Source organism: Aminobacter ciceronei, assembly GCF_014138625.1.
Lineage (GTDB): Bacteria > Pseudomonadota > Alphaproteobacteria > Rhizobiales > Rhizobiaceae > Aminobacter > Aminobacter ciceronei.
This window is the reverse complement of sequence record NZ_JACJHY010000001.1, coordinates 227117-421537: the sequence shown is the minus strand read 5'-3', so window position 1 is coordinate 421537 and position 194421 is coordinate 227117. Positions and strand designations below refer to the sequence as shown.

At 63.8% G+C, this 194421-nt stretch carries 205 protein-coding genes and 3 pseudogenes (1 of these 208 running past the window's edge); 102 read left to right on the top strand and 106 right to left on the bottom strand.

All coding sequences use genetic code 11. The features are described from left to right. The 8 genes and pseudogenes from HNQ95_RS02025 to HNQ95_RS01990 all read right to left on the bottom strand — a co-directional run. Positions 1–422 (bottom strand): formate--tetrahydrofolate ligase (locus tag HNQ95_RS02025; protein ID WP_182573340.1); only part of this gene is annotated, 422 nt, incomplete at its 3' end. Positions 423–647: 225 nt separating this feature from the next. Beyond that, positions 648–1772: a DUF2333 family protein gene (locus HNQ95_RS02020; protein WP_067959273.1), complete on the bottom strand. Its 1125-nt coding sequence runs from the start codon at positions 1770–1772 to the stop codon at positions 648–650. 11 nt (positions 1773–1783) lie between these two features. Beyond that, positions 1784–3070 (bottom strand): DUF6638 family protein, encoded by a 1287-nt coding sequence (locus HNQ95_RS02015; protein WP_067959276.1) that lies wholly within the window; start codon positions 3068–3070, stop codon positions 1784–1786. Between the two features lie 65 nt (positions 3071–3135). Further along, a pseudogene (locus tag HNQ95_RS02010) lies at positions 3136–3545 on the bottom strand (endonuclease domain-containing protein). Positions 3546–3604: 59 nt separating this feature from the next. Next, positions 3605–5515 carry an AAA family ATPase gene (locus tag HNQ95_RS02005; protein WP_067959278.1) on the bottom strand — a complete coding sequence of 637 codons (1911 nt, stop codon included), beginning with the start codon at positions 5513–5515 and terminating at the stop codon, positions 3605–3607. A gap of 195 nt (positions 5516–5710) precedes the next feature. Beyond that, positions 5711–6859, bottom strand: coding sequence for a hypothetical protein (locus HNQ95_RS02000; RefSeq protein ID WP_182573339.1), 1149 nt, complete (start codon positions 6857–6859; stop codon positions 5711–5713). 223 nt (positions 6860–7082) lie between these two features. After that, positions 7083–8171: a hypothetical protein gene (locus tag HNQ95_RS01995; protein ID WP_067959283.1), complete on the bottom strand. Its 1089-nt coding sequence runs from the start codon at positions 8169–8171 to the stop codon at positions 7083–7085. 106 nt (positions 8172–8277) lie between these two features. Next, on the bottom strand, positions 8278–8892 hold the full coding sequence (locus tag HNQ95_RS01990) for a thymidine kinase (RefSeq protein ID WP_182573338.1): 615 nt from the start codon (positions 8890–8892) through the stop codon (positions 8278–8280). Between the two features lie 212 nt (positions 8893–9104). Here HNQ95_RS01990 and choX point away from each other — a divergent pair, with 212 nt between their 5' ends. The 3 genes from choX to choV all read left to right on the top strand — a co-directional run bounded on the left by choX (position 9105) and on the right by choV (position 12201). Further along, the gene (choX, locus tag HNQ95_RS01985; protein WP_154384741.1) at positions 9105–10040 is read left to right on the top strand and encodes a choline ABC transporter substrate-binding protein; all 936 of its coding nucleotides are present in this window, start codon (positions 9105–9107) and stop codon (positions 10038–10040) included. A gap of 128 nt (positions 10041–10168) precedes the next feature. Continuing rightward, complete coding sequence (gene choW / locus HNQ95_RS01980; protein WP_067959292.1) at positions 10169–11023, top strand: choline ABC transporter permease subunit; 855 nt, start codon at positions 10169–10171, stop codon at positions 11021–11023. Next, positions 11020–12201: a choline ABC transporter ATP-binding protein gene (gene choV / locus HNQ95_RS01975; protein ID WP_182573337.1), complete on the top strand. Its 1182-nt coding sequence runs from the start codon at positions 11020–11022 to the stop codon at positions 12199–12201. Before choW ends, choV begins: the two co-directional genes overlap by 4 nt. A 46-nt stretch (positions 12202–12247) precedes the next feature. Here choV and HNQ95_RS01970 read toward each other — a convergent pair whose 3' ends face one another. The 4 genes from HNQ95_RS01970 to HNQ95_RS01955 all read right to left on the bottom strand — a co-directional run bounded on the left by HNQ95_RS01970 (position 12248) and on the right by HNQ95_RS01955 (position 14804). Further along, positions 12248–12754, bottom strand: a complete 507-nt coding sequence (locus HNQ95_RS01970; protein WP_067959297.1) for a hypothetical protein — start codon at positions 12752–12754, stop codon at positions 12248–12250. Further along, positions 12751–13104 (bottom strand): hypothetical protein, encoded by a 354-nt coding sequence (locus tag HNQ95_RS01965; RefSeq protein WP_154384742.1) that lies wholly within the window; start codon positions 13102–13104, stop codon positions 12751–12753. The genes HNQ95_RS01970 and HNQ95_RS01965 overlap by 4 nt, the downstream gene beginning before the upstream one ends. A gap of 158 nt (positions 13105–13262) precedes the next feature. Then, the gene (locus tag HNQ95_RS01960; protein WP_182573336.1) at positions 13263–14288 is read right to left on the bottom strand and encodes a helix-turn-helix transcriptional regulator; all 1026 of its coding nucleotides are present in this window, start codon (positions 14286–14288) and stop codon (positions 13263–13265) included. Between the two features lie 162 nt (positions 14289–14450). After that, positions 14451–14804: a DUF1428 domain-containing protein gene (locus HNQ95_RS01955; RefSeq protein ID WP_067959305.1), complete on the bottom strand. Its 354-nt coding sequence runs from the start codon at positions 14802–14804 to the stop codon at positions 14451–14453. 189 nt (positions 14805–14993) lie between these two features. Here HNQ95_RS01955 and clpS point away from each other — a divergent pair, with 189 nt between their 5' ends. Next, entirely contained in the window at positions 14994–15299 is a 306-nt protein-coding gene (gene clpS, locus HNQ95_RS01950; protein WP_067959308.1) for an ATP-dependent Clp protease adapter ClpS, read from the top strand. Positions 15300–15354: 55 nt separating this feature from the next. On the opposite strand, the gene HNQ95_RS01945 is transcribed toward clpS, so the two are convergent. From HNQ95_RS01945 to HNQ95_RS01925, 5 genes are all read right to left on the bottom strand, one after another. Beyond that, complete coding sequence (locus HNQ95_RS01945) at positions 15355–15585, bottom strand: hypothetical protein (protein WP_067959310.1); 231 nt, start codon at positions 15583–15585, stop codon at positions 15355–15357. 29 nt (positions 15586–15614) lie between these two features. After that, positions 15615–15755, bottom strand: a complete 141-nt coding sequence (locus HNQ95_RS01940) for a hypothetical protein (RefSeq protein ID WP_165915833.1) — start codon at positions 15753–15755, stop codon at positions 15615–15617. A gap of 29 nt (positions 15756–15784) precedes the next feature. Next, the gene (locus tag HNQ95_RS01935; protein WP_182573335.1) at positions 15785–16039 is read right to left on the bottom strand and encodes a hypothetical protein; all 255 of its coding nucleotides are present in this window, start codon (positions 16037–16039) and stop codon (positions 15785–15787) included. Further along, positions 16036–16302, bottom strand: a complete 267-nt coding sequence (locus HNQ95_RS01930; protein WP_067959317.1) for a hypothetical protein — start codon at positions 16300–16302, stop codon at positions 16036–16038. The genes HNQ95_RS01935 and HNQ95_RS01930 overlap by 4 nt, the downstream gene beginning before the upstream one ends. A 131-nt stretch (positions 16303–16433) precedes the next feature. After that, entirely contained in the window at positions 16434–16640 is a 207-nt protein-coding gene (locus HNQ95_RS01925; RefSeq protein ID WP_067959320.1) for a cold-shock protein, read from the bottom strand. 345 nt (positions 16641–16985) lie between these two features. On the opposite strand from HNQ95_RS01925, the gene HNQ95_RS01920 reads away from it, so the two are divergent. Further along, a complete protein-coding gene (locus tag HNQ95_RS01920; protein WP_182573334.1) occupies positions 16986–17156 on the top strand; it encodes a hypothetical protein in 171 nt (56 codons plus the stop codon). Between the two features lie 14 nt (positions 17157–17170). Here HNQ95_RS01920 and HNQ95_RS01915 read toward each other — a convergent pair whose 3' ends face one another. Genes HNQ95_RS01915 through HNQ95_RS01900 form a run of 4 tightly spaced genes read right to left on the bottom strand, consistent with a single transcriptional unit; the run spans position 17171 to position 23994 of the window. Then, positions 17171–19252 carry a hypothetical protein gene (locus tag HNQ95_RS01915; protein ID WP_182573333.1) on the bottom strand — a complete coding sequence of 694 codons (2082 nt, stop codon included), beginning with the start codon at positions 19250–19252 and terminating at the stop codon, positions 17171–17173. 1 nt (position 19253) lies between these two features. Beyond that, entirely contained in the window at positions 19254–22079 is a 2826-nt protein-coding gene (locus HNQ95_RS01910; RefSeq protein ID WP_182573332.1) for a DUF4159 domain-containing protein, read from the bottom strand. Beyond that, positions 22076–22990, bottom strand: a complete 915-nt coding sequence (locus HNQ95_RS01905) for a DUF58 domain-containing protein (RefSeq protein ID WP_182573331.1) — start codon at positions 22988–22990, stop codon at positions 22076–22078. The genes HNQ95_RS01910 and HNQ95_RS01905 overlap by 4 nt, the downstream gene beginning before the upstream one ends. Beyond that, positions 22990–23994: an AAA family ATPase gene (locus HNQ95_RS01900; RefSeq protein ID WP_182573330.1), complete on the bottom strand. Its 1005-nt coding sequence runs from the start codon at positions 23992–23994 to the stop codon at positions 22990–22992. The genes HNQ95_RS01905 and HNQ95_RS01900 overlap by 1 nt, the downstream gene beginning before the upstream one ends. Positions 23995–24311: 317 nt before the next feature. Between HNQ95_RS01900 and HNQ95_RS01895 the strand changes: the two genes are divergently transcribed. Genes HNQ95_RS01895 through HNQ95_RS01885 form a run of 3 tightly spaced genes read left to right on the top strand, consistent with a single transcriptional unit; the run spans position 24312 to position 26841 of the window. After that, a complete protein-coding gene (locus tag HNQ95_RS01895) occupies positions 24312–24956 on the top strand; it encodes a DUF1285 domain-containing protein (protein WP_182573329.1) in 645 nt (214 codons plus the stop codon). Next, complete coding sequence (locus tag HNQ95_RS01890) at positions 24956–25588, top strand: CoA pyrophosphatase (protein WP_067959332.1); 633 nt, start codon at positions 24956–24958, stop codon at positions 25586–25588. The genes HNQ95_RS01895 and HNQ95_RS01890 overlap by 1 nt, the downstream gene beginning before the upstream one ends. Continuing rightward, positions 25585–26841 (top strand): CCA tRNA nucleotidyltransferase, encoded by a 1257-nt coding sequence (locus tag HNQ95_RS01885; RefSeq protein WP_182573328.1) that lies wholly within the window; start codon positions 25585–25587, stop codon positions 26839–26841. The genes HNQ95_RS01890 and HNQ95_RS01885 overlap by 4 nt, the downstream gene beginning before the upstream one ends. Before the next feature lie 59 nt (positions 26842–26900). Here HNQ95_RS01885 and HNQ95_RS01880 read toward each other — a convergent pair whose 3' ends face one another. From HNQ95_RS01880 to hemF, 4 genes are all read right to left on the bottom strand, one after another. Continuing rightward, positions 26901–27086 (bottom strand): DUF1059 domain-containing protein, encoded by a 186-nt coding sequence (locus tag HNQ95_RS01880; RefSeq protein WP_067959336.1) that lies wholly within the window; start codon positions 27084–27086, stop codon positions 26901–26903. Between the two features lie 245 nt (positions 27087–27331). Then, positions 27332–27592, bottom strand: a complete 261-nt coding sequence (locus HNQ95_RS01875) for a DUF1344 domain-containing protein (protein ID WP_182573327.1) — start codon at positions 27590–27592, stop codon at positions 27332–27334. Positions 27593–27867: 275 nt separating this feature from the next. After that, entirely contained in the window at positions 27868–29685 is a 1818-nt protein-coding gene (locus HNQ95_RS01870) for a DEAD/DEAH box helicase (protein ID WP_182573326.1), read from the bottom strand. Positions 29686–29807: 122 nt separating this feature from the next. Next, complete coding sequence (gene hemF / locus HNQ95_RS01865) at positions 29808–30722, bottom strand: oxygen-dependent coproporphyrinogen oxidase (RefSeq protein ID WP_182573325.1); 915 nt, start codon at positions 30720–30722, stop codon at positions 29808–29810. Positions 30723–30800: 78 nt separating this feature from the next. On the opposite strand from hemF, the gene HNQ95_RS01860 reads away from it, so the two are divergent. After that, on the top strand, positions 30801–31058 hold the full coding sequence (locus HNQ95_RS01860) for a hypothetical protein (RefSeq protein ID WP_067959348.1): 258 nt from the start codon (positions 30801–30803) through the stop codon (positions 31056–31058). Positions 31059–31156: 98 nt separating this feature from the next. Here the strand turns inward: HNQ95_RS01860 and HNQ95_RS01855 are convergent, their stop codons facing one another. Together HNQ95_RS01855 and HNQ95_RS01850 are read right to left on the bottom strand one after the other, a co-directional pair. Next, positions 31157–31879, bottom strand: coding sequence for an anti-sigma factor (locus tag HNQ95_RS01855; RefSeq protein ID WP_182573324.1), 723 nt, complete (start codon positions 31877–31879; stop codon positions 31157–31159). Then, positions 31876–32385 (bottom strand): sigma-70 family RNA polymerase sigma factor, encoded by a 510-nt coding sequence (locus HNQ95_RS01850; protein ID WP_067966253.1) that lies wholly within the window; start codon positions 32383–32385, stop codon positions 31876–31878. Before HNQ95_RS01850 ends, HNQ95_RS01855 begins: the two co-directional genes overlap by 4 nt. Before the next feature lie 209 nt (positions 32386–32594). On the opposite strand from HNQ95_RS01850, the gene HNQ95_RS01845 reads away from it, so the two are divergent. Further along, positions 32595–33368 carry a DUF4394 domain-containing protein gene (locus HNQ95_RS01845; protein ID WP_246340517.1) on the top strand — a complete coding sequence of 258 codons (774 nt, stop codon included), beginning with the start codon at positions 32595–32597 and terminating at the stop codon, positions 33366–33368. 50 nt (positions 33369–33418) lie between these two features. Here the strand turns inward: HNQ95_RS01845 and soxR are convergent, their stop codons facing one another. Both soxR and HNQ95_RS01835 read right to left on the bottom strand, forming a co-directional pair. Further along, entirely contained in the window at positions 33419–33856 is a 438-nt protein-coding gene (soxR, locus tag HNQ95_RS01840; protein ID WP_154384750.1) for a redox-sensitive transcriptional activator SoxR, read from the bottom strand. Positions 33857–34020: 164 nt separating this feature from the next. Further along, positions 34021–34479, bottom strand: coding sequence for a tRNA (cytidine(34)-2'-O)-methyltransferase (locus tag HNQ95_RS01835; protein ID WP_067959356.1), 459 nt, complete (start codon positions 34477–34479; stop codon positions 34021–34023). Positions 34480–34759: 280 nt separating this feature from the next. Here HNQ95_RS01835 and HNQ95_RS01830 point away from each other — a divergent pair, with 280 nt between their 5' ends. From HNQ95_RS01830 to HNQ95_RS01785, 10 genes are all read left to right on the top strand, one after another. Then, a complete protein-coding gene (locus HNQ95_RS01830; protein ID WP_067959359.1) occupies positions 34760–35077 on the top strand; it encodes a hypothetical protein in 318 nt (105 codons plus the stop codon). Between the two features lie 155 nt (positions 35078–35232). Continuing rightward, positions 35233–37113 (top strand): ABC transporter ATP-binding protein, encoded by a 1881-nt coding sequence (locus tag HNQ95_RS01825; protein WP_067959362.1) that lies wholly within the window; start codon positions 35233–35235, stop codon positions 37111–37113. A gap of 204 nt (positions 37114–37317) precedes the next feature. After that, positions 37318–39195 carry an ABC transporter ATP-binding protein gene (locus tag HNQ95_RS01820; protein WP_182573323.1) on the top strand — a complete coding sequence of 626 codons (1878 nt, stop codon included), beginning with the start codon at positions 37318–37320 and terminating at the stop codon, positions 39193–39195. Positions 39196–39454: 259 nt separating this feature from the next. Next, positions 39455–41323 (top strand): ABC transporter ATP-binding protein, encoded by a 1869-nt coding sequence (locus HNQ95_RS01815; protein WP_154384753.1) that lies wholly within the window; start codon positions 39455–39457, stop codon positions 41321–41323. 9 nt (positions 41324–41332) lie between these two features. Continuing rightward, positions 41333–41644, top strand: coding sequence for a DUF6665 family protein (locus HNQ95_RS01810; protein WP_067959373.1), 312 nt, complete (start codon positions 41333–41335; stop codon positions 41642–41644). Between the two features lie 321 nt (positions 41645–41965). After that, positions 41966–42529, top strand: a complete 564-nt coding sequence (gene petA, locus HNQ95_RS01805) for a ubiquinol-cytochrome c reductase iron-sulfur subunit (protein ID WP_182573322.1) — start codon at positions 41966–41968, stop codon at positions 42527–42529. 19 nt (positions 42530–42548) lie between these two features. Next, positions 42549–43850 (top strand): cytochrome b, encoded by a 1302-nt coding sequence (locus HNQ95_RS01800; protein WP_182573321.1) that lies wholly within the window; start codon positions 42549–42551, stop codon positions 43848–43850. 29 nt (positions 43851–43879) lie between these two features. Beyond that, positions 43880–44743: a cytochrome c1 gene (locus tag HNQ95_RS01795; RefSeq protein WP_067959383.1), complete on the top strand. Its 864-nt coding sequence runs from the start codon at positions 43880–43882 to the stop codon at positions 44741–44743. Positions 44744–44922: 179 nt separating this feature from the next. Beyond that, entirely contained in the window at positions 44923–45468 is a 546-nt protein-coding gene (locus HNQ95_RS01790; RefSeq protein ID WP_067959386.1) for an adenine phosphoribosyltransferase, read from the top strand. Between the two features lie 366 nt (positions 45469–45834). Beyond that, the gene (locus tag HNQ95_RS01785) at positions 45835–47217 is read left to right on the top strand and encodes an FAD-binding oxidoreductase (RefSeq protein WP_182573320.1); all 1383 of its coding nucleotides are present in this window, start codon (positions 45835–45837) and stop codon (positions 47215–47217) included. Between the two features lie 444 nt (positions 47218–47661). Here the strand turns inward: HNQ95_RS01785 and HNQ95_RS01780 are convergent, their stop codons facing one another. From HNQ95_RS01780 to HNQ95_RS01745, 8 genes are all read right to left on the bottom strand, one after another. Further along, positions 47662–48120: a MaoC family dehydratase gene (locus HNQ95_RS01780; protein WP_067959392.1), complete on the bottom strand. Its 459-nt coding sequence runs from the start codon at positions 48118–48120 to the stop codon at positions 47662–47664. Further along, positions 48117–48581: a MaoC family dehydratase gene (locus HNQ95_RS01775; RefSeq protein ID WP_067959395.1), complete on the bottom strand. Its 465-nt coding sequence runs from the start codon at positions 48579–48581 to the stop codon at positions 48117–48119. Before HNQ95_RS01775 ends, HNQ95_RS01780 begins: the two co-directional genes overlap by 4 nt. 82 nt (positions 48582–48663) lie before the next feature. Beyond that, a complete protein-coding gene (corA, locus tag HNQ95_RS01770; RefSeq protein ID WP_067959398.1) occupies positions 48664–49638 on the bottom strand; it encodes a magnesium/cobalt transporter CorA in 975 nt (324 codons plus the stop codon). Positions 49639–49872: 234 nt separating this feature from the next. Continuing rightward, positions 49873–50670: an APH(3')-II family aminoglycoside O-phosphotransferase gene (locus HNQ95_RS01765; RefSeq protein ID WP_157097044.1), complete on the bottom strand. Its 798-nt coding sequence runs from the start codon at positions 50668–50670 to the stop codon at positions 49873–49875. A 470-nt stretch (positions 50671–51140) separates the two neighbouring features. Continuing rightward, positions 51141–52244 (bottom strand): redox-regulated ATPase YchF, encoded by a 1104-nt coding sequence (ychF, locus tag HNQ95_RS01760; RefSeq protein ID WP_067959400.1) that lies wholly within the window; start codon positions 52242–52244, stop codon positions 51141–51143. A gap of 74 nt (positions 52245–52318) precedes the next feature. Then, positions 52319–52897: a dihydrofolate reductase family protein gene (locus tag HNQ95_RS01755; RefSeq protein ID WP_246719219.1), complete on the bottom strand. Its 579-nt coding sequence runs from the start codon at positions 52895–52897 to the stop codon at positions 52319–52321. 211 nt (positions 52898–53108) lie between these two features. Next, the gene (pth, locus tag HNQ95_RS01750) at positions 53109–53846 is read right to left on the bottom strand and encodes an aminoacyl-tRNA hydrolase (protein WP_067959404.1); all 738 of its coding nucleotides are present in this window, start codon (positions 53844–53846) and stop codon (positions 53109–53111) included. A gap of 27 nt (positions 53847–53873) precedes the next feature. Continuing rightward, positions 53874–54485, bottom strand: a complete 612-nt coding sequence (locus HNQ95_RS01745) for a 50S ribosomal protein L25/general stress protein Ctc (RefSeq protein WP_067959407.1) — start codon at positions 54483–54485, stop codon at positions 53874–53876. A gap of 269 nt (positions 54486–54754) precedes the next feature. On the opposite strand from HNQ95_RS01745, the gene HNQ95_RS01740 reads away from it, so the two are divergent. From HNQ95_RS01740 to chrA, 3 genes are all read left to right on the top strand, one after another. Then, entirely contained in the window at positions 54755–55519 is a 765-nt protein-coding gene (locus HNQ95_RS01740) for a sulfite exporter TauE/SafE family protein (protein ID WP_067959410.1), read from the top strand. A 121-nt stretch (positions 55520–55640) separates the two neighbouring features. Further along, complete coding sequence (locus HNQ95_RS01735; protein WP_157097205.1) at positions 55641–56444, top strand: chromate resistance protein ChrB domain-containing protein; 804 nt, start codon at positions 55641–55643, stop codon at positions 56442–56444. Position 56445: 1 nt separating this feature from the next. After that, positions 56446–57777 (top strand): chromate efflux transporter, encoded by a 1332-nt coding sequence (chrA, locus tag HNQ95_RS01730; protein WP_182573319.1) that lies wholly within the window; start codon positions 56446–56448, stop codon positions 57775–57777. A gap of 77 nt (positions 57778–57854) precedes the next feature. Here the strand turns inward: chrA and HNQ95_RS01725 are convergent, their stop codons facing one another. The 6 genes from HNQ95_RS01725 to lgt all read right to left on the bottom strand — a co-directional run bounded on the left by HNQ95_RS01725 (position 57855) and on the right by lgt (position 63557). After that, positions 57855–58790 carry a ribose-phosphate pyrophosphokinase gene (locus HNQ95_RS01725; protein ID WP_067959419.1) on the bottom strand — a complete coding sequence of 312 codons (936 nt, stop codon included), beginning with the start codon at positions 58788–58790 and terminating at the stop codon, positions 57855–57857. Positions 58791–58903: 113 nt separating this feature from the next. Further along, complete coding sequence (locus HNQ95_RS01720) at positions 58904–59524, bottom strand: hypothetical protein (protein WP_067959422.1); 621 nt, start codon at positions 59522–59524, stop codon at positions 58904–58906. Between the two features lie 43 nt (positions 59525–59567). Continuing rightward, the gene (locus tag HNQ95_RS01715) at positions 59568–60719 is read right to left on the bottom strand and encodes a M24 family metallopeptidase (protein WP_067959425.1); all 1152 of its coding nucleotides are present in this window, start codon (positions 60717–60719) and stop codon (positions 59568–59570) included. A 4-nt stretch (positions 60720–60723) separates the two neighbouring features. Further along, entirely contained in the window at positions 60724–61515 is a 792-nt protein-coding gene (gene pgeF, locus HNQ95_RS01710) for a peptidoglycan editing factor PgeF (protein WP_067959427.1), read from the bottom strand. A gap of 105 nt (positions 61516–61620) precedes the next feature. After that, entirely contained in the window at positions 61621–62706 is a 1086-nt protein-coding gene (locus HNQ95_RS01705) for a class I SAM-dependent methyltransferase (protein WP_067966259.1), read from the bottom strand. Then, positions 62703–63557 carry a prolipoprotein diacylglyceryl transferase gene (gene lgt, locus HNQ95_RS01700; RefSeq protein ID WP_067959430.1) on the bottom strand — a complete coding sequence of 285 codons (855 nt, stop codon included), beginning with the start codon at positions 63555–63557 and terminating at the stop codon, positions 62703–62705. The genes HNQ95_RS01705 and lgt overlap by 4 nt, the downstream gene beginning before the upstream one ends. 203 nt (positions 63558–63760) lie before the next feature. Here lgt and HNQ95_RS01695 point away from each other — a divergent pair, with 203 nt between their 5' ends. The 3 genes from HNQ95_RS01695 to HNQ95_RS01685 all read left to right on the top strand — a co-directional run bounded on the left by HNQ95_RS01695 (position 63761) and on the right by HNQ95_RS01685 (position 65261). Then, complete coding sequence (locus HNQ95_RS01695) at positions 63761–64075, top strand: accessory factor UbiK family protein (protein ID WP_067959433.1); 315 nt, start codon at positions 63761–63763, stop codon at positions 64073–64075. 316 nt (positions 64076–64391) lie between these two features. Next, positions 64392–64892 carry a type III secretion system chaperone family protein gene (locus tag HNQ95_RS01690; RefSeq protein ID WP_067959436.1) on the top strand — a complete coding sequence of 167 codons (501 nt, stop codon included), beginning with the start codon at positions 64392–64394 and terminating at the stop codon, positions 64890–64892. Between the two features lie 9 nt (positions 64893–64901). Continuing rightward, complete coding sequence (locus tag HNQ95_RS01685; RefSeq protein ID WP_067959441.1) at positions 64902–65261, top strand: tRNA-binding protein; 360 nt, start codon at positions 64902–64904, stop codon at positions 65259–65261. A 137-nt stretch (positions 65262–65398) separates the two neighbouring features. Here HNQ95_RS01685 and HNQ95_RS01680 read toward each other — a convergent pair whose 3' ends face one another. Next, entirely contained in the window at positions 65399–66403 is a 1005-nt protein-coding gene (locus tag HNQ95_RS01680; protein WP_067959444.1) for a glycosyltransferase family 4 protein, read from the bottom strand. 394 nt (positions 66404–66797) lie between these two features. Here HNQ95_RS01680 and HNQ95_RS01675 point away from each other — a divergent pair, with 394 nt between their 5' ends. From HNQ95_RS01675 to HNQ95_RS01665, 3 genes are all read left to right on the top strand, one after another. Next, a complete protein-coding gene (locus HNQ95_RS01675) occupies positions 66798–67646 on the top strand; it encodes a MetQ/NlpA family ABC transporter substrate-binding protein (protein ID WP_067959447.1) in 849 nt (282 codons plus the stop codon). A 74-nt stretch (positions 67647–67720) separates the two neighbouring features. Further along, on the top strand, positions 67721–68803 hold the full coding sequence (locus HNQ95_RS01670; protein ID WP_182573318.1) for a methionine ABC transporter ATP-binding protein: 1083 nt from the start codon (positions 67721–67723) through the stop codon (positions 68801–68803). Further along, positions 68784–69440, top strand: a complete 657-nt coding sequence (locus HNQ95_RS01665; protein WP_067959453.1) for a methionine ABC transporter permease — start codon at positions 68784–68786, stop codon at positions 69438–69440. Before HNQ95_RS01670 ends, HNQ95_RS01665 begins: the two co-directional genes overlap by 20 nt. Here the strand turns inward: HNQ95_RS01665 and HNQ95_RS01660 are convergent, their stop codons facing one another. The 4 genes from HNQ95_RS01660 to HNQ95_RS01645 form a co-directional block, all read right to left on the bottom strand. Further along, complete coding sequence (locus HNQ95_RS01660; protein WP_154384767.1) at positions 69441–70853, bottom strand: ATP-binding protein; 1413 nt, start codon at positions 70851–70853, stop codon at positions 69441–69443. Positions 70854–71226: 373 nt separating this feature from the next. Beyond that, positions 71227–71466, bottom strand: coding sequence for a PA2433 domain-containing protein (locus HNQ95_RS01655; RefSeq protein ID WP_182573347.1), 240 nt, complete (start codon positions 71464–71466; stop codon positions 71227–71229). A gap of 108 nt (positions 71467–71574) precedes the next feature. Beyond that, a complete protein-coding gene (locus tag HNQ95_RS01650; protein ID WP_067959456.1) occupies positions 71575–72294 on the bottom strand; it encodes a response regulator in 720 nt (239 codons plus the stop codon). Then, entirely contained in the window at positions 72284–72814 is a 531-nt protein-coding gene (locus HNQ95_RS01645) for a MarR family winged helix-turn-helix transcriptional regulator (protein ID WP_067959459.1), read from the bottom strand. Before HNQ95_RS01645 ends, HNQ95_RS01650 begins: the two co-directional genes overlap by 11 nt. A 238-nt stretch (positions 72815–73052) precedes the next feature. Between HNQ95_RS01645 and HNQ95_RS01640 the strand changes: the two genes are divergently transcribed. The 3 genes from HNQ95_RS01640 to HNQ95_RS01630 all read left to right on the top strand — a co-directional run bounded on the left by HNQ95_RS01640 (position 73053) and on the right by HNQ95_RS01630 (position 75283). After that, positions 73053–73946 (top strand): branched-chain amino acid aminotransferase, encoded by an 894-nt coding sequence (locus tag HNQ95_RS01640; protein WP_067959464.1) that lies wholly within the window; start codon positions 73053–73055, stop codon positions 73944–73946. Positions 73947–74097: 151 nt separating this feature from the next. Further along, the gene (locus tag HNQ95_RS01635) at positions 74098–74388 is read left to right on the top strand and encodes a hypothetical protein (protein WP_154384769.1); all 291 of its coding nucleotides are present in this window, start codon (positions 74098–74100) and stop codon (positions 74386–74388) included. Positions 74389–74641: 253 nt separating this feature from the next. Continuing rightward, positions 74642–75283 carry an MBL fold metallo-hydrolase gene (locus tag HNQ95_RS01630; protein ID WP_067959467.1) on the top strand — a complete coding sequence of 214 codons (642 nt, stop codon included), beginning with the start codon at positions 74642–74644 and terminating at the stop codon, positions 75281–75283. A gap of 185 nt (positions 75284–75468) precedes the next feature. Here the strand turns inward: HNQ95_RS01630 and HNQ95_RS01625 are convergent, their stop codons facing one another. The 4 genes from HNQ95_RS01625 to HNQ95_RS01610 form a co-directional block, all read right to left on the bottom strand. Then, on the bottom strand, positions 75469–75909 hold the full coding sequence (locus tag HNQ95_RS01625) for a BA14K family protein (protein WP_067959472.1): 441 nt from the start codon (positions 75907–75909) through the stop codon (positions 75469–75471). A gap of 205 nt (positions 75910–76114) precedes the next feature. Further along, a complete protein-coding gene (locus tag HNQ95_RS01620) occupies positions 76115–76327 on the bottom strand; it encodes a cold-shock protein (protein ID WP_018428999.1) in 213 nt (70 codons plus the stop codon). A 181-nt stretch (positions 76328–76508) separates the two neighbouring features. Beyond that, positions 76509–76919, bottom strand: a complete 411-nt coding sequence (locus HNQ95_RS01615; RefSeq protein WP_067959474.1) for a hypothetical protein — start codon at positions 76917–76919, stop codon at positions 76509–76511. Positions 76920–77126: 207 nt separating this feature from the next. After that, positions 77127–77339: a cold-shock protein gene (locus HNQ95_RS01610; RefSeq protein WP_067959476.1), complete on the bottom strand. Its 213-nt coding sequence runs from the start codon at positions 77337–77339 to the stop codon at positions 77127–77129. Positions 77340–77772: 433 nt separating this feature from the next. Between HNQ95_RS01610 and HNQ95_RS01605 the strand changes: the two genes are divergently transcribed. Continuing rightward, entirely contained in the window at positions 77773–78207 is a 435-nt protein-coding gene (locus HNQ95_RS01605) for a Kazal-type serine protease inhibitor domain-containing protein (RefSeq protein WP_067959479.1), read from the top strand. A 231-nt stretch (positions 78208–78438) separates the two neighbouring features. Here the strand turns inward: HNQ95_RS01605 and HNQ95_RS01600 are convergent, their stop codons facing one another. The 3 genes from HNQ95_RS01600 to HNQ95_RS01590 all read right to left on the bottom strand — a co-directional run bounded on the left by HNQ95_RS01600 (position 78439) and on the right by HNQ95_RS01590 (position 81256). Continuing rightward, complete coding sequence (locus HNQ95_RS01600) at positions 78439–79350, bottom strand: agmatinase (protein WP_154384772.1); 912 nt, start codon at positions 79348–79350, stop codon at positions 78439–78441. A gap of 93 nt (positions 79351–79443) precedes the next feature. After that, a complete protein-coding gene (locus HNQ95_RS01595) occupies positions 79444–81000 on the bottom strand; it encodes a serine hydrolase (RefSeq protein ID WP_154384773.1) in 1557 nt (518 codons plus the stop codon). 76 nt (positions 81001–81076) lie between these two features. After that, entirely contained in the window at positions 81077–81256 is a 180-nt protein-coding gene (locus tag HNQ95_RS01590; RefSeq protein ID WP_182573317.1) for a hypothetical protein, read from the bottom strand. Between the two features lie 107 nt (positions 81257–81363). Between HNQ95_RS01590 and HNQ95_RS01585 the strand changes: the two genes are divergently transcribed. Then, on the top strand, positions 81364–82278 hold the full coding sequence (locus HNQ95_RS01585; RefSeq protein WP_154384774.1) for a LysR substrate-binding domain-containing protein: 915 nt from the start codon (positions 81364–81366) through the stop codon (positions 82276–82278). A gap of 96 nt (positions 82279–82374) precedes the next feature. Further along, positions 82375–82950, top strand: coding sequence for a hypothetical protein (locus HNQ95_RS01580; protein ID WP_182573316.1), 576 nt, complete (start codon positions 82375–82377; stop codon positions 82948–82950). A 355-nt stretch (positions 82951–83305) separates the two neighbouring features. On the opposite strand, the gene HNQ95_RS01575 is transcribed toward HNQ95_RS01580, so the two are convergent. Next, positions 83306–84544, bottom strand: coding sequence for a glycosyltransferase (locus HNQ95_RS01575; RefSeq protein ID WP_154384777.1), 1239 nt, complete (start codon positions 84542–84544; stop codon positions 83306–83308). A gap of 108 nt (positions 84545–84652) precedes the next feature. Here HNQ95_RS01575 and HNQ95_RS01570 point away from each other — a divergent pair, with 108 nt between their 5' ends. The 4 genes from HNQ95_RS01570 to gfa all read left to right on the top strand — a co-directional run bounded on the left by HNQ95_RS01570 (position 84653) and on the right by gfa (position 87689). Beyond that, the gene (locus HNQ95_RS01570; RefSeq protein WP_182573315.1) at positions 84653–85375 is read left to right on the top strand and encodes a TetR/AcrR family transcriptional regulator; all 723 of its coding nucleotides are present in this window, start codon (positions 84653–84655) and stop codon (positions 85373–85375) included. A 38-nt stretch (positions 85376–85413) separates the two neighbouring features. Beyond that, on the top strand, positions 85414–86112 hold the full coding sequence (locus HNQ95_RS01565) for an aspartate/glutamate racemase family protein (RefSeq protein ID WP_154384779.1): 699 nt from the start codon (positions 85414–85416) through the stop codon (positions 86110–86112). A 197-nt stretch (positions 86113–86309) separates the two neighbouring features. After that, positions 86310–86954, top strand: a complete 645-nt coding sequence (locus HNQ95_RS01560; protein ID WP_154384780.1) for a VOC family protein — start codon at positions 86310–86312, stop codon at positions 86952–86954. Between the two features lie 162 nt (positions 86955–87116). Continuing rightward, on the top strand, positions 87117–87689 hold the full coding sequence (gene gfa, locus HNQ95_RS01555) for an S-(hydroxymethyl)glutathione synthase (RefSeq protein ID WP_154384781.1): 573 nt from the start codon (positions 87117–87119) through the stop codon (positions 87687–87689). A gap of 523 nt (positions 87690–88212) precedes the next feature. Here gfa and HNQ95_RS01550 read toward each other — a convergent pair. Then, positions 88213–88956 (bottom strand): polysaccharide deacetylase family protein, encoded by a 744-nt coding sequence (locus HNQ95_RS01550; protein ID WP_154384782.1) that lies wholly within the window; start codon positions 88954–88956, stop codon positions 88213–88215. A gap of 204 nt (positions 88957–89160) precedes the next feature. Between HNQ95_RS01550 and HNQ95_RS01545 the strand changes: the two genes are divergently transcribed. Further along, entirely contained in the window at positions 89161–89811 is a 651-nt protein-coding gene (locus HNQ95_RS01545; RefSeq protein WP_246719218.1) for a class I SAM-dependent methyltransferase, read from the top strand. Positions 89812–89844: 33 nt separating this feature from the next. On the opposite strand, the gene HNQ95_RS01540 is transcribed toward HNQ95_RS01545, so the two are convergent. After that, the gene (locus tag HNQ95_RS01540; protein WP_154384783.1) at positions 89845–90330 is read right to left on the bottom strand and encodes a hypothetical protein; all 486 of its coding nucleotides are present in this window, start codon (positions 90328–90330) and stop codon (positions 89845–89847) included. A gap of 138 nt (positions 90331–90468) precedes the next feature. Here HNQ95_RS01540 and HNQ95_RS01535 point away from each other — a divergent pair, with 138 nt between their 5' ends. The 7 genes from HNQ95_RS01535 to HNQ95_RS01505 all read left to right on the top strand — a co-directional run bounded on the left by HNQ95_RS01535 (position 90469) and on the right by HNQ95_RS01505 (position 99439). Further along, positions 90469–91077 (top strand): TetR/AcrR family transcriptional regulator, encoded by a 609-nt coding sequence (locus HNQ95_RS01535; protein WP_154384784.1) that lies wholly within the window; start codon positions 90469–90471, stop codon positions 91075–91077. 32 nt (positions 91078–91109) lie between these two features. After that, positions 91110–91682 (top strand): helix-turn-helix domain-containing protein, encoded by a 573-nt coding sequence (locus HNQ95_RS01530; protein ID WP_154384785.1) that lies wholly within the window; start codon positions 91110–91112, stop codon positions 91680–91682. 6 nt (positions 91683–91688) lie between these two features. Then, entirely contained in the window at positions 91689–92216 is a 528-nt protein-coding gene (locus HNQ95_RS01525) for a GNAT family N-acetyltransferase (RefSeq protein ID WP_154384786.1), read from the top strand. 222 nt (positions 92217–92438) lie between these two features. After that, positions 92439–94172, top strand: a complete 1734-nt coding sequence (locus tag HNQ95_RS01520; RefSeq protein WP_154384787.1) for a cation:proton antiporter domain-containing protein — start codon at positions 92439–92441, stop codon at positions 94170–94172. Positions 94173–94386: 214 nt separating this feature from the next. Then, entirely contained in the window at positions 94387–94995 is a 609-nt protein-coding gene (locus HNQ95_RS01515) for a TetR/AcrR family transcriptional regulator (protein ID WP_067959534.1), read from the top strand. Positions 94996–95047: 52 nt separating this feature from the next. After that, positions 95048–96187, top strand: coding sequence for an efflux RND transporter periplasmic adaptor subunit (locus tag HNQ95_RS01510; RefSeq protein ID WP_067959538.1), 1140 nt, complete (start codon positions 95048–95050; stop codon positions 96185–96187). Between the two features lie 108 nt (positions 96188–96295). Then, positions 96296–99439 carry an efflux RND transporter permease subunit gene (locus tag HNQ95_RS01505; protein WP_182573314.1) on the top strand — a complete coding sequence of 1048 codons (3144 nt, stop codon included), beginning with the start codon at positions 96296–96298 and terminating at the stop codon, positions 99437–99439. A 78-nt stretch (positions 99440–99517) separates the two neighbouring features. Here the strand turns inward: HNQ95_RS01505 and HNQ95_RS01500 are convergent, their stop codons facing one another. Together HNQ95_RS01500 and HNQ95_RS01495 are read right to left on the bottom strand one after the other, a co-directional pair. Next, positions 99518–100873, bottom strand: a complete 1356-nt coding sequence (locus HNQ95_RS01500) for a serine hydrolase (RefSeq protein WP_182573313.1) — start codon at positions 100871–100873, stop codon at positions 99518–99520. An 87-nt stretch (positions 100874–100960) separates the two neighbouring features. Next, a complete protein-coding gene (locus HNQ95_RS01495; protein ID WP_182573312.1) occupies positions 100961–102157 on the bottom strand; it encodes a diaminopropionate ammonia-lyase in 1197 nt (398 codons plus the stop codon). A gap of 102 nt (positions 102158–102259) precedes the next feature. Between HNQ95_RS01495 and HNQ95_RS01490 the strand changes: the two genes are divergently transcribed. Then, entirely contained in the window at positions 102260–102745 is a 486-nt protein-coding gene (locus tag HNQ95_RS01490; RefSeq protein ID WP_246340515.1) for an Lrp/AsnC family transcriptional regulator, read from the top strand. Positions 102746–102878: 133 nt separating this feature from the next. Beyond that, on the top strand, positions 102879–103247 hold the full coding sequence (locus HNQ95_RS01485) for a hypothetical protein (protein ID WP_182573310.1): 369 nt from the start codon (positions 102879–102881) through the stop codon (positions 103245–103247). Between the two features lie 52 nt (positions 103248–103299). Here HNQ95_RS01485 and HNQ95_RS01480 read toward each other — a convergent pair whose 3' ends face one another. The 3 genes from HNQ95_RS01480 to HNQ95_RS01470 form a co-directional block, all read right to left on the bottom strand. Beyond that, on the bottom strand, positions 103300–103563 hold the full coding sequence (locus tag HNQ95_RS01480) for a hypothetical protein (protein ID WP_182573309.1): 264 nt from the start codon (positions 103561–103563) through the stop codon (positions 103300–103302). A gap of 128 nt (positions 103564–103691) precedes the next feature. Beyond that, complete coding sequence (gene dapA / locus HNQ95_RS01475) at positions 103692–104669, bottom strand: 4-hydroxy-tetrahydrodipicolinate synthase (protein ID WP_182573308.1); 978 nt, start codon at positions 104667–104669, stop codon at positions 103692–103694. Beyond that, positions 104644–105075 (bottom strand): hypothetical protein, encoded by a 432-nt coding sequence (locus HNQ95_RS01470; RefSeq protein WP_182573307.1) that lies wholly within the window; start codon positions 105073–105075, stop codon positions 104644–104646. The genes dapA and HNQ95_RS01470 overlap by 26 nt, the downstream gene beginning before the upstream one ends. A gap of 228 nt (positions 105076–105303) precedes the next feature. Here HNQ95_RS01470 and HNQ95_RS01465 point away from each other — a divergent pair, with 228 nt between their 5' ends. Further along, positions 105304–105921: a glutathione S-transferase family protein gene (locus tag HNQ95_RS01465; protein ID WP_182573306.1), complete on the top strand. Its 618-nt coding sequence runs from the start codon at positions 105304–105306 to the stop codon at positions 105919–105921. A 42-nt stretch (positions 105922–105963) separates the two neighbouring features. Here the strand turns inward: HNQ95_RS01465 and HNQ95_RS01460 are convergent, their stop codons facing one another. From HNQ95_RS01460 to HNQ95_RS34145, 3 genes are all read right to left on the bottom strand, one after another. Beyond that, complete coding sequence (locus HNQ95_RS01460) at positions 105964–106386, bottom strand: VOC family protein (protein WP_067959564.1); 423 nt, start codon at positions 106384–106386, stop codon at positions 105964–105966. Positions 106387–106583: 197 nt separating this feature from the next. Further along, positions 106584–107093 (bottom strand): type 2 periplasmic-binding domain-containing protein, encoded by a 510-nt coding sequence (locus HNQ95_RS01455; RefSeq protein WP_182573305.1) that lies wholly within the window; start codon positions 107091–107093, stop codon positions 106584–106586. After that, positions 107021–107392: a LysR family transcriptional regulator gene (locus tag HNQ95_RS34145; protein ID WP_376769241.1), complete on the bottom strand. Its 372-nt coding sequence runs from the start codon at positions 107390–107392 to the stop codon at positions 107021–107023. The genes HNQ95_RS01455 and HNQ95_RS34145 overlap by 73 nt, the downstream gene beginning before the upstream one ends. Before the next feature lie 151 nt (positions 107393–107543). Between HNQ95_RS34145 and HNQ95_RS01445 the strand changes: the two genes are divergently transcribed. Then, positions 107544–107774: a DUF1127 domain-containing protein gene (locus HNQ95_RS01445; RefSeq protein WP_182573303.1), complete on the top strand. Its 231-nt coding sequence runs from the start codon at positions 107544–107546 to the stop codon at positions 107772–107774. Between the two features lie 38 nt (positions 107775–107812). Here the strand turns inward: HNQ95_RS01445 and uvrB are convergent, their stop codons facing one another. Together uvrB and HNQ95_RS01435 are read right to left on the bottom strand one after the other, a co-directional pair. Further along, positions 107813–110866, bottom strand: a complete 3054-nt coding sequence (gene uvrB / locus HNQ95_RS01440; RefSeq protein WP_182573302.1) for an excinuclease ABC subunit UvrB — start codon at positions 110864–110866, stop codon at positions 107813–107815. Between the two features lie 110 nt (positions 110867–110976). Beyond that, positions 110977–111396 carry an SH3 domain-containing protein gene (locus HNQ95_RS01435; RefSeq protein WP_182573301.1) on the bottom strand — a complete coding sequence of 140 codons (420 nt, stop codon included), beginning with the start codon at positions 111394–111396 and terminating at the stop codon, positions 110977–110979. Positions 111397–111648: 252 nt separating this feature from the next. Between HNQ95_RS01435 and HNQ95_RS01430 the strand changes: the two genes are divergently transcribed. From HNQ95_RS01430 to HNQ95_RS01420, 3 genes are all read left to right on the top strand, one after another. Beyond that, positions 111649–112740 carry a glycosyltransferase family 4 protein gene (locus HNQ95_RS01430; protein ID WP_182573300.1) on the top strand — a complete coding sequence of 364 codons (1092 nt, stop codon included), beginning with the start codon at positions 111649–111651 and terminating at the stop codon, positions 112738–112740. Positions 112741–112812: 72 nt separating this feature from the next. Beyond that, on the top strand, positions 112813–113874 hold the full coding sequence (locus HNQ95_RS01425) for a CapA family protein (RefSeq protein ID WP_182573299.1): 1062 nt from the start codon (positions 112813–112815) through the stop codon (positions 113872–113874). Positions 113875–113997: 123 nt separating this feature from the next. Continuing rightward, positions 113998–114933 (top strand): DUF3137 domain-containing protein, encoded by a 936-nt coding sequence (locus tag HNQ95_RS01420; RefSeq protein WP_246719217.1) that lies wholly within the window; start codon positions 113998–114000, stop codon positions 114931–114933. Between the two features lie 111 nt (positions 114934–115044). On the opposite strand, the gene HNQ95_RS01415 is transcribed toward HNQ95_RS01420, so the two are convergent. Further along, positions 115045–115302, bottom strand: coding sequence for an SWEET family sugar transporter (locus HNQ95_RS01415; protein ID WP_154384799.1), 258 nt, complete (start codon positions 115300–115302; stop codon positions 115045–115047). A 463-nt stretch (positions 115303–115765) separates the two neighbouring features. Between HNQ95_RS01415 and HNQ95_RS01410 the strand changes: the two genes are divergently transcribed. Next, entirely contained in the window at positions 115766–116008 is a 243-nt protein-coding gene (locus HNQ95_RS01410; RefSeq protein WP_067959585.1) for a DUF1344 domain-containing protein, read from the top strand. 144 nt (positions 116009–116152) lie between these two features. Here HNQ95_RS01410 and HNQ95_RS01405 read toward each other — a convergent pair whose 3' ends face one another. Further along, complete coding sequence (locus tag HNQ95_RS01405) at positions 116153–116566, bottom strand: hypothetical protein (protein ID WP_182573297.1); 414 nt, start codon at positions 116564–116566, stop codon at positions 116153–116155. 248 nt (positions 116567–116814) lie between these two features. Between HNQ95_RS01405 and HNQ95_RS01400 the strand changes: the two genes are divergently transcribed. After that, on the top strand, positions 116815–117753 hold the full coding sequence (locus HNQ95_RS01400) for a diacylglycerol/lipid kinase family protein (protein ID WP_182573296.1): 939 nt from the start codon (positions 116815–116817) through the stop codon (positions 117751–117753). A gap of 64 nt (positions 117754–117817) precedes the next feature. Here HNQ95_RS01400 and HNQ95_RS01395 read toward each other — a convergent pair whose 3' ends face one another. From HNQ95_RS01395 to HNQ95_RS01380, 4 genes are all read right to left on the bottom strand, one after another. After that, complete coding sequence (locus tag HNQ95_RS01395) at positions 117818–118039, bottom strand: DUF6500 family protein (protein ID WP_067959595.1); 222 nt, start codon at positions 118037–118039, stop codon at positions 117818–117820. 223 nt (positions 118040–118262) lie between these two features. Beyond that, positions 118263–119180, bottom strand: coding sequence for an NAD(P)-dependent oxidoreductase (locus HNQ95_RS01390; RefSeq protein WP_182573295.1), 918 nt, complete (start codon positions 119178–119180; stop codon positions 118263–118265). Between the two features lie 7 nt (positions 119181–119187). Further along, complete coding sequence (locus tag HNQ95_RS01385; RefSeq protein ID WP_154384801.1) at positions 119188–120399, bottom strand: mandelate racemase/muconate lactonizing enzyme family protein; 1212 nt, start codon at positions 120397–120399, stop codon at positions 119188–119190. Positions 120400–120487: 88 nt separating this feature from the next. Beyond that, positions 120488–122104, bottom strand: a complete 1617-nt coding sequence (locus HNQ95_RS01380; RefSeq protein WP_182573294.1) for a GMC family oxidoreductase — start codon at positions 122102–122104, stop codon at positions 120488–120490. A gap of 181 nt (positions 122105–122285) precedes the next feature. Between HNQ95_RS01380 and HNQ95_RS01375 the strand changes: the two genes are divergently transcribed. Continuing rightward, positions 122286–122678 (top strand): acyl-CoA thioesterase, encoded by a 393-nt coding sequence (locus HNQ95_RS01375; RefSeq protein ID WP_154384803.1) that lies wholly within the window; start codon positions 122286–122288, stop codon positions 122676–122678. Between the two features lie 194 nt (positions 122679–122872). Here the strand turns inward: HNQ95_RS01375 and HNQ95_RS01370 are convergent, their stop codons facing one another. Continuing rightward, on the bottom strand, positions 122873–123241 hold the full coding sequence (locus HNQ95_RS01370; RefSeq protein ID WP_067959608.1) for a winged helix-turn-helix transcriptional regulator: 369 nt from the start codon (positions 123239–123241) through the stop codon (positions 122873–122875). Between the two features lie 102 nt (positions 123242–123343). Here HNQ95_RS01370 and HNQ95_RS01365 point away from each other — a divergent pair, with 102 nt between their 5' ends. After that, entirely contained in the window at positions 123344–123949 is a 606-nt protein-coding gene (locus tag HNQ95_RS01365) for an NADPH-dependent FMN reductase (protein WP_154384804.1), read from the top strand. A gap of 225 nt (positions 123950–124174) precedes the next feature. On the opposite strand, the gene HNQ95_RS01360 is transcribed toward HNQ95_RS01365, so the two are convergent. From HNQ95_RS01360 to HNQ95_RS01340, 5 genes are all read right to left on the bottom strand, one after another. Next, complete coding sequence (locus HNQ95_RS01360; RefSeq protein ID WP_154384805.1) at positions 124175–125464, bottom strand: hemolysin family protein; 1290 nt, start codon at positions 125462–125464, stop codon at positions 124175–124177. Between the two features lie 93 nt (positions 125465–125557). Further along, positions 125558–126265, bottom strand: a complete 708-nt coding sequence (locus HNQ95_RS01355; RefSeq protein WP_154384806.1) for an LssY C-terminal domain-containing protein — start codon at positions 126263–126265, stop codon at positions 125558–125560. 147 nt (positions 126266–126412) lie between these two features. Beyond that, positions 126413–127423 (bottom strand): extensin-like domain-containing protein, encoded by a 1011-nt coding sequence (locus HNQ95_RS01350; RefSeq protein ID WP_246340513.1) that lies wholly within the window; start codon positions 127421–127423, stop codon positions 126413–126415. A 112-nt stretch (positions 127424–127535) separates the two neighbouring features. After that, entirely contained in the window at positions 127536–128120 is a 585-nt protein-coding gene (locus HNQ95_RS33520) for an extensin-like domain-containing protein (RefSeq protein ID WP_246340512.1), read from the bottom strand. Positions 128121–128622: 502 nt separating this feature from the next. Beyond that, the gene (locus tag HNQ95_RS01340) at positions 128623–129048 is read right to left on the bottom strand and encodes a DUF3775 domain-containing protein (protein WP_067959620.1); all 426 of its coding nucleotides are present in this window, start codon (positions 129046–129048) and stop codon (positions 128623–128625) included. Positions 129049–129202: 154 nt separating this feature from the next. Between HNQ95_RS01340 and HNQ95_RS01335 the strand changes: the two genes are divergently transcribed. Then, the gene (locus HNQ95_RS01335) at positions 129203–129553 is read left to right on the top strand and encodes a DMT family protein (protein WP_067959623.1); all 351 of its coding nucleotides are present in this window, start codon (positions 129203–129205) and stop codon (positions 129551–129553) included. A 60-nt stretch (positions 129554–129613) separates the two neighbouring features. Then, positions 129614–130198: a tetratricopeptide repeat protein gene (locus HNQ95_RS01330; RefSeq protein ID WP_182573292.1), complete on the top strand. Its 585-nt coding sequence runs from the start codon at positions 129614–129616 to the stop codon at positions 130196–130198. An 84-nt stretch (positions 130199–130282) separates the two neighbouring features. On the opposite strand, the gene HNQ95_RS01325 is transcribed toward HNQ95_RS01330, so the two are convergent. After that, the gene (locus HNQ95_RS01325; protein WP_182573291.1) at positions 130283–130717 is read right to left on the bottom strand and encodes a hypothetical protein; all 435 of its coding nucleotides are present in this window, start codon (positions 130715–130717) and stop codon (positions 130283–130285) included. A 126-nt stretch (positions 130718–130843) separates the two neighbouring features. Here HNQ95_RS01325 and HNQ95_RS01320 point away from each other — a divergent pair, with 126 nt between their 5' ends. From HNQ95_RS01320 to HNQ95_RS33360, 5 genes are all read left to right on the top strand, one after another. Then, the gene (locus HNQ95_RS01320) at positions 130844–131383 is read left to right on the top strand and encodes a tetratricopeptide repeat protein (protein ID WP_154384810.1); all 540 of its coding nucleotides are present in this window, start codon (positions 130844–130846) and stop codon (positions 131381–131383) included. 158 nt (positions 131384–131541) lie between these two features. Continuing rightward, positions 131542–132441, top strand: coding sequence for a LysR family transcriptional regulator (locus HNQ95_RS01315; RefSeq protein WP_154384811.1), 900 nt, complete (start codon positions 131542–131544; stop codon positions 132439–132441). 70 nt (positions 132442–132511) lie between these two features. Further along, the gene (gene msrB / locus HNQ95_RS01310; RefSeq protein ID WP_210252518.1) at positions 132512–132970 is read left to right on the top strand and encodes a peptide-methionine (R)-S-oxide reductase MsrB; all 459 of its coding nucleotides are present in this window, start codon (positions 132512–132514) and stop codon (positions 132968–132970) included. Then, on the top strand, positions 132967–133476 hold the full coding sequence (gene msrA, locus HNQ95_RS01305) for a peptide-methionine (S)-S-oxide reductase MsrA (RefSeq protein WP_067959640.1): 510 nt from the start codon (positions 132967–132969) through the stop codon (positions 133474–133476). Before msrB ends, msrA begins: the two co-directional genes overlap by 4 nt. 268 nt (positions 133477–133744) lie before the next feature. Continuing rightward, complete coding sequence (locus tag HNQ95_RS33360) at positions 133745–134035, top strand: peroxiredoxin family protein (RefSeq protein ID WP_210252515.1); 291 nt, start codon at positions 133745–133747, stop codon at positions 134033–134035. A gap of 122 nt (positions 134036–134157) precedes the next feature. Here the strand turns inward: HNQ95_RS33360 and HNQ95_RS01295 are convergent, their stop codons facing one another. Beyond that, the gene (locus HNQ95_RS01295) at positions 134158–135291 is read right to left on the bottom strand and encodes a PQQ-dependent sugar dehydrogenase (RefSeq protein WP_154384813.1); all 1134 of its coding nucleotides are present in this window, start codon (positions 135289–135291) and stop codon (positions 134158–134160) included. 281 nt (positions 135292–135572) lie between these two features. On the opposite strand from HNQ95_RS01295, the gene greA reads away from it, so the two are divergent. The 6 genes from greA (at position 135573) to HNQ95_RS01265 (ending at position 140922) form a co-directional block, all read left to right on the top strand. Next, positions 135573–136046 carry a transcription elongation factor GreA gene (gene greA, locus HNQ95_RS01290; protein WP_115731214.1) on the top strand — a complete coding sequence of 158 codons (474 nt, stop codon included), beginning with the start codon at positions 135573–135575 and terminating at the stop codon, positions 136044–136046. Between the two features lie 43 nt (positions 136047–136089). Beyond that, complete coding sequence (locus tag HNQ95_RS01285) at positions 136090–137175, top strand: glycosyltransferase family 4 protein (RefSeq protein ID WP_371746483.1); 1086 nt, start codon at positions 136090–136092, stop codon at positions 137173–137175. Between the two features lie 295 nt (positions 137176–137470). Next, the gene (locus HNQ95_RS01280; RefSeq protein ID WP_182573290.1) at positions 137471–138325 is read left to right on the top strand and encodes a glycosyltransferase family 25 protein; all 855 of its coding nucleotides are present in this window, start codon (positions 137471–137473) and stop codon (positions 138323–138325) included. 12 nt (positions 138326–138337) lie between these two features. Continuing rightward, positions 138338–139111, top strand: coding sequence for a glycosyltransferase family 25 protein (locus HNQ95_RS01275; RefSeq protein ID WP_182573289.1), 774 nt, complete (start codon positions 138338–138340; stop codon positions 139109–139111). A gap of 44 nt (positions 139112–139155) precedes the next feature. After that, positions 139156–139947, top strand: a complete 792-nt coding sequence (locus HNQ95_RS01270; protein ID WP_182573288.1) for a glycosyltransferase family 25 protein — start codon at positions 139156–139158, stop codon at positions 139945–139947. 102 nt (positions 139948–140049) lie between these two features. After that, positions 140050–140922: an FkbM family methyltransferase gene (locus tag HNQ95_RS01265; RefSeq protein WP_154384816.1), complete on the top strand. Its 873-nt coding sequence runs from the start codon at positions 140050–140052 to the stop codon at positions 140920–140922. 28 nt (positions 140923–140950) lie between these two features. Here the strand turns inward: HNQ95_RS01265 and HNQ95_RS01260 are convergent, their stop codons facing one another. Continuing rightward, complete coding sequence (locus HNQ95_RS01260) at positions 140951–141421, bottom strand: Lrp/AsnC family transcriptional regulator (RefSeq protein ID WP_067959664.1); 471 nt, start codon at positions 141419–141421, stop codon at positions 140951–140953. Between the two features lie 241 nt (positions 141422–141662). Between HNQ95_RS01260 and trxB the strand changes: the two genes are divergently transcribed. The 5 genes from trxB to HNQ95_RS01235 all read left to right on the top strand — a co-directional run bounded on the left by trxB (position 141663) and on the right by HNQ95_RS01235 (position 145091). Then, positions 141663–142637 carry a thioredoxin-disulfide reductase gene (gene trxB / locus HNQ95_RS01255; RefSeq protein ID WP_154384817.1) on the top strand — a complete coding sequence of 325 codons (975 nt, stop codon included), beginning with the start codon at positions 141663–141665 and terminating at the stop codon, positions 142635–142637. A gap of 32 nt (positions 142638–142669) precedes the next feature. Further along, positions 142670–143566: a LysR family transcriptional regulator gene (locus HNQ95_RS01250; RefSeq protein WP_067959672.1), complete on the top strand. Its 897-nt coding sequence runs from the start codon at positions 142670–142672 to the stop codon at positions 143564–143566. A 292-nt stretch (positions 143567–143858) separates the two neighbouring features. Then, positions 143859–144173, top strand: a complete 315-nt coding sequence (locus HNQ95_RS01245) for an ArsR/SmtB family transcription factor (RefSeq protein WP_067959677.1) — start codon at positions 143859–143861, stop codon at positions 144171–144173. Between the two features lie 2 nt (positions 144174–144175). Beyond that, positions 144176–144643: an SRPBCC family protein gene (locus HNQ95_RS01240; protein ID WP_182573287.1), complete on the top strand. Its 468-nt coding sequence runs from the start codon at positions 144176–144178 to the stop codon at positions 144641–144643. Between the two features lie 28 nt (positions 144644–144671). After that, positions 144672–145091, top strand: coding sequence for a GFA family protein (locus HNQ95_RS01235; RefSeq protein WP_067959682.1), 420 nt, complete (start codon positions 144672–144674; stop codon positions 145089–145091). A 47-nt stretch (positions 145092–145138) separates the two neighbouring features. Here HNQ95_RS01235 and HNQ95_RS01230 read toward each other — a convergent pair whose 3' ends face one another. Then, positions 145139–145678 carry a methyltransferase family protein gene (locus tag HNQ95_RS01230; RefSeq protein ID WP_182573286.1) on the bottom strand — a complete coding sequence of 180 codons (540 nt, stop codon included), beginning with the start codon at positions 145676–145678 and terminating at the stop codon, positions 145139–145141. A 755-nt stretch (positions 145679–146433) separates the two neighbouring features. On the opposite strand from HNQ95_RS01230, the gene HNQ95_RS01225 reads away from it, so the two are divergent. Next, positions 146434–146868: a GFA family protein gene (locus HNQ95_RS01225; RefSeq protein ID WP_246340511.1), complete on the top strand. Its 435-nt coding sequence runs from the start codon at positions 146434–146436 to the stop codon at positions 146866–146868. A gap of 106 nt (positions 146869–146974) precedes the next feature. Here the strand turns inward: HNQ95_RS01225 and msrP are convergent, their stop codons facing one another. Then, on the bottom strand, positions 146975–147934 hold the full coding sequence (gene msrP, locus HNQ95_RS01220) for a protein-methionine-sulfoxide reductase catalytic subunit MsrP (RefSeq protein WP_067959687.1): 960 nt from the start codon (positions 147932–147934) through the stop codon (positions 146975–146977). 175 nt (positions 147935–148109) lie between these two features. Continuing rightward, entirely contained in the window at positions 148110–150161 is a 2052-nt protein-coding gene (locus tag HNQ95_RS01215) for an elongation factor G (RefSeq protein ID WP_154384821.1), read from the bottom strand. A gap of 298 nt (positions 150162–150459) precedes the next feature. Here HNQ95_RS01215 and HNQ95_RS01210 point away from each other — a divergent pair, with 298 nt between their 5' ends. Together HNQ95_RS01210 and arsK are read left to right on the top strand one after the other, a co-directional pair. Beyond that, on the top strand, positions 150460–152049 hold the full coding sequence (locus HNQ95_RS01210; RefSeq protein WP_182573285.1) for an ABC transporter substrate-binding protein: 1590 nt from the start codon (positions 150460–150462) through the stop codon (positions 152047–152049). A gap of 255 nt (positions 152050–152304) precedes the next feature. Then, positions 152305–153498: an arsenite efflux MFS transporter ArsK gene (gene arsK, locus HNQ95_RS01205; RefSeq protein WP_182573284.1), complete on the top strand. Its 1194-nt coding sequence runs from the start codon at positions 152305–152307 to the stop codon at positions 153496–153498. A gap of 31 nt (positions 153499–153529) precedes the next feature. Here the strand turns inward: arsK and HNQ95_RS01200 are convergent, their stop codons facing one another. After that, complete coding sequence (locus HNQ95_RS01200; protein ID WP_154384823.1) at positions 153530–154444, bottom strand: pyridoxal-phosphate dependent enzyme; 915 nt, start codon at positions 154442–154444, stop codon at positions 153530–153532. A gap of 115 nt (positions 154445–154559) precedes the next feature. Further along, a complete protein-coding gene (locus tag HNQ95_RS01195) occupies positions 154560–155237 on the bottom strand; it encodes a winged helix-turn-helix transcriptional regulator (RefSeq protein WP_182573283.1) in 678 nt (225 codons plus the stop codon). A gap of 97 nt (positions 155238–155334) precedes the next feature. Between HNQ95_RS01195 and HNQ95_RS01190 the strand changes: the two genes are divergently transcribed. Continuing rightward, positions 155335–156828 (top strand): MFS transporter, encoded by a 1494-nt coding sequence (locus HNQ95_RS01190; RefSeq protein WP_067959704.1) that lies wholly within the window; start codon positions 155335–155337, stop codon positions 156826–156828. A gap of 103 nt (positions 156829–156931) precedes the next feature. Here HNQ95_RS01190 and HNQ95_RS34140 read toward each other — a convergent pair. Continuing rightward, positions 156932–157288, bottom strand: a pseudogene (locus HNQ95_RS34140) (DUF3291 domain-containing protein). A gap of 160 nt (positions 157289–157448) precedes the next feature. Next, positions 157449–157895: an RrF2 family transcriptional regulator gene (locus tag HNQ95_RS01175; RefSeq protein WP_067959707.1), complete on the bottom strand. Its 447-nt coding sequence runs from the start codon at positions 157893–157895 to the stop codon at positions 157449–157451. Between the two features lie 211 nt (positions 157896–158106). Here HNQ95_RS01175 and HNQ95_RS01170 point away from each other — a divergent pair, with 211 nt between their 5' ends. Next, complete coding sequence (locus HNQ95_RS01170) at positions 158107–159000, top strand: NAD(P)/FAD-dependent oxidoreductase (RefSeq protein WP_067959709.1); 894 nt, start codon at positions 158107–158109, stop codon at positions 158998–159000. Positions 159001–159071: 71 nt separating this feature from the next. Here the strand turns inward: HNQ95_RS01170 and HNQ95_RS01165 are convergent, their stop codons facing one another. The 4 genes from HNQ95_RS01165 to HNQ95_RS01150 all read right to left on the bottom strand — a co-directional run bounded on the left by HNQ95_RS01165 (position 159072) and on the right by HNQ95_RS01150 (position 163399). Continuing rightward, a complete protein-coding gene (locus tag HNQ95_RS01165; protein ID WP_182573281.1) occupies positions 159072–160958 on the bottom strand; it encodes an MFS transporter in 1887 nt (628 codons plus the stop codon). A 329-nt stretch (positions 160959–161287) separates the two neighbouring features. Then, positions 161288–161458: a type II toxin-antitoxin system antitoxin gene (locus HNQ95_RS01160; RefSeq protein ID WP_018428911.1), complete on the bottom strand. Its 171-nt coding sequence runs from the start codon at positions 161456–161458 to the stop codon at positions 161288–161290. Between the two features lie 125 nt (positions 161459–161583). After that, on the bottom strand, positions 161584–161976 hold the full coding sequence (locus HNQ95_RS01155; RefSeq protein WP_154384827.1) for a hypothetical protein: 393 nt from the start codon (positions 161974–161976) through the stop codon (positions 161584–161586). A gap of 220 nt (positions 161977–162196) precedes the next feature. Beyond that, positions 162197–163399, bottom strand: coding sequence for a pyridoxal phosphate-dependent aminotransferase (locus HNQ95_RS01150; protein ID WP_182573280.1), 1203 nt, complete (start codon positions 163397–163399; stop codon positions 162197–162199). Positions 163400–163679: 280 nt separating this feature from the next. On the opposite strand from HNQ95_RS01150, the gene HNQ95_RS01145 reads away from it, so the two are divergent. The 3 genes from HNQ95_RS01145 (at position 163680) to HNQ95_RS01135 (ending at position 166134) form a co-directional block, all read left to right on the top strand. Continuing rightward, positions 163680–164591, top strand: a complete 912-nt coding sequence (locus tag HNQ95_RS01145) for an EAL domain-containing protein (RefSeq protein ID WP_182573279.1) — start codon at positions 163680–163682, stop codon at positions 164589–164591. Next, on the top strand, positions 164584–165420 hold the full coding sequence (locus HNQ95_RS01140) for an EAL domain-containing protein (RefSeq protein ID WP_182573278.1): 837 nt from the start codon (positions 164584–164586) through the stop codon (positions 165418–165420). The genes HNQ95_RS01145 and HNQ95_RS01140 overlap by 8 nt, the downstream gene beginning before the upstream one ends. 102 nt (positions 165421–165522) lie before the next feature. Then, complete coding sequence (locus HNQ95_RS01135) at positions 165523–166134, top strand: glutathione S-transferase family protein (protein WP_067959727.1); 612 nt, start codon at positions 165523–165525, stop codon at positions 166132–166134. A 286-nt stretch (positions 166135–166420) separates the two neighbouring features. Here the strand turns inward: HNQ95_RS01135 and HNQ95_RS01130 are convergent, their stop codons facing one another. Next, complete coding sequence (locus HNQ95_RS01130; RefSeq protein ID WP_067959730.1) at positions 166421–166630, bottom strand: cold-shock protein; 210 nt, start codon at positions 166628–166630, stop codon at positions 166421–166423. Positions 166631–166963: 333 nt separating this feature from the next. Here HNQ95_RS01130 and HNQ95_RS01125 point away from each other — a divergent pair, with 333 nt between their 5' ends. Next, a complete protein-coding gene (locus tag HNQ95_RS01125; RefSeq protein WP_154384829.1) occupies positions 166964–167290 on the top strand; it encodes a hypothetical protein in 327 nt (108 codons plus the stop codon). 102 nt (positions 167291–167392) lie between these two features. On the opposite strand, the gene HNQ95_RS01120 is transcribed toward HNQ95_RS01125, so the two are convergent. After that, positions 167393–167911 carry a methylated-DNA--[protein]-cysteine S-methyltransferase gene (locus tag HNQ95_RS01120; RefSeq protein WP_067966283.1) on the bottom strand — a complete coding sequence of 173 codons (519 nt, stop codon included), beginning with the start codon at positions 167909–167911 and terminating at the stop codon, positions 167393–167395. A gap of 235 nt (positions 167912–168146) precedes the next feature. Between HNQ95_RS01120 and HNQ95_RS33515 the strand changes: the two genes are divergently transcribed. Further along, entirely contained in the window at positions 168147–169241 is a 1095-nt protein-coding gene (locus HNQ95_RS33515) for a lytic transglycosylase domain-containing protein (RefSeq protein ID WP_246340510.1), read from the top strand. 2 nt (positions 169242–169243) lie between these two features. Beyond that, positions 169244–169732, top strand: a complete 489-nt coding sequence (locus HNQ95_RS01110; RefSeq protein ID WP_371818636.1) for a GNAT family N-acetyltransferase — start codon at positions 169244–169246, stop codon at positions 169730–169732. Between the two features lie 70 nt (positions 169733–169802). On the opposite strand, the gene HNQ95_RS01105 is transcribed toward HNQ95_RS01110, so the two are convergent. From HNQ95_RS01105 to HNQ95_RS01085, 5 genes are all read right to left on the bottom strand, one after another. Next, complete coding sequence (locus HNQ95_RS01105) at positions 169803–170168, bottom strand: hypothetical protein (RefSeq protein ID WP_067959738.1); 366 nt, start codon at positions 170166–170168, stop codon at positions 169803–169805. A 226-nt stretch (positions 170169–170394) separates the two neighbouring features. Further along, a complete protein-coding gene (locus HNQ95_RS01100; protein ID WP_246719216.1) occupies positions 170395–170754 on the bottom strand; it encodes a hypothetical protein in 360 nt (119 codons plus the stop codon). 322 nt (positions 170755–171076) lie between these two features. After that, positions 171077–174571, bottom strand: coding sequence for a carbamoyl-phosphate synthase large subunit (gene carB, locus HNQ95_RS01095; RefSeq protein WP_067959741.1), 3495 nt, complete (start codon positions 174569–174571; stop codon positions 171077–171079). 250 nt (positions 174572–174821) lie between these two features. Further along, positions 174822–175823 carry a saccharopine dehydrogenase gene (locus HNQ95_RS01090; RefSeq protein WP_067959743.1) on the bottom strand — a complete coding sequence of 334 codons (1002 nt, stop codon included), beginning with the start codon at positions 175821–175823 and terminating at the stop codon, positions 174822–174824. Between the two features lie 93 nt (positions 175824–175916). Continuing rightward, entirely contained in the window at positions 175917–176921 is a 1005-nt protein-coding gene (locus HNQ95_RS01085; RefSeq protein ID WP_083948523.1) for an NADP-dependent oxidoreductase, read from the bottom strand. A 148-nt stretch (positions 176922–177069) separates the two neighbouring features. Here HNQ95_RS01085 and HNQ95_RS01080 point away from each other — a divergent pair, with 148 nt between their 5' ends. Both HNQ95_RS01080 and HNQ95_RS01075 read left to right on the top strand, forming a co-directional pair. Further along, on the top strand, positions 177070–177648 hold the full coding sequence (locus tag HNQ95_RS01080; RefSeq protein ID WP_246719215.1) for a TetR/AcrR family transcriptional regulator: 579 nt from the start codon (positions 177070–177072) through the stop codon (positions 177646–177648). Between the two features lie 97 nt (positions 177649–177745). Further along, the gene (locus HNQ95_RS01075) at positions 177746–180151 is read left to right on the top strand and encodes a DNA/RNA non-specific endonuclease (RefSeq protein ID WP_182573277.1); all 2406 of its coding nucleotides are present in this window, start codon (positions 177746–177748) and stop codon (positions 180149–180151) included. A 38-nt stretch (positions 180152–180189) separates the two neighbouring features. Here the strand turns inward: HNQ95_RS01075 and HNQ95_RS01070 are convergent, their stop codons facing one another. Further along, complete coding sequence (locus HNQ95_RS01070) at positions 180190–180945, bottom strand: metallophosphoesterase family protein (protein ID WP_182573276.1); 756 nt, start codon at positions 180943–180945, stop codon at positions 180190–180192. Positions 180946–180947: 2 nt separating this feature from the next. Then, on the bottom strand, positions 180948–181289 hold the full coding sequence (locus HNQ95_RS01065; RefSeq protein WP_067959756.1) for an ArsR/SmtB family transcription factor: 342 nt from the start codon (positions 181287–181289) through the stop codon (positions 180948–180950). Positions 181290–181436: 147 nt separating this feature from the next. On the opposite strand from HNQ95_RS01065, the gene HNQ95_RS01060 reads away from it, so the two are divergent. The 9 genes from HNQ95_RS01060 (at position 181437) to HNQ95_RS01025 (ending at position 190382) form a co-directional block, all read left to right on the top strand. Then, positions 181437–182609 carry an MFS transporter gene (locus tag HNQ95_RS01060; protein WP_182573275.1) on the top strand — a complete coding sequence of 391 codons (1173 nt, stop codon included), beginning with the start codon at positions 181437–181439 and terminating at the stop codon, positions 182607–182609. 79 nt (positions 182610–182688) lie between these two features. Then, on the top strand, positions 182689–182889 hold the full coding sequence (locus HNQ95_RS33355) for a class I SAM-dependent methyltransferase (RefSeq protein ID WP_210252516.1): 201 nt from the start codon (positions 182689–182691) through the stop codon (positions 182887–182889). Between the two features lies 1 nt (position 182890). Continuing rightward, entirely contained in the window at positions 182891–183457 is a 567-nt protein-coding gene (locus HNQ95_RS01055; RefSeq protein WP_210283693.1) for a class I SAM-dependent methyltransferase, read from the top strand. A 75-nt stretch (positions 183458–183532) separates the two neighbouring features. Continuing rightward, positions 183533–186070, top strand: coding sequence for an AMP-binding protein (locus HNQ95_RS01050; RefSeq protein ID WP_182573274.1), 2538 nt, complete (start codon positions 183533–183535; stop codon positions 186068–186070). 108 nt (positions 186071–186178) lie between these two features. Further along, positions 186179–186367, top strand: coding sequence for a hypothetical protein (locus tag HNQ95_RS01045; RefSeq protein WP_154384836.1), 189 nt, complete (start codon positions 186179–186181; stop codon positions 186365–186367). Positions 186368–186484: 117 nt separating this feature from the next. Beyond that, positions 186485–187396 carry a KPN_02809 family neutral zinc metallopeptidase gene (gene ypfJ / locus HNQ95_RS01040; protein ID WP_182573273.1) on the top strand — a complete coding sequence of 304 codons (912 nt, stop codon included), beginning with the start codon at positions 186485–186487 and terminating at the stop codon, positions 187394–187396. A 14-nt stretch (positions 187397–187410) separates the two neighbouring features. Further along, positions 187411–188328, top strand: a complete 918-nt coding sequence (locus tag HNQ95_RS01035) for an aldo/keto reductase (RefSeq protein WP_182573272.1) — start codon at positions 187411–187413, stop codon at positions 188326–188328. Between the two features lie 198 nt (positions 188329–188526). Then, on the top strand, positions 188527–189783 hold the full coding sequence (locus tag HNQ95_RS01030) for a TCR/Tet family MFS transporter (RefSeq protein ID WP_182573271.1): 1257 nt from the start codon (positions 188527–188529) through the stop codon (positions 189781–189783). After that, positions 189783–190382, top strand: a complete 600-nt coding sequence (locus tag HNQ95_RS01025) for a YdeI/OmpD-associated family protein (RefSeq protein WP_067959774.1) — start codon at positions 189783–189785, stop codon at positions 190380–190382. The genes HNQ95_RS01030 and HNQ95_RS01025 overlap by 1 nt, the downstream gene beginning before the upstream one ends. Before the next feature lie 28 nt (positions 190383–190410). Here HNQ95_RS01025 and HNQ95_RS01020 read toward each other — a convergent pair whose 3' ends face one another. Both HNQ95_RS01020 and HNQ95_RS34040 read right to left on the bottom strand, forming a co-directional pair. Then, the gene (locus HNQ95_RS01020; protein ID WP_067959777.1) at positions 190411–191181 is read right to left on the bottom strand and encodes an ABC transporter ATP-binding protein; all 771 of its coding nucleotides are present in this window, start codon (positions 191179–191181) and stop codon (positions 190411–190413) included. Positions 191182–191242: 61 nt separating this feature from the next. Then, positions 191243–191497 (bottom strand): annotated as a pseudogene (locus HNQ95_RS34040) (ABC transporter substrate-binding protein); the annotation flags it as partial. Positions 191498–191795: 298 nt separating this feature from the next. Here HNQ95_RS34040 and HNQ95_RS01010 point away from each other — a divergent pair. The 4 genes from HNQ95_RS01010 to HNQ95_RS00995 all read left to right on the top strand — a co-directional run bounded on the left by HNQ95_RS01010 (position 191796) and on the right by HNQ95_RS00995 (position 193604). After that, a complete protein-coding gene (locus tag HNQ95_RS01010; RefSeq protein ID WP_067959783.1) occupies positions 191796–192137 on the top strand; it encodes an ArsR/SmtB family transcription factor in 342 nt (113 codons plus the stop codon). A gap of 26 nt (positions 192138–192163) precedes the next feature. Then, positions 192164–192649: an SRPBCC family protein gene (locus HNQ95_RS01005; protein ID WP_067959787.1), complete on the top strand. Its 486-nt coding sequence runs from the start codon at positions 192164–192166 to the stop codon at positions 192647–192649. A gap of 102 nt (positions 192650–192751) precedes the next feature. Continuing rightward, a complete protein-coding gene (locus HNQ95_RS01000) occupies positions 192752–193399 on the top strand; it encodes an alpha/beta fold hydrolase (protein WP_067959790.1) in 648 nt (215 codons plus the stop codon). Next, the gene (locus tag HNQ95_RS00995) at positions 193380–193604 is read left to right on the top strand and encodes a hypothetical protein (RefSeq protein WP_067959794.1); all 225 of its coding nucleotides are present in this window, start codon (positions 193380–193382) and stop codon (positions 193602–193604) included. The genes HNQ95_RS01000 and HNQ95_RS00995 overlap by 20 nt, the downstream gene beginning before the upstream one ends. Positions 193605–193693: 89 nt before the next feature. Here the strand turns inward: HNQ95_RS00995 and carA are convergent, their stop codons facing one another. Next, positions 193694–194421, bottom strand: partial view of a glutamine-hydrolyzing carbamoyl-phosphate synthase small subunit gene (gene carA / locus HNQ95_RS00990; RefSeq protein WP_067959797.1) — the 3' portion only. It continues 475 nt past the right edge of the window; only the last 728 of its 1203 coding nucleotides appear in the window; the start codon falls outside the window, past its right edge — the gene reads right to left on this strand; it ends in the stop codon at positions 193694–193696.

The window sequence follows — 194421 nt, the reverse complement described above, 5'->3', positions numbered from 1 at the left end:
TTGTGGGCGGTGGTGATGGCGTGGAAGTCGCCGGTGAAGTGGAGGTTCATGTCCTCCATCGGCACGACCTGGGCATAACCGCCGCCGGCAGCACCGCCCTTGACGCCGAAGTTCGGCCCGAGCGAGGCTTCACGGATGCAGACGATGGCCTTCTTGCCGATGCGGTTCAAACCGTCGCCGAGGCCGACCGTCGTCGTCGTCTTGCCTTCGCCGGCCGGCGTCGGGTTGATCGCGGTGACCAGGATCAGCTTGCCGTCCTTGTTCTTGCGCGCATTGGCGATGAACTCGGCCGAGATCTTCGCCTTGTCGTGGCCATAAGGCAGCAGATGCTCGGTCGGAATGCCGATCTTGGCACCGACCTCCTGGATCTGCTTCTTCTTCGCCGCACGCGCGATCTCGATGTCGGTCTTGAATTCGGCCATGACGGCTCCTCCACAATGTTTGTTCCAATGGCGCGACGGCCATCGCAGTCGCCGCCATAGAAGCGCGACATCGCCATCGCCTGCCGTCTCAAAACAGCCGCCCAATGCACGGATTGCGACAGGGCAGGTGAGTGAATAGGGAGCAGCGAATAGCGAGTGGAGAGGAGCCGCGACGCTAGGAGCGCGCCTCTCACCACCACTCCCTATTCGCTATTCGCCATCCCCTTACCTGCTCAGCACGTTGCTGATCTCGACCAGATTCGAACGGACGCGCAGGATGTAGAAGCCCATGGTGATCAGGTGCGAGGGCATGAACCAGCCGTTTTCAGCACCATTGGAGATGATGAAGGGCTGGATGTTGAGGGCGGCACGAGTCTGCTGCTCCATCGTATCCCAAAGATTGTCGAGGTTGCGTGTCTTAAGCACGTCCTCAAAATCGGCATGGGTCGCCTTGAGCAGGCCGTAATAGCCGTAGAGCTGGCCATAGGCGAACCAGAAGCGGTCGTCGGCGCGCGGGTCGAACCAGCCATTGTTGTAGTTCTCGGCGCGGTCCTTGAGGATCGCCGACGTCGCGCCGATGTCGTTGGAAATGCGGTCGATGAACTGGATCAGATTGTCGGCGCGGGCGTCGAACACCGCCTGGCACTTCTCGAGGCGGCCGTTGAAATTGTTCAGGCTCTTGATCGCCGAGCGGTAGTAGCTTGGGGTCGGCGTCTTGGGGCCGAACGGGGTCAGGCCGAAATACCAGGTGTATTCGTCGAACTGCATGTTGCCACGGGCGTCCTGCAGATCGGAATCGACCTGGCTGGTGCCACGCACGCGGCCGAGATTGTCGGCCAGTTCGGTGGTCGTGCGGCGGATCGCCTGGTTGATGCCGCGCTGGAACGAAGCCTTGTTGTCGAGGAAAGGCGTGTGATCCCAGGACAGGCCGAACAGGCCGGTCTTGTACAGGACCATAGACGAGATCCAGGCATTCTGGTTGACGTTGAGGTCGATCAGTTCAGCGGAGATGTCGGCGATCGCCGAACGGCCGCAGGTCTTGGCAGTGTCGGTGCCGCCGCCGGCGACAACCTGCTCGCCGGCCGAGACATTGCGGTTCTCGAAATTATGCGTCGCTACATAGTCGGGGTTGAAGTTGGTCCACACCTGGGTGTTCCAGCCAAAGTAGCCATACAGCGCCACAAGCCCGACGACAGCGCCGCCAACCAGCGTCTTCAGCACCCATCCGCGCTGGACGAACCAGCGCCAGGCCCAGATGAACGGCAGCAACAATATGCCGATGACGAAGCCAAGGCCCCTACCGATCAGCTGAAACATCCGGGTGAAGAAACTCACGATCGGATCAAGCATTTGGAATCCCCTCAGTCGGTCAGGCCGTAGAGCTGTGCGCGGAACGCCGCCTTGTCTTTCAGATATGTGGTTTTCAATGTGTCGACAACATTGGATCGCCAGGTCTCGTTGAGCTCTTCATAATCCTTGTAGAAGCCTTGCTTGTTGAAGACATAACGCGAGACGAAATCCGACGGCACAAATTCGGAGATCAGACGGTTGGTCAGCCAGGCGTCGGGATGGTCGGTCTTGGCGCGCACCACCAGGAAGCGGTGCAGCGGAAATACCTCTTCCAGCCGCAACTGGCCGAGCTGGGCGATCTCGCGCTTGGCGGCATTGAGAAAGGGGAAGGTGCCGTCACGGTTGATCGCGTCGGCATGGCTGTGGATCCAGGTCTGCAGCCAGACCTTGTCGACCTTGCCGATGTCGCGCTTCGGCTCGGCCTCGCGGATCAGGGCGCGCACAGCCATTTCAGCGCGGTGCTCGAGATAGCCCGAGCTTTCGATCCACGAGGCGCGGGGCAGGTCGAGCCGGCCGGTCGACGCCAGGAACTTGAACACCTTGTCGGCGTCCTTGATCGAGAGATAGCTCACCTGCCATGGCCGCGAGCGGCGGAAACCAGGCGCCGACGGATCTGATATGACCGTTGTCACATCAGGGTCGACGAAGACGTAGAGCCCGCCGAAATGGCTGGTCCAGAAGGCGTTGTGGCGGAAGATCACCTGGTCGGGCACCAGCGCGTTCTCACGGATATCGCCGCAGACCTTGGCAAGTTCGACCATGCGCTGGAGCATGGCATCGTCGCGCCAGGCCTCGGGCTCCTGCTTGAGCTTGTCGACAAGCTTGCCGAGCTCGGCCGCCTTGCCGAGCACATCCTCGGCCGACAGCACGCGGAACTCGACCTGGTTGATCGACAACAGGTCTTCGATGTCCTCGACCTTGGACACCGAATCCTCGATCTCGCCGTAGATCACGTCCTTGATCGTCAGCGCATCGATGGCGCGCTGGTTCTTCGACATGAATTCGAAAAGCAACTGCGAGGTGTTGGAGAATGCCGTGTGCACGACCGGCAAGTCGATCTGCGACGGCGTCAGGATGATGAAGCGGCGGTTGACCTCGTTGGGGTCAAGATACTGGTAGTCGCCGAGCTCCTCGGCAATCTCTGGCGAGAAGCCGGTGCGGTCGATCTCGAAACTCTTGAGCTTCGTCGCGGGCAGGCCGAAAGCGGTCAGCGCCTTGTTATAGCGCCCGATCAAATGCGGTTCGTCGACCGGAAGGAGACGACCGTAGATGAGTTCATTGTCGCGGAGGAGGTCCATCTATTCCTTCTCCCCGCTTACGGGGAGAAGGTGCCCGAAGGGCGGATGAGGGGCAGCACCAAGCTTCACAGGTGATCCTCGTTCGAATGCGCAGGAAGAAACATCAGATCCAGGGCAATTGTCTTGTTGTCGAGCCGACCGTCAAGCACGGCAACAATCGTGCCCAGCAGCTGCTTGCGTCGCTGGAGCACATCGATGTGCCAAACTCTGATCACTGACCGTCCGTTTCGATTCATAGTCTCGTCACGATGCACATCCCGTATGTCGTGCGCGTGTTGGCTGCCATCAACTTCGACCACGAGATTGGCTTCTCGGCAGGCGAAGTCAGCGAAATAGGGGCCGGCATCTGGCGAATGAACTTATAGCCGTTCAAGCGTCTTGACCGAAGTTCGAACCAGAGCTTGTCCTCGGCATCATTATCCACTTGCCTAAGCTGCCGTGCCCGTGAAGTCTTGAGTTCATTTCCGCCACGCACTGCGCTGCCCCTCATCCGCCCTTTGGGCACCTTCTCCCCGTGAACGGGGAGAAGGAAACTCAAGCATTCCACAGCCCCTTCGCTTTCAGCTCCTCCATCTCCTTCGCCGCGCGCTCGCGCAGCCTTGCGTCGCGCAACAGCTTGGACACGGCGGCATCGTCTGATTTGTCGGAGTAGCGGAATTCGCTGTCGGCGTAGCGGTTGATCTCCTGCATCACCATGTCCATCGAGAACGGTCCGCGCAGCTCCTCGATCATCGCCTTCTTCTCGTCGTAGCCCTTGTGCATGAAAGCCTCGGGTTTTTCGAACCATTCGTCAGGCAGCTCGATGTCCATGGCGCGCATCTTGATCGCGTCGGTGACGTTCTTGATGGCGCGACCGGTGAAGCGTGGCTCGGCTTCTTTGATCATGTGCAAATAGGTGCCGACGTCGGCCAGCGTCTTGGGCGCGCCATTGTCCTTCATGAAGCGGTCGTAGACCTTTTCCAGGCCGTCTTCCTGCGGCTTGGCGTGCTCCTCATAGGCCTCGGTCACGGCGCGCTGGATCTCCTGCGCGGCATAAAGCTCATGCTCGCCGAGCGGGATCTTATGGTTCTTGCCGGCAAGCAGGACAAAGATGTCGATGTAGTCGTCGCGGGTCTGCGGGCCGTCGACCAGCCAGCGGGCGCCGGCGCGCTGGCGCAGCGCATCGTCGACATTCTCGGGATAGTTGGAGAACATGCCGAAGGAGCAGTTGCCGCGCACGACCGTGCCGGCACCGGCGAATGCATCCATCAGTACGCCGGTGATTTCCTGCTGGCCGGCCGACGCCCGGTCGTCGGAGCGCTTGGCGGCCACCTGGTCGATGTCGTCGATGGTGCCAAAGCCGATGGCGCGCGGGTTGAGCACGTTGTTGATGAACTGGCGGCAGTTCTGGCCAGACTTGCCCTGGTAGGACGAGATCTGGTCGACGCCGAAATTCTCGTAGGCGAAGGGATAGCCGGCGACCTGGCAGTAATTGTTGACCAGGCCTGCGATCATCTGGATCAGCGTGGTCTTGCCGGTGCCCGGTGCGCCGTCGCCGATGAAGGTGAACAGGAAGCCGCCGAGCTCGACAAACGGGTTCAGCTCGCGGTCGAAATCATAGGCCATCAGCATCTTGGCTAGCCGGACCGACTGGAATTTTGCGATGTGGTTGCCGACGACCTCCTGCGGCTTCTTGAAGGTCATCACCAGCGGCTTCGACTTCTTGCCCGGCGCGACGTCGAAGCCGTCGAGGGTGAAGTCGTCGGCGTCGATGCGGATATGGGCGTTCTCGAAGGCGCCGATGCCGTCGAAGCGGCTCTTGCGCTGCAACAGGCCCTCGATGGCTGTGCGGGCAAAGGCGCGACCGCGCGTCAGAAGGTCGGCATCGTCCTTGGCGCCCGACAGCGCTCGGTCGAGGCCGGAGACGATCGACTTCACCGCGTCCTGGGGCGTGTCGAACAGGAAGTCTGGTTCGCTGACGTCATTGGGCGCTTCGCCGTCGCTGTCGATCAGCTGGGCAAGGTAGGAGGCGAGCGTGAAGCCGGCGACATAGGCCGACGCCGACAGCAGCTTCTTGAAATGGCTGGCCTCGTCGCCCTCGAGCGGGCTGCGCGCATTCTTGGCCTGCAGCGCCTCCAAATCGGTCGAACGCGAGAACACGTCCGAAACGGCAAGCGCCACCGCAATGCCGCGGCGGGCGCGAAACAGCAGCGTGTGCTGTGGGATCGACATCAGTTGGTCGTCGGGGCGGATCGCCGTGACGGTCTTCTGCAACTCGACCTCGCGCGTCTTGCGGATCGAGCCGGTCGAAACCGTCGAGACGAAACGCCTGTTGGTGCCGGCAAGCGCCGTACCAGATTGGCCGGAGGAATCCTCCAGCACGACGATGCGGGTGATGAAGCTCTGCGCCGTGGCGCGGTGCTTCTCGATGTCGGCTTCGGAAATCGTGGTCAGGCCGGTGTCCATCAGATTTCTCCCGCTATCAGTGTTTTAGTCCTGCCAGGGTTTCCCCCACTCCGCCTCGCTGCGCTCGGCACCTCTCCCCTCTCCGGAGGGAGAGGAACGGCGCGAGGCCCGATGGCGGTCTTTCCTCTCCCCCGTCGAACGGGGGAGAGGTGTCGAGGCGAAGCCGAGACGGAGTGGGGGGCGACCGCCTTGCTCTCAGACATCCGAGATCACCTGTCCCTTCGACAGGATGTGCACCTTGTAGCCGCCGAAGATCTTCTCGGCTTCGCCCGCGGCGTAGAGCGCCTGGTAAGCCTCGTGCGGGATCAGTGCGTGTTTCTCGTAGCTCGAGACGCCCTGGCGCGCGGCCTCGAGGTCGTCGGTGTTGATGAAGAACTCCTCGCTCGACGGCTCGCTCGACCACAGGCCCTTGCGGCCGGGTTTCTCGGCCTTGGAGTAGACCTCCTGGATAGTCCAGGTCAAAAGCCAGGCGTTTTCGGCCTTGCGCACTTTCGCCAGCACTTCGCTGACCGTCGAATTGTGCTCCGTGATGCCGGCCGAATAGAACGGGCCCAGCACCATCCGCCTGAGCTGCTTGGGGTGCAGGACGGGAAAATCCTTGTCGAGATTGGTGGCGACTGTCAGCGGTGACAGCGAATAGGCCGAGTTCTTCTCGGTGAAGTCGTCGAAGCGGTGGGCGAGATCGGGGTTGAGCAAGCCGTCGACCGGCAACGGGATATCGATCCTCTCGTTGAGCCTGCCGCTGTCGGTGTCGACGAGCTGCTCGACCATCGCCTCCGACGAATCCTCGACGGTCGCCATATAGATCAGCGGCAGGTTGGCAGTGCCGTCGAAGCTGCCCCAGTGGACGAGATAATAGGGCCGCATCGACTTTGGATTGACCGACACCTTGGCCGTTTGCGCCAGGATGAAGGGCGAGAAGGTCGAGCCGTCCTTGACGTCCTCGAGATAGAGCCGCTCGGCCATCGAGCGCTGCAGCGCCTCGGGAAATTCCTTGTGGCGCAGGATGAAGTCGGCCATCTCCTCACGCAGCTCGCCCGGTGGTGGGATGCTGGCCAACCGCTGCGCCGCCGTCTTGCGGTCGTTTTCCAGTTCGAGCACGTTCTGGAACACCGGGAAGCCGCTCTCGGCGCGCGAAATCTTGAAGGTCTCCATGAAGCCGAGCCGGTTGCGCCAACAGGCGAAGGACCGTTCCAGTCGCGAGATATAGGCCGCCGCCACCTTCGCCACGATGCCGTGCCGGTAGAGCGGCGAGCGGTCGTCGCGCATGAAGATTTCAAGCCCGCTGAGCGCCGCCGCAATCGCGTCGAAGTAGCGGACGGCTGGGTCGTCTGTGGGGGTCATGGGCAAATTCTCGAATGCATGGGCTCGACGTTGCCCCCCTCTGGCCTGCCGGCCATCTCCCCCACAAGGGGGTAGATCGGCTGTCGCGTTTCCTGTCGCCCGAACTTCATCGCCGAATACTGGCGAAGCGCCAACCACCGCCTAATCTTCCCCCTTGGGGGGGAGATGGCCGGCAGGCCAGAGGGGAGCGCGACAGGGCGCGACATTGCGGATGCTTGCTAGGTTACGGCTGCACGTAGTCCGAAGCGTTGTGCTTCTTCAGCACCTCGTCGAAGCGGCGGGCAAACGCGTCGTCGGCCAGCTTCTTGCGGCGCTGGATGTCGGCCGTCGCCACCATGTTTTTCTCGTGCAGTTCGAGCAGGTCGCCGATGTGCTTCTGGGCGGCGGCGCCGATGCCGGCCATGGTCTCTTCGGCGGTGTTGTCGACCTTCGAGCCCAGCGTATTGATCTTGTGGGCAACGTCCTGCTGCGCTGCCGTCTTCAGCGAGTCTTCCAGCGCCTTGTACAAGACGATGCGCTGCTCGGTGTCGATGGTCAGCTTGTTGATCAGCGTCGCCTGCGCTGCGATCTGGTTGTTCAGCGAATCGACGAAGGTCTGGAACATCGAGGTGTAGCGTTCGAGCGTCTGGCTCTCGGCCAGGATTTCCTGCTCCTTGGCCTGCTTCTCGTTGTATTCGGTGGCGAGCTTGGAACGCTCGGATTCGAGCTCGGTGCGCTCCTTCTGGCTGGTCGAGGCCGCGATCTTGTTTTCGATGTCGAGCAGAAGCGGGTTCAGCTCCTCGATGCGCTTCTGGGTCGCTTCGAGGTTTGACATCGTCACCTTGCGGCGCTCGATCACCTGGGAAAGGCTGGCCTCCGAGGTCTTGTAGCGCTCGTCGAGGACCTGCTTCTGCGCCTTCAGGATGCCGACGATGGTGTCGGACTTGACCAGCAGTTCCTGCAGATTGCCGGCCAGCGACATGTTGCGCACGCGGTCGGTGCGCATGCGCTGCTTGCTGGAATCGGAGAAGATGCCGACAAAGGTTTCCCAGCCGGTGAAGCTCTTCATGCTCTCGAATTCCGAACCGAAGACGTTGGTGGCGTCCTCAAGTCCGATGATCAGGTCGGCGATGTTGCCTTCCATCACCTTCTGCTGCTTCAGCACGTCCTGGATACGCGCGTTCTCGATGTCGAAGTCGGAGGCGCCGATCTTGGCGTCCGTCGTGGCAATCTTGTCGAGCACTGTGCCCGACTGCTCGATCTTGCTCCGCATGTCCTCCACGACCTGCTTGGTCTTGGCGATTTCGGCATCGAAATTCTGCAGCGTTGCCATACGTTCCTCCGGTGTCGAATGCGGGACAGTGGCGCCGAATATATGTGGCGCATCTTGCGATTGAAAGACACACAGCCGCGGGCGAAAGCAATTATGCCGGGGCTACTTAGCTTGGTGTGGCAAATCCGATGAAGTCGTCGGGCTGGGCGCGGCCCATTTCCTCTTCCCAGTGGCGCCGACACAAGGAGACGTAGACGTCCTTGCCGATCGCCACCTGCTCGCCCTGGCGGGCGACCTTGCCGTCCGGGCCGAGCCGCACGACCATCGTCGCCTTGCGGCCGCAGCGGCAGATCGTGCGCACCTCGCGCAGGTCGTCGGCGATGGCGAGCAGCGCCTGCGAGCCCGAGAACAGATTGCCCTGGAAGTCGGTGCGCAGCCCGTAGCACATGACGGGAATGCCCAGCCTGTCGGCGACGCGCGCAAGCTGCCAGACCTGCTCTTCCTCGAGGAACTGCGCCTCGTCGACAAAGATACAGTGGACGGTCGTGTGCTGGTGATGCTCGGCGATGCGGGCATAGAGGTCGTCGCCGCCGCGGAACATCTCGGCGCCGGCTTCAAGCCCGATGCGCGAGGAGATGTAGCCGGTGTCGCCCTTGCGGTAGTGGCCTGCGACAAACAGCATCGTCGTCATGCCGCGCTCGCGGTAGTTGTAGGACGCCTGCAGCAGCATCGTCGTCTTGCCGGCATTCATCGTGGCGTAATGGAAATAGAGCTTGGCCATGGTTCTTCTAATCAGAAGCCGTCGGGCGCGGGGAGGGGCCAGCCCTGCCATCCACCGCAAAAAACCTTTGTGATGTCGCTGATGGATAAGCCAGCGGCGTCTGTCGTTGCGTCATGTCACTTGAATCCAAAGGAAAATGGTGTTTGGCTCGCGACAAAGACGAACAACAACAATACCGCGTTGCCGTCATAAATACGAATGGGAGATTCCATATGTCGCGCTTGAAACTACTCGCCGCCGCTGTCGGCGTGTCGGCGGTCATGACTGCCGGTGCCGCCTTTGCGGGCGATGCCGAAAGCTGCAAGAAGGTGCGCCTGTCCGATGTCGGCTGGACCGACATCCAGGCCACGACAGGCGTCGCTTCGGTGCTTTTGACCGCACTCGGCTACGAGCCGGAGGTTATCCAGCTGTCGGTGCCGGTCACCTACGCCTCGCTGAAGAACAAGGATCTCGACGTCTTCCTCGGCAACTGGATGCCGTCGATGACCGCCGACATCAAGGAATATGTCGCCGACGGCTCGGTCGAGACCATCGGCGAAAACCTGTCCGGCGCCGGCTACGGCATCGTCGTGCCGTCCTACGTCGCCGAAGGCGGGGTCAAGACGCTGACCGATCTCGGCAAGTTCAAGGACAAGTTCGGCGGCAAGATCTACGGCATCGAAGCCGGCAATGACGGAAACCGCATCATCCTCGACATGATCTCCAAGCCCGAGAACAATCTCACCGGCTTCGAGCTGGTCGAATCATCGGAAGCCGGCATGCTGACCCAGGCCGAGCAGTCGATGAAGTCGAACGAGTGGATCGCCTTCCTCGGCTGGACGCCGCATCCGGTCATGGGTGCGATGAAGATCGCCTATCTCGATGGCATGGGTGACTCGGGCTTTGGCGCTGCCACCGTCAGCACAAACGTGCGCAAGGGCTATGTCGCCGAGTGCCCGAATGTCGGCAAGTTCCTCGGCAATCTGAAGTTCAACCTGGAGATGGAAGGCACCATGATGGATGCCATCCTCAAGGGTGGTAACGCCAATGACGTTGCCAAGGACTGGCTCAAGGCCAATCCGGATGCAGCAACGCCCTGGCTCAACGGCGTCACCACCTTCGACGGCGGCGATGCAACGGCTGCGGTGAAGGCTGCTCTGGCGAGCTAATTCGGCATCCTTGCCTGCAAATGACATGATGAAGGGCAGCGAAGCGAGACAGCTGCCCTTTTTCGTATCAAGTTAAGCGAGAAGCGCCGGCGCGACCGGCGCCTGCGAAAGCAATAGAGAGGGGACAGATGGATCCGGTATCGAACTTGCTGGCTGCCTACAAGATTCCGATCGGCCTGTGGGGCAAGGCGTTCTTCACCTTCCTGACCGACAATTTCAACGCCATCTTCCGCGGCTTTTCCAACGGGCTCAACTTGTTGCTCGACGGGCTCGTCGACGGGCTGCTGCTGCTGCCTCCGGTGGTGGTCGTGGCGCTGGTCGCGGCTCTCGCTTGGTACCTGCAGCGTTCGCGGGCGCTGGCTATAGGGGTTGCGCTCGGTCTGCTGTTCATCATCAATCAGGGCCTTTGGAAGCAGACCGTCGAGACGCTGGTGCTGGTCGTTGCTGCCGCTGCCGCCTCGATGGCCATCGGCGTGCCGCTTGGCATCTGGGCGGCGCACAAGCCCAAGGTCTACCGCTTCATGTTGCCGGTACTCGACCTGATGCAGACGCTGCCGACCTTCGTCTACCTGATCCCGGTGCTCACCTTGTTCGGTCTTGGCAACGCGCCCGGCCTGATCGTCACCATCATCTTCGTCATTCCGACGGCGGTGCGCCTGACCCATCTCGGCGTCACCTCGGTGCCGACCGCGATCATCGAGGCCGGCCAGGCCTTTGGTGCCACCAAGCGCCAGCTGCTGTGGAAGGTCGAGCTACCGGCGGCCCTACCCACCATCATGGCGGGACTCACCCAGTGCATCATGCTGTCGCTGTCGATGGTCGTGTTCGCCGCCCTCATCGGCGCCGGCGGCCTCGGCACCGAAATCAACCGCGCGCTCGGCTCGCGCAAGATCGACCTCGGACTTGAAGCAGGGCTGGCGATCGTCGTGCTCGCCATCGTTCTGGACCGCATGACGCGCATCGGCGTGGGAGGCAAGAAATGAACGTTGCCGTCGATTTCAAGAATGTCGACATCGTCTTCGGTGCCGACACCAACGCTTCGCTCGCCATGCTCGACAAGGGTGCCACCCGCGCCGAGATACTCGAGAAGACTGGCAACGTGCTGGGTTGCGCCGGCGCCAACCTGACGATCAACGAGGGCGAGATCTCCGTCCTGATGGGCCTGTCGGGATCGGGCAAGTCGACGCTGCTGCGCGCCGTCAACCGGCTGAACATCGTCTCGCGCGGGTCGGTCATGGTTAAGGACGGCGACAAGATGGTCGACGTCGTCTCCTGCGACGAGGCGACCTTGCGCCGCCTGCGCCAGCACCAGGTCGCCATGGTGTTCCAGCAGTTCGGCCTTTTGCCCTGGCGTACGGTCGAGGAAAATGTCGGCCTCGGCCTCGAGCTTGCCGGCATGCCCGACGCCGAGCGCAAGGCCAAGGTCGGCAAGCAACTCGACCTCGTCAACCTGACGCCCTGGGCCAAGAAATACGCTCACGAGCTGTCCGGCGGCATGCAGCAGCGTGTCGGCCTGGCCCGCGCCTTCGCCACCGAAGCGCCGATCCTGTTGATGGACGAGCCATTCTCGGCGCTCGACCCGCTGATCCGCACCAAACTGCAGGACGAGCTGCTGCAACTGCAGAAGACGCTGAAGAAGACGATCATCTTCGTCAGTCACGACCTCGAAGAAGCGCTCAAGATCGGCAACACCATCACCATCATGGAAGGGGGCCGCATCGTTCAGTCCGGGCCGCCAGAAGATATCGTGCTGCGTCCGGCCAATGACTATGTCCGCGACTTCATCGCCAACGTGAATCCGCTGTCGGTGCTCACCGCATGGAATGTCATGCGTGACCGCCGCGACCTTGAGGATGCGGGCGAAGGCTGGCTCTGGCTCGACCGGCGCAAGACCACGCGCTTCAAGATCGACGCGCAGGGCCTGGTTGCCGCTGCCGAGCGCAACGGCCAGCCCGCCGTATGGGTTTCGGTCGACGAGATCGACAAGTCGGCCGACGAGGCTTCGCACGTCTTCTGGGCGAAACCAGGCACATCGCTCAAGCTGGTGATGCTTGCCATGCATCGCTCGCAGACATCGCCCGTGGCGCTGTTCGACGACCAGTCCCGCTTCGTCGGCGCCATCGGCATCCGCGACGTGCTAAGTGCTGTGCTGAGGCGGTGACAGCTTTTCTTCTCCCGGTAAACGGGGAGAAGAAAAGCCGCTCGGATCACTCTTCCTCATCACCCAAAAGCTCGTCCAGCCTGGCCGCATAAGGCTGCACGGCGTCGATATATTGCGCGCCTTCGGCGCGCAGGGCCCGCGTCTCGGCGATCTTTTCCTCGACGAAGCTGCGCATTTCGGTTTTCTGCTCGGCATTCAGGTCGCTGGCATCGACCTTTTCCGTAAGGCCAGAGAACGTCGCTTCGAAGCGTTCGGCGGCGATCGTCGCGAGATAGCCGCGGAAGGTGGCGCCGAGCGCTTCCTTCCAGCTTTCCCTGTCGAAGCCGGCCTTGGCGATGCGGCCGTCGAGCCCGGCATCGTTGTCGAACCAACGGTCGGCCTCCTCCTCGTCATAGGCGAGGCGACCAAGCTCTGGCTCAAGTTCGCCCAATAGCTGCACCACCTTGCCGGCCTCTTCGAGCGTCAACGCGCGGGCCGGCAGCACCAGCGCTCCGAGCGCCAGGCTCGCCGCCAGCAAGCCGCCAGCGACGCGGCGTCTGAAGACGGCGCTCATCCCATGCACTCCGCCTCGAGAGCCTTGTCGGCGTCGTTCTGCGCCTTGGCCTGAACCAGCGAACCGCCGACCGAGGCGACCGAGCCGGCGATCGCGCCGCCGCGGCCAAGTCCGCCGAAGCCGCCGACCATCGACAGTGCGCCGCCGAGCATGGCGGCATTCGTCTGCGCCTGGGTCGCCTTGCGCATCGCTTCCTCGCAGCGCTGGGCTGCCGTCTGCTTCTTGCCCTTGGGAGCCAACTGTGCTGCCGCCTTGGGTGCGCCTGCCGACGTCGTGGTGCTGGTCGTCGACGTCGTCTGGCTGCAGGCGGCGAGCATGCCGCACATCATCAATGCAATTGCTCTTTTCATGGATCTCTCGATTTCGCTGGAGAAGGCGCGAACTCTCTGGATGCGGGCCATGCGCGGACCGTCGACTCTGCCCAGTCGACGGTCCGGCGATGGCCGGCCTCGCATGCGTCGATGAGCGCCCCCGCCCTTCGGATGCATCGGTCCGCCACGGCGCCGATTTACGACGACATCACGGCCTCAGTCTTGGCGTGGGGCGAACAGGTGCGGTCTGGGACGAACCGGGCGGTGTGCTCCTGACAGCGGCGCAGGGCTGCGGCCTTTACTTCCGACGGTGTCGCGCCGAAGCGCTGCCTGAAGGCGCGGTTGAAATGCGAGAGGTCGTTGAAGCCGGCATCGAAGGCGATCGCCGACACCGTGCTGGCGCCGGCAAGGCCGAGCGCGTTGTAGGCGAGGTCGAGCCGCGCATCGCGCAGGAACTCGGAGAAGGTCAATCCCTCCTGCTCGAACAGCCGCTGGATGTAGCGCGGCGTCACGCCCTGGCGGCCGGCAATCGCGGTGACTGTGAGCTCCGGGTCGGTCAGTTGGCGCAACATCTCGGCCTTGACCAACTCCAGTCGCGCCGCACCCAGGCTGGCGCGCACCGGTTCGGCGTTGGCTGAGGTCGCGCCTTGCACGACGAGGGCCGCGAGGTCGTAGATGTGGTTGCCGGCAAGCCGGCGGCCGGCCTCGCCCTCGGGTGCCTGCGACCGCAACAGGTCGGCATAACCCGTCAGCAGCCCGGCGCCGGCAGCGTCGACACGGATATGATGAAACGCCTTTTGGCGGATGCGCGGCGCAAGCGCTGCCAGCCTCGCCTCGTTCAAGGACACGACCTTCAGCAGTGTGTTGGGCAAGGCGAAGGCCATGGACGTGGCCTCGTTGAGCAGCGTGATGTCGCCGGCCTTGATCGACAAGGGCGGCTTGCCTGCGACCGCCACCTCGTAGTCGGTGGTGTGGATGGTCATCAAATAGTCCTGGCGGCCGTCGGCCGCCATCAGGTCTTTTGGGCGCTCGCCGAGCACGGCCGAATAGCAGGCAGTACCGACCGTCGTGCCGGCGTCGAGAAAGTAGGCGGAAACGTCGAAGGCAAAGTTGTCGGCATCTTGCGGCCGAAAGCGCAGGCCGGCGACATGGCGGGCGACAAAGTCGTGCAGGTAGGCGAGGCGGTCGCGCGCGGGAACATCAAAGGTCGAAAGGCGCTGCATCGAACGGTTCCGTTTCAGAATGCACCCGACAGCTACCTAGGCGGGAAGGTTTTTCTGTTTCAATCTATGCGGGGTTGCATCCTTATTCACGGAACGGCTGTTGCGGTCAAGATGGCGGTTTGCCGGTAGCTGCCAGTAACCGCCATCAATTGGCCAGAGGGATCAGGCTTCTACAAACGGCTTGAAGCCGCCATAGATCATGCGCTTGCCGTCGAACGGCCATGACGCCGGATCGCCCTCCAAGCGTGGGTCGGCCATCACCTTCTTCATGATCTCGTCGCGGTCCTCGCGCGAGCGGTAGACGATCCAAGAGAAGACGACGATCTCGTCGTCCGTGGCCTGCACCGCGCGGGGAAAGGAGGTGACTTCGCCATAAGGCACGTCGTCGGCCAGGCACTCGACATAGGCGATTGCGCCGTGGTCCTTCCAGACCTCGCTCCCGAGGCGCGCCATCTCCTTGTAGGCATCGATCTTGCCCTTCGGCACGGCGAGCAAGAACCCATCGACATAAGACATGCGTTTTCTCCTCGTGTTGTGACGTTGCAAGGACGAATGGCTGCCGGCCGATCCTACAATGCCGGCCAAAATTTCTTGCAGGCGTCCTCCAACGCATAAAGGTCGGATAGAGGGCCGGGTTCCGAAACCGTTGCGGCGCGCTGCGATCAACCCCATACTATGGCGAGGTGAGCACGAGGCGCGATTGCCATGCCCGAAACCACCACGGCTCCACGCACCAAACTCCGTCCCAAGACCGAGCGGCCGAAGCTGCACAAGGTCATTCTCGTCAATGACGACTTCACGCCGCGCGACTTCGTCGTCACGGTGCTGAAGGGCGAATTTCACATGTCGGAAGACCAGGCCTACCGGGTGATGATCACCGCACACCAGCGTGGTGTCTGCGTCGTTGCGGTGTTTACCCGGGATGTCGCCGAGACCAAGGCGACGCGGGCGACGGAAGCCGGCAAGGCCAAGGGCTATCCGCTGCAGTTCACGACAGAACCGGAGGAGTGAGGAGCGTCCGCGCAGCAGAGGGCAAGATGCCCGCAGGCAGGCTGCCGCCAATCCGCTACAATGCTGCCGGTCCCGTACCCGAGGCCGGGCCGACATAGAGTTCGCGTCCGCCCCAGTCGCAGATGCGGACATGGTCAGGCACCTGCGGCATTGTGAGCGTATGGAAAAGCGAGCTGGCGACATCGACGGCCGCGTCGATATCCGGCGCCTCGAGGGAAATGCGGTCGAGCGTCGCGTGCGCGCCGTCTTCCTTGCGCAGGCGATAGAATTCGATGACGAAATTCACATCTGCCTCCAGCCGCGTTCGCGAACAGGTCAGCCTTTCGGCTTGCCTTTGTAGGATGTTGTCTCTGCCTGCTTGACCTGCGAACCGAAGGTGGACGCGGCTTTGACTTCGACCTTCTCCTTCTTGGGCTTTCTGGTTTCGCGGTTGCTGCGTTGTTGGCCCTTGGCCATGGTCGTGCCCTTCCTGTTGCGAAGCGAACCTATTCGGCTACCGCTTCGACGTCCTCGAGATTGTCTTCCGTGGTGACCCGCTCGTGGTTTTCGCCGTCACTGCGGATGCGGTATTGCGGCGAGCCGTCCTTGGCCGGCAGCGTCGCCTTGACGTGGAAGGTCTCTGCGTCCTTCACCGCGATGCCGATCCGACTCTTGATCCGCACCATCTGGCCGACGGTGAAGCGATGCGACGGCTTTTCCACACGCGGGGCTGAAGCCGGTCCTTTTGTGAACCTGATCATGCGGCCTTTTCCTGATCCTGCCGCAGCGCGGCTTCGAGTTCGGCATAGTCGATGGCGAGAACCTGGCTGGTCAGCAGATTGGATGATCGCGCGGGCAGGTGAATGTAGGTGGCGACGCGGCGGTAAGCGATCCACGAGATGCCGTCGATCAGCTCTTCGTCCTGGTCGATGTCGTAGTCGCCTGCCGGCTGGATCTCCTCGATCCCGCGCAAGGCGAACGGCCTGTCGAAATGGACGGTTGAACGTTTGGTGCGCCCGGTCATCGATGTCTCCCGAAATGAACGAAAAGCGGAGCAATGCCCCGCTTTCGCCGCCTCAAGCGTGCCTGGGTCGGACCGGATGGGTGCTGCCAGTACATCCGTGGTCAGCGTCCATCGATCCGGGCCAAATGAAATCAGAGCAGCTGAAGATTGGTGGCCGACTCGCGGCCCTTGTTGTCGCGCTCCAGCTCGAAATTCAGCTTCTGGCCTTCGGCCAGGCCGGAAAAGCCGGCGCGCTCGAGCGCGCTGACATGGACAAAAACGTCCTTGCCGCCGCCGGCCTGCTCGATGAAGCCAAAGCCCTTCTGGCCATTGTAGAACTTCACGGTCCCAGTGTTCATGTGAGTATCTTTCGAATGAGAAAAGTCGTCGCGCGTCAAGTATTGCCGCACATCAATAGATCGACGATTTGGAAAGAGTTTGGCGGGTCGAGAACCTCTGACGCCGCGATAGCCAAGCTGGCCCAAAAAACGATTGGTTACTTCTAAACCTTAATTGCGGTTTATGTAAGGTGTTTTTTGCATTCTGGGTTCTATTTCAAAATTTATTTCGGATCGTGTCCGTCTAGCCGCGGTCGTGGAATGCTGATACCGTCTCAGCACTAGCAGACAATTGGCAGTTGCTTTCCCGCAGGACCGTAAGGTCCTTCGCGGCGGACTGCATTTCCCCCATGCGAGGACAAAGCCATGATGTTCACGAGAAGGCCGAAGACCTCAGTCGTCAAAGTTTCCGCGCCGCCGGCCAAGCTGGTCAAGCTGACCGCGCGCAAGGACGAAATCGCCCGTCTGCGGCTCGCCGACAGCGACGGCGCGCGACGTCGCGAGCTGCAAATGATGGAAGACAACCGGCTGCGCTGATTGATTTCGAGGGGCTACCGGCCCTCACGGTACCACATTCCGCCGAGCGCCAGCAGCAGCAAACCAAGGCCGAGGAAACCGCCGAACAGCGGCACCCGCGACACCGATTTCAACACGCTGTCGTCGGTGGTGCGGAAGCCGAGCCAGTCGCGGCCGGAGGCTTCGGCATTGCCGCGCACCGGCACGATGCTTGGCAGCGATATGCCGTTGGACAGCGCCGATATGCCGGTCGCGGCGAGGCGGCGCACGTCGCCGCCCGTTGCCTCGGCGGCCGGCCGCAGCACGTTTTCCGTCGACACTACATCCGCGAATTCGGGCGCGTTGACCGGCCCGACATGGGCAAGCGCGGTCAGGTCGCCATTGCCGACCTGGTAGAGGCCGATCTCGCCGACCTCGACGCTGCCGGTGAAGATGCCAGGGTCGCTCTTGGCGAGCTGGACGTCGAGCGTCTTGCCGGACGGCGTGATGACGCGGGCAGGACCAGCTTCGTCGCGCATCGTCTGGCGGCGGATATCGAGCACCATGCCACGACCGTCTGCGGTCAGGCGCTCTTCCTCGAGCTCGGGCTCCTTCATCAGCCAGTGCGCGATGCGGCGGTAGAGCGAGACATGCGGGCCGCCACCCTCGAAGCCGCGTGCCCACAGCCAGCCCTGGTCGGACAGGAACATGCCGACCCGGCCTTCGCCCTTGCGGTCGAGCAGGAGCAGGGGCCTGTCATCGGCACCCTTCATCACCACTTCGCCCTCCGGCTGTTCGATGCCGATCTGGCGGAACCAGCGGCTCCAGCGCGGCGGCTCCTGCGCCGAACCCTCGAGGCCGCGCGTCACCGGGTGGCGCTGACCGAGTTCGGTCAAGCGTGGATAGAAGGCTTTCTCGACAACGTCGCCATTGGGCATGGCGGGCAGGGCAGAGATCAGCGGTGTGTTGGCGATCGACTGTTCGCCGGCATATTCGGGGCCGGCGGCGATCAGCAGCGCGCCGCCCTTTTCGACATATTCGGCAATGTAGTCGTAATAGAGGATCGGCAGCACGTCGCGGTGCTGGTAGCGGTCGAAGATGATCAGGTCGAAGTCGTTGATGCGCTCGACGAACAGCTCGCGCGTCGGAAAGGCGATCAGCGACAGTTCGTTTATCGGCGTGCCGTCCTGCTTTTCAGGCGGCCGCAGAATGGTGAAATGCACGAGGTCGACCGAGGCGTCGGACTTCAAGAGGTTGCGCCAGGTACGCTCGCCGGCATGCGGTTCGCCCGAGACCAGAAGTACGCGCAGGTTCTCGCGGATGCCGTCGACGAGGGCTATGGCGCGGTTGTTGGTGTCGGTCAGCTCGCCCGGAACCCGGTCGATCGACAGTTCGACGATGTTGCGCCCGGCCGACGGCACGGTGATCTGCAGCGGCATTTCCTGGCCGACAAAGGCGCGCTGCACCGAAACCTGGTTACCGTTGATCGACACGCGCACGTCGACCGACCCGGCCTCGCCTCCGGTGTCGATCACGCGATAGGTCATGTCGAGCGGCTTGCCGACGATGCCAAAGCGGGGAGCGTTCTCGAAGCGGATGCGGCGGTCGCGCTCATTCTCCTGGCCGGTGATGAGCGCGTGCAGCGGTGCGCTGATCGCTGGGGCGCCGGGCACGTCATGCACCTGGCCGTCGGTGACCATCACGGCGCCGCCGATACGCGACGGCGGAACATCGCGGAACGCACCTTCGAGTGCCGCAAACAGCCGCGTTTCGGTGCGGTCGTCGGCGGCCTCGGAACGGCCGGCCTCGACGACACGCACCTCGAACTGCCTGAAGCGCGCCAGCCGTTCCTTGAGCCCTTCGACCGCTGCATTGGTCTGGGCGGTACGGTCGCCGATGTCTTGGCTCTGGCTGCGGTCGACGATGATCGCGACCACGCTCTTCAGCGGCTCGCGCTCTTCGTCGAGGATCACAGGGTTTGCCAGTGCCAACCCGAGCGCGCCGAGCGCAACCAGTCGCAGCCAGGCGCCGCGCTGGCGGAACCAAAGGCCGACAAAAGCGAGCAGGGCGAGCGGCACGAGCAGCGCCGCCAGAAGAGGCCACGACAGCAGGGGCTCGAAGGCGACGGACCAGTTCATGCTATTGCCCCAGCCGTTCGAGCAGGACAGGTACGTGCACCTGGTCGGATTTGTAGTTGCCGGTCAGCATGTACATCATGATGTTGACCCCGGCGCGTAGCGCATAGACCCGCTGCATCGGGTCCGAAGGCACCGTCGGCAGCATCGGGTCGTCGTTTTCGTCGATGGCCCAGGCCCCGGCGAAATCGTTGGCGGTGATCATGATCGGGGTCACGCCGTCACCGGTGCGCACCGGCCGGCCCTCCGCGTTCGATGCCTCAAGCGACGCCTCGACCCACAGCGGGCTGCCGTTGAAGCGGCCGGGGAACTCCGGAAGGATGAAAAACGCCTTGGTCAGCACATGATCGGCCGGCACCGGCTCCAGTGGGGGCACGTTGAGGCTGGAAAGGATATCGCGCAGCCGCTCGGTCGCCGGGCTCGCTGCATCGGCGCCAATGCCATTGGCGAACTGGTCGCGGGTATCGAAAAGCACGGTGCCGCCCTGCTTCATGTAGGCGTCAACGCGGGCGATCGCCGCTTCGCTCGGCATCGCGGCGGCCGGGTCGATCGGCCAGTAGATCAACGGGTAGAAGGCAAGTTCGTCCTTGGCGATGTCGACGCCGGCCGGCTCGCCCGGTTCGAGCGCGGTCTTCTCGATCAGGAATTTTGTCAGCCCGGCGATGCCGGCACGGCTTATGGCATCGACCGCGGATTCGCCGGTCAGAACATAGGCGACGCGGGTCTTCGAGATGGCCTCGACCGCCTCGACGTCGCCTGGCTTGGCGTCGTCGGCATGCGCCAGATCCGGCTGCGCCATCAGTGCGCCGAGGCAAAGCAATACTGCCGCGGCCGTGCCGGCCGTTCGCCCGCGTCTCGCGCCACGGCGCGAGAACGTGCCGCCCATCCAAAGCACGGCGAGCGTGTCGAGCGCCATCAATGCCAGAGCTGCTGCCACAAGCGAACCTTTCAGGTCGCGCGATTCGTCGAAAGCGTAACGTATTTCTGTCACCGGCGCAGAAAGCTGCGGTCGCACAAGCGGCGAAAGCGTGCTGTCGGTTTTCAGCAGATTGTGGGCGAGCACACCTTCTTCGCTGCCATAGAGGCCGGGTGGGTTTTCGAGCGTGACGGGCAGGGCGCCGGCACCTGCCAGCAGCGGCCGGGCATCCGGCGTCGGCGGCACAATGCGGCCGTCCGCCGAAATCATCCGGTACGGTGCCAGCGATGCCGGCTTGCCCTCGATGCCTGTGGTTGCCGTGCCCTGGTTACGCGACAGCTGCACGATCCGGCGCAGCATCTCGACGAAGCTGCCCGAGATCGGCAGGTTCGACCATGTCGCCTGCGGCGCGATGTGGAACAGCACCAGCGTGCCCTTGCCGCGCCGGGCGCCCGTCACCAGCGGCGTGCCGTCGGCGAGATTGGCCCAGGTGCTGGCAGCAAGGTCAGGCGTCGGCTCGGCCAACACCTGCTTGCTCACAGTCACCTCGTTGGGCGGCGACAGGTCGGCAAACGGGCCGGCGTTGGGGAAGTCGCTGACCGGTTGCGGTGCCGTCCATGACAGGGCGCCGCCGAGCGAACGTTCGCCGAGCCTGAGCCGCACCGGCAGCAATTCCTCGTCATTGCCGGCCGCGGCGAGGCGGGAGCCGGCAAAACGCACCAGCGTGCCGCCCTCCTTGAGCCAGGTCAGCAATTTTTCGCGCGCCTGCGGCGGGATGGTGCCGACGTCGGCCATGACAATCATTGCCGGCTTCTGCTCCAGCATTTGCGGGATCGCCTCGGCGAGATCCGAACTCGTCGGCTCGCTCAGGTCAGCAAAGGGTTCGAGCGCGCGGCGAATGTAATAGAGCGGCGCCAGCAGCGGCTGCGAGTCGTCGGCGTCCGACTGCGACAGCAGGCCGACACGGCGGCGTTTGGAGCTGTCGTCGAGCACCCGCACGGCGCCTGCCTGGCCCTGGCCGTCGAGCGCGATCGAGGCAAAATCGTTGCGCAGTTCGAAAGGCACGGTCATCGTGCCGCTTGCCACCGTCTCGCCCGGCGCGAAGGCCAGCGTGGCGTCGGCGATGCGGCGGCCCTTGTCGTCGAAGGCACCTGTCGTCACGGCCCCCGGAGCGGGGTCGCCCGGCGCGCGGATGGCGGTCAGCGCAAAGCCGTCCATTTCGTTTTCGGCTGATGTCAGGCCCTTGGCGTCGAGCCGTTCGGGCGAGGCCCACAGCACATTGGCTGGGTTCTGGCCCAGCAGCGTCGAAAACGCTTGCTCGTCGCCTGCACCCGCCAGCCCGTCGTCGAGAATGGCTATGCTCGTGCCGGGCAAAGTTGCCAGAACGGTGGCGACGCGTGCGTAAACGGGGCCTCTGTCGGTCGGCACCGGCCGCGGTTCGGCGGCGCGCAGGCGATCGAGCGCTGCCTGCGCATCGAACGGACCGATCTCGGCATTGGGCTTTTCGGCGGTGAAGGCCAGCACGACCGGCTGTCCTGATGCACCGGCATCGGCGATAAGCCGTTCGGCCGTGGCAACGCGGCGTTTCCAGTCCGGTGCGCTCGCCCAGCCATTGTCGACCACAAGTGCCAGCGCAGCTCCGCCCGTCGGCAGTTTCTCGCGCGGATTGAACACCGGCTCGGCCAACGCCAGCACCACCAGTGCCGCCATCAGCAAGCGTAGCAGGGTGAGCCACCACGGGCTTTGATGTGGGGTCTCTTCCTTCTTGAACACCCGCGCCAAAATCTTCAGCGGCGGGAAGATTTCGGCCTGCGGCTTGGGCGGCGTCAGCCTGAGCAGCCACCAGATGACGGGCAGGGCGAGCAGCCCCCACAGCACGGCTGGAAATCCGAACGACAGCGGCAGCCAGCTCATCGGCGCCCTCCCGGTCCGTGGCCTTCCGAGGTCAACGCCATATGAACGCGCACCAGCGCCTCGGAGGCGAGGCGGTCTGTATGGTTGACCGTGTAGCTCCAGCCGAGCCGCTTGCACCAGGCGGCCAGTTCCTCGCGGCGCGCGCCGTAGAGATTGCGATAGGCGTCCGACAATTGCTCGGCGCGGCCGGCGGTCAGCTTTTCGCCCGTCTCGGGGTCGGTGAATTCGGTGCGGCCGGCATAGGGGAAACTCTCTTCCGCAGGATCGGCGACCTCGATCAGATGGGCGCGGGCGCCATGGCGGGCCAACGTATCGAGCCAGGCCATCGTCTCTTCGACCGGATCGAGGAAGTCACCGATGATGACGATGTCGGAGAAGCGACGGATGCTGGACAGATCAGGTTTCGCCGGCAGTGAAACGGCTTGCGCCAGATGCGAGGCCAGCCGCTCGGCGCCGTTGCGGGCGCTGAACGGGTCGGTCAGTCCCGGCCATGCTATGCGCTCGCCGCTGCGTGACAGAAGCTCGGCCAGCGCAAAGACCAGCACCAGTGCGCGTGATTCCTTCGACACGGTCGCCGTCTTCGACTTGTACAGCATCGACGGCGACAGGTCTGCCCACAGCCAGACCGTGTGGGCCGCTTCCCATTCGCGGTCGCGCACATAGGTGTGGTCGTCGCGGGCCGAGCGCCGCCAGTCGACGCGCGCCATCGCCTCGCCCTGCACATAGGGTCGGAACTGCCAGAAATTCTCGCCTATGCCGCGCTTCTTGCGGCCATGCCAACCGGCGATGACAGTGTTGACGATGCGGCGGGCCTCGACCAGCAGGTCAGGCACCAGCGAGGCGCGCAACCTGCCACGGGCAAGCGCATCGCTGGTCGCAACCGGTGCCGATGCCTCGCCGATGCGCGCCATCAGATGTCCTTGACCAGCCGCGCCACCACGTCGCGGACCGTCATGCCTTCGGCGCGGGCGGCGAAGGTCAGCGCCATGCGGTGCTGCAGCACCGGCTCCGCCAGCGCGCGGATGTCGTCGATCGACGGCGCAAGCCGCCCGTCATAGAGGGCACGCGCCCTGGCACACAGTGTCAGCGCCTGGCTGGCGCGCGGACCGGGCCCCCAGGAGACGTGTTTGTCAGTCTCGGCATGGCCCTGGCCTGGGCGCGCCGAACGCACCAGCTTGAGGATCGCCTCGACCACGGTTTCGGGCACCGGCATGCGCCGGATCAGCAATTGGATGTCCTTCAGGCGTTCGGGATCGAGCACATTCTGCGCCCTGGCGTCTTCGATGCCGGTGGTTTCCAGCAGGATGCGTCGCTCGGCTTCGAGCTCGGGATAAAGGATGTCGACCTGCATCAGGAACCGGTCGAGCTGGGCTTCCGGCAGCGGATAGGTGCCTTCCTGCTCGAGCGGATTCTGGGTTGCCAGCACATGGAAAGGGGCGGGTAGGTCGTGGCGCTCGCCGGCGACCGTCACGTGGTACTCCTGCATCGCCTGCAGCAGTGCTGACTGGGTGCGTGGGCTGGCGCGGTTGATCTCGTCGGCCATCAGCAATTGCGCGAAGATCGGCCCTGATATGAAGCGGAAGGAGCGTTTGCCCTGGTCGTCCTGCTCCATCACCTCGGAGCCGAGGATGTCAGATGGCATCAGGTCGGGCGTGAACTGGATGCGGCGCGAGTCGAGGCCGAGCACGATGCCGAGCGTCTCGACCAACTTGGTCTTGGCAAGGCCGGGCACGCCGACAAGCAGCGCATGGCCGCCTGCCAAAAGCGCCACCAGAGTGCGTTCAACGACGCTTTCCTGGCCGAAGATGACGCGGCCGACGCCAGCGCGGATCTTGGCGATGTCGGCAAGCGCACGTTCGGCTGCGGCGATCATCTCGCTCTCGCTCATCGCCGTTTCCTTGATCATCACGCTCATGCGGGCCGGATCCTTCTTCTGGCGCGGCGCCTGAAATCAAAACCGATTCCCGGACTGCCGATGCGCTCACTCAAAATGCTACAGCGTGCCTCTCTCGTCCATCAGAACAGGGGGCCGCTTCGTCAATCTACAAGGATTATTTGCCTCTTGGTCCGGTGCGTCGTCCGTGTGGACGTCGTGCCTGCCGCCCAATCCCCAGAGGTCAAACGATCCCGGGCGTCGCGATCTCCATGCCCGCACCTTTGCGAGGTCATGGCATTGAACTTAAATCACTTGCCTATGCTGACAAGCGCAACAACAGTGACTATTTCGTGACCATGACTGGCGACCTTGACCATAGCCGCGAGGCGGCAACTGACCTTGGCCTGACCCGCGCCGGCGACACCGCCGGCCTCGAGGCGCTGATTTCGCGTGCCGCCCGCGCCGGCAAGGGCCTGCCGCCGGTCGAGCGCTGGAATCCTGATTTTTGCGGCGATCTCGACATGGAAATCAAGCCCGACGGGACCTGGTTCTATTTGGGCACGCCGATCGGCCGCATGCCGCTGGTGCAGCTTTTCTCGACCGTCCTGCGTAAGGACGAGGACGGCAAGACCTACCTGGTCACCCCGGTGGAACGGGTCGGAATCCGCGTCGTCGACGCGCATTTCGTTGCTGTCGAGATGAATGTGACGGGCGAGGGCGCTGACCAGATCCTGACCTTTCGCACCAATGTCGGCGATGTCGTCGAAGTTGGCCCGGAGCATCCGCTGCGCTTTGTCGACGAGCCGGAGACAGGCGGCCTCAAGCCATACCTGCTGGTCCGCGGGCGCCTCGAGGCGCTGGTGGCGCGTCCGGTGATGCACGAGCTCGCCGAAGTTGGCGAGCGCATCGACATATCAGGTAAGGACATGTTTGCCGTGCGTTCGAAGGGTGAGGTCTACCCCATAATGCCCTGGGACAAGCTGGAGCGGCTGAGCGCGTGATGGTTCATGCCCTGAGAGCGCATTATTCGGCGCAGGATTTCCGCCAGCGCGCCGCACAGGAGCATCTCAACGATGCGGTTGCCGACTATGGCGACCACGTGCTGAACCCGGACATGCGCGAACTGTTCGTGCACGACCGGCTGCGCGATGCCGCTGTGCTGATCCCCGTGGTGGATCACGGCGATGCCTCGACGGTCATCCTCACGAAGCGTGCCGAAAAGCTGAAGAGCCATTCCGGCCAGATCGCCTTTCCCGGCGGACGCATCGACCCGACTGACGTCTCGCCCGAGGCGGCGGCGCTGCGGGAAACAGTCGAGGAGATCGGCATAACCTCCGACTACATCGAAATCATCGGGCGCTTGCCGGATTATGTCACCGGCAGCGGTTACCGCATCGCGCCGGTGCTTGGAATCGTGCGTCCCGGCTTCCGCCTGACAGTCAACGAGGGTGAAGTGGACGACGTCTTCGAGGTGCCGCTCGGCTTCCTGATGGATCCGGCCAATCATGGCCGCGCCAGCCGCACCTGGCAGGACCAGGAGCGCTTCTTCTATGCCATGCCCTATGAAGAGCGTTACATCTGGGGCGTCACCGCCGGCATCATCCGCGCGCTCTATGAAAGGCTCTACACATGAGCGCAACTATCGCCGGCGCCTCCTGGCTGAGCGACCCGCAGCTGCAGAAACTGCTCGCAGTGCTGAACGCCGACGGCGGCGAGGCGCGCATCGCCGGCGGTGCCGTGCGCAATACGCTGCTCGGTGAGCCCGTCGCAGATGTCGACATCGCCACGTCAAATCTGCCTGACGAGACCGTCCGCCGCGCCGAAGCGGCCGGCTTCAGGACCGCACCCACCGGCGCCGAGCATGGCACCATCACCGTTATTGCTGGCGGCAAGCCATTCGAGGTCACCACCTTGCGCGCCGACGTCGAGACCGACGGTCGCCGCGCCAAGGTCGTTTTCGGCAGCGACTGGACGGCTGACGCCGAACGACGCGATTTCACCATCAACGCGCTCTATGCCAGTGCCGACGGCAGCGTGATCGACCTCGTCGGCGGACTGACCGATCTCGACAGCCGGACGTTGCGCTTCATCGGCGACGCCGAGACCCGCATTCGCGAGGACTATCTGCGCATCCTGCGCTTTTTCCGCTTCTTCGCCTGGTACGGCAAAGGCCGTCCCGATGCCGAAGGGCTGAAGGCCTGCGCCCGGCTCAAGGACGGCATCGCGCGGCTGTCCGCCGAACGCGTCTGGTCGGAGCTCAAGCGGCTGCTCGGCGCGCCCGATCCGTCGCGTGCCATGTTGTGGATGCGCCAGGCCGGCGTGCTGACCGCCGCTCTGCCCGAGAGCGAAAAATGGGGCATCGATGCCATCCACGCGCTGGTCCGCGCAGAGAACGATCTCGGCTGGAAAGCCGACCCGCTGCTGCGGCTCGAATCGATCGTGCCACCGGATGCGGCGCGCATGAAAACCCTTGGCGACCGGCTGAGGCTTGCCAATGTCGAAACCGACAGGCTGGTCCAGTGGGCGGCAACCGCCAAGGTTGAGCCAACCGTTACCGAGGGCGAACTGGCCAAGCGGCTCTATCGCGGCAATGTCGACGCCATCGCCGATCACCTGCGCCTCGATCTCGCCTCAGCGCGCGGTCGCGCCGAGCAGGACGACAAGGCGCTGATCGAAGCCGGCGGCTATTTCCGCCTGCTGTCCTTCATCGGCACATGGCAAAAGCCCGACGTTCCCTTGCGCGGCGGCGATCTTGCTGCGCTTGGCGTCGAGGGCGCGGCACTCGGTTCGTTGCTCAAGGCATTGGAAGGAGAGTGGGTCGACAGCGGCTTTGTGCTGGACCGCGACGCGCTGCTCAAGCGCGCCGCCAAGATGCTGAAAGTCTAGCGCATAGGCCCGAAAATTGGTGTCGATTTTCGGAAGGCACTATGCGTGAGATTCAGAGGTCAGGCCGCGTTGCGGACCTTTTCGATGCGCGAGCGAATGGCTTCTATCATCGTCTCGCGGATGATGGTTTCGCCATGGGTCTCGCGCATATGCTCGGCCACGCGGCGAATGATTTCAGCTTCGTCCTCGTGGCGGGTGTGCCACTGGCAGCCGGGGACAAGCGACCCGCACTGAAATTCCTTCATCGGATGTCTCCTTCCTCGTCCGTTTCGGGGGTGCACTATAACACGCAATCGGGCGATTGGTTGCGCTTGGTGGTGGGCCAGTCGACAGTTTGAGTTGGTCCGCCCGAGCATTCGTGGAAAAATCCCGCTTTGTCAGTGCGTTGACGCTGCAGGTTGAAAAAACGATTCCGCCGGCTCGCGTTCCGGATCAATGAAAAGGGCGGAACCTCGTGTTCCGCCCTTTTTTGCAGCGCGCGGTTTGGGCGCTACTTCACGATCTTGACGGACTCAGCCACCTTGTTTGTGCCGCTCATGTCCCAGGTGATCGAAACCGTTTCGCCTGCCTTCACGCCGGGATCCTCGAACTTCTTCGACAGCAAGAAGGATGTGCCGTCGGCGAGCGTCAGGCTCATCGCCTTGGCGTCGAAGGTCTTGATCGTCCCATCCGTATGCTGGACGGCGGCGAAGGATACGGCAGAGGTTGCAAAAATGGCAGCTGCGGCTGCCGGAACAAGAAGCTTGCGCATGGCATGCTCTCCGACGAATGCGGGCGCCCGAATGGACCGACCCGCCTTATGAAGGGCCGTCCAGTCACGTCGCGTCGCGGCCCAAGAGATCGAGCCGCCGGCGTTTCCCGGCCCCGGCGATAGAAATAGCCGTGCTTTGCCAGGGGCATATTAGACGAAAAACATATTTTCAAACGGTGACTTAGCCGCATTCCGCGCCCAAATCTCTGTTTGTGGCGCCGAATGTGGCAACTGCGAACCTTACGAAAAAGTAAGACCCCGTGAGAGCTTGGCGATTACTCGCCGAACCTCTTCTTTGGCTTGTACTTCTTGGCCGCGCCAGCACCCGCCGGCTTGTCGTAGGCCGGCTTGTCACCCACACGCTTTTCGAACTGCTTCTTCTCGTAGGGCTTCTTTTCAAAAGCCTTCTTCTTGAAGGGGGGCTTGTCGGCGGGATCGTATTGGCCCTTGCGGTGCTGCTTCTTCGGCTTGGCGCCGTGGTCGGATGCAGGCGCGGCACCAGTACGGGTGATGGTCACGCCCTTTTCGCCGGTGCCCTGTTCCTCGACGGCCGCGGCAAAGGCGTCGGCACGCTCGGAGATGATCTCGAAATGCGAATCGTTCTCGAAGATGCGGATCGAGCCGATCTCGCGCTTGGTGACGCGGCCTGCCTTGCAGATCAGCGGCAACAGCCAGCGTGGTTCGGCGCGGTGCTTGCGGCCGACCGAGACGGCGAACCAGACGCCGCTTTCGAAGCGGTTGTCGGGACGTTCCGCCTTGGCGGCGTCGAACACCGGTACAGGGCGGTCCGAGAGCTCTTCGGCGGCGGGACGCGAGGCCATCTGATGTCGCAGCCAGGCCAGCGCGATCGTCTCGGGCGAGTGGGCGGCGAGGATTTCGGCGACCTGCGTTGCCTCGTCCTCGGCGGCAGCCTCGATGTCGGTGAGTTCGGCCAGCATGCGCTCGCGGTTGCGGGCGTCGATCTCTGCCGGGCCGGGTGCTGCCTGCGTCGTTGCCTCGAGCTTTGCCAGCTTGAGCAGGCGGGCAGCGCTGCCACGACGGTGGAACGGCACGATCAGCACGCACACGCCCTTGCGACCGGCACGGCCGGTACGGCCCGAGCGGTGCAACAACGTATCAGGGTTGGTCGGCAGGTCGGCGTGGATGACGAGGTCGAGGTTCGGCAGGTCGATGCCGCGGGCGGCGACGTCGGTCGCCACGCAGACGCGGGCGCGGCCGTCGCGCATTGCCTGCAGCGCGTTGTTGCGTTCGGCCTGGCTCAGCTCGCCCGACAGCGCCACAACGGCGAAGCCGCGATTGGCAAGGCGCGCCGAGAAGTGCTTGACCGCTTCGCGCGTCGCGCAGAACACCATTGTGCTCTGGGCATCGAAGTAAAGCAGCGTGTTGATGATGGCGTTCTCGCGCTCGGACGGAGCGACCAGCACGGAGCGGTATTCGATGTCGTCGTGCTGGCGGCTTTCGCCTGCTGCGGTGATGCGCAGCGCGTTGCGCTGGAAGCGCTTGGCCATCTGGGCGATCTGCGGCGGCACTGTTGCCGAGAACAGAAGCGTGCGGCGCTCCTGCGGTGCTGCCGCCAGGATGAACTCCAAGTCTTCGCGGAAGCCGAGGTCGAGCATCTCGTCGGCTTCGTCGAGAACCACGGCGCGCAGGCCGGAAATGTCCAGGGAACCGCGGGTGATGTGGTCGCGCAGGCGGCCCGGCGTGCCGACGACGATGTCGGCGCCTTCGTCGAGTGCGCGGCGTTCCTTGCGCATGTCCATGCCGCCGACGCAGGAGGCGATGCGGGCGCCGGTCGCGGCATAGAGCCATTCGAACTCGCGGCGCACCTGAATGGCGAGCTCGCGCGTCGGCGCGATGATCACTGCCGAAGGTGCTGCGCCCGGCGTGAAGCGCTCGCGGCCGTCAAGCAGGGTCGGCGCGATGGCGATGCCGAAGGCCACCGTCTTGCCCGAGCCGGTCTGGGCCGAGACCAGGAGGTCGACGCCGCTGGCCTCGGGAGCCAGCACCGAGGTTTGCACCGGGGTCAGCGTTTCGTAGCCACGCGCGGCGAGCGCTCCGGCCAGCGCCGGAACCATGTTGTCGAAAATCGTCACGAAAATCTTCCAATGAGAGCAAGGCCCGTCACCAAAGGACGAGGGCCAAGGAAAGCGCGCTCTCTAAAGCTTTGCTGCCCGCACGTCAATGCGACGGCGGGCAGGGCAGCCATGCGTCCGGCTCAGGGCCACCTGACCTCAGGTGGCATGCTCGACAGGATCGAGGCGATGTTGCCGCCGGTCTTCAGGCCGAAGATCGTGCCGCGGTCATACAGCAGGTTGAACTCGACATAGCGGCCGCGGCGCACGAGCTGTTCGTCGCGGTCGCCGTCGGTCCAGTTGGTGTTGAAGTTCTGCCGCACCAAATGCTGGTAGGTGACGAGGAAGGCACGGCCGACGTCCTGGACGAAGCGGAAGTCTGCGTCCCAGCCGCCCTTCTCCTCAGGCGAATGCTGCCAGTCGAAGAAGATTCCGCCGGTGCCGCGCGGCTCGTTGCGATGCGGCAGGAAGAAGTACTCGTCGCACCAATCCTTGTATTTCTGGTGGTCGGCCACACCGGCGTGCTTGGAGCAGGCAAACTGCATCGCCTTGTGGAAGGCGACGGTATCGGCGTCGTCCTGCGTGCGGCGGCGGTCGAGCACCGGCGTGAGATCGGCACCGCCGCCGAACCACCAGCGCGAGGTCACCACCATGCGTGTGTTCATGTGCACGGCGGGTACGTTCGGGTTCTGCGGGTGGGCAATCAGCGAGATGCCCGAGGCCCAGAAGCGCGGGTCTTCTTCGGCGCCCGGCATCTGCTTGCGGAATTCCGGCGAGAACTCGCCATGCACGGTCGAGGTGTGCACGCCGACCTTCTCGAAGACGCGGCCATGCATCATCGACATGATGCCGCCGCCGCCCTTGCCGTCGTCGCGCTGCCAGGGCGTGCGCTCGAAACGGCCCGGTGCCCATGACGCCAGCGGTCCCTCGACCTCATCCTCCAGCGCCTCGAAGGCGAGGCATATGCGGTCGCGCAGCTCCTCGAACCAGGCGCGCGCGCGCGCCTTCCTGTCTTCGATGTCGGCCGGCAGTCCCGCCGGGATTTCAGGACGCTGCAATTTAGGCTCCGCACAAATGACTCGTAATTGTCCGGCGCGATCCCTAATCTCCTTCTCGCAAGGGTCAAGGAGTTCTTTATGGGCACACCGACCAGACCGCCGCTGGAGGATCTCGCCAAGAGGCTCCAGCGCAGCCGGGCCGAACGTGAGCGCAGGCCGCGCGACGGGTTCCTGCGCGAGACCTTCGTGTTGCCGCGCCACGACGCACGGCTCAAGGCGCAGGAGTGGTTCTCGCGCTGGCCGAAGCAGGCTTACTGGACCGAGATCGAAAGCTGGTTCGAGCGCCCTGGCGACGTCATCGAGTTCACCATCCGCCGCCTGCCGACATCGGACTGATCTTCTCTGAACCGAGACTGAGTCGGGCTGCCGCGCAACCGCAGCTGGCGGCTGCAAGCCATTGGTGCGAGATTCCAAACTGCCCTTCGGTGCCCTGGCTAACCAGCCGGCCGTTTCGCAAATCCCTTGACCAGGATCGGTCCCGTCGGCTTGCCGGTCGGCGAGCCCGGGCGCGGTTCGAGCGTGATCTCGTAGAGCTGGTCGGCCGCGGGCACAGGCAGCTTCTGGCCCTTGAGCGTGGTCACCTCGGCGCTGGACAGCGTGCCCAGCGAAACCGGGCCGACCGAGGCGTCGTAGAGCGTCCACACCTGCATGATCTTGTCCTGCGGCACCTCGAAATCGGCAAGCGGGATGATCTTGACGCTGTTGTCGGCAAAGGCCTCGAACACCGCTCCCGTGGTGTTGTCGGGCGTCTGCAGCACCACGAGCACAACCGGCTCCGGCACCGTCTTCATGACGAAGCCGCCGGCATAGCCGAGGCCGAACGCGGCCGCGAGCGACGCTGCCAGGGCGAGTTTGCGCCAGGGGGTCGTATGCGTCGCGCTGTTCTGATTGGCAGCGCTTTGTGCCGGCGGTGAGGTGCCGTGGTCCTGCGGCAGGGTTGCAATCTTGCCCAGGATTTCGTCCCACATGCCGGCAGGTACCTCGGCGGGCTTCGCCGTGTGGTCGAGGCTGGACATGCGTTCGGCGAGCCGTCGCACTGTCTCGGCAAATTCCGGGTCGCGCTCCATATCGCGCTCCGCTTCGGCGCGGGCGTCATCATCCAGCAGACCGAGCACATAGTCGCCGGCGTGGGCAAAGCGTTCGTTGTCGCGGCTCATGACAGGCACTCCTGCAAGGCGATGACGCCGCGGCGAATCCAGGCTTTGACGGTGCCCAGCGGCGCGTTCAGCTTCGCTGCGATCTCGCCATGTGTGTAGCCCAGCACATAGGCCAGCAGGATCGACCTGCGCCGCGCCTCATCCAACTGGCTCAGGCAATGCTTGAGCGCGTCGGCCTCGTCGAGAGCCTCGAAGGCCGCGTCGGCGCTGCTGTCGCTTTCGCCGTGCCTGGCCATGTCGTCACCTGTCAGACGGAGGCGCTGGCCGTCACGCAGCATGTTGAGCGCGCGGTTGCGGACGATGGTGGTCAGCCAGGCGCGGGCACTGCCGCGTGCCGGGTCGAAGCGCGGCGCATGCTTCCAGGCGGCGATGAAGCCTTCCTGTACTGCTTCCTCGGCGAGATCCTTGCGGCGCAGGATGCGGCGGGCGATGGCGATCAGCCTGCCGGCCTCGCTGGCGAAAAGGTCGCCGAGCGCCTCGCGGTCGCCGCTTGCGACCCGAAGCATCAGGCCGTCACAGAATTGGTCGCTTCGTTCGACAGCCGACATGCGGTCCCTTCTCGCCCGTTTGCAATGATACACGCCGGATGCATCTGGGGATGCAAGCCCTTCTGAGAAATTTGCGGCGTCCTGCATCCAGAACCCGATCCCGTGGGTAAGGCCGGCGAGCGACGCAAAATCACCAGCGCTCACCGACCAATGAGAAGGAGATCGACATGACCCGCATCGCACTGCATATCGCCCTTGCCGGCACAATGCTCGCCGGCTTTTCCGCAGCGGCAGTGGCTGCTCCGGCGCTTGGCCTTTCCGGCGACAAGACCTTGATCTGGTTCGACACCGACAAGCCGGGCGAGGCCAGGAAGATGGAGGTGACCGGGGTCGACAAGCTCCATGGAATCGACCTGCGATCGTCCGATAACATGGTCTATGGCTTGGCCGGCGACGGCTCGCTGGTCACCATCAACCTCGACACCGGTGCGGCTGCGGCGGTGTCGAAGCTGTCCAAGCTGCCGCCCGAGGGCGCCAAGGTCAGCGTCGACTTCAACCCGGCAGCCGACAAGCTGCGCGTTATTGCGTCCGACGGCACCAATCTGCGTGTCGATCCCGCGACCGGCGCGGTAACCGAAGACGGCAAGCTCGCCTTCGAGGCTGGCGATGCGAGCGCCGAGATGCCGACTGAGATCATTGCCACCGCCTATACCAATTCCTTCGGCAAGCCCGAAAAAACGGCGATGTACGACATCCATGCCGGCGGGCTGTTCCTGCAGCAGATCAAACCGAATGACGGTACACTGAAGACGATCGGCAAGCTCGGCATCGAGCCCGGCGACGCCGTCGGCTTCGATATCCAGACGTCGGAAGATGGCGCCAACACCGCGTGGCTGGCCACAGGCGGCATGCTCTACAAGGTCAACATGGAGAGCGGTGCTGCCGAAAAGGCAGGCGAGGGCCTCGATGCCGGCTTACGCGACCTGGCTATCCTGCGCTGACGCATCGAACACCACTGATCCGGGGAGGCAACGCCCCGGGTCGGCCTGTTTCACTCCACCAGCAGCCGCCGCGGCCCTGGGCCCTGGCGCGCCAGCCGGTCCTCGCGGTTGCGCAGCGGGCACTTGTCGATCGACATGCAGCCGCAGCCGATGCAGTCGGTCAGGCCGTCGCGCAGCTTCTTCAACTGTTCGATGCGGTGGTCGAGGTCGTGGCGCCAACCCGTTGAAAGCAGACTCCAATCCTCACGCGTCGGCGTGCGCCCGTCAGGCAGGGCGGCGAAGGCGGCGGCAATGTCGGCGAGCGAGATGCCGACGTCCTGGGCGATCCGGATCACGGCCACACGGCGCAGCACGTCCCTGGAGTAACGCCGCTGGTTGCCCGCCGTGCGGTGGCTGTGGATCAGCCCGCGCGTCTCGTAGAAATGCAGCGCCGAAACCGCAACGCCGCTGCGCTTTGCCACCTCGCCGACAGTCAGTTCGCTTGCCATCGAAATTTCCCGCTTGACCTCAATATTAGTTGAGGTTGTACGAGGATATCCTTCACCGTGCAAGGAAGGATGACGACATGGCGAGATCCGCTGCAGACGACTGGAACGACGGTTTGCCAGGAGGCTGTTTCGCCGCGGCCGCACTGCGACTCGCGGCAGCCATTTCAGCCGAGCTGGCGCATCGCCTCGCCGGAAACCATCGCAGCAGCCAGCGCGACGTTGAGGCTGCGACCGCCGCCGGGCATCGGGATGAGCAGCCGCTCGAAGGCGAGATCGTGGATGTGATCCGGCACACCGGCCGATTCGCGGCCGACCATGACGACGTCGCCTGGTTCGAAGCGGAAATCCGTGTAGGGCAGGGTGGCTTTCGTCGACAGCAGCACCAGGCGTCGGCCTTCGCCTCGGCGCCAGTTCTCGAAGCGGTCGAAGTCGACGTGCCGGGTCAACGCCGCCATTTCGAGATAGTCCATGCCGGCGCGTTTCAGCGAACGGTCGGAGATGTCGAAGCCGGCGGGTTCGATCAGGTCGACGGCGACGCCAAGGCAGGCGGCCATGCGCAGGATGGTGCCGGTGTTGCCGGCGATGTCGGGCTGGTAGAGCGCGATGCGGAATGGGCCGTTCATGTTGATATCCTAATCTGTGGCAGCAAGGCCACAGCAAGTCGTGCCCAAGCAAAAAGTGAAGATGATGCTGTGGCGTTCTGCCGCGAAGGGGAGTATACGGCCTGCATTGTCAACCCGAACCGATGGAGGGGTACATGATGCTGCTTGACACACACCGCCCCGACTGTGGGCGACGTACTGCCTGAGGGCGGACCGGTTCGACGACTTTTCCTGACAATTCCAGGCATATTCGCATCGCGGTCCGCAGAAGCCCTTATCCGGTTTTCGAAGGACAATTCCGATGTTTGTCAACATCCCCACCGGGCACAACGCCCGTAACGAACACGACTCTGCATTTTTCGCCCACCGCAACGAGTTAGCTGAAGCAAGGCACCATGCCATGATGCTGGCGCTCGGCGCGCATCAGCCCAAGGCGCACCCTCCGGTACGCCGGCGGCCGCATCGCGGCATTCTGCCAGACGTCGACCTGTCGAATGTCGTCGTTGATCCCAGCTACAGGCCGCTGTTCGGCCGCATCGCTGCCCTGATCGGCCGGCTTGCCGGCCGGTCGGGTGCTACCCGGCCTGCTGCCGGAACGATGTCAGGAGGCAATAGCTGAGGATTCGCCGAATCCTCAGCGGCCCCCTACATTTCGAAAGCCCCCGCCGGCTCTTAACTCCGAGAATCCGGCGTAATATGGCCGTGCCAGTGACCTTCCAAGATACGTCCCACGCGGAATTCGCCGCGTGCAGCATACCGAACTGAGAGACTGAAATGTTCCGCTGGTTTGAAAACAGACTGAATCCGTTCCCGGTGGAGGAACCGGTCGAGCCGCCGAAGACGCTGGTCGCCTTCTGCCTGCACTACACCAAGGGTGCCTGGCTCTACATCATTATCGCCGCCGTGCTGACGTCGCTGATCGCGCTTGCGGAAGTGTGGATGTTCGGCTTTCTCGGCAACATCGTCGACTGGCTGTCGGCCCAGAACCGCGAGACCTTCCTTCAGAACGAAGGCTGGAAGCTCGCCGGCATGGCCTTCATCGTCATGGTCGTGCTGCCGGGCATGGTGGTGCTGCAGTCGCTGGTCAACCAGCAGACGCTGATGGGCAACTATCCCATGCGCATCCGCTGGCAGGTGCACCGCTACCTGCTCAAGCAATCGATGAGCTTCTACCAGGACGAATTCGCCGGCCGCATCGCCACCAAGCTGATGCAGACCGCACTCGCCGTGCGCGAATGCGTGGTCAAGCTGATCGACGTGCTCAACTACGTCATTGTCTATTTCATCGGCGTGCTGATCATCGTCGGCTCGGCCGACCTGCGCCTTGCCGCCCCCCTGATCGTGTGGCTCGTCTGCTACGTGCTGTTGCTGCGCTACTTCGTGCCGCGTCTCGGCAAGCTGGCTGAAGAGCAGGCCGACGCGCGCTCGACAATGACCGGCCGCGTCGTCGACAGCTACACCAACATCCAGACCGTCAAGCTGTTCTCGCATTCACGCCGCGAGGCGACCTTCGCCAGGGAAGGCATGTCGCTGTTCATGGATACGGTCTACCGTTCGATGCGCCTGGTGACCTCGCTCTACGGCGTGCTCTATTTGCTCAACTCGACGCTGCTTCTGTCGGTTGGCATCCTGTCGATCTCGCTGTGGCTCAACGGCGCCGTTTCCATCGGCGCGGTCGCGGTCGTACTTGGCCTGGTGCTGCGCCTTTGGGGCATGTCGCAATGGATCATGTGGGAGGTCTCCGGCCTGTTCGAGAGCATCGGCACCGTCCAGGATGGCATCACTTCGATCGCCATGCCGCGCCTGGTCGAAGACAAGTCCGAGGCAAAGGAGATCGTCGTCGACAAGGGCGGCATTGCCTTCGACAATGTGCGTTTTCACTACGGCAAGAAGAAGGGTGTCATCGAGGATCTCACGCTCAACGTTCGTCCTGGCGAGAAGGTCGGCATCGTCGGCCGCTCGGGTGCCGGCAAGTCGACGCTGGTTAACCTGCTGCTGCGCTTCTACGACATCGAAGGCGGCCGCATCCTGATCGATGGGCAGGACATTTCGGCCGTCCAGCAGGACAGCCTGCGCGCCCGCATCGGCATGGTGACGCAGGACACCTCGCTGCTGCACCGCTCGGTCGCCGACAACATACTCTACGGCCGTCCCGACGCCACCGAAGAGATGATGATCGAGGCGGCGCGGCGCGCCGAAGCACTCGACTTCGTCGCCACTCTTGCCGATCCCAAGGGCCGCAAGGGTTTCGCGGCGCATGTCGGCGAGCGCGGCGTCAAGCTGTCGGGTGGCCAGCGTCAGCGCATCGCAATCGCCCGTGTCATGCTCAAGGACGCGCCGATCCTGATCCTCGACGAGGCGACGTCGGCGCTCGACTCCGAGGTCGAGGCGGCGATCCAGGAAAACCTCTATCGACTGATGGAAGGCAAGACCGTCATCGCCATCGCCCATCGGCTGTCCACCATCGCCGCGATGGACCGCCTGGTGGTCATGGACAAAGGCCGCATCGTCGAACAGGGCAGCCATGACGAACTGGTCGCCAAGGGCGGCATCTACGCCGCCCTCTGGCAACGCCAATCCGGCGGCTTCCTGCTCGACGACGTTGTGGATGCGGCGGCTAACGACGGCGAGGCCAAGAGCCAGGCAGCAGAGTAGTGTGGATCGATATCGAGGCCTTCCGCCGGTGCGGAAGGCCTCTTTCATTTCGGATGGCGGGGCCAGCCCTCCTCATTTTGTGAACATGCCGCCCAAGATTCGCCTGGCTTGGCGGCACGTTTCTCCTGCCAAGTCACGGTTGCCTCAATGGTCGGTTTGGGCCGAAAATAGTGAGTCGTTGCAGCCGGATAGCCCAGAGAGCTGATGAACAGAATCTACAAATGGTTCGAAAGCTGGGTCTATCCCTTCCGGGAACCTAGGAATCTCAGGCCGCCGGCGACAGTCTGGGGCTTCCTCTGGCATTATGTCGGTCAGGCGAAATTTGCCTTCTTCGCCATGCTGGTCGTCGGCGGCATCGCCCCCCTTGTCGAGGCCGGGCTGTTCTATTTCGTCGGCCGCCTCGTCGATATCCTCGACGGCTTGCCCGCCGATCGTAGCTGGGCGGCACTGTGGGATGTCGCGGGGCCCGAAGTGCTGTTCATGGCGCTCGTCGTGCTGGTCATCCGCACGTTCGTCGTCGGCTTGTCTGCGCTCGTCGACGAACAGACGATCACGCCTGGCTTCTACAACCTCGTACGCTGGCAGGCGCATCGCCATGTTTCGCGCCAGTCCTATTCCTTCTTCCAGAACGACTTTGCCGGCCGCATCGCGACAAAGGTCTGGCAGGCTGGGCAGGCGACCGGCGACCTGATGGAAAGCTTCATAGAGGTTGTCTGGTTCATGCTGGTCTACACCGTCACCACGCTTGCGGTGGTCGCCGGCCTCGACTGGCGGCTCGCGGCACTTGTCGTCGTGTGGATCGTCGCCTTCGGCTTCCTCGCCAACCATTACCTGCCGTCGATCCGCAAGCATGCAGAGGCGACCGCCGAGGCCGGCTCGATGATCAACGGCCGTATCGTCGACAGCTATTCCAACGTGCAGACGCTGAAGCTGTTCGCTGCCGACGGCGACGACCGCTACATCCGCTCCGGCTTCGACATCTATCTCGATGCGCTGCGGCCGTTCACCCGCAGGCTCACCGGTGTGCGCCTGGCGCTGACGGCACTGTCGGGCGTCATGATTACGGCCATCGCCTGGTATTCGATCCATCTCTGGATCGAGGGCGCGATCACTGTCGGCGCCGTCGCCTTCACGCTCAGCCTCGTGTTGCGCCTTAACATGCTGCTTGGCCGGCTGATGATGCAGCTCAACGGAATCCTCAGGAATCTCGGTGTGCTTGAAAACTCCAAGGCGCTGATCAGCCAGCCGCTTGGCCTTGTCGACAGGCCCGATGCCGGAGAGCTGGCGGTCAAGGGCGGCGAAATCCGCGCCGACAAGGTGGTCTTCCACTATGGCAAGGGGGGCGGCGTGCTCGACGGCATCGAGCTTGTCGTCAAGCCGGGCGAGAAGGTCGGCATCGTCGGCCCGTCGGGCGCCGGCAAGACCACGCTCGCCAATCTCATCCTGCGCCTCTACGATCTTGAGGGCGGGCGCATCCTCATCGACGGCCAGGACATTTCAACCGTCACGCAGAATTCGCTGCGCGGCCAGATCGGCGTCGTCAGCCAGGACACGGCGCTGTTCCACCGTTCACTGCGCGACAACATCAAGCTCGGCAAACCCGATGCATCGGACGACGAGGTCGTTGCCGCCGCACGCAAGGCCGAGGCGCACGACTTCATCCAGACGCTCGCCGACAATCGTGGCCGCCAAGGCTACGATGCCTTCGTCGGCGAACGCGGTGTCAAGCTGTCGGGCGGCCAGCGCCAGCGCGTGGCGATCGCCCGCGTTTTCCTCAAGGATGCGCCGATCCTCATCCTCGACGAGGCGACCTCGGCGCTCGACAGCGACATCGAGGCGGCGATCCAGGAAAACCTGCATGCGCTGATGCAGAACAAGACGGTGCTCGCCATCGCTCACCGCCTGTCGACAATCGCAGCCCTCGACCGGCTGGTCGTGCTCGACAAGGGCGGCATCGCCGAGCAGGGCACCCATGACGAACTGCTCGCACTCGACGGCCTCTACGCTCGCCTGTGGAAACGCCAGTCCGGCGGCTTCCTGTTCAACGAGGATGGCGTGCTCGACGAATCGAGGCCGGCGTGATGGTTACTGTCGTGCAAGGCACCCCCCTTTGGCCTGCCGGCGATCTCCCGCGCAAGGGGGAAGATCGTGCCTTCATCCGCGCGACGGCGACGTGCCTGATCTCCACCGGTGCCTCGCGCCAATATTTGCGACAGGCCTCGCACCGACCTCGGCATAGTGCCTCATGCCAACCTCGGCTGAGCATCTGGTGCCAATCTGCGCGAAGCGTCTCGCGCCACCCCGTGCTGGGCACTTCCCGCCAGCCCGCGCGGAGCACGCCATGACCCCCGACCCCCTCCGCGAAAAACTCTGGCGCCGCCTCGAAGGCGCGATCGACCCGTTCCAGGACACCGACCGCGAAGTCCTGCCGGAGAGCGCCTGGGCCTTCATCCTCTACTTCGCCCGCCAGGCAAAGGGTCCGTTCACGCTGCTCCTGGTCAGCGGCTTTTTGGCCGGCGCCATCGACGCCGCCCTCTACTGGTCGGTCGGCTGGCTCATCGACCTGCTCGACGCCACCACCCCGCAGCGCCTGTTCGCCGACCACTGGCCCGAGCTTGCCGGATTGCTCGTTCTGATCCTTGTGGTCCGCGCCGTCATCATCATCGGCTCGGCGATCGTCGAACAGCAGGTCGTCGTCCCCGGCTTCTTCTCCATGGTGCGCTGGCAGGCGTTCCGGCGTGTCATCGAACAGCCCTATGACTTCTACCAGAACGATTTCGCCGGCCGCATCGCCACCAAGATCCTGCAGGGCGGCGAGGCCGTCGGCGACTTCATCGTCAACGTGCTGCAGACGATGTGGGCCTTCCTCACCTTCGTGTTGTTGTCCTTGACCATCCTTGTCTCGCTCGACCCGCTGATGGGGGCGGTGGTGCTTGCCTGGTTCCTCGGCTACGCCGCGATCGTCTATTTCCTTCTGCCCGAGATGCGCCGGGCCGGCCGTGCCACCGCCGACCAGCGCTCGATCTTCAATGGCCGCCTTGTCGATGCCTTCACCAACATCATGGCGGTCAAGCTGTTCGACAGCGGCCGGCGCGAGCATGTCTATGTCCGCGACGGGCTCGAAAGCTATCTCGGCGCAGTATTCAGGCTGACCCGCTCGATCACGACCGTGCGTTCGGCGGTGGCGCTGATCAACGGCGTGATGATGACGGCGGTGGCTGCCATCTGCATAGTCAGCTGGTCGCGTGGCGACATCTCCACCGGCGCCATCGCCGCAGCCCTCGGCCTCGTTTTCCGGCTCAACCAGATGTCGGGCTGGATGATGTTCAACATCAACGGGCTCGTCCGCAACTACGCCACCATCCAGGACGCCACCCGCACCATCTCAGTGCGGCCGGCGATCCGCGATGCTGAAAATGCCGCTGTCCTGCCCCGCGCTTCCGGCGACATCCTGTTCGACAACGTCTCCTTCCACTACGGCAAGGGCAGTGGCGTGATCGAAAACCTCAATCTGCACATCCGGCCGGGCGAGCGCGTGGCGCTCGTCGGTCCTTCAGGTGCCGGCAAGACCACCATCGTCAACCTCGCGCTGCGCCTGTTCGACGTCGAGCAGGGCCGCATCATGGTCGATGGTCGCGACATTCGCGACATCACCCAGGCCTCGCTGCGCGCCCAGTTCGGCGTCGTCAGCCAGGATGCGATGCTGATGCACCGCTCGATCTCTGACAACATCGGTTATGGCAGGGCAGGGGCGTCGCAGGCCGAGATCGTCGATGCCGCCCGTCGCGCCGCAGCCCACGACTTCATCGTCGACGTCGCCGATCCACGCGGCCGCCGCGGCTACGATGCCCATGTCGGCGAGCGCGGCGTCAAGCTGTCGGGCGGCCAGCGCCAGCGTGTGGCGATCGCCCGTATGATGCTCAAGGACGCGCCGATCCTTATCCTCGACGAGGCGACCTCGGCGCTCGACTCCGAGGTCGAGGCGGCGATCCAGGACAATCTTGACCGGCTGATGGAAGGCAAGACCGTCATCGCCATCGCCCACCGGCTGTCGACCATTGCCGCCCTCGACCGGCTGATCGTGCTCGACGAGGGCCGCATCGTCGAGGAGGGCAGCCACGACGCGCTGATCGCCAAGGGCGGGCTTTACGCGCAATTGTGGAAGCGCCAGTCCGGCGGTTTTCTGGCCGACCGGCTTGCCGCGGAGTAGGATCGCGCCATGTCCTCCGTCCGCCCGCCCTCCATTCTGTCCAACCGTTCCGAACAGACGCTTAACGTTCTCGAATACGAGTTCCTCGCCGAAAAGGCGGCAGCCCTTGGCCGCGCCGGAGAGCGGGTCGGCGAAGCCCTGGCCAAGCTCTATGCGCATGAGGGCGACGCCGAGCAGCGCCGTGTGCTCGTCAAGGCTGCGGCGGACGCGGTCTATGCCTATTTCATCCAGCGCGAGCTGTGCGGCCTGCGCAAGCATGACGATGCCATCCGCGACTATGCGATCCCGCGCGAGGTGCTGGTGCGACTCGGCGCGAGTTGAGCTTTGGCGATGCTTTGCAAGTGCAGGCGCAGCCAGTCGTCGCCGACCTCAAACCGCGCGCATGTCAGGGACTGCTGAACAACCCGCAAACCCGCTGCGGCGAGCGCTTTGGCAGGGGTTTTCCACTGCTTTGCATCGCCCCCGCGACAATCTGCCCATGTGCCGTATGCCGTCTGGACAAAAAGGGCCTTCACGCATAAACCGAAGTCCAAATGCCGGAGGAATTCGCTAGCCTGGTTGCCATGCGCTGTCGGGCTTGCATCGTTGAGCGGGGACAATTGCTCAGCCTCTGGTTGGAATTGAGGCAAAAGGATCAGTCCCGTGAGCGCAACCGATACGAGCGAGCCAAATCGCCGCGATTTTCTCTATGTCGCTACCGGCATGGCCGGTGCAGTCGGCGCTGCCGCCGTGGCTTGGCCCTTCATCGACCAGATGCGCCCGGACGCTTCGACGCTCGCCGCTTCGTCGGTCGAGGTTGACGTTTCGTCGCTCACGCCAGGCATGTCGCTGACCGTCAAGTGGCGCGGCAAACCTGTCTTCATCCGCAACCGCACCCCCGAAGAGATCAAGGCGGCGCAGGAAGTGCCGATGGCCGACCTCAAGGATCCGGTCGCGCGCAACGCCAACATTTCGAGCGACGCCCAGGCGACCGACATCGATCGCACCGCCGGCGAAGGCAAGGAAAACTGGCTGGTCATGGTCGGCGTCTGCACCCATCTGGGCTGCGTGCCGCTCGGCCAGCAGGGCGATTTCGGTGGCTGGTTCTGCCCGTGCCACGGCTCCCACTACGACACGGCGGGCCGCATCCGCAAAGGACCGGCGCCGGAAAACCTTCACATACCGAATTTCCAGTTTCTTTCCAACACGACGATCCGGATAGGCTGAGGCAGGGGGACATAATTCCATGAGCGGTGGACACTCGACCTATTCGCCCAAAACCGGCATCGGCCGCTGGATCGACGCACGCATGCCGCTGCCGCGGCTGGTGCACGACTCGTTCGTTTCCTACCCGGTTCCGCGCAACCTGAACTACGCCTATACCTTCGGCGGCATCCTCTCGATCATGCTGGTGGCGCAGATCCTCACCGGCGTCGTGCTGGCCATGCATTATGCCAACGACACGACGCTCGCCTTCCAGTCGGTCGAAAAGATCATGCGCGACGTCAACTCCGGTTGGCTGCTGCGCTATATGCACTCGAACGGTGCGTCGTTCTTCTTCATCGCCGTCTACATCCACATCATGCGCGGTCTCTACTACGGCTCCTACAAGGCGCCGCGTGAGCTGCTGTGGATTCTCGGCTGCATCATCTACCTCCTGATGATGGCGACGGGCTTCATGGGCTACGTTCTGCCCTGGGGTCAGATGTCCTTCTGGGGCGCCACCGTCATCACCGGCTTCTTCACCGCCATTCCTTTGGTCGGCGAATGGGTCCAGCAGCTGCTGCTCGGCGGCTTCGCCGTCGACAATCCGACGCTGAACCGCTTCTTTGCACTGCACTACCTGCTGCCGTTCATGATCGCCGGCGTTGTGGTGCTGCACGTCTGGGCCCTGCATGTTACCGGCCAGACCAATCCGACCGGCATTGAAGTGAAATCGAAGACCGACACCGTCGCCTTCACGCCCTATGCGACCATCAAGGATGGTTTCGCGATGGTCGTGTTCCTGGCCGTGTTCGCCTACTTCATCTTCTACATCCCGAACTTCCTCGGTCACCCCGACAACTACATCCAGGCCGACTCGCTGAAGACGCCTGCGCACATCGTTCCGGAATGGTACTATCTGCCGTTCTACGCGATCCTGCGCGCCGTCACCTTCAACATCGGGCCGATCGACTCCAAGCTCGGTGGCGTGCTCGCCATGTTCGGCTCGATCGCCGTGCTGTTCGTCGTGCCGTGGCTCGACACCTCGAAGGTCCGTTCGGCCGTCTACCGTCCGTGGTACAAGCTGTTCTTCTGGCTCTTCGTCATCAACGCGATCTTCCTCGGCTGGCTCGGTTCGCGCCCCGCTGAAGGTGCCTATGTGATCATGTCGCAGCTGGCCACGCTCTACTACTTCGCATTCTTCCTGGTCATCATGCCGGTTCTTGGCCTGATCGAGCCCCCGCGCCGCTTGCCCAACTCGATCACCGAAGCGGTGCTCGAGAAGAACAAGGGCGGCTCGGCTCATCCGGCCGGTGCAAACGCTGCGCCCGAAACCCGCGGCTGAACCAACGAGAATCTGAAAGGGATTTTGGAATGAAAAAGATTCTCAACGGTCTGGCGGCCATCGGCTTCCTTCTCGCCGGCACCGCAGGCGCGGCGGTCGCTGCCGAGGAAGCGAACCACGCTGCCGAGCCGACGCACTTCCCGATCCACAAGCCGAAGGAAATGGACTGGACCTTCGCCGGACCGTTCGGCACCTTCGACAAAGGCCAGCTGCAGCGCGGCCTCAAGATCTACAAGGAAGTGTGCTCGGCCTGTCACTCGATGAACCTGGTGGCGTTCCGCACGCTCGAGGACCTCGGCTACTCCGAAGCGCAGGTCAAGGCGTTCGCCGCCGAGTATGAAGTGCAGGACGGTCCGAACGGCGAAGGCGAGATGTTCACCCGCAAGGCGCTGCCCGGCGATCACTTCCCGTCGCCCTTCCCGAACACGGCCGCCGCTGCCGCCGCCAATGGTGGTGCTGCTCCGCCCGACTTCTCGCTGATCGCCAAGGCGCGCGGCGTCGAACGCGGCTTCCCGACCTTCGTCTTCGACATCTTCACGATGTACGCGTCGAACGGCCCCGACTACATCCACGCGCTGCTTACCGGCTATGACGAACAGCCGCCGGCCGGAATGGAAATCGCCGAGGGTACGCACTACAATCCGTTCTTCATCGCCGGCAAGTCGCTGGCTATGGCCAAACCGCTTTCGGACGGCCAGGTGACTTACGAGGATGGTTCGCCCGAGACCGTCGAGCAGTATTCGCGCGACGTCGCTGCCTTCCTGATGTGGGCTGCCGAGCCGCATCTCGAGGCACGCAAGCAGACCGGCTTCGCGGTCATGATCTTTCTGGTGCTGTTCGCTGGCCTGGTCTACGCCACCAAGCGCAGGGTCTGGGCCAACGTCGCCCACTAAGCCGCACCGCAGACTCATAGTGAAGGGCGCTCACAAGGCGCCCTTTTCTTTTGCCTTCCAAACCGTCACAACTTCCGCTGCATCTCCGGTGCCGAACCGGGACGATGCGCGAACCATAGCGCCAGGGCGTTGATTGCGGGGAGGCCCCCGCGGCGCCGCCGGCAACGGAGCCCCCGCCGATGAATACCTCGCTCGAACAGACGCTGCTCGGCGCCATCAGGACGATCCCCGACTATCCGCGCCCCGGTGTGATGTTCCGCGACATCACCACGCTGCTCGGCAATGCACGCGCCTTCCGCCGTACCATCGACGAGCTCGTTCATCCCCATGCCGGCGCCAAGATCGACCAGGTCGCTGGAATCGAAGCACGCGGCTTCATCCTCGGCGGCGCCATCGCCCACCAGATGTCTGCCGGCTTCGTGCCGATCCGCAAGAAGGGCAAGCTGCCGCACGAGACCGTGCGCATCGCCTACAGCCTCGAATACGGTCTCGACGAGATGGAGATGCACAAGGACGCGGTCAAGGCAGGCGAGAAGGTCATCCTCGTCGACGACCTCATTGCCACCGGCGGCACTGCCGAAGCGGCCGTCAAGCTGTTGCGCCAGATCGGCGCCGACATCGTTGCCGCCTGCTTCATCGTCGACTTGCCCGAGCTCGGCGGCCGCAAGAAGCTCGAAGCACTCGGCGTCGACGTCCGTACGCTGATTTCGTTCGACGGGCATTGAGCGCCACTGCTCCTTGAGGCGTTGTATCGACGCCTCTGCACTTTTCCAATTTAGTTGCTGCACATTTTGCCTCGCCGCGAACCCTGAGGCCGCTTGCGCCGGCTCTACCGCATATCGTCTTGACGGCATGCGGAGCCTGACGCTTTCGTTGCAGTTCATAGCGGTGCCGTCTGGGCCGCCAGCGGCTGAAACAATCGAAACACTCCCGCGCCGGTTCAGAAAAACAGCTGAAATCGACGCGGCGTAGGACTGGACGTGCCGCGAGTGCGGCAGGTTCAAACCGGCCAAGCGCGCCCTCCATTGCCCGAACCCAAGATCGCGGCAGAGGCGCGAGCGCGTCTTGTTCCCCAACACGAGTGTTCAACAATGCTGAAGTCAACTGCTTCGCACGAGTTTCCCGAGCGGCTGCGCGCGCGCCTCATCGGCCAGGATGATCCCGGCTATGAGGCGGCGCGCAGCCTCTACAACGCCATGATCGAGAAAAGGCCGCGCTGGATCGTGCCCTGCGCCAACGTCGGCGACGTGGTTGCGGCGGTCAATCATGCCCGCGACCGGCAACTGCTCGTCGCCATTCGCGGCGGCGGCCACAATGGCCCGGGCCTGGGCAGCTGCGACGGCGGCATGGTCATCGACATGTCGCCGATGAAGCGCATCGATATCGATCCGATCAGCCGCATCGTCCGTGTCGAGGCCGGCTGCACCCAAGGCGATGTCGACCGGGCGACCAGCGCGCACGGGCTGGCGGTGCCGGCCGGCATCGTCTCCAGCACCGGCATCGCCGGGCTGACGCTTGGCGGCGGCACCGGCTATCTCACTCGCAAGCATGGCCTGACCATCGACAACCTGCTCGCGGCCGAGGTCGTTCTGGCCGATGGCAGCGTCGTCACCGCAAATGCCCAAGAGCATCCAGAGCTGTTCTGGGCGCTACGCGGCGGCGGCGGCAATTTCGGTGTCGTCACCCGCTTCACCTTCCAGGCCCATCCGGCCAAGGACGTCTATGCCGGGCCGATCTTCTACGACATCGCCCATGCTGCCGAGATCATGCGATGGTACCGCGACTTCCTTCCGGGGGCGCCACGCGAGCTCGGCATGTTCTTCGGCATGAAGACCGTACCTTCTTGCGATCCGTTCCCGCGCGAGATCTGGGGGCGGCGCATCTGCGCGCTGATCAGCTGCTACAACGGAACCGAGGCGGATGGCATCAGGGCGATGCAGCCGATGCGCGAAGCCCTCCCCGAGCCGCTGATGGATGGCATGATGACGATAGGCTTCGCCGACCTGCAGGGGCTGTTCGACCCGCTGCTGCCCAAGGGGCTGCACTGGTACTGGAAGGGCGACTATGTCGACGAGCTGTCGGATGCGGCCATCGCCGCCCATGTCGCGCATGGCTCGAAGAGCCCGAGCGAGCTGTCGCTGATGCATCTCTACCCCATCGACGGCGCCGTCCACGACGTGGCCCCCGATGCCACCGCCTGGGGCGCACGGCGTGCCCGCTGGTCGATGGTCATCGCCGGCATCGACCCCGACCCGGCGAAAGGGGCCGAGCTGAAGCACTGGGCCAGCGCCTACTGGGCCGCGGTGCACAAGCACAACCCACATGGCGGCGCCTACATCAACTTCATGATGGATGACGAGGGCGAAGAACGCGTCCGCGCCGCCTTTGGCGACAACTACCAGCGCCTCGTCGCCGTCAAGCGCCGCTACGACCCGGCAAACCTGTTCCGGGTCAACCACAACATCCGGCCATAAGCTGGCGCCTGCGACGAACATGCTGCCATCCGTGGGAAACTTCTCCACGGGTGGCGGATTCTTTATGCGGCGCGCTCCCGATTCCAGTCGCCAGCGTCGTGATCCCTCGCACTCCCCTCTGGCCTGCCGGCCATCTCCCCCACAAGAAGGAAGATTAGTCGCGTCGCAGGCGGCGCCCTTTCTGAGAGGTTGCAAGGGGGGAGCAGCTGTGTCGGTGACTAGGCGAGGCGTCTATGAAGGCCTGATCTCCCTCCTTGTGGGGGAGATGGCCGGCAGGCCAGAGGGGTGCGAAGCATCGAGAGGTGGAAGGTTGGCTTCGTACGGCACCCTCCGAGGCAAGGGAGATTGGGGGCAGATCATAACTGAGAGATCCTGGCTCTGCCCTTCATCCGGCCCTTCGGGACCACCCTCTCCCCGTAGACGGGGCGAGGGGAATGTCCAGCGTTACTCCACCTTCACCAGGACGGCGCTGTCGAACTCGATGACCTTGTCGCCCGTGCTGTCGAAACCCTCCGAGTGCAACGTCATCATCCTCCAGCCGGGGCGGGTGGCGAGCGGACGGTGGTCGATGCCGCGGCGGGTGAAAGTCACCGTTTCGCCGGCGAAGACCGGCTTCAGCCATTTCAGGTTCTTGAAGCCGGGCGAGGGGCCGAATTCGGGCTTTGGTCCGGGCCCGTCCCAGGCGCGGCCGCGATGGGCGAGGTTGAGCTTCATCCACGCCGCCGTGGTGTGCCAGCCTGAGGCGCAGAGGCTGCCGAAGACGCTTGCCTTTGCTGCCTCCTCGTCGGTGTGAAACGGCTGGGGATCGTATTTGCGGGCAAAGTCCTTGATCGCCTCGGCGCTGAAATGATGGCTGCCAAGCGTGATGGTGACACCGATACCGAGATACTCGTCGAGGGTCATTGTGCTGTCTCGCGGGTCAGGAACATGCAGGTGTTGACCAGCTCGAAGACCGGCTCACCCTTCTGGTTGGCCAGTTCGGCGCGCCAGCTGACGAAGCCGAGCCCAGGCTTCGACTTCGACAGGCGGCTCGACAGGATGGTCAGTTTGCCGGAAAGCAAGTCGCCTGCAAGCACCGGCTTCTTCCACTTCGCGTAGTCGATGCCGGGCGCGCCCTGCGAGGTCGAGTTCAGCAGCAGCGCGTCGCACAGCATGCGCATGAACATCGAGCAGGTGTGCCAGCCCGAGGCCGCCAGCCCGCCGAGAATGCTCGCCTTGCCGGCTTCCTCGTCGAGGTGGAAGAGCTGGGCGTCGAACTCCGAGGCAAACTCGATGATCTCCTCGGCGACGACGGTCTTGCTGCCGAGGTCGATGATCACGCCCTCCGCGAGGTCCTCATAGGCCCATGTCTTGCTGCTGCGCATCGGCAATCCTGTTCAAGCTTGTACGATAACCTTGGACCGGCCTCGCGGGGCGCGCAAGGCCGGCTGCAGGGCAATCATTGGCTCAGAGCCAGCCGCGGCGGCGGAACCACCAGAACGGCAGCACGGCCGAAATGACCATCAGGCCGATTGCCATGGGATAGCCGAGCATCCAGCGCAGCTCCGGCATCAGGTCGAAGTTCATGCCGTAGATCGAGGCGACAAGCGTCGGAGGCAGGAACACCACGGCCGCCACCGAGACGATCTTGATGATGCCGTTCTGCTCGATGTTGATCATGCCGAGCGTGGCATCAAGCAGGAAGGTGATCTTTTGCGACAGGAACGAGGCGTGGTCGGTCAGCGACAGCACGTCGCGCGACAGCGTCTTGACCCGTGCCTTGGCGTCCTTGCCGTTCTTGCCCTGGGCCAGCGCGTTGGCGAGGAAGCCGGACAGGCGTTGCAGCGAGGTCAGGCTGTCGCGGATGTTCGACGTAAGAGACTCTTTGCGGCCGAGGGTCTTGAGGACCTGCTGAAAGTCGCGGTCCCGCTTCGAGGCCTTGGTCGCCGTCGGGTTGAAGATGTCTTTCGACAGCAGCTCGATGTCGCGCGACACCCGTTCCAGCACGTCGGCGAGGCGATCGACGATCGCCTCCAGCAGCCCGACGAGGATGGTCTCGCCCGACGTGCAGCCGATTGCCGCCTTCTCGGCGCGCACAGGGAATGACAGGAACGCCTTCGGCTCGTGATAGCGGATGGTGACCAGCAGGTTGCGGCGCAGGACGAAGGTGACCGGCGACATCACCGGGTCGTCGCTGTCGGCCTGCGACGGCAGCGTCGCCGTCATGAAGTAGGCGCCGTCCTCGACATAGAGCCGGGACGAGATCTCGATCTCCTCCATCTCCTCGCGCGTCGGAACGCCGACGCCAAGCCACTGCTCGACTTCGGCCTCTTCTTCTCGGGTCGGGTTGAGCAGGTCGGCCCAGACAATGCTGTCTTTCGCGGCCGCAATGGAGTCTGCAAGGCGCAGACGATCGTTTTCCACGACGAATGCCTTGATCATCGCCGGTCTCCCACATTTGGAGCTGATATCATGCCCGGTCGCGGGCGGGGTTAAAGGATTGTGCCGGCGGGGGCACGAAAGGGCCGGGCCAGCGCCTAGGCGCGATAGACCCGCGCGGCTGCGACGTCAAGTTGCAAATCGGTAAGGTGCGGCGGGCATGCGGGCGCCGCGACCGAGGTGGCTGGGGCGCAGTCCTCCATGGTAATCAAGGAGATCGTCGCCGTCCCGCCAAGCTCAGAAGAACTCGTCGAGCAGTTGGTAGTATGCGAGCCGCGCCGGTTCGGCGTCCGGCAGGCCGTAGCGTTCCAGAAACGGCGCCACCCATTGCTGGCCGAGATTGAAGTGGATGCTCCAGCAGAGAATGCCGAGATCCTGGCAGCGGTCGGCGACGCCGAGCCGACTGCAGTCGATGAAGCCGGAGAAGCGGCCGCCATCGGCGATGAAATTGGGCATCGACGCGTCGCCATGGGTGACGACAAGGTCTTCCTTGCCGGCGGGCCGGCGCGCCAGCAGTTGCTCGAACACGACTTCGGCGGGCTGGCCCAGCCATTCGTCGTCGAAGTCCTCGACGTCGACCACGCCCGCTACCATGCGCGTCCGGGCAACCTCGATGCGTGCCGAAAGCCTGTGATCGAAGGGGCAGGAGGCGATGTCGAGTGCATGCAGCCGGCGCAGGGCGTTGGCCATGATGGCGACAGCCTGCTCTGGGGGAACCTCGTGCGAAACGAGGTCTTGTCCGGCGACGGCTGTCATCAGCAGCCAGTGCGTTCCGGCGTGAGTCTCGAAAGCCAAGACCTCAGGGCAGGGGATGTCCTGGCCACCCAGCCAGCGCAGGCGCGCCACCTCGTCGGGCAGTTCGGCGAAGTCGCCTGTCGCCTCGGCCTTGAGGAACAGTGTCGGCTTGCCGGCAGCCGCAAGCTTGAACACGCCGGCATTCGAATGGCCGATGGTCTGCCGGTCCCAGCTGTAACTCGCCAGTGCCTCGCGCAGCAACGCGGGAAGATCCATCTCGACATGTGCGTGCTGTGTCATCCGGCCCCTCAAGAGACAATTGCTGCGCGGGCAGCATCGCCGCCGTGTCGCTTGGGCGCAGATAGGTATTCGCAGCTGAGCCGTCGAGAACAATCCAGTTGATCGTGTCCAACGCTGGTGATGAGGCTGCCTGAAGAGGAGAGAGCCTCGAGCCGGTCCAAGTGCTGGATTTGGCCGAATGACGTCGCCATCCTGGACAAACAAAAAAGGCCGAGATGCCCCCGACCTTTCTCTAGCGTCTCAACATCCAGTGCCAGTACATCCGTGGTCAAAGGTGGAGACGATCTGCAAATCTCCAGGCGACCCTAGTCAGGCTTGGTTAGCAAAAGGTTAACGCTGCAAGGGCGCAGACTGAAAAGCGGGCTTGCAAAGGCCGGGTGATCGGACGGTCTCATTGCCAAAAGAAAAGCCCCGCAATGCGGGCCCGCAATGCGGGGCTTTTCGAAGGCGCATGAGGTGGAGCCAGGCGATCAGGTGTTGAACTTGAACAGCATTACGTCGCCGTCCTGGACGACATATTCCTTGCCTTCGTCGCGTGCCTTGCCGGCTTCCTTGGCAGGGACTTCGCCGCCGAGGGTGACGAAGTCGTTGAAGGCGATGGTCTGGGCGCGGATGAAACCGCGTTCGAAGTCGGTGTGGATGACGCCGGCGGCCTGGGGTGCCTTGGCACCCTTGTGCACGGTCCAGGCGCGCGTCTCCTTCGGACCCACGGTGAAGTAGGTGATGAGGTGCAACAGCTCGTAGCCGGCGCGGATGAGCTTATCGAGGCCCGGCTCGTCGAGCCCCATGTCGGCCAGGAATTCCTGAGCTTCCTCGTCGGGCAGCTGCGCCACCTCGGCCTCGATGGCCGCCGAGATGATGACGACGCCGGCGCCCTGCGCCTCGGCCATCTTCTGGACGGCTGCGGTGTGTTCGTTGCCGGTCGCGGCATCGCTTTCGGCGACGTTGCAGACATAGAGCACCGGGTGCGAAGTCAGAAGGTTCAGGCCCTGCAGGATGGCCAGGTCTTCGGCTGATATGCCCTTGAGCAGCAGGCGCGCCGGCTTGCCGTCCTGGAGCAGCGCCAGCGCCTGCTCCATCATCGGCAGCACGGTTGTCGCTTCCTTGTCCTTGCTGGCGCCGCGCTTGCGGAACTGCACGATACGGCGCTCGAGGCTTTCGAGGTCGGCGAGCATCAGCTCGGTCTCGACCGTCTCGGCGTCGGCGACAGGGTCGATGCGGCCCTCGACATGGGTGATGTCGTCGTCCTCGAAGCAGCGCAGCACATGCACGATGGCGTCGACCTCGCGGATGTTGGCCAGGAACTGGTTGCCCAGGCCTTCACCCTTGGAGGCGCCGCGCACCAGGCCGGCGATGTCGACGAAGGAGATGCGGGTCGGAATGATCTCCTTCGACTTGGCGATGTTGGCCAGCTGCTTGAGGCGCGGGTCCGGCACCGCGACCTCGCCGGTGTTCGGCTCGATGGTGCAGAAGGGGTAATTCGCCGCCTGGGCGGCAGCCGTGCGCGTCAGCGCGTTGAAAAGCGTCGATTTGCCAACGTTGGGCAGGCCGACGATGCCGCATTTGAAACCCATGGTCTTTTGGTCCTATCGGGAAATCGGAATTTGCTCAGGGCTATGGGCGATAGGGCCTAAGATCGTCAAGTCTTTCAGCGTCGCACGCGGTATTGCGCATGCACTGCGCCGTTGGCCAAGGGCTTCGCAAAGGCGAGATCAAGCCAGCGATCTGCCTGTCTGCCGCCGAAAGCCCGTAAGCCTGATCCGAGGATTATGGGGATGGTGCCGATCTCGATTGTGTCGAGCAGGCCGGCATCCATGAACTGGCGGGCCAAATCGCCTCCGCCGAGCAGCCAGATGCGGCCCGTGGCGCCCCGCGCGCGAAGATTGGCAAGCATTTCGGCTGGCGCGCCGACCATGGCTGCTGCGTTCTCGGGCAGATTGTCGAGCGGGCGCGAGGTAGCCACCAGGCAAGGGTATTTGGCGTAGGTCCACTCCGGTTCACGGCGGACGATATCATAGGTGGCGCGGCCCATGACGATGCCGCTCAGTGACGCCATGAAGCCGGAAATGTCGTAATCGTCATCAGGTGGAAAGTTGTCGAGCCAGTCGAACGTGCCGTCCTCGCGGGCAATGAAGCCATCAAGCGACATCGCGAACATGTAGATGACGTCGTCAATGCCTGTTGTCGCCATGATCTGCTCCCTGTTGTCAGGGATGGGTTCTATCATTGCGGCTGGTCGTCTTGTGTCAGGGGACTTTCACTGGCCGGGCGAATCCGATGGCCCCTCAGTCCTTGCCGAGCAGCTTCTTCAGCATCACAGCCATGGGGCCGGTCTCTGGAAGCTTGACCACAGGCTGGTTCGGTCGGGCTCGGCTGCAGCTTATCGCGCAGGCACGATGGCGGCGACCATCAAGTCTAACGCTCGCTGGAGGTGCAGTCTATTCCTTGCCGAGCAGCTTCTTCAGCATGGCTGCCATCGGCCCGGTCTCGGGAACCTTGACGGCAGGCTGGTTCGGTCGGGCCTGGCGAATGTGGCTCTGGGCCTTCGGCGCCTGCGGTTTGGCGGCCTTCGGCGGTGGCGCGTCGTTCGTACCAGTCGGCTGAAGCTTGTCGCGTAGCCCGATGGTAACCTTGTTCATGAAGCCGTTGTCATCGCCCTTGGTCAAAAGATCGGCGCTGTCGGCCAGAAGGTCGAGGAGAACATCTAGCCACTCCTTGTCGGCCTTGGCGAAGTCGCCGAGCACGTGGCCGTGGACCATCTCCTTGACGCCAGGATGGCCTATGCCGATGCGGACGCGGCGATAATCCCTGGCGATGTGCTGGTCGATGGAGCGGATGCCGTTGTGGCCGCCGGCGCCGCCGCCAACCTTGACCCTCACCTTGCCGGCAACGAGGTCGAGTTCGTCATAGAAGACGGTGAGATCGGCAGGGGCGAGCTTGTAGAAGCGCATGGCCTCGCCGACCGACTGGCCGGACAGGTTCATGAAGGTCTGAGGCTTGATCAGGACGATCTTCTCGCCGGCGATATTGCCCTCAGCGACCATGCCCTTGAACTTCTTCGTCCAGGGCGAAAACGAATGGCGGCGGGCAATTGCGTCCGCCGCCATGAAGCCGACATTGTGCCGGTTGTTCTGGTATTGCGTACCCGGATTGCCGAGACCTGCAAAGAGCAGCATGTGTCGGGATCTCCGGGTATGCGCCGATTATGCCTCGGAGGCAGCCTCGGTTGCGCCTTCTTCCGACTTCGATGCCGAGGTGCCGGCGATCGTTGCGATGGTGAAGTCGCGGTCGGAGATGACGGGCTTCACGCCCTTCGGCAGTTTGACGGCCGAGATGTGGATCGAATCGCCGATGTCGACGCCGTCGAGATCGACGGTGATGAACTCGGGGATCGCGTTGGCCGGGCAGTGGAACTCGACCTCGTGACGGACGATGTTCAGCGCACCACCGCGCTTGAGGCCTGGCGACTTCTCTTCATTGATGAAGTGAACCGGAACCTGGACGTTGACTTCGGTGTTTGCGCCAACGCGCAGGAAGTCGACATGCATCGGGAAGTCGCGGACCGGATCAAGCTGGTAGTCCTTCGGCAGGACCTTGATCTTCTTGCCGTCGACGTCGATCGTCGCCACGGTCGTCAGGAAGCCGCCGCCATGGATCTTGTAGAAGATGTCCTTGTAGGACAGGGCGATGGCCAGGGGAGGCTGCTTGTCGCCGTAAATGACTGCAGGCACTTTGCCGTTGCGACGAACTTCACGGGCGGACCCCTTACCGACCAGTTCGCGTGCTTCGGCCTTGAGCTCGTATGTTTCGCTCATGGCATTTCCTTTCGGTTGTATGGAGCGCCTACGGCGGGCATGAAGCCTGATCCGTAAACGTCGAAAGCCGCCGGGTGAGGCGGCCTTCCGCCGCGTTGCCTCCAAGGGTGTCTACGCGGGTGGCGGCTCTATATCGGAAGGCGGCAAAAAGTGCAACCGCCGCACCGGTTTTGGGGCTGGCTCGCTGTTGGCGCCGCTGTGGCTGCTCGCACTTATGCTGCCAAGCCTGTATCAGGCCGAGCTCAAGTAACTAAGCCGACAAGTTCATCATGTACGAAATTCTCCCGCTCCAGCTTTCGACTGGTACCATCGTGGTGCTGGTCATTGCCGCCTTCGTTGCCGGTTGCGCGCGCGGCTTCTCGGGTTTTGGCGGAGCGCTGATCTTCGTGCCGGTGGCAAGCGCGCTGATTGGCGCCAAGCTTGCCGTGCCGTTGCTCTTGATCGTCGACCTGGTGCTGACGCCGGGGCTGATCCCCAAGGCGTGGCGCAGCGCTGACCGCGGCAATGTCGGGGTTATGGCGCTGGGGGCGATGATTGGCGTGCCCAGCGGCACTTACCTGCTCACCCATGTCGACGGCGTCATGATCCGCTGGGCGATCGTCGCCATCGTTGCCGGGCTGCTGGCGCTCCTGATGTCGGGCTGGCGCTATCACGGCCGCCCGCATGCCAGCCTGACGGCGGCGGTCGGCATGACCTCGGGGGTGTTTTCGGGCGCTGCCCAGGTCGGCGGGCCACCCGTCGTCGCCTACTGGCTCGGCGGCGCCATCCCGCCGCTGACGGTGCGGGCCAACATCGTGCTCTATTTCGCCATATCGAGTGTGCTGTCGATCACCAGCTACCTCATTGCCGGCCTGCTGACCTGGGAGACGGTTGGGCTGTCGCTGACCATCGGGCCGACCTTCGCAATCGGCCTCTATATCGGCTCGCGCCTGTTCAGTCGCGCCAACGAGGCAACCTTCCGGCGCATCTGCTACGGCCTGATCGCCACCGCCGCGATCATCGGCCTGCCGGCACTCGACGGCGTGCTGAGATGATTGAACCTGTCGACGCTTTCAAATAGACTTCACATATCGGGGGCATGGTGGACTCCCCGTGAGGCCGAAGGGCCCAAGCTCCGCCTTCGCGATGTTGTGCGGAGGAAAGACCATGCCCGGAATGATCTCAGCAATAAAACTGATCCATCTCATCGGTACGGAGAAGTGTCCTTTGATCGTCGACGTGCGTCGCCGCGCCGCGTTTGCTGCCGCGCCGACGCGGATCGCCGGTGCGTTGTGGCGCGACCACATGAAGGTAGGGGAGTGGCTGCCACAGTTTCCGGCGGGGAGGAGCATCGTCGTCTATTGTGCGCATGGCCATAATGTCAGCGAGATCGGGCTGACCAAGCTGCTCGCCGCCGGTGCGGATGCGCTGATGCTGGAAGGTGGCATCGACGCCTGGCTTGCGGCTGGCGGGCCTGTCGTGGCGCGCGAGGCACCAGGCCTCGAGCCGGGGCTGCCATGGCCCAGCGAATGGGTGACGCGGGCCCGGCCGAAGATCGACCGCATCGCCTGTCCATGGCTGATCAGGCGCTTCATCGACCCGCTGGCCATTTTCCACTTCGTCTCGGCCGAATGGGTCAAGGACGTCGCCGACGAGACCGGCGCCATCCCCTTCGACATCAAGGACGTGCATTATTCGCACCGTGGCGACGACTGCAGCTTCGACACACTCATAGCGGAATTCGGCCTGTCGGATCCACCGCTGCTGCATCTCGCCCGCATCGTCAGGGCTGCGGATACGGCGCGGCTTGACATGGAGCCCGAGGCTGCAGGACTTCTCGCCATGTCGCTCGGACTGTCAGCCATCGAAGGCGACGATCATGCCCAGCTCGAAAGAGGCATGACGCTCTATGATGCGCTCTATGGCTGGTGCCGTTACGCCACCCAGGAAACCCACAACTGGCCAGCGAAGGCGGTTTGACATGGATGCCACGCTGCCAGGCCCCAACCCTTCCTTCGGAGAGGCGACGAGGACCTTCGCCAGGATCGGGCTCTTGTCGTTCGGTGGGCCGGCCGGCCAGATCGCGCTGATGCACAGGATCCTCGTCGACGAGAAACGCTGGCTCGACGAGCCGCGTTTCCTGCATGCGCTCAACTATTGCATGCTGCTGCCCGGACCCGAGGCGATGCAGCTTGCGACCTACTGCGGCTGGCTGCTGCACGGCATCAGGGGCGGTCTGGTGGCCGGACTATTGTTCGTGCTGCCCGGTGCCTTGGTCATCACCGCATTGTCGGCGATCTACCTCACCGTCGGCCATGTCGCGCTGGTGCAAGGGCTGCTGTTCGGGCTCAAGGCGGCAGTGCTTGCCGTCGTGCTCGAGGCGTTGATCAAGGTGTCAAGGCGGGCGCTGAAGGGTGGCGCGATGGTCGCACTGGCGATTGTGGCCTTCATTGCCATTGCCTTCCTCAAGCTGCCATTTCCGCTGATCGTCGTCGCGGCGGCGGCAATCGGCGCGGTGCTGCACCTCGCCGGGCTGCAACAGAGCGGCGCCGAGGCGGCTGACGAAGATGACGTTGCCTACGCCATGCCGGAATGGACAAGGCCCAGCGCGCGGCGGCTCTTCTCCACGCTCGCCGTCTGGCTGGGAATCTGGTTCGTGCCGCTGATCATCCTGTGGCAGGCGCTCGGTCCGGCCCACGTCTACACGGCGGAAGCGACCTTCTTCTCCAAGATGGCAGCGGTGACCTTTGGCGGTGCCTATGCCGTGCTTGCCTATGTCGCCCAGCAGGCGGTCGAGGTGCATGGCTGGCTGAAGCCCGACGAGATGCTGACCGGCCTCGGCCTTGCCGAGACGACGCCGGGGCCGTTGATCCTGGTGCTGGTCTTCGTCGGCTTCCTCGGCGGCGCTCGGCTTGCGGCACTGGCGCCCTTGGCCGGTGGCATTGGCGGGGCGTTGGTGACGCTGTGGTTCACCTTCGTGCCGTGTTTCCTGTGGGTCTTCGTCGGCGCGCCCTATGTCGAGACGGTGCGCCATGTGCGCTGGTTGGCGAGCGCGCTGTCGGCGGTGACGGCGGCAGTGGTCGGCATCATCGCCAATCTCGCCGTGTGGTTTGGGCTCCACGTCCTGTTCGGTAACGTCGACGAGGTGGGTTGGGGGCCGTTCGTGCTGCCGGCACCTGAAATCGGCAGCTTCGACGCGGTTGCAGCGGTCATCGCGGTCGCCGCCGGCGTGGCGCTGATCCGCTTCAAGGCCAACATGATCGCCGTACTCGCCGTCGCGGCGCTCGCCGGCATGGCCTGGCGGATGTTCTGAAAAAGTGCTGCCGGGACGAAAAAGCCCCGCCTCGGCATGCCGGGCGGGGCTTTGAAATGTCTGCTTGCGGCAAAGAATCAGTCGAACAGGCTCGACACCGATTCTTCGGTTGCCGTGCGCGAAATCGCTTCGCCGATCAGGTCGCCGATCGAGACGACGCGAATGTTGTGTGCGTCCATGACAGCCTGGGTCGGCTGGATCGAGTCGGTAATAACCAGTTCCTGCAACTGCGAGCCGGCGATGCGGGCAGCGGCACCGCCCGAGAGCACGCCGTGGGTGATGTAGGCGGTGACCGAGGTGGCGCCCTTGGCGAGCAGCGCGTCGGCCGCGTTGCACAGCGTGCCGCCGGAATCGACGATGTCGTCGATCAGCAGGCAATCCTTGCCGTGCACTTCGCCGATGACGTTCATCACTTCGGATTCACCGGGGCGCTCACGGCGTTTGTCGACGATGGCAAGCTGGGCGTCGATGCGCTTGGCCAGCGCACGTGCACGCACCACGCCGCCGACATCAGGCGAAACCACCGTGACGTTGCCCAGTTGCTTGTACTTGGCCTTGACGTCGCGGGCCATCACCGGAACCGAGAACAAATTGTCGGTCGGGATGTCGAAGAAGCCCTGGATCTGGCCGGCATGCAGGTCGAGCGTCAGCACGCGGTTGGCGCCGGCACGCGCAATCATGTTGGCGACGAGCTTGGCCGAGATCGGCGTGCGGCCGGAGGCGCGGCGATCCTGCCGTGCATAGCCGAAATAGGGGATGACGGCCGTGATGCGCCGTGCCGACGAGCGCATGAAGGCATCGATCATGATGAGCAGTTCCATCAGGTGATCGTTGGTCGGGAAGGCGGTCGACTGCAGGATGAAGACATCCTCGCCGCGCACGTTCTCTTGAATTTCGACGAAGATTTCCTGGTCGGCGAAGCGCCTGACGCTGGCCTTGCCCAGGGGAATGTTGAGATAGCGAGCGACAGCTTCTGCTAGCACCCGGTTGGAATTGCCCGCGAAGAGTTTCATACGCCGATCCTGGAAGTGAATATGAGCGGGCTTTTAGCGGCCTTGGCTCGTATTGCAAGCGGAGTCGCCATTGATTCCCAAAAAAGCGACATACCGGAACGGAATGCCGCAGCTTAGCCGGGTTTTGCCGCCAGCCACTGGGCCAACTGATCGATGGTGTTGTCGGCGATGGTCTGCATGGTCGCGGGCGCTACCGTTGGCCATCCTTCACCGCTGCCGGTCGACGGCGCGGTCTGCTGGCCGTTGATGCGGTGCAGCCGGGTGCCGGCGGGGTCGTAGACGTCCCAGACATAGACGACCGTCGTGTCCTTGCCCTCGGTCATTGCCGAGAAATAGCCGCGCATGATGATGCCGGGCGGCGTGGTGTCGGTGCTGCCGGCGAGCGTGATGCCGCGTTCGCGGGCCCTGATGCCGAGGCGCTGGGTCAGCGGCGTCGCCGCTTCGACCGTCGCGCCGACGATCGGGGCGAACTGCACGCGCGCTTTGCCGACGATGGCGGCGGTCTGTGCCGGAGCGGCCGCTGCAGCCGTCGATGCAGGACCCGCTGCTGCGGCGGCGGTTGCCGCGCCCGTCACGGCGGGTGCTGCGACATCGGTGCCTTCAGTCCGGGCAAGTGCCGTCGACTGCTCGGTGGGGGCCACGGCAGACGGTTCAAGGACGTCCTTGGCGCTGTTGCAAGCGGACAGTGCGGCAGAGGCGGACAGGCAGGCTGCCGCAAAAATCCAACGTCTCATTTGCCCGAACTCCCTGGCAAACGCCCCTCAGCGCTCTGCGCAATCATCGTACGATCAAGTCGAGATCATGGCGGGACAGCGGCTTGGGTGCGGATTCAGTGGTCAGATAGGTACGACCCAACGTCATCGCGGTCTCGGTTTCCGAATCCATGATGATCATGTGGGCGAACAAAGTCATGTTGGGGGCAATCGGTTCGGGATTGCCCTGGTAGAACATCGGCATGTCCATCCAGGACGGGGTAAAGCGGGCGCCGACCGAGTAACCGCAAGCATTGAGCCGATGCTTGGTCAGGTCATGTGCTTCCAGCGTGCGAGCATGCGCGTCGAAGACGTCGCCGAAGGTGTTGCCCGGCGTCATCGCCTTTTCAACCGCCAGCAGGGCGGCCAGCGAGGCGTCGTAGAGCTCCTGGTGGCGCCTGGAGGCCTTGCCGGTCAGCACCGTGCGCATCATCGGCGCATGGTAGTGGTTGAACACGCCGGCCCATTCCAGCGTCAGCTGGTCGTTCTTGTTGAGCTTGCGGCGGCCGGACTTGTAGCGGCAGAGCAGGGCATCCGCGCCGGAGCCGATGATGAACTCGTTGGCGGGATAGTCGCCGCCGCCGGTGAAGATCGCGCCCTGCATGGCGGCCAGGATCCTGGCTTCGTCACCGCCCTGCTTGATCAGCGGCAGGGCCGCGTCGAGCGCATCGTCGGCGAGGCTCGCCGCTTTTTCCGCCTTTTCGATTTCAGCCGGGCTCTTGAACAGGCGCAAACGCCCGACGATGCCGGACGCATCGACGATCTGGCCGAAGGTCTGCAACTGCTCGTCGAGGCGGCGGCCGTTGAACGCGGTCAGGCCATGGGTGTCGTATTCGACGCCGACACGCGCTCCGAGCAGGCCGAGATCGTTGAGCAGGTTGCGCAGGTCGAGCGTCGGATTCGCATTGTCGCGGTCGGTCCACAGCACGATGTTTTCAATGATCGAGGTGTGGCGTGCCTGGCGCAGGTCGGCCGAACGGGTCAACAGCGTCATCGAGCCGTCGGCCATCACCACCAGCGACTGGAAGAAGCAGAAGCCGAACGTGTCGTAACCGGTCAGCCAATACATGCTTTCCTGCGCGAACAGGACAACGGCATCGAGCTTCTTTTCGGCCATCTCGATCATCAGCCGGTCGCGCCGGGCGTCGAATTCGGTTCGTTCGAAATGCAGCGCCATGCTGTCAGTCCTCCAATGCAATTGCCGAAATCTGCCGCCCGTAATCAGCTTCCTTGCGGTGCGTGGTGCGCCGGTAGGAATAGAACAGCTCTTCTTCCGCATAGGTGCAGCGGTTCAGAGCTTCCGCCTGAACGCCGGCCTTGCGCAGCCGGTCGACCGTGTAGAGGTTGAGGTCGAACATGTGGTGGCCGGCATTCTCCGACGGTGTGAAGTACCTGGCATTGTCGGCGTCGCCTTCGACGAAGCGGGCGACGAATTCGGGGCCGACCTCGTAATTGGCGGCGCTGATCGACGGGCCGAGCACGGCGAGGATGCGCTCGCGCCTGGCGCCGAGGCCCTCCATCGCGGCAACGGTGTTTTCGAGCACGCCCGTAAAGGCGCCTTTCCAGCCGGCATGGGCAGCACCGATGATGCGCGCTTGCGGGTCGGCAAACAGCACTGGGCCGCAATCGGCCGAAGAGGCACCGAGCGCGATGCCGGGCCTGTCGGTCACCAGCGCGTCGGCCTTGGGGCGGCCGTCGGCAAAGGGGCCGGTGGCGACGACGACGTCGGGCGAATGGACCTGGTAGAGGCTGAGCAGGTGGTCGGCCGGCACACCCATCCAACTGGCGACGCGGCGGCGATTCTCGGCCACGCGCGTCTGGTCGTCGTCGGAGCCGACGCCGATGTTGAGGCCCTGATAGATGCCTTCGGAGACCCCGCCGGTGCGGGTGAAGTAACCGTGGCGGATGCCATTGGCCTCCGCGCTGGCGAGCAAGTTGGACCGGATCGGATCCGGTTTCGAGTCGTTCAGCATTGCCGCCTTGTCATCCTCGTCAGCGATTTCGTCAAGGCCGGGCCAGCCGCCACAGGTCGCCTCGCCATCTCGAGGCCGGACAGTGGGGCAGGCGCAAGCGTGCTGTCAACTGACGGCGGGGAAGGGAATTCTTGTGCCACGCGGAGCAACCGCAAGCACCTTGAACAGTGTTCCCATGGCATCGGGGCCGGCCAGCCGCTCGACCTCGCCGCGGATCTTTTCACGCCCGGCGGCGTCCGCATCGGCACCAAACTTGCCGGCGCGTTCGAGCAGCCCCATGGCGAGCAGGAACGCGCCCTGGGTTGCCAGATGCGCATGAAGCCCATGTGCCCGGGCTGCCAAAGCAAGGGCCGCGAAGTCGACATGCGAGGTGAGGTCAGCCTCGCCGGGATTTGCGAGCACGTCGTCATAGTGGTGCTTGCGCAGCGCCTGCAGCGTGTCGCCGATGCCTGGTTCGACATGGCCGTAGTCGAAGAACAGGCCGGCGCCGCCAAAGGTGGCGAGATGGGTGGCGATCTGCTCCATCGTGCCGGTGCGCGCCGGGGCGAATTCGAAGATCGCACCCTCTGGCGCGGTCGCGGCGGCAACCGGCAGCAGCGCCGTCTCGATCGTTGCCGGGCCGGCAACGAAGCCAAGCTCGCCTGTTTCATTGAGGCCAACGGCGCGCTCGTGCCAAGCGGCACCGATCCTGACGAACTGGCGGGTCGGGATGGCGTCGAACAGTTCGTTGCCGACGATGAACAGTGGCGCAGTGGGCAGCGTCGACACCGTGTCGTGCCAGTCGATCCGGATGCCGCTGCTGGCGAGCGTCTGTTTCTGCACCCCACGCAGCTTCGGGCTCGTCTCAACCAGGGCGATGGAGGCGCCGGCGACGAAAGCGCCGTCGAGTTTTTGCAGAACCCTGAGCACGTCCTTCATCAGCGTCCCGCGCCCAGGGCCGATCTCGGCCAACGTCGCGCCGGTTGGAGACCCTGCCGCCTGCCAGGCGGCGTAAAGCCAGACGGCGACGAGTTCGCCGAACATCTGGCTGACCTCGGGCGCCGTAGTGAAGTCGCCCTCGACACCGAACGGCTCGCGCGTCGTGTAATAACCGTCAGTTGGATCGAACAGGCACAGCGCCATGTAGTCGGCGACGCTGATCGGGCCCGATGCCGCGATCAGGCCTGCGATGCGCGTCCTGAGCGCAGTCATGCCGGCCTGGCGATCTGCGTGACCGGCTTGGCCGACAGCATCGCCCACAGGCCGATCAGCACCATCGGCACCGACAGCACCATGCCCATGGTCAGCCAGCCGCCAAGGAGATAGCCGATCTGCTGGTCGGGCTCACGGAAGAACTCGACGAATATGCGCGACAGGCCATAGCCGCAGACGAAGGCGCCGGCGATGAAACGCGGCGTCTTCAGTTTGAGCCTGGAATGAGTCAGGAAACGCAGCACGAGGAACAGGACCAGGCCTTCGAGCAGGGCCTCGTAGATCTGGCTCGGGTGACGCAGAAAAGGTCCGCCGGTGGGAAACTCGATCGCCCATGGCACGTCGGTCACCCGGCCCCATAGCTCCGAATTGATGAAGTTGGCGAGGCGCACCAGGCCGAGGCCGACCGGCACGCCGGCGGCAACGACGTCGATCAGCGACCAGACGAGGATGCCGTGCTTGCGGGCGAACAGCACCATGGCAAGGGTGACGCCGAGCAGGCCGCCATGAAACGACATGCCGCCCTGCCAGACCGCGAAGATGTCGAGCGGATTGGAGATGTAGCGGGCGAGGTCGTAAAACAGGATGTAGCCGATGCGGCCACCAAGCACGACGCCAGCCGCTGCCCAGACCAGGAAATCGTCGAGGGCCTCGGGCTTCATCGGCAGCACGCCGTTCGGCCACAGACGGGTGTTGGTCACCAGCCGCTTGCCGTACCACCAGGCAACCAGGATGCCGACGATGTAGCCCAGCCCGTACCAGTGAATGGCCAGCGGTCCGAGTTGCACGATGACGGGATCGATGTTCGGAAAGGGCAGGGCAGCCAGCGGCAAGGCAAGGTATTCGCTCAAGTCAGTCTCCAGGGCAGGCAATCGCGGCGGACCATGCGGCAGGCTTTTGGCACGGTCAAGGCAGGCAACCCCGCAGTAACCGAGAAGTCATTGCGAGCAGGCGGGCATCTTTGCCGCAGCATTTGGCACCCTGTCGGGGCCACGATATCCTTGCATTCCGGGGCTTGCGCCACTACGTCGAATGGACAACGCGAGGGTTAGCCATGACGACCGGACCGAACCGCATTCTGGATGAATTCGCCAAGCTGATGACCGATGCCGCGGGTGCCGCCCAGGGCGTCAGGCGCGAGGTCGAAACCGCGTTCCGTTCGCAGGCCGAGCGGGCGATGAATTCGCTCGAACTGGTCCAGCGCGAGGAGTTCGAGGCGGTTCGCGACATGGCGATCAAGGCACGTGCCGAAAACAAGGCGCTGGTTGCCCGCATCGAGGCACTTGAGGCTCAACTCGCCGGCCGCGCCGGTGAAGATGCCGACACGGCCTCACCGGCGGCCTCGCCAAAGCCCCGCACAAAGAAATAATTCGTTAACTTTTCCACAAAGCGCCATCCGAAAAAGTGCTTTGTCGTGAATCGCTTACCGGCGCTTTGTGAATCTGCGCCGCAGCCTGTTTCCACATCCGAATGGGACGTTGCGAAAAATTGGGCTGTTCACGAGAGTCACGATCAATACACTGAATTTACTGCACGATTCGAAACACCGTCGTGCACCGGATGGCGCGGTCCGGCTGGGGGGTATTGAGTCCGGCAGCGCTGGTCGTCCGAGTTCAAGAATAAGTTCGTCGTGTGTGTCCCCCGCGCGGAGCGCGATGACGCGCCCGGAACGACAGGAAGCATTTATGGAACTTCTCGAACTCGAGTTCTCCCGCGAAATCCATCCGGTGGATGTCATCGAGCAGGTGGCTCATAACAACGACTGGGCGTTCGAACGTGCCGGCGACGACGAGATCTCGATTTCAGTCGTCGGCAACTGGACCGAGTACCAGGTGTCGTTTTCCTGGATGGAAGACTTCGAGGCCCTGCATCTGGCATGCGCCTTCGATGTCAAGGTGCCTGAAAGCCGTACGCTTGAGATTCTCAGGCTCTTGTCGCTGATCAACGAGCAGATGCTGTTCGGGCATTTCGACCTTTGGGAAACCGAAGGCGCGATCATGTTCCGCCAGTCGCTGCTGCTCGCCGGTGGCGTCGAGCCGACCAGCCAGCAGGTCGAAGTGCTGCTGTCCTCGGCGCTTGAAGCCTGCGAATGCTATTTCCAGGCTTTCCAGTTCGTCGTCTGGTCGGGCACCTCGGCCAAGGACGCACTGGCCAGCGTGCTGTTCGAGACGCACGGCAACGCCTGAGACTGTCGGATGAGTTCGCACAAGGCGCCGAAAGCTGAGATCAGCTTTGCCGATTTCGACAAGGTTGACATACGCACCGGCACGATCGTCGAGGTCGAGCCGTTCCCGGAAGCGCGCAAGCCGGCGTTCAAGCTGAAGATCGATTTTGGCACCGATATCGGCGTCAAGAAATCGTCGGCGCAGATCACCAAATATTATACGCCCGAGACGCTGCTGGGTCGGCAGGTGTTCGCCGTCGTCAACTTCCCGCCGCGCCAGATCGGCCCGTTCATGTCGGAAGTGCTCACCCTTGGCTTCCCCGACGAGGACGGCGACGTCGTGCTCGGCGCCATAGAGCGCAAGGTGCCGGACGGCGGCCGCCTGTTCTAGGATTCAGGTGAGGCCGGCCTGCAAATGGCGGCTCCCTGCGTTTCCGGTACTCACGTACCCAAATGTAGGGTCCGTTCCGGTTCTCGGAACCCACCATTTTCGACTCGGCCTGACCTGAACCGCGGATGCGCTGGGCATCACGCGGCGTAAGCCGCCTTCACATTGTCCAGGAACATTTCGGCGCAGGCATTCCAGGTGTAGCGCATGGCCCGTTCGCGGGCCTCGGTGCGGTCGACCTTGAGTGCGCCCAGTGCTGCCTCGCGCAGGTCTTCCGAAACAACGCCTCCGATGCCGTCGCCGACGATGTCGATCGGCCCAGTCACCGGATAGGCGGCAACAGGCGTGCCGCTGGCCAGCGCCTCGATGATGACATTGCCGAAGGTGTCGGTGCGGCTCGGGAAGACGAAAACGTCTGATGAGGCGTAGATCTCGGCCAGTTCGTCGCTCGGGCGGCGCCCGAGGAAATGCGCCTCAGGATATTTTGCCTTCAGCCTTTCGAGTTCTGGCCCGTCGCCGACAAGCACCTTGGTACCGGGCAGGTCGAGGTCGAGGAAGGCTGGCAGGTTCTTCTCCACCGCGATGCGGCCGACGCACAGGAAGATCGGCCGCGGCAGGTCCATCTCGACCTTCTTGTCGGGATGGAAGTGGTTGATGTCGACGCCGCGCGTCCATGGTCGGAGTTTTTCGAAGCCCCGCGATGCCAGGTCGTCGGCGAGCGACTGCGTTGCGACCATGCAGCCCTGGCCGGAGTTGTGGAAATTGCGCAGCAGGCCGTAGGTCCAGCTCTCCGGCAGCGGCAGACGGGCGCTTACATATTCGGGAAAGCGGGTGTGGTAGCTTGTGGTGAAGGGGCGCTTGTTGGCGAGGCAATAGCGCCGCGCCATCATGCCGAGCGGGCCTTCGGTCACCAGATGGATGTGGTCGGGTCGCCTTTGCTCAATGATCCGCGCCACGTTGCCGGGCGTGGTCAGCGCCAGCCTTATGTCGGGATAGGTCGGCATCGGCAAGGTGCGGAAGATGTTGGGTGTCAGGAAGTCGGCCTCGGCACCGAAGGCGGTCAGGGTTTCGGCCAGTCGTTCGAGCGTGTGGACGACGCCATTGATCTGCGGACGCCATGCGTCGGTGACCATCAGGATGCGCAAGGGCGTCTTCCCCGTTGTCCGCGTCCCGGCCTGCCGGGAATCAGCGGTCCTCCATTCATTGCGAGGCGCCTTTGAGCAGCATTGCATGACGCTGGAATGACGACGGCTTTGTTCGCAACGGCTGCAGCGCCGCGCGTCCACTCGGATGCCCGCAGGACGCTGTACCGATTTGAAGTGATGCATGACCCGAAAATCGACTCGGATTTTCGGGTCATGCGCGGGCGAGGTCGGTTCTGCCCGAACCGGTATTTTCTTTGTGACGATTTTTCCCGGGGCGGGGCTCGGCGTGAAATCCGATCCTTTGCCTGGAGAGGGGCGTTTGCCGAGGATATGGCCAAGCTTCGCATTGAGCGGGGCGAGCCATCCTCCCAACGGCTCTCAGTGAGAATTCGAAATGACAGAGATCACCAAGTCCCTTTCCAACCGCAACACGATCAGCCGCCGCACGGCATTTGCCGCGCTGCTCGCCTCCGTCGTCACCGTCATCAGCTTCACCGTTCCGCAACAGGCGCTCGCCGAGGATAAGACCGCGATCAAGGTCGGCATCATCTCAGGCGAGGACGAGGATGTCTGGCGCGTGGTGAAGGCCGAGGCCGCCAAGCAGGGCCTCGCCATCGAAACCGTCGTGTTCAACGACTACACCCAACCAAACGAGGCGCTGGAGCGCGGCGAGATCGACGCCAACGCCTTCCAGCACCAGCCTTATCTCGACAACCAGATCAAGACGCAGGGCTACCATATTACCCCAGTCGGCTACACCGGCCTGTGGCCGATCGGGCTCTATTCGAAGAAGCACGCCAAGGTCGAGGCGCTGCCGGAAGCCGCCGTCATCGGTGTGCCCAACGATCCCTCCAACGAAGGCCGTGCCCTGCGTGTGCTCGCCGACGCCGGCCTGATCAAGCTCAAGGACGGCATCGGCATCCTGGCAACCGTCGCCGACGTCGTCGATAATCCGAAGAAGTTCGAGATCAAGGAACTCGACGCCGGCATCGTCGGCCGTTCGGTCGAGGATCTCGACGCCGCGGTGGTCAACACCGACTGGGCGCTGAAGAGCGGGCTGACGCCCGAGCACCGGATCGCCCAGGAGCCGGTCGCAGAAAATCCGTACCGCAACTTCATCGCCGTCAAGACCGGCAGCGAGAACGAAGCCTGGGTCAAGAAGCTTGTCGCCGCCTATCAGAACCCGACCGTCAAGGCCGAGTTCGACCGCGTCTACAAGGGCACCGGCGTCGCCGCCTACTGAGCTTGACGACTGATTACAATGGAGGCGGCCTGCCATGAATGGCGGGCCGCCTTCCGCATTGCCGAGGGAATTTCATGACCCAGCATTTTGCACCCATCGAAGGGGCGTCCCCTGTCGATACTGCGCTGTCGGAGACGGTGGTGCGCATCGTCGACCTCAGGCGGCGCTTCGGCCAAACACCGGCCGTCGACGGCGTTTCGCTCACAGTGCGCAAGGGCGAGGTACTTGGTATCATCGGCCGCAGCGGCGCCGGCAAGTCGACGCTGATCCGCTGCCTGAACGGACTGGAGCGACCCGACAGTGGCCAGATCTTCGTCGAGGGCCGTGAGATCACTGGCCTCAGCGAGCGCGATCTGCAGCCGCTGCGCCGACGTATCGGCATGATCTTCCAGCACTTCAACCTGTTGTCGGCCAAGACTGTCGAGGAGAATGTCGCGCTGCCGCTCAAGATCGAAGGCCAGTCCAGGGACGAGCGGCTCAGGCGTGCCGCCGAACTGCTCGAACTCGTCGGTCTCGCCGACAAGGCCAAGGCCTACCCAGCGGCACTTTCGGGCGGGCAGAAGCAGCGTGTCGGCATCGCGCGCGCGCTCGCCGCGCGGCCGGCGGTCCTGCTCTCCGACGAGGCGACCTCGGCGCTCGATCCAGAGACGACGCGCTCGATCCTGGCATTGCTGAAGGACATCAACCAAAAGCTCGGCCTGACTATCCTGCTGATCACCCACGAGTTGGAGGTGGTCCGCAGCATTGCCGACCGCGTCGCCGTCATCGATGCCGGGCGAATCGTCGAGGAAGGGCAGGTGTGGTCGATCTTCGCCGACCCGCGCACCGAAGTGACGCGCAGCCTGCTCGCCGGTATCCGGCCGCAGCTGCCGCAGGCGATCGCCACACGGCTAACCGGCGTTGGACGCGAGGCCATCCTGCGCGTCGACATCGCAGGCGAAGCGGCGCGCCGGCCGCTGCTCCAGGAGCTGGCAACGTCGGTTCCCGGCCGGTTCCGGCTGGTCCATGGCGGCATCGACACCATACAGGGGGAGCCTGTCGGAACGCTGTTCCTCGGCGTCGACACTGCATCGCGCGGTATCGCCGAAACAATCGAATTCCTGAATGCCCGGAAAGCGCGGGTCGAGGTGCTTGGTTATGTCACAGACAATGCTTGAACTTCTTCTGCGCTCGTTGTGGGAGACCGTGCTGATGACGGCTGCATCGGGCTTGATCTCTCTGGTCTTCGGCTTGCCGCTCGGCCTGGCGCTCGTTGCCACCGACCGCGGCGGTATTGCCTGCAATCGCTGGGTCAACGGCATCCTCGGCGCACTCGTCAACGGCTTCCGCTCGGTGCCGTTCATCATCCTCCTGGTGGCGCTGATCCCAGTGACGCGGTTGATCGTCGGCACGTCGATCGGCACCTGGGCGGCGATCGTACCGCTGGCGATTGCCGCAACGCCCTATTATGCGCGCATCGCCGAAGTGTCGCTGCGCGAAGTCGACCGTGGCCTGATCGAGGCCGTGCGCGCCATGGGCGGCGGGCGCTGGGCGATCATCCGTGAGGTGCTGGTACCCGAGGCACTGCCAGGCATCGTTGCCGGCTTCACCGTTACGCTGGTGACGCTGGTCGGCGCCTCGGCCATGGCGGGTGCCATCGGTGCGGGCGGGCTCGGCGACCTCGCCATTCGCTACGGTTACCAGCGTTTCGAGACGGCTGTCATGGTTGCGGTCGTGGCTGTGCTGATCGTGCTCGTCTGTGGCATCCAGTGGATCGGCGACAGGCTGGTGACGCGGCTCGATCGCCGCGGCTGATCAGGCCGGCACGCGGATCATGGCGCGCAGGCCGCCCAGCGGGCTGTCGCTCAGCTTGATGTCGCCACCATGGCTGCGGGCGATGTCGCGGGCGACGGCCAGGCCGAGGCCGGTGCCGGTCGAATCAAGATTGCGCGCCTCGTCGAGGCGGTAGAACGGCTTGAACACCTCTTCGCGCTTCTCTTCCGGAATGCCGGGGCCGTTGTCGTCGACCATCACCACCAGCATGCCGCGATCGTGGACCGCCTTGACCTCGACCTCCTTGGCATAGCGGAAGGCGTTGCCGACGACGTTCTGCAGCAGGCGGTTGAACGCATTGGGGCGAACATGCACCTCGGGCTCGCCGACGAGCGTGATCTTGAGCTTGCGCTTGCGCAGCTTGGCTTCGTCACCCAGCCTGTCGAGATAGGTGGCAAGATCGAAGCGGCCGGGATCCTCCGAAGCCTCGCCGCGGGCGAAAGCCAGATAGGCCTCGAGCATCGACTGCATGTCGTCGACATCCTGGCTGAGTGCTTCGGTGTCGACCTTGCTGCCTGACAGAGCCAGCTGCAGCTTGAAGCGCGTCAGGATGGTGCGCAGGTCGTGGCTGACGCCGGTCAGCATCGCCGTGCGCTGCTCGATCTGGCGTTCGATGCGTTCGCGCATCTGGATGAAGGCGAAACCGGCGCGTCGCACTTCTTCGGCGCCGCGTGGCCGGAAGTTGACCGGCATCGGCCGGCCCTTGCCAAAACTTTCGGCAGCCTCGGTGAGTTGCAAGATCGGGCGGATCTGGTTGCGCAGGAACGGAATGGCGATCATCAGCAGGACCAGTGACGTGCCGACCATCCACAGCAGGAAGATGTGGGTGTTCGAGGCATAGGCCTGGCTGCGGCGCACGAACACGCGCAATACCTTGTCGTCGAGCTGGACGCGCACTTCGACGATGTTGGAGTTGCCGACGGTATCGAGCCAGAACGGCCGGTTGATCTGCTTGCGGATTTCCGACGACAGCGCCTGGTCGAGGATCGAGAAGAACGGTTTCGGGCCAGGCGGGGGCAGGGGTTCGGCCGGCAACAGGTCGATCTTCAGCGACATGCGCTCCTGGGCGATGCGGATGATCTGGGCATAACTTTCGGGCTGCGGAAAGGTGTCGAGCAGGTCGATGATGCCGGCGATGTCACGCGTCACCGCCTGTGACAGGCGCACAGTCACCGTCTGCCAGTGCCGCTCCATGAAGACGAAGGCGACGACCGACTGCAGCAGGATCATCGGCGTGATGACGATGAGCAGCGAGCGCGCGTAGAGCCGCTTCGGCATATAGATGGAGACACGTCGCCAGAAGCGGTTCCAGCTGCGCGGCACAGCCGTCAGCGCACGCCACATGCGTGTGCCGAGCCTGCCTCCGCCGGGCCGTTCCATGTCGGTGGTTGCCATCCGCCCTTCCACTTGCCGCTAACCGGTCAGGTTCCGGCCGGCTCGCCTCGATCCTAGCCCACGCCGGATCGTTCTGAAACTGTCTTTGAAGTTCAACAGCTTACGTTGTCAAACTCCGTCTCGCCCGATGCTGAAAACATAGGGCTTTTTCCTACAGCGCCAGATGGCTCTGGATTTACCGATGCCTGGAGAAGATCACCCGGAACTGTGCCGAGACTGTGTCGCCAGTGCGTCGATGATCTCGGGCGCGGACAGACAGAGCGTCCGACCCACGTGTTGCGGCACAACAAAATTTGCCCGCCGTTGCGACCAGGTTGATGAACGGGGGATGACGAGGTTCGGGCCGCTGACACGGCCCGAAGTCGTCTGGCGGTCAGATGCCGAGCAGTTTCTTGGCTTCGTTGAGGGCTGCTTCCGATCCGGCGTGGTCGCCGGATGCGTGCAACTGTTCGCCCTTGGCGCGCAGTTCCTTGACCTTCGTCATGTCCGCCTCGGCGAGCGTGGAGGCGGGCAGAGCAGCGTCGATCGCCGCCATGATGCTCGGGCAGGAATGGGCGAATGCGGTGGCAGGCAAGACAGACAGGGCAAATGCAAGCGTGATAGCACGTAACATGGCCGTTTCTCCCGCGCCGGCCCGCTTGATGCGGAAGAGTTGTTGCCGGCGGGCCATGTTACCTCGGAGTGACCGGCTTCAACAACCGGCCCTCCGGAACTGCTCCGGCTACTCCACGCTGAGCCGGTAGCCGATGCCGCGTACCGTCTGCAGCCAGACGGGATTGGCCGGATCGCGCTCGATCTTGCGCCGCAGACGGTTGATCTGGACGTCGATGGTGCGCTCGCCGACTTCCGAGTCGCCGGTCACCAGTTCATGGCGCGGGATGGTCTCGCCGGCACGCGCGGCGAAGATGGCGAGGATTTCCTGCTCCCGGTCGGTCAGCTTGAGGGCTTCGCCGCCACGCTTCAGTTCGCGGCGGGCGATCTGGAAGGTGTAGGGGCCGAACACCAACTGCTCGACCTTCGGTGTTGCCGCCGGGCCGCCGCGGCGCAGGATGTTGTTGATCCTGAGGATCAGTTCGCGCGGGTCGAACGGCTTGGGCAGATAGTCGTCGGCGCCGGCCTCGAGGCCGGTGATGCGGCTGTCGGTCTCCGACAGTGCCGTCAGCATCAGGATCGGCACGTCCTTCTGGTCACGCAGCGACTTGGTCAATTCGATGCCGTTTTCGCCCGGCATCATCACGTCGAGGATGAGAAGGTCGAAGTCGAGGCCGGCAAGCTTGCGCCGCGCTTCGTCTGCATTGCCCGCGACAGTAACGCGAAAGCCGTTTTCGGTCAGATACTGCTTGAGCAGGTTGCGGATGCGCGTGTCGTCGTCGACGACGAGCAGATGCGGAGCATCGTCGCCCAACGTGGCCTGGCTGGCCGTCTTGTCGTTATTCTCCATGGTCTTTCCCCGGCGTGTTTCCGGGCAGATGATCAATCTGCGCCCTTAATTCGGGATTGACCATCGCCTTGAGGAATCTTTCGATCCAGGCGCGCTCGGTCTCTCCCGCGCCCTCCAGTGCCGCATGGATGCGGCGTGACTGTGGCCGCGCCAGCGCCAGTGTCAATGTACGGCCCTTGGGCGTCGGGTAGAGTTCGCGCTGGCGCCGGTCGCGCGGCCCCTGCACCTGAACGATGTAGCCGGCGTCGATGAGCTGCTTGAGCACCCGCGCGAGGCTCTGCTTGGTAATCTTGAGCACGTCGAGCAGCTCGGCGACCGTCAGTCCGGGCAGGCGGTTGACGAAGTGCAGCACGCGGTGATGGGCGCGGCCGAAACCGTACTCGGCGAGGATCTGGTCGGGGTCGGAAGTGAAGTCGCGATAGGCGAAATACATCAGCTCGATGATCGAGAAATCGATGCCTTCGTCTGCCGTCACGGCGGTGCGGATCGGTTGGGCGGTTGCGCCGCTGCGTTGTGCCATAGAATTCCTGTTCGTCAATTTATGTCAGCACTATTGACATAAATTAGGTGCGATGGTAATTTTTGCCAAGCTTTTCGGCGGATTGCGAACGAAAAGGCAAGGTGCGGTGGTTTTTTCCGAAACATCGTGAGTTTGCTTTGGTATTCTGCCCCGCCTACGCTTTATCCATCAGGCCCCTTCGGGCCATCAAGAACGATACGAAACGATAGGCAGGCTCCCGCCTGCGGGAAGGTTTACCATGGCATCCGTTCCTTTCGACAAGCTCGATGGATTCATCTGGATGAACGGCGAGTTCGTCCAATGGGCCGACGCCAAGATTCACGTACTAACCCATGGTCTGCACTATGCAAGCGCGGTGTTCGAGGGTGAGCGCGCCTATGGCGGCGAGATTTTCAAGCTGACCGAGCACACCGAGCGCCTGCACGAGTCCGCCCGCATCCTGGGCTTCACCATTCCCTATTCGGTCGAGGTGATCGACGATGCCTGCCGCGAGCTCTTGAAGAAGCAGGGCTTCAAGGACGCCTATGTGCGCCCGATCGCCTGGCGTGGCAGCGAGGAAATGGGCGTCGCCGCCCATAAGAACCGCATCAATGTCGCCGTCGCGATCTGGCAGTGGCCGAGCTATTTCGACCCGGCGCAGAAGCTGAAAGGCATCCGCCTCGACATCGCCGAGTGGCGCCGCCCCGACCCGCGTACGGCACCGTCGAAGTCCAAGGCTGCCGGCCTCTACATGATCTGCACGCTGTCCAAGCATGCGGCCGAGGCCAAGGGTTATGCCGATGCGATGATGCTCGACTGGCGCGGCCAGGTCGCCGAGGCCACGGGCGCCAACATCTTCTTCGTCAAGGACGGCAAGGTGCATACACCGAAGCCGGACTGCTTCCTCGATGGCATCACGCGCCGCACTGTCATTGGCCTCGCCAAGGATCGCGGCCTCGAAGTGGTCGAGCGGGTGATCATGCCGGAGGAACTGGAAGGCTTCGAACAATGCTTCCTGACCGGCACGGCGGCTGAAGTGACGCCGGTTTCGGAGATCGGGCAGTACCGATTCGAGGTCGGCGAAATCGCCAAGACGCTGATGAACGACTATTCTGCGGCGGTTCAGCCCAAGCACGCGATTGCTGCTGAATAACAAGCAGAATCAATTAATTGACCTTGAAGAAGGGCGGTTTTCGGACCGCCCTTTTTGCGTCTTCCTCGTCCAATTTGACATTCCCCGATTTCGGGGTCTGATGTTGCTGTCGGCATACTGAGGGCCGGCATGCAATTTGGAGGGAATTGTTATGGAATCGCTTCTTCCTATCATCATACAAATTGTAACCGGCGTTATCGGTGGACAGGCCGTCGGCGCGGCGATCAAGACGGCGGCGATGGGGCAGGTGACGAAATTGCTCGCCGGTGGCGTCGGCGGTCTCGCGGGCGGACAGATCCTCGGCAGCCTTCTCGGCGGCGCGGCTGATCCGGCAACGGCAGGTGCACTCAGCGGCATTCTCGGCGATGTGGTTGGTGGTGCCGGCGGCGGCGCCATCGTGACGGCCATCGTCGGCGCGATCATGGGTGCCATGAAGAAATAATCCCGCTACAGATTGGAATTCGGATTGGGCGGCTACGGCCGCCCCTTTCATTTTCTGGATCAGCGGCGCTGCCTGCCGCCCACCAGAATGGGCATGGACGAAGCGCGCGTCAGTCCTTATGTCGGGGCGAACTTGGCGCATCGGCCCGAAAATCGGTGTCGATCTTCGGAAAGCACGATGCGCAGATTCACACAGTTGGAGCGTCCTTTGTGCGTCCATTCGGACGCACGGCGCTCCAAGGAAAGGACCCGCCATGGGACAGCTCAATGCCGGGATCGTCCCGGTTACGCCCTTCCAGCAGAACTGCACGATCCTGTTCGATACCGACGACAAGACCGGCGTCGTTGTCGATCCGGGCGGCGATGTCGACACCATCCTGTCGGTGCTCAAGCAAAACGGCATCACGATCACGGCGATCTGGCTGACCCACGGCCATATCGACCATGCCGGTGGCGCGATGGAGCTGAAAGATACGCTCGGCGTCGACATCATCGGCCCGCACGAGGCCGACAAGCCGCTGCTCGACAATCTGGTGACCCAGGCCCAGAAATTCGGCATGGACGGTTCGGTGCGCAATTGCGTGCCTGACCGGTTCCTCACCGAGGGCGAAACCGTGTCCTTCGGAACTCATGTTTTCGAGGTGCTGCATTGCCCCGGCCACGCGCCCGGCCACGTTGTCTTCTACAACCGTGACGCGAAATTCGCTCATGTCGGCGACGTGCTGTTCCAGGGCTCTGTCGGCCGCACCGACCTCTATGGCGGCGACCACGCCACCTTGATCCGGTCGATCAAGGAGAAACTCCTGCCGCTCGGCGACGAGATCGGCTTCATCTGTGGCCACGGCCCGGGCAGCCGCTTCGGCGACGAACGCCGCAGCAATCCCTATCTGGTTTGATTGGATCGATCAGGCCGTCTGCCTGATCTGAGGCGGCCGCTGTCGGTCTGCTCCGCAGCAGCCTTTCGCCCAACGGACTACCTCACATAAAAAACGGCGCCAACCGCAAGGCTGGCGCCGTTTTGTCATTTTGGCTGCCGCGGCCGGGCAGGGAGGGCCGCCACAGTCCATGCCCGTGGCTTCGGTCAGTTGGCTTCGCAGAAGCGCTCGACGCCGTCATAGCCGGTGAAGGTGCCGCTGCGCGGCTTGAAGCTGCGGTAGCGGTCCGAACAGTAGCTGTACCATTCGGGCGTCCACGGCTCGATCGCGTAGCTCTCGCGATAGACCACACGGCGCTGCACCGGGGCGGGGCGATAGTAGTCCTGGCCATAATCCTGGCGGTAGACACGGCGCGGCTGCGGCTCGTAGTCGTAATAGTCGTCATAGACCGGCTGCGAACGGTTGGCGTTGCCAGCAATCACGGCGCCCGCGATGAGGCCGAGCGCACCCGCAGCGACGATCGCGCCGGTGTTGTCGTGGCGGTTGTGACGGCGCCAGCGCTCGCCGGCCTCGGCCGCGGGCAGGGCGGTCAACGTGGTAGCGGCAACTGCCGCCGAAAGGACGAGGGTCTTGAAAATACGGTTCATGTCGGTCTCCTTCGCCGTCCGGCCCGTATCAAGGCCAGAATTTAGCGTCGACACTATGTCTAGGGGAGCCCGCCTGAACGCAGCCTGAACGGATCTTCAGGTGCAATGGGTCAAAGAAACTACCGCCGACAAACGCCAATATGCGTTGCGGCGAATACAGCAGCATGCTTGGCCGGAGCACGAACTCCGGCCTCCTTGAAGGTTCTCAGCCGACGGTCAGATTGACGGCCTTCGGACCCTTGCCGCGCTTGTCCGGCTCGGTGTCGAAAGAAACCTTCTGCCCATCCTCAAGACCGGGAAGACCCGACGCCTGCACGGCCGAAATATGAACGAAGACATCCTTCGCTCCGTCGTCCGGCGTGATGAAGCCGAAGCCTTTGGCATGATTGAAGAACTTGACGGTGCCGGTCTGCGGCATGGGAAACTCCTCTGATCCCATCAATTCCAGTCTTCGGGCCGGCAAATGCCCGAAGTGGAAATTTGTCGTTCATTTTTGGGTCATCGGCAAGCAAAAGTTTTGCCTGCCGATACCTGTCCTAAGGCTGCTCAGGCCCGGCAATTACCGGGCCCAAGTGGCCAAATGCAACGCGTTTCGCGGCTTAGTATTCGCAGTAGCGGATCGGGCCGATCTGGATGCAGGAGGGTGGCCGCGGACGCAGCGGATCGAACCTCGAATAGACACGCACGCGGCAATTGGGGCCGACATGGCGGTGGGGCACGTTGCCGTAACGCGGCAGGAAGTGGCGGCGAACCTCACGATGGCAGTCGCGCACCTGGACCGGCGGGCGGACCCGGATCGGCCGGCAGTCGGGGCGGCGGTGGACATGCCACTCGGTACGGCCGAACTGAGGAACAAAATGGCGCTGCGGGTCGCCGTGGCAACCACGGACCTGGATCACCAACCCGCCATCGGCCTGCGGCGCATTACCCGCCGGCATCGCCTCGACCGGCCCGCCATATCCTAGCCCTGCGGCCAGGAGCATTGCGCCCAGAGACTTCAGCAACTTCATGGTCTGCCTCCTCTGCGTGGGAAGCAGATACTGCCTCCGCGGCAAGACTATGTCACGGTTGGCTGTGGCTCGCCAGAGTGGCGCCGGCTGGACGCAGAGACTATCTCGTTGATTTGGCGACGGATAATTGCGGAGCCACCCACCAAAGAAGAAGGGCGCGATGGTGATCCACCGCGCCCCTCTTCAAAGCAAAAAACCTTACGCGGCTTAGCCGGCGCGGAGGTTGACCGCCTTAGGACCCTTGCCCATACGGTCGGGCTCGACGTCGAAGCTGACCTTCTGGCCGTCGACGAGCGTGCGCAGGCCCGAAGCCTCGATAGCGGAGATATGGACGAACACGTCCTTCGCGCCGCCATCCGGCGTGATGAAGCCGAAGCCTTTGGTTGCGTTGAAGAACTTTACGGTACCGGTCTGGGTCATTGGGAGAACTCCTTCACCCGTTCAGTGGTCTGGACATGCCGACCGCCTGGCGTCGGCGGCACGTCGGTGGTTTGCTTGGCGGTCATGCATTTGCGCACGATTAAACCCCCCGCCGAGTCACGGGGTCGTCAGAGATTCACAGTATCGGGGAAAGGGTCGTGCAAAACGTTCCAGTCTCCGGGTCAGCAAACGCCCGAACTGAAACTGATATTGCATGGAAACGCGTAGGTTGCAAGATGTCGCGGCAAGGGCGGTAGGCACTTCGCAGCGTCGCATAAATATACGACATTTCTAAAGGCGCCATTGGCCAGATTGCCGCGCCTGTTGGCGCCAGTTTCGCCGATCCCGATTGCATTCGTTGACAGAATCGCCAGGATCGGGGCAGGGGCTGGAACATTTCCCGCACGGGCGGGGATGAGAGGGAGCTGTTTTCATGGTTTTTTCGGCAAAGACCTTTGCGCGAAAAGCAACTGTCGCCTCGTTGCTGTCGCTGATGCTGGCCTCTTGCGTGGTCGTCGAGGACGGCCCGGGTCCCGGCCCGCGCCCGCCGCGCCCCGATCCGGGCCCGCAATTCTGCACCCGCGAGTATGACCCGGTCTGCGCGCGCCGTGGCGGCGACCGTCAGACCTTCGCCAATTCCTGCATGGCGGAGGCCGCCGGCTACCGCATTATCCGTGGCGGCGAATGCCGTGGTGGCGGTGACGATGGCTGGGGCGGTGGTGGCGGCGGTGGCCGGGGAGACCAGTTCTGTACCAGGGAGTATCGCCCTGTTTGCGGCCGCCGCGGTGACACGCTCCGGACCTTCCCGAACGCCTGTGAAGCCGATTCCTCGGGCTATCGCGTCATCGACGACCAGGGCCCCTGCTGAGCGTATCGAGCTGGTGTCTCCCGGCAGCCCATGCCGGGAGTTATCTTCGCGGGGCATCAGTCGCCAACCGACGAACACATAACCTTGCGGATGCGGCAATCGTCGCCGACATGGCGATGCTTGACGCTTCATGTCATCGCCTTGCGCGCGAACATCGCCCACGCGGCTGTTCGGCAATGCTGTGTAGGAGCCCAGACCGGCTCATGAGGCCGGTTGCCCGCACAGCCTGGTTCAGCGCTGCCGGACGATCGCGGCGATCGCATTGACGATCAGGCGAGACGCGGTCTCGGCCGTCAGGCCGTCGATGTCTGCGGGCGGATAAAACTCGACAAGGTCGAAGCCTGCGATCCGCGCACGCTTGCCGAGGCCTGATATCAGATCGATCGCCTGCGTGTAGGTGAGGCCGCCGGGCGTTCGTGCGGCGACCCCCGGCATGATGCTTGGATCGAGACCGTCGCAATCGAGGGTGACGACGACTCGCGCGCCTTCAGGTATGTGTCGGAGTGCTGCCTCGACGCCATGGGCATGAAGCTCGCGGGCGGTGACGAAGCGGCTGCCGTAGCGCCGAGCCGCCTCGATCTCGGCGAGCCGGGCGCTGCCGACGCTGCGCATGCCGACCTGGACCATGCCTGCGACATGCGGCATCTCGCTGGCCCGGCGCATCGGGTTCGAATAGCCGTTGCGTTCGCCGAGCACCTCGTCGCGCCAGTCGATATGGGCATCGATCTGCAGAACCCAGACCGGGCCGTGATCGGCAAAGCCGGCCAGGAAGGGGATCGGCACGGAATCGTCACCGCCGAGCAATATCGGCACAGCGCCAAGTGCCAGGATCTCGCGCGTCCTGGCTTCGATGCGGGCGCGGTTGGCCGCATTGTCGTGCATGATGGTCGCGATGTCGCCGGCGTCGATGCAGCAGACAGGCTTGCCGTCGAACAGCGGGCCGCCGAGGTCAAAATCCCAGTGTTCGACGAGCGTGGCGTCGTCCTGGCTGGCAGCGCGGATGGCGTCGGCGGCCAAGGCATATCCGCTGCTGTCCTTGCCGGGATAGGTGGTGCCATGACCGGCGGAGAAGATCACCGCACGGGGCGTGCCGCCATCAGCGAGGCGATCGGGAAGGCCGAGGAAGCGGAGCGATGCGGTCATGTCGATCTGGTCTCAATGGCGTGGGTGCGGTTGCGGTGAAGTCTAGGCTGCGCCCGCAAACGCTGGAGGTGTGGCGCGACAGATTCGACTGGTTTACTCCCGGGTGCGTCGCAGCGTGCCGAGACCGTTGCCGTCGAGCGCCTCAATGGTGATTGTCGACGCCGTGCCGTCGGAGCCGATCACGAAGCTGACCGCCGACGGCATGTCGGGGAGTTCGGGCGAGGGAAAGCTCAGGAACATGTCGCGGTCGAAATGGCTGAGCGGATAGGATCTGGCACCGTCCGGGCCAAGCTTGAGAACGAGACCGTCTCCGGCTGCCGCGACGACGGCCTCGCCGACGAAATCGTTGGCGTAGCGGCCGGCATAGGCGGTGGCTGGAAGTGCCGGCGTGGCAGGCGAGGGTGAGGTGGCGTAGGTCGCCTGGGCGGCCGCGACGGCGGGGCCAAACATGCCGGCATAGATCGCATTCCAGTCCTTCAGCCAATCCTTGCCGACTTTGCCGTCGAAGACGAGGTCGGCGAAGCTGTCCGACAGGCCCTCGGGCACGCCGGTCGGGAAAGCGTTGGCGAGAATGACGATGCCGAGCTGCCGTTCAGGGAACAAGGTGACGAGGCTGCGAGCGCCGACGCTGAAGGCGCCGGCGTGGCCCCAGCTCAGGCCATGGCGGCCGAACTCGACATTCCAGCCGAGGCCGTAGAAGGACTGGCCGCCGCTGACCGGGTTTTTGCCGCGCGTCATCAGCGGGATATGTGTCTGGTCGAGTGCTGCGGCTGCGATGAGCTGCTTGCCGTCATGGCTGCCGTTGGCCAGTTCGAGCCGAAGCCACTGGGCGAGGTCGCGCACCGTGGAGCTGACGCCGCCGGCCGGCGCCTGTGCGTCCGGCTGCCGCTCGACCCTGGCGGCCCAGCCACCGTCGGCCTTGACGTGGAGCGCGGCGCGGTTGGCGCGACCGACGAAATCGGCATGGCGGGAGCTTGTCGAAGTCATGCCGAGTGGACGGTAGAGCTTTTCCTCGGCGATGTCCTCCCAGGCCTTGCCCGTCGGGATGACTGCGGCGACCGCGCCCTCGGTCAGGCCGAAATTGCTGTAGGAATAGCCGGCGCGGAAGCTCGACGAAGGCGATACGAACCGGAGCCGTCTCAGGATTTCGGCGCGCTCGTAGCCGATTTCCTCGAGATCGTCGCCGGCGGTGCCGGGAAGTCCGCTGCGATGGGAAAACAGGTCGCGAACGGTGAGCTGGCTTGTCGGGTAAGGGTCATTGAGGCGGAAGGCGGGGTCGAGATCAGATATCTTCGCATCCCAGGAAACGGTGCCATCGCCGACCAGTGCTGCCACGACCGTCGCCGAGATCGGCTTGGACATCGACGCGATCTGGAACACCGTGTCGGCGTCGACCTTTTCCGGCTTGCCGGCCTCGCGCAGCCCAAAACCCTTGAGGAAGACAACCTTGTCGTCGTGGACGACGCCGATGGCGAGCGCCGGCACGCTGCCGTCTGAAATGGCTGCTTCGGCCAACTGCTCCAGCTGCGCCAGCGCGGCGGTAACTTGCTCGGTCGTCGCGGTCTGAGCGGATGAGGGCGTCGGTGCAAGGGCAAGGGCGGGGAGGAGCCACGCCAGACGGCGGACGAACGACCTTGCGGACAGCAGCATGCGCCGGCACCCCCCTGCTTTATGGCCTGCCTTCGAGGCTACAGCCTGCCATTGAGGAAGCCAAGAGCTGGAACGGCTACCTGATCGTGCCGGCCGGGTCGCGGCCGTCGCGAAAGCCTAGGTCCCTGCCAAGGTGGAGCGACAGCTCGCGCGGATCGAACCCGGCGCGGCGACGGCCATGGCGGCTGCTCGTTGCGAGCTGCGTCAGCCATGTCTGGAGCGGGCCTAGGGTGGCGGCCAGGGTGAGGTGGGTCATGGACTTGGCTTTCAATAGTTAAATTCTTTTGAGGAAGTGCCTCCTCTTTCCTCCTGTTTTTGCTATGAATCCAACTGAACGTAAGGATGAGTGCATAAGGAAAACTTATGGCGATTGTTCAGCTGCCGCCGCTGACGGCGATCCGTGCCTTCGAAGCGGCGGCGCGGCTCGGCAACTTCACCCGGGCTGCGGAAGAGCTTGGTACGACGCAAGCGGCGGTGAGCTACCAGATCAAGCTCCTGGAGGAGCGTGCCGGCACACCGCTGTTTTTGAGACGGCCCAAGCAGACCGAACTGACCGAAGCAGGTCGGGCGCTGGCGCCGAAAGTCAGTGCCGCTTTCGAGATGCTGGGCGAGGCGTGGGGCGAAACCCGCGGCGGGGCGCGCGGTGTGCTGGTCGTCTCGACGCTGCCGACATTCGCCGCGAGCTGGCTGGCGCGGCACCTCGGCGCGTTCCAGATGGTGCAGCCGGATCTTGCGGTGCGGCTCGAGACGACGACCCGCAACACCGACTTCAGGACCGAGCAGGTCGATGTCGTCATCCGCAGGGACGACGGGAATTTGCCGCCCGGGCTGGCTGGGCATCTGATCGTGCCGACCGACTTCGCGCCGATGCTGAGCCCGAAGCTCGCCGCGACGATCGGCGGGGTCAAGGAGCCGGCCGACCTGCTCAGGCTGCCGCAGATCGACCCCGGCGACCTGTGGTGGGGCGAGTGGTTCGTGGGTGCCGGCCTGCCCGCCGACATGCTGCCGCAGCGCCCGGCACCGAAGATGGGCTCGCAGGCCTATGAGGCGATCGCCGCCATCGCCGGCCATGGCGTGGCGATGCTGACGCCGACCTTCTACCGCGAAGAACTTGCCAATGGCACGCTGATCCAGCCCTTCGAGCATGTCGGCTCCGACGGCTCCGGCTTCTGGCTGGTCTATCCCGAGGAGCGCCGCAACGTGCCCAAGATCAAGGTCTTTCGCGAGTGGATCCTGGCCGAGGTCGGACGGACACTGGGCAGAGGCGGGCAGTGTTAGGGAGAGACGCTGCGGACATCAAACTCCTGGCTACCATTTCTTGCGCCGTTTCGAGGCGCCGGCAAAAATCCGCGAACGTCAATGTGTGAGGCTACTGTGAACATCGGCGATATTCGAAAACGGGCGCAAGGGGTGAAAGCGGGCACCGTCAGCCCGCTTGAGCTGGATTATGCGCGCGGCATCCTTCGAGCGCATCGGGGTGACATCAATTCAGCCTTGTATGTCGTCGGACTTTGCGGAGCCGCCGACGATGCCTTGTTGATCGAGCCCTATCTTCGCGGTCCGGAATGTGACGTCCATGGCGAAACAGCACTCAAGGCATTGGTCCGCTACCTGGGTCTCGTAGATCGTTACCGTCCGCTTCTACGGAAGCTGATCATGTCTCCGACCGATCTGGGTTGGATGAACAGCCGTATGTCGGCGATCCATCTCGCCAAGGACTACTTCAAAGACTTCCGCGACGATGAGTTGGGCTGCGAGCTCGTTGCAATATTCTGCAACCCGTCTGATCAGGATCAGCTGTCAGCGCGTGGCACACTCGTCGACATTCTGGGCATCAGAGATGAGCTCGGAGATCCTTTCGGCCTTGAGCTGGAAGCTGGCGATACCGATGCCGGCTACATCGTGAAGATGGCCCGGCAACGCTTCAATTGCCACGGCGGATTGCACTGACGCATGATCATCCCGGTAGTCGTCCCGGCGCGCTTGTCCCCTACGGCGATGGCGCGATAGACCGGCCGGGTTGGAAATTGCGGTCGAGCGAGCAGAGGCAGGGGCGAAATGGCTCAGAAGGTCATTGGTCTGATCGGCGGATTTGAGCTGGGAGAGCTCGGCGGAATATTACCGCATCATCAATGAGCGGGTGCGCACACTACGTGGCGGGCTGCATTCGGCTCGCATGCTGATGTGGTCGTTCGATTTCGCCGAGATCGAGGCGCTGCAGGGCAGCGGACGCTGGGCCCGGAAACGAGGTTGTAGAATCTGCGCGTTGCCTCCGAAAATCGATGCCGGACTTTGGGCTCTGCGTTTAGGCGCGCGGGACGAGGGCTTCGATGGCCTTCATCGCCATATCGAGGCCATGCTCGGCGCCGATCGCCTGGCCCATTGCAGTCGCCGTCTGGCGCATACCAGGTGCATCTGTGGCGGTGAATGCTGCTGCGAGCGCCGCAACGGTCAGCGATTCCCGGTCCAGTGGGGCGGGCCCCGCGCCGAGGTCAGCGACGCGGCGGCTCCAGAATGGCTGGTCGCCGAAAAACGGGCAGATGATCGTTGGCAATCCGGCGCGTAGCGAAGCAGCGGTTGTGCCGGCACCACCGTGGTGCAAGGCTGCGCTCATCTGAGGCAGCAGCCGGTCATGCGGCGCCGCGGTCATGACATGGACATGCGCCGGGGGTGAGGGCACCTCGAGAGCGCCGCCGCCGAGCGCCAGAACGCCGCGCTTGCCGGTGCGGGCCAACGCCTCGATGACATCGGCCGCCAGCTTGCCGGGGGCGAGACCGGGCATGCTGCCGAAGCCGACATAGATGGGCTTGTCGCCAGCGGCAAGGAATGCCCTGAGATCGGTCGGCAACCGCCAGTCGTCCTCGTCGAGAAACCAGTATCCGGTGACAAGGACATCGCCGCCCCAATCGGTCGGCCTGGGGACGACGGCCGGACTGTAAGCGTAGAGCGTGACAGTCGGCGCGCCGGGCCGATGGCCGGACGGCATGCCGAGCGACTGCGCGCGCCAACGCGCGAGTTCCTTCCGAAACAGCAGACCCGGGCCGCGCGTTGCCAGCAGATGGCTGAGGCGGTTGAGCGGGCCCAGGTTGGCGAAAGGCAGGAGCGGGCTTGGAAACGCGGCCGTCGGCGTGAAGCCGGGCAGTGGCGAGGCGAGAACCGCCGGTCGGCCTAGTCGCGCGGCAATGTCTGGAGAGGCGATCGACTTGGGGTGATGAATGATGACATCGGGACCGAAACGGCCGATTGCCGCCCATTCGGCATCGAGCAGGCGGCGCATCAGTGGGCGGACATGCTTGAGCAGCTTCAGCCCGGCGCCGAATCCCCGACTTCCAGCAATCGCCGCCTTGCCCTCAGGCGTGTCCAGCAACGCCAGGAACTCCCCCGGCAAAGGCCAGAAGTCGATGCCGTGGCGGGTGACCATCGATTCGAACTGCTCGGGCGCCGCGAGTTGGACCTCGTGGCCACGCCGCAAGAGGCCGCGAGCCAATGCAACATAGGGCTGGACGTCACCCCGCGTGCCAAGCGTCTGGATGGCGATGCGCATGGCGGCTCCCCTGTGCGGACTGACCAGTAGTCAGTTATACTGACTGGCGGTCACTAGCAAGAGGCGATAAGGTGGGAGCATGCGGCATAGGCGGTGAGTAGAGGTGAGATGCCCCGGATTGTCAGGCATCCTGAAGTAAGACGGGCGGAACTGCTTGCGGCGGCGGCTCGGCTGTTCGGCGCGCGCGGCTATGAGGCGGCATCGGTCGACGACATCATTGGCGACGTCGGGCTGTCGAAGGGTGCGTTCTATTACTACTTCCCTTCGAAGGACGCGTTGCTGGAGGCGTTGGCACGTCAGGCCGCTGAGCGCGCCCGGGCCGAACTCGAGGCGATTCTGGCAACGCCTGCCATGAGCGCAGTCGAGCAACTCAACGCCTTCTTGCGCCGCGGCCGCGACACCGACAGGGCGGCCGAGGCGATTGCCACCTTCGCCAGCATCTTCTTGCCTGAAAATATCGTGCTCTACCACCGCATGCACCGAACGGTGATGGCCGTGATGGCGCCCGCGCTGGCGCGCATCATCGAAAAGGGCCGGCGCGAAGGCAGCATGGCAAGCAACGATCCTCTGATCTCGGCCGAACTGGTGCTGCTGCTCGGCGCGGTAACTCATGGCGCCGTGGCCGACCTGCTCGCGGCCGAAGGCGCCGATGCCTTGAGCCAGGCGATCGCCGCCTTCGAGCGCCGACTGGCCGAGCAGGGATTGGCCGTCGACCGCATTCTCGGCCTGCCGGACGGCACGGCACGGTTCGTGGAGCCGGGGTTCGTCGCGGCGATGGCGGCAGCCAGGCCGAACCGGAACCCGCTTGGCGCGACCGTTGCCGCAGGCTAGTGCTTGGGGTTGGGATTCGTCACCCAGGAGCCTGGGATATGCCACAGAAGGTTATTGGTCTTATCGGCGGGTTGAGCTGGGAAAGCTCGGCCGAATACTACCGGATCATCAACGAGCAGGTACGCGCACGGCTGGGCGGGCTGCATTCGGCTCGCATGCTGATGTGGTCGTTCGACTTCGCCGAGATCGAGGCGTTGCAGAGCAGCGACCGTTGGCAGGAGGCGACGCTGGAGATGATCGGCGCCGCGCGACGGCTGGAGCGCGGCGGGGCCGACTTTGTCGTCATCTGCTCCAACACCATGCATCGCATGGCGTCAGAGGTGCAGGCGGCAATCGGCATTCCGCTGTTGCACATCGCCGACCCGACCGCCGAACGCATCCGCGCCGCAGGACTTGGCCGCGTTGGTCTCCTAGGCACTGCCTTCACCATGGAGCAGGACTTCTACAAGGGCAGGCTTGCCGAGCTACATGGACTCGAGGTGCTGGTGCCTGAGGCCGAGGACCGGGCGGTGGTGCATCGCATCATCTATGACGAGCTGGTGCAGGGTCGCGTCGAGGCACGCTCGCGCCAGGCCTATCGCGAGGTGATCGCGCGGCTCGTCGCGCGCGGGGCAGAGGCCGTGATCCTCGGCTGCACCGAGATCATGCTGCTGGTCGGGTCGGAAGACAGCGCCGTGCCTTTGTTCGACACCACTGGCATCCACGCCGAAGCGATGGTGGAGCGGGCGCTGGGCTGAAGTCTGGTCGAGTAACGGCCGGCGCGCTTCTTCTCGCCCGAAGCGACGGGTGAGGCTGCGCGCCGAGGCCCGTCCTGCATGGCAATTGACAAAGGCGCGCCAGCCGGGGCAGGATTTCAGGGCTGCGTAGGGCGCATCGGCGAAGGCCGAAAGGGCAATGCCCGCCTACTGTCAGACCAAGTCCAACAGTTGCGCCCATGCCGAACCTCGAAAACCTCAAGAAGCAGGCCAAGCAATATCTGCGCTGGTATCGCGAAGGCTATCATCCCGTCGCCGCCGAGATCAGGGCGGCGTTGCCGCGCTTCCAGCATCTCGACGACAGCGAGGTGATGCAGGCTGCCTTCAAGCTCGCCGATGCGCAGGAGCTTGTCGCACGACAGCAAGGTTTTGAAAGCTGGCAGGCGCTCAAATCAGAAGCCCCTGTGATGAATGACCAAAAAACGCGGACCACACGTCCAAGCCTGACCGCGACCGCAGCGCAGCTGTTCGTCGCCGATATCACGGCATCATGCGATTTCTTTACCGGCAAACTCGGCTTTTCGGTCGACTTCGTCTATGGCGAGCCGCCTTTCTACGGGCAGGTTGTCAGGGACAGGGCGCAACTGGCGCTCAGGCTGGTGTGTGAGCCGGTGTTTGCAGGTGACATCCGCCAACGCGAGCACCTGCTATCCGCCTCGATCACCGTCGATACGGCCAGCGAGATCAAGCAGTTGTTCCTCGACTTCCAGGCGGCGGGCGTGGTCTTTCACCAGACGCTGCGCAAGGAACCGTGGGGCGCCAGGAACTTCATCGTGCTCGATCCCGACGGCAATCTGATCCTGTTTGCCGGCCCCGCGGATTAGGCGGGCCAACCGGGCCGATCGCCCCAAATCACGGCAATCTGAACGGCGGATATGCACAAATGCCGCCGCGACATGTATCGTATGGGACCAGCCTCTTAGAGTTCTTTGCCGCAAAACTTTTGTTGGTGTCCGTGCGGACGCCAGAACAGGGAGGAACAGGATATGGCTTCAGTTTCGATACATCCGGTGCTCGACGGCGGGGTCAAACCCGGCAGTGCCGCCTTTACCGGCGGCACGCTCGTCTGCGCCTGCGCCGACAAACCGGTCAAGGTGGCGATCAAAGGGCAGATTGCCCACAACCATGCCTGCGGCTGCACCAAGTGCTGGAAGCCGGAAGGGGCTAGGTTCTCGGTCGTGGCGGTTACTGCGCATGAGAATGTGACAGTGCTGGAGAATGGCGACAAGCTCGCCGTCGTCGATCCGTCGGCACTGATCCAGCGCCACGCCTGCAAGGGCTGCGGTGTGCACATGTATGGCCCGGTGGAGCGCGACCATGCCTTCAAGGGCCTCGCCTTCATCCATCCCGAGCGCTTCCAGGAAGCGGGCTGGGCCGAACCGGGCTTCGCCGCCTTCGTGTCGTCGATCATCGAGGCGGGGGTCGACCCCTCCGAAATGGACGGCGTGCGCGGCCGGCTGAGGGAACTCGGGCTCGAGCCCTATGACTGCCTGTCGCCTGGTCTGATGGACTACATCGCCACCTGGACGGCGAAGAAGTCCGGTGTGCTCAAGGCCTGAGCCGTTGCGCCAGGGCGGCACGGATCCGTGCCGCACTTCTCGCCAATGCTGTCTTTAGCTCGGCAAGTAGAGCTCCCGAACCAGTTCGTGATTGCAGAGCGCTTGCGGACGGTATGGCTTCATCTCGTCGTACTGAAGCACCTGGGGCAATGCAAAGCGTTCGAGAACCATTGGGTGAAGTGGAGCGCCGGGATTGATGTCTCGGCAGAAAGCGGATGCGTATCTGAACACGCCTGCGCGTCATTTCTCATGTTGCCGGCCAGCCGGATCCGGAAACAGATGCAGTGAGTCAAGACACAGACGCTCAAGGCGTTCGATGCCGCGGACATGAACAAGATCCTGGCAAAGATGGCCTGATTTTCATTCCCGTCGCGGGGCGGGAGCCTTCGATTTCCAGCCTCTTCCGGCTTCTGCCCGGCGCGGGAGCGTTTCCGCTTTTCGTCGAACCGCGGAAATCTCCCCGTCTTCCTGTTCTTGCGCAATTCCGGACGGAGAAGCGCTGCACAGTTTTCCTGTGATTGCGCTAGTTCAACGGGTCGTAATCGGGGATGTGCCCGAAGCTGTAGCCGCGCTGCCTGAGCCCCTGGATGAGGGCGGTGAGATTGGCGGTGCCGTTGAAGGTGTCCTGGATCTCGTCATGCATCAACAGGATCAGCCTGTTCGGCCTGACGAAGCGGACCTTGCCTGTGAACATGTGGTCGATCTCGCTGACGAGCCTGGTGACGCTTTGCACCGGCTTGCCGGTGCCGTCATGGACCCATTCGTGATCCCAACCATAGAGCCAGAAGCCGGTGGCGGCGACGAACTCGTAGTCCGGTTCCTCGATGCCGATCTCGATGCGGTCGATCGAAAGGTCGTTGGTCGAGATGTTGGGCAGGCGAAAGACGTTGCGGCCGGGGAGCCGGGCATGGGTCGGCACGTCCAACCCGAGGGCCGCATTGGCCCGCACCATGTCGGCGACGACACCTTCGGTGTCGGCATAGAACTTGCGGTACCGGTTGAAGGCGTGGCTGTAGCTGTGGTTGCCCAAGGTGACCAGGGGCATGCTTTTGGCGCGGGCGACAAGCGCCTTGCTCTCCGGACTGGACTTGGCGTGCAAGCCGACCATGAACATGGTGGCGGGCACGTTTTCCGCCTGCAGCACATCGAGGATGTTGCCGGTGCCGTCGAGCGGGCCGTCGTCGAAGGTGAGATAGATGGTGCGGTCCGCCGCCTGTACCGGCGAGCAGGCCAGGACAAGGGCGGCCAACAACCAGAGGATGGTCATGCCCGGAGCGCCATGCCTTTTGCCTGCTGCTTTCAGCATCGTTCTGCCTGTGACTCGCAACCTCTCACCGGCGCCATCGGTACCCTGTGATTACAGGGCGTGCAAAGGTGGGGTCTGGACCTACTGAATTCAGCGGTGCGGTGGCCGGCTGCGTGCTAGATGTCGCGGCAAGTTTGCCGGGGCCGGACATTGAACCATCAGGGCATGACGCAGCAGCCTGACATCGCCGATTTCATCGTCGCGAACATGCATGTCGTGGCGGTGCCTTCGGTTCCCGAAATCAGGCTCTATTCCGCGCATCCGGGCAGCGGGCTGTGGCGGCTCGCGTCCGATGACGCCGGCGACGATGCGCCGCCGCCCTACTGGGCCTATCAATGGGCCGGCGGGCTGGTTCTGGCGCGACATTTTCTGGAGCGACCCGAGACAGTGAGGGGGCGGCGCGTGCTCGACCTTGGCGCCGGTTCGGGGTTGGTCGGCATCGCCGCTGGTATGGCGGGGGCAAGTTCCGTGCTCGCGGCCGAGGTGGACCGCAATGGCGTGGCCGCGATCGGGCTCAATGCGGCGCTGAACGGTGTCGACATCATTGCCATCAGCGGTGATGTGACCGGCGGCCGGGTGCCCGAGGTGGATATCGTTGCGGTCGGCGACCTGTTCTACGACGCCGAACTGGGTGCGCGGGTGACCGCCTTTCTCGACCGCTGCGTCGACGCAGGCATCGAGGCGCTCGTCGGTGACCCCGGCCGGGCCCACCTTCCGCATGCACGGCTTCGACTGGTTGCCGAACATGCGGTGGCTGATGTCGGCACCGGCCAAGCGGCCACGACTAAGCCGAGTGCGGTGTTTTCGTTCGGCTGAGGTCGCAGCCGATTCGACAGTCAGGATGCAGGGTCATTTGCCGAAGCTCCTGAGCATGCGGATCGTCAGGACCGTGGTCAGCACCGAGAGCGGAAATTGGGCGAGACCTGAAATCTCGAAGAACAGGTCCTTGGGCATTTCGTAGGGCGGGGTCGGGAAGATGGCGTGGAAGGCCGCTTTGCCGAAGCCGAAATAGACGATGTTCTTGAAGACATGATTGTAGCCGCCCTCGACATAACCGACCAGCACGATGGGGACGACGAAAACGACGGCTGCCGCCGCCCAGGTGAGCAGGCGTGCAGAGCGCTCCGTGTTGGCAAACCAACCAGCATACAGCAGGGCAGCGATGATGATTGCCGCAGGCGCGACGAAAAGCAGGACATGCAGGCGCCAGGGCGTGCCAAAGATTACGGCGCCATAAGCGTGGTGCAGCGAGGTCAGCGCGAGCAGCAGCAAGGCGCTCGCGGCGACGCGCAGATGGGTGTTGACCGAGATGGCGGGCGTCGAAGCGGCTGTCATGGAATTGTCTCCTGTTGACGAAAGGCGCATCGGCTATCACGATACCGGACACGGTGTTCGGAAATTGCCGGACAGTGGGTGGGCCAAAGTCCGGAAACGGACCGCTGGCTGGGAACGTCCGGAAAATCGGAGACTAAAATGGCCATCGACCGGCGGGTGGTCCGCACGCGCACGGCACTCTATGACGCGCTGGTGGCGCTGATCCGCGCCAAGGATTATGAAGCGATCACCGTCGATGACATTCTCGACGAAGCCAATGTCGGGCGCTCGACCTTCTATGCCCATTTCACCTCGAAGGACGACCTGTTGCAGCGCAGCCTGGAGAGGCTGCGTGACCTGCTCGTCGGGGTCCGTCAGGGGGCACTGGACGGCGTCGAGGGCGGCTGGGATCCAGCGCGGGCGCTGTTCGAGCATGTCGGCGAATATGCCGACGTCCAGGCCGCTCTGGCCGGCGGCCATGGCGGGGCCGTGCTGCGCGAGGCGGTGGACAAGGTGCTGGCCGATGTGCTGCGCCAGACGATGGGTGCCGGCCCCGCCGGCGGGCTGCCGCGCGAACTGGTGATCCAGCACATGGTGGCGACCTTCAACACGACCTTGCGCTGGTGGCGGGAACACCGACCTGCCATGGCACCCGCCGAGGCCGACGCGCTATTCCGGCAGTTGCTCTTGCGCGGACTGCCAGCCGATGTCGCCACGCCGTTCATCGGTGCGGACGAACGGGTGGTAAAGTCGCTTTCCGGTGCTTGACTCCTTCTCTATTATGGGAATATTTCTCATATATGGAATGTTCTCTCGCTGATGAGACTGGCATTGACCGGCGCATTGCCCAGCGGCTGCGCTCGCTCCGGGCCGGGCGCGGTTGGCCGCTGGATGAGCTGGCGCGGCGCAGCACTGTCAGCCGGGCAACCCTGTCGCGGCTGGAAAACGCCGAGGTCAGCCCGACGGCGAGCGTGCTCGGCAAGCTCTGCGCTGCTTACGGGCTGACAATGTCGCGGCTGATGCACATGGTGGAAGGCGAGTTCGCGCCGCTCGTGCGGCGTGAGGCGCAAACGGTTTGGTCGGACCCGGAGGTCGGTTTTCGCCGCCGCTCGATCTCGCCGCCGGCGCAGATGCTGGCCGGCGAGGCGCTGGAATGCACTCTCGATGCGGCCGTCACGATCACCTATGACGCGCCGCCGCGGCCGGGGCTCGAGCATCATCTGGTGCTGGTCGAGGGGCAGCTCACGGTGACTGTCGACGGCCGGGCGCATGAGCTCAGGCCCGGCGACTGCCTGAGATACCAGCTGTTCGGTCCGAGCGCCTTCGCCACACCGGCGGAGACGGGCGCCAGGTATTTTCTGTTTGTCGTGTGAGGTTTCATGAGCGTGGCCATTTCGACATTTTCGGCCGAGGACATTTCGCATCATCTCGGCGAGCTCGGCGCGCTGCTGCATGCCTGTGTGCATGACGGGGCAAGCATCGGCTTCGTTTTGCCATACGCCCAGAGCGAGGCCGAGGCGTTCTGGCGCGACAAGGTGCTGCCGGGCGTGGGCGCCGGGATGCGCATCATGCTGGTGGCGCACAAGGACGGGCGCATCGCCGGCACCGTGCAACTGGGCTGCGATACCATGCCCAACCAGCCGCACCGCGCCGACGTCAACAAGCTGATGGTGCATCCCGACCTCCGCCGCCAGGGCATCGCGCGGTTGCTGATGCGGGAAGTGGAGGGGCGGGCGCGGGAATTGGGGCGCAGCCTGCTGACGCTCGACACGCGCACCGGCGACAGTGCGGAGCCGCTCTACACGGCCCTGGGCTACCAGATGGTGGGAACAATCCCTGCCTATGCCCGCGATCCCTTCGGTAGCGACCGGCTTGATGCGACGACTGTGATGTACAAGCTGCTGTAGCAAGGAATCCGGAGGGCCTGATGCTGCCGGAATAGGCAGGCTTCTGACGGCGCGGGTCGAAAGGTCCGGTAGGCGCGGGCTCGGAAACCGATTCCGGAAATACGGCTAAATCCCTGGCTGCCATATTCTTTCTTCGCATCCCTCGTTCCCGAGGGCATAAATGATCGGCGAGACTGACGTTGAGTCGGTCTCGGCACGCAAGCCGATCCGCCGGGGACGCATATGGGCGAGGACCTTCACAACATCTGGCTCAATGATGCGCTGGTGTTCCTGTTTGCGGCGGGTGTGCTGGTGCCGCTGATGCGGGTGGCGTGCATTCCGAGCGTGCTCGGCTTCCTGCTTGCCGGCCTGGCGCTTGGGCCGTTCGGCATGGGCGCGCTGGCCGAAAGCTGGCCGGTGCTCAGCCATTTCACCTTTGCCGATCCCGAGGCGGCGAAGCCGTTTGCCGAACTCGGCGTGCTGTTCCTGCTGTTTTTGCTCGGGCTCGAACTGTCCTTCGAGAAGCTGTGGTCGCTCCGGCGCCTGGTGGTCGGCGCGGGCGGGCTGCAGGCGCTTGCGAGCGTTGCCGGCATCACCGCCATTGCTGCGTGGTTCGGAGCCGAAAGCCGCGTCGCACTGGCGATCGGTCTTGCCCTGGCGCTGTCGTCGACGGCTATCGTCATGCAGACGCTGACCGAGCAGAAGCGCGTCGCCGGTCCCGTGGGGCGGGCGGCGCTCGCGGTGCTGCTGTTCCAGGACATGCTGGTGGCGCCGATCCTGATCCTCATCGGCTTTCTCGGGCAGGGGCCTGACGCCAACCTGCTGCCGGCGCTGCTGGAGGCGCTGATCCAGGGCGGCATCGCCGTCGTCATCATCCTGCTGTTCGGGCGCTTCGTGCTCAAGGACGCGTTCCGACTGGCGGCGCGCGCCGGCGGCCGCGATTTCCTGATGGGGCTGACGCTGCTGGTCATCGTCGGCGGCGCGGTGTTCACGGCGGCTGCCGGCCTGTCCTTGGCTCTCGGCGCTTTCATGGCCGGGCTGCTGCTCGGCGAAACCGAGTTCAAGCACCAGGCCGAGGTCGACCTCGAACCCTTCAAGGGGCTGCTGCTCGGCCTGTTCTTCATGACTGTCGGCATCGGTCTCGACCTTGCGATGGTGTGGAGCGAGTTGCCGATCGTGCTGGCCGGGCTGGTGGCGCTGCTGGTGGTCAAGGCGGCCATCGTTACCTTTGCCTGCCGCGCCTTCGGGCTGGAGCGGGGACGGGCTGTGGAGACCGGCTTCCTGCTCGCGCCGGCAAGCGAGTTCGCTTTCGTGGTTGTTACGACGGCGGCGGCAGCCAATGTGCTGGACGCGCCAACGGCGACGCTGGTGACGGGCATTGCCGGTCTGTCGATGCTGGTGACGCCGCTGGTGGCGATGATCGGCCGGCGGATCGCCGCGCGGATCGATGCGAGGCAGCCGGTGGAGGTTTCGACCGAGACCTATCCTGACCTCCGGGGGCATGTCGTCATCGCCGGTTTCGGGCGGGTCGGGCGCACCATCGCCCGCATCCTCGATGCCGAGGACACCGACATCGTCGCGCTCGAGCGCAATCCCGAGATCGTGGCGCGCGAGCGCAAGGCGGGCCGTAAGATCTATCTCGGTGACGCCGCGCGCCCCGAAATCCTGGCCCATGCCGGTGCCGCGGGCGCGAGCCTGTTCATCGTCACCGTCGACGACGCCAGGGACGCGGCGGCGATGGTCAATGCTGTCCGGCAGATGCGCGGCGATGCGCCCGTGCTCGCCCGGGCCCAGGATGCCGCCCATGCGCGCCAGCTCTACGAGGCGGGCGCGGAATTCGTTATTCCCGACGCCGTCGAGGCGGGTTTGCAGCTGGCGGGACGGGCGCTTCTGGAGTTCGGCTACTCCAATGAAGTGCTGAAGGACCGCATCGCGACCGAGCGCAGCGTCGAATACCAGCGCGCCGGGGCGGAGTAGTCATCTGCTCGAAGATTGATTCAGTTGGGCGGCGTAAGTGACGAAGTCAGAACGTTTTTCGCTCCCGCTGGCCGTCGCTCGCGGCGAAGGGGCAGCCGCGAGGCCGTGTCAGTAGGCTGCATTTTTTGCGGTGCAGTGGATTGACGCGAGATGAATTACGTTTTACGACTGACGAAATTCGAAAATCGTCAGTCGTAAAATCGAGCGACCCGAAATGAACGATGTAGCCGAAAGCCCCGTGGATCTGGCGCGACAGGAGACTGTCGGGCGCATTCTCGATTCAGCCGAGCGGCTGTTCCGGCACTACGGCTACACCAAGACCAATGTCGCCGACATCGCCCGCGACCTCGGCATGTCGCCGGCGAATATCTATCGTTTCTTCGCCTCAAAGGTGGAAATCCACCAGGCGATCTGCGGCCGCATGCTCGGCGCCGTCTATCAGATGGCCTGCCAGATCCTGCGTGCCGAAGGCAGTGCCACCGAGCGCCTGCGCAGTTTCATCTATGCCCAGCACAACCTGACCGTCGAGACGATGCTCGACCAGGAGAAAGTGCATGAGATGGTGATCGTGGCGTTGGAGCGCGACTGGCACGTCATCGAAAAGCATATCGACCGACTGCATGATCTGATGGCTGAAGTCATCGCCCAGGGCATCGCCGCCGGCGAATTTGCCGAGCAGGATCCGCGGATCGCCGCGCGCTGCTTCGGTGCCGCAACAGCTACTTTGTGCCATCCGCAGATGGTCTCGCAGTGCGTCAACAAGCCCAATCGGGCGACGTTCGAGGAACTTACTGATTACGCTCTCAGGGCGCTGAAGAAATAGCCGGGGCCCTCGGGCCGACATCCAGATCAATAGACAACCAGGAGTGCGAACGATGATTTCGTTCAAGACCTTCAATGCGAACCTGCGTCCTCTTGCCAGCCTGGCTCTGGTGTCGCTGCTTGGCGTTGGCCTTTCCGCCTGTTCCGAAGCCAAGACCGAGACGGTCGAAGCGATCCGCCCGGTCAAGGTGGTCGAGATCGCCAGCATGGGCACGACCCGTGAGCTCGACTATTCCGGCTCGGTGAAGGCGCGCACCGAGATGAATCTCGGCTTCCGCGTCGCCGGCAAGATCACCGAACGGGTGGTCAATATCGGCGACAAGGTGAAGACGGGAGACCTGCTCGCTCGCATCGACGCGACCGACTACCAACTGGGTGTCAGCACGGCGGAAGCCAATCTGCACGCGGCGGAAAAGCAGGTCGAGACGGCCCGCCTGGCCGACGAACGCGCGACCCAGCTTTATGCCAAGAAGTTCGCCTCCGAAGCGCAGCGCGAGCAGGCGGCACTTGCCTACAGGCAGGCGTCGTCGCAGCGCGACGCTGCTGCCTCGTCGCTGAAGCAGGCGAGAAACCAGGTCGGTTATGCTGAGCTGCGCGCCGACCAGAACGGCATCGTCACCTCGGTCAGCGCCGATACCGGTCAGGTGGTCGGGGCCGGAACGCCTGTCGTCGCGGTCGCCGTCGATGGCGACAAGGAAGTGCAGATCGCCGTGCCCGAGCTGGAGATTGCCCAGTTCCAGCAGGGCAAGCCGGTCAAGGTGAGCTTCTGGTCCGACGCCGGGCTGGTGCTCGACGGCAAGGTGCGCGAGGTCGCTGGCAGCGCCGACCCGCAATCCAGGACGTTTTCGGTGCGCGTCAGCCTGCCCGACGACAACAGGGTGCTTTTGGGCATGAGCGCGACGATCGAGGCGTCGGTCGAGAACGGCAAGGCGTTCGTCGCGATCCCGCTCAGCGCGCTCGCCAAGCAGGGCGACAAGGACATCGTCTGGGTGGTCAATGGCGAACAGGTACATGCCCGCGACATCAAAGTGGCGGGCTTCGCCGACGCCGGCGTCCAGGTTGCCGACGGCCTGAAGCCGGGTGACTTGGTGGTGGCGGCCGGTACGCAGTTCATGGCCGAGAATCTGAGGGTCAAGGTGCCGACAGCAGAGCAGCGTGCGGCATCGAACGAAGCCACTGCGGCCGTCCGCTAAGACAGCATGAGGCGGCGGCCGAGGGCCGCCGCGAACGCCATTCACATTTGAACCTGCGCATCTGCTGTGCCGGATACCGGCCGCGTGCGCCTTATCGGAACCACGGCCATGGACAATTCCAGCCAGGACAAGCAGCCCTTCAACCTGTCACGTTGGGCGATCGGACATCCGAGCATCGCACGCTTCCTGTTCGGGCTGATCATCATCACCGGTGCGCTCGGCCTGATGCGCATGGGCCAGAGTGAGGATCCGGAATTCACCTTCCGCGTCATGGTGGTGCAGGCAGTGTGGCCGGGCGCCTCGATCGAGGAGATGCAGGACCAGGTCGTCAACAAGATCGAGCGCAAGCTGCAGGAAACGCCGCATCTCGACTGGGTCAAGTCCTACACGCGCGCCGGCAGCGCCATCATCACCGTGCAGGTCAAGGGCGACACCGACACCGCCGAGGTGAAGGACGCCTTCTATCAGGTGCGCAAGAAGGTCGGCGACATCTCGAGCGAGCTGCCGCAAGGCCTGCTCGGACCCTATTTCAACGACGAGTTTGGCGATACCTTCATCACGCTGCACTCGATCGCGGGCGAGGGCTACAGCTATCCCGAACTGAAGACGCTGGCGATCAAGGCACGCGACATGCTGCTGACGACGCCCGGCGTCGAAAAGGCCGTCATCCTCGGCGACCAGCCGCAGCGCATCTATATCGACGTCTCGTCCAAGGCATTGGCCGAACGCGGCCTGACGCTGAACGACGTGCGCAACACCATCGCCGGGCAGAACAACATCGACCCGGCGGGTGCTGTCGACACCGGCACGCATTCGGTGCGCATCTCGGTCGAGGGCGACCTGTCCAAGACGGCCGATATCCGCGAGCTGCGACTGCGCGCCGGCAACCAGGTCACCCGCCTCGGCGACATCGCCACGGTGACATCGGGTCTTGAGGATCCCTACCAGCGCAAGTTCCGCTACAACGGCCAGGACAGCGTCCAGGTCGGCGTGGTGATGGCCAAGGGCTTCAAGGTCACCGACGTCGGCAAGGCTGTCGAAGAGACCTACAAGCGTTTCGAGGAATCGCTACCTTACGGCGTGTCGGTCGACCAGATCTCCAATCAGCCGGAAGTGGTCAAGGAAGCCATCGGCGAGTTCATGAAGGCGCTGATCGAGGCGCTGCTGATCGTGCTGGTGGTGTCGTTCCTGTCGATTGGCTGGCGCTCGGGCCTGGTCATCGCGATCACCATACCGCTGGTGCTCGCCGCCACCTTCGCTGTCATGTACCAGCTGGGCATCGACCTGCAGCGCATCTCGCTCGGCGCACTGATCATTGCGCTTGGCCTGCTCGTCGACGATGCGATGATCGTCGTCGAGATGATGGAGCGAAAGCTCGAGGAGGGGCTGGTCAAGGTCGAGGCGGCGTCATTTGCCTATTCCTCGACGGCGTTCCCGATGCTGACGGGCACGCTGATCACCACGGCAGGCTTCATTCCCGTCGGCTTCGCCGAATCCACGGCGGGTGAATATGTGCGCTCGCTGTTCTATGTCGTCGGTATCGCCCTCGTCATCTCGTGGTTCGTGGCCGTCTATTTCACGCCATGGCTCGGCAACATGATCCTGAAGCAGCGCAAGCATGCCGGCAGTCATCACGATGCCTTCGATACCAACTTCTACCGCCGCCTGCGCGCGACGGTGAGCTGGGCCGTGCGCCACCGCATCATCGTGCTTGTCATGACGCTGGTGACCTTCTTCGGCTCGCTGTTTGCCTTCCAGTTCATCCCGCAGAACTTCTTCCCGCAGTCGTCGCGGCCGGAAATTCTCGTCGACCTGTGGCTGCCCGAGGGCACCAGCATCAAGGAGGTCGAAAAGCAGGCCCAGGCGCTGGAAAAGCGCATGATGGACGACCCCGACAAGAAGTTCATCGCCACCTATGTCGGCGAGGGCGCGCCGCGCTTCTTCCTGCCGCTGGACCAGCAGCTGCGCAACCCGAACTATGCCCAGCTTCTGATCATGGCCAATGACGAGCCGGCGCGCGAACGACTGATCACCAAGCTGCGCACCATCCTGGCCGAGGATTTCCCCTCGATCCGCGGCAAGGTCGATCGCCTGTTCCTCGGACCGCCGACAGGCTGGCCGGTGCAGCTGCGCGTCATGGGGCCAGACCGGGCCGAAGTGCGCCGCATCGCCGACGAGGTGAAGGCCAAGTTCGCGGCGACGCCGGAACTCGGCGCCATCCATGACGACTGGCTGGAACAGGTGCCGGCGATGAAGCTGGTGGTCGATCAGGACAGGGCGCGGGCGCTTGGCGTATCGTCGCAACGCATCCGCCAGATGCTGCAGGCAACGATGCAGGGCGCGCCGCTCGACAATTTCCGCGACGGCGAGGAGACGGTATCGATCGTCGCCCGCGAGCCGGAGGCCAACCGTCACCTTCTGACGGCGGTCAACTCGGTCTATATTCCGACCGACTTTGGTGGGTTCGTGCCGCTGTCGCAGGTGGCCAAGGTGGTGCCTGTCATGGAGCAGGGCATCGAATGGCGCCGCGACCGCCTGCCGACGATCACGGTCAGGGCGACGCTGCCCGACCACATCCAGCCCAACGACGTGGCGATGAAGCTCTATGCCGATCTCAAGCCGCTGCGCGACGGCCTGGCTCCCGGCTACAAGGTCGAGATCCAGGGCGGTGCCGAGGACGCGGCCGAAAGCCAGGCCTCGATCGCCGCCAAGGCGCCGGTGATGTTGCTCGTCATCGTGCTTTTGTTGATGGTGCAATTGCAGCACTTCGGCAAGGCAATGCTGGTGCTGGCGACAGGTCCGCTCGGCATCATCGGGGCCGCTGCGGCATTGTTGATCTCAGGCGCGCCGTTCGGCTTCGTGGCGATCCTCGGCGTCATCGCGCTGCTCGGCATCATCATCCGCAACTCGATCATCCTCGTCGACCAGATCGACCAGGACATCGCGGCGGGCATGGAGCGCTCAGAGGCGATCATTGGCGCTGCCGTGCGCCGCTTCCGGCCGATCGTTCTGACGGCGATGACGGCGGTGCTGGCGCTGATCCCGATTTCCTGGGGCGTGTTCTGGGGCCCGCTCGCCTATTCGATGATGGGCGGCATCCTGGTCGCCACCTTGCTGACCATCCTGGTGCTGCCGGCCGGCTATGCGCTGTTCTTTGGCCGTGAGCCGAAGACCAAGCCGGCCGAACCGCTCGCGGCGAAGGGCGAAAACACCGCTGCGATCGTTCAGCACCCGGCGCTGGCGGCGGAATAGTCGCGAGCCAAGCGCTGAGCTTTCAACCGGCTCCTGCCGCATGCAGGGGCCGGTGTTCGTTTGGGCAGGCCGTCGTGGTTAGGGCGCCACCTTCGGCGCCCGCTGGTCGATACCGTTCTGGTGCAGCGTCATGCTGGTGGTACGGCCGTCGGCGCCGACGTCGAAGCTGAGCTGGGCGTTGACGACCTTGAGGAAGAACTGGCTGTCGTTCTCGGCAAAAATCTCGTGGCGGCCCTGGCCGGTCGCCTGGGCGAAAAGGCTTGAGCCTTCGCGGGTGATGGCGATCTCGAACTCCGGGGCCAGACTGTAGACGCCGACATAACGGTCGTAGATCGCCGGATCGAGCGTGATGGCGACACGTTCTCTTGGCGGTTCGGCGAGCGGGTTCTTGCTGTCGAGCAGGTGTCGGCCGATGTCGTCGACGCCGGCTTCGGTCGAGGTGTTGGAAAGGGCTACAACCCCGACACTCTTGGCCGGCATGAAGCCGAGATAGGAGCGATAGCCGCCGGTGCCGCCATTGTGCCAGATGACCTGGTCGTCGCCACTTCCCGAGATGACCCAGCCGAGCCCGGTCTCGTCGCCTTCGGCGCCGGACGGGCGACGGATGGCCAAGGTGGTGGCAAGGGCCGCATGAAGCGGCGAAGCGGGCGCATCCACCAGCATCTCGACGAAGTTCAGCATGTCGTCGGCGGTCGACAACATGGCGCCGGCGCCGGCGAGCGTCGGCAGGTCCCAGTTCAGCACCGGCATCAACTGGGCGTCGTGGCCATTGGCCAGGCGCGACTTCATGTAGACGGCCGGCGTATCGGCGGTGGAGCGCATGTTGAGCGGAGCAAGGATGCGCTCGCGCACCAGCGCGCCATAACTCAGACCGGCCCGGCGTGACAACGCATGGCCGAGCAGGCCCATTCCGAGATTGGAGTATTCGTACTGGCTGCCGATGGCGCGCGGCAGTTCGTAGGCCGACAGGAACGCGTACATCTGATCGACGGAATAGTCGGCATACGGATTGTCGTCGTCGGCCGGTGCCATGTTTTCGGGCAGACGTGGCAGGCCGGAGGTGTGGGTGGCGAGGTCGGTCAGGGTGATCTCGCAGCCGTCGCGCGTCGGCATATGGACGGTGGCTGGCAGATGCATGGCGACCGGGTCGTCGAGCCCGACCTCGCCGCGCCCAGCCATCTCGGCGAGCAGCAGCGTGGTGAAGACCTTGGTGATCGAGCCGATCTCGAAGCCGGTGTCGGCGTCGACCGGGCGGGCGTAGAAGGCGCCGAAATTGCCATGCGAGACGATGACGCGGCCCTCCGGGCCGAAAGTGCCGACGACGATGCCGACGCTCTGGCGCTGCTGGTCGATGCGCTCAACGAGGATGCGCTTGATCTCGGCCGGGGATGGAAAGTGCGGGTTGGAGGAAACTGCCGCGGCAGAAAAGGTCATCTCGGACGTGCCCTCATATCAGACTGGATAATCGCTGATAGGCGGCGGACATTGCACTAGCATGGCGCGATGAAGCGCTGCCGCGCGTCACTTCCCAGCGATGGCAATATCTCCCGGTGTCAGGCCGACGAGCTCGCGGTAGCGGTCGGGGTCGGTGGCACCCTCGGTGATGACGAGCAGGACGCGCGAATGTGCGTCGAGGCCGATAGTGGCGCGCATGTCGGCGTCACGCGCGGCGACGAGCAGGCCGGCGAGGCCGGCGCCGCCGCTTTCGCCCGCGACCACCACGGGATCATGGTCGAAGGGGCGGGCAAGCAGGTTCATAACTTCGACGGCTGTCTCGTCCTCGACGGTCATGAAGGCATCGGCGACGCGCGACAGCACGCGCCAGGCGACCTGCGACGGCTCGTAGCATTCGAGCATCGCCATGACGGTCGGTTCGCCATGGGCGATCTTGACCGGTTTGCCTTGCCGCGCGGTCTCGAAGATGCAGGCGGCGCGGGCGGGATCGACGACGACGAAGGTCGGGCGCGCCTCGCCATAGCGGTTGGCGAGATAGCCGGCAGCGGCAGCGGCGATGCCGCCGACGCCGGCCTGGATGAAGACATGGGTCGGCGCTTCAGGCAGCTTTTCGAGGGCTTCGCGGAAGATCGCCGTGTAACCCTGCATGACTAGGCCCGGGATGCGCTCGTAGCCGGGCCAGGAGGTGTCGGAGACGACGGTCCAGCCATTGGCCTCGCAGACCCGCGCCGCCTCGGCGACCGAGTCGTCATAGGTGCCGGCGACGCGCTCCATCACAGCGCCGTAGCGGGCGATGGCCGCAACGCGCGCGTCGCTGACCCCGCCATGGACGAAGATCACCGAGCGCGCTCCGACAAGCTGCGCCCCTTGTGCGACCGAGCGGCCGTGGTTGCCGTCGGTGGCGCAGCCGAAAGTCATGGCGGCGGAGATTTTTGCCACTTCGGGGCTGTGCAGTTCGGCGATGGCGACCGGACGGCCGAGCCGCGCTTCCGCCGCCTCCAGCACGAGGCGAATGACGGCATAGGCGCCGCCGAGGGCCTTGAAGCTGCCGAGGCCGAGGCGAAAACCCTCGTCCTTCAGATGGACGGCGCCGATGCCAAGTTCCCGGGCCAGCGCCGGCAGCGAGCGAAGCGGAGTCGGGCGATGGTTGGGCCGGTGCGACAGGAAGCGTTCGACCGTCTCGGCGGCTTCGATACCAAGCGTTTCCGCATCGACCGCTTCGAGCGGCTTGCGATAGTCGGCGTGCTGGTTGCGGATAAGCATGGGCGATATCTCCTCGATCGACGCATTCATATTGCACCGGTCATGAGAAATGCGCTCTTATCTGGCCAGTTTTGTGCAAGTTTGTATCGCGGGGACGATGTCTTGAGGAATGTCGGCAAAGCTGTCGAGCTCGACGATTTCGACCTGAAGATCCTCGATATTCTGCAACGCGACAATGCAACGCCGCAGCGCGAGATCGGCGAGGCGGTGCATTTGTCGGCGCCGGCGGTGCAGCGGCGCATCAAGCGTATGGAGGAGGGGGGCGTCATCGCGGCCAACGTCGCTGTCGTCGACCCCGACAAGGTCGGGCGGCCGATCACCATCATCGTCGAGATTTCCATCGAGAGCGAGCAGATCGGCCTGCTCGATGCCACCAAGGCAAGTTTTGGTGCGGCACCCGAGGTGCAGCAATGCTACTACGTCACCGGCGAGGCGGATTTCGTGCTGGTGGTGACGGTGGCCAGCATGGCCGAATATGAGGCGCTGACGCGGCGGCTTTTCTTCGCCAATCCCAACATCAAGAAGTTCCGCACGCTGGTGGCGATGGACCGGGTCAAGGCCGGGCTGACGGTACCGCTGGGTGCTTGATATTCCCATGAGGCCGACTTGATCTGAATCCCAACGGCCCGATGGGCGAAAAAAGAGACCCGCCGGAGCGGGTCTGTGAGGTGCTGGGGATCGGCATTGAAAACTGAATGGAGCGATATCGGATCAGTTCGAATTGGTGTTCGAGTTGCTCGAAGAGTTGGTACTCGTCGAGGTGCTTGTCGAGGAACTGGTACCCGTATTGCTCTGGGAGTCGCTGTTGGTGGTGCAACTGCCGTTGGAGCAGCTTTTCGAGCGCGAGCTGGATTTGCTTGTCGACTTCGAGACGGTGACCGACCTGCTGCCGATCAGAATGAGGTCATCGTTGCGGGACAGGCCTGCCGGGTCACCTGGGGCTGATACCATCGGTGCCACATCGGCGACCGAGAATGCCACTACTGTTCCGAGGATGCCTGCCGCGAAGGCGAATGTGCTGAGACCTGCCATGGCGCCGTGCTCCTTTCCCGCCGGCAGCCCCGGAGGGGGCAGCCATGAGGGTCATTGAACACGCTTAGGCGGGAGGCGTGAATTCGCACATTGGAGCTACTGCTCCAGGGCTAGTGGTGGCCGGTGCCGGCTGCGGTTTCGTGAGCCGAGATCGGCTCGATGTTGAGCGTGACCTCGCAAGGCGCGCAGAATACCGCGCCCGGCATATGGTCGCTTTCGGCCAGGGCGAAGCGGACCGCCGAATCCTTGTCGGCAAAGATGCCGCCGACCATGCCCAGTTCGTCGCTGACGACCCAGCGCCCCTGCGGGTCGCGGCCGACCATGAAGCGGTGGGCGTGAAGCGCCGGATGGATGTCGCGAGCAAGAGTACCCATGATGTCGTGCCTTTCTTGAAGTTCCCGGGAACGGTGCTGCCGTCTCTCGAGAGGTTCGTTGCATTTCACGATGTGATGCCCTCGCCATATGAATTCGATTGGCGGCGCGGGACGAAGAAATTCAAATCTCATAAATGCCTGGCGTTGGGGGCCGCGCGGGCGGCCATCCGGACGGAACGGAGCGCGCGCGAGGGGGCCTGCGCGTCGAGCACCGACAGGTTGTCGCTGATAGCGGATGCAGTATTCGGTTCGACCTCGACCAGGGGCAGCCGGACGTCCGATGCCATCTTGTCCATCAGGTGAAGCGCATGCTTGACCGGCACCGGGTTGACTTCCAGTTCGAGTGCCGCAATGAGCGGGCGCAGGCGGTTGTTGATGACGCGGGCGGCGTGCGGGTCGCCGATGCGGCAGGCGTTGTGCATGGCAGCGCACAGGCGCGGCGCGATGTTGGAAACCACCGAGATGGTGCCACTGCCGCCCATGGTGTTGAAGCCGAAGGCGGTGGCGTCGTGGCCGGACAGCCAGACGAAGCGCTCGCCGAACCTTTGGGCGAACGCCATTGGGCGCGACAGGTCGCCGGTCGCGTCCTTGAAGCCGACGATGTTGGGTATGTCGGCCAGCCGCTCGATGGTGGCAGGTGTCAGGTCGACGCCGGTGCGGCCCGGCACGTTGTAGACGATGATAGGAGTGTCGACCTTGGCGGCGATGGACTCGAAATGCCTGACGATGCCGGCCTGGCTCGGCCGGTTGTAATAGGGCGTGACGACCAGCACGGCATCGGCGCCGAAATCGCGCGCCGCGGCGGTGAATGCGATCGTCGATTCGGTGCTGTTGGTACCAGTGCCCGGGATGACCGGAACGCGCCCGTTCGCCACTGTGACCGTCTTGCGGATCACCATGATGCGTTCATGCCAGGACAGCGTCGGGGCTTCGCCCGTGGTGCCGCAGGGAACGAGGCCGTTGATGCCTTCTGATATCTGCCAGTCGACAAAAGCTGCGAGGCTTTTCAGGTCGACTTCACCGTCCCTGAAAGGTGTCGGCAGCGCTGAAATGGCGCCGAAAAGGCGACCGCGAAGCTGGTCATTGTGCGTGGCGTTGGTGTTCATGGCTGGAAGATCCATCATGCTGGTGGGAAGGGGGGCGGTGGCGGTGCGCCACAGTCGGCTGCTGGAGGCTGGCCAGCAGTGACGCAAGAACGGCGGCGGCGAAATCGGCGTGTTCGGCCGTGGCGGTTCGTCTGTTGCCGGCTGCGTCGCAGCGCACGGTACAGACCCAGTGTCCTCTCTGATTCCTGACGTTTCCGACCGATCTCGGCGGGTCGGCGCTCGCGGCAAGCAACAGCACCGCGTCGAGCAGCGCGTCGGCTTCCATCAGCGCCCTGAACTTGCGGCGCATCGTGCTGTCGAGGTCATCGAAGCCGAGAATTTCGGCGGCTGCCCAGACGTGGTGCTCGCGGAGGATCCTGACGTCGGCGACACGGTCGATCAGGGCTGCGATGGTTTCCGGCTTCATGACGGAAGAGATAGTCCTCCGCGCCATGTGAATTCGAGAGAGGGAAGCGGGCTGCTTTATATGAATCGCATAGGGACGAAGCGGCCTGTTGCCATATGCGGAAACGTATCGAAACGGCAGGCAGGCGTGCAACGAAGTTGCGCCAGCGTGCGCCAATGAGAGCGCAATTCTCGCTGCGTGCAGGCTAGAACGGCGTAGCTAACTGGCGCCAGCCTGCATGGGAAAACGATGATCCTTTTTTACCAGACGCATTCGCCTTTCGCCCGCAAGGCGCTGGTGTTCGCCCAAGAGGCCGGCATCGTCGACCGGCTGGAGGTGATCCACCACGAGACAAGCCCGACCCTGCGCAATGCGCGTGTCTACGCCGAAAACCCGCTCGGGAAGGTGCCGGTGCTTTTGCGCGACGGCGGCGAGCCGATCTTCGATTCCGACGTCATCTGCGCCTATTTCGACACGTTGCATGACGGTGCGAAGCTGATTCCTGAGGCGGGCGAGGCGCGCTGGCGGGCCCTGCGGCTGCAGGCAGTGGCGCAGGGGCTGGCGCAGGCGGGCATCGGCCTGCGCTGGGAGACGGAACGGCGGCCCGAGCATCTGCGCTATCAGCCCCTTGCCGAGGGCTACAGCGACAAGATCGAGGCGAGCTACGACTGGCTTGAGGGTGCCATCGATGCCGATGCGCCGCTCAATGTCGGGCACATCGCGGTGGCGACGGCGCTGTCGTGGATGGCGTTTCGCGAGCTTCCGTCGTTTCGCGGGCGGGCGCGGCTGACGGCCTGGTTCGACGCGTTCGAGCAACGTCCGTCGATGCTGGCGACACCCTTGTCGGGCGAGACGCACGACCGGTAGGTCGCTGCGCGCCTTGGCGGCGCGCAGCGTGGTTTAGGACTGTCAGGCCGGCTTGACCGGCGCGTTCATCGCCCAGGCGACGCCGAACGGATCGCGCAGCTGGCCCCAGCGGTCGCCCCAGAACATGATGTCGAGCGGCACGACCACTTCGCAGCCGGCATCGACGGCGCGCTTCCACCAGGCATCGATGTCGTCGCCGAGGATGAGCTGCATGACGTAGCCCTGCGCCTTCTCGTGCGCATGGCCGTGTTCGGGATAAGCATCGTTCAGCATCAGCGACGAGCCATTGATGTAGAGGTGGCAGTGCATGGTCCGGCCCTGCTCATCGGCGGGGTAGGCGAAGACCTGCTCGGCGCCGAAGGCACGTTTGTAGAACTCGGCCGCCTTGAAGGCGCCGTCGACCTGCAAGTAGGCGATCAGGCCACCAAGGACCTTCGGGGCAGGGTATGCTTGAGCTTCCGACATCAGTTGTCTCCGTTCCTCGCTTGAGCCGATTGCCACTTGCGGTGGCGCATTTCAGGACATCCGTAGCCGCCGTCGGCCGATGCCTCACTGCAAGGACGAGCGGCGACCGCCACATCCGACATGGTCGGCGAGATTCTTTTGTATCGGAGCCGAAGTAGGCTGAAAGCGTGCGGCTCCGTTGCAAACAACGACCTGGATCACGCTACCAACTGCGAACGGGTGCCGACCACGTCGCGTATGTGCACTGCCAATTCTGCCGAGAGGCGCGTCGGCCCAGCATGCGGCTGATAGAGATTGATCCAGAAGCTTGGCAAGGACGGCAGCCCATGCCGCTCGCCCAGAACTTCAAAACCCGGCGGTATGGTCGAGGCCAGCAGCGGTGCTACCGCAATATCGGCGTCGAGTGTCGCCAGGATGGGATCGAAATTGCTGTCTTCGCAGACCCAGCGCCAGACGCGCCCATGGTCTGCCAGAGCCTTGAGCGCGAAGGGCCTGAGGAAACAGGTTTCGTCGTCCGTCGATATCGGCAGGGGATCGCGTTCGAAGGCCTGGCCACCCTTGGCACCGACCCAGACCAGTGGGTCAGATAGTAGCGTCTCGCCATTGTGGCCACATTTTTTCTCCACCGCGAAGGTCAAGTCGACTTCGCCGCCGTCGAGCTTTTCAAGCAGGCGCTGGCTTGAGCCGCAGACAAGGGACACCCGCACGCGGGGCCAAGCCTGGTCGAATTGCCTGAGGATCGGTGCGCGAAGCAGCGGACGAAATCGGAAGGCATGCCGAGACGGATTTCTCCCTCGAATTCGGCTTCGTTCATCGCCGACCAGACCTCGTCATTGTTGCGGACAAGGCGGCGCGCCTGAACGACAAGGCGCTGGCCCGTTGGCGTCAGCTTCAGGCCCTTGCGGTCGCGTTCGAAGAGGGCGCAGCCGAAACAGTCTTCGAGCCGCTTCACCTGCTGGCTTACGGCTGCCTGTGTGAGGTTGAGTACCTTGGCCGAACTGGTCATCCCGCCGGTGTCGACCACGGCCAGGAATGCTCTCAGCAACGCGATATCGATGTTGTTTGGCATAAGAACTTCTTATCGAGGCCATAATATACATTCGTTTCCATTATGCCAGTCGGGTCGCTAGCCTGTTCCCATTCCCTGGAGACCGGCCATGACGACCATGATCGAAAATCAAGGCAAGACCCCCTATGGCGGCATGCTCGCCCGCGCCATCCTGGTATCAGTCAGTTCGGCGGCGTCGACCTTACGCGAATGGCGTGCTGCGCGGAGACTGTCGCGCCTGGACGATGCCGCCTTGAAGGATCTCTGCATCTCGCGCGGCAATATCGATTGGCTGGTGCGGCATCGACCGGATGAGCATCAGGACAATGAGCCGTGCTAGCTATGGTTCTTTGTCGCCGGCAGTGAAACTGCGCTTGCTCACTTCCCCGGCCGTCCTGACTTCCCCGGCTTCTTTTTCGCACGCGCGGCTTCGGCCGGATCCTCGTAGGAGCCGGCGCCGATCTTGGCGCGCTTGATCGGCTTGACGCCTTCGACCGGCTTTTCAGTGCGGCGGACGGTCATCTCGTCGAGGTCGTTCTTCCTGAACAGCGACTTGCCGTCGTCAGGGACGCCGTAATCGGAGCCGTGGGCTTCGGCGGCCGACTGCTTCTTGAACAGCGACCGCGAGACCGCGCCGGCGGGCGTGGTCATGTCGGTGCCTGGTCCCATGTCGTCGATGTGAGGCTTGGCAAACAGCGACTTGCCTGCGGGAACCGTACCGTCGGCGCCCATCTCGTCGAGCTTCGGCTTGCGGAACAGGTTCGGGCGGGCAGCCTTGGCCGCTTCCTCGGCGGCGCGGGCCTCGTCCAGCTTGCGGAAACGCTCCTGTTCCTCGACCGTGCGGTGCTTGGCGACGCCCTTGTTGTGCTTGCCTTTCTCGCGGCCGGAAGCGGGGCTTTGGCCCTCGACCTCGCGCGCCAGCGGATCGTCCGAAATGGCGAGCTCCATGTCGCGCAGGCGCTTGATCTCGTCGCGGATGCGGGCGGCCTTCTCGAAATCGAGGTCGGTGGCGGCGTTGCGCATCTGCTTGTCGAGCGCTTCGAGATGGGCCTTCAGATTGTTGCCCATCATGGCACCGGCACCGTCGGTGAATTGCGAGATGTCGGCGCGGACGTGATCCTTCTCGTAGACCGAGTCGAGGATGTCGGAAATGCGTGACTTGACGCTCTCTGGCGTAATGCCGTTGGCTTCGTTCCACACCATCTGCTTTTCGCGACGGCGCGTGGTCTCGGCCATTGCGCGCTCCATCGAGCCGGTGATCTGGTCGGCGTAGAGGATGACCTTGCCGTCGACGTTACGAGCCGCGCGGCCGATGGTCTGGATCAGCGAGGTTTCCGAGCGGAGGAAACCCTCCTTGTCGGCATCGAGAATGGCGACGAAACCGCATTCGGGAATATCAAGGCCTTCGCGCAAAAGGTTGATGCCGACCAGCACGTCAAAAGCGCCAAGGCGCAGGTCGCGAAGAATCTCGATGCGCTCCAGCGTGTCGATGTCGGAGTGCATGTAACGGACGCGGACGCCGTTCTCGTGCAGGTATTCGGTCAGGTCCTCGGCCATGCGCTTGGTCAGCACAGTGACCAGCGTGCGGTAGCCGGCCTGGGTGGTGGCACGGATCTCGCCGACGACGTCGTCGACCTGATTCTTGGCCGGGCGCACCTCGACCGGCGGGTCGATCAGGCCGGTCGGGCGGATGACCTGCTCGGCAAAGACACCGCCAGCCTCTTCCATCTCCCAGTTGCCCGGCGTCGCCGACACGGCGACCGAGAGCGGGCGCATGGCGTCCCATTCCTCGAAACGCAGCGGCCGATTGTCCATGCAGGAGGGCAGGCGGAAGCCGTATTCGGCCAGCGTCGCCTTTCGCCTGAAGTCGCCCCGGTACATGCCGCCGATCTGGGGCACGGTGACGTGGCTTTCGTCGATGAAGACGAGCGCATTGTCGGGGATGTACTCGAACAGCGTCGGCGGCGGATCGCCAGGGCGGCGGCCGGTGAGATAGCGCGAATAGTTTTCGATGCCGGCGCAGGAGCCAGTCGCTTCCAGCATCTCCAGGTCGAAGCGGGTGCGCTGTTCCAGGCGCTGGGCTTCAAGCAGGCGGCCAGCCTTTTCAAGCTCTTGCAGGCGATGCTGCAGCTCTTCCTTGATCGACTTGATGGCCTGATTCAAGGTCGGTCGCGGCGTCACATAGTGCGAATTGGCGTAGATCTTGACCGACTTGAGGTCGCCGGTCTTCTGGCCGGTGAGCGGATCGAACTCGGTGATGGCATCGATTTCGTCACCGAACAGCGAGATGCGCCATGCCGAGTCTTCCAGGTGGGCGGGGAAGATCTCGATGGTGTCGCCGCGGACACGGAACGAGCCGCGGACGAAATTGATGTCCTGGCGCTTGTATTGCTGGGCGACGAGGTCGGCGAGCAACTGGCGCTGATCGAGGCGGTCGCCGACCTGCATCTGGAAGGTCATTGCCGTGTAGGTCTCGACCGAGCCGATACCGTAGATGCAGGAGACCGAGGCGACGATGATGACGTCGTCACGTTCGAGCAGCGAGCGCGTCGCCGAATGGCGCATGCGGTCGATCTGCTCGTTGATGGTCGATTCCTTCTCGATATAGGTGTCGGTGCGCGGGACGTAGGCCTCGGGCTGGTAGTAGTCGTAATAGGAGACGAAATACTCGACCGCGTTGTCGGGGAAGAACTTCTTGAACTCGGCATAGAGCTGGGCTGCCAGCGTCTTGTTGGGCGCGAGAATCAGCGCCGGGCGCTGCGTCTGCTCGATCACCTTGGCCATGGTGAAGGTCTTGCCGGAGCCGGTGACGCCGAGCAGCACCTGGGTGCGGTCGGCATTGTCGACGCCCTCGACGAGGTCCTTGATGGCGGTCGGCTGATCGCCAGCCGGCTCGAATTCCGACTGCATGACGATCTGGATGCCACCTTCGGATTTTTCCGGTCGAGCGGGGCGGTGGGGAACCCAGATCTCGCCGTTCTTGTGCAGCGGGTTGCCGCTCTCGATCAGGGCCGAGAGCGCCGCGACGGTGGCGGTGACGCCGGAGTTGGACAGCGACGCCGCGTCCTCCAACGAAATGTCGAGGCCGGCGACAGGGTTGAGACCGGCGGCGGCACGCTCCTTGGCGGAGGCAGCACCGCCCATCGAGGTGCCACGCGCCGAACGGGTCGGGGCCGAGCTCTTCTCCGGGATTTTCTTGGCCTTGGGCTGGGGCTTCTCAGCCTCGCGGGCAATCTCTTCGGCCCAATCCGAAATCGAACCGGACAGCGGTGCGCCCGAGAACGCGGCCTGCGGCGCTTCGCCGAAACCGGGGCGATGCAACGGCTCGGAAGCGTCGAGGAAGTCGGTTACGCCATTGCCGCCGCGCTTGCGCTGTGTGGCACGGTTGTCGCTTCCCGAAGCGGGCGATTTCTTGTCAGGAGATTTGGCCATGAGCGAAATATGGGCGGTCTCGGCAAAAATGGAAAGGGCGCGGATGCCGGAAAGCCGGCACCCGCATGGAGAGGTAATTCGGCTCCTGACATCAGGCTGTCAGGAGGTTGTCACCTTGGGCAGGGAAAGCCGGGCGCGATCTTGCAGTTGGCGCCGGGCGGGCGTGGCCTTGGCGGCCGTGGCTTGGGCGGGCGATTCCAGTGAGGAGGGCGATTCCAGTGCGGTGGCCGCACGATGATGGTGGGCGCGACGACCACGGCCGGCGGACGACCGACATATTCGTCGAGATAGTTGGCCGAGACCCAGCCGCGCAGGCGCGGGCCGTAGACGTTGCACCAGTTGCCGTCGCAGCCGCGCAGGTCGACGCGCGTGCCCTCGTAGAGCATGCCGACCCTGGCATAGCCAGTGCCGGGGCCGCTGCGGACGTTGACGTTGCCGGTGGTGTAGGCTTCGGCGGCGATCGCACCGGCAGGCAACGCCATCAACCCGGCCAGCAAGGCGGCAGTGGTGGCAAGTCTTCGAAGCATCATGGACAGTCCCTCCAGACCCGGTTCATTGCGAACTGCTTGAGATTACTGGCAATTGTTGCGCGCGCCAGTGTGCTGAAGGCATCATGCTTTATGCCTGGGTAACAAGGCGGCAAGAGGTGGGGGCGCGGCGAGGTGGCGTCCATAAGCCGTGTTTGCCTGATCGTCGCGGGATGTTAGAGAGCGTGCACTCAGTTCCTGACCCGGACGCCAGATGACCTTTCCGATCCACTTTCCGCAGCAGACATCGGCGCTATGAAGATCGCGCATCTTGTCGGCCATGGCGCGCTCAATGGCGTCGCCACCAGTTCCAGGATCCTGATCCAGGCCCAGCTCGACGCCGGGCACGAGGTGATGCTGGTGCATTCGCTGGGTTCGTGGATCGAGCATCAGCATTTCGACGGCCCGGTCCGGATGATGGGATCGAACTTCGCCACGACGCCCAGGGAAATCCGCCGCGTCGGCTATGCCATCCGCGATTGGGGCGAGGACGTGGTGCACTGCCATGGCAGCCGCGGCAACAAGTTCGGGCTGGTGTTCCGCTGCGCGGCCGGCACGCCGATCGTGATGACGGCGCATGCGCGCCAGTACCAGCTGCCATGGCTGTTTGCCCATGAGGTCATCGGGCTGAGCCAGTGGACGGTGGACTATTACGTCAAGCACTGGCTGGTTTCGCGCCGGCACATCCACCTGCTGCCCAACATGTTCGACGTCGGCCGGATCGAGCCGGTGTCGGTCGCCTCGCGGGCGCGGGCTCGCGCTGCCCTCGGTATTCGCGACGAGGCGTTCCTGATCGGCTCGGTCGGCCAACTCGGCGGGCGCAAGAACCAGATCGACATGGTGCGCGTGCTGCGCAAGCTGCTGGACGAGGATGTCGACGCCGAACTGCTGGTCATCGGCTCGACAAATCAGGGCAACGACATCATGGCTGAGTGGGACGCGGCGATCGCGGCGCCTGAGCTCACGGGCCGAATCCATTTGCCGGGACTGCGGAACGACGCGCTCGAGCTGCTGCCGGCCTTCGACCTGTTTCTGATGACCTCGCGCGACGAGCAGGCGCCGATCGCGCCGCTGGAGGCGATGGCGGCCGGGCTACCTGTTCTGTCGACGCGGGTCGGCAACATGGTCGACCTCTTGCCGAGGGAGCAGAGCTTCGCCGTCGGCGACGTCGATGGCATGGCGGCGGCAGCACTCGACCTGCGCGACGCGACGCAGCGTCGAGCCGTCGGGCAGGCGGGGCGACAGGAGATCGCACGGCAGCTCGACCCCAAGCGGATCGTCGGCGAGATCGACAGAATCTATCGCCTGGCCATCGGCCGCTCGAGCAAGAAGCGGCGGCAAAAGTAACGGCCGGCCGAAAGCGCCAGCTGTACGCAATGAAAAGCTGCTAGGGTGGCCGCAGTCAATTTCAGGCGTGGCGTGTCCAACTATCCTTTCTCCTACAAGATCTCCTGGCCAGCGCGGTTCATCAGGCCGTCGCTGCGGCGTAACGGTCCGGGCTATCTGCCTGATCAGGTGCGTTTCCTGCCCAAGCCCGGGCAGAGCGTGCGCCTGGCATTCGTCGGCGACATTTCCGCCGTCGCCAACAAACAGCCGCCGATTTTCGACCGCGAGCTGACGGCCCTCCTGGCCGCGGCCGATCTGGTGGTCGGCAATTGCGAGAGCCCTGTCGTGGAGCGGCCGAGCGCGCGGCTGGGAACGCGGCTTGGAACGCATCATGCGATGACCGAAGAATTTCTCACCGGAACGCTGGCGGCGGCTGCCATCGCGCCAGAGCGGCTGGTGCTGTCGCTGGCCAACAACCATGTGCTCGACCAGGGGGCAGACGGTTATCATGCGACGCTTGCGGCATTGGGCAGGCTTGGCATTGCGACTATCGGGACGACCACCGAGGTGAGCAAGGTGGCAGCCGGCTCGTTGACGCTGGGGCTCGTCGCATTCACGCAGTGGCGCAATGCGCCCGCGGAGGCTTTCGCTGGGCGCGTGGCCATGGCCGATGACTTCTTTGCCGCGGCCGGCAACGGGTTAGCGGGCGCAGAAGGCGCCGATCTCGTTTGCGCGGTGCCGCACTGGGACTGGGAGTTCCGGCATTTTCCGCGCGTCGTCACGCGTGGCTGGGCGCGGAGACTGGCTGAGCTGGGTGTCGGGCTCGTTGTCGGGCATCACGCCCATGTCGTGCAGCCGATGGCGCGCGCCGACGACACGCTGGTGGCCTACGGCCTGGGCGATTTTCTCGGCACGGCGCTGGCGCGGCAGCCCTGGCCGGGACGGATCGGCGCGATCCTCGTCGTCGATGTCAGCGCCGACGCTCACACGCGTGGCGAGATTGCAAGCTACCGGCTGGTGCCGTTCATGCGCCAGCGTGACGGCGCGCACGAGAGCATGGTGCCGCTCGACAAGGTCGACGGCGAGCTTGGAACGAAAGTGCGGGCGCGCTGGCAGGCGGTTTACGGAGCCGCTGCCGCCAGCCTCACCAGCTGAGTCCGGATACCGTTGCATCTCCTTGTTTACGCCGCGACATTTGGCGAAAAGCCGCTATCATCCGGTAAGTGGGCGGCACGATCTCGGCGCGCCATGGGGGCACATATGAGCGCAGCTGGTTTCATGCCCGACGAGGCGACGACCGCGGGCATCAAGAAGGACCTCGAAGCCTATCAGGCCGAGCGCAATGCGATCAGGCTTTCGACGGTGTGGCGGGTGCCCCTCTATCTCGGCGGCGTGATCGTTGCAGTTCTGGTTCTGGCGCTGATCTTCAACTTCATAGCCGACCTCAATGAGCAGTGGCTGTCGACGCCGCATGTCTATCTTTATGTCGTGGGCTTCATCGCTGCGTTCTTCGCCTATTTCCGTGCGATGCGGCCGCTCGAAGCCGCCAACGCATCGTTTCGAAACAAGCTGCTGCCGATCGTCTTCGGCTTCATCAAAAATATGCGCCATGAACGGGGCGCGACGCCACCGTCCTTTGTCAACTTACCGGAATCTACGGTTGGCAAGTACAACAACCTCGAGATCGATGATTTCATTTCCGGCAATTACGATGGTTTCGATTTCGAGTTGTACGAAACACTGCTCACGCAACAGGCGGAAAAGCACGACTCCACGACCTTTCAGGGCGTGATCGTGGCGTTTGGACTGAAGAAGCCGTTTGAGGGTACGCTGGTCGCAACGATCCGGACCAATGCGGTCCTGAGCTTTTTCGGCGAACTCTTTGGCAGTGGCCTGAAGGAACTCCGGTCGGGGGTCCAGGACCTTGATATGGCCTACGAGTTCCGCAGCGACAATGTCGAGGCTGCGCAGCCGCTGGTGTCGGGGCAGATGGCGCAGGCGCTGACCTGGCTCAAGGAGGCATGGCCGGGCGAGCCGGCGCGGATCGCGCTGTCGGGCACGAGCGGATTTCTGCTGTTGCCACACCAGAAGGATTTTTTCGAGCTGCCGGCGTCGGATGTGGCTCTCGACTACAAGGTGCATGTCGAGCCGATGATCGCCGACATGGCGACGATCCTGGCGACGGCCTCGCTGGTGCGCAAAATCGGGTCGTAGGGCGCGGTTGGAGCGGCGCGCGTCCGTACGGACGCGCAAAAGAATGCTCCAATACCTTGAAGCGCTGTATCGTGCTTTCCGAAATCCGAATCCGGTATTCGGGCCGATCCGCTAGCCGAAGCGGAGCTTGAGCCCGACGATGGCGAGGATGAAAACCAGCGTGACGATGTTGGACACGATGACCGGCAGCGAGCCGAGTGCGATGCCGTAGACGATCCACAGCGAGATGCCGGTGGCGAGTGCGGCGTTGGTGCCGAGCGAGATGTCGCTTGTCTTGCGCTCGCGCAGGATCTTCATGATCTGCGGCAACCAGCACAAAGTGGTCAGGATGGCGGCGACGGCGCCGACGATTTCAAACAGGGGGTTCAAGACGGGAGCTTCCCAAAAGCACAAATCGTGCGGCGCGAGCTATGCCAGAATCACCGGCTGCTGTGAAGGCAACCGGGCGAGCTGGACCAACGAAACGACGGCGCAAAACGTCGCGGGAGGGTGGCGGCCCGCGCGGAAAAAATCTGTCCACGCCGATGTCGAACGGCGTTTCGTGATCGGCCATTCCGGAATCGGACCTTGGGGTGGCGGCGCGATGACGGCGGTGTGACGCCGGTCAGCGTATGGCTGGCAAGGGCTAGGGCGAGATCGGGGTGATGGCGAAGCATCCAGACATGTGCCGGTTGCGGTCAAATGCGGCGGAAATAAGCCTATGATTACGTTCGATAATTTCACGCTTCGTGATTTGCGTCGGACCATTCCGCAGGTCAGTCTCCATCTCGTTCGGCGGGCCTTGCTACGAGGGCAGGACCAGCCGGGACAGACCTGAACGGGAGTACCAGACATGAACAAGATCCTTGCAACGACCGTCGCTTCGCTCGCCTTCATCGGTGCCGCCTATGCCGCCGAGGTCCAGGGCACGGTCCAGTCGGTCGATCCGGCGACACGCTCGATCACGCTCGACGACGGCAAGACCTATGTCATCCCCGAAACCCTCAAGGTCGACGGCCTGGCCGCCGGCGCCAAGGTCAAGGTAACAGTGGACGACACGACAGGTGCTGTGACCGCGATCGAAGCGGCCTCGTAACGGCCGTCTGCACAACCGCCCTGCCGGCACTGCCATGCGCCCGGCGGGGTGGGTGACGTTCTTGAGACCTTCCAAGACGCAGAACCAAACTATGGCCGGCCTCTTCCCGAGGTCGGCTATTTTTCATGCCGCCGGACGGTCGGCTCAGAAGCCGATATTGGCCGCCAGCCAGCTCGACGAGCGTTTTGCTGCGGCAACCGTGCCGGCGGCGGCATCGCTGAGGCCGCTGCGCGCCAGCGCATAGCCATTGGCGGTGCGATAGAGGACCGAGCGTCCGCCTTCGACGATGCCGGCAACGGTGGTCCGCTCGGCTGGCTCGGCTTCCTTGATTTCGGCCGGGGCCGATGCCAACTGCGGCTCGGCAAATACCGTGGTGCGGCAGATGCCGGTCACCAACGGATAGGCGTGGTTGCCTTCTCGCAGGATGCGGCTCTTCATCGCCGCCTCGCAGTCGGCGACTGACGTCCACTGTGCCGGCGTCTCGCCGATATATTCGCAAAGCTTGGCGTCGCAGTCGCAACCGACGATGGTCATGGCGACAAGGGCAGACTTGATCACGGTCCGAATCCTCAAGGATTGTTGACGCCGCGATTTCTCCGCTCCGATCGCGGCGCCAGTTGGCCGCAATCATGGCATGACGGTGGCGTTATGCATGCGCGGCAGCGTTGTAGCCATCCGGCGACATGTTCTTCCGCCAAGGCGGCCGACAGGATGTGAACTTCGCAACCTTTCCCTTGCGCATTTGCCTCTGCGGCTAACAATAAGGCGGAGGCGGCGGCGCGTTGGCTGCCGGGGAGGGTGCGTTCGTGAAAGTCGGCGTCGTCAGGAATCCGGTGGCCGGCGGCGGCAGACTGGACACGCATTGGACCGAGGTTGCGGCAGCGCTGACGCAGCGCTTCGGCGAAGTCGAGTTTCGCGAGACGACCGAGCCGGGCGACGGCGCGGTTCTTGCCCGCGACCTGGTGGCGCTTGGCTGCGAACTGGTCATCGCCGCGGGCGGCGACGGCACGATCAGCGAGGTCGCCGACGGGCTTTTGCAGATGCAGGCCGAAACCGGCGATGCGGCCATTCTCGGCGTGCTGCCCTGCGGCACCGGCTCCGACTTTGCTCGCGGTATGGGCATTCCCGTCGAAATATCTTCGGCGATCGCGCGCATTGCCGAGGGCAGCGACCGTCTGATCGACGCTGGCCGTATCTCCTTCGTCGAGGACCATGGCCGGCTGGCGAGCCGACATTTTGTCAACATCGCCAGTCTCGGCATGTCGGGGGCGACGGTGCGGGCGGTCAACAACGACCGGCGCAAGCGCTGGGTGCCGGCCAAGGCGCTGTTCTTCTGGCGCACGGTGATCGAGTTCGTGCGCTACCGCTTCCAGGACGTACGCATCACCGTCGACGATGGCGAACCGGTCGAGGCCAAGGTGGCGCTCGTGGCGGTGGCCAACGAGCGGTTCTTCGGTGGCGGCATGATGATCGCCCCCGATGCCGTTCCCGATGACGGGCTGTTCGACATCGTCATCCTGCGCGCGGCGAGCAAGCTCAAGCTGATTCTCGACCTGCGCCTGCTTTATGGCGGACGCCACCGCAACCATCCCGCCATCACCATTCTGCGCGGACGCAAGGTGACGGTCGAACCGCTGGGCGATCCGCTCGCCAATGCCGCACTCGTCGATATCGACGGCGAGTCGCCCGGGCATATTCCGGCGACCTACGAGATGGTGGCGAAGGCTTTGAAGGTGAGGTGTTGATTCAAGGGGCTCGGATTCTGAGTCCGGGGATTGGCGTAAGTCGCTGAAATTGAAGGGGTGGAAGTTAGGCGTCCATCGCCCTGACCATCGCCTCGATCTTGGCGGCCTTTTCGAAGTGGTCGAGCTTCTGGGTCCTGATCCACCATTCGGCGGCCTCCATCAGAAGCTCTGGGTCGTCGTTCCTGTTGGCGAAGAAGGCGTAGAAGGACAGACCGACATCAGGGCCCTTGGCGGCGATCTTGCGCGCGCAGACGTCGAGTATTTTCGCGCGCAGGCTAGGCCGCATCGGAGAATCCTTCCCGGGTGGTGGTGGCGAGAGGTAAGTCGAGCCGAGGGCGGGTGTCAAACCGGGGCGAGAAGGGGCGGTGCCAGACGCGTTTGCCCGCCCCTGTGGGAGGCCGATCCGCGAGGCGGAAGGGAGGCTGGCTGGGCTCAGAGCTTTCGACTACCCCACCCCGGCGCTACGCGCCGACCCTGCCCACAAGGGGAAGGGTTTAGAGACGTCAGCCTCACAGCTTCGCCGGAAAGCCGGGCGCGCGCAGGTCGGTGGCAGTCGCGTCCTCCAGGAGTTTGACGATCATCGTCGACCAGGCGTCGCCGCCATAAGCCACCTTGCCCTGCTGGAAGATGGTGTTGACGCGGGCGGCGAGGTCGAGCGGGACGCCGCCCTCCTGCGCCATGGCGAGCGCAAAGCCTAAGTCCTTGAGGGCAAGGTCCATGGTGAAGCCAATGTCATAGGAGCCGTTGAGCACCAACTGGCTCTCGGTCTCATGGACGAAGCTGTTGCCCGAGGAGGCCACGATGGCGTGGTAGGCTTGGGCGAGGTCGAGGCCGCCCTTCCTGGCCAGCATCAGCGCTTCGCCGGCGGCGACGAGATGGATGAAGGCGAGCATGTTGGTGATGACCTTGATCACTGCCGCCGAGCCGATCGGCCCCATCAGGAAGGCGCGGGCGCACATTGCCTCAATGGCCGATCGGTGGCGCTCGTAGAGCGCCGCGTCGCCGCCGACAAGTGCAGTGATCTTGCCCTCGGCAGCGAGATGCACGCCGCCAGTGACGGGGCATTCCAGCGTATCGACGCCGGCCTCAGTGGCCAGGTCGGCAAGGCGCAGGATCTCGTCGCGGCCGTTTGTCGACATCTCGATCCAGGTGCCGCCCTTGGGCAGGCCTGACAGCAGCCCGTCGGGGCCGACCAGAACCGCCTCGCTAGCCTTGGGCGAGGGCAGGCAGGTGATGGCATTGCCGGCGCGGGCGGCCGCGTCTGCAGGGCTTTTTGCAGCGGCGGCACCCTGCGCAACGAGGTGCTCGACGGTTTCGGGGTTGCGGTCGTAGACGACGACCTCGAAGCCGCCGCGCACAAGGCATGCCGCGAGATTGGCGCCGAGATGGCCAAGGCCGATGAAGGCGTAGGCGAGGGGCTGGGTCACGCGCGCCTCACGGCATCAGCGGGGTCTGCACCATCTGCAGGTGCAGGTGGGGACCGTCATATGGATTGGCTTCGCACACCGCCTCGTCGAGCTCGACGCCGAGGCCGGGCTCTTTCGACGGGATGACATGGCCGTCCTGCCATTCGATCTTCTTTTTCAGCAGCTTGGCGTGGAAGCCGTCCCATTGCTTGAGCGATTCGAGGATGAGGAAATTGGGTAGAGTGACGGCGAGCTGGATGTTGGCTGCACCGACGATCGGGCCGCAATAGCAGTGGGGTGCGATCTGGATGTGGTAGGCCTCGGCCATGGCGGCGATCTTCTTGGTCTCGAGAATGCCGCCGGAGCGGCCGAGATCGGGCTGCAGGATAGTGGCGGCGCGGTTTTCGATGACGCGGGCGAACTCGAATTTTGTGGTCAGCCGCTCGCCTGTCGCGATCGGGATCGATGTGCCGCGCGCGACCTGGGCCATCACCTCCGGCATGTCGGGCGGCACCGGTTCTTCGAACCACAAGGGATCGTAGGGCTCGATGGCGCGAGCCATGCGCAGGGCGCCTGAGGCGGTGAACTGGCCATGCGTGCCGAACAATATGTCGGCACGGGTGCCGACGGCCTCGCGGATGGCCTTCAGCATGCGCACCGACAGGTCGATGTCGATGAGGCGGGGCTGGTGGCCGTCATAGGCGGTCCAAGGACCGGCCGGATCGAGCTTCACGGCGTCGAAGCCCTGGTCGACATAGAGAGCTGCACATTCGGCTGCCATGTCGGGGTCGTTGTAGACGTTCTTGGGAGCAACGTCCTCGGTATGGACGCTGCCGGTGTGTGGATAGAGATAGGTATAGGAGCGCAGCGTCTCGTGCACCTGACCGCCGAGCAGCTTGTAGACGGGCTTGCCGGCCTCCTTGCCGACGATGTCCCAGCAGGCCATTTCCAGCGCCGAAAAGCAGCCCATGGCTGAGACGTCGGGGCGCTGGGTGAAGCCGGAGGAATAGCAGCGGCGGAACAGGTTTTCGATGTCGTGCGGGTCCTGTCCCACGAGGTAGCGCTCGGCCATGTCCTCGATCATTCGCGCGGTGACATGGGCGGAGAAGGTGGCGTTGTAGGCCTCGCCATAACCAACGACGCCGCCGTCGGTGGTGAGCTTGACGAAGATGAAATACTTGCCGCCGATGCCAGGGGGCGGGTTGTTGACCACGAAGGTCTTGACGTCGGTGATCTTCATCGATGGTCCTCCCGGTCGCGTGACATCGTCGATTTTTGGCGTAGCCCTCAGGGTGAGGATGAGGGGCTGCGCCAACATCGGAAACTGCTCATCCCGCATCCTCCAGCAACAGCTGCGCGCCCTTCCAGCCAGTCATGATCGAGGCGGCGTTGGTGTTGCCGGTGATGTTGTCGGGGAAGATCGAGGCGTCGATGACGCGAAGCCCGGTGAGGCCGTGGACGCGCAGCCGGGGATCGACAACCGAGCTCATCGGATCCGGGCCCATGCGGCAGGTCGACACCGGGTGATAGACGGTGCCCGAGCGCTTGCGGAAATCCTGAATCAGGTCGGCGTCGGAAGTGATTGACGGGCCTGGCAAAACCTCTTCTGCGATGATGTCTGCGATGGGCGATTGCGCAGCGATGCGGCGCAGGAATTTGACCGCGTCGAGCATCTCGGCGACGTCGCTGTTGGTCGAATAGGCGTTGACGGTGATGCGCGGCTGCACGGTCGGATCGGCTGAGCGGATCATGATCTCGCCGCGGCTCGACGGGCGGCAATTGGACAGGCCGATGGAAAAGCCGGGGAAGGGGTCGGGCGTCAGGATCGGGCGCTCGCCGGCCTTGGGCAGCACGGTGGAAAAGACCTGGAAATAGAGTTGCATGTTGGGGCGGGCGCGGCTCAAGTCGGTGCGGAAGAAGCCGCCGCCCTGGTTCATGCTCATCGACAGCGGGCCCGAGCGCAGCAAAAGATACTGCATGCCCGCCAGTGCCTTGCCCCACCACGGGCGCAACAGCTGGTTGAGGGTCGGCACCTTGGCCTTCCAGGTGTAGTTGATGCCCTGGTGGTCCTGCAGGTTTCGACCGACATGTTCGTTTGCGTGCAGCACATCGATGCCGAGATCGGCGAGCAGTGCTGCTGGGCCGATGCCGGAGAGCTGCAGCAACTGCGGCGTGTTGACCGAACCGCCCGACAGGATCACCTCGCGCCCGGCGCGAGCCGTCTGCTTGGCACCGTTCTGGACATATTCGACGCCGCAGGCGCGCTTGTCCTCGAACAGCACCTTGGTGACCAGTGCATCTGTCTCGACGGTGACGTTGGCGCGCTTCATCGCCGGGCGCAGGAAGCCGCGCGCCGCCGACATGCGGCGGCCGCCTTGGGTGGTGATTTGATAAACACCGACGCCCTCTTGGGCCGCGCCATTGAAGTCCTGATTCAAAGGCAGGCCGGCCGCTTGCGCGGCAGACAGGAAGCGATGGGTCAGCGGATGGACGTTCTTCCTATTGTCGGTGACGTGGATCGGACCGCCGGTGCCCCGCAGGTCGGTGCCGCCTGCCTGGTTGTCTTCGATCGCCTTGAAGGCTGGCAGGAGATCGTCAAAACCCCAGCCCGGATTGCCGGCCTCGCGCCAGGCGTCGAAGTCTTCGGCAGCCCCCCGGATCCAGACCATGGCGTTGATCGAGCTCGACCCGCCGAGGATTTTTCCACGTGGCCAGTGGTCCTTGTTGCCGGCAAGGCCGGGGTCGGCTTCGGCCGCGTAATTCCAGTTCACCTTGGGGTCGAAGAAGGTTTTGCCGTAGCCGAGCGGCATCTGGACGAAGAAGCGGCGGTCGGTGCCGCCGGCCTCGAGCACCAGCACCGAGAAGCGCCCGCTCGCCGACAGCCGCTCGGCCACCACTGAACCGGCGGAGCCCGAGCCCACTACAATGAAATCGAACGTCTGCATGCTGTCGGCGGCCTGTCGAAATTCCACGATGCGGTCAGACTATCGCCTCAGTCGCAGGCTTCGGCGTCGCTTACGGCATGGCCTGTGAAAAATACGACCGGGCGATGCAAGAGATACGGCGTTGACGCGGCGAATGCCGCGAAGATACGGGTGGACGGAGGAATTGTTGAGGAGAATGACGATGGTTCAGTATGCCGATGGCCAGCCGACGGGCGAGCTCACGCTGAGGACGCTGGCGATGCCAGCCGACGCGAATGCCGCAGGCGACATCTTCGGCGGCTGGGTCATGGCGCAGATGGACCTTGCCTGCGGTATCCGCGCCGCCGAGCGTGCCCGCGGCCGCGTCGTGACGGCAGCGGTCAAGGAAATGGCCTTCGCCAAGCCGATGAAGATCGGCGACACTTTGTGCATCTACACCCATGTCGAGCGTGTCGGCCGCACCTCGATGACGCTCAAGGTCGAGGCCTGGGCGCAGCGTTATCTCTCCGACCTGATGGAAAAGGTGACCGACGCCGATTTCATCATGGTAGCGCTGGACGGGCAGGGCAAGCCGAAGCCGGTGCCGGCGGAGTAGGCGCGCGTCCCTCAAGGCTTGAGTGCGTCGGCGGTGTCAGCACTTCACCTGCCCATAGATGCAATGCGCTGGCTCTAATGTCCGGCGCTGCCACGGTTCTCATCCTGAGGTGTGAGCCGGCAGGGCTTATGTGATTTTGGCGCGGCGTGCGCGGCGAGCTCTCAAAGGGCGCAGCGAAGATGCCGCCGCGCGCGTCACTCCACCGTCGTATCGAACTTCATCCGTGCCTCGGCGACACGGGCCTGGTTGAGCCTCGCCCACTCGCCGAGCGCGAACACCGGCACCAGCAGTTCGCGGCCAAGGTCGGTGAGCTCGTAGTCGACGCGCGGCGGGATTGTCGGGAAGACGGTGCGGGTGACGAAGCCGTCGCGCTCCAGGCCGCGCAGGGTGGTGGTCAGCATCTTCTGCGAAATACCACCGACAGCGTGGCGCAACTCGTTGAAGCGCATCGGACCGTCGCCGAGCTTGCCGACGACGAGCACCGTCCATTTGTCGCCGACGCGCTGCAGGATATCGCTGACGGCGCGGCAATCCTCGGTGCGGTGCGGGTGCCTCGGTATCAAAAAAGTGCCTCCTTGTGCGGTTGATTTTCAGTTACCTATATAGCGTCGGTATCCATTTGTTACCAGTGTCGTCCAGATACTCACGCCCGAAAGGTTCCTACCATGTCCAAACCCAAGATCGCCATCGTCGTCGGCTCGACGCGCGCCGCACGCTTCGCCGACACGCCGGTGGAGTGGATTGCCAGGATCGCAAAATCCCACGCCGATATCGAGGTCGAAATCGTTGATCTCCGGGATTTCCCGCTGCCCTTTTTCGACGAGGTCGCCTCGTCCGCTTGGGTGCCGTCGCAGAACGAGGTTGCCCAGCGCTGGCAGAAGAAGGTGGCCGAGTTCGATGGCTACATCTTCACCGCCGCCGAATACAATCACGGTCCCACCGCGGTGCTGAAGAATGCGCTCGATTATGCGGCCACCGAATGGAACAAGAAGCCGGCCGGTTTCGTCGGTTATGGCGGTGTCGGCGGGGCGCGGGCCGTCGAGCAGCTGCGCATGCATGCGGTGGAACTGCAGATGGCGCCGACGAAGGCCGCCGTGCACATCGTCTGGGCGGACTTCCTGGCTGTGCGCCAGGGCGAGAAGCAACTCTCCGACTTCGAGCACCTCAACCAGTCGGCGAACGGGCTGGTCTCCGAGATCGCCTGGTGGGCCAAGGCGCTGAAGGTCGCGCGCGAGGCCGACGTTCTTGCCGAAGAAGCCAAGGCTGCCTGAGCAGCTTCGGACCTTTTCCTCCCAAGGGAGTCTGGGGCGGCCTTGTGCCGCCCTTTTTCGTTGTGCCTTTGGGGCACCTGCCATGCCGTGACAGCCAAGAGTCAGACACGGTCCAAAACCATGACGGCAAAACGTCGGCCCAAGACCATCACCAAGCCTCGCAACGCGAGCTGCAGTGGCTCAGCGGCCCGGTGTATCCGGGCCAGCACCAACCCGGTCGCTGTGTCAGCCGGGCAGCTTCGACGCCAGCACCTTGTCGATGCGGCGGCCGTCGAGGTCGACGACCTCGAAGCGCCAGCCCTGCGCGTCGACGCATTCGCCGGTCGCGGGCAGGTGATGCATATGCGACAGGACGTAGCCGGCGACGGTTTCGTAGTCGCGGTTCTCCGGCAGGTCGATGCCGAGCTGGTCGGCCATCTCGTCGGCCTGCATGTAGCCGGCGAGCAGCCAGGAGCCGTCCTCGCGCTGGACGGCATTGTCGACGTCGTCCTCGTCGAGGTCGGAGCGGAACACGCCGGTGATGGCCTCGAGAATGTCGGCGGGCGAGACGACGCCTTCGAAATGGCCGTATTCGTCGTGGACCAGCGCCATCGGCACTTCGGACTGCTTGAGGGTGGCGAGCACGTCGAGCGCGTCCGCCTGGTCGTGGACGATCGGGGCGGTGCGGACATGCTTACGTGGGTCGAAGCTGCGGCCGGCAAGCAGTGCGGCGAGCAGTTCGCGGGTCTGGATTACGCCGACCATGGCGTCGACCGAGCCTTCGCCGGCGGGCAGGCGCGAGTGCTGCGTTTCCATCAAAAGTTTGCGGGTGGCGGCTTCGTCGGCCTGCAGATTGATCCAGTCGACTTCGGTGCGCGGGGTCATGACGGCGCGCACGGCGCGGTCGCCCAAGCGCATGACGCCGGCGATCATGCGCCGTTCGTCGGATTCGATGGTGCCGTGGTGCTCGGCCTCGGCGACCAGCATCTTGATCTCTTCGTCGGTGACCTTTTCCTCACTCTCACCGCGCTGGCCGAGCAGCCAGAGCACCGAGCGGCCGGAAATGTCGAGCAGCCAGACCAGCGGCAGCGCGACCTTGGCGAGCGTCGACATGGCTGGGGCGACGCGGGAGGCGACGCCCTCGGGATCGCGCAGGGCGATCTGCTTGGGCACGAGTTCACCGATGATCAGCGAGGCATAGGTGATGATGGCAACGACGATGCCGACCCCAAGTGCGTTGGAGGCGCCGGCGCTCATGCCGTTGGCGGCGAGAAATCCGCTCAGGCGTTCGCCGAGCGTGGCGCCCGAGAAGGCGCCGGAGAGAACGCCGACGAGAGTAATGCCGATCTGCACCGACGACAGGAACTTGCCGGGGTTGGCACCGAGTTCGAGCGCGCGGCCGGCGCCCTTGACGTTGCGGTCGATCATCGCCTTGAGGCGGGCTGGACGGGAAGAAACGATGGCAAGTTCGGACATTGCCAGAAGGCCGTTCACACAGATGAGGACGACCACGATAGCGATTTCAGCGTATAACATGATGCTCGCTGCATAGCATTGCTTAAGGCCTTTCGAAAAGACGGCAGCAAAAATACTCTTCCCCAGCGGCACAAGAGCGGGTCGAGGCTGGGGCTATCTGTCAGGCACCAGAACTGCCATCAGCATCTTTCCGTCGGTGTAATAGGGGTCACCCTCGCCATTGCGGCCGGCCTTGGTCAGGCCGATGCCTGACATCGTCTTTACCTCGATGATGCGTCCGGCCGATGTCAGATCGCCGATCAGCGAATCGCGCTCGGCATCGATGTCGGGTCCGATGTGATGGGTGACGGCGCCGGTGTCGTGGCTGACGCCTATGCCGCGATCGAAGCTCGCCGCACCGTACCAGGTCGGGCGCCCGTCGGCACCGGGCGTGAAGGTCAGCCACAGCCGAACATGGTGGCGGACGTCGGCGCTTTTGCCGACAGGCTTTTCGAATGCGAGATCCTGGCGCCGGCCGTTGAACAAGAGCGTGCTGACGGGCGCGTCGACATAAGGCCGGTCGAGCAGCACGCTTTCGCCGATTTCCAGCGCTGATTTCACCGACAGTTTGTCGGCGCGGTCCCAGCCGGCGGCGGCAAACGCGGCGGTCACGTCCAGCTCGCTGCCGACGAGGCCGATATTGATCGGGTCACCCGGGATGCCTTGTTCCGTCGTGGTGAGCAGCGATTCAGGCCGGGGGCCGTCGCGCAGGAAACGGAGCGACCAGAATTCAGGAGCCGCGAAATAGGCGAGCGCGAGATAGCTCACGCAGAGCGCAATGAACCAAAGGGTCGCCTGTCGGTGCAGTTTTCCCCGTAGCATCAAACCCCGCTGCCGATGGGTCGAGCCAAAGCAGTGGCGCGACATTGAACTCGGAACAAATCATGGGTTGCATCGGCAGATTAAGTATTAGCGATGTCTTTTGTAAAGCGCATCTTGCCTGGCTTCATGACACGTGGCGCGCAAACGCTAGCGGCAGGCGCGGTACCCGTTGCGGCGCTGCTTGATGTCGAAGTGGAAATGGTTGCGGTGGTCGTAATTGTAGCCGGGGCCAAGCACGGTGTTGAAATAGCTGCAGCCGTCGGCGCGAATGGTGTTGAGGAAGCCGCGGGTGCGGAAGGCGAACAGGCCGGGCTTTTCCACGTCGATGTCTCGGCCGCTGTTCAGCTCGATGCGCATGATGTCCAACGCATTGCCCTTGCCATGTTCTGACAGGGTGCGGGTGCCGGCGATCTTGCGGCAGGAATAGCTCGAGCCCTGGTGGATGGTCTTGACGCCGGAGAAATAGCGCAGCCGGGCGGAGGGGACGAGGTCGCGCTTGGTCCAGGCGGCGAAACTGGCCGCCATCTGGCAGGTGACGACGGCTGCCGGCTTCATCTGCACCGAGCCGATGGCCGACACCTTGACCGGGTAGTCGATACCGCAGGCGGCGCCGTCGCGGATCGGCGGAAGGTCGCGGTAGGTGACGTCGAGTTTCTTCAGGTCGCTGCGGCAGTCAACCTCGTCGGCCGGCATGACGGCAGGCCGTATCGGCGCACTTTGTGGCTCGTTGGAGGGATCGTCGAGCTTGGGATAGGCGACCATATAGGGGTTGGACGGCACCAGCGTCTGCATGCCGCGCCCCTGGGCAGGCGCGAGCGCGGCGGTCTGCACAGGCTGTGGCGCTTCAGGCTGGATCTGCTCGAACTGCTCGAACTGCGCGGCCTGTGTGTCGAGCGTCGGCTCGATCATGGGCGCCGCCTGCGCGACAAGCGCCGGATCGGACTGCGGCTCGACAATGACAGGAGCGGCCTGTACGGGGCCGAGCGACGCTGTCTGGGAGCCGACATCGACGGCGGGCTGGAGCGCGAACACATCGCCCGATGTGCATGAGCTGAGGGCGAGGCCGACGGCGACAAGGGTCGTGGCGAGCAGCAGCGCGCGCTGGCGCGCGGCTCGCGGCGATCCGACCGGGATGGTGGCGCGCGAATCTGCGGCCATGCGAAGGCTCCTGTCCCCTTGAGGGAATAAGCCTAGCCGCCAAGGGTAAAGGAAAGATCAGCGGCAGCGTTTACGGCTGGGGCCGAATTGCGGCGTGGGTGGCGGGGCAGGCCTACTGGCAGAATGTGCCGCCATTCTTGCGCGGGGCGAGGTCGATATGCAGGTGCCGGGCGTGGTCGGCGTCGCTGCCTGGACCGAGCACCGTCTTGAACGGCCCACAGGCCGCCTTGCGTATAGCATCAAGGAACTTGGCATTCTTCTCCGGCGGCGCCGGCTCGACCTCGACCGACGTGCCGCCGGTCAGGGTAAAACGGGCAATGTCGAGGGCGTTGCCGAAGGCATGCTCGGACAGTTTGCGGGTGCCGTTGCGCGGCCGACAGACATAGGCCGAGGCCTGCCCGACGACGGTCAGTTCCTCGCCGAGCTCGGTTCTCGCGGCAGGGGCGATGACTTCCGTGGCGAAGCGGGCGGAGGTCTCGGCGGTGGCACAGTTGATGATCGCGTCGGGCTCGATGTCGATGGATCGCGAGAGACGCTTCAGCTTGAGCGGAAAGGGCAGGGCGCAACCGTCGGCGTCGCTTTGCGGCGCCTGTTCCTCGAACTCGGCGCCGAGCACCTTCAGGCGCGTGCGGCAGGCGGTCTCCTCGATCGGCATCGTTGCCGGCCGCGCGACGTAGGAACGCTTGTCGGGCAGCATCTTTGGCGCCGGCGGACCAAACGTCTCTCGCCCACGTGGTGCTTCGGGGCCATCCGGGCGCGAGGACGGAATGGGGACGGTTGTTGGTATTGCTTCAGCCTTCGACATCGCTTCAGGAATTGGCGGGCCGAACATTTCTCGGGCTCGCCGCTGGTCGGGAACGTCGGGACGCGGCTCGGGTGTGGGAACCAAAGCCTGCCCGGCTTGTGTCGACGCGGCCGGGGGCGGTTTGGGCATGGCCTGCACGGGTGCGGCCTGTGGCACCGGAGCTCGATTGGGTAGTGACGTCTTGCTTGCTTCGAACTTGCTGGCTTCGGCAAAGCCGTGCGGGGGCGCTGCGAAGGCCGCCAGCGGCAGGACAAGGATCAGGGAAAGCAGGCGGGATTTGGCTGTGTGCATCGCCGCTCAACGTTGTCGATCGTTCGCGGTTGCCGAGGGGACGCTGCCGCGCGATCAAATTCGGTGACGGCGTTGTCATCTGGCGGAAGTGTCAAGCGATGCTTCAGGCGCCCAGGGCCTCGAGGCCTTCCTCGAGCCAGTCGCCCAGCATCGGCATGCCGAGCAGGTATTTGGCGGTACGACGATTGCCGCGTTGCCGTGCCTCGGCGACCGCGTCCGCCCATTCGGCGGCGTCGTAGTCGCCGCGCCCGACCCAGGCGAGCGCCACCAGTTCGGCAGCCTGGTCGACATTGAGGTCGGCAATCAGCCCGCGTAGCTCTTTTTCGGTGAGGTTTTCCGCCTCTTCCTCGGCGAGGCCATCATGGCGATGGTTGTCGTGGGTGTCGCCGTCATATTCGACCTCGTGCTCGGCGCCGTCTTCATAGTCTTCGTTGACGCCGGCGCTGATCGCCTTGGCCTTGAGGATGAACAGCCGGACGGTGTCCGGGCCAATGGTCAGGTCCCACTCTTTTTCGCGCCGCTGCTGCACGAGCGTGCTCCTGTTGCCTTCCCCCCGGCTGATGATAGCGCATTTGGCGGCGACGTCACTGCCTCGATATTCGCGGCGGGGTTGCCGTGGTTGACATGACTTTAGGAGAGGCGGATATAGCGCGCCTTCCTCCCCCCTCCAGACGGTATTCCCCATGGCTTTTCTGCTTTCGCCCAAGGTTCTTCCTGTGCTGATGCTGATTGCGTCCAACGTGTTCATGACCTTCGCCTGGTACGGGCACCTGAAGTTCAAGGCGGCCCCGCTCTATGCGGCGGTGATTTTCTCCTGGCTGATCGCCTTCTTCGAATACTGGCTGGCGGTGCCGGCCAACCGCATCGGCCACGAGGTCTATACGGCGGCGGAACTGAAGACGATGCAGGAGGTGATTACACTCAGCGTCTTCGTCATCTTCTCGGTCTTTTACCTCAAGGAAGGCCTCACCTGGAACCACGCCATGGGTTTCGCGCTGATCGCCGGCGGGGCAGCACTGATTTTCCGCGGCTGAGGACGAAAGAGCTCAGCCGATGCGTTTGCCTCGACGGGGGACGCATCGGTGGAGGTGGCCATGCATAGCCAATATCTGAAGCTTCTGGCCGGCGCGCTGCTGGCGCTGCCGCTGTTTGCCGTTCCCGTGATCTCCGCCGACGGAGGCGGGGGTGGAGGAGGCGGTGGTGGCGGCGGAACGGGTGGCGGCAGCGGCAGTGGCGGCGGCAGCGACCCGGTGAAATGCCGCACCGGCCTCGTCTACAACAAGAAAACCAAGAAATGCGAGCCACCCAAGGCCGGCATGATCGATGACGACAGCCTCTATCTGGCCGGGCGGGCGCTGGCCATGGACGGCCGGTACGACGACGCGATCAAGGTGCTGACGCTGGCGCACGACAAGACCGACGCCCGCATCCTCAACTATCTCGGCTATTCGCACCGCAAGGCCGGGCGCATCCTCGTCGGCATCGGCTATTACCAGGAGGCGATCCTCGACGATCCCGACTACATGCCGGTACGCGAATATATGGGCGAGGCGCATCTGACGCTCGGCGACGTTGCCGGTGCCAGGCAGCAGCTGTCGGAGATCGAGAAGCGCTGCGGCATCGACTGCCGCGAGTACGGGCTGCTGCGGGAGCAGATCGACGGTTATCTGAAGGGCTGACAGGCGTGGCCTGCCGGAGGTCGTCGCAGGCGCCGCTGCGGCGGTCAACTGTTGAACAGGCCCCCGACGCGTTCGCGAAAAGCGTCAGCGGTGTTGCGGGTGCCGAAGTCGCGGGTGTCGAAGCGCTTGCAGTCGCGGGCGGTCGACGCGCCAGGTGCTGGCGCCTTCCATGGCAGGGCATTTCCGGGTTTCGAACCGTTCGATCTGGTCGGGCCCGAAGAGGTGATGCCAGGCCTGACTGAACGGACGCTTCTCGACAATTTCGATGCGGCCGGAGCCGACTGTCCAATGGATCGCCGGCCCCGTCAGGCCGCCCCAGATCGCCGGCACGCCGACGGACCAGGCGCCGAGAATGAGGCACAGGAAGAACGGGCTCGTGGCATTGAGCGGCCAGACGCCACGGTAAAGCTCCCAGGTGGCGATGCTTACGACGAAGGCACCGATGGCGACCAGGCCGACGCGAAGGGCAGGTGCTGGTATGTCGAGCTGCAGCAGCCCGTCGCCGTCAATCTCGTCCATGCCGCAAGCCTCCGCGCGTCCACGCTAGCAGCTGGGCATGAACGGTTCGCTACGCGATTTCAGCGCGGGATGAAAAGCAGCTCGATCTGCGTTAGTCTGTCGATGGGCGCATGTTAGGAGGTAGCGATGCAGACCCGATTTGTGAAAGTGCTTGCAGGTGCAATGGTGTCGCTGCCCTTGCTGGCAGTGCCGGTGTTTTCGGCCGACAGCGGCGGAAGCAGCAGCGGCGACGAGCCGAAATGCGACAATGGCCTGGTCTACAACAAGAAGACCAAGAAATGCGAACCGCCCAAGGCCGGCATGATCGACGACGACAGCCTCTATTCGGCCGGACGTGCGCTTGCCATGGACGGCAAGTATGACGAGGCGATCAAGGTTCTGACGCTGGCCCAGGACAAGACCGACCCGCGCATCCTCAATTATCTTGGCTATTCCCACCGCAAGGCCGGCCGCGTGCTCGTCGGCCTCGGCTACTACCAGGAAGCACTGCGCAACAACCCCGACTACACGCTGGTGCGCGAATATATGGGCGAGGCGCATCTGATGCTCGGCGACGTCGCGGCCGCCCGCCTGCAGCTGTCGGAAATCGAAAAGCGCTGTGGCAAGGGTTGCCGTGAATACGGCATGCTGGAAGAGCAGATCGACGCCTATCTGCGCGCCGGCTGATTTGTGCCGATGACATGATCCGAAGGACCGGGCTTGGCCCGGTCCTTTTCCTTGACACGAATGCGGTGACGGCAGCGCAGGTCGCGCGGCCTTCATTCTGCGCAACTCCTGACTGAAAGCCGCTGCACATTTTTCCCGGAATTGCTTAGGGTTGGGCCATGAACCTCGCCCAGATCCGCTACTTCCTGACCCTTGCCGAAACATTGAACTTCACCGACGCGGCGCGATTGTGCGGTGTCGCGCAGCCGACACTGACGCGCGCGATCCAGAAGCTCGAGCATGAGCTTGGCGGCACGCTGGTCTACCGGGACGGCAAGGACACACGGCTGACGTCGCTCGGCAGCGATGTCCGTGAGGAGTTCGCGGCCATCGTCGGCGCCGAAGACAGGATCCGTGCTTCGGTCAACAGTCGCATCTCGGGCCGGCGCGAGCGCCTCAATCTGGGGATTGCGCATTCGGTGGCGCCGGCGCCAATCAGCCGGTTCATCACGCACGCGCTCGGCGAGATGCCGATGCTGGAGATCCTGCTTCATCCAATCGACGGGAAGATGGGGTCGGGACTGCTGCTGGCCGGCACGCTGGACGGCGTCTTCCTCGCCGACAAACCCGCCGACAACCCGAAGCTGTCGGTGATCGAGCTGTTCAGCGAGAGGCTGATGCTGGCTTGCGCGAGCAGCCATCGGCTGGCGAAGTTCGACATGGTTCCGCCGGAGGAAATTGGTGTCGAAAGCTATCTCGACCGGCTCGGCTGCGATTTTCGCAGCCAGGCAATCGACTATTTCATGAACGCCGAGCTGGTGATGCAGCCTCGGCTTCAGTCCGAACGCGAGGACTGGATGCAGCAGGCCGTCGCCGATGGCGCCGGCATTTGCCTGTTGCCCGAATTCTCCGCCATCGTGCCGGGGCTGGCCCTGCGCCCGGTATCGGGGCTGAATCTCGAGCGCCAGGTGTCCTTCGTTTCGGTCAGCGGATCGGGCAATGCGCCGGCACTGCGCCATCTGCGCATGATGGTCGGCTCGCATCGCTGGCCGCATTCAGCCGGTGCATCGAAACAATAGCCAACATGCATTGGCGCAGGCACCCCTCCGATACCCATCTCTGCCTCATCACCGAAATGGAGGGCAGATGATGAGGGCCTACAACAAGAATCCCGACGCCGTCTCGGCACTGTCGCTGGAGCAGTATCGCGTCACCCAGAAGGATGGGACCGAGCGTCCCTTCACCGGTGAGTACTGGGACAAAAAGGAGCCGGGCCTTTATGTCGACGTGGTTTCCGGCGAGCCGTTGTTCGCCTCCGTCGACAAGTTCGACAGCGGCAGTGGCTGGCCGAGCTTCACCAAGCCGGTCGATGCCGAAAATGTCGTCGAGATCAGCGACCGCAGTTATGGCATGGTGCGCACCGAAGTGCGCTCGACGCATGGCGACAGCCATCTCGGCCATGTCTTTCCAGATGGCCCGCGCGACGCTGGCGGCTTGCGCTATTGCATCAACTCGGCGTCGTTGCGCTTCGTGCCGGTCGACGAGCTCGAAAGCGAAGGCCTCGGGCACTATGTGAAGCTATTCGTGAACAAGGGAGACGTTGCATGACAACCGAAACTGCAATTCTGGCCGGTGGCTGCTTCTGGGGCATGCAGGACCTGATCCGTCGGCTTCCCGGCGTCGTCTCCACCCGTGTCGGCTATTCGGGCGGCGACGTCCAGAACGCGACCTATCGCAATCATGGCAGCCACGCCGAGGCGATCGAGATCGTGTTCGATACGTCGAAGACGGATTTCCGCAGCATGCTGGAGTTCTTCTTCCAGATCCATGACCCGTCGACGAAGGACCGGCAGGGCAACGACCGCGGTACGAGCTATCGCTCGGCGATCTTCTACACCTCCGAGGCGCAGAAGGAGATTGCCGAGGAGACGATCAAGGACGTCGATGCCTCCGGACTGTGGCCGGGCAAGGTGGTGACCGAGTTGGCGCCGGCCGGCGACTTCTGGCAGGCCGAGCCCGAGCACCAGGACTATCTGGAGCGCTATCCCAACGGCTACACCTGCCACTTCGTCCGCCCGGGCTGGAAGCTGCCGCGCCGGTCGAGCGCCGCCTGATCTGACGACGTCACCGCAAAGAACTGCAACCGGACGCCTTGCTGACGCGGGCGTCCGGAACGGTTTAGCGTGTCTAGGAGGATGCCATGGAACTCGGACTCCTGGGGCGTCGCGCCCCTGAGCTCAGGGGCGGAAACTGGATCGACGCCGGCAGCCGCTGCTGCTTTCCGACCTGGGCGACGGCTGCAAGATACTCTACTGCTTCCAGCACTGGTGTCCCGGATGCCATGCCCGTGGATTTCCGACGCTGAAGCGGCTGGTCGAGGCATTGCCGGCCGACAAGTTCGGTTTTGCCGCCATCCAGACGGTGTTCGAGGGTGCAAGCATCAACACCGACGACAAGCCGAAGCTCGAACAGGCGCGCTACAGGCTGATGATCCCGTTCGGGCACGACGTCCCGCCGGAGGGCGAACACTATCCGACTGTCATGCAGGACTATCGTACCGGCGGCACGCCGTGGTTCATTATCATCGATCCGGCCGGCAAGGTCGTCTTCAACGACTTTCACATTGATGCCGACCTGCTGATCTCGGCGATGAGCAGCCCGACCACCGCCTGACGCATTGAAACCACGCGGGCGCTAGAGAGATTTCGCTTTTCTTCGAATCGCGGAATCTCTCTATCGCTTTGTTTTCCGCAATTCCGGACGGAAAACCGCTGCACACTTTTCCTTGAATTGCTTTAGTCGCCGCGCGACAGCCTGACGACCATTCCGTCGCCTTCGTCGGTCAGAAGCCAGATCGAGCCGTCGGGCGCAACGTTGACGTCGCGGATGCGACCGAAGGCGCCGTCGAGAATGCGCTCCTCGTCCAGGATGTTGCCCTTTGCGTCGCGGTCGAGGCGGCTCAAAAGCTCGAACTTCAGCGAGCCGATCAGCAGGTCGCCCTTCCATTCCGGGAACATGTCGCCCTGGTAGCTGGCGAGGCCTGAAGGCGCGATCGACGGATCCCAGTAATAGAGCGGCTGCTCGTAGCCCTTGGCCGAGGTGCCGACGCCGATCTTGGCGCCGGAATAGTCGCGGCCATAGGTGATGACTGGCCAGCCATAGTTCTTGCCGGCCTGAGGGCGGTTCAACTCGTCGCCGCCCTTGGCGCCATGCTCGACAGTGATGAGGCTGCCCAGAACGGGATCGAAGGTCGCTCCCTGCAGGTTGCGGTGGCCCTTCGACCAGATTTCGGCTGCCATGGCCTTGCCGTCGGGCGAGGGATTATCCTTGGGGATGGAGCCGTCGGTGTTGATGCGGATGACCGCGCCAGCATGGTCCTGCATGTCCTGGGCGCGATCGCCCTGGCCGCGGTCGCCGGTCGTGACGAACAATGTGTCGTCGTCATTGACGACGATGCGCGAGCCGAAATGGTGACTGGTGCCGCTCTTGCGGTTCATCGAGAATATGACCTTGACATCTTCGAGCCGCGCCTTGGCTCCGTCCCGGACCAGCTTGGCCCGGGCAAGCGCTGTGCCGGCGCCGCCGCGTCCCGGCTCGGAGAAGCTGACGAAGATCGTGCCAGACGTTGCGAAATCGCGGGCGACGGCAATGTCGAGCAGGCCGCCCTGGCCGCTTGCGGCAACCTCGGGCACACCCGACACGGGTTCGGACAAGCCGTTCTGCGACAGGATGCGGATCTGGCCCGAGCGCTCGGTGACGATTGCCTCGTTGCCGGCCAGAAAATCGAGGCCCCAAGGATGATCGAGCCCTCCGGCAATGACGTCGGCGCGCACGGTGACGGCTTCGGTGTTGAAGCTCTGGGTCTGGGCGAAGGCCGGCGAGGCGGCCAATGCGAAGATGAAAACGAAATGCGGTGTGTTGATGCTCATCTATCCGACATAGGTGCGTTGGCTGCTGCGGCAACCGCTACAGAGCATCAAAGCGCGACAGCTTCAATCACAAGCGGGTGAGGGGGCGCAGCGTCAGGTTGCGCTGCTGCAACGTCAGTGGTGGCCAACGCATTTTTTGACGTGAATTCTGCGACAGGGTTGCTATATTCAACGGAGATAGAGGTGAGACGGTTCCGTTAGCCGAGGCTGCCGGACCGTTTTCTTTTTTTGTGCCTCGCGGCAGCTTAAGGCCGCGCGGCAAAGGCCAGGAGAGGTCGATTATGAACAAGGTTCCGATGACTGCGGGTGGTTTCGCTGCGCTGAAGGAAGAACTGCGCTGGCGCCAGCAGGAAGAGCGTCCGCGCATCATCGAAGCCATTGCCGAGGCACGTTCGCACGGCGACCTTTCGGAAAACGCCGAGTATCACTCGGCCAAGGAAGCGCAGAGCCTCAACGAAGGTCGCATCAACGAACTCGAGGACCTGATCGCGCGTGCCGAGGTGATCGACGTCAGCAAGCTCAATGGCGACAAGATCAAGTTCGGCGCCACCGTCGTGCTGCTCGACGAGGATACCGAAGAGGAAAAGACCTACCAGATCGTCGGCGACCAGGAAGCCGATGTGAAGTCGGGCCGCATCTCGATCTCTTCGCCCATAGCGCGCGCGCTGATCGGCAAGGAAGTGGGCGACGCCATCGAGGTCAACGCCCCGGGCGGCGCACGCGGCTATGAGATCGTCCAGGTCCAGTTCATCTGAGGCAACAGGTGGCATTGGCTGTGGCGATGCCGGATCAGACACGATGAACAAGGCAGGCAACCGCGCCGAAAACGCCGGCGCGGTCGACATGGCGCGCACCGAAGTGATCGCGCCCAATCTCAAGCAGCGGCTTTCCGGCGTCACCAGCACCATCGTGCAACTGGTGCCGGTGCAGGCGCGCAACCTCGGCATTGCCGTGTTCGGGCCTGGTCTGCCCGACAGCCTGCCCAAGATGCGCTGGTGGCAACTGCCTTGGCTGCTCAGGCGGCCTGAGACCGGGCGGCCGCGCATCTGGCACGCCAGGCGCAACACAGAGATGGTGGCAGGGCTTGTCCTGCGCCACTTCTTTCGGGCGCAGATCAGGCTGGTGTTCACCTCGGCGGCACAGCGCGACCACAGGCCCTTCACCAAATGGCTGATCCGCCAGATGGATGGCGTGATCGCGACCAGCCTGATGTCAGGGCGTTTCCTCGAGGTGCCGCACAAGGTGGTGATGCACGGGGTCGACCTCGAAAAGTTCCACCCGCCGCGCGGGCCCGACGACGCCTTTGCAGCCGCGGGGTTGCCCGGCAAATATGCCATCGGCTGCTTCGGCAGGGTCAGGCATTCGAAGGGCACCGACCTGTTCGTCGATGCGATGATTGCGTTGCTGCCGCACTATCCCGAGTGGACGGCTGTCATCACCGGGCGCATCACGGCGGAGCACAAGGGTTTCGGCGACGAGCTAAGGCAGCGGATCGCGGCAGCCGGCTTGTCGGAACGGATCCTGCTGCTCGGCGAGGTGCCCGACGTTGCCGTGTGGTACCGGCGCGTCACACTCTATGTCGCGCCGTCGCGCAATGAAGGCTTCGGGCTGACGCCGCTCGAGGCGATGGCATCGCGCACGGCTGTCGTTGCCAGCGACGCCGGCTCCTATTCGGAGATCGTGACGCGAGGCGTGACCGGCGATTTTGTTGCCGCCAATGACGGAAATGCCTTGCGCGAGGCGATCAGGCCATATCTCGCCGATCCGGCTCTTGCCGAGGCTCATGGCGCTGCCGGGCATGAAGACGTCTCCACACGCTTCCGGCTCGAAAACGAGGCGGCCGGGTTGCGCGAGATCTATGACCAGGTGTGGGCGAAGGGCTGACAGGGGCCTGGAGCCGGCTTGCCGCATTGGCCCGAGTTTCTCCGCCGATTCTAATGTAACGCCCGCTTAAATGCTTTGAATTTCTCGTATTAAGTCAGTTTTGCTTTCCGGTTCTCCACCGGAAGCTGCAACAAGGCGACTAATGCGGAAAAACACTTGGGCGCCTGAAATAATGCTGAATTCTTGATCAAGGTTGCTCTATATTGCACCGCAATGCGCCCCCGGCTTGCTGCCCGCCCTCGCTTGCCTTATGGCAACCGCGGGTCGGGGGCACGACTATGGTAGAGATCGTGCTTTGAAAATCTATTTCATCAATCTCGACCGGTCGCCAGGCCGGCTCGATTGGTTCATGGCGCAGGTCGCCGGCATGGACGTTGCAACAGTCCGTGTGCCGGCGGTCGACGCCAAACAGCTGCCCGAACGGGAGTTCGAGCGGCTGCGGTGCCTGTCCTCCGGCGTCAACTCGATGTCGCCCGCCGAGGTGGCCTGCCTGCTCAGCCACCGCAAGGCGTGGGCGCTGGTGGCCGAAGGCGATGACGACTGGGCTTTCGTCGCCGAAGACGACATCCATTTCTCCGCCGATGCCGCCAGCTTCCTGAAGTCCGACCGCTGGATTCCGGCGGGGGTGGATCTGGTCAGGGCCGAAACGGATCTGGCCCGGGCCGAATTGTCCCACAAGACTTGGGGCGAGCCTGCCGGACACGAGCTGCGCAGGCTGAAATCGGCGCAACTGGGGTCGGCAGGCTACTTCGTGTCGAGGACTGCCGCGCGCCGCCTGCTCGGCTATACCGAGCGCCACTGCGAACCAGCCGACGTCATTCTTTATTCTCCGGAGCGTGGCATCCTTGATGAACTCGTGGTGCTGCAGCTGATGCCGGCGGCCTGCATTCAAGACATGTGGGCGCCGAACGCTACCGTCGGCGGCTCGCTGACGAGCCAGATTGCCCAGGACCGGCGCCAGTTTCACCGCAGCGATCCTCGTTCCGCAAGACGGCGAGGGATCGCGAAGCTCACGCATGAATTTTGGCGGATCGGGCGCCAGCTGGCGAGTCCCTTCCGCATGGCGCTGCTGGCGACTGCCAGGCAGTCGGTGTTCAAGAAGGTGTCCATCGAATTGACGGTGCGATCTGACACGCAGCGCGCAGGGTAAGCGTACGCGGGAATGAAGATTTTTGTCATCAATCTGGACCGCGCACCGCAGCGCCTCGAGCGCATGGCGTCGCTGTTTGGCGAGCTGGGGCTCGACTTCACCAGGGTGTCGGCCGTCGACGGCCGGGACCTGGCCGGCCGACAGGCTCGCAAGGGCATGTATTACGACCTGGGCAGTGGCGAGATCGGCTGCTTTCTCAGCCATATCAAGTGCTGGGACGCTGCGACGAAGGCAGACGGCGAGTACACCGCGATCTTCGAGGATGACGTCCACTTCGGGGCCGGTGCACGAGAACTGCTTGTCGACACCATTTGGATTCCAGCCGATGCCGACGTGGTGAAGCTTGAAACCACCTTGGTGCGGACGCTGGTCGACCGCGACAGTGCTGCCCGTGCCGGCGACCGCTCGGTACGGCGCTTGCGCGATACGCATCCGGGGACGGGCGCCTACATCGTGTCGCGCGAGGGGGCGCGCAAGCTGCTCGAACTGAGCGCAGATTTCGCCGATCCGGTCGACCAGTTCATGTTCAATCCGGTCTCCGTCGCCTGGAATGCGCTGACGATATATCAGGTCGACCCGGCGATCTGTGTCCAGGAGGTGGTCGTCGGCAAGGATGGTGCCGCCGATGCCTTGGCCAGCGGGCTGAAACACGAACGGCCGGTGCAGGAAAAAGCGCGCGGCACGGAAAAGCTGATGCGGGAGATTGCCAGACCGCTTGGGCGCCTTGCCGCGTCCGTCAGCGCAGGTCTTCGGGGGCAGCGATGGGGCAAGGTGCGGTTCCGCTGACCGGCGCCGGCCCCTTGTTGAGGCAGGATTTGAACGACCATCCAATGAACATCTACCTGATCAATCTGGATCGCTCGCCCGATCGCCTGCAGCGTATGGCCACGATCTTCAGCGATCTCGGCCTCGACTTCACAAGGATGCCGGCTGTCGACGGAGCGAAGCTGATTGCCGAGGGCAAACTGCACCGACCTGAGCGGGCAGGGCTGATCTACCAGCTCGGACCTGGGGAAACAGGCTGCTTTCTCAGCCACCGGGCGTGCTGGGAGGCGATCGCCAACGCCGAGCAGAACCATGGGGCGGTCTTCGAGGACGACGTCCATTTCGGATCCGGCCTCGCCGAATTGCTGAGCAACGATGCCTGGATTCCTGGCGATGCCGACGTGGTGAAGCTGGAGACCACCAGGGTGCATGCCCTCCTCGACAGAACGGGCAACAAGCTTGCCCTGGGACGTTCTCTCAAGAGGCTTCGGTCAACACATACTGGTGCAAGCGGCTACATCTTGTCGAAGTCGGCCGCTCGGAAGCTCATTGCTTTGAGTGAGGATTTTGTCGATCCGGTCGATCAATTCATGTTCAATCCGGCTTGTACGGCTTGGGCTGATCTTACGATCTACCAGTTGACGCCAGCAATCTGCATTCAGGATATGCTGGTTGGAGCAGGTAGCCAGGTTGTCGGTTTCCAAAGTACTCTCGAAGATGAGCGGCCCGAACTCAAGAGCCAAAAAGAGCGGCTGAGCAAGCCGCTAAGAGAAATCATGAGACCCTTACGGCAGGCGTGGATGTTCTTGAACTCGCGCTTGCGCGGCCTTGAGAGGATCAGGGTTCCTTTTTCCTGAGTTTTGTTTACCCCTGTGGCCGGCTACAGGCCATTTTTGCAGATACTGTATTTGGACGTTGGAAAATACGGGACTGAAACAGACGTTTTGGATTGAGGGATTGTGAAGATCGCCGCTTTAAAGGGAATAGAAAACGCCCTGAGAAATTGGAAGGTTGCGTTCATCCGGAAACTGGTTTCCGGCAAGCATGGCCGACGCGTTTCATCCGAGGTGCTTTTGACGAACGTCACCTCGGTCACTATGAAATTCGATGACCACTTCATGTCTTTTTCGCCACATGAGTACATCGGGAGAAGTATTTTTCTCTCGGGAGATTTTGATCGGCATCTCTCTGACGCATTGGTCGCCTTCCTATCTCGTCGAGGCTATTTGCCGAGCGGTGGGGCGACCGTGCTGGAGATAGGCGCGAACATCGGCACTCAGACGGTGTATTTTTGCCGGTCTGGCAAAGTGGCGAGGGTTATCGCCGTCGAGCCGGATCCGAGAAACTTGTCTTTGCTTCGGCGCAATGTTGCGGACAACGATCTTGAGCAACGTGTCACCATCATCCCCTGTGCGGTCGGAAACGATATCGCGACAGGCAATTTGCATCGCGCTGAAGGCAATTTCGGCGGCAGCAGTCTGTTTCCGCTGCCAAATTCTGAAGGCGAGGTGGCGGTCGCGATCAAGCCCATGGCGCAGGTGCTTGCAGAGGCTGATGTTCTTGCCGCCGACATCGATTTCGTGTGGATGGACATCGAAGGGGCGGAGCCCCTTGCCAGCCAATCGATGCACGAACTTTTCGAGCGTCGTGTGCCGGTCATGTTCGAGTACTCGCCTGGCGTCTATCCACCGGGAACCGCTCGTGAGTTCATAGCGCTTCTGTCGCGCTACTACGAAAAGTGCATGATCTTCGATGGACATAACCAAGCGGAGATGAAGGTCGTCGACCTTCCGATCAGCATCGCCCAAACAAACATCCTGCTGCTGCCATAACGCTTGGCAGGCAGGGCGAGGGTTGTGCCTAGATCGCCACTAGGCCGTCGTCCTTGACCTGCCTGATGGTCAGCGCCGTGCGCACCGTGTCGACGTTGGGGGAGGAGGTCAGTTCCTCGATGACGAAGCCCTGGAAGGTGCCGAGGTCGGGAGCGAGGCAGTGCAGCATGAAGTCGGATTCGCCCGAGACCATCCAGGCGCTGCGGACGATCGGCCAGTTGCGGGTGCGGTCGGCGAACGCCTTGAGGTCGACTTCCGACTGGCGGTTGAGGCCGACGAGGCAGAAGGCGACGACGTCCATGCCGAGCGCGGGCGCGTTGAGCAGGGCGCGGTAGCGCTGGATGATGCCTTCGTCTTCCAGCCGCTTGACGCGGCGCAGGCAGGGCGGCGCCGAGATACCGACGCGGCGCGACAATTCGACATTGGTCATGCGGCCGTCGTCCTGAAGCTCACGCAGAATCTTCCAGTCGATGGCGTCGAGGTCGGCCTTGATCGGCATATGTGCTCCGCGTTTGCGCAAGAATCTTGCGCAATGACGTAATAAAACTACTCGAAGCCCTTGGGAAGCCCATGGCCGGTGAAACGCCGCAGACGGAACAATTGCACCGTTAGTTGCGCAGCTTTCGGGGGAGTAACATCTTGCCGCCTTGCGCGGGGTGTGGGTGAACACCTAGATTAGGGACGATCCGCAGCCCGTTTTGACGGCTGCTGCATTTTCCATCGACCACGAAGGCCCTTCGATGACCGCCAAACATGCGCCAGTTCTCATCATCGGTTCCGGACCTGCCGGATACACGGCCGCGATCTATGCGGCGCGTGCCATGCTGAAACCGGTGCTCGTCGCCGGCATCCAGCAGGGCGGCCAGCTGATGATCACCACCGAGGTCGAAAACTATCCCGGCTTCGCCGAGCCGATCCAGGGCCCGTGGCTGATGGAGCAGATGCGCCTGCAGGCCGAGCATGTCGGCACCGAGATGATCAACGACATCATCACCGAGGTCGATCTCGACGTTAGGCCGTTCCGCGCCAAGGGCGATTCCGGAACCATCTACACCGCCGACGCGCTGATCATCGCCACCGGTGCTCAGGCCAAGTGGCTGGGCCTGCCTTCCGAGCAGGTGTTCCAGGGTTTTGGCGTTTCGGCTTGCGCCACTTGCGACGGCTTCTTCTATCGCGGCAAGGACGTGGTGGTCGTCGGCGGCGGCAATTCGGCGGTCGAAGAGGCGCTCTATCTCTCCAATCTGGCCAAGACGGTGACCGTCGTTCATCGCCGCGACCATTTCCGCGCCGAGCGCATCCTGCAGGAACGGCTGTTTGCCAAGGCCAACATCAAGGTGATCTGGGACTCGGCAGTCGAGGAGATTGTCGGTGCGCCGGCGCAGAAGCCGCTGCCGCCGTCGGTCAACGGCGTGAGGCTGAAGAATGTGCATACCGGCGCCATCACCGAAATGACTACGGACGGCGTGTTCGTGGCGATCGGCCATGCACCGGCGGTCGAGCTGTTCGTCGGCAAGCTCAAGCAGAAGCCGAACGGCTATCTCTGGACCGAGCCGAATTCGACGCGGACCAACGTTGCGGGCGTGTTCGCCGCCGGCGACGTGACCGACGACATCTATCGCCAGGCGGTGACGGCGGCAGGTCTTGGCTGCATGGCAGCGCTTGAAGCCGAGAAGTATCTGGCGGGAGTTGAAGTGCATCGCGAAGCGGCCGAATAGGCCGACCAAACGCCTTATAAACGAGGGGAAAAATGGCGTTGGATTGGGATAAGTTGCGCGTGTTCCACGCAGCGGCGGAGGCTGGCTCTTTCACGCACGCGGCGGAGACGCTGAGGCTGTCGCAGTCGGCGATTTCGCGTCAGGTGAGCGCGCTCGAACACGACATCGGCGTGCCCCTGTTTCACCGGCATGCGCGCGGCCTGGTGCTGACCGAGCAGGGCGAGATGCTGTTCCGCACGGCGCATGACGTCTTGATGAAGCTCGAGACGATCAAGACGCGGCTGACCGAAACCAAGGACCGGCCGTCTGGTGTGCTCAAGGTGACGACGACCGTCGGCCTCGGCGCCGGCTGGCTGACCGAGCGCATCCAGGAGTTTCTCGAGCTCTATCCCGATATCCAGATCCAGCTGATCCTCGCCAATGAGGAGCTGGACCTGACCATGCGCCAGGCCGATTGCGCAATCCGCCTGCGTCAGCCGCAGCAGCCGGACCTGATACAGCGCCGGCTATTCACGGTGCATTTCCACCTTTATGCGTCGCCGGCCTACGTCAACAAATACGGCAAGCCGACATCCATCGCCGACCTCAAGAACCACCGTATCGTTACCTTCGGCGTGCCGGTGCCGACGCATCTGAGCGAGCTCAACTGGCTGGAAACCGTCGGCGACTTCGAGGGCGGCCAGCGTGTGCCGACGCTGCAGATCAATGACATCCTGTCGATCAAGAAGGCGGTGCAGACGGGTGCCGGCATCGCCATGCTGCCCGACTATGTCATCGGCAAGGATGCCGGACTGGTGCAACTCCTGCCCGAAACCGAGGTGCCGTCCTTCGACACCTATTTCGCCTATCCCGACGCCATGCGCGAGCAGGCCAAGCTGCACGTCTTCCGCGACTTCGTCATCGCCAAGGCCAGGAGCTGGGCCTACTAGGCTCCCACTCCGATCACGCCCGCTGCGAAAAGCCCTCGTTTCGGCGAGGGCAGGCTTTCCCACGCGTGGACGCAGGCGCGCCCCGACAATCGGTTTCCGTTCCAAGCGACAATGCGGCTGCGTTGATCGGCCTGTTCCCGGCTACCTGGCGCCTGTGCGTGGACCGGGCAGGCTGTACCGCTCGACAACCCGAGCGGACGAAGGTGTTCACATTAATATGCAGGTAAATACCTGCATGACTTGACATGCAGGTATTTGCCTGCATATCTATAGCGGTCAGTGAGTGAGGACGATGGACGCCGACGACATATTCAAGGCCTTGAGCGACCCGACCCGCAGGAAGCTGCTCGATCTTCTCTTCGAAAAGAACGGACAGTCGCTGGGTGAGTTGTGTGCAAACCTCGATATGGCTCGGCAATCGGCCACCCAGCATCTCGGAATACTGGAGGCGGCCAACCTGGTCACATCGGTTCGGCGCGGCCGCGAGAAGCTGCATTTCATCAACCCCGTTCCGATCCACGAGGTTTACGAGCGGTGGGTGCGCAAGTTCGAGGTCCAGCGGCTCAGCCTGCTGCATGACCTGAAGAAAGAACTCGAAGGAGAATAACAATGACCAGCCAGGAAAAGACGAGCTTCGTCTACGTGACCTACATCGTCTCGACACCGGACAAGGTGTTCGAGGCAATCACCAAGCCGGATGTCGCAAGGCGCTACTGGGGCCACGAAAACATTTCCGACTGGAATCTGGGTTCGACGTGGGAGCATGTCCAGGCCCATGGCGAGCGGGCCGTCAAGGTTGTCGGCAAGGTCGTCGAGACCGTTCCGCCGAGCCGCCTCGTCATGACCTGGGCAGACCCGTCCGAGGCTGCAAATCCTGCAAGCTTCAGTCGGGTGACGTTCGACATCGATGAATACGACACCATGGTTCGGCTGACCGTTACCCATGACGAACTCGAAGCCGGCAGTGGCATGGCGAAAGGCATCAGCAAGGGCTGGCCGATCGTTCTGTCCAGCCTGAAATCCTTCCTCGAAACGGGACGCCCCCTCGACGTTTTCGCCAAGCCAAAAACGGCATGATCGGCTGCCCGCATCCCGGAGAACCCCAATGACGACCAAGCTTTATGCCGGCGGCTGCGCCTGTGGTGCTGTCCGCTACGAGACGACAAACGAGCCGATCTTCCAGAACCACTGCCAGTGCCTGGATTGCCAGAAGCGTAGCGGCACCGGGCATGGCTCGTACCTGACCTTTGCCCGGCGCGCCGAGATGGCGATGACGGGCGAAGCAAAGCATTGGCGGGTCGTGGCCGACAGCGGCAAGGACAAGATCCATGGCTTCTGCCCTGAGTGCGGAACGCCTGTGTTCGTGACCTTCGCCGCAGCGCCGGAAGCGATCGCGATCCATGCCGGCAGCCTGGATGATCCGGGCCAGTTCCAGCCTCAGGTGCTGACCTACAGTGCCCGAGGCCACGCCTGGGACAGGATCGATCCCGATCTCGTGGCCTTCGCGGGCATGCCGAGCGGCTGAACCTTCGCCTGCCGACATCGTTTCCGGCTGGCCGATCTTCTTCCGGCCTAAGCTCCACGCCAGGGCGTGAGCCGGGGCAGCCAGCCGGGAACGTTTTGGCGGTAAGCTTCATAGTCGGCACCGTATTGCCGCAGCAGAACCGGCTCCTCATAGATCCGGACGAAGGTCGCCATCACAGCGCCCATGATGACGGCATAGGCGGCAAGCTGCCAAGATGCAAAGATCAGCGCCTGACCGAGGATGATCGACAGCACGGCGACATACATCGGGTTGCGCACGTGGCGGTAGACGCCGCCGACCACCAGCCTGTCCGTCGGCGCGATCGGGGCAGGGGTGCCGAGCCCTTCCAGCGCGAAACGGGCGAAGGCGTGCAGCAGCACGCCGAGGCCGACAGCGACCAGCGCGGCGCCCAGGATGGCGAGTGGCCACGACGCCACCGGCAGGCCGTAGCGCCCGCTCGCGAGCCACGGCACGAGGCCGGCGACGACACTAGGTGCCGTGATGAAGAAGATGGCGCTGCCGAGGATGGCGGACGGTTTGCGCGAGGCTTGCACTCCTCTTGATCTCTCAGGTCGAAAATTCCGCATGTTGCCTATTGGCTTGGCTTTCGCCGCAACTATGAGCGTGCCGTGCCCGATTTGCCAGCATCTCCCGGCGCGGGGCATTTCAGGTCATCCTTGGCGTCGCCACGGCTGTTTGTTGTGCATTGCAGCATGCTCAGGCTGCGATTTTCGGGGCGAAAACTGGTCCTATCGGGCTTCTAACGTCGTTAGACCACAGCCTGTATGTTTTTGCATGCGTGCATTGCAAAATAGATGCTTGTTTGTTGGGCAAGGAGAGCACATATATTGATCATCTCCAGGGCGCGTTCCTCCTCCCATTAGCGCCCTCGAGTGTTCCCCTCTGGAGGTTAGCCTTAATCGGCACTTCCAAACAAACTCAGCCGGATCTTCTTGGATCCGGCTTTTTTGTTGCCTGAAACAGGCCAAACCTCCCGCGTAACAGTGACATGTAACCCCCGGTAACATTCCCCGTACCCCGGGACGCGCCTAGTTTTTACATGGACGCGGTGATGGTGCGTCGGGAGATGGGGGCATCACCCGTGCGCGCCAGGTTCAGGCAACGCGCCGCGTCCAGCAGATTGCCGACGACCCAAGACGTTGGCCACGTAGCGGCGGACCTGCCGTCCCGCCTCCCGCGGAACGGTCCGCAAAAAAGCGGTGTCCGAGGATATCCTCGGGCGCCGCTTTTGTTTTGTCGGCGGCCGGTCAAGGCTGGGCGACATTGCTGCGAATCCATATTTTGCCAGGCGCGGCCAGATGGATCATTTGGGGGGACATTCATGAGCATGACAGATGCGGCCAAGGGCGCGAGCAAGGCGGGTGTGGCCAAGGCCAAGGTCTTTGGTGGCGGCTGCCTGTGCGGCGCAGTCCGCTTCGAGGCGACCGGACCGGCCGGGAAGCCGCATACATGCTCGTGCCGCATGTGCCAGCGCCACACAGGTTCGCTGACCGCTTCCTGGGTCGAATTTCCAAGCGACCGCGTGACGTGGACCGGGCCGGGCGGCGCGCCATCGGTCTATCGCTCGTCCGACTATTCCAGTCGCGCCTTCTGCCCGGCCTGCGGCAGCTCATTCGGCGCTATCGACGACGCGCCCGTGGTCGCACTGCTGCTCGGCGTCTTCGACAAGCCCGGCGCGATTGAGCTCATGCCGAAGAGCCACTCGTTCAAGGGTGGTCGGCCAAAATGGTGGCATGTCGAGGCGAAAGCGGAGTAGGGCACCGCGCGCACAAACTGGCGCGCGGACACCTCCCAAGTTCTTTTTGACACTGCATGATCCCTCTCGACAATCGCTTCGATTTTTCGAGGGCATGCAGGTGGGATCACATGTAAAGCTTGGCGGGATCCTTGCCTGCGTAGAGCTGACCTATTTCGGCGGCATAGCCGTTGAACAGCTGTGTCGGCACCTGTTCGCCGGTGCCGAGCACGCGCTCCTTGGCCTGGCTCCAGCGCGGGTGCGGGACCTCGGGATTCACGTTCGCCCAGAAACCGTATTCGCTCGGCTGGATCGCTTCCCACAGGCCCACCGGTTGTTCGGCGACGAAGTCGATCTTGCGGATCGACTTGATCGACTTGAAGCCGTATTTCCACGGCAGGACGAGCCGTATCGGCGCGCCAAACTGCTTGGCCAGCGGCTTGTCATAGGCGCCGGTGACGAGGAAAGGCAGGTCGAGCGCCGCTTCCTCGATGGTGACGCCTTCGACATAGGGCCAGGGATAGACGAAGTCGTTCTGGCCGGGCGCCATGGACGGATCGAGGAAGGTCTCGAAGCGGATGAATTTTGCATCCGTCTTGGGGCTCGCCATGGCGACAAGCGCCTTCAGCGGGAAGCCGCTCCACGGGATGGTCATCGACCAGGCCTCGACGCAGCGGTGGCGGTAGAGCCGCGTCTCGAGCGGGAATTTGCGGATCAGGTCGTCGATGGCAAGCGTCATCGGCTTGTCGACAAGGCCGCCGATCTGGATGTCCCACGGCCGCGTCTTGAGCTGCTGGGCGTTGGCCGCGATTTCCTTGTAGGTGCCGTATTCGTAGAAGTTGTTGTAGTTGGCGTTGATCGCTTCGGGCGTCAGCGCACGGTCGAGCTTGTAGGTGGCATTCGGCTTGGCCGGATAGAGATCGGCGGTCGGATCGGCCTCCTCGGCGCGCGCCTTGCGGGGCAGGGCTGCGGCCGCGAGCCCAAGCCCCATGCCGGCCAGAATGCTGCGGCGGTTGAGGAAGATGTGCTCGGGTGTCGCCAGCGCTTCCGGAATTGCCCAGGACGGTCGGCGGTGAATGAATGCCATGCTTGCTCTCCAATAGGCTGGCCGCAAGGTCGCCCCTGCGGACGGCGAAATCAACGCTGTCACGTTCACATACGCGTGGAAACGTCGTCGCGTTACAGCGCCGTCCCGGATGGGAGATCAACAGAGCGTGAGGAGAGCTGCCGGACGACCCGCGTGGACCGCCCGGCTGCTGATCTCACGCGGCCTTGCCGCCCGACTGCATCGCTTCGTCGGCGAGGCGGCCGGTGAGTTCGGCCATGTGGTCGAATTCGGCGCGGTAGGTGGCGGCACCGGCGGTGGCTGAGCGCAGCTCGATGATCAGGTCGCCGATCTCCGATTGCGGCATCGTCGCCTCGACGACATCCCAGCCGGGCCAATCGGTGCGGGCGTCGTAGCCGAGGATCTGGCCGCGGCGCTGCGGCACCAGTGCGATGATGCGCGCCGTGGCATCGGAGGGGGTGAAGATCTCGACCTTCATGACCGGTTCGAGCAGCACCGGCGAGCAACTCGGCATACCCTCCTTCATCGCGATCTTCGCCGCCATCTGGAACGCCATGTCGGAGGAATCGACCGAGTGAAACGAACCGTCAGACAGGTTGATGGCGATGTCGACGACGGGGAAGCCGAGCGGGCCGGTCTTGAGGAAGTCGCGCGCGCCTGCTTCGACCGACTGGATGTATTGCTTGGGCACGACGCCGCCTGTGATGGTGTCGGTGAACTCGAAACCCGAGCCGCGCGGCAGCGGCTTGATCTCGATGACGACATCACCGAACTGGCCGTGACCGCCCGATTGCTTCTTGTGGCGGCCGCGCTGCTGGACCGATTTGCGAATGGTCTCGCGATAGGGCACCGCCGGCGCGTGACCCTCGACGGCGATCTGATTGCGGCCTTCGAGCCGCTCGCGCACCACCCTCAGATGCATCTCGCCATGGCCGGATAGAACAGTTTCCGCCGAGTCCTGGTTGTGGTGCAAGGTGAGCGAGGGATCTTCCTCGGCCAGGCGCTGGATCGCCGCCGACATCTTGACCTCGTCCTTGCGCTCCTTGGGGCGCAGCGCAAAGGCATAGACCGGCTTGGGCGGCTCCAGTTTGACCAGCGGCTTGATGCCTCCCTTGGCCGTGGTCAGCGTCTGGCCGGTCGCGGCATGTTCGAGCTTGCCGAGCGCGACGGTGTCGCCGGCGCCGGCGCCCGACTGCTTGGACTGGTCCTTGCCGAGCAAGCGGTAAATGCCCGAGACCTTCGAGGTGTCGGTGGCGTTGAGCCAGAGCTCCGTACCATCGGCGACCTGGCCGGACAGGATGCGCGACACCGACAGCTTGCCGGCGTGGGAGGTGTGGATGGTCTTCATGACCTGGACGACCGCAGCGCTGCCGTCGGATATGCCGAGGCGCTTGCGCGTTGCCTCGATGTCGGGGGCGTCGTGGCGGATCGCCTTGAGCAGGCGCAGCGCGCCATTGCCCTTTTCGGCCGAGCCGATCAGCACCGGCGTGACCGCGCCGTCGCGCAGGTCGGCGGCAAGGTCATCGAAGATTTCATCTTTGGGCGGCTCGATCTCCTCGAGCAACTGCTCCATCAACTGGTCGTCATGGTCGGCGAGGGTTTCCAGCATGGCGAAGCGGGCTTCGAGTTCGCGCGCCTTGTCGTCGCTTGGGATGTCGGCGATCTCGCTCTCGGCATATTCGCGGTAGATGTAGGCGCGCTCCAACGCGAGGTCGATCGAACCGACGACGACGCCGTCCTTGCGCAGCGGGATCTGACGCAGGAGCAGCGGCGTGCGGCTGACCGGCTGCAGCAGCTTCAGCGTGTCGCGGACGCCGGCGGCTGCCTTGTCGATCTTATTGAGGAACAGGATACGCGGCACGCCGAGATCGTCGAGCTTGCGCATGATCAACTGCAAGGCTGGGATCTTCTTCTCGTCGGGCTCGGCGACGACGACGGCGAGGTCGCAGGCGGCAAGGATGGGCTCGGCCTCGAAGGCGAACTCGACCGAGCCGGGGCAGTCGACGAAGGTGATGGCCTCGCCCATGAACTGGGTGGTGGCGAAGACCGCCTCGACGCTCATGGCATGCGCCTTGGCCTCGGCCGAGTGGTCGGAGACCGTGTTGCCGGAGGCGACCGGGTGCTGCTTGGAAATGGCGCCCGAGCGGGCGAGAAGGGCTTCGAGAAGTGTGGTTTTACCGCTGGCGAAGGGACCGACGATGGCGATGCACTTCGGTCCCGTGCGTCTTCCTCCGGCGCGACTACCCATGAGAGCTGACCTCCACTCAGGCATTTTTCCCTGAATGCGGCGGCCGGCCTGTGCGGCCGTCGCGGGCAAATTCGTCTGAGAACTTCCTCCCCGTTGGCGACATCGTCACACGGCTTTGAAGGCAGGGCAAGAGCCTTGCAAGGCAAGGGTTGATGCGGCGGCAGCAGAAAAGCCAGCTATTCCAAAAGCGCCATCAGATGTCGCGTCCGGCGGGCAGCGTGAAGCGGCCCGCCACTCAATATTACGTTGGGGAACCATGACGACATCAAGTCGCGCCCATCTGGAGGAACGCAGTCCAATGTCTCGTGAACTCGACCATCTCAGCCGTCTCGTCGTCAGTGGACGGATGTCGCGCCGCGACTTTCTCGGCCGTGCCGCAGCCCTTGGAGTCATGGGCCTTTCGGCCAACACGCTGCTGGCCGGTGCCGCACAAGCGCAAGCGCCGGTCAAGGGCGGCGTGCTCAAGGCCGGCATGGTCGGCGGTGCCGCCACCGACAGCCTCGACCCGGCGACATGGGCGAGCCAGGTGCCCTACACGCTTGGCCGCAGCTGGGGCGAGCAGATGCTGGAAGTGTCGCCGGCGGGCGAGATCGAGCCGCGCCTGGCCGAAAGCTACGAAGCCTCCGACGACGCCAAGACCTGGCATTTCAAGATCCGCAAGGGCGTGACCTTCCACAATGGCAAGGAGCTTACGCCTGATGACGTGATGGCGACGCTGGAGCGCCATGCCGACGCCAATTCGAAATCGGCGGCACTTGCCTTCGTCAGCCAGTTCGAAAGCATGAAGGTCGACGGCGACTATGTCGTCATCCAGCTCAAGGAGGCCAATGCCGACCTGCCTTACGTGGTCAGCGACTATCACCTCATGATTCAGCCAAATGGCGGCAAGGACAATCCGACCGAAGGCATCGGCACCGGCCCCTACAAGGTGATGGTCAACGAGCCGGGCGTGCGCCATGTCGGCGAGTTGAGCAAGAACTACTGGGGTTCCGACAAGCGCGGCCATGCCGACCAGATCGAGATCGTTGTGATCAACGACGCGACAGCGCGCACTGCCGCACTTCAGGGCGGCCAGGTCGATCTGATCAACCGGGTCGAACCGAAGATCGTCGACCTGATCAAGCGCGTGCCGGGCGTAGAGATCCGCAACGTGCCGGGCAAGGGCCACTACGTCTTCATCGCTCATTGCAACACCGCACCCTTCGACAACAACGATCTGAGGCTGGCGCTGAAATATGCCGTCGACCGCGAGGAGATGGTCAAGAAGGTGCTGAGCGGCTACGGCTTGATCGGCAACGACATGCCGGTGACCAAGGCCTATGCGATGTTCTCCGACGACATCGAGCAGCGCGCCTACGATCCTGACAAGGCGGCGTTCCACTACAAGAGGTCGGGTCATAGCGGCCCGGTGCTGCTGCGGACCTCCGACGTCGCCTTCCCAGGTGCTGTCGATGCCGCCCAGCTCTACCAGCAGAGTGCGGCCAAGGCCGGCATAACGCTCGAGGTCAAGCGCGAGCCGGGCGACGGCTACTGGTCGGAAGTGTGGAACAAGCAGCCCTTCTCGATGTCCTACTGGACCGGCAGGCCGACGCAGGACCAGGTCTATTCCATCGCCTATCTGTCCAAGGCCGAGTGGAATGACACCCGCTTCTTCCGCGACGATTTCGACAAGCTGATCCTGTCGGCGCGCGGCGAGCTCGACCAGGCCAGGCGCAAGGACCTCTACCGTCAGGCAGCCGTGATCCTGCGCGACGAGGGCGGCGTCATCGTGCCGATGTTCAACAACTACATCGACGCGACCGGCACCAAGGTCGGCGGCTGGGTCGACGATCCCAATGGCGAGCTGATGGGCGGCCATGCGCTGACCAAATGCTGGGTGAATGCATAGGCGAGGGCGCTTCGCCTGCTCCGGTAACGCTGGAGCAGGCGTTGTCTGCTGTTTGGACTGCGCAGTTTCTCTGGACGACGCGCCCAACCTGCTTGCGGTTGGGTGGGCGCACGCTTCGAACGTTGCTTCGATCACCGGCAAGGCTTGGCTTTTGCCAGGGCGCATGAGTTGTGCCAGGGCCTCACGCCGCTTGACCTGATGCGGCGGACATCGGAAGGAGGCGGCAGCAAAGACCGAGAACGAGCCGATTTCCCGATGACCGCCGTGCGTTCGCCGATTGCCGCCGTCATCGCGCTCGGCATCACCCAGATCGTCGGATACGGCACGCTCTACTACAGCTTTTCCATTCTTGCCCACGACATGGCCAAGGACTTGTCGTGGCCGGTCGAGTGGCTATTCGGCGCGCTGTCGGCGGCACTGCTCGTCGGCGGACTGACCGCGCCCTGGCTTGGCAACTGGATTGACCGCTATGGCGCCGGCCGCATCATGACGGCCGGTTCGGCTGTCGCGGCCGCAGCACTGGTCGCCTGTGCGGCAGCTCCTGAAGCGATCAGTTTCGTCATCGCGCTGGTGGCGATCCAGGTCGCCTCGAACCTCGTCCAGTATGGCGCGGCCTTTGCGCTGCTCGTCCAGATATCGCCGCGCGACGCCCAGCGCAACATCACCTATCTGACGCTCATCGCCGGCTTCGCCTCGACTGCCTTCTGGCCAATCACCACGGCACTGCACGCGCAGATGTCTTGGCAGGCGGTCTATCTCGTCTTCGCCGTCCTCAACCTGGTCGTTTGCCTGCCGCTGCATGCCTGGCTGTCGTTTCGGCGGACAGGGCAAGGCCAGATTGCCACCGAGCCGCACCAACATGTCGAGGGTTCGCTTGCCGCTGCCGTGCGTCCGCTCGGTTTCGCCCTGATGGTGATTGCGCTCTCGGTACAGAACCTGGTGAGCGCGGCAATTTTGGTCCACATGGTGCCGCTGCTCTCAGGCCTTGGGCTCGGCGCCACGGCTGCTGTCGTCAGCACGCTGTTCGGACCCGCCCAGGTGCTCAGCCGCTTCATCAACATGGTGGCCGGCATCAACCTCGCGCCACTGACACTCGCGATCATCTCGGCTGTGCTGATGACCGCTGGCGTGGGTGTGTTGCTGGCAACCGCTCCGTCGATAGCGGGTGCAATGACCTTCGCCGTCATCTTCGGCATGGGCAATGGTCTGTTCAGCATCGTCACCGGCGCGCTGCCGCTGGCGCTGTTCGGCAGCGACGGCTACGGCCGGCTGCAGGGCCGCGCCATGTCGGCCCGGCTGATCGTCTCTGCCGTCGCCCCCTTCGCACTGGCCTTCGCCATGGCCACCATCGGCATTTCCTGGGCGCTGTCCTTTACCATCCTGCTCGGCGTTGTCGCGCTGGCGATCTTCGTCGCCATCGGCCGCCTGGCCGCGCGCTCGCCCTGGTAGCTCGTCGCGCACCAAGGCCGATGCCGAAGGATCAGGCAGTGTGCCACGCCTGCAACTGGGCCAACGACGCGGTGGCGCCGCCGCAGGCGATCATCAGTACGCGGTTGTAGCGCGAGAGCGCATCCATATGGCTGTAGGCGAGAGCAAGCGTTGCGCCGCAGGCCGGTTCGACCAGTACCCGGTGATCGTCGAGGAAGCGCAGGCAGGCCTCGACGGCAGCATGGTCGCTGACCACGACGCTGTCGACGGACTGGGTCTGCGTCACTTCGAAGGCGCGCTCGCTGACAATGCGGGCGCCGAGTGAGGTGGCGATGCTGGTAATGGCCGGCAACTGCACCCGCTGGCCGGCCTCCATGGCGACAGCAAGCGAGGCAGCGCCCTCTGTTTCGACCGCGATGATCGGGATATGCGCGAGGCTGTTGCGGGCCAGGCCCTCGACAATGCCCGACATCAACCCGCCGCCGCCGACCGACAGGGCAACCGCGTCGAAGGACAAACCTTCCGCGACGACCTCGTCGATCATCGTCGCGTGGCCGGTCCAGAGCAGCGGGTCGTCGAAGGGGTGGATGAAGGCCGTGTCGGCATCGAGCGCCGACATGGCGCGTTCGTTGGCCTCTTGCCATGACGCGCCATGGACGATGACCTCCGCGCCCTCCTGGCGGATCAGCGCCTTGGCCAATTCCGTTGCCGTTTCCGGGACAAAGACCGACACCGGCATGCCAAGCCGGCGGCCGGCGTAAGCGACCGCGATGCCGGCATTGCCGCCGGAGGACGAGACGAAGCGGCGCTTGCCCGCCTTGGCATGATGTTCGCAGGCAGCACCTATGCCGCGAATCTTGAAGGAGCCCGGTGGCTGCAGCGCATCCATCTTCAGCCAGATCGAGCGCCCGGCGGCGAGGCTCAGCGGCCGGGATTCGAGCAGCGGCGTGTTGATGTGCAGGGGCATGGAGTGGCGACCTCGGGGAAAGATGTCTGGTGCTTATGAGCCAAGTCCAGGACCTGCGCCAGAAAGCAGGTGCGGGAAACGACCAAGCCAGTGCCCTCAGCGCGCCGGCATGCCGCTAGGGCGCCAGGCCGGGCGCCGCCGGCGGCATCGGGAATGCCCGCAGCAGCTTGGCCATGGCCGACATGTCCCCGGTGATCCTGGCATCGCCCGCCTTCACCGCCGCCTCGACGGAGACGCCGCCGAACAGAATGCTGTCGAGAACGCTTGAGGTGCCGGAGAACATGGCTTGCGCTGACTTCAAGGCCTCGTCGCCGAACTGGATGTCGAAGCCTTCAGCTGTGCCGGAGACGACAGCCGTGCCGTCGGGCATGTCGAGGCAGATGCAGAAGCCGCCGTCGTCTTGTGGTCTGTACATCGCCCGCATGGCCAGCAGCAACCCGGCCCGGCTGATCGGCAGGCCCTGTTCCAGGAACGGCGAACGGGCGGCCCATTTGCCCAGAGTGACGATGGTGTCCTCGAGCTCGCTGCCCCACTCGGTCAGTTCATAGATCCAGGACGCGGCAGGCGGCGGCAGCTTGCGCCGGCGCACGATGCCTGTTGCCTCCAGCGCTTCCAGGCGCTGGGTCAGCACGTTGGGGCTGATGGTGCGCAGGTCGGTGCGCAGGTCGGTGAAACGCTTGGGCCCGAAGAGCAACTCGCGGACGACAAGCAGCGCCCAGCGCTCACCGATCAGGTCAAGCGCATGCGCCGTCGCACAGCCGTCGTGGTAGCTTCTGCTCTTTTCAGTTCTCATTAAAAACCAAGTAGTTGCTTTTTAGGAGTAGTTAGTTCACACATATCAACATTGTCACGCGCGTACCTGTCGATCAAGCGCTCCAGGAGAGGCGAAGATGGAAGAGCATGGCGATTTGCCCCGGGCGGGGCGCCGTGAATGGTTGGCGATGGCGATCCTCGCCTTGCCGTGCCTGCTGTACTCGATGGATCTGACGGTGCTGAACCTTGCACTGCCGGAGTTGGCGGCCGATCTCGACCCGACGCCAGCTCAGCTGTTGTGGATGGTGGACATCTATGGCTTCATCCTGGCCGCCGCGCTGATCCCGATGGGCGTCGTCGGCGACCGCATCGGCCGCCGGCGCCTGTTGCTGTGGGGCGCATTCGCCTTCGGCGTGGCGTCTCTGATCGCTGCCTTCGCGAGCTCGGCGCCGATGATGATCGCGGCGCGCGCGCTGATGGGCATTGCCGCAGCGACGCTTGCGCCGTCGACGCTGTCGATGGTGCGCAACCTGTTTCCGCACCCCGAGGATCGCAGCAAGGCGATCGGCGTCTGGATCGCCAGCTTCTCCGCCGGTGGTGCCGTCGGTCCACTGGTTGGCGGCGTGCTGCTCGAATATTTCTGGTGGGGATCCGTGTTCCTGATCAACCTGCCCGTCATGGCCCTGCTTCTGGTTCTTGGCCCGAAGATGCTGCCGGAAGCGCGCGACGGCGCGGCGCCACGCCCCGACGTCGCAAGCGCGCTCAGCTTGCTGGTGGCGGTACTTGGCCTGGTCTATGCCATCAAGAAGGTGGCGATGGACGGCTGGAGCGGCGAGGCCGGTCTCGCGCTGGCAGTGAGCATTGTTGCCACGACATTGTTCCTGCACCGGCAGCGGCGGCTCGCGGTTCCGTTCCTCGACCTCGATATGTTTGCCTCGCCGCGCTTTTCGGCAGCGCTGACGATCAACATTCTCGGTTTTTTCGTTGCCTTCGGCATGTTCCTGCTGATGGCGCTGTATTTCCAGCTCGGCCTCGGCCTGACGGAGTTGCAGGCCGGAGTGGCCTCGGCGCCGTCGGGCGTGGCGTTCATCGCCGGTGCAATTGCGGCGCCGGCGATTGCATCACGCCTCGGCACGGTTGCGTTGATGGCGCTCGGTTTCCTCGTCGCAGCCGGTGGCTTCGCGCTGGCGGGAGCCGCAGCCGCCAGCGGCGATCTCACGCTGATGATTGCGGCCTACTGCCTGTTCTCGCTTGGGCTGGCGCCAGTCTTCACCATGACGACCGACGTCATTGTCGGCTCGGTGGCGGCATCACATGCCGGTGCCGCCGCCGGCTTGTCCGAGGCCAGCACCGAACTGGGCGGTGCATTTGGCATCGCCGTACTCGGCAGCCTGCTGACGATGCTCTACCAACTGGCGCTTGTGGACCATCCGCAGCTTGCGGCGTTGCCGATGAACGCAGCACTTGGGCCGGACAATGCCGGTGTGCAGATCGAGGCGGCGCGCGATGCCTTGGGACAAGCGCTCAAGGTCGCCGCATTGCTGTGCAGCGCCATCGCCATCTGCGGCGCCGTGCTGAGCTTGCTGCTGCGTGGCCGCGGCGGGCTGCAGACCGACACGCAAGGCGGCTGAGGGGGCGGATGCACAAGGGTTGCTGCCCGACGACAGTCGGTTCGGCAGCGCTACTTTCGCCAGTCGTATACTCGATCTGACAATCCGGATTCTTGAAGTGAGATCAGTGCTCCCAAGCTTCAGCGAAGGTTGGTCTGACGTTGCTATTCTCAATGAACCAGGTGACCAGCTGAGGCTCATCTATCTTCTCGAACCATTCGGAGGTTCGCTTGAGGTAGATTCCATGCAGTGAGTTGAAGGTTTAATCGTGGAGATCGTCCAGGCTCCTCCAGAGCGAGACAGTTGCGGACATGCGATTGTCGAAGCCGCAGGCCTTCGTTTCCGCAGCTATTGCGTCATCAGCTATCCGCCACAGGAACCCAGGGTGAGCTTCTGCCAAGCGGTAGACGTCTCCAAGGCCGTCCATAGATTCTTTCAATCGCGGATCGTTGGCCGGGCACTTCAGTCGCCCCCAATTCATCTGCGCTATTGTCATTGATGGCTCCTCCCAAGACCCCGGATTCTATCGACGTAGAACCCGTTGTTGCTGGAGAGAGAATTCCATCGTCGGTTTTGTGAAAGCTCGTTAACCGTCAGCCTGCGGATGATCGTCGCCTGCAGTGAGATCGCGAAGAAAGACCCTAAAGGTGCTCCATCGTCAGCCTGCCGTTTGCGACCTTCGCCGCGCCCTCGGCCAGCTCCGCCAGCGTGACCTTGCCGAATTTGGCCAAAAGGATCGCCTCGGCCGCGTCCATCGCTTCGGCGAGCGAGGTGTTGACCGCCTGCTCGATGGTGCAGCTCGGGTTGTCGCCGGCGAGGCCGATGGCGAAGAGCTGTGGGGTGCCTAGCGCCTTGTGGATGTCGAGCAGCGTGATCTCCTCCAGCGACCGCGCCAGCAGCCAGCCGCCGCCATGGCCCTTCTCCGAGCGGACATAACCCTGATCGCGCAGGCCAGCCATGGTCCGGCGTACGACCACTGGGTTGGTGCCGAGCATCATGGCGATTGCGTCCGAGGTCGCGGTTCCCTCGTGGTGCTGCATGTGGATCAGCACATGCAGCATGCGGGAGAGGCGGGTGTCGGATCTCATCGTGCTGTTCTTTCGGCTTTTTGGCGCGGTTCAGCTCGCTGCCGGCGTCTGGTCAGGCCTAACAGATAGTCGGTCACGCAACAACAGGAGTTGCGTGAAGCTTGACGACCACAGTCATGTAACATATGAAGTGTCGTGAAAATGCGAAAGCTCTTCGACCCGCTGGGGAAGCACAGCGCGACCACAGGGCCGCTTCAAAGGATTTTTGGCCATGGACTACGACGTCATCATCGTCGGCGGCAGTTATGCGGGGATGTCGGCGGGCCTGCAGCTTGCCCGCGCCAGGCGCAAGGTTCTGGTCATTGACGTGGGCGAGCGGCGCAACCGCTTTGCCGCGCATTCCCATGGCTTCCTCGGCCAAGATGGCCGCGAGCCGGGCGCGATTGCCGCCGAGGCGCGTGAGCAGCTCGAGCGTTATCCCGGCGTGACGTGGCTGGAGGGCAGGGCAGAAGGTGCGCGGCGGATCGAAGGTGGTTTCGCCGTCGATCTCGGCACTGGCCGTGTGGCGAGCGCCAGGCGATTGGTGCTGGCGGCCGGGGTCTCCGACAGCCTGCCCGAAATCCCCGGCCTGCGCCAGCGCTGGGGCAGATCCGTCTTTCATTGTCCTTATTGCCATGGCTATGAGCTGAACCAGGGCCGGATCGGCGTGCTCGCCGTTTCGGAGCACTCCATGCATCACGCACTGATGCTGCCCGACTGGGGCACGACGACGCTGTTCACCAATGGCGTGTTCACGCCCGACGCCGAGCAGATTCGGCAGCTTGCTGCGCGCGGCGCGACGGTCGAGGCCGCACTCGTCCGCGAGGTCAGGGGCGAGGGCGCCGACCTCGTGCTCGACGATGGTCGGATGTTTGAACTGGACGGGCTGTTTACCATGCCCAGGACATCGCTTCAGATCCCGTGGGTCGAACAACTGGGCTGCGAACTGGAGGCTGGGCCGATGGGCAATTTCGTCAGGACCGACGCGATGAAGCAGACGACGGTGAAGGGCGTGTTCGCATGTGGCGACATTGCGCGGGCGGCAGGCTCGGTGGCGCTGTCGGTGGGCGACGGGGCCATGGCAGGGGCTGCCACGCACCGCTCGCTGATGTTCGAGGCTGACTAAAGGGTCGGACCAGGAAAAGAAAATGCCCGGCAGGTTTGCACCTGCCGGGCTCTTCTTACTGGTGCCGCGGATCAGTCCTTGGCGTTGAGGTTGGTGCCCAGCGTGTCCTTGACGAAGATCACACCGATGATCAGCGTCATTGCGGCAATCGCGATGGGGTACCACAGGCCGTAGTAGATATCGCCGGCCGCGGCACTCATGGCGAAGGCGGTCGCAGGCAGCAGGCCGCCGAACCAGCCGTTGCCGATGTGGTAGGGCAGTGACATGCCGGTGTAGCGGATGCGGGTCGGGAACATTTCGACCAGGATTGCGGCGATCGGACCATAGACCATCGTCACGTACACGACCAGGATGAACAGGATGCCGATCACCATGGGCTTGTTGACGGCAGCCGGATCGGCGACCATCGAGAACGAGCCGCCGCCGGGGATGTTGAAGAAGCCGACTTCAGGTGCACCGGCTGCTTCTTCCGCGGTCACAAGCTTGTCCTTGATCGCCTGTTCGGTTGGCATGGTTGCCTTTTCGCCACCGCGGATCGCGGCTGCGTCGAGCTTCAGCTCGGGGTTGGCAGCGACGAAGGCGTCCAGCTTCTGGTCGGCAACCTTTGCGGCACCACGGACCAGCGGATAGCCGCCGTCGTGGAGAGCGATGTTGACCGCCTTGACGAAGGCGGCGTCGTTCGCCTTGGCGGCATCGCCGGCGGCGACGGCGTCATAGGAGGTGACGGTTGCTTCGCCGATCTTGACCGTGGCAGGAGTGCCGGCGGCGGCCGTGGTGACGACGTCATAAGGAACCGAATTGCGGGTCAGGAACGACGTCGCGATATCGCAGGAGGTGGTGAACTTGGCTGTGCCCACCGGGTTGAACTGGAACTTGCAGTCGCCAGGAGCGGCAGTGACGGTGGCACGAACGTTCTGCTGGGCAGTGGCCAGTGCCGGGTTTGCGGCCCAGGTCAGCGCCTTGAACAGCGGGAAGTAGGTGACGATGGCAAGCGCCAGGCCGGCCATGATGATCGGCTTGCGGCCGATCTTGTCCGACAGCCAGCCGAAGAAGACGAAGAAACCGGTACCGAGCAGCAGCGAAACGGCGATCATGATGTTGACCGACTGTGCATCGACCTTGAGCACGTTTGTCAGGAAGAACAGCGCGTAGAACTGGCCCGAGTACCACACCACGGCCTGGCCGGCGGTGAGGCCGAACAGTGCGAGCAGCGCGATCTTGGCGTTCTTCCACTGGCCGAAGGCTTCCGACAGCGGCGCCTTGGAACCCTTGCCCTCTTCCTTCATGCGCTGGAAGGTCGGCGATTCCGACAGCGACAGACGGATCCACACCGAGATGCCAAGCAGGATGAACGAAAGCAGGAACGGAACGCGCCATCCCCAGGCGGCGAAGTCTTCCTTGCCGAGCCAAGTCTGGACGACCAGGATAACGATCAGCGACAGGAAGAGGCCGAGCGTCGCCGTAGTCTGGATCCACGAAGTGTAGTAGCCGCGACGGTCGTCGGGCGCGTGCTCGGCGACATAGGTCGCAGCACCGCCATATTCACCGCCGAGTGCCAGGCCCTGCAGCATGCGCAGCGCAATCAGGATGATCGGCGCGGCGATGCCGATGGTGGCCGAGCCGGGCAGCAGACCGACAAAGAAGGTCGACAGGCCCATGATCAGGATGGTGACGAGGAAAGTGTATTTACGGCCGACGAGATCGCCGATGCGGCCGAAGACCAGCGCGCCGAACGGGCGAACCAGGAAGCCTGCTGCGAAGGCGAGCAGCGCGAAGATGTTGCGGGTGGCCTCGGGATACGAGGCAAAGAAGGTCGCACCGATGAAGGCAGCGAGTGAACCGTAAAGATAGAAATCGTACCATTCGAAGACGGTACCGAGCGACGAAGCGAAGATGACTTTCTTCTCTTCTCGCGACATGCCGCGCGCACGGGCGCCGGCGGTTGCCGAAATTGCCATAAAAATCTCCTCCCAGAGTGCCGGCGGCAAGGGCCTGGAGAGCAATCTCCGCGCGAATCCGCCTGACCAAACGACGTCGAATTGATAACGCCGCGATACGGCCGTTATCCATCGCTGCTTTGGGATTATGACTTTGGTCGTAGAGGCAAGCGCGAAGTCGTCGCGGGCTTTTATGCTGCATTGCAAACGATGATGCAGGGCCTGGCGAGAAAACGCGGACGGCTGAACTTATGCGTTTGCCAGTGAAGAAGACCTGGTATGCCGGGCATGTCCGGCGGATGCTGCCCGGCGCCAAATTGCGCGCCGGGCAGGATTGCGGGGAAGCGGGCTCAGGCGGCCCGTTCTTCCTTCTCGACGAGGTAGCCGCGATCGCGCAGCCACCTTGCAATGATGATCTCAACCATCGATGACACCGAGCGGTGGTCATCCTTGGCTGCCTTGACGAGCGCCTCCTTGAGGTCGCGTTCGATACGGAATCCGAGTGGATGAGTCTTAGACATGATGATTCCTGAGACTGTTTCGGGAATGTCCCGGAGGGGGCAGATGTGACCAGCCCTGACGGCGAGCTTGATGCTGTAGCCGTTGCCGACCGATCATGCGGCGCAGGTGGGGCGCGTTGCGCCGTTCAGGCGCGAGCCGGAGGCGCGCGCGGCTCGCTGGTTCGGTAGCGCAGGAAGCTGAAAAGCGGGTCGATGGCCAGCGAACCGCTGGTCAGATCGACGGCCGAAAGGGTGTTGGCGATACGCAGCAGGGCGCTGTCGTCGCTGCCGTCCCCGTTCAGTTCGGCAAGGGCAAGGCATGTGTCGCTGCAGGCGGGAAGCGTACCGGGGTCATCGGTGACCCGATCGGTGCCTTCGTCGAGCGAGAGATTTGCTTCAGGATGATAGCCGGCCGCGTGCGCGTGGGTCGATGCAACCGAGACGCTGAGTGCAGCAAAGAGCGATAGCAACAACAACAACAGGCATGAGAGCAGACTTCTGCTCCTTCGCCCCTGCTGCTGCTGTCTGCGCTGATACAATTGCTGCCTCTGACTGCCTCTGCACGATTCCGCCAATGGGGGCGGATATAGTTACTTTAGAGTAACAGATTGTACCGGCACGGCAATATGCAAATGTATGATAGCGTATAAGATTCAGAAGGTTTCTGTTGGCATCTGCATACAATTAAAAGTTGCCTTATGCAACCGGCAAAGGAAGCCCGGCCGAAGCCGGGCTCCCTTTTTCGCCTTAGGGCTTTGCTCAGACGAGCGATGCCGTGAAGCGCTGGATGCGCGTGCAGGCTTCCTCGAGCAGCTTCTCCGACGTCGCGTAGGAGATGCGGAAGTTCGGGCCGAGGCCGAAGGCCGAACCGAACACCACCGCCACGCCTTCGGCTTCAAGCAGCTCGGAGCAGAAGGTTTCGTCGCCGTCGATGATCTTGCCGCCTTGCGTCTTCTTGCCGATCAGGCCGGCGCAGGACGGGTAGACGTAGAAGGCGCCTTCCGGCGACGGGCAAGTGATGCCGCGCGCCTGGTTGAGCATCGACACGACGAGGTCGCGGCGGGCCTGGAAGATCGCCTTGTTCTTGGCGATGAAGTCCTGCGGGCCATTGAGTGCTTCGACCGACGCCCACTGAGCGATGGTGCAGGCGCCCGAGGTCTGCTGCCCCTGGATCATGTCCATCGCCTTGATCAGCGCGATCGGACCGGCGGCATAGCCGATGCGCCAGCCGGTCATGGCATAGGCTTTCGACACGCCGTTCATCGTCAGCGTCCGGTCATAGAGCGCGGGCTCGACTTCGGCGATGGTCTTGAAGACGAAGTCGCCATAGGTCAGGTGCTCGTACATGTCGTCGGTCAGCGTCCAGACATGCGGATGCTTGAGCAGCACGTCGGCGATGGCGCGCAGCTCGGCTTCGGTGTAGGCGGCACCTGACGGGTTCGACGGCGAGTTCATCAGTAGCCACTTGGTCTTCGGCGTGATCCTGCGCTCAAGTTCCGCTGCCGTCAGCTTGAAGCCGTTGTCGATCGACGTTTCGGCGAACACCGAGGTGCCGCCGCAGATCGCCACCATCTCGGGATAGCTGACCCAGTAGGGACGGGGGATGATGACTTCGTCGCCGGGGTTTAGCGTCGCCATGAAGGCGTTGAACAGGATCTGCTTGCCGCCTGTGCCGACGATTGTCTGCTCCGGCTTGTAGTCGAGATTGTTTTCGCGCTTGAACTTGGCGGCAATGGCCTCGCGCAGCGGTGCGATGCCGGAGACCGGCGGGTACTTGGTCTCGCCGCGGCGGATCGCTTCGATCGCTGCATTCTTGATATTGTCCGGGGTGTCGAAGTCCGGCTCGCCTGCGCCGAGGCCGATGACGTCGCGACCGGCGTTTTTCAGCTCGCGCGCTTTCTGCGTGACCGCGATGGTCGCGGAAGGCTTAACGCGGGAAAGGGCATCGGCAAGAAAGGCCATGACTTCAGGTCTCCGGTTCGGAAAGGGCGCGGTCGCTCGACCGCCTTTGCGCATCCAACGGAATGCGCGGCGCTGTAATGTCGCATGACGCAGGGAATCGCAAGCGGATTGACGTTTCGGGAGGCCTGGATGTGATGGTCCAGAAGCCGGTGGAAGCTGTGCATAAACAGTCGGCTGGGCGGCGTTCGTTCAAGTTTGAGCCATCGCGTTAACCGCCGATCAAATCTTCGATGAGATTTTGGCGGGGCAATTTCGCAGCTTTCCGGAAATAGGACGGACCGTGTCGAAGAGCATCGGGCTCGCCCAAATCATCCGGCACGACGACGGATCTGCGTCCGGCGTCTGGGGTGTGCATGCCCTGCGCAGCGCGTTTCAGCCGATTTACGCCTTTCAGTCGGGCCGCTTGCTGGTCACCGCCTTCGAAGGGCTGATCAGGCCGTTTCGCGGGACTGAGGCCGTGCCGCCAGGCATCTTCTTCGCTGCCGTGGAAGGCATCGAGCGGCTGCATGTCGAAACGCTGACCCGGACGCTGCACCTCCTGAACGCCGCCGTGTTCCTACCCAAGGAAGCGTCGATCTTCATCAATTTCGATCCATCGGTGTTTCTCGACCGCTCGATCTCGGAACACGCGCTGCGCGACATGCGCCAGGTGCTCAACGAAACCGGCATCGATCCGCGCCGCATCGTCTGCGAGGTCACCGAGAAGAAGCCAGCCTCCGAAGAGGCGCTGTTCGAATTCGTCAGGGCGCTGAAAGGGAGCGGCCTGCGCATCGCAGTCGACGATTTCGGCTCGGACGACTCCGACATCAAGCGCATCCGGGACATCAAGCCCGACATCGTCAAGTTCGATGCCCACTGGATCAGCCGGCTGATGGAATCGGGCGCGGGTTTCGCGCTGCTCAAGGAGATGGTGGCGAATTTCGAGGACAAGGGCATCCGCACAGTTTTCGAGGGGCTCGAGGAAAGCTGGCAGTTGCAACTGGCCGAGCGTTCCGGCGCCTCGATGGTGCAGGGCTTCGTTCTGGCTCTGCCGGAAATCGTGCCGGCGAATTTTTCCCACTTCGAACCGGTGGCGCCCGAAGCCGCCGGAGATCACCGGACGGAGCTTTTGCCCGCCGGAGTTGCCGATGCGGTTGCCGTTCGCGCGCCGCGATCAAGCCGAAGCTTCGGCAAGAGGACAGTGCATGAGTGACGTGGTTTTCGGGTTTGGCGCGTTGCCTCGGGACCTGGTGGCAAGGATCGCCGCCGACGAAATTGGCCTGGAGTTCGGCGTTCACGGTGAGTTTCGCCTGCGTTGCGCGATCCAGCCGATCTTCCGGCATGAAGACGGCCGCCTGACGCCGGTCGCCGCCGACGCCCAGGTGGTGCCGTATCGCGAGGGACGGCCGGTCGCGATTGGCGAATTCCTCGCCGAGATAGCCGATGAGGAACGCGCGATCGTCGGACGTGTCTGGGCGGTGTTGCCGCTTGCCAACGCCCACAATATGGGCGTCAAGGGCATCGCGCTGCTGTTCAGGCAGGACATCAATGGTGATGCACCCGATCTCGACGATCTGGGTTTCATGGTCCGGCGCCTCAAGGGCGAAGGTTTCGAGGCGTCGCAACTGATCTGCGAGATCGGCGGCGACGAAAAGCTGGCTTGCGAACTGCGGGCGCTTGGAATGCGTGTCGCTCTGGGGCAGCCAGGCTCGGCGCAGCATGACGTCGACGCCGTCAAGCGTGTGCTGCCCGATATCGTCAGGCTCGATCGCGCCTCGTTCGAACGCTTCTGCGCCGACGCCGCGACCGGGCGGCTGCTGCGTCCGGTGGTGTCGGAACTCAAGACGCTTGGTGTCGACGTGCTCGTTGAGGGCATCGACAATGAGAGCCGCCTGGAAATTGCGCTTGGCGCCGGTGTCGACCTGTTCCAGGGCGATCTGCTCGAGCCTGCAAAGCTGGTCGGCAGTGTGTTTGCCGAAGGGGCGCGCGAAACGTCGCAATATCGTCGCGGCGAATGCGTGGTGGTGCCGCTGTTCGGCTGACACGGTACGAAAGATCACCAAAGCTGATGCCTCGCACCAGAACAATTCGCTGGATCGACTCACCTCAGGGACGATAATCGCTGACCAAACGGGGTGAATGCGATGATCACGATCTATGGAATGAGCGACAGCGGCAACAGCTACAAGCCGCGGCTTTTGATGGCCAAGCTCGGCCGGCCGTTCCGCCATGTCGAGACCAGCTCGCGCGACGGCTCCACACGTACGCCCGCTTACCTCGCCAAGAACGCCAACGGAAAGGTGCCGCTGCTCGAGCTCGACGATGGCCGCTTCCTTGCCGAGTCCAACGCGATCCTGCTCCACATGGCCGAAGGGACACGGCTTTTGCCGGCAGACGCCTACCAGCGGGCGCTGGTCTTTCAATGGCTGTTTTTCGAACAGTACAGCCACGAACCCTTCGTTGCTGTCAGGCGGACGATGTTCCTCTACCCCGAGCGCGCCGCCCAGGCGACGCCGGAGCGCATGCAGGCTTTGCTCGACGGCGGCAACAAGGCGCTTGGGGTGATGCAGGTGCAGCTCGAGAAGACGCCGTTCCTGGCCGGAGATGCGATGAGCGTCGCCGATATTGCACTCTATGCCTACACCCATGACGCGACCATCGGCGGCTATGACCTGGATGCGTTCCCTGCGGTGAAGGCCTGGCTTGCCCGCGTGGCAGCGGACGAGGGCCATGTGCCGCTGACCTGGCTGCCGTGAACGCCTGATCCTGAAATGCAAGAAGGCCCGAAGATGCGATCTTCGGGCCCCTTTTTAAGACGTCCAGGCGAGTTTCGAGCCGCGACCCTGTCTGCGCAAAAAGAAAAAGGCGGGGTGTGACCCCGCCTTCCGCTGTCAGCAGCTGATCCTGGATCACCTGACCCGGGCTCACGGCAATCTGCCGCATCGTCCTTCGGGTCAGAGATTCCGGCGCGCTTGTCGCGCAGCCGCCAGTACATCCGTGACTTGCATCGCGATTGGAGCTTTCGCTCCCGCGCGCCTTAAATCAGACTGCCTTGAGCTGGCCAGCCGACGAACGGCCCGTGCGACGGTCCTGCTCGATTTCGAAGCTGACCTTCTGGCCGTCGGCCAGCGAGCCCATGCCCGAACGCTCGACAGCCGAGATGTGGACGAAAACGTCCGCGCCACCTGCGTCGGGCTGAATGAAGCCGAAGCCCTTGGTTGCGTTGAACCACTTAACGGTGCCAGTAGCCATATTGAATATCCTTGTCGTTTGCAGTTTTTCTTGACCAAGCGAGCATGCCCAGTCGTGGTATCGAGATTTTGGGGAGAGACGTCTGCAAACGCGAGAGTGTCGCGGGGCACGGATCTGTCGGCCGAAATATCAACGTGCCGGATATAAGGGCAAATGGCCGCAAGTGCAAGCCCTTGCAAATAGTGGCGCTTGAAACCTGCCTCAATTGCCATGCAACCATGGCGGGCGCAGGGTGTTATATTGCCTGGCGCCCATGGCATTGCGAGCGATGCAAGATGAGGCGCTGTAACGTTCGGCCGGCGCCAGCCGTTGCGCGAAGTCCGGGAGGTTCTCATGAAAGCCATTTTGCTTGCCGCGTGCCTGACACTGATGGCAGCCGAAGCGCAGGCCGCGTCGCGCTACGTATCGACGAAAATGAGCTGCGCCCAGACGCAGAGCGTCGTGCGCAACCAGGGCGCGGTGATCCTGCGCTGGACGTCGCCGACGTCGGGCGTGCCGCGTTATGATCGTTATGTCGCCAACGACCATTTCTGCTCGGCCGGCGAAGAGGCGCGCCGGGCATATGTACCGACGGCCGATGCGCGGTCCTGCCCGGTCTACAATTGCAAGCGAATCGAGCGCAATTTCTTCAAGCGCCGGCTGTTTCCGCTGAGCGACTGAACGCAAGCGGACAATTGATCTCGCTCTGAAACGCTTTCTGCGCGCCGGAGCGCGCCGTCAGGCGCAGCTCCCGCAGTTGTGTGCTCTTCTTTTCATCCCCTGTCAGAACCCGAACGATGCCTGGGTGGATGGCGGCGGGCCAACGCGCACGCCCTCGAGCACCAGCATCTTTTCCTTCATGTTCGAGCCGCCGGTTGCCGAAAAGCCGCCGATCTTGCCGCCGGCGGCGAGGATGCGGTGACACGGAATGACGAGGGGAATAGGGTTCGCCCCCAGTGCCGAGCCAGTTTCGCGGAACAGACCCTTCCGGCCGGCCTTCTCGGCCAGCCCGCCATAGGTGGTGGTCTCGCCATAGTGAAGGTTTCGGGCGGCGGCATAGATGTCGCGGCGGAAATCGTCGATGCCGGCGAGATCGACCGGGACATCGGAGAAATCGACGTCCTCGCCGTCGGCATAGCGCCTGATGTCGGCGATCAGCGCGGTGATCCATGGTGGCGGCGTATGGTCGCCCGCGGCCGTGGCCTGACCGGCCAGTCGCAGCAGTCGGCGCTCGGCGGCGTCGCGGGTTTTTTCCGGCAGGCAAAGCCTGACAAGCCCGGTCTTGCTCCATGCCAGCGCCATGAAGCCGAGGGCCGTCTCGAAGACGGCGCGGCCGGGCAGGGGATGGAAAATGCTGGGGTCCACGACCGTTCCTTTCGTCCTGGCAGCTGGCGTGAATTCGGTACAAATCAGGAACAATGTGCCATGATCTGTGTGCGCATGCCACCCGAAAACCGTATCCACCTGTGGATTGCCGGGGCTCATACGTTGTTGTAGAGAGGGTCGGGCGGGACGAAATCATTAACAGAGTGTGCATTTGCCGGCGATAAAGACTCACCTGCTGATCTCGGTGGCATTGGCGACGGCATTGCTGTCGGGCTGCCAGACCAACACAGCGGCTCTCAACACCGATCTTTCGACGGCCGCCGACGTGGCCTTGAACGCCGAGATTGCGCCCGCTTCGACGGAGGTCGCCGATCTCGCGCTGCCGGAAACCGTGGCAGTGCTGCCGACCGCATCATATGCCTCCACCGAAGCTTCGCCGGCCACTGCCGTGCTCGCTGCCGCAGCGCCCGCTGCCGATGCTTCGGATGTCGCGGGTGCCGCTGACGCCGCGACGCCGGCCACAAGCGAGGCCGCTGCCGTGACCGTTGCTGCCGCGCCGCCGGTGCCTGCTGCTGGTGCCGAAAAGGCGACTGGCGCTGCTGGTGGCGAAAAGGCAGTTGCCGCTGCGCCGATCGCGCCTGCTGCTGATGCCGCAAAAGCTGTTGCCGTTGCCGCCACCGCGCCCAAGGCTCCTGCCTTGGCCAAGGGCCCGGTCGACCCGATGTCGGTGCCGATGGCCGGCGGCGAAATCGTTGCCACAGCCGACAAGCTTGTCGGAGAGTTTCCGTCCGCGCCGACGATCGCCGACGATGCCCTGCCGGCCAGCGCGCCGGTGCCGCGCAGCTACCAGGTCGCGTCGCTGGGCAATGTCGCGCCCGAAAGCTTCGCCACCTCGTCCTATGCCGCGCCCGATAGCCCGGCACTTGCCTCTCGCGGCAAGATCGACGAGCTGATCTCGAAATACGCGGCTCTCTATGAGGTGCCCGAGCGGCTTGTGCGGCGCGTGGTCAACCGCGAGAGCACCTTCAACCCGATGGCCTTCAACAACGGCCATTGGGGGCTGATGCAGATCAAGCACGCCACCGCGCGCGGCATGGGTTATGACGGCCCGGCGCGCGGCCTGTTCGATGCCGAGACCAATCTGAAATACGCGGTCAAATATCTGCGCGGCGCTTTCATGGTCGCCGATGGCGACGAGGACAAGGCCGACAAGCTTTACCAGAGCGGCTATTATTACCACGCCAAGCGCAAAGGCCTGCTCGACGAGACCGGGCTCGGCCGCGACCGCGCCCGTCACCGCGGCTAGACTTGCCGATGCCATCGCCGCAGGGGGAAAACGACGTCCGCCTGCGCAGGGTGCTGCCCGGCGAACTGCGACCCCCGCGCTGGCCCGCTGGCTTTTCGATGCGGACGTTTCAGGCCTCCGACGCGGTTGCACTTTACGATCTGCTTGAGCTCGTCTTCGACGACGGCATGAACGGCCCGTTCGACCAGTGGTGGCCACGACTCGAGGCCGACTCGGAATTTGACCCTGAACTTTGTTTCCTGGTCTTCGATAACGAGGGCCGGTTGGCGGGCGCTGCCTTGAGCTGGACCAGCGGCTTCCTGAAAGACCTTGCCGTTCGTCCCGACAGTCGCGGCAAGGGCATCGCCGAGGCCTTGCTGTGGCATGTCTTTGCCATATTTGCTGCGCGGGGCGCGAGCCATATCGACCTCAAGACCAACCTGGTCGACAACTCGGCTGCTGTTCGGCTCTATCTCAGGCTCGGCATGACCGAGGTGGACTGGGGTGGCTAAATTCTGCAGCCGAAAATAGCAGCCATCATGGATGTTTTCGATTTTGGGCTATTCAGATAATCGAACAGCATTACGCCTGATCAGCGATAGCGCGTTTCATCTCCAGAGCCCAAGCGCGCCCTTCATCCCCTCCCCAGAGCAGCCAGGCGATGTAGCCGGCTGACGGGTTCTGCTCGTTGCCAAAATTCTTGCCGCGCTTGTCGACCTCGTGGCGGGCGAAGTAGCTGACCATGCGCTTGATGGTATGGGGCGTAAGCTCGGTACGGGCGACAAGCTCCTCGGCGCGGCCGACGCCGATCTCTGTGCCGCCGCGGCCGAACTGCCTTCTCAATACGAGTCCCCTGGCGGCGTTGTCGGCGACCACCTGTGGCGGGATCAGGCTGACACCGGATGCCTCGCGGCGGATCTCGTCGAACGGGTCGTAGGCGTATGGCATGCGGCGATTCCTGGCTGGCGGGGCAGGGTAGCCGGATGGGGGTGGGATGACGAGGGGGTGAGGTGACGGGCTTCCGAGGGTGGTTTCGCCGAACGGCTGTTCAGACAGCAGGCGAGGTCTGGCGCGGTGCCAGTCTGTGGGCGGCGTGCGCTTCTTCGACCACCCCCACCCCGATCCGCGTCGCGGATCGACCCCTCCCCACAAGGGGGAGGGTAAGTCCGGCCTCTCACTTCGAAGCGTAGATGGCGCAGTTGCCGGTGGTTTTCATCTTGTACTTCTTGCCGACCGAATTGCAGCGCTCTAACGCTTGCTTTTCGGCTGCTGCCTGGGACGGCGCGTTAAGGGAAGCGCCGCAGTAAAAGGCTTCGACGGCACCAAGATGCGTCTGGGCATAGGCCGAGTGGCCGGGGGCGGCGACATACTTCTTATAACCGTCCTTGCATGGACCAGTCGTGTTCCCGAACTGCGCCGCGTACCGCTTCTTGCCTTCGTTGCCGGCCAGCGAGCCCTTGTCCTTGGCCATTGCCGCGACCGGTACGGCCGCAACCAGAAGTCCCGCCAGCACCGGTGCCAGTGCCAGCCGCATAGTTTTCAGTTTCATTCGCAAATACCCCCCACCTGATGGTGAAGAGTTAGCTGCAATCTATGCGGGTGGGAAGGTGGGGCGAGGCAATTCATGCAGTTTCGTTAAGACGACGCCTGCGTATTTCAGTTCTGCCGTAGTGCTTTGCCGGCAGGAAGCCGCAGGACGCCCCGGGCTGGTTATGCGCCGGTGAAGCTCTTCTTCTGCCCTGCAGATGAATGCGCCACATGGCAAGTGTGCCAGCGTTTGCGCTGCCCCTCATCTGCCTGCCGGCTTCTTCTCCCCGTAAACGGGGAGAAGAGAAGCTGTGGCGACGTCCTGGCTTTTACTTGAAGTAATCCTGCAGTGGACGCACTTCGAGCGAGCCGGCCTTCAGCGCGGCGATGGCCTCGGCGACGGCGGCAGCACCCGACAGGGTGGTGTAGTAAGGCACCTTCTGCATCAGTGTGGCGCGGCGGATCGACTTCGAGTCCGAGACTGCCTTCTGGCCATCGGTGGTGTTGAAGACGATCTGGATCTGGCGGTTGCGGATGGCGTCCTCGATGTGAGGGCGGCCTTCGAGCACCTTGTTGATCTTCTCGGCCGGCACGCCGTTTTCATTGAGGAAGCGCGCGGTGCCCGAGGTTGCCAGCACCTTGAAGCCGAGGCCGGACAGGCGCTGGACGGCGCCGAGGATGCCGGCCTTGTCCTCGTCGCGGACCGAGACGAACAGCGTGCCCGAGCGCGGCAGGTCGACTCCGGCACCGAGCTGAGCCTTGGCGAAGGCGAGCGCGTAGTCGCGGTCGAGGCCCATGACCTCGCCGGTCGACTTCATCTCAGGCCCGAGCAGGATGTCGACGCCGGGGAAGCGGGCAAACGGGAACACCGCTTCCTTGACCGCGATGTGGCCGGGATTGCGGGCATCGGGCTTTTCGCCATAGTGGGCAAAGGCCTCGTCGAGGCTCTCGCCCGACATGATGCGGGCGGCGATCTTGGCGATCGGCTTGCCGACGGTTTTGGCCACGAAGGGCACGGTGCGCGACGCTCGCGGGTTCACTTCCAGCACATAGATGGTGCCGTCCTTGATGGCATATTGCACGTTCATCAGGCCGCCGACATTGAGCGCGCGCGCCATGGCCGAAGTCTGGCGCTCGAGCTCGTCGACGAGGTCGGACGGCAGCGAGTGGACCGGCAGTGAGCAGGCCGAGTCGCCCGAGTGGATGCCGGCTTCCTCGATATGCTCCATGATCCCCGAGACATAGGTCGTCTTGCCGTCGCAGAGGCAGTCGACGTCGACCTCGATGGCGCCAGAGAGATAGGTGTCGAACAGCAACGGGTTCTTGCCGAGCAGTGTGTTGATCTGGCCGGTCTTGTCGTTGGGGTACTTCTGCTTGATGTCCTCGGGCACCAGGCCCGGCACGGTGTCGAGCAAATAGGACTGCAGCATGCCCTCATTGTGGATGATCTGCATGGCGCGGCCGCCGAGCACGTAGGACGGGCGCACGACCAGGGGGAAACCGAGCTCGCCGGCAACGGTGCGGGCCTGCTCGACGGAATAGGCGATGCCGTTCTTGGGCTGCTTCAGGTCGAGCTTGTGCAAGAGCTTCTGAAAGCGGTCACGGTCCTCGGCGAGGTCGATGGCGTCGGGCGAGGTGCCGAGGATCGGGATGCCGGCTTTTTCAAGCGCATCCGCGAGCTTGAGCGGCGTCTGGCCGCCAAACTGGACGATGACGCCATGCAGGGTGCCGGCGGCCTGTTCGGCGCGCAGGATCTCGAGCACGTCTTCCGCCGTCAGCGGCTCGAAATACAGGCGATCTGAGGTGTCGTAGTCGGTCGAGACGGTCTCTGGATTGCAGTTGACCATGATCGACTCGTAGCCTGCCTCGCGCAGTGCATAGGCGGCATGGACGCAGCAATAGTCGAACTCGATGCCCTGGCCGATACGGTTGGGGCCGCCGCCCAATATGACCACCTTCTTGCGATCCGAAACCTGGGCCTCGTCGGCCACAGCGCCAGCGAAGGGCAGCTCATAGGACGAGTACATGTAGGCCGTCGGCGAGGCGAATTCGGCGGCGCAGGTGTCGATGCGCTTGTAGACCGGGTGGACGCCGAGCTTCTGGCGTTGCTTTTGAACGGCTTCGGCCTCGGTCTTGGTGAGCGAGGCGAGGCGGGCGTCCGAAAAACCCATCGACTTCAGCATGCGCAGGTTTTCGGCATCCTGCGGCAGGCCGTGCTCGCGGACGCGTGCTTCCATCGCAATGATGCCGGCGATCTGCTCGAGGAACCACGGGTCGATCTTGCACATGGCGTGCACGTCTTCGAGCGAGGTGCCCATGCGGATCGCCTGGGCAACCATGCGCAGGCGGTCGGGCGTCGGCGTGCCCAAGGCAGCACGGATGGCGTTGCGGTCGTCGCCGCTGTCGCCGTCGGTGCCGATGCCGGGGATCTCGATCTCGTCGAGGCCGGTAAGGCCGGTTTCGAGGCCACGCAAAGCCTTCTGCAGCGATTCCTGGAAAGTGCGGCCAATCGCCATGACCTCGCCGACCGACTTCATGGCGGTGGTCAGCACGGGCGAGGCGCCGGGGAACTTCTCGAAGGCGAAGCGCGGGATCTTGGTGACGACGTAGTCGATCGACGGCTCGAACGACGCGGGCGTGGCGCCGCCGGTGATGTCGTTTTCAAGCTCATCGAGCGTGTAGCCGACGGCGAGCTTGGCCGCGATCTTGGCGATCGGGAAGCCGGTGGCTTTCGAGGCGAGCGCCGAGGAGCGCGAGACGCGCGGGTTCATCTCGATGACGACGAGGCGGCCGTCGGCCGGGTTGACGGCGAACTGGACGTTGGAGCCGCCCGTCTCGACGCCGATCTCGCGCAGCACCGCGATCGAGGCGTTGCGCATGATCTGGTATTCCTTGTCGGTCAAGGTCAGCGCCGGGGCCACCGTGATCGAGTCGCCGGTGTGCACGCCCATCGGGTCGATGTTCTCGATCGAGCAGATGATGATGCAGTTGTCGGCGCGGTCGCGCACGACCTCCATCTCGTATTCCTTCCAGCCGAGCACCGATTCCTCGATCAGGACTTCGGTGGTGGGGGAGGCATCGAGACCGCTCTGGACGATGTCGAAGAATTCCTGGCGGTTGAAGGCGATGCCGCCGCCGGTGCCGCCCATGGTGAAGGACGGGCGAATGATGGCGGGCAGTCCGACATGGTCGAGCGCCTGGGCGCCGATCGCCATGCCGTGATTGATGTAGCGCTGCTTGCGGTCGCCTTCGCCGAGGTTCCACTGGGTTTCGAGCGCGTCGAGGGCTGCGTCGAGATTGGCCGGGTTCTCGGCCTTCAGCGCGGCGCGCTCGGCCTCATGCTTCTTGCGGTCGGCGTCCTTGACGTCGGAGGCGTTGGCCAGCATCGAGCGCGGGGTTTCCAGGCCGATCTTGGCCATGGCCTCGCGGAACAGCGAGCGGTCCTCGGCCTTGTCGATGGCGTGCGCGTCGGCACCGATCATCTCGACATTGTAGCGCTCGAGCACGCCCATGCGGCGCAGCGAAAGCGCGGTGTTGAGCGCGGTCTGGCCGCCCATCGTCGGCAGCAGTGCGTCGGGGCGCTCCTTGGCGATGATCTTGGCGACGACCTCAGGCGTGATCGGCTCGATGTAGGTGGCATCCGCCAGTTCCGGATCGGTCATGATCGTCGCCGGGTTGGAGTTGACCAGGATGACCCGGTAACCCTCTTCCTTCAGCGCCTTGCAGGCCTGGGTGCCGGAATAGTCGAACTCGCAGGCCTGGCCGATGACAATGGGACCGGCGCCGATGATCAGGATGGACTTGATGTCGGTGCGTTTTGCCATTGTGTACGGTCCGTAAGATATGCCTGCGCGAAGAACCGGGACGGGAGAATCCCGGCCGGTGCGCAAGAGAGAGTCAACTAGAGGCTAGGCGCGCCTTATAGGGGAAGGTTGGGGAGGGGGGAACCCCAAAAAATGCTTTTCCTGTGCCGGGATGCGGCTTTGATGCGCGTCGGTTGCCCACAGTGCGTGTCCGGATATCGGAAGGGCAGCCGCTGAGGTCCGCGACTGCCCATCTGGAGCGGGTTTTGGCCTAGGCTGCCTGCTTGATGCTGGCGCCGAATTCCTTGAAACGCTTGATCGCATGGTCCGCTTCCACGAGCATTTCGGCGAAGTAGAGGCCCGGCGCGGGCGCTGCCTTGCCGTCGAGGCCTACCAGCCGCTCGACCGCTAGTGCGACGGCGAGCGCTGTGACCGGCGCCTGTCCTTCGGGATGGACGAATTCGTAGCGGCTACGGCCCTCTGTGCCGTCTTTTCTCTTGCCCGAGATGGCGATGGTGATCTCGGTGGAGAAATGCTCGCCGCGATGGCGGCTTGCGGTTTCGCCGAGCGCAAAATCGAACAGCACCGTCTCGGCGCCGGTGGTGACCGGCAGGCTAAAGACGTCGAATGGTGCATAGGACAGACCTGGCACCTGCCTGCCGTCGACACTCGTCACGCTGCGGCCTTGTTCGCCCGAGGGTTTCCAATGCCATTTGCCGCTTTCGAGGCCCAGGGTGCTGGACATCATTGTGAGGCGGGTGAAGTCGGCTTCGGCGGCGGGGCCGCCCATGTCGTGTTCGTCGAGAAGGGCGGTGATTTCGATCGAATCCACGGTCTCGAACTGCCTGGCGAAATGCACGACGGCGAGGCTCGCGGCACCGCCGAGCCAGCTGCTGCCCATCAGGAACGGCGCGTTCGCCTTGTGGGCATAAAGCGCTATCTCCGGTCCGATCTCCTGGATGCCGGTCGAAACGCTGAGATAGGGCACGGCGTTGGTCTGGGCGTAGTGGAGGGCGTTGAGCGTGTCGTCATAGACGAACATGGCAATGGCGCTGAAGCCTTTGTTTGCCGCTACGCCGAGGTCCTTGCGGTTGAGGTCGATGACGACAGCCTCGGCATTGCCGATCTCCTTGGCGACGGCTTCGGCTTTCTCAAGATTGCGGCCGCCGATGGCGATGGGGAGTTTGGGGTGCAGCTTGCGCAGGGTGCGGGCGGCGAGCGCGCCGACGAAACCGGCACCGCCGATGATCAGGACGGGCTTGTGCGTGGTCATTTGGGCAGTACTCCTCCGTGGCCGCGCGAAGGCGGCGCTCTAACGTCTGGATTGGAATGAGGTGAAGGCGGCGAGCGAACCAGCCGCCGGATGTCAGTCGAGCTTGACCAGCATCTTGCCGAGGTTGTCGCCGGAGAAGAGCCCGATGAAGGCCTGGGGCGCGTTTTCGAGACCCGAGACGACCGTGTCGCGATAGGTCACGCGGCCATCGGCCAGCCAGCCGGCCATGTCGGCGATGAATTCTGGCAGGATGTCGAAGTGATCCAGCACGAGAAAGCCGCGCATGCTGATGCTCTTGATGACCATTGCGGCGAGATTGTCGGGACCGGGAACGGGCTTTTCGTCATTGTAGCCGGAGATCATGCCGCAGATGGCGAAGCGGGCGCGGGGCTTGGCTGCTTCGAGCGCTGCCCTGAGGTGGTCGCCGCCGACATTGTCGAAATAGACGTCGATGCCTTCGGGCGCTGCTTTTTTCAGTGCCTCGGTCAGGTCGCCTGCCGTGCGGTAGTTGATGATGGCGTCGGCGCCGAGTTCCTTGACCCAGCGAGCCTTTTCCTCCGAGCCTACGGAAGCGACGACACGGGCTCCCTTGAGCTTGGCGATCTGCACCGCCATCGAACCAACGGCGCCGGCGGCGGCCGAGACGAAGACGGTTTCACCGGCCTTGAGCCCGGCTATGCGGAGCAGGCCGACATAGGCGGTGTGACCAGGGATGCCCAACGGGCCGAGCCAGGCTTCGGCCGGCGCCTTCGAGGTGTCGATCTTGTTTGCGGTGGCAGCGTCGACGAGCACGTGATCGCGCCAGCCGGAGAAGTGGCTGACCATGTCGCCGGCCTTGAACTCGGGATGGGCGGACTGCTCGACGATACCGACGGCGGAGCCTTCAAGCGGCTGGCCGATCTCGAAGGGGGCGATGTAGCTCGGCCTGTCGGTCATGCGGCCACGCATGTAGGGGTCGACCGACATGAACAGCGTTTTGACCAGCAATTGGCCTGCGGCAGGAGCCGGCAAGCTGCGTTCGACAAGTTGGAAGTTGTCGGCGCCCGGCAGGCCGGCCGGGCGACTCTTCAGGTGGATTTCACGGGCTGCAATGGACATTGAATTCCCCTATATGTGTAGTCATCTACCATGTGTAGCTTACTCTTTGTAAGTTACTAATGGTAACATATGTAGCGTGTGGCGATGTTCAAGCCACGGGCCGAAAAATTTCTGACCGGATGCGAAGGCGATGACGACTGCAAGTTCGATGAAAAAACTGCCGAAGGCCGAACGCCGCGCGCAGCTGCTGGAAGCAGCCCAGGAGATTGTGCGCGAGGAAGGCACCGACGCGCTGACGCTCGCCCGGGTCGCTGAACGGGCAGGGGTAAGCAAGCCGATCGCCTATGAGCATTTCGGCACAAGGGCGGGGCTGCTGATGGCGCTGTTCTCCTCCTACAACGAGCTGCAGCTGGCGACGCAGCGCGAGGCCCTTGCCAGCTGCGGCAAGACGTTGCGTGATGTGGCCGGCATTCTGGGCGAGGCCTATGTGCGTTGCGCCAGCCGCGCCGGCCCCGAGGCCGGAGCAGTGTTTTCGGCACTCTCGGGCACGGAGGAGATGGACGAGTTTCGCCAGACGCTGCGCAACGGCTATCTCAAGGAATATCGCGATGCGGTTTCGCGCTTCGTCGATCTGCCCGCCGATATCGGCGAACCCGTCTTGTCGGGACTTCTCGGGGCGGCCGAGGCCGTGTCGCGTGATACGGCGGCCGGGCGTATCTCATATGACGATGCCGTTGCAGCGTTGACCGAGCTGTTCACGGCGACGCTGGAGCGGTTTCGCCGCTGATTTCAGGCATATTGCCCGTAAAGGCTGTCAACAAAACGTCGCTACCTCCGCGTAGGCTCTCAAGTTATACTTGGGGTCTTCAACAAAGGGGGCGGGCATGGTTGATATCCAGACCTTCGGTGAAGTTGAACGTGTCGTTCGTGAACGGTTGAAGAAAACCAGACCTGAAATAGACACGTCGCTGGCGCGCATCGCCGAGGGCAATCCGCTGGCGGCTGAGCCGGAGCGCCGTCGCCGCGTCGAGCGGTTGCAGGTCAAGGCCGACCTGACCCGCGAACAAGCCGAGATGATCTCCACGGCGATCGAGACTGTCGGCGAACCGGCAAAGGCCGGACGCAAGCCTGCGATGGCCGCCGCCAAGCCGATGGGGCCGGAGGCGATCCAGGGGTCGACGCTGGATTTTGTCGGTGTTGCCTTCCTCGAGCGCGGCCGCCGTGCGGCGGATGCCGTCGGCCGGGTCGCCTTTCTCAACGAGATGCCGCAGGGCTCGGGCTTCCTTGTTGGGCCGAACCTTTTCCTGACCAATCATCACGTCATACAGACGGCCGCCGACGCCGCACGGTTCCAGGTGCAGTTCGACTATGAGCGCGACAAGTTCAACGAACTCAGGCAGCCGACGTCGTTCTTCCTCGACCCGGATCTGTGCTTTGTCACCGACGACATAGACGGGCTCGACTACACGCTGATCGGCATCGGCCAGCGCCGGCGCGGCCCGCGCGCGCTCGACGAATTCGGCTTTCTGGTGCTGTCCAGTGCCGGCGACAAGCACATGCTGGGCGAGATCGCCAATGTCGTCCAGCATCCCGACGGCCGGCACAAGGAGCTGGTGCTGCGCGAGAACCACCTGGTGGCGCGGGACGAGACGCTGCATGTGCTGCACTATGTCGCCGACACCGAACAGGGCTCGTCGGGCTCGCCGGTGTTCAACAACGAATGGGAGCCGATCGCCCTGCATCACTGGGGCGGGCCATGGCACGAGGTGATGGGCACCGACGGCAAGCCGCTGGCCAAGGAGATCAACGAAGGCATCCGTATCAGCGCCATCGTCAACGATCTGGAGACGCGGCTCGCCGGCATGGACGCGCGCAGCCGGGCTGCGGTGACGCAATTGCTCGACATCTGGGAGGAGGCGGGGCGACTGAAGCTGCAGCCTGTGCCGGAGGGGGGCGGTGAGCCGGACCGGGTGGTGGCAAAGGCCGGCAAGGCACAGGCGCTGACATCGGGTGGCGATGGCGAGGCCAAGGCCCGCCTGGGCGACGACGGCTCGGTGATATGGACATTCCCGATCGAGATCAGCGTGCGGGCGCCGTTGATGGCACAGGCATCGACTGGTGCCGCGCCGAAATCCGGGGAGGTCAGGACGGGCGGCCCCGGGGCCGAGGCTGCGAGCTGGAAGACCGAGAATTTCGACGACCGTGGCGGCTATGAACCGGGCTTCGTGCCGGGCTTCGTGCTGCCGCTGCCCAGGCACGGCGGCGCGCCTGGGCGGCCGGCCAAGAATCTTCTGGCCAAGCCGGGCGACGACCCGTTCGAACTGCCTTACCACCATTTTTCCGTCGTCATGAACGCCGAGCGGCGGCTTGCCTACTACACCGCCTGCAACATCGACGGCTCGCGCATCAAGGCGGTCAACCGCGACGACAAGACGGTCACCGAGGATCCGAGCCTGAGCGAGCTCGGCATCGAGTCGATCGGCGGGGCGGAAGCCAGCGACGATTTCAGACCGGACCGCCGCGTGGCTCTCGAAGAGCAAATGAACAAGCCCTTCTATGACGCACAGAAAGTGGCTGGCTTTCCGATTGCCACATCGAACGAACGCAAGGCGCGGATTTTCCAGAAGGGCCACATCACGCTGCGCGGCGACCCGGCCTGGGGCACCGATGCGGAGGCGGTGGCAGCCGAGCGGGACACGTTCTTCTACACCAATGCGGCACCGCAGCTCGGCTTCTTCAACCAGGGCAGTGCGCTCAACCGGCCGGGCTCGAAGGGCAAGCTTCGCTGGCGGGCGGTCGAGACCTATGTGCTGCGCAACGCGGTGACAATGCGCCAAAGGGTGACAGTGTTTGCCGGGCCAGTGTTCGCCGACAGCGACCCGCCCTATCGTTTCGAAAGCAAGGTGCCGCTGAAATTCTGGAAAATCGCGGCGTGGAACGACGGCAACGACCTGCGCGCGATAGCACTGCTCGCCGACCAGGGGCCGCTGATCGAAGTGATGCCCGAAGGCATGGCGGAGGCGTTTGGCGATGCCGAGGAACTGGCGCGGGTGTCGGAGTTCCTGACGACCGTCGCTCATGTCGAGAGCCTTACCGGGCTTGATTTCGGCGACACGCTACGCGCTGCCGACGTCCGCGCCGGGCAAGAGGCGATCGGCAGGCCGGCGCTGACACTGGAGCCGAAGGATTTGGCAAGGGATGGCACGCTCAAACCGGCGACGAAGCCGGCGCGCTCGGGTGGCGGCAAGAAGACGTCGAAGCCGGGCCGGCGTAGGAAATTGGCCAGTTAGCCGGGAGCCAGAGCCGATAGTGGGGGCGAACTGCCGGATCAGTCCGGCATGAAGCCGGTGCGCAAGGCATGAGCCCATTCCGGGCGGCCGCCCTCGACGGCGCGGTGGGCTGCGGCTTCATAGTCATAGGTCACTGCAAGCGCATCGACACTGGTGACAATGCCGGCAGCGTCGAGTTCGACGAGGCCATAGCGCGCCAGCGGCGAGCCCTGCTCGGAGACATGGGCAGGCGCAGTGTCGTCGTCATAGGCTGGGGCGCCGACGCTGCCGGGATTGAACAGAAGACGCCCGCCGGAGAGCTGGACGAGATCGGCACGGTGGCTGTGGCCGGCGAGCAGCAGCCGATATTTGGGGTCGACCTGCCGGAGGCGGCTTTCGATGACTTTCAGCGGCGCGCGGATGAGCTGGCCTTCATCGATGACCTCGGAGAGATAGCGCTCGTCGTGATCGGGGCGGGCGTGGAAGGCGAGCACCGACGGGGCGATCTCCAAGGTCAGCGGCATTGCCTCCATCCAGTCACGCTGGGCTGGCGTCAGGCGATCATAGGCGAAGCGGTCGGACGGGCCCATGTCGGAGAGCGGGTCGGTGGCGACGCGGCGGTCATGGTTGCCACGCACCGTCGGCCAGCCAAGGGCCTGCAGCGTCGCTGCCGTTTCGCTGGGCCAGAGCGGACCGGAAACCAGATCGCCGAGATTGACGACGACATCGGCGCCGCCGCGCCGGGCGAGGTCGGCGACGACAGCCTCCAGTGCAAGGATGTTGCCATGGATGTCGGCGATGACGGCAATGCGCATGCTCAGGCCTCGTCGCGGAGGCGCTCGAGTGCGGGGAGTTCCTGGGCCGCGGTGATGATCGAATCGAGCAGGCCGGGGAAGCGGCTGTCGAGATCGGCGCGGCGCAACGAGATCAGCCGGCTGGTACCTGCCACCTCTGTGTGGGTGATGCCGGCCTCGCGCAGCTTGGCCAGATGGTAGGACAGGTTCGTCTTGGAGCCGAACTCGGAAAACTGGCCGCAGCTCACCGCCAGACCCTCGTTGCAGGCGAGATAACCGACAATGGCGAGGCGGGTCTGGTCGCCAAGCACTGACAGCACGTTGGCAAGGCTGATCTGGTCGAGATTTGGATGGGGCAAGGACATGGTCGGAAGGTAGCGGCGCTTGTTGGTCGGTTCAAGGTTTTGGACTGGCTGCTGACATGAGGATGGCAGCAGAGGTCGAATACACAGATTGACATGACGGGGGGATAAGTTCAATAGTTCAACATATTTTGAACTAAGGACACTGTCATGGACAAGCGCCTTATCTGGCTGGCGGTCGGTTCGTTCGCCATGAGCACCGTCGGCTTCGTGTTTTCCAGCCTGTTGCCGGCAATCGCCGGCGACGCGCATGTGTCGATACCGTTCGCGGGTTACCTGATCATGGCGTTCTCGCTTGCCTATGCGATCGGCGCGCCAGTCTTGTCGGCGCTGGCCGGCGAGATCGACCGTCGCCGGGTGCTTGCCGCGACCATGCTGGTGTTCGTCGCCGGCAACATCATTGCAGCGATGAGCAGCTCCTTTGCCGGGCTTCTGATCGCGCAGATCGTGATGGGCATGTCGGCCGGACTTTATGCTGCGACTGCCCAGGCAACCGCCGTGTCACTTGCCGGCCCCGAGCACCGAGCACGGGCGATCGCGGTCGTCGTCGGCGGCACGACCTTTGCAGTGGCACTCGGCGCGCCGGTCGGATCGTTGATTGCCACCATGTGGGGCTGGCGCGGCACCTTCGTTGCCATTGCACTGCTTGGCATCTCCTGCGCGGCGATATTGTGGGTGCGGCTGCCCCGGGACTCGCGCGGTATCAAGTTGACGCTCAGTGAGCGCTTCACCGCCATTGCCCGGCCCGGCATCCTGCCCTCGCTCCTGGTGACGCTGCTCTATCTCGCCGGCGGATTCACCGTGATTTCGTACATCGCACCGCTGGCGCTCGAAGGAGCGGGGCTGCCTGAAATAGCACTTCCAGGCATGCTTTTGGCCTTCGGCGTCGGGGCCGTCATCGGCAACCTGTCGAGCGGCTATCTCGCGGACCGCATCGGCGCGACGCGCATGGTGGTGATCTCGCTCTTGATGTCGTCGGGCTTCTGCATCGCCATTGCACTGACCCTGAAGCTGCTGCCGCACCATGTCGCCGGCCCGGTGCTGATCGCGCTGATGGTGCCGTGGGGCATAATCGGATGGGCCTTCCCACCCGCACAGGCAAGCCGTATCGTCGGCTTCGGTCCGGAGATCGCGCACCTGACCCTGTCGCTCAACGCCTCGGCACTCTATTTCGGCATTGCCTTCGGTACCGTCATCGGCGGCCGCGTGCTGGAATTCGCCCGGCCGTCCGACCTCGGCCTCGTCGCCGCCGCTTTTCCGCTGGTGGCGCTGGCGGTACTTGGGGCGAGCAACAGGTCGATCCGGCTCGCCGCCGCGCGCTGAGGCTGGTCCAACACATCCCGGCTTTTCCGGCCGGTCGAACTGTCCTAGATGCGACATCTGGCTGGCCGGGGTGGGTGAGATGAAGGGCGACAAAGAGCACTGGACGCGTGTTGCCGACCGATGGATCGCCTGGGCGCGCTCGCCCGCGCATGATGCGTTCTGGGTCTATCGCGAAGGGCTGACACGGTTCATCGGCGAGGGCTCCGGCCGCGCGCTCGAGGTGGGCTGCGGCGAGGGTCGCGTGGCGCGCGAACTGAAGGCGCTGGGTTACCGTGACTGACGTGGTGGCGGAGATGGTGGAAGCTGCACGGCAAGCCAACTCTGCCTATGCCGTTGCCGGTGTCGACGATCTGCCATTTGACGGCGGCAGCTTCGACCTTGTCATGGCCTACAACGTGCTGATGGACGTCGACGACGTGCCTGCGGCGATCGGGGAAATCCGACGCGTGATGAAGCCCGGCGGCACGCTGTTGATTTCGCTGGTCCATCCGTTCAGGGATCGCGGACGTTTCGCCGGGGAAGCGGCCGACGCGCCATTCGTGCTCGATGGTAGCTATTACGGCCGCGAGCGTTTCGATGGCGAAGAAGACCGTGACGGTCTGACGATGCATTTTGCCGGTTGGTCGCAGCCGCTCGAGGACTATGTAGCGGTGCTGGAGGGCGCGGGGCTGGCAATCACGGCATTGCGCGAGCCGATCCCGGATCGGGTCGATTCGGAACTGCTGCGCAAGGGCCCGCGTGCCGCTGTTCCTCTGGCTCAAGGCGCGCATCCTGGCTTGAAATGCCTCGCCGGCCGTCGGGTCAGCTCCGCCCAGCCGGCTTACATTAGCTGTCGCGAATTTTCTTGATGCAAACTGTCAGGAATAACGCTATCGGCTCGCGCGTTCATGTGGCTGCAAACGAAGCAGCGGGGCGGGCGAAGAATGGATTTCCTGCAGAGACTGGCCAGCTATGGCGAACGGACGGCACTGGTGTTTCCAGGCCGCCCCACCATCAGCTATGCAGAACTGGCGCGCCGTGTCACAGTCACCGCAGCCGGGTTCGGCGCGGGCCGCAAGCTCGTGGCGCTGGAAGCGTCCAATTCCGAACATGCGATAATCGCCTATCTCGCCGCGCGGGCCGGCGGGCATGTGGTGGCGCTCATCGCCCCCGGGGATGCGCAGGCGTTCGATGCGTTCGAGGAGGATTTTCGCCCTGATGTGTGCGTGAGGCAGGTCGACGGGCGCTGGCGTCTTGTCGAGGGCGAGGGCGCCGGGGAGACGCTGCATGTGGACCTTGCCGTGCTGCTGGCGACGTCGGGAAGCACCGGCAGAAGCCGCTTCGTCCGGCTGTCGTGGACCAATGTCGAGAGCAACGCCGAGACTATCGCCTGTTATCTCGGCCTGGCGCCGGCCGATCGCGCGGCGTTGATCCTGCCGTTCCATTATTCCTACGGCCTTTCGGTGCTCAACTCGCATCTGGCAGTCGGTGCCAGCGTGTTCGTCTCAGCCAAGGGCGTGGCCGACAAAGGCTTCATTGACGATCTGCGCGCGGCCGGTGTCAGCAACATCAGCGGCGTGCCCTATTCCTACGAACTGATGGACAAGACTGGCTTCAGCGCCGAGGAATTGCCGTCACTGCGTTTCATGACGGTGGCGGGCGGGCGGATGCCCGCCGGGCTCGCCGAGACCGTCCGGCGCAGGCTCGAAGCCAAGGGGCAGCAGCTGTTCCTGATGTATGGCCAGACCGAGGCCACGGCGCGCATCGCCTATGTGCCGCCGGCAGCGCTGGCCGATAACCTCGATAGCATCGGCATTGCCATTCCGGGCGGCGAACTGGCGCTTGTCTATGAGGACGGAGGCCGGATCGACGGCTGCGGCGAGGCGGGTGAACTCGTCTATCGCGGGCCGAACGTGATGATGGGTTACGCGCTCGACCGCAACGACCTGGCACGCGGCGCCGAGATCGGCGAGCTCAGCACCGGCGACCTGGCCGAGCGTTGCGAGTACGGCTTCTTCCGCGTCGTCGGCCGCCTCAAGCGCATGTCGAAAATCGCGGGCTTGCGGATCAGCCACGAGGCGGTGGAGCACGCGCTTGCCAGCCGGGGCGTCGTGGCGGCGGTCACCGGCGACGACCGGCGACTGGTCGCGGCGTTTTCGTCGGGCGAGGCGCCTGAGGATGTTTGCAAGCTGATGATCGAAGCGAGTGGACTGACGGCGCTGCATGTCGAGGCGGCGGCGGTCGACACCTTGCCGCGGCTGGCTTCGGGCAAGGTCGACCACCAGGCGGTGGCGCAGCTTGCGCGGCGAAACCAGAAGGCCGATGCCGGGCTCATCGAGGCGTTTGGTCGGGCCTTCTATCCCCGGCGGGTGACGCCGGCTGACAGTTTCGAGGAACTCGGCGGAGATTCGCTGCTCTATGTCCAACTGTCGCCGACCTTGGAGCGCAAGCTCGGCCGCATCCCCGAGGGCTGGGAGAAGATGCCGGTCGGCGCGCTGGCCCGGTTGAGCAGCCAGAAGGGAAACCGTCGCATCGTCGACACCGACATGCTGATGCGGGCGCTGGCGATCCTTCTCGTCGTCCTGCATCACGCCACACTCTGCCCCATTCCGGGCGGGGCGGCGGCGCTGGTGATGCTTGTCGGCTACGGGCTGGCGCGGTTTCATGGTGCGGCGCTGATGCGCGGCGAGACGTCGAGGCTGTTGCGCGCGGTGGCGGCAAATCTCGCCGTCTATGCGCCGCTGGTCGTCGGCTTTTCGATCGCGCGCGGCGAGGTGCTGTGGCCCTCGGTGTTCCTGGTCGGCAATCTCGGCATTTTCGATCCCAAACACATGCTGCCCTACCTCTACTGGTTCGTCGAAGCCTATGCGCAGGTGATGCTGATCGTCGCGGTATTGTTCTCGTTGCCGGCAGTACGCAAGCAGGTAGCGGCCAGGCCGTTCGCAACGGGAATCACAGCGCTTGTCGTCACCATCGCGATCAAGATCCTGGCGCCAAAGGTCTGGGCCGTCGGCGCGGTGCAGATCTTCACCGTGTCGGACGTATTCTATCTCGCTGTCTTCGGCTGGTGCGCCTTTCACGCGCAGACGGCGCGGCAGCGCATGGCGGTGCTCGGCATGGCGACCATGGCCTTCCCGTTCATGGCCTATTGGGGCGGTAACTGGACCGGCTCCTGGGTCAAGTTCATGCTGCAACTTGCCTGCGTCGCCATGCTGCTCTACGTCCCGCGTATCACAGTGCCGCGGCCGGTCGCGGCACTGGCTTTGCCGGTGGCGGCGGCCGGATATCACATCTACCTGTTCCACCGCCTGGTGCCGGAGCTCGTGCTGCCGCAACTCCAGCTGCCGTGGCCTGTGCTGACCACGCTGAGCGTCGTGACCGGCGTCGCTGCGTTCCACTCCCAGAAGGCGCTGACGGCATGGCTTGCCAGCCGGCGCGGCCATGGTGCTGTGCTCGAGGCGCAGGCCGCGCCGGCGGAATAGTGAGTCGATCGCGGCGGGGCCGAGCTTTTGCAGGCAGGGAACGAGTGCCCGCCTGTTCGCGTTTGCCTGAGCGCCGCAGTTGTGCGGCACCTTCGGGAGGAAACGAACATGGCGATCACACCGGCGCCCACCGCCAAGGAAAAAGAGGCCGCAAGAGGCTTGCGCAAGGCAGCAGCGAGGGAAGAAAGCAAGGTCGAGGCCAAGACCGGCCGCGACTTCAAGAAGGGCGAACAGCGCTTCGAGGAGAGGGCGAAAAGCTCCGACGGCAAGAGCGCCGGCAGCAAGCAGAAAAGCTGAAATTGTGGTATCCGGACGAGGGGTGGCCCAAGCAAAAACCCTGTGACTTGCCGCAGGGGTTAAGCTAATTGTCTCAAGTGAGCGGCCGAGGCTGCGACAACATCAAGGGATACGCCTATGCGCTGGAGAGGCCGCCGCCAGAGTGACAACGTCCAGGATACGCGCGGTCAAGGCGGCGGTGGCGGGTTTGGCGGAGGCCTCGGTGGCGGACGCCTGCCGATGGGCCCGCGCATGTCGACGGGCGGCGGCGGACTGTCCGGCATCATCATCCTTGTCATTCTGTTCTTTGCGCTGCGCGCCTGCGGCATCGATCCGATGCAGATCCTGGCCGGCGGTGACGGCGGGCAGGTTTCGGGCGGCGGCCAGGTGAGCGAGGGCGGTGCGCCCGCCAATGACGAGATGACCCAGTTCGTCTCGACCGTGTTGGCCGAGACCGAAGACACCTGGAACGGCATCTTCCAGGCCGAGGGGCTGAAATACCAGGAACCGAAGCTGGTGCTGTTCTCAGGGCAGGTGCGCTCGGCCTGCGGTTTCGCCTCCTCGGCATCCGGCCCGTTCTATTGCCCTGGAGACCAGAAGGTCTATCTCGACACCGCCTTCTTCGGCCAGCTGGCCAAGCAGTTTGGCGCTGCCGGCGATTTCGCCCAGGCTTATGTCATTGCCCACGAGGTCGGCCATCACGTCCAGAACCTGACCGGCATTCTGCCCAAGTTCAACCAGATGCGGCAGCAGATGAGCGAGGCCGACGCCAACCAGATGTCGATGCGCGTCGAGCTGCAGGCCGACTGCTTCGCCGGCGTCTGGGGCCACTACACCGACCAGAAGGGTCTGCTCGAACAGGGCGATATCGAAGAGGCGCTGAACGCTGCCCAGCAGATCGGCGACGACACGCTGCAGAAGCGCATGCAGGGTTATGTCGTGCCGGAAAGCTTCAACCACGGCACCTCGCAGCAGCGCCAGCGCTGGTTTGCCGCCGGCTTCAAGAGCGGCAAGCTGTCGGACTGCGATACCTTCAACAATCCGATCTGACGATGGCCGATCGGATGACTGTCTCTCCACGCATCGAACTGGTGCCGGGAGGCCTGTCGCTATCGCGGCTGGTGTTCGGCGCCTGGCGGCTGCTCGACGGCCAGAACCCTGGCGCCGAGGAGGTTGCACGGCTGATCGATACATCAGTCGATCTCGGCCTGACCAGCTTCGACCATGCCGACATCTATGGCGGCTACGCGGTCGAGGAGGCGTTTGGCGCCGGGCTGGCGCGGTGGAAAGGCCGGCGCGCCGGCATCGAGCTGATCTCCAAATGCGGCATCATGCTGGCCTCGTCCAACCGGCCGCAGAACCGACTGAAGCATTATGACACCGGTGCCGCCCATATCGAGGCCTCGGTCGAACGTTCGCTGAACAACCTTGGCACCGACTATCTCGACCTCTTGCTGATCCACCGGCCCGATCCGCTGATGGACGCCGACGACACGGCGCGCGCCTTCGAGCGGCTGGTGGCGGCAGGTAAGGTGCGGGCCGTCGGCGTGTCCAACTTCACGCCGGACCAGTTCGACCTGCTCGCCTCGCGGCTGCCGTTCCCGCTCGTCACCAACCAGATCGAGCATTCGGTGCTGGAGACCTCGGCCCTGACCGACGGGCGACTCGACCATGCGCAAAGGCTGCGCTACGCGCCGATGATCTGGTCGCCGCTGGGCGGCGGTTCGCTGTTCACCGGCGAGGGCGCACGCGAGCAAAGGGTGCGGGCAGCGCTGAAGGCGGTCGCCGAGGAGATCGGTGCCGGCGATATCTCGACAATGGCCATCGCTTGGCTGCTCAGACATCCGGCACGGCTGGTGCCGGTGCTGGGCACGATGAAGGCGGCGCGGCTGACCGGGCTGGTCAAGGCGCTGGACGTTAGGCTCGACCGCCAGCACTGGTTCGCCATTCTCGAGGCAAGCGAGGGCCGCGCGGTCCCGTAATGTTCCGCCGGATGGCGTCCTGGCATGAAGATAATTGATATGTTCACGTATTGTTCTTGATGAATGCTTGATCTATAAGCAGGGTTTCCGCACGCCCCCGGCGGATCGATGCCGGCATTTGAGCGCCTGTCGCGGTGCAAAATGCTGGCGCAGCTCGACTGATCTTCGCGGCCTCGAAGCGGCGCCTGTGGGTTCGACATGGTTGATGAGAAGACCGCCAGACGAGGCCTTGCGCTCGTTTTCGTCACATTGCTGCTCGACATCATCGGCTTCGGCATCATCATGCCGGTATTGCCGGCCTTCCTGCAGGAGCTGACCGGCGTCGGCGTCGGCGAGGCGGCGATCGAGGGCGGCTGGCTCTTCTTCGTTTATGCGGCGATGCAGTTCCTGTTTGCGCCGCTGATGGGCAATCTCAGCGATCGTTTCGGGCGCCGGCCGATCCTGCTCGCCTCTGTACTGACATTCGCCATCGACAACGCCATCTGCGCGCTCGCCTGGTCCTATCCGATGCTGTTCGTCGGCCGCGTTCTCGCCGGCATCAGCGGCGCGAGCTACTCCACGGCCGCAGCCTTCATCGCCGACGTCTCGAACGACGACAACCGGGCCAAGAATTTCGGACTGCTCGGCATCGCCTTCGGTGTCGGCTTCATCATCGGGCCGGTGCTCGGCGGCTTCCTCGGCGAGTTCGGCCCGCGCGTACCGTTCTGGGGTGCGGCAGCACTTGCCTTCGTCAATTTCCTGGTGGCCCTGTTCTTCCTGCCCGAGACGCTGGCGCGCCACAACCGGCGCGCCTTCGAATGGCGACGCGCCAATCCGCTCGGCGCGCTGAAGCAGATGCGCAAATACAAGGGCATCGGCTGGATCGGGCTGGTGTTCTTCCTGATGGCGCTCGGCCACATGATGTATCCGGCGGTCTGGTCCTTCGTCAGCAGCTACCGCTATGGCTGGAGCGAACGGCAGATCGGCTTCTCGCTCGGCGTGTTCGGCCTCGGCGGCGCGCTTGTCATGGCACTGGTGCTTCCCAGAGTCATCCCCAGGCTGGGCGAGTGGCGTACGGCAGCCATCGGTCTCGGTTTCACGGCCGTCGCTGCCTTCGGTTATGCCGCAGCATGGCAGGGTTGGATGATTTATGCGGTGATCGTGGCGACTTGCCTCGAAGCACTCGCCGACCCGCCGCTGAGGAGCCTGGCCGCCGCCAAGGTGCCGCCGGATGCGCAGGGCGAGTTGCAGGGCGCGATGACCAGCCTGTTTTCGATCACCAGCATCATCACGCCGCTGCTCTACACCGGCATCTTTGCCTGGTTCACCGGGCCGAGCGCGCCGGTGACATTTGCCGGCGCACCCTATGCCGTCGGCGGGGTCTTCATCGGCCTGGCGCTGATGGTGTTCCTTTTCAAGGTCGAACGGCCGGCAGCCAGGAAAGCTGCAGCCGTAGAAGCGGAGCAGGTCAACTGATGACACCAGTCTATGTCGATCCCGCCAAGGTTCACGAATTCGCCGATGCCGCGAGCTTTTATGCCTGGCTCAGCAGGAACCACGACAGCCAGGACGAGGTCTGGATCAAGGTCCACAAGGTCGGATCGGGGCTGGCCTCGATCACGCCGAAGGAGGCGATCGAAGTCGTCTTATGCTGGGGCTGGATAGACGGCGTGCGCAAGGGGTTCGACGGCAGGAGTTTCCTGCAACGCTATTCGCCGCGCGGCAAGAAGGGCACCTGGAGCCAGATCAATGTCGACAGCGTGGCGCGCCTGGTCGCCGAGGGGCGGATGACCGAGCATGGCATGAAGCAGGTCGAGGCGGCCAAGGCTGACGGCCGCTGGGACCGGGCTTACAGGAGTGGCAAGGACATGCTGATCCCTCACGACCTGCAGGCGGCGATCGATGCCGAGCCGGAGGCGAAAGCAATGCTCGGCAAGCTCAGCGAGCAGAACCGCTTTGCGCTCGCCTTCCGCACCCACAACATGAAGACCGAGGCCGGGCGCAAGAAGAAGATCGAGACCTTCGTCGCCATGCTGAAGCGTGGCGAAACGATCTATCCGCAAGGCAAGAAGTGAACGGAACGCTCGACGCCCTCGGCCTCGTTCAATGCAGGCCGAACTCGCGCAGCAGTTCCTCTCGGTATCGGACGAAGCGAGGTTCGCTGCGGTCGCGCGGGCGGGCCAGCTCGATGTCGATCAGGCGGGCGGCGGCACCCTTCTCCTTGGGCAGCACCAGCACCCGGTCGGCGAGATAGACCGCTTCTTCGAGATCGTGGGTGACCATGACCATGGTCACGTTCTCCTCGCTCCAGATGCGGGCGAGCTCTTCCTGCATGGTGATCTTGGTCATGGCGTCGAGCGCGCCGAGCGGTTCGTCGAGCAGAAGGATTTCGGGCTGTACGGTCAGCGCGCGGGCGATGCCGACGCGCTGGGCCATGCCGCCCGAGAGTTGTTTGGGATAGGCATCGGTGAAGTCGCCGAGGCCGACGAGCCCGATATGGTCGCTCGCCCGCTCCTCGGCGCGGGCGCGGTTTTCGCCATGCACTTCGAGGCCGAAGGCGACGTTGCCGAGCACCGTCAGCCAGGGCAGCAGCCGCGGCTCCTGGAAGATCACGGCGCGGTCAGAGCCGACGCCATGCACCGGTTCGCCGTCGATCGCCACCCGGCCGCCATCGGCCACTTCGAGACCGGCCAGCACGTGCAGCAGCGTGGTCTTGCCCGATCCCGACGCGCCGACGATGACAAGGCATTCGCCGGCGCGGATGTCGAGGTTCAGGCCCTTCAGCACCGCCAGCGGTCGGCCGTTGATGGCGAAGGATTTCGAGAGGTCGCGGATCGAAACCTCGCCGCGGTGGCCGCTGTCGATGCTGGTCATGCTTTTTCTCCGATGTCTTTGGCCAGGCCTTTTCAGGCTCAGTTCGATTTGGCTTCGGCGTTGGGCTGGACAGCAGGTCGGCGGCCTTGAGCTTGCCCTTGGGCAGCGACCCCTCGCGTTCGAGCACGGCGATCCAGAAGTCGAGGTCGCGGGGAACCGCCTGCGCGCCTTCGCGGAGGCCGAAGCCGGTCCAGTATTTGGCCAGCTCGGCGTTCTCGCCGCGCTTCGACAGGATGGATGCCAGCACCTCGCGTGCTTCATCGGGGTTCTGGCGCGACCATTCGGCGGCGCGGGTCGACTGCTCGACGAAGGTGCGGCGCACGCGCAGCGCTGGCTTGGGCGAACGGCGTAGTGGGGCGGAGGAACGGGCCTTTGGCGGGTCGAAAGAAGTGGCCATGAGTGCGTCAGAGCGCTCGCATCTGGCTGGTGTCGCGGGCTGGACAGCTCATTTCGCGCATGCCCGGGTGGTGCAGAATTTTTGCGACGGGCAGGGCGCGCCACCCGTCTTTTCACGTCGGTGAGATTTGCCGGATGTTCTCAACCAACTGGTTGACAACCGCTTGAGCGAACTGTATTCAACCAATAAGTTAAAAACTAATTGGTTGAATAGTGACATGACTGATCCTCTTTCCCTTACCTTTTCCGCGCTGGCAGATCCGACGCGTCGCGCCATCCTGGCCCGGCTTGCCCAGGGGCAGGCGAGCGTCGGCGAACTGGCTGCACCCTACGACATGAGCCTGGCGGCGGTGTCGAAGCACATCAAGGTGCTCGAAAACGCCGGCCTGATCTCCCGCGAGAAGGACGCGCAGTATCGCTACTGCAAGCTCCAGGCCGGCCCGCTTCAGGACATCGACGGCTGGGTTGGCGCCTATCGCGACCTGTGGCGCGACAATCTCGATCAGCTCGACGCCTATCTCGCCGACATGCAGCGCAGCGACGACACCAACAAACAGTGATTTCACGAGATACAAAAGGGAATGACATGAACAAGATGCTTGTCGAGACGCCGGAGGGCGAACCCATGATCCGCATGAGCCGCAGCTTCGATGCGCCGCGCACGTTGGTTTGGCGGGCCTGGACCCGGCCCGAACATGTGGCGCGCTGGTGGGGTTCGCGTGCCATGGGCGCGACCAAGGTGGTCAAGCTCGACGTCCGCCCCGGCGGCGAGTGGCGCTTCGAGCAGACCACGCCTGATGGTACCGTCTTTGCCTTCATCGGCAGGTACATCGAGGTCGACGAGCCGGAGAAGCTGGTCAATACCTTCGCGCTGGAGGGCATGTTCGAAGACAAGACTGTTATCGAGACCCATCGCTTTGAGGAGAGGGACGGCAAGACCCATTACAGCGGCGTCACCCGCTTCGACAGCATCGAGGATCGCGACGGCATGGTCGCCTCGGGCATGGAAGCCGGCGCGCAGGACAGCATGAACCAGCTCGAAGAGCTGCTCGGCGAACTGATCTCCGCCTGATCTTAGACCGGATCCGGCCGGCAATTTCTCCACCGCAATCGTGACCCAAGCGGCCGCATCGGCGACCGGGTGGGATCGCTCATCCCAAGACAGGAAACGACAATGAAAACGCTGGCAATCGCGGGCGCGGCTCTGCTCGCCCTTTTTTCCACCATCGCACTGTCAGCCGTCTCGGCCGGGGAGGCAGTGCCGCTGGAACTGCATCACCAGATCCACGGGGAGGGCGCGCCGCTCGTCCTGCTCCACGGAGCCTTCATGACCATCGAGACCAACTGGGCGACCAGCCTCGGCGAACTCGCCAGGTCGAACAAGGTCATCGCCGTCGAGCTGCAGGGCCACGGCCGTACCGCCGACCGCGACGAAGGGCTGAGCTACGAGACCATGGCCGACGATGTCGCCGGGCTGCTCGACAAACTCGGCGTCGCGAAGGCCAATGTCATGGGCTACTCGATGGGCGGCAACGTCGCCCTGCAACTTGCCCTGCGCCATCCCGATCGCGTCGAGCGCATCGTCGCCGTGTCGGCATCGGCCAGCGACAAGGGTCTGGCCCCTGGGCACAAGGAGATGGTGCAGCACCTGACCGCCGACATGTTCGCCGGCGCGCCGATGGTGGCCGAGTACCAGAAGCTGTCGCCCAAGCCGGACTTCCCGGCGTTGGTCGAGAAGGTCAAGCAGCTTGAGCTGACGCCGTTCGACTGGACCGCGGACCTAGCCAGGATCGCGCAGCCGGGTGCTTCTTGTCGCCGGTGACGCCGACGTTGTGACGCTCGGCCATCTCGCCGAAATGCATGCCGCGCTCGGCGGCCACGCCAATGGCGACGTCAACGGTCCGTCGCGCAGCCAGCTCATGGTGCTGTCTGATACAACCCACATGGGCATCCTCGCCGACCCGGCAAAAGCACAACAGGTGGCAGTGGCGGCCAACGCTTTTCTCGGTACTCCGGCGCCGAAGTGAGGCTGGGCTGTCGCCACGCAACTTGACGTCAAACGCAAACAGGCCCCGCGGTGCGGGGCCTGTTTCTCATTGTCCGATGACGTCGAACCTCAGCGCTCGGCGAGTGCCGGTTCGCCCTGCCGTGCGCGGATCAGGTTGGCGAAGCGACGGAAGAGATAGTGCGAGTCCTGCGGGCCGGGCGAGGCCTCGGGATGGTGCTGGACCGAAAACACCGGGCGGCCGGTGAGCGCGATGCCGCAATTGGTGCCGTCGAACAGCGAGACGTGCGTCTCCTCGACACCCTCGGGCAGCGACTCGGCATCGACCGCGAAGCCGTGGTTCATCGACACGATCTCGACCTTGCCGGTGGTGTGGTCCTTGACCGGATGGTTGGCGCCATGGTGGCCCTGGTGCATCTTGGCGGTCTTGCCGCCAAGCGCCAGCGCCAGCATCTGGTGGCCGAGGCAGATGCCGAACACCGGCAGCTCGGTCTTGAGCAGGTCCTTGATGACGGGCACCGAATACTCGCCCGTCGCTGCGGGGTCGCCGGGGCCATTGGACAGGAAGATGCCATCCGGCTTCATCGCCAGGATGTCTTCGGCCGAGGTCTTGGCCGGAACGACGGTCACCTTGGCGCCGAGGCCGGCGAGCAGGCGCAGGATATTGCGCTTGACGCCGTAGTCGATGGCAACGACGTGCATAGTTTCGTCAGCGCGCTCGCCATAACCCTCGTTCCAGACCCAGGGCGTCTCGGTCCAACTGGAGGACTGGCCCGAGGTGACGTCCTTGGCGAGGTCGAGGCCGACGAGGCCGGACCAGGCGCGGGCCTGAGCCTTGA

Excerpts from the sequence above, each read along its gene's own strand:
- HNQ95_RS01595 (WP_154384773.1), bottom strand. The coding sequence starts at position 81,000 with ATGCTGCTGTCCGCAAGGTCGTTCGTCCGCCGTCTGGCGTGGCTCCTC.
- HNQ95_RS01050 (WP_182573274.1), top strand. The coding sequence starts at position 183,533 with ATGGATTTCCTGCAGAGACTGGCCAGCTATGGCGAACGGACGGCACTG.
- msrB (WP_210252518.1), top strand. The coding sequence starts at position 132,512 with ATGAGGGCCTACAACAAGAATCCCGACGCCGTCTCGGCACTGTCGCTG.
- HNQ95_RS01600 (WP_154384772.1), bottom strand. The coding sequence starts at position 79,350 with ATGACCGCATCGCTCCGCTTCCTCGGCCTTCCCGATCGCCTCGCTGAT.
- HNQ95_RS01545 (WP_246719218.1), top strand. The coding sequence starts at position 89,161 with ATGACGCAGCAGCCTGACATCGCCGATTTCATCGTCGCGAACATGCAT.
- choW (WP_067959292.1), top strand. The coding sequence starts at position 10,169 with ATGGATCCGGTATCGAACTTGCTGGCTGCCTACAAGATTCCGATCGGC.
- HNQ95_RS01165 (WP_182573281.1), bottom strand. The coding sequence starts at position 160,958 with ATGGCAATTTCGGCAACCGCCGGCGCCCGTGCGCGCGGCATGTCGCGA.
- HNQ95_RS34145 (WP_376769241.1), bottom strand. The coding sequence starts at position 107,392 with ATGACCAGTTCGGCCAAGGTACTCAACCTCACACAGGCAGCCGTAAGC.
- trxB (WP_154384817.1), top strand. The coding sequence starts at position 141,663 with ATGACCGCCAAACATGCGCCAGTTCTCATCATCGGTTCCGGACCTGCC.
- HNQ95_RS01130 (WP_067959730.1), bottom strand. The coding sequence starts at position 166,630 with ATGGCTACTGGCACCGTTAAGTGGTTCAACGCAACCAAGGGCTTCGGC.
- HNQ95_RS01755 (WP_246719219.1), bottom strand. The coding sequence starts at position 52,897 with ATGATAGAACCCATCCCTGACAACAGGGAGCAGATCATGGCGACAACA.
- HNQ95_RS01215 (WP_154384821.1), bottom strand. The coding sequence starts at position 150,161 with ATGGGTAGTCGCGCCGGAGGAAGACGCACGGGACCGAAGTGCATCGCC.
- HNQ95_RS01420 (WP_246719217.1), top strand. The coding sequence starts at position 113,998 with ATGCCCGACGAGGCGACGACCGCGGGCATCAAGAAGGACCTCGAAGCC.
- HNQ95_RS01065 (WP_067959756.1), bottom strand. The coding sequence starts at position 181,289 with ATGTCCTTGCCCCATCCAAATCTCGACCAGATCAGCCTTGCCAACGTG.
- pgeF (WP_067959427.1), bottom strand. The coding sequence starts at position 61,515 with ATGCTGAACGACTCGAAACCGGATCCGATCCGGTCCAACTTGCTCGCC.
- HNQ95_RS01735 (WP_157097205.1), top strand. The coding sequence starts at position 55,641 with ATGATCTCAGCAATAAAACTGATCCATCTCATCGGTACGGAGAAGTGT.
- HNQ95_RS01045 (WP_154384836.1), top strand. The coding sequence starts at position 186,179 with ATGGCGATCACACCGGCGCCCACCGCCAAGGAAAAAGAGGCCGCAAGA.
- HNQ95_RS01515 (WP_067959534.1), top strand. The coding sequence starts at position 94,387 with ATGAACGATGTAGCCGAAAGCCCCGTGGATCTGGCGCGACAGGAGACT.
- HNQ95_RS01270 (WP_182573288.1), top strand. The coding sequence starts at position 139,156 with ATGAACATCTACCTGATCAATCTGGATCGCTCGCCCGATCGCCTGCAG.
- HNQ95_RS01830 (WP_067959359.1), top strand. The coding sequence starts at position 34,760 with ATGTTTGTCAACATCCCCACCGGGCACAACGCCCGTAACGAACACGAC.
- HNQ95_RS01100 (WP_246719216.1), bottom strand. The coding sequence starts at position 170,754 with ATGCGGCTGGCACTGGCACCGGTGCTGGCGGGACTTCTGGTTGCGGCC.
- HNQ95_RS01005 (WP_067959787.1), top strand. The coding sequence starts at position 192,164 with ATGAACAAGATGCTTGTCGAGACGCCGGAGGGCGAACCCATGATCCGC.
- HNQ95_RS01925 (WP_067959320.1), bottom strand. The coding sequence starts at position 16,640 with ATGAACACTGGGACCGTGAAGTTCTACAATGGCCAGAAGGGCTTTGGC.
- HNQ95_RS01560 (WP_154384780.1), top strand. The coding sequence starts at position 86,310 with ATGCCGAACCTCGAAAACCTCAAGAAGCAGGCCAAGCAATATCTGCGC.
- HNQ95_RS01995 (WP_067959283.1), bottom strand. The coding sequence starts at position 8,171 with ATGGCAACGCTGCAGAATTTCGATGCCGAAATCGCCAAGACCAAGCAG.
- HNQ95_RS01505 (WP_182573314.1), top strand. The coding sequence starts at position 96,296 with ATGGACAATTCCAGCCAGGACAAGCAGCCCTTCAACCTGTCACGTTGG.
- HNQ95_RS01690 (WP_067959436.1), top strand. The coding sequence starts at position 64,392 with ATGGAACTTCTCGAACTCGAGTTCTCCCGCGAAATCCATCCGGTGGAT.
- HNQ95_RS01460 (WP_067959564.1), bottom strand. The coding sequence starts at position 106,386 with ATGTCGGAAGCTCAAGCATACCCTGCCCCGAAGGTCCTTGGTGGCCTG.
- HNQ95_RS01470 (WP_182573307.1), bottom strand. The coding sequence starts at position 105,075 with ATGAAGCCGGAAACCATCGCAGCCCTGATCGACCGTGTCGCCGACGTC.
- HNQ95_RS01320 (WP_154384810.1), top strand. The coding sequence starts at position 130,844 with ATGCAGACCCGATTTGTGAAAGTGCTTGCAGGTGCAATGGTGTCGCTG.
- HNQ95_RS01960 (WP_182573336.1), bottom strand. The coding sequence starts at position 14,288 with ATGCAGCGCCTTTCGACCTTTGATGTTCCCGCGCGCGACCGCCTCGCC.
- HNQ95_RS01670 (WP_182573318.1), top strand. The coding sequence starts at position 67,721 with ATGACCCAGCATTTTGCACCCATCGAAGGGGCGTCCCCTGTCGATACT.
- HNQ95_RS01350 (WP_246340513.1), bottom strand. The coding sequence starts at position 127,423 with ATGGCCGCAGATTCGCGCGCCACCATCCCGGTCGGATCGCCGCGAGCC.
- HNQ95_RS01525 (WP_154384786.1), top strand. The coding sequence starts at position 91,689 with ATGAGCGTGGCCATTTCGACATTTTCGGCCGAGGACATTTCGCATCAT.
- pth (WP_067959404.1), bottom strand. The coding sequence starts at position 53,846 with ATGCTGCTCTTTGCAGGTCTCGGCAATCCGGGTACGCAATACCAGAAC.
- HNQ95_RS01905 (WP_182573331.1), bottom strand. The coding sequence starts at position 22,990 with ATGGCGCGCATCGGCGAGGCATCGGCACCGGTTGCGACCAGCGATGCG.
- HNQ95_RS01795 (WP_067959383.1), top strand. The coding sequence starts at position 43,880 with ATGAAAAAGATTCTCAACGGTCTGGCGGCCATCGGCTTCCTTCTCGCC.
- HNQ95_RS01660 (WP_154384767.1), bottom strand. The coding sequence starts at position 70,853 with ATGGCAACCACCGACATGGAACGGCCCGGCGGAGGCAGGCTCGGCACA.
- HNQ95_RS01380 (WP_182573294.1), bottom strand. The coding sequence starts at position 122,104 with ATGCAGACGTTCGATTTCATTGTAGTGGGCTCGGGCTCCGCCGGTTCA.
- HNQ95_RS01355 (WP_154384806.1), bottom strand. The coding sequence starts at position 126,265 with ATGCTACGGGGAAAACTGCACCGACAGGCGACCCTTTGGTTCATTGCG.
- HNQ95_RS01990 (WP_182573338.1), bottom strand. The coding sequence starts at position 8,892 with ATGGCCAAGCTCTATTTCCATTACGCCACGATGAATGCCGGCAAGACG.
- HNQ95_RS01210 (WP_182573285.1), top strand. The coding sequence starts at position 150,460 with ATGTCTCGTGAACTCGACCATCTCAGCCGTCTCGTCGTCAGTGGACGG.
- HNQ95_RS01225 (WP_246340511.1), top strand. The coding sequence starts at position 146,434 with ATGAGCATGACAGATGCGGCCAAGGGCGCGAGCAAGGCGGGTGTGGCC.
- HNQ95_RS01630 (WP_067959467.1), top strand. The coding sequence starts at position 74,642 with ATGGGACAGCTCAATGCCGGGATCGTCCCGGTTACGCCCTTCCAGCAG.
- HNQ95_RS01815 (WP_154384753.1), top strand. The coding sequence starts at position 39,455 with ATGACCCCCGACCCCCTCCGCGAAAAACTCTGGCGCCGCCTCGAAGGC.
- HNQ95_RS01375 (WP_154384803.1), top strand. The coding sequence starts at position 122,286 with ATGGTTCAGTATGCCGATGGCCAGCCGACGGGCGAGCTCACGCTGAGG.
- HNQ95_RS01230 (WP_182573286.1), bottom strand. The coding sequence starts at position 145,678 with ATGCGGAATTTTCGACCTGAGAGATCAAGAGGAGTGCAAGCCTCGCGC.
- clpS (WP_067959308.1), top strand. The coding sequence starts at position 14,994 with ATGCCCGAAACCACCACGGCTCCACGCACCAAACTCCGTCCCAAGACC.
- HNQ95_RS01800 (WP_182573321.1), top strand. The coding sequence starts at position 42,549 with ATGAGCGGTGGACACTCGACCTATTCGCCCAAAACCGGCATCGGCCGC.
- HNQ95_RS01365 (WP_154384804.1), top strand. The coding sequence starts at position 123,344 with ATGTCCAAACCCAAGATCGCCATCGTCGTCGGCTCGACGCGCGCCGCA.
- HNQ95_RS01550 (WP_154384782.1), bottom strand. The coding sequence starts at position 88,956 with ATGACCATCCTCTGGTTGTTGGCCGCCCTTGTCCTGGCCTGCTCGCCG.
- HNQ95_RS01955 (WP_067959305.1), bottom strand. The coding sequence starts at position 14,804 with ATGTCTTATGTCGATGGGTTCTTGCTCGCCGTGCCGAAGGGCAAGATC.
- HNQ95_RS01935 (WP_182573335.1), bottom strand. The coding sequence starts at position 16,039 with ATGATCAGGTTCACAAAAGGACCGGCTTCAGCCCCGCGTGTGGAAAAG.
- HNQ95_RS01240 (WP_182573287.1), top strand. The coding sequence starts at position 144,176 with ATGACCAGCCAGGAAAAGACGAGCTTCGTCTACGTGACCTACATCGTC.
- HNQ95_RS01785 (WP_182573320.1), top strand. The coding sequence starts at position 45,835 with ATGCTGAAGTCAACTGCTTCGCACGAGTTTCCCGAGCGGCTGCGCGCG.
- HNQ95_RS01250 (WP_067959672.1), top strand. The coding sequence starts at position 142,670 with ATGGCGTTGGATTGGGATAAGTTGCGCGTGTTCCACGCAGCGGCGGAG.
- HNQ95_RS01835 (WP_067959356.1), bottom strand. The coding sequence starts at position 34,479 with ATGAACGGCCCATTCCGCATCGCGCTCTACCAGCCCGACATCGCCGGC.
- HNQ95_RS01000 (WP_067959790.1), top strand. The coding sequence starts at position 192,752 with ATGAAAACGCTGGCAATCGCGGGCGCGGCTCTGCTCGCCCTTTTTTCC.
- ychF (WP_067959400.1), bottom strand. The coding sequence starts at position 52,244 with ATGGGTTTCAAATGCGGCATCGTCGGCCTGCCCAACGTTGGCAAATCG.
- HNQ95_RS01085 (WP_083948523.1), bottom strand. The coding sequence starts at position 176,921 with ATGTCCATTGCAGCCCGTGAAATCCACCTGAAGAGTCGCCCGGCCGGC.
- HNQ95_RS01175 (WP_067959707.1), bottom strand. The coding sequence starts at position 157,895 with ATGAGATCCGACACCCGCCTCTCCCGCATGCTGCATGTGCTGATCCAC.
- HNQ95_RS01495 (WP_182573312.1), bottom strand. The coding sequence starts at position 102,157 with ATGCTTATCCGCAACCAGCACGCCGACTATCGCAAGCCGCTCGAAGCG.
- HNQ95_RS01910 (WP_182573332.1), bottom strand. The coding sequence starts at position 22,079 with ATGAGCTGGCTGCCGCTGTCGTTCGGATTTCCAGCCGTGCTGTGGGGG.
- HNQ95_RS02015 (WP_067959276.1), bottom strand. The coding sequence starts at position 3,070 with ATGGACCTCCTCCGCGACAATGAACTCATCTACGGTCGTCTCCTTCCG.
- HNQ95_RS01410 (WP_067959585.1), top strand. The coding sequence starts at position 115,766 with ATGAACAAGATCCTTGCAACGACCGTCGCTTCGCTCGCCTTCATCGGT.
- HNQ95_RS01465 (WP_182573306.1), top strand. The coding sequence starts at position 105,304 with ATGATCCTTTTTTACCAGACGCATTCGCCTTTCGCCCGCAAGGCGCTG.
- HNQ95_RS01020 (WP_067959777.1), bottom strand. The coding sequence starts at position 191,181 with ATGACCAGCATCGACAGCGGCCACCGCGGCGAGGTTTCGATCCGCGAC.
- HNQ95_RS01845 (WP_246340517.1), top strand. The coding sequence starts at position 32,595 with ATGACCCGCATCGCACTGCATATCGCCCTTGCCGGCACAATGCTCGCC.
- HNQ95_RS01745 (WP_067959407.1), bottom strand. The coding sequence starts at position 54,485 with ATGAGCGAAACATACGAGCTCAAGGCCGAAGCACGCGAACTGGTCGGT.
- HNQ95_RS01850 (WP_067966253.1), bottom strand. The coding sequence starts at position 32,385 with ATGCTTCGGGTCGCAAGCGGCGACCGCGAGGCGCTCGGCGACCTTTTC.
- HNQ95_RS01880 (WP_067959336.1), bottom strand. The coding sequence starts at position 27,086 with ATGAAGGAATTTCAGTGCGGGTCGCTTGTCCCCGGCTGCCAGTGGCAC.
- soxR (WP_154384750.1), bottom strand. The coding sequence starts at position 33,856 with ATGGCAAGCGAACTGACTGTCGGCGAGGTGGCAAAGCGCAGCGGCGTT.
- HNQ95_RS01520 (WP_154384787.1), top strand. The coding sequence starts at position 92,439 with ATGGGCGAGGACCTTCACAACATCTGGCTCAATGATGCGCTGGTGTTC.
- corA (WP_067959398.1), bottom strand. The coding sequence starts at position 49,638 with ATGATCAAGGCATTCGTCGTGGAAAACGATCGTCTGCGCCTTGCAGAC.
- HNQ95_RS01080 (WP_246719215.1), top strand. The coding sequence starts at position 177,070 with ATGAAAAAACTGCCGAAGGCCGAACGCCGCGCGCAGCTGCTGGAAGCA.
- HNQ95_RS01530 (WP_154384785.1), top strand. The coding sequence starts at position 91,110 with ATGGAATGTTCTCTCGCTGATGAGACTGGCATTGACCGGCGCATTGCC.
- HNQ95_RS01940 (WP_165915833.1), bottom strand. The coding sequence starts at position 15,755 with ATGGCCAAGGGCCAACAACGCAGCAACCGCGAAACCAGAAAGCCCAAG.
- HNQ95_RS01275 (WP_182573289.1), top strand. The coding sequence starts at position 138,338 with ATGAAGATTTTTGTCATCAATCTGGACCGCGCACCGCAGCGCCTCGAG.
- uvrB (WP_182573302.1), bottom strand. The coding sequence starts at position 110,866 with ATGGCCAAATCTCCTGACAAGAAATCGCCCGCTTCGGGAAGCGACAAC.
- HNQ95_RS01430 (WP_182573300.1), top strand. The coding sequence starts at position 111,649 with ATGAAGATCGCGCATCTTGTCGGCCATGGCGCGCTCAATGGCGTCGCC.
- HNQ95_RS01120 (WP_067966283.1), bottom strand. The coding sequence starts at position 167,911 with ATGGCGCTGGCATGGAGCAAGACCGGGCTTGTCAGGCTTTGCCTGCCG.
- HNQ95_RS01330 (WP_182573292.1), top strand. The coding sequence starts at position 129,614 with ATGCATAGCCAATATCTGAAGCTTCTGGCCGGCGCGCTGCTGGCGCTG.
- dapA (WP_182573308.1), bottom strand. The coding sequence starts at position 104,669 with ATGAACACCAACGCCACGCACAATGACCAGCTTCGCGGTCGCCTTTTC.
- HNQ95_RS01190 (WP_067959704.1), top strand. The coding sequence starts at position 155,335 with ATGGAAGAGCATGGCGATTTGCCCCGGGCGGGGCGCCGTGAATGGTTG.
- HNQ95_RS01875 (WP_182573327.1), bottom strand. The coding sequence starts at position 27,592 with ATGCGCAAGCTTCTTGTTCCGGCAGCCGCAGCTGCCATTTTTGCAACC.
- HNQ95_RS01105 (WP_067959738.1), bottom strand. The coding sequence starts at position 170,168 with ATGCCATACGCCTACGACCCGTTCGACGAGATCCGCCGCGAGGCATCC.
- HNQ95_RS01540 (WP_154384783.1), bottom strand. The coding sequence starts at position 90,330 with ATGACAGCCGCTTCGACGCCCGCCATCTCGGTCAACACCCATCTGCGC.
- HNQ95_RS01855 (WP_182573324.1), bottom strand. The coding sequence starts at position 31,879 with ATGAGCCGCGACAACGAACGCTTTGCCCACGCCGGCGACTATGTGCTC.
- HNQ95_RS02005 (WP_067959278.1), bottom strand. The coding sequence starts at position 5,515 with ATGGACACCGGCCTGACCACGATTTCCGAAGCCGACATCGAGAAGCAC.
- gfa (WP_154384781.1), top strand. The coding sequence starts at position 87,117 with ATGGCTTCAGTTTCGATACATCCGGTGCTCGACGGCGGGGTCAAACCC.
- HNQ95_RS01610 (WP_067959476.1), bottom strand. The coding sequence starts at position 77,339 with ATGACCCAGACCGGTACCGTAAAGTTCTTCAACGCAACCAAAGGCTTC.
- HNQ95_RS01780 (WP_067959392.1), bottom strand. The coding sequence starts at position 48,120 with ATGACCCTCGACGAGTATCTCGGTATCGGTGTCACCATCACGCTTGGC.
- HNQ95_RS01070 (WP_182573276.1), bottom strand. The coding sequence starts at position 180,945 with ATGCGCATTGCCGTCATCGCCGACATCCATGGCAACATCCTTGCACTG.
- HNQ95_RS01635 (WP_154384769.1), top strand. The coding sequence starts at position 74,098 with ATGGAATCGCTTCTTCCTATCATCATACAAATTGTAACCGGCGTTATC.
- HNQ95_RS01260 (WP_067959664.1), bottom strand. The coding sequence starts at position 141,421 with ATGCCGATCAAGGCCGACCTCGACGCCATCGACTGGAAGATTCTGCGT.
- HNQ95_RS01565 (WP_154384779.1), top strand. The coding sequence starts at position 85,414 with ATGCCACAGAAGGTTATTGGTCTTATCGGCGGGTTGAGCTGGGAAAGC.
- HNQ95_RS01665 (WP_067959453.1), top strand. The coding sequence starts at position 68,784 with ATGTCACAGACAATGCTTGAACTTCTTCTGCGCTCGTTGTGGGAGACC.
- HNQ95_RS01090 (WP_067959743.1), bottom strand. The coding sequence starts at position 175,823 with ATGACCACGCACAAGCCCGTCCTGATCATCGGCGGTGCCGGTTTCGTC.
- HNQ95_RS01790 (WP_067959386.1), top strand. The coding sequence starts at position 44,923 with ATGAATACCTCGCTCGAACAGACGCTGCTCGGCGCCATCAGGACGATC.
- HNQ95_RS01135 (WP_067959727.1), top strand. The coding sequence starts at position 165,523 with ATGATCACGATCTATGGAATGAGCGACAGCGGCAACAGCTACAAGCCG.
- HNQ95_RS01170 (WP_067959709.1), top strand. The coding sequence starts at position 158,107 with ATGGACTACGACGTCATCATCGTCGGCGGCAGTTATGCGGGGATGTCG.
- HNQ95_RS01195 (WP_182573283.1), bottom strand. The coding sequence starts at position 155,237 with ATGAGAACTGAAAAGAGCAGAAGCTACCACGACGGCTGTGCGACGGCG.
- greA (WP_115731214.1), top strand. The coding sequence starts at position 135,573 with ATGAACAAGGTTCCGATGACTGCGGGTGGTTTCGCTGCGCTGAAGGAA.
- choX (WP_154384741.1), top strand. The coding sequence starts at position 9,105 with ATGTCGCGCTTGAAACTACTCGCCGCCGCTGTCGGCGTGTCGGCGGTC.
- HNQ95_RS01720 (WP_067959422.1), bottom strand. The coding sequence starts at position 59,524 with ATGAGACGTTGGATTTTTGCGGCAGCCTGCCTGTCCGCCTCTGCCGCA.
- HNQ95_RS01140 (WP_182573278.1), top strand. The coding sequence starts at position 164,584 with ATGAGTGACGTGGTTTTCGGGTTTGGCGCGTTGCCTCGGGACCTGGTG.
- HNQ95_RS01895 (WP_182573329.1), top strand. The coding sequence starts at position 24,312 with ATGACTGGCGACCTTGACCATAGCCGCGAGGCGGCAACTGACCTTGGC.
- msrA (WP_067959640.1), top strand. The coding sequence starts at position 132,967 with ATGACAACCGAAACTGCAATTCTGGCCGGTGGCTGCTTCTGGGGCATG.
- arsK (WP_182573284.1), top strand. The coding sequence starts at position 152,305 with ATGACCGCCGTGCGTTCGCCGATTGCCGCCGTCATCGCGCTCGGCATC.
- HNQ95_RS01030 (WP_182573271.1), top strand. The coding sequence starts at position 188,527 with ATGGTTGATGAGAAGACCGCCAGACGAGGCCTTGCGCTCGTTTTCGTC.
- HNQ95_RS01615 (WP_067959474.1), bottom strand. The coding sequence starts at position 76,919 with ATGAAGTTGCTGAAGTCTCTGGGCGCAATGCTCCTGGCCGCAGGGCTA.
- HNQ95_RS01860 (WP_067959348.1), top strand. The coding sequence starts at position 30,801 with ATGGGCACACCGACCAGACCGCCGCTGGAGGATCTCGCCAAGAGGCTC.
- HNQ95_RS01125 (WP_154384829.1), top strand. The coding sequence starts at position 166,964 with ATGAAAGCCATTTTGCTTGCCGCGTGCCTGACACTGATGGCAGCCGAA.
- HNQ95_RS01035 (WP_182573272.1), top strand. The coding sequence starts at position 187,411 with ATGACTGTCTCTCCACGCATCGAACTGGTGCCGGGAGGCCTGTCGCTA.
- HNQ95_RS01920 (WP_182573334.1), top strand. The coding sequence starts at position 16,986 with ATGATGTTCACGAGAAGGCCGAAGACCTCAGTCGTCAAAGTTTCCGCG.
- HNQ95_RS01315 (WP_154384811.1), top strand. The coding sequence starts at position 131,542 with ATGAACCTCGCCCAGATCCGCTACTTCCTGACCCTTGCCGAAACATTG.
- HNQ95_RS01325 (WP_182573291.1), bottom strand. The coding sequence starts at position 130,717 with ATGGACGAGATTGACGGCGACGGGCTGCTGCAGCTCGACATACCAGCA.
- HNQ95_RS01200 (WP_154384823.1), bottom strand. The coding sequence starts at position 154,444 with ATGCCCCTGCACATCAACACGCCGCTGCTCGAATCCCGGCCGCTGAGC.
- HNQ95_RS01695 (WP_067959433.1), top strand. The coding sequence starts at position 63,761 with ATGACGACCGGACCGAACCGCATTCTGGATGAATTCGCCAAGCTGATG.
- HNQ95_RS01810 (WP_067959373.1), top strand. The coding sequence starts at position 41,333 with ATGTCCTCCGTCCGCCCGCCCTCCATTCTGTCCAACCGTTCCGAACAG.
- HNQ95_RS01575 (WP_154384777.1), bottom strand. The coding sequence starts at position 84,544 with ATGCGCATCGCCATCCAGACGCTTGGCACGCGGGGTGACGTCCAGCCC.
- HNQ95_RS01915 (WP_182573333.1), bottom strand. The coding sequence starts at position 19,252 with ATGAACTGGTCCGTCGCCTTCGAGCCCCTGCTGTCGTGGCCTCTTCTG.
- HNQ95_RS01335 (WP_067959623.1), top strand. The coding sequence starts at position 129,203 with ATGGCTTTTCTGCTTTCGCCCAAGGTTCTTCCTGTGCTGATGCTGATT.
- HNQ95_RS01060 (WP_182573275.1), top strand. The coding sequence starts at position 181,437 with ATGGACAAGCGCCTTATCTGGCTGGCGGTCGGTTCGTTCGCCATGAGC.
- HNQ95_RS01510 (WP_067959538.1), top strand. The coding sequence starts at position 95,048 with ATGATTTCGTTCAAGACCTTCAATGCGAACCTGCGTCCTCTTGCCAGC.
- HNQ95_RS01535 (WP_154384784.1), top strand. The coding sequence starts at position 90,469 with ATGGCCATCGACCGGCGGGTGGTCCGCACGCGCACGGCACTCTATGAC.
- chrA (WP_182573319.1), top strand. The coding sequence starts at position 56,446 with ATGGATGCCACGCTGCCAGGCCCCAACCCTTCCTTCGGAGAGGCGACG.
- HNQ95_RS01570 (WP_182573315.1), top strand. The coding sequence starts at position 84,653 with ATGCCCCGGATTGTCAGGCATCCTGAAGTAAGACGGGCGGAACTGCTT.
- HNQ95_RS01480 (WP_182573309.1), bottom strand. The coding sequence starts at position 103,563 with ATGGGTACTCTTGCTCGCGACATCCATCCGGCGCTTCACGCCCACCGC.
- HNQ95_RS01685 (WP_067959441.1), top strand. The coding sequence starts at position 64,902 with ATGAGTTCGCACAAGGCGCCGAAAGCTGAGATCAGCTTTGCCGATTTC.
- HNQ95_RS01285 (WP_371746483.1), top strand. The coding sequence starts at position 136,090 with ATGAACAAGGCAGGCAACCGCGCCGAAAACGCCGGCGCGGTCGACATG.
- HNQ95_RS01645 (WP_067959459.1), bottom strand. The coding sequence starts at position 72,814 with ATGGCACAACGCAGCGGCGCAACCGCCCAACCGATCCGCACCGCCGTG.
- HNQ95_RS01890 (WP_067959332.1), top strand. The coding sequence starts at position 24,956 with ATGGTTCATGCCCTGAGAGCGCATTATTCGGCGCAGGATTTCCGCCAG.
- HNQ95_RS01740 (WP_067959410.1), top strand. The coding sequence starts at position 54,755 with ATGTACGAAATTCTCCCGCTCCAGCTTTCGACTGGTACCATCGTGGTG.
- HNQ95_RS01385 (WP_154384801.1), bottom strand. The coding sequence starts at position 120,399 with ATGAAGATCACCGACGTCAAGACCTTCGTGGTCAACAACCCGCCCCCT.
- HNQ95_RS02020 (WP_067959273.1), bottom strand. The coding sequence starts at position 1,772 with ATGCTTGATCCGATCGTGAGTTTCTTCACCCGGATGTTTCAGCTGATC.
- HNQ95_RS01605 (WP_067959479.1), top strand. The coding sequence starts at position 77,773 with ATGGTTTTTTCGGCAAAGACCTTTGCGCGAAAAGCAACTGTCGCCTCG.
- HNQ95_RS01675 (WP_067959447.1), top strand. The coding sequence starts at position 66,798 with ATGACAGAGATCACCAAGTCCCTTTCCAACCGCAACACGATCAGCCGC.
- HNQ95_RS33520 (WP_246340512.1), bottom strand. The coding sequence starts at position 128,120 with ATGCTGCCCGACAAGCGTTCCTACGTCGCGCGGCCGGCAACGATGCCG.
- HNQ95_RS01775 (WP_067959395.1), bottom strand. The coding sequence starts at position 48,581 with ATGCGCAGCAGCAAGACATGGGCCTATGAGGACCTCGCGGAGGGCGTG.
- HNQ95_RS01965 (WP_154384742.1), bottom strand. The coding sequence starts at position 13,104 with ATGAAAAGAGCAATTGCATTGATGATGTGCGGCATGCTCGCCGCCTGC.
- ypfJ (WP_182573273.1), top strand. The coding sequence starts at position 186,485 with ATGCGCTGGAGAGGCCGCCGCCAGAGTGACAACGTCCAGGATACGCGC.
- HNQ95_RS01235 (WP_067959682.1), top strand. The coding sequence starts at position 144,672 with ATGACGACCAAGCTTTATGCCGGCGGCTGCGCCTGTGGTGCTGTCCGC.
- HNQ95_RS01640 (WP_067959464.1), top strand. The coding sequence starts at position 73,053 with ATGGCATCCGTTCCTTTCGACAAGCTCGATGGATTCATCTGGATGAAC.
- HNQ95_RS01620 (WP_018428999.1), bottom strand. The coding sequence starts at position 76,327 with ATGCCGCAGACCGGCACCGTCAAGTTCTTCAATCATGCCAAAGGCTTC.
- HNQ95_RS01715 (WP_067959425.1), bottom strand. The coding sequence starts at position 60,719 with ATGGCGCTGCATTTCGAACGAACCGAATTCGACGCCCGGCGCGACCGG.
- HNQ95_RS01500 (WP_182573313.1), bottom strand. The coding sequence starts at position 100,873 with ATGACCTTTTCTGCCGCGGCAGTTTCCTCCAACCCGCACTTTCCATCC.
- choV (WP_182573337.1), top strand. The coding sequence starts at position 11,020 with ATGAACGTTGCCGTCGATTTCAAGAATGTCGACATCGTCTTCGGTGCC.
- HNQ95_RS02000 (WP_182573339.1), bottom strand. The coding sequence starts at position 6,859 with ATGACCCCCACAGACGACCCAGCCGTCCGCTACTTCGACGCGATTGCG.
- HNQ95_RS01585 (WP_154384774.1), top strand. The coding sequence starts at position 81,364 with ATGGCGATTGTTCAGCTGCCGCCGCTGACGGCGATCCGTGCCTTCGAA.
- HNQ95_RS01445 (WP_182573303.1), top strand. The coding sequence starts at position 107,544 with ATGACGACCATGATCGAAAATCAAGGCAAGACCCCCTATGGCGGCATG.
- HNQ95_RS01160 (WP_018428911.1), bottom strand. The coding sequence starts at position 161,458 with ATGTCTAAGACTCATCCACTCGGATTCCGTATCGAACGCGACCTCAAG.
- HNQ95_RS01725 (WP_067959419.1), bottom strand. The coding sequence starts at position 58,790 with ATGAAACTCTTCGCGGGCAATTCCAACCGGGTGCTAGCAGAAGCTGTC.
- HNQ95_RS01650 (WP_067959456.1), bottom strand. The coding sequence starts at position 72,294 with ATGGAGAATAACGACAAGACGGCCAGCCAGGCCACGTTGGGCGACGAT.
- HNQ95_RS01970 (WP_067959297.1), bottom strand. The coding sequence starts at position 12,754 with ATGAGCGCCGTCTTCAGACGCCGCGTCGCTGGCGGCTTGCTGGCGGCG.
- HNQ95_RS01590 (WP_182573317.1), bottom strand. The coding sequence starts at position 81,256 with ATGACCCACCTCACCCTGGCCGCCACCCTAGGCCCGCTCCAGACATGG.
- HNQ95_RS01900 (WP_182573330.1), bottom strand. The coding sequence starts at position 23,994 with ATGAGCGTGATGATCAAGGAAACGGCGATGAGCGAGAGCGAGATGATC.
- HNQ95_RS01245 (WP_067959677.1), top strand. The coding sequence starts at position 143,859 with ATGGACGCCGACGACATATTCAAGGCCTTGAGCGACCCGACCCGCAGG.
- HNQ95_RS01010 (WP_067959783.1), top strand. The coding sequence starts at position 191,796 with ATGACTGATCCTCTTTCCCTTACCTTTTCCGCGCTGGCAGATCCGACG.
- msrP (WP_067959687.1), bottom strand. The coding sequence starts at position 147,934 with ATGGCATTCATTCACCGCCGACCGTCCTGGGCAATTCCGGAAGCGCTG.
- HNQ95_RS01295 (WP_154384813.1), bottom strand. The coding sequence starts at position 135,291 with ATGAGCATCAACACACCGCATTTCGTTTTCATCTTCGCATTGGCCGCC.
- HNQ95_RS01150 (WP_182573280.1), bottom strand. The coding sequence starts at position 163,399 with ATGGCCTTTCTTGCCGATGCCCTTTCCCGCGTTAAGCCTTCCGCGACC.
- HNQ95_RS01075 (WP_182573277.1), top strand. The coding sequence starts at position 177,746 with ATGGTTGATATCCAGACCTTCGGTGAAGTTGAACGTGTCGTTCGTGAA.
- HNQ95_RS01360 (WP_154384805.1), bottom strand. The coding sequence starts at position 125,464 with ATGTTATACGCTGAAATCGCTATCGTGGTCGTCCTCATCTGTGTGAAC.
- carB (WP_067959741.1), bottom strand. The coding sequence starts at position 174,571 with ATGGCAAAACGCACCGACATCAAGTCCATCCTGATCATCGGCGCCGGT.
- HNQ95_RS01625 (WP_067959472.1), bottom strand. The coding sequence starts at position 75,909 with ATGAACCGTATTTTCAAGACCCTCGTCCTTTCGGCGGCAGTTGCCGCT.
- HNQ95_RS01885 (WP_182573328.1), top strand. The coding sequence starts at position 25,585 with ATGAGCGCAACTATCGCCGGCGCCTCCTGGCTGAGCGACCCGCAGCTG.
- HNQ95_RS01820 (WP_182573323.1), top strand. The coding sequence starts at position 37,318 with ATGAACAGAATCTACAAATGGTTCGAAAGCTGGGTCTATCCCTTCCGG.
- HNQ95_RS01825 (WP_067959362.1), top strand. The coding sequence starts at position 35,233 with ATGTTCCGCTGGTTTGAAAACAGACTGAATCCGTTCCCGGTGGAGGAA.
- HNQ95_RS01025 (WP_067959774.1), top strand. The coding sequence starts at position 189,783 with ATGACACCAGTCTATGTCGATCCCGCCAAGGTTCACGAATTCGCCGAT.
- HNQ95_RS01930 (WP_067959317.1), bottom strand. The coding sequence starts at position 16,302 with ATGACCGGGCGCACCAAACGTTCAACCGTCCATTTCGACAGGCCGTTC.
- HNQ95_RS01655 (WP_182573347.1), bottom strand. The coding sequence starts at position 71,466 with ATGTTACGTGCTATCACGCTTGCATTTGCCCTGTCTGTCTTGCCTGCC.
- HNQ95_RS01765 (WP_157097044.1), bottom strand. The coding sequence starts at position 50,670 with ATGACACAGCACGCACATGTCGAGATGGATCTTCCCGCGTTGCTGCGC.
- HNQ95_RS01435 (WP_182573301.1), bottom strand. The coding sequence starts at position 111,396 with ATGATGCTTCGAAGACTTGCCACCACTGCCGCCTTGCTGGCCGGGTTG.
- HNQ95_RS01705 (WP_067966259.1), bottom strand. The coding sequence starts at position 62,706 with ATGACTGCGCTCAGGACGCGCATCGCAGGCCTGATCGCGGCATCGGGC.
- HNQ95_RS01395 (WP_067959595.1), bottom strand. The coding sequence starts at position 118,039 with ATGCGGCCTAGCCTGCGCGCGAAAATACTCGACGTCTGCGCGCGCAAG.
- HNQ95_RS33355 (WP_210252516.1), top strand. The coding sequence starts at position 182,689 with ATGAAGGGCGACAAAGAGCACTGGACGCGTGTTGCCGACCGATGGATC.